Below are 230686 nucleotides of genomic sequence, written 5' to 3'. Positions count from 1 at the left end.
ACGACTTCCTCGGTGAACTCGGTGTGGAAGTTCTCCAGTCCGACTACCTCGGTCTCGGTGGCGGCATGTGGCGGGTGAACTACCGGACTATCGCGGAGCGGATCATCAAGGCAGACGATCCGCGCTCCGAAGCGGTGTTCGTAAGCTGCACCAACCTGCCCACCTACGACCTGATCGAGCCGATGGAACGGCAGCTTGGTAAACCAATTCTGACTGCCAACCAGCTGACAATGTGGGCCTGCCTCGGCCGGATGAAATTGCCCATGATGGGGCCCGGAAAATGGCTCCGTGACGTCTTCCAGGGAGAGTGAATGAGCACAGCAATTGGCTTCATCTACCCCGACCATGCCGCTGAGGATGACTACCCCCTGGCGGAGAAGCTGCTTCAGGAATCTGGGGTGTCAGTGTCGCTCGAGGTGGCGCACATTTACGGGACAGACCTGCATGCCGTGCCCGAACTACTGGATTTAGGCAGTCCGGAAAAGCTGTCGCAGGGCGCCGCACTGCTCGCTGAGAAGCAACCGGCAGCAGTCGTGTGGGCGTGCACCTCGGGCAGCTTCGTTTACGGGCCAGACGGTGCTCCCGGCCAGATTGCCGGTCTCGCAGACGACGCGGGGGTCCCAGCGTCGAGCACCAGCTTTGCGTTCGTCAACGCGGCCCACACGCTAGGTGTCAAGAAGGTCGCGGTCGCCGCTAGCTACCCGGAGGACGTGGCAGCGCTGTTCGTTCAGTTCCTCGCGGCCGGCGGCATCGAAGTGGTGGCAATGTCGAGTCAGGGAATCGACACCGCGGCTGAAGTCGGAACGCTCACCCCCGAGCAGGTACTCGACATCGCGCGCGCCCACGACCACCCGGATGCCGAAGCGGTACTCATCCCGGATACCGCGATGCACACGATTGGTGTGCTGGCTGACCTCGAGGCGGAACTGGGCAAGCCGGTGCTGACGGCCAACCAGGTCACTATCTGGGAAGGACTTCGGCTCGCCGGATTCACGAGCGTGCAGCCGAGCCTCGGTGCGCTGTTCCGCGGAAGGCTCGACAATGACAATCTTCGATCTTGAACCTGTGGCGCGACAGTCCACAGCTGAACTCATCGCTGATCGCCTCAGAGTGGCGATCATGCGAGGGAACCTCACCGCCGGGAGCCAGCTCGGAGAAGCTGACCTCGCGGCGAAGTTTCAGGTCTCACGCGGGCCTGTACGCGAAGCGATGCAGCGGCTCGTTTCGGAAGGGCTGCTGAACAGTGTCCGCCACCGCGGCATCTTCGTCATCGAACTGACAATTGACGACATCGAGGACGTTTACCATTCGCGCGCAGCGATAGAGCGGGGGGCACTGGAACGGGTACTGGAGGGCCGCCGCGACGTGACCGCCGCGGCGCTATCGTCGGCCGTAGAGGCGATGCGCGACGCTGCTGACCGCGGTGATATCCCGGCTGTCTCCGATGCCGACCAGCAGTTCCATGAGACCCTCGTGCAGAGTTCTGGCAGCGCGCGTCTCGTGCGTGCAGCGCGCACCCTACTGATCGAGACCCGGATGTGCCTCGGTGCGCTGCAATCAACGTATGCGGACATTCATGAGCAAGTCACCGAGCATGATCAACTGCGGGAGGCGATCGCTGACGGACCGCCGGAACGCGCGTTCAAGCTGCTGGCAGACCACATGGATGACGCTGTGACCCGTTTGCGTGAACAGCAGGCCGCAGAAGCAAGCGCAGAAGCAGGCCCAGAAGCAGGCCCAGAAGCAGGCCCAGAAGCAGGCCCAGAAGCAGGCGGCTGAACCTAGCCGCTTGCCCGCGTGCGGAGCCTGTCAGCGACCATGTGCGCCGCGCAGTCTTTCGCATTCATCCAGGTATCGTCCGGCAGACCTGGACTGTTGCAGCGCAAACGGACTGCGGGATCCGCGTAACTCAGGTGACGGTCGAGGGGCGTGACACCGAGCGTGCCACGCGCATTGCCCAGATCCTCCGGATGCTCCGCTGGATCGCAGACATTGTCGCCGGGAATGCAGTAGGAGATGGTCACGTCTGGATTCGCGCGCATCCACTGGTCCTGTCCAGCCGGGAACAAGGGCAGAATCCGGAACACACCCTCCCCCCGCTGGGCGCCTACCGCACGCAACTGCTGTTGATCAGAGCGGCTCGGGTCCCCGAAATAGGTGATGACCGAAACGTTGCGGAAGTCCTTACCTGCTGAGGTGGCCTCATTGCCGATGGCGAGGTTGATGGCGTCAGCTCCCTGCGAGTTGCCCGCAATGACGACCTGGGTTTCGCTGTCGGCACACGCCGTGTTGATCTGCTGTAGCGCGCGCCGCAAATTCTCCGCGCCGACCCTGGCAGATCTCACATAGTTCGAAAAGTAAGAGAGCCCGCCATCGCCCACCTGGACTGCTGGGTACACGATGCCGTAGCCGGCCGGGGCTGGCAGTGAACGCTCACCGGTTTGCTGCTGCAACGCCGTAAAGAAGGCACTGAGCAGCGGTCCCATGCCGCCCGTCGCCACGCTCGCCGGGTAGACGGGTGGTTCGTGAACAACGCCGTCCTGGGGCGGTTCGTTAGATCCACGCAGTGCCAGGAAGTAACTGGCTTCACAACGGCTGCCGAGGCTTTCAGTGGCGGCGGGGTCCGCATGGGCAGCGGGCACCCCAAGAATCGACAGGCCAGCGACGGCACATGGAACGGCAGCGACAACACATGCCCGGCGAACTGCCTCAGCGAAGATCACTCGCTCACTTTAGGACGAGCGGCGCAATATCGCGCGCTGAGCGCGGGCGTCGACCTTCGCAGGCTCCGCTCAGCGTGTCTGCGCGAGGGCGCTCTGCGGTACTGACGATTCGCTGCCTACACGGTCCGTGACCATCTGGACCGCGCACTCTTTCGCTGTGAGCCAGTTGTCTCCGCTGGCAGAGGCGTTGCCGCATTCCAGCTCGATGTCGCTGTCGTGGTAGCTCTCATGCCGCGCGAAGGGAGACACACCGATGAGCCCAAGTGCGTTGCTGGAGTCCTGTGGATGTTCGAGCGGATCGCACACGTTGTCACCCGGTATACACAGGGAGATCACTGCGCCGGGGTGGGCCCGCATCCATTCGTCCTGCATCTCGCCGACCATGGGTAACATGCGGAAGAAGCCTTCACCGCGCGTTGCACCGACGTGGACCGCAGACTGATCACTCGACCGGCTGGGGTCACCGAACAGTACGACAGTCGTGACGTTGCGAAGATAATCAGAACCGTTGCTCACTTCGTCGCTGAGAACCTGATTGATCACGTCCGCTCCTTGCGAAACACCCGCCAGCACAACCTCGGTGCCCGCGTCCGTGCAGAGGGTGTTGATCTCCCGCAACGATTGGCGGAGGTTCTCAGCACCTTCGGCTACCGAATCGCGATAGTGGGTCGGGTAGCGGAACCATCCCTCACCGACGCGAACGGCCGGGTACGCGACGCCGAAGCCTGCGGGTTCGGTTTCACCGCGAGCGGTAAGCTCCTGGGTGAGCGTGTCGTAGAAGTCGTTCAGAAGCGGCCCCATGCCACTGGTCTCCACGTCGGCGGGGTACACGGGGTCCTCGTAAATCACGGCGCCATCCTGAGGTGGCTCATTTGAACCGCGTGTCGCCAGCACGTACAGAGGTTCGCAGTCAGCGCCGAGCGGTTGCGCCGTACGTTCCACTACCTCGGCATGCTCGGGGATCGTGTCCGGGTCACTGGGCGGGTTAGCCGCCGCCGTGGGAAGTGCGACGAGCGCCATCATCATCCCCGCAGTCATCGCTTTGTTCAGCCGCTGGCGAAGGAGCGGGTGATGGTTGCGGCAGTGGCTATCGTCACTCATTTGTCCTCCATTGTTGCGAAGAATTTCGCAAAGCGGAACCTTGACAGCGCGTGTTCCGTAGTTCTCTGCAGGTCAGCGCTTCAAATGGAGGACGTGTCACGTTCGTCTTGGTGAACAGATGGGCCGAAACGGGTTAGCGGCGCGGCGAAAGCCGTCCTTCCGATTTCGTGTCTGTGCCCCCGACAGGAATCGAACCTGTGGCCTACTCCTTAGGAGGGAGTCGCTCTATCCGACTGAGCTACGAGGGCCGGTCTGTGCCCGCACCATCGGTCGGGCGGCAGTGAGTCTACCGTGTCTTCAGCCGGTTCGCTCACCGGCCCGAGGAGCATCGATGCCGAATATGACAACGAACCTTGTCGAAATTGTGCTGTTGTAAACGCACGCGAACGGTTTACACTCGTGGACATTCCACAGGGAATTGTCAACCGGGGACGTATCAGGGACTGGTGTGAGAAAAGAAGCTCAGCGCGTCGTGGCGGCACGGCCAACAGTAGAGATCCTTCGCCGGAACGAGATCTGTGCCCGCATCCTGGATGCGGCAGAAGAATGCCTGATGCAGTCGGGCTTCCGCTCACGGGTGCACGCCGCGATCGCGCAGCGAGCCGGATTGTCGCGGCCCACCGTGTACAAGTACTTCGGCGATCAGACGGCGATCATCGAAGCGCTGTTCGAGCGGGAGGTCAATCGTTTCCTTGCGCATCTGCGACCGGTGCTAGAAGGCACACACCATGCAAAGGCCAGGCTTGTTGAAAGCGTCGTCTTCATTGTGAGCTATGCGCGCCAGCACGAGCTCCTTCAGAAGTCGTTGAAGGAAGACCCCCAAGTGGTAATGCAGCTGCTCTCCTCTCGTGGGGGCGGCTTGATAGAGCGCGTAGCGCAGTACATGTCGCCCTACTACAAACGGACACCGGACGCTCAGGAGCCGGATGAGACTGCACTCGTCCCGGTCGCCGAGTGGCTTTACCGAGTGGTCACTTCCTTGATCACGACGCCCGGCGTGGTCGACACGGAGAGCCCCGAGAAGCTGCGCGACTTTGTCACTGAACTGCTTGAACTTCCGACACTGGGCCACGCTGAAAAAACTGAGGTGGTTCGGGCAAGCGCGAGGGTGTGAGCCGAGCGAGCTTCGTTCCGTGCGGTGAGTCGGCTGTGGCACGGTAGACGCTATGCGGACGCTTTATGTGATCGGGATTGGCGCGGGGGATCCTGAACAGCTCACACTTCAGGCCATCAAGGCGATGAATCGGACTGATGTCTTCTTCCTCGTTGACAAGGGCGCGACAAAATCTGAACTTGTTGATATCCGGCGGCAGATGCTTGCCGACCATGTCCGCGACAAGGACTATCGCGTCGTGGAGATCCCCGATCCGCCCCGCGATCGTGCCGCCGCAGCGTACGAGTCCGCGGTCACCGATTGGCATCATCGGCGCGCGGGGGTTTTCTCGGAGGCGATCAATCGCGAGCTTGGGGACGAAGGCGTCGGTGCTTTCCTCGTTTGGGGTGATCCTGCGCTCTACGACAGCACGCTGCGCATCTTCGATCTGATGCTTGCCGCGAAATCGGTCGAGTTCGAGTATGAGGTCATTCCCGGGATCACCAGTATCCAGGCGCTCACTGCGAAGCATCGCATACCGATGAATCGGATAGGGGAGTCAATTCACATCACCACTGGGCGGCACCTTGCTGAGGGTCTGCCCGCGGGTGTGGACAACGCGATTATCATGCTTGACGGAAGCTGCACCTTCACCCAGGTTCCCGGAGACGACGTTGATGTTTACTGGGGCGGCAACGTGGGCACCCCGGATGAAGTTCTGATTGCGGGTAGCCTGCGCAGCGTCGAGCATGAGATCGAGGTGCAGCGTGCAGAGCTGAAAGAGCGTGCCGGCTGGGTCATGGACACGTACCTTTTGCGGCGGCGCAAGGATTGATCGGGCGGGTCCGGAATGCGATCGAGCCCCAGCGGTCAGATACTGACTGGCAGCAAAAATCGACAGGGAAGTCGGAGGCAAGGACGAGGGCATGGTCAACCCAGCCGAGGCGCCGAACGCCTCTCTGAAAGGCTCGGACCGGATCGGAGGGCTGCTCGCTGAGCGCTACCGGCTGGAGCGAGTTCTCGGACGCGGCGGGGCGGCGGACGTATACCGTGCCACCGACGAACTCCTCGGCCGACCCGTCGCCGTCAAGGTCTTCCGCTCCTCCGGGGAGGACCCGGAAGCAGACAGGCTACGCATTGATGCCGAAATGCGCACGCTGGCGGCATTAAGCGACCCCGGTCTGGTCACCCTGTTCGACGCCGGGGTTGCGACGCAGCCTGACGATCTGCCTGTCCCGTTTCTCGTGATGGAACTGGTGTCCGGCCCCACACTCCGTCAGCACATCGACACGCACGGCCTATCGACGCTGGAAACTGCCTTCGTGGGAAGTGAGCTTGCCGCCACGCTCGCCTACGTGCATGCCTGCGGGGTGATCCACCGCGACGTCAAACCCGGAAATATCCTGTTCGGTCCGCCCCGGGGCCAAGGCCGATATTCGACGAAGCTCACCGATTTCGGAATCGCGCGACTCGTCGGGAGTGACCCGCTGACCGCCCACGGGTCGGCAGTGGGAACCGCCCATTACCTCAGTCCGGAACAGGCTATGGGTGAGCCTGTCAGTTCCCCGTCCGACATCTATTCGCTGGGCCTGGTCCTCATCGAGTGCCTCACTGGTGAAATGGCGTTTCCCGGCGACGCGATCCCCGCTGCGGTCGCGCGGCTGCGAAGCGATCCACCGGTGCCCAGCCGCTTTGGTGCGGGCTGGGAGAGCCTGCTCAGCGCGATGACGACGCGTGACCCCGCTCATCGTCCATGTGCCGCCGATGTTGCACGTGAATTAGACATGATCAGCCGTAGCCGTGCCACGACCGCAGCCGCCCCGATTGCTGGCGTGGCTGCTAGCGCGACGGCGACCACCGCCGCCAATACGGTACCGACACTCATCCCCGGTGCGGATCGCACGACCGCATCGCGAAGCCTGCGTGGAAGCTGGGGGGTGGCGGCCGCGGCGACGGTGCTTCTGGCGGGCGTCGCAGCATCCGTGACCCTTCTCAACGGCACCGAAGACGCCCCCGCGCCGGTAGCAGACACGGGCCCGAAGGCCGCGCACACCGTGCCCAAGGTCCAGTCCGGCTCCGAGCTCAATTTGGTGCCGACGTCACCTGCCGATTCGCTTGTCCCCGCTGGTTCCGCAGTTCCGGCCACGTCTGTTGAGCCCGCACCGGCAGCAATCGTTCCCCCAGCCGCCGATCAACCCCCTCAACCGCAGCCTGCCGCTGAGGAGCCTGTCCCTGCGCCCGCAAACCCCGGGCAGGGCAACGGTGGTAGTCCGCCCGGACTGGGCGACGGAGGCCCGCCAGGCCAGAGCAATGGCCAGGGCAACGGCAATGGCCGCGGGCCCAGGTAAGAGCACGCCAGGCCATCGACTGATCCGTCAGAACAGGGAAGAGGGCCCGCCGGGCAGGCCGAGGCCGGGTTGATCGCTATCCCAGCTTTGCGGGACAAGCCCCCATTTCTCCAGTTCTCGGATCACCAGGTTGCGCAGTGTCTGAGGGTCAGGGAACCGTAGGGGGTTCACTCCGAGGACTGACAAGGTGTACCGGTTGCCGTTGCGAAGAAGACACAAGTCGAGGCTGAACGGTGATTCGAGCGCCTCTATCGCGGTGATTCCCGGGTGTACGGCACGCGCAGCGGCGGACTCTATCGCGTACGGACCGAGGTGCGCCATCGTTTGCGGCAGCTGCCCAATGTACGTCGCGACCGCATCTGCAGTGCCAGTAGTGCGGACGAGCCGCGCGGAGATCCGGTCGGGAACGATGTCCAGAATTTCCGTTGGCATGCCTGCGGGACGTGCGTCTTGCGGGAACCCCTCTGTCACCGCGGCCTGAAACTTTTCCCGGCACTTGTCACGGATGAGGAAAAGCTCACCGTATCGGGTACCGCGCGGGCGCAAAGTAATAGGTGCAAGGGTGAGATCGTTTTTCCGGAGTGCGGCTTCTGGAACCTCGCTGACCTCACTGAGGTCCACCGGGACGCCAATGGTGATCGATTCGTGTGCACCACGGGCGCCGCTACTGAAGAGCAGGTTTGCGGCGATACCAATCAGGAGGCTGTTAGGTGTGCCGCCGGACTTCGCCGCGATGGCGTCCCAGTCACTGGCTTCGATGTCGATCAGGGTTCCCGGTTCGCGCCACGACTGGTCCAGCTTCCCCGTCCGGGCAAGTGTCGCCGCGCGTTTGCGGCGAAGCACATCCACACGATTCTTGCGCAAGTAGCGGACGATCTCGTCACGGTTGGATCCCTTGATGAAGATCGTGTAGAAGGCGATAAACGAGCCGAGCAGCACGGCCCAGTACTGCCGCAGCGCTTGCAGGAATTCGTGCCAGATGCTGTGACGTTTGGTGCGCATCGGGCGCTGGGTGACTGGCTGGTTCCCCACGGCTTCGTTGACGGCTGAGATCATCCCCTGGGCATCGGTCAGCGCGTGGGAGCAGACGAGTGACATGACCGTGCCTCCGTCTTCGAGACGGGCCACACCCAGCTCCCAGCCGATTCCGTGTTCCGGATTCAGCCGCACCTGAGCGCGCTCGTCCGCCCACGTGACGATGTCTTCGCGGGCAACGGGCTCGGGCGTGTAAAACACGGGTGGGATGCTGGCGCCTCGCACCCAGTAGTGCCGTCCGCCGTGGATTCGAGGCCGAATGACTCTACGGTTCAGTGGCCCGACGGAAAGACGGCGATGGACCTCGGTGAGAAGGTCGTCATCGACAACTTCGTCGAGCATCCACAACCCCTGCATCGCGACCGGCACCCCGTGGCCGCGATGCATACGGACGAAGTAAGCGTCGACAATGCTGAGGTAGTCGACAGAATCTTGATCGCTCATGCCCGCCCGCGCCACCGCCTGTACTGCTTGAGAAGTCCGTCGGTAGACGAATCCGCGGCGCCCGCGGAGGGATCCTCACCGGTGACAGCGGGCAGTAGTTGCTTCGCCTGGGTTTTGCCGAGCTCCACACCCCACTGGTCGAACGGATTGATACCCCAGACGGTGCCCTGCACGAGGACCTGGTGCTCGTAGAGTGCGATGAGCTGCCCGACAGACGAGGGGGTCAGGTTACGGGCAAGGATTGTTGTGCTGGGCCGGTTCCCGGGCATTACCTTGTGCGGCACAAGATGGGAGGGGGTGCCCTCGGCGGCGATTTCGTCGGCATTCTTGCCGAATGCGAGCACCTGCGTCTGCGCGAAGAAATTAGACATCAGGAGGTCATGCATGCCGGTACCGTCGCCGCTGTCAATGTCATCGTTCGGCTCCGCAAACCCGATGAAGTCGCACGGAATCAGTCGAGTGCCCTGATGCAGCAACTGATAGAAGGCGTGCTGACCGTTCGTCCCGGGTTCGCCCCAGAAGATTTCGCCGGTCTGTGTTGTCACCGGTTCGCCATCGAGCCGGACCGACTTTCCGTTCGATTCCATCGTCAGTTGCTGCAGATAGGCGGGGAAGCGAGCCAGATCGTTCGAGTAGGGAAGCACCGCGCGGGACTCAGCGCCGAAGAAGTTGGTGTAAAGGACACCGAGCATCCCGAGCAAAACGGGGGCGTTCTGCTCGAGCGGGGCTTGCCGGAAATGGTCGTCGACAATACGGAAACCAGCGAGGAACTCGGCGAACTGTTCCTTGCCAATTGTCAGCATCACACTGAGACCAATCGCGGAGTCCACGGAGTACCGGCCGCCCACCCAGTCCCAGAAGCCGAACATGTTGTCCGTGTTGATGCCGAACTCAGCTACGCGTTCGGCATTCGTGGACACCGCGACGAAATGTTTCGCAACAGCGGATTCATCGGTTCCGAGTTTGTTGAGAAGCCAAGTGCGTGCGGCGCGCGCATTGCTGAGCGTCTCGAGCGTGGTGAACGTTTTGGACGCGACGATGAACAGAGTCGACTCGGCATCGAGTCCATCGAGAGTGGCGATCAGGTCCGCGGGGTCGACGTTCGATACAAAATGGGCGGTGATGCCCGCATCGGCGTACGAGCGCAGCGCGCCGCATACCATCGCGGGGCCAAGATCGGAGCCACCGATACCGATGTTCACCACCGTTGTGATGCGCTCACCCGTCGCGCCACGGAACTCCCCGCTGCGCACAGCATCCGTAAAGGTGCCCATTTGATCTAGCGTGCCGTGAACGTCCCGAATGATGTTCTGGCCGTCCACCGACAACGCTGAGGTCCTCGACGCACGCAACGCGGTGTGGAGGACCGCCCGGTCCTCGGTGGTGTTGATGTGCGCACCGCGCATCATCGCGTCGCGCTGCTCCGGCACTCCAGCGGCACGGGCAAGATCGGCGAGCAGTGAGATCGTCTTGGGTACGACGAGATGCTTGCTGAAGTCGATGTAAAGATCTCCGGCGTGCATCGTCAGGGCGGATCCGCGCCCAGGATCGTCGTCAAACAGGGCGCGGAGATTTGTTTCTTGAAGAGTTTTTACATGAGTAGCCAATGCCTGCCATTCGGCAGACGCTGAAATGTTGTTCACTATTGCTCCCGCTTGTGGCGTTCGTTCAAACCAACAGCTATCGAGACTAGCCGGTGTGAAACTCCGATGAGAGGCGAAGTACAAGACGCCTGCCTGAGCGGTCAGGGACCCCAGCACGTGCGGGTCGCGTACATGGTGAAAAGTCGCGTGTGCAGGTTTAGGGGCTCCGAGTGTGGAAAGGTTGTGAGAATGCCAGCGCAACAAGACGAATCACGCGAGGAACGAACAGAGCGCCTGCTCAGGGAGTTGCCGAAGCAGCTTTGGGTTGGTGGCAAGCAGCGACCGGCTGAGACGGGCAAGACCTTTCCGGTGCGAAACCCAGCAACGGGCGACGTGCTTGTCGAGGTCTCAGATGCTGGACCTGCGGACGGTGCGCGTGCACTCGATGAGGCGGTTCGCGTTCAGGAGAAGTGGGCGCGCACCCCGGCTCGGGAACGCGCCGAGATCCTGCGAGCCGCATTTGATGCAATTTCCAGCCGCAAGGCTGACGTGGCGCACCTAATGACGCTCGAAATGGGTAAGGCGCTCCCCGAAAGTGACGCGGAAGTCGCGTACGGCGGGGAATTTTTCCGATGGTTCAGTGAAGAAGCAGCGCGGATCAGTGGACGCTTCACGCCGTCGCCGGCAGGGACTGGCCGCATCCTTACTATCCGGCGGCCGGTAGGGCCGTGTCTAGCGATCACCCCGTGGAACTTTCCGCTGGCGATGGGAACCCGAAAGATCGGTCCAGCGCTCGCGGCAGGGTGCACGATGATCGTAAAGCCCGCAGGCGAAACGCCACTGACGATGCTGCTGCTCGGCCAGATTCTGACGGAAGCAGGGCTTCCGGAGGGGGTCTTGTCGATCCTCCCGACATCCCGGTCGGCCGATCTGGTGACGCCGCTGCTGGAAGATCCAAGGCTGCGGAAGCTGACGTTTACCGGCTCCACGGCGGTAGGCCGCGCCCTGGTGAAACAAGCTGCGCCGAATCTGCTGCGGATGTCGATGGAGCTGGGCGGGAACGCGCCGTTCGTCGTCTTTGACGATGCAGACATTGATGCTGCCGTAGACGGTGCGATGCTCGCGAAACTCCGCAACGGAGGTGAGGCGTGCACCGCCGCGAATCGCTTCCATGTGGCGGACTCGGTGCGCGACGAATTCACTGAGAAACTCGTTGCGCGAATGTCAGACGTCACGATGGGTGCGGGAATTGAGCCCGGAGTGCAGCTAGGACCACTGGTGAATTCGGATCAGCTCACTACTGTGCAGGGCCTCGTCCAGGATGCGATCGCGAAGGGAGCCAGGCTGCTTCTGGGCGGAGTCGCACCGGACGGGCCGGGACACTTCTATCCAGCGACCGTCCTGACTGATGTTCCCGCTGAGGCGCGCATCCTCCAGGAGGAGGTGTTCGGCCCTGTTGTCGCCATCACTGGATTCACTGACGAAGACGAAGGAATCAGGCTCGCTAACAACACTGAGTACGGGCTCGCCGCCTACGTCTACACGCGCGACCTGGACCGGGCGCTTCGTGTCGCGGAATCAGTCGAAACCGGCATGATTGGCATCAACCGCGGTGTGATTTCTGACGTCGCGGCTCCATTTGGCGGAGTCAAGGCATCCGGTTTCGGCCGCGAAGGCGGCGTGGAGGGCATCGACGAGTACGTCGAGACTCGCTACGTGGCGCTTCCTGTTCCCTGACTGGAAGTCAGTCGTGCCCGAGGCGGCCACGGCCGAGGCGAAGCAGCAGGATCGCCAGGTTGTGGCCTTCGGGACCAAGCGAGCTGAAGCGCTCGATGACTTTCATCTCCCGATTGTGCACGAGCCTGGTCCCGCCGGACGCCATTCGCAACTGACCGATGGTGCGGGACACCTCCGTGCGGCGCTGCACTGCAGCGAGGATTTCCGCATCGAGCCGATCGATTTCCTGACGGAGCGCATCGATGTCCGGAGCGGATGGGGTTGTGTCGTCACCATCGGATGCGGAGCCGTTGTCAGCAGCGTGAGTACTCATTGTGTTTATCTCCTGTGCGGGGGAGCGGCGGTGTGGAGTGGCTACTGCCGGGAGGCGCGGCCTGGAGCCCCCCTCCAGCGCCATGTTCCTTGTACACGAAAAAGTCCCGCGACCCGGGGCGGACCGCGGAACGTAAGGACGTGCTCATCCCGCGGCCGGCCCCGGCCGATTCCTGCCCGGAAACCGCCGATACACCCGGAGCGGTGGCCGGGGTGAGCAGTCTCTGCGGGCTTTGAGCATGCATTGATTGTGCCATGACCGTGAGCCCACGCAATCTTCCAGGCAGCCTCTGCCACGACCGGACGCTAGCGGAAACTGTCAGACTGGGCGCCTATGCTTGTGGGGCACAGTCCATGGTCGTGGAAGAGGGACGTTCTGATTACTGCAGGTTCTATTGATCATGACCGGAGGTCTGCGGTTGAGGGCGCGGCAGCCCTGCTGGACGGGCTCAATCGGCACCAGCGTGAGGCCGTCTTACATGAAGGCTCCCCGCTCCTGATCGTCGCCGGGGCGGGCTCCGGGAAGACAGCGGTCCTGACGCGGCGTATTGCGTACTTGCTGGCCGAGCGCCAAGCGCGTCCGTCCGAGATTCTCGCAATCACGTTCACTAACAAGGCCGCGGCTGAGATGCGCGAGCGCGTGTCACAACTCGTCGGTCCCCGCGCGGCTTCGATGTGGGTGGCGACGTTCCACTCCACATGTGTCCGTATCTTGCGCGCGCAAGCTGGCCTGGTTGAGGGGCTCAACTCGAACTTCTCGATCTACGACGCGGACGACTCGCGGCGACTGCTCGCGATGATCGCCAAGGATCTGGAGATTGACGTCCGGCGGTACACGCCCCGGATGCTGGCTACGCAGATTTCCAATCTCAAAAACGAGCTGATTGGCCCGGCGCAGGCAGCACGGGACGCCGATACCGACCCGGCCGAGGTCAGTCGCACTGTTGCTCGGGTATACGGCGTCTACCAGCGGCGTCTGCGCGAAGCGAACGCGCTCGACTTCGACGACTTGATCAGTGAGACCGTGCGGATCTTGCAGGACTTCCATGAGGTCGCCGCCTACTATCATCGGCGTTTCCGCCATGTTCTTGTCGATGAGTACCAGGACACGAACCACGCGCAATACGTGCTGGTGCGGGAACTCACGGGAGCGGGTGTGAACGAAACCGAAGGCGTTCCAACCGCAGAACTGTGCGTTGTGGGTGATGCCGACCAGTCGATCTACGCGTTTCGCGGAGCCACGATCCGCAACATCGTCGAGTTCGAGCGGGATTTTCCGGATGCCCGAACCATCCTGCTGGAACAGAACTACAGGTCGACGCAGACGATCCTTTCGGCCGCGAATGCGGTGATCTCCAAGAACTCCGGCCGCAGGCCCAAGCGACTGTGGACGGATAGCGGAGATGGCGAGTCGATAACGGGGTACGTCGCTGACAACGAGCACGACGAAGCAACGTTCGTCGCGTCCGAGATCGACCGGCTCACGGGTTCGGGCAGCATCGGCAGCGGTGTGGCCGGAGACATCAAATACAGCGATATCGCGGTCTTCTACCGTACGAACAACAGCTCACGCGCATTTGAAGAAGTGTTCATCCGCCACGGGCTCCCGTACAAGGTGGTGGGGAGCGTGCGCTTCTATGAGCGCAAGGAAGTACGCGATATCGTCGCGTACCTTCGTGTACTCGCCAACCCTGACGACACCGTCAGCCTGCGCCGGATTCTGAACACACCTCGGCGGGGGATCGGTGACCGCGCCGAGGCCTGCGTAGCGGTGCACGCGGAACAGCGCGAGATCAGTTTCGCGGAAGCTCTCCGAGATGCCGCAGAAGGAACAGTGCCCCTACTTGGCACCAGGGCGCAGCGTTGTATCGCCTCCTTCGTCGAATTGCTTGACACGCTGCGGCAGCCGCTCACTGCACGTGAGCCTGCTGATCTCGATGTTGGCAAGCTCATCGACGGGATCCTGTCCATGACGGGCTACCGAAAGGAACTCGAGGCGAGTAACGATCCCCAGGACGGCTCCCGCCTCGACAACCTGAACGAACTCGTCAGCGTCGGCCACGAGTTCAGCGCCGAGGCGGCACAGTTGATCGCTGATGGTCACGAACCGGCCGAGGGTGACCCTGTGCCAGGCTCACTAGAGGCGTTCCTCGAACGTGTGGCGCTCGTCGCGGATTCGGATCAGGTCCCGGACTCTGATGCTGGTGTCGTCACCCTCATGACGCTGCACACCGCGAAGGGCCTCGAATTTCCGGTCGTTTTCCTTACCGGTTGGGAAGACGGTCAGTTCCCTCATATGCGTGCGCTGGGGGATCCAGATGAGCTTTCTGAAGAACGGCGTCTCGCATATGTTGGCATCACGCGTGCGCGGCGGCGCCTCTATCTCTCTCGGGCAGTTACCCGAGCAGCGTGGGGACAGCCCGTGTCGAACCCGGAGTCGCGTTTCCTGCAGGAAATACCAGCGGAGCTCCTGGAGTGGAAGCGGACAGACCCCGGGCCCTCACGATCATTCGGCACCGGCCGTGCGATCGGTTCACGATGGAATGCGCCCAGTGGGGGATATGACTCGCCGTTCGGGAATGGCAATCGTGGTTCGAGTACGGGACGTGGCCGCGGCGCACCGCTTGTTCTGAAAGCGGGAGATCGCGTGAGTCACGACAAGTACGGCCTGGGGACTGTAGTTGCGACCGAAGGCAGCGGCAACCTCGCGCGCGCGACGATCGACTTTGGCGCTACCGGCAAGGTTTCCTTGCTCCTTATCGGCGGCGTGCCCATGGTAAAGCTCTAAATAGTAATGAGGGCCGCGGGATAACCCCGCAGCCCTCATTACTGTCGCGATGTGGTGCGCTATCCGCGTCCACCGAATACGTCGATTCCCAGGTCGGCCAGCCACCCGATCGGGTCGATCTTGTTGTCGCCACCGATCCACACCTCGAAGTGAACGTGCGGGCCGGTGGAGAAGCCGCGGTTGCCGACAGTGGCGATCTGCTGACCGGCGTGCACACGATCACCTACCTGGGCGATATTGGTGTCGTTGTGGCCGTAGACGGTAACCGTTCCGTCGTCGTGACGGATCCTGACCCAGAGCCCAAAACCTGCAGCAGGTCCGGAATCGATGACTTCGCCGTCCGCAACAGCCACGATCGGCGTACCGATCGGTGCAGCGATATCGATACCGCCATGCAGCGTGCCCCAGCGCTGACCGAACGTGGAAGTCAGGACACCGATGACGGGGAGTGCTGCGACGGGGCGGCGCATCTCTGCTTCGCGGGCAGCGCGCTCATCGCTGAAGCGCTTCGAGGTGGCGAGCTGCTGAGCGTAAGAAGAGGGGTCGAGCGCCCGAGTGACGTTCAGGACCTGGACGGTCCCTGAGGGGCTGTTCGAGTCGGACGTGGCCGCGAATGCAGGACTGTCGAGGCTCGCGTTTGCGCTCGCAAACGCAATGTTGCTGTCGGCGTGTGCCGCCGAGTCCGCCATCAGGACAGCCTGGCCGCCCGCGAAAGTAGCGCCGATGGTGACGACGGCAAGCGCGATCCGGCCCTTCGGGGCACGTTTCTGGGCATGTTTGTTCGGTGTGGTGCGCAGCATGGATTCCAGAAAGGGGTGCGAAACCCTCGGGTCGATTCTGCCGCGACGCCGCTACGCGCCGCAGTGTCATCCAGGTTGATGACTCCGGACGGGCGCAATCCAGCGCACCGCTCCGGTTCGCACGATCCGCGTCGCGGCTAGGACCAGTAAAGATTGTCGGGTGGCCCCTGCCGTAACGTGGTCGTGATATTCACTGGGTTGAAAGGTAACGAAACGGTTGCGACGCCTGCAAGCAAACGGTGTCCGATTGAGGGAAGTGAGAGCGTACTCACAATCCGACCTGGGGAAACAGAGATTCGCTTGTGTGCAGGGTTACTACGCCTGCTTGCACGATCTCACGATATGAGAACCGAGTTGGGTCTTCGCCCCCCTCTTGTGTAACGGGGCATATTCGCGCGGGCGGCCGAATTCTGGACATTAAAGTGCAAAGTACGCAAACGGCCAAACCCGGCCGCACGTGCAGCAGATGAACCGTAATTGCGCCCTTCCGCGTACAAGTTGCAGCCACCGCGATAGGTTAGAAGTGACCAAACAGTGACATAGCGCACGTCCTGGCGGACCCCCTGTGGTGAGCTAGGTCGCCTCGACTAAGGTCCGACTTGGCTCACCCCAACCTGGGTGAGCGGCACAGTAGATGAGACGGTGAGCACATGGATCTCTTCGAATACCAAGCGAAAGAACTTTTCGCGAAGCATGGAGTCCCCACCACTCCGGGGCGAGTGGCTGACACTGCGGAGGAAGCCGAGCAGATCGCTGCGGAAATCGGCAAGCCAGTTGTAGTGAAGGCTCAGGTCAAAACCGGAGGCCGTGGCAAAGCGGGCGGCGTCAAGCTCGCCTCGGATCCCGCCGACGCAAAGGCGAAGGCTGAGGGGATCCTCGGACTCGACATCAAAGGACACGTCGTCAAGAGGCTCCTCGTCGCTGAAGCGAGCGACATCAAAGAGGAGTACTACATTTCCTTCCTCCTCGACCGCGCCAACCGGACCTTCCTCGCGATGTGTTCCAAAGAAGGCGGCGTCGAGATCGAGCAGGTCGCGGCTGAAACGCCCGACGCTCTCGCGCGGGTTGCGGTAGACCCAAACGAGGGAGTCGACCTTGCGTTCGCACGCAAGATCGCAGAAGGCGGCAAACTCCCGGCTGAGGTCCTGGACGCGGCAGCGGAAACAATTGCCAAGCTCTGGGAGGTCTTCGTCAAGGAAGATACCCTCCTGGTAGAGGTCAACCCTCTGGTTCGCACACCGGATGACCAGATTCTTGCACTCGATGGCAAGGTGACACTCGATGGCAACGCAGACTTCCGTCAGCCTGAGCATGAAGAGTTCGTCGACGCAGAGGCTGCTGACCCACTCGAAGCCAAGGCCAAGGCTAAAGGCCTGAACTACGTGAAGCTCGACGGTGAGGTCGGCATCATCGGTAACGGCGCCGGACTTGTGATGTCCACGCTCGACGTCGTCGCGTACGCCGGTGAAGAGTTCGGCGGTGTGAAGCCCGCGAACTTCCTCGACATCGGTGGCGGTGCCTCAGCAGAGGTCATGGCCAACGGTCTTGATGTCATCCTCAACGATCCGAGCGTCAAGAGCGTTTTCGTCAACGTATTTGGCGGCATCACGGCGTGTGATGCGGTAGCCAACGGCATCGTGAACGCGCTCGAGATCCTCGGCGATGATGCGAACAAGCCGCTCGTTGTCCGTCTGGACGGCAACAACGTAGTTGAGGGGCGCCGCATCCTCGACGAAGCCGCGCACCCATTGGTGCAGCAAGTAGACACCATGGACGGCGCGGCGGCACGCGCCGCTGAACTCGCCGCTGCGGCGAAGTGACAAGGAGCGCATCGTGGCAATCTTTCTGACCAAAGACAGCAAGGTCATCGTCCAGGGCATCACCGGCGCTGAGGGCACCAAGCACACCCGGCGCATGGTGAAGGCTGGCACCAACATTGTCGGCGGCGTTAACCCGCGCAAGGCAGGCAGTGATGTAGACGGCATTCCCGTGTTCGCCTCCGTCAAGGAAGCGATGGAGAAGACAGGGGCCGACGTCAGCGTCGTTTTCGTGCCCCCGGCCTTCACCAAGGCGGCCGTCATCGAGGCAATCGATGCGGAGATCCCGCTCGCTGTTGTGATCACCGAGGGTATTCCGGTGCACGACACCACCGCGTTCTGGGCCTACAACAACTCGCAGGGCAACAAGACCAGGATCGTCGGGCCGAACTGCCCCGGTGTCATCAGCCCAGAGCAGTCGAACGCGGGCATCATCCCGGCCGACATCACCAACGCTGGCAAGATCGGCCTGGTTTCCAAGTCGGGCACCCTGACCTACCAGATGATGTTCGAACTCCGTGACTTCGGATTCACCACTTGCGTCGGCATCGGTGGCGACCCAGTCATCGGTACGACTCACATCGATTGCATCCAGGCGTTCCAGGACGACCCGGACACCGAACTGATCGTCATGATCGGTGAGATCGGTGGTGACGCGGAGGAGCGGGCAGCCGAGTACATCAAGGCGAACATCACCAAGCCGGTCGTCGGTTATGTCGCCGGATTCACCGCACCTGAGGGTAAGACGATGGGTCACGCTGGTGCTATCGTCTCGGGTTCGTCCGGCACCGCGCAAGCGAAGAAGGACGCGCTCGAGGCAGCCGGAGTACGCGTCGGCAAGACACCTTCTGAAACCGCAGAGATCGCTCGGGAGATCCTGGAGAAGCTCTGACTTCTCGCCAGTAACCGCTGGAGAAGGTGCCGCAGACGAGCAACCGTCTGCGGCACTTTTTCGTTTCATCGTTTTGTGTGACCAGTCATGGGGCTATGTCACGGCGCGCCTGCCGAAACCGCAGGGGTGTAGGTGTAACTCTCGATAACGATGACTGATCTGCACGTGCGTACTGAGAAGGAGCGCTCCGAACCGGAGCCAGGTGTGCCGCCCGAGGCTGCGCGGACGCTGATGAAGGCGGCATTCATGCCGACCGGAATCACTGTGGGCCTCCTCGTTGTCGTGGTCCTGGTTGTCCTGCTGACAGGAGACGGCGATTTCACCGGCGTGTTCGCCGCAGTCGGTGCTGGGTGGCTTGGCATCCATCAAGTCACGTTGCCAATCAGCGGCGTGAAGCTCGGTGTGCTGCCGCTCGTCGTCACCGCGGCGATCTTCGCCGCGTCATACAGCCAGTGCCGGAAGGTTGCCCGCGACGGACTTGAGCCGCGTGATGCGGCGCAACTTGTTGCCGCTGTCGTGGGTGTGCCGCTGGTCATGACGATCATTTCGCTCGCTGTCGTTAAGGACGCGTCGACCGTGCTGAAGGTCGCGACGCCAAATGTCCTCCAGTCGTTCCTCTGGACGGTCGTAATACACGGTCTTGCGGCTGTATTTGCGCTAGGTAAGCCGTTCTGGAGCCCGATCGCGGAGCGGGCGCGCATACCAGTTTGGGGCTGGGGTGCCTTAGCGGCCGCAAAGAGCGGGGCCGTCGCCCTGGGCGCGACCGGGCTCGCGGTCACTATGGTGCTCCTCGCGGGATCGCTGGACGAGATCATCGCCATGCTCGAGGAGCATCATGGCGCCGCAGCGCCACTTGGGCTCACTCTCGTGTCCCTGCTGTATCTCGCTAACGTTGTTGTGGGTGTCATCGGAGTGACCACCGGAGCGTCGATCACCGTCGGTGAGGGACACTACGGATTGTTCGATGTTCTGCCGGCGCCCGCGCCGGGGGTCCCCGTACTTGCGGCGCTGCCCACAACTGAGGCGGCGGACTGGTGGCCTATCTTGCTGGTCGTTCCCGTAATCGGCGGGGTAGCACTGGCACGCAGCGCATACCGTCAGGATCACGGTATGCGCGAGACCTTCTTCGTGGGAGGCACCGCGGCGGTAGTGGTCAGCGTCGGGTATCTCATCGCGGCGACCGCTGCGGGCGGGGCACTCGGAGTGTTTGGCACGGTCAGCTTTGCGCCGCTCTACGGCGCGCTGTTTCTCTGCGCGTGGCTTGTCCTCAGCGGTGGCGCGGCGCTGGGGCTTCTCGTGTGGAGAAAGAACCGTCACGAGCGGCATGAGCGGCGTGCGGACGTCGAGCAAGCAATCGCGGAGGCTCTTGCCGAAGAGGAGTCCAGGAAAGCGGCTGCGGCTGAGAAGGCACGCGACTTAGAGGACTCCTCGGACAGCAACGAGCCTTCCGGCGAGCGGAGCGGCCTCCTGAAACTCGTCCGGAATCGAGTCCCATCCTTACCCATCTCGGTGAAGAGTCTGCCCGGCGCCGTGAGCACGCTGCCGGGCAAGGTCAGGCACGCCCGGCAGAGTCTTCCAGGCGTAAAGAAGCAGCAGGAGGACACGGAGGACACCGGGGGCTCGGCTGAAGAGGCCGCTGAAGTGGAGACAACTGAGGTTGTGGAACCTGCCGAGTCTTCCGACACAGAGGAGACCGCTCACTCCGACGGCGAGGGTGCTCACGAACAAGAAGAGCCTGAAGGACAGGATGCTGAGGGAGAGAGCCCTGGCGAGCACCGCAAGCAGTCCAAGTGGAAGATCTGGCAGCGTAACAAGCGCGACTAGCGGGTAGGCAGTAGAGTGCGCCGGCCCGGAGCAATTCACCGGATAGGCTGCCGCTAGGCTATGTGCCGGTAGCGAGCTCGGATGAGCTGGCACGTTCGGTAATCAGGAGATCCGCGCTGAATAGCCACACTGACGTAAGGTCGACTCACTCTGCGCCTGTCGATTCGCGGGACCCGGAAACGCCGTCCCGCGTCGTCGTGCTCGCCTCGGGGTCGGGGACGTTATTCCAGGCGCTCGCGGATGCCGCAACTGGCGATTTCCCGGCGTGCATCGCTGCGCTGGTGACGGATCGCGACTGTGAAGCAGAGGCACGCGCCCAGCGTGCGGGAATCGAGTGTGTCCGTGTGACCCCCCGCTCCTACAGCGACCGGGCAGCGTGGAATCACGCTCTTACCAGCGTTGTCGACAGCTACCGCCCTGATCTCGTAGTGACCGCGGGATTCATGAGAATTCTAGGGCCCGAGTTCTTGGCGGCTTTTCCGGGCAAGATCGTGAACAGTCACCCCGCGCTTCTTCCTGCGTTTCCGGGCGCGCACGCGGTGCGCGACGCGCTGAGCTATGGCGTGCGGGTGACAGGTACGACTATCCATATCGTCGATGAGGGCGTGGATACAGGGCCAGTGCTGGCGCAGGAAGCGGTGACTGTCGGCACCGATGATTCCGAATCGTCGTTGCACGAGCGAATCAAGGCTGTTGAACGGCGGCTTCTCGTTGAGGTAGTCGCCGCGTTAGTGACAAGAGGTGTGATTATCGATGGACGGAAGGCCCTAATCCCGTGAGTGAATCGAACTCAGCAGCCGAGCGGATTGCTGTTCGGCGCGCCCTTATCAGCGTTTACGACAAGTCCGGTCTCGAAGACCTCGCACGTGGCCTCGCCTCTGCAGGCGTGGAGATCGTGTCAACTGGGTCCACAGCGAGCCGCATTGCTGCGGCTGGGGTCGACGTCACCCCGGTCGAGGAGCTGACTGGCTTCCCAGAGACGCTTGACGGACGTGTGAAGACACTGCATCCGCACGTGCATGCGGGGATTCTCGCGGACACGAGGAAACACGAGCACCTCGAGCAACTCGATGAGCTCGGCGTTGAGGCGTTTCAGCTCGTTGTGGTGAATCTCTATCCGTTTACCGAAACGGTGGCCTCTGGTGCGACGGAGGACGAATGTGTGGAGCAGATCGATATCGGCGGTCCTTCGATGGTGCGTGCCGCCGCGAAGAATCACCCTTCCGTTGGCGTCGTCGTCGATCCGGGCCAGTATGAGCGCGTCCTTGCCGCTGTCGAGGCCGGTGGTTTCACGATGCAGGAGCGGATCGAGCTCGCTGCCGACGCGTTTCAGCACACCGCGATGTATGACGTCGCTGTCGCGAGCTGGATGACGAATGTGCGGGCGGCAGCGTCGGCGGACAGTCAATTCCCGCGCTGGATGGGCGCGACCTGGGAGCGGCGCTCCACGCTGCGATACGGTGAGAACCCCCACCAGTCGGCTGCGCTCTATACCCGTCCCGGCGAGGCGGAGGGCATTGCGCAGGCCGAGCAGTTGCACGGCAAAGAGATGTCCTACAACAACTTCACCGACACCGACGCCGCGTGGCGGGCAGCGTACGACCATGAAGGCCCATGCGTGGCGATAATCAAGCACGCCAATCCGTGCGGGATCGCAGAGTCCCGGCTTGATGGGGGCGCGGCGATTGCGGACGCCCACCGCCGCGCACACGCCTGCGACCCGGTAAGTGCTTTCGGTGGCGTGATAGCTGCTAATCGTGAAATCACGGTCGAAATGGCCGAGCAGGTTTCGGAGATCTTTACAGAGGTCATCGTCGCACCGTCCTACGAGGAAGGTGCCATCGAGGTTCTGACCCGGAAGAAGAACATCCGGATTCTCCGCTCCGCAGCGCCGGTGCGTGCAGGTGCAGAGATGCGCGCGATCTCGGGCGGGCTGCTGCTGCAGGACAGGGATGTCCTCAACGCGGGTGGTGACAACCCGACGAACTGGACCTTAGCTACAGGGGATCCGGCGGACGAGAACACTCTCCGTGATCTGGTCTTTGCCTGGCGCGCCTGCAGGGCTGTGAAATCGAATGCGATCTTGCTCGCTGATGGTGGCGCGACCGTTGGTGTCGGCATGGGACAGGTCAACCGCGTCGACGCGGCACGTCTCGCGGTGAACAGGGCCGCTGACAGGGCTAGAGGCAGTGTTGCGGCTTCCGACGCGTTCTTCCCGTTCCCCGACGGACTGCAGGTACTTCTTGACGCCGGGGTGCGGGCCGTTGTCCAGCCGGGTGGCTCGGTGCGGGACAACGAAGTGATCGCCGCCGCGAAGGACGCCGGAGTGACGCTCTACCTGACTGGTGCGCGCCACTTCGCTCACTGATCCCGGATTCGTCTCAGGCCAGCAGGAGAGTGCCGACTGCAATAGCCGGGATAGCGGCGAGCGTGGTCACGATCGCCGCATCACGCGCCAATATGACGCCACGCATGTACCAGCTCGCAAAAACGAACACGTTCTGGGCAGTGGGCAGCGTGGCCAGCACGACCACGCTGAACAGCGCGTGGCCTTCGAGCCCGAACACGTAACTCCCGATGGCAAAGGCCACGATCGGCTGCACGATCGTCTTGAACGCAGCGGCCAAAGCGACATCACGGCGAGGGCTGACACCGCGCTGCAACGCGCGCTTACCGTGCATCGACAGCCCGAACGCGATCAGCGCGCCCGGGACTGAGATTCCTGCGACAAGTGTGATGGGCTGCTGGATCACCATGGGAATTGTGACATCCAGCAGCGAGATCGTGAGCCCCGCGGCTGCCCCAATCAGGATCGGGTTCTTCAGCGGCGCGATCACCACTTTGAACAGTGAACGAGTTGGGCCTGCTGCTGCCCGTGAGGTGCTGACTTCGAGCACCGTCAGCGCGATAGGTGCAAGGACGAGCACTTGAAACAGCAATATCGGGGCGACGAGTGCCGCGTCGCCCAGAACGTAGACGGCGATTGGAAGGCCGAGGTTGACAGCGTTCACGTACGACGATGCGAGCGCGCCGACTGTGCATTCCGGGATTTGTCGGCGTAACCACCATCGGGAAATCGCGAAGTAGCTGAGACCGACGAGTACCGCGGATCCGGCGCCTACGGCGAGGGTGGGGGACAGGATTACGGATAGGTCGGCGTCGGAGAGTGTCGTGAACAACAGCGCGGGTGTTGCTACGAGAAAGACGAGCCTGCTGATGGCCTGCTCTCCGCCGCTGCCTAGGACGCCGGAGCGCCCCAGCAGGTAACCGACGATGATGACCGCGAAGACGACCGAGAACCCGACGACTACACCGGACATGTGTCGCCTCCTCTCCGACTCATCTCATTGAGAGCAGACTAGGGCGAGGAGAGTGGCCGCAGATTTGCTGTGATTTTTGCCACACTACGGGTCTGAGTGGCGCGAAGGCGCATCAGACACAACTGAACCCCCGGTGGTTTCACATCCGCCGGAGGTTCAGTGAAGCGCAGGTTTAGCGGCTTGAGAAAGGAAGCAGCGCCATCTCACGGGCGTTCTTCACGGCTACGGCCACTTCGCGCTGTTGCTGCGGCGTCAGGCCGGTGACCCGCCGCGAGCGGATCTTGCCGCGGTCGGAAATGAAGGTGCGAAGCAGGTTGACGTCCTTGTAGTCAACGCGCTCAATACCCGCGGTGGTCAGCGGGTTCTTCTTCGTTTTCCGGTTCTGCTCGCCGCCCTTCTTCTTGACGACGGCTGTTCTCTTTGCCATGTGCCCTTCGTTCCTGAACGATCGTTGTTTACCAGCTCGACTTGCTGACGCCGGGCAGTTCTCCCCGGTGTGCCATCTCACGCAGCCGGACTCGTGAGAGTCCGAACTTACGGAAGTACGCGCGCGGACGACCATCGACCACGTCCCGATTGCGCAACCTTACCGCACTTGCGTTGCGAGGCTGGCGCTGGAGTTCGCTGACGGCCTCCGCCCGCGCCTCGTCGGTGGTCCGAGGATTGCGGATGATGTCCTTCAGTTCACGCCGCCGATCCGCGTACTTCTCGACGACTGCCTTGCGTTGCTCGTTGCGAGCGATCTTCGATTTCTTAGCCATAGAACTGTACCTCAGCGTTCTTCACGGAAGTCAACATGCTTGCGGATTACCGGGTCGTACTTCTTGAGAACCAGCCGGTCAGGATCGTTGCGGCGGTTCTTTCGCGTCACGTACGTGAACCCGGTCCCCGCCGTTGACTTCAGTTTGATGATTGGGCGGACGTCATTTCGTGCCATCAGCGGTCGGTTCTTTCTCTTTGTGAGGGCGTGCTGTGGACCTCAGGTGTGTGGTCGCTGGTGCTAGACCTTTTCGCCGCGCGCCCGGATCGCCTTGACAACGGCTTCGATTCCGTCGCGGTCGATGGTCTTGATGCCTTTCGTGGACACCCGGAGGGTTACGTGCCGGCCCTCGCTCGGCAGGTAGTAGCGGCGGCGCTGGATGTTCGGATTCCAGCGGCGCGACGTGCGCACATGGGAGTGCGATACAGACTTCCCGAAGCTGGGCTTGCGTCCAGTGACCTGGCAGTGCGCGGACATGACAGCAGACCTCTCGTAAGTGACATTCATTTTCGACAAAGCCGAAGTGACACGGTACCTTCTTGGAAAGGATTCTGACAATCGTTACTGACAAGCGTTCTAACAAGGCGCTAGCTGCAAAGGGGAACGATCGTGACCGATCAGCGCACACCTGTCGTGCTGGTCTGCGGATGGCAGGGAGATTCACGAGCCGTCGCGCAGGCGCTTCAGCGTGAGGGCACCACCGTTGTGCACCATGACCTCAGCGAGGTCTCCACGGGGGTCGTGCGGCGCACGCTGATGACCACGAACGGCATCACGCCGCGAGAGAAGACAACCATCCTCGAACTTGCGCACGGCTGTGTTTCGTGCACGCTGCGCGAAGATCTCCTTCCCTTGTTGCGCAGACTTCATACGCGAAGCCGGGTCGAGAGAATTGTGCTCCTGATCGACCCAGTACTCGAGCCAGAAGCTCTCAGTTGGGCAATTGAGCACGTAGTGGTGTCAGGAATGGTCGGGCACGTTGATGGGCCCGCAGGGCAGGACGTTCGGGTTGATGCGACCGTGACGTGCATCGACGCGGCGACCTGGCTCAGCGACGCAACGAGCGACGACACCCTGGACGAGCGCGGCATCGTTGCGAGCAACGACGATGACCGGACAGTGGCGCAGGTAGTTGTCGGTCAGGCTGATTTCGCGGACGCGATCGTCATATCCGGCGCGGCGAACGACGGCTGGGAGCAGGCCAAACTCAACGCGGTACTTGCCCGCCTCGCGCCAGGGGCTCCCATCGCATGGACCGGGGCAGGCGGAAGTATCGACGCGGAGCGCTTGCTCGCGAACATCCCAGCACCCTCGCGCCGCGGAGAAATCACAGACGCGCATTCACCGATGCTGAGAGGCGAGCCACCGCTCGATTCGGACTGCGGAGTCCAGATCGTCGAGTTCTCGGCACAGCGCCCGTTCCACCCAGAACGGCTGCATGAGTCGATCGATACCCTCCTCGACGGTGTGATCTGCACGCGCGGACGGTTCTGGGTCGCATCGCAACCGGACCAGGTGCTGTGGATGGAATCCGCTGGCGGAGGCTTGCGGATCGCGGCGTCGGGACTGTGGCTCGACGCGATGACGCGTGAGCAGCAAGCTGAACAAAACCCTGAACGCCACGCGATCGCCGCGCTGCGGTGGGATCCACGTTTCGGTGACCGGGATTGCTCCATGGCAGTCCTCGTGCACGACGCGGAGCCGCAGCGCATCACCGAAGCGCTGCAGTCCGCGCTGCTCACCGACGAAGAACTCGCGCTCGGCGAGGCCGAGTGGGCGACCTGGAACGACCCGTTCGGCCAGTGGCATGAGGATCCGTGCGATGAGCTAGCCGGCGCCGAAACTGTTGACCTCACCATCAGGAAAGAAGGGCACTAGTGAAATCAGGCATCCATCCCGACTATCATCCAGTTGTCTTCCAGGACGCGAATACCGGAACGATGTTCCTGACCCGGTCCACCGCCACAAGCGAGCGAACCGTCACTTGGGAGGACGGGAACGAGTACCCGGTCGTCGTCGCGGACGTGACCTCGGAGTCGCATCCGTTCTGGACGGGCGCACAGCGTATCCTCGACACGGCTGGACGAGTAGAGAAATTCCGCCAGCGCTACGGCGACCGCGTGCGGCCTGGTCGCAAAGCTAGCGGAAACTGAAAGGAAACTGATCATGGCAGTACCCAAGCGGCGGAAGTCCCGCTCGCGCACACGCAGCCGCCGGTCACAGTGGAAAGCAACCGCTGTAGACCTGGTGCCGGTGCGCGCTGGCGGTGAAGCGCTGCGTGTCCCGCACCGCCTTCTCACCGCAGTGCGCCGCGGGCTGATCGACCCAGACAAACTGCGGTAGCAGTGAGCCCTAACGGCTGATCCGGTAGCGAAAGCCGCGTTACGCGCGGTCCTTGCTACCGGATCGGTTTTTCTTCGTACGCTTTGTGGGTGCTACTCCGCATCCTTGATCTTTCGGGCATCGCTGTTTTCGCTGCGTCCGGCGCGCTCGTCGGAGTCTCTAAACGACTCGACATTTTCGGTGTGTGCGTTGTTGGCGTCATCACTGGAATCGGCGGCGGAATGATCCGCGATCTACTCCTCGGCATCACCCCGCCGACATCCCTCCAGAATTGGCCGTACTTCGCCACAGCGTTCACCGCGTGTCTGGTGGTCCTGGTACTTCATCCCGAGGTTCGGCGGATCCGCACAGGCGTTCTCGTGCTTGATGCGATCGGTGTTGGCGTCTTCGCGACCGGTGGTGCGGGTATCGCGCTGGCTAGTGGCGCGGGGCCGCTGGCAGCCACGATCATCGGAATGATCACTGCGATCGGCGGTGGCCTGCTCCGCGATGTTCTCGTCAACGAAATGCCGCTACTGCTGCAGCGTGACCTCTACGCCGTGCCCGCGCTGCTCGGCGCGACGACGGTCGTACTCGCAGACGCGCTCGCGATTCCAGAGTCAGTTGGACTGGCAGTCGGAAGTGTGACTGCTGCGGGGTTACGGCTGCTGGCGCTCTGGCGGCGATGGAATCTTCCGACTGCTCCTCGGCTTTCGTGACGCAAAACCGAACCTGCAACGCACCGTTCTTAATGATTACTTAGTTGCTCAGTACACACTAGGAGCATGCGGATCCTCGTTGTCGATGACGATCGTGCCGTACGTGAATCGCTGCGGCGATCATTGTCCTTTAACGGTTACACAGTCGAACTGGCCGTGGACGGTGCTGACGCGCTCGAGAAAGTAGCGGAAGCGCCGCCCGACGCGATCGTCCTTGATGTGATGATGCCCAGGATGGATGGTCTCGAAGTATGCCGCCGGTTGCGCAGTCAGGGAGATGAGCGTCCCATCCTTGTCCTCACGGCGCGTGACTCCGTCTCGGAGCGTGTTTCCGGCCTCGACGCGGGAGCAGACGACTACCTGCCCAAGCCGTTCGCTCTGGAGGAACTCCTGGCACGGTTGCGGGCACTGCTGCGCCGCCGCGCACCCCATGAAGGGGGTGAAGGGGTGGACACGATGGAGTTCGCTGGATTGCGGATGGACCTCGTCACCCGCGAAGTGACCCGCAACGAGCGGTCGATCAGCCTGACCCGGACCGAGTTCTCGCTGCTCGAGATGTTGATGGCGAACCCGCGCCGGGTTCTCACTCGAGCACGCATTCTCGAAGAAGTGTGGGGATACGATTTTCCGACCTCGGGAAATGCGCTCGAGGTGTACATCGGCTATCTGCGGCGAAAAACTGAGTCGGAAGGGGAGCCCAGGATCATCCACACGGTGCGCGGCGTCGGTTACGTGCTGCGGGAAACTCCACCGTGAGACCTGAGCACATTCTGAGCCAGCCCCGTCAGTTCACCCGAACTATCTCGCTACGGCTTCGTGTCGCTCTGCTGGCGACGACAGTCGTTGCATTTGCCGTGGCGCTGATGGCAGCTGCAGCGTACAGCGTCGTTTCTAGGGCCCTGTACAACGAAGTCGATCAGCAGTTGCGCAACCGCGTGGACACGATGGTGCAGAACTACACTGCTGAGCGGCTGGGGCCAGGTGCGCTCACCACCGCCAGGATATTTTCTGAAGGCCTCGCCGTCATGATGATCTTCCCGGATGGCACCTCTGCCACGTTGCCCCCGCTTATTGAAGTCGATGAGCCTGAGTTCGCTGTCGTACGCGGTGAGGTGGATTCGTCGATTCGTACGGTCGGAAACTATCGGGTGCTCGCACAGCGGAGCGAGGGTGAGATCACGCTCGTGCTGGGCCAAGATCTCGGTCCGACACAGGACATTCTTGACAGTCTCGCCATGGTGCTGCTGGTGGTTGGTGGATGTGGCGTGATTTTTGCAGCGGCAGCAGGCACCGCTGTGGGCCGCACGGGTTTGCGGCCCGTTGGACGGCTGACAGCTGCGGCGCAACGCGTCGCGCGTACCGACGACCTCACTCCAATCCCTGTGACCGGGGATGATGAGCTTGCCCGTCTCACCCAAGCGTTCAACGCGATGCTCGCCGCGCTGGCGGAGTCTCGTGAACGCCAGGCGCGCCTCGTTGCTGACGCTGGGCACGAACTTCGTACCCCGCTGACCTCGCTGCGCACCAACATGGAATTGCTGATCGCAGCGAGCAGGCCTGACGCGCCCGCGCTCGATGCGGAAGACATGGCAGGTCTGCGGAACGACGTGATGGCTCAGATAGAAGAGCTATCCACCCTGGTCGGCGACCTGGTTGATCTGGCTCGTGAAGACGCCCCCGAACCTGGCTTCGAACGCATCGACCTCGCCGATATCGTCGAAAAATGCGTGGAAAGGGTGCGTCGGCGCCGTGGCGACGTGGTTGTCGAAGCGAGCACGTTCTCGTGGTTCACGTGGGGAGACCCTGGTGCGCTGAACCGGGCATTGCTCAACGTGCTCGACAACGCCGCCAAATGGAGTCCGGACGGCGGCGTACTACGTATCACGATGTCGGTCGCATCATCCCGACTGGCGGAAATCAGCGTCGACGATGACGGACCTGGAATACCGATCAACGAGCGTAAGCTCGTTTTCGAGCGCTTCTACAGGTCAGATGCATCTCGGTCGATGCCTGGCTCGGGGCTTGGCCTCGCCATCGTGCATCACGTCATGCAGCGGCACGGTGGTTCGGTGAAAATCGGCGACTCTCCGAGTGGCGGCGCTCGAGTGACGCTGTGTTTGCCGGGTGAGCCACCTGGCGGGCATGAGGAGCGTCACTGATGCTGATCGTGTTTCATGTTCAATTGTCAGGTCCATCTCACCGAAACTTCAGGCTCGGTCGGCACGTTTGACGAAGATACGCTTTCACGCCAAGTGTGCCGGGTCATGATCGGCCGAGTACGGCCGATCGGAGGAGGGGATAATGAGTGACGAACAGAGTCCGCGCGAACCGTGGCAGAGCGGGCCGGACGAACCGTCCCGCAGCGGTGACACGCAGCGGATCCCCGCGTACGGCGACTATCCGGGAACCGCTCCGCAGCGGCACGGCCTAGGGGAAGCGCCCCGCGGTTACGGTTACCCCGAACAGGGCGGCCCCCAGCAAGTTGGCCCCCAGCAAGTGCCTCCCGCCGCCGAGGAGCGCCCCGTGCGCCGCGGAAAGTCGGGGCTGCTCGCTGGGGCACTGATACTGGCGCTGCTCAGCGGAGGTGTCGGGGGCGTGGTAGGCGGTTATGTCGCGAGCCGGGATTCGGGCGGGTCCTCTGCCCTCTCAGCTCCCGCTGTGGGCCAGGGCGCGTCCGCAGCTCCTGAGGGGTCAGTGCAGTGGGCTGCGGAGAGGATCATCCCGTCGGTCGTGATGATCGATGTGCGGACCGAACGCGCGCAGGGCAGCGGTTCAGGTGTGATTCTGACGTCTGATGGGCTGATTGTGACGAATAACCATGTCATCGCTCCCTCCGGAGGAACCGTGGAGGTGTCCTTCTACGACGGAACGACCGCGACAGGGAGGGTTATCGCGGGGGATCCGAACACTGATGTGGCGGTGGTGCAGGTCGAGGGACGCACCGACCTCACACCGGCCACGCTCGGCAGTTCCAGCGATCTCCGCGTCGGTCAGGACGTCGTCGCCGTTGGTTCGCCACTCGGTCTCGATGGCACTGTGACCTCCGGCATCGTGAGCGCACTCCATCGACCAGTGTCAGCGACCGGGGAGGGCGGAGACCAGTACACCGTGATCGACGCGATCCAGACCGATGCCGCGATCAACCCGGGCAACTCCGGTGGCGCGCTGGTCAACATGGACGGCGAAATCGTCGGGATCAACACTGCCATCGCAACCCTGGGCGCGATGCCGGGAGTGAACCCCGGTTCGATCGGCTTGGGCTTCTCCATCCCAATCGACCAGGCTCGCCGTATCGCCGACGAACTGGCGACCACGGGCCGCGCCGAAACAGCATCACTCGGAGTCTTCGTCGATATGCGTGATCCGGAGCGTGGCGCGCTGGTCACGGAAGTGATCAGCGGCAGTGCGGCGCAGGACGCCGGCATTCCCGAGGGAGCGATCATCACTCGGCTAGATGACCGAATTATAACCAGCGCTGCTGGGCTGATCGCCGCCGTGCGAGCCCAGGTGCCGGGCCAAACAGTGGCGATTACGTGGACAGATGGTCCAGGTGGAGAGGAACGCGCGGTGGATGTTCAGCTCGGCACTCAGGGGTCGACACCATGAGAAGCTGGAGTACGACTAGGGATGCGCTGTCAGCCGAGCCAATGCTGGGCATTACGGTAAAGGGCATGGAGATGGAGACGCTGCCGGGCGGGCGGGCGCTCGTGGTGATCGTTGATGATCGTCAGGCACATGGCGAAAAGACGGATAACATCGGTCCGTTGGTGCGGGAACTGCTGACAGAAGCCGGCTACCACGTCGACGCAACAGTCGCTGTTGCCGCAGATGAGGTTGAGATTCGCAACGCACTGAACACCGCGGTGATCGGTGGAGTGGACCTGGTTGTCTCGATCGGCGGGACTGGTTCCTCGGCGCGCGATGTGACTCCCGAGGCAACCGCGGCGGTTCTCGACCGCGAGATTCCGGGCTTAGCCGAAGCGTTGCGTGCGTCCGGCCGGACGGACAGCGTCCATGACGCCGCCCTGTCTCGCGGGCTAGCTGGTGTTTCGGGCAGCACAGTGGTGGTCAATTTAGCGTCGTCACGCGCAGCGGTGCGCGACGGTATGGCGACGATCGGCCCCCTCGTAGCGCACGTCATCACCGAACAATCGACTTTCGAGGAATAGATGAGTGCCGAAGAACTGGCTGAGGGCGCGGTCGCGCGTGCACGCCGCAAGGCGGCGCTTGATGCTGTTTTCGGTGAAGTTCTGCCCGGTGACAGGCCAGTAGCGTCAGAGACTCACAGCGACCGATGGCTGATGGAGAATCGTCCACCGCATCACGGCTGATCGCCAGGCCATCGGACCGCACTACGGCGCAAGCCCCCTGCTGGGAAGCAGGGGCTTGCGCCGTAGTGGTCACCTCAGGACGATGACGTGGGCGGAACGTCCGCACGTTGAGCGGACAGCAGATCGCGGATCTGCTTGAGCAACTCGGTGTCGGTCACTCCTGCTTCTTCGTCAGCCACCTGCTCCTTGATCAGCCTCTTCTTCGCCGCAGTGAACGGAACGATCAAGATGAAGTACACGACAGCGGCGATGATGACGAAGTTGATCAGCGCAGTGATCACCGCGCCAACATCGACAAATGTCGCGGGAGCGCCCTCCCGGAGCATGACGCCAAGACCTTCAACGTCCTGATCTGCTCCGATGGCTGCGATCAGTGGATTGACGATGTTCTCTGTGAACGCTGTGACGATCGCAGTGAAAGCCGTACCGACGACGACCGCGACGGCGAGGTCGAGCACGTTACCGCGCATCAAGAAATCGCGGAAACCCTTAAACATCGGGCGGACTCCATTTCTGTCAGAAGGATGAGGACTCATCGATTCGTCGGAATCGTATACGAGGAAAGCGCTGAGTGTGCGGCTTCAATCAGCGCAGTGTGACCGTCACAGCACCACGTAAGGAAGCGCCTGCTACCTCCACTGCCTCGTCCGGCGGCAGTCCGAGAACTACCAGGGCATCGTGTCCCGGAGATTCCTCCGTCACGAAGAGCACGACGGCGTCCTCGGTGACGACGCTGGTCGTACGTTCGGGCTCGAGCGAAGCGCCAGAAAGATGCGAAAGAACATCGACGCGATCACCCGCTCGTAACAGGCCCGCGACACTCGAGTCTGCGAGCCGGACCGGTACGCCGCGTGATTGTCGAGCGCCGAGGATCTCATCGATCAGCGGGGGAGTGAGGACGCGGGCGTCCGTCAGCACCTCGCCCGCGCGGACAGGGGTGGCTACGCGCTGGCCAACAGCCTGATCAGCGCGCACAAGCGCCGACTGGGGGCGCTGTGCGCTAGTGACGAGGGTGAGCTCGATATCGTCGTCTGTTAACTCAGACCCCGCCGCAAGATCTCTGGTGACCACGACTACTTCCACACCAGCATCACGCCCAGGCGTAAGAGCAGCCACGAAAGCAGCTATTACAAGAAGTCCGGCCGAGATCCGACGCAGGAGAGCGGAGTGACGGCGGATCCGCTCGGCGCATTCGGTCACCCGATCGCGGAGGTGTGGCGCGAACTCGTTCCCCACGTCATCCGTTGCATTTGAGTGATCTTTAGTGATCATCGCTATGCAGCCTCACTTTTGGGTGAGGCGCTTCCATCGCTGGATTCAGGTTTCATAGCCACCAGCGCCGCCGGAGCGGTCGTCTTACGGTCGGCTCCACCATTATCGAAGCGGGCACTCTGCTCCGCCCGCGCATAGCGCGCGAGGTTGATAGCGGCGTTGAGGTCCCGGTCGATACCGGTGATGTTCAACCCGCAGTCTTCGTTGTCGCAGACGTGCAAGCGGTCTGACAAGCTCAGTTTGGCTTTCACTGAACCGCAACCAGAACACGTCTTCGAGCTGGGATACCACCGGTCCGCCTTGACTAGTGCCGAGCTGTACCAGGTGGTTTTGTAGTCGAGCTGGCGGGAGAACTCACCCAGACCCGCGTCAGCGATCGAACGATTCAAGCCTTTCTTGCGGGCACCACCGGCGGCCATCATGTTCTTCACCGCGAGCGTCTCGGTGCCGATCACGTCGAACGACTGCGCCAGCAGCGTGGTCAGTTTGTGGAGGCGGTCCTGGCGCAGGTTCGCCACCCGCACATGCTGGTCCGCGATCGCCTGCTGTGTGCGTTGCCAGGCGTTCGACGGCTCCCGCCTGGTTTCGGTTACCGCGTCCCACGGGCCTTGCTGGCGCGCTGCTTTACGTTGCAACGCCCGCAGTTTCCGGGACGCGTGTGTGAACTCTTTCGGAGCCTGCACACGTAGAACCTCCCGCCCGTCGGGGGTGGCCGCGACGATCAGGTCTTTCACACCAACATCGACCCCGACCACCGGTGCCAGGCGTTTGACGTGCCCTGGACGGCTGGCGGCACGCTCAACCACACAGGTGAAACTCACCAGCCACCTGCCACGTTCGAACCGAACCGTCGCTTTCAAGATCCGGGCTGTGCGGTGTTCGAGGCGGCGGGCGAGTTTACGGGTCGACTCGTGCACCCGCAGCGTCCCGAGCCTGGGCAGTGTTACGTGATGCCGGTCCGGTTCGACGCGGATCGTGCCGGTGGTGAACGCGAAAGCCCTGGTCGAACGCTTCGACTTGAAGGACGGGAACCCAACCCTCGGGCCTTTACGGGTGCCTTTGCGTGAGTCGCTCCAGTTCTTCAACGCCTCCGCGAGGTTCTTGCATGCGTTGGCGTACGCCTCTTTCGAGTTCTCTGCCCACCACGGTGTGCCGTCCTCGCGGACCGCTACCTGGTGTTTGCGTGTGTTGAAGTCGTTGCGCAGCGATTGGAACGACCAGACCATGCTCGGGGTCAGATCAGCGTCGGTGATCCCGTACGACTTCTCCGCCTCGCGTTGGGACAGGTTCGCTTTCACTGCTCGCAACATCGTGTTCCACGCAAACCTGGCCCCACCCGCGTGCGACTCCAACGCAACGGCCTGCGCATCGGTCGGGTCGAGCGCGTACTGATACGCCTGCAACACCCACCCGCCAGGAACCTCGAACTTCGCCGCCATCACGCCACCCGGCCGGAAGTGTCATCAGCAGTCGCCGCTACCGCTCGCTTGGCGCGGTGAACGGCAGCGCGTTTGCCATACAACCGCGCACACATCGACGTCAGAATTTCGGTCATATCCCGCACAAGGTCGTCGTCCACCTCGCACGAATCGACCACGACCAGCGCGCCGCCGTTCGCTGCGAGCGCGGCCTGGACGCACTCCGATCCGAACCGGCAGAACCGGTCACGGTGTTCGACCACGATCCGTGTGACAATCGGGTCTCGCAGCAAGGCGAGGAACTTTCCACGGTGCCCGTTCAGCGCTGATCCGACCTCAGTGACGACCTTGCCGACGCCGATCCGCTCACTCGCGGCCCACGCTGTAACTCGTGCGACCTGACGATCGAGGCCGGCCTTCTGATCCGCTGACGACACCCCCGCATACACCGCTGTCCGGCCATGCGATTGCGTGTTAGTGGTGGGATCGCCGACCAGGATCAGGCCGCCGGCCTTGCGGGCCGGGACCGGGAGCGAGCCAGAGCGAAACCAGCGATACGCGGTCACACGCCCAACGCCGTTGCGCTGTGCCCACGTCGCTAAGTTCATGTGTCCGGTTGTACCGCACACCACTGACAAGTTTGATCGCTCAAACGCGTTAAAGACCACTAACGACCACTCGACCCGCAACAGTTAGCAACCCTTCTCTTAAGGAATCGCCGCACGTGGCGCGCGACATCAATAAGAGCAGCGTAGGGGCGTGGGGTTCAGTGCGTCAGGAACGCCTCAGCGAACTGTGGATAACCCCTGCCTCGGGGCGATCCTGGGGATAACTCAAGCAGACGAGCAGGTCAGGACGCTGCCGCAGCTGCGCTCGTCGAGGAGGTTGACGACGACGAGGTTGACGAAGACGAGGTAGATGCTGAGGAAGAGCTGTCCGACTTACTCGACGAACTCGAGGAGTCTGCGGTGGCGCCTGCGGATGAAGACTTGCGGCTGTCGGTGCGGTAGAAGCCGCTGCCCTTGAAGACAATTCCCACAGAATTGAACAGCTTGCGCAGCTTGCCGTTGCACTTCTCGCACACGGTCAAGGAAGCATCCGAGAAGGACTGCACGATGTCGAACTTGTCATCGCAGTCGTAACAAGCGTAGGAGTAAGTCGGCACAGGGCACCTCCGAGGGCACAGAAGACGTTCTAGCACTCTAGCGTGAGGAGTGCTAGAAGTGAAGGCTAGTGAGGCGAACCCCACAGTCCCCTTGCCGTTCCACCTGGCCCGGTTAGTCAAGCCGAATAAGACCGAGATCAGGGGTAATCACCCCGTCGACGCGGCGATCGTGGGGGGATTCGGGCAGTTCGGCGACAAACTCGCTGTCTCGCACGATCGCGATCACAGGGCATTGGAGGGGACTCACGGCGAGCGCCCGGTCGTAGTAGCCCGCGCCCCGGCCGAGCCTGACACCCTGCCGGTCAACCGCGAGCGCAGGCACGATGATGAGCTCTGCCTCGGACAGCGCGTCCATGCCGAGTCGAGTACCGCCGGGTTCCTGGAGGCCGTAGCGCGCGGCGACGAGCGGCTGGTCCGGGTCGTACAACGCCCAATCGAGCGTGTTGCCCGGAGCTGTGACAGGCAGCAGGACCCGTGCTCGGCACGCGGCTAGTCCGTCGAGCATGGCGATCGAGCCAGGCTCGGACCGCGCGGGCACATACGCCGCGATCAGCGAACCGCCGGGACTATGTGCGGCGATACGCGCGAACGCGCGCACGACGTGTTCAGTGAGGGCACCAGACTCGTCAGACGCCGTTGCCGAACTCACCGTGGCACGTTCCCCGAGGACTGCCGATCGCCACTTATCCTTCGAATCGTGACGCGTTAATCCGCCCACGAGCTGGGGTACCCGCAATTGAGATGACAATGGTGACTGATCGGTGTTGAACTGCTCACCTTTACCGTTCATAACTGAATATTCACACGTCCTGCTGTTGAAAAGTCCCCTAAGGTGCGAGACGCTTTCCGGGTCTGGCCAAACGCACGCTCCCGACCCTACCGAGATCCCGGAACAATGTGGGTCAACCTAGCGGGATAGCGCGTACGGCGCAGTAACTAACAACGAGGTGGATCTATGACTGAGGCCAATGGGCAGTTGGTACCGCCGTTCCGCACGGCGATCGTTCCTGCTGCCGGGCTCGGGACGCGGTTCTTGCCGGTCACCAAGACCGTCCCGAAAGAGCTTTTGCCGTTGGTCGATACACCAGCAATCGAGCTGGTAGCGAGTGAAGCCGCGGAAGCGGGTGCCGGTCGCCTGGTGATCATCACTTCCGAAGGTAAAGAAGGCGTCCTCGCGCACTTCGTTCGGCACGAGATCCTCGAAGGCACATTGGAGCGGCGCGGCAAGCACGCGCTGCTCGACAAGGTACGCCGCGCTCCTGCGCTGATGGACGTCGAAGCCGTCGTTCAGGAAGAGCCGCTCGGGCTTGGTCACGCTATTGCGTGTGCCGAAGCAGCACTCGATGACGACGAGAAAGAAATCGCCATCCTCTTGCCTGACGACCTGGTACTTCCCACTGGTGTGCTCTCCCAGATGGCCGAAGTTCGCGCTCGGTACGGGGGCAGCGTCCTCTGCGCTATCGAAGTGGATCCGAAGGAAGTCAGCGCTTACGGTGTTTTCGCCGTCGAAGCGACCGGCGATCCCGCGGAAGCCGGCCAAGTGATGCGCGTCACTGCAATGGTGGAGAAGCCTCCCGTCGATCAAGCTCCGTCGAATCTCGCTGCCGCGGGCCGCTACCTGCTCGACCGCGAGATCTTTGACGCTCTGCGCCGGATCACCCCAGGACGGGGAGGCGAACTCCAGCTCACCGACGCGATTGAGCTTCTCGTCGAAGACGGCCACCCCGTGCATGTTTTTGTCCACAAGGGAACCCGACACGACCTCGGAAATCCCGGCGGGTTCCTCAAGGCTGCGGTTGACTTTGCACTCGACGATGAGGAGTACGGCCCAGACCTCCGCACGTGGATTGCGGAGCGTCTCGGGCTGAACGTTCCCGACGGTGACGCGTCCGCGCAGAGCGGAGTCACGGCAGCGGGGAGGTGACAGAAGGGGAGGGGTTCATGCGCTCGGTCGAAGAACAACAAGCCCGGATCCGGGCAGCAGCCGTAGCGCCGCAACCCGTCCGCGTCGCGATTTCGCAGGCACACGGGCTTGTCTGTGCAGAAGAGGTGATTTCCGAGCATCCGCTTCCGGGGTTCGATCAGGCCGCGGTCGACGGGTACGCGGTACGAAGCGTCGATGTCACAGAAGCGGGGCCGGACTTCAAGGGCCAATTCGGGCAGCCAGCCGATTTTGCGCTTCCCGTGGTGGGGGAGATCAGGGCAGGTTCGCGTCAGCCAGCGCGCCTTCAGCCGAGGCAAGCGGTCCGGATCGAGACGGGCGCACCGATGCCCACACTCGCCGACGCGGTGATCCCGGTCGGATGGACCGATGCGGGCCGGGCAAAGGTCAAGATCTACCGCCCTGTGCGGCAGGGTGACTATGTTCGCCACGCGGGGGATGACGTGCGCCTCGGTGATGTCGCAGTCGCTGAAGGGGCTGTGATCGGACCCGCTCAAGTGGGTCTGCTCGCTGCGGTGGGACGTCAGCGCGTCCTTGTCCGTCCGCGACCCAGGGTTGCAGTCGTCGCGGTAGGCGCTGAGCTCGTTGACATTGATCGCAAACCCGGGTCAGGCCAGGTCTTCGACGTCAACACCTACGCACTCGCCGCAGCCGCACGGGACGCGGGGGCGGATGTGACGCGCGTCGGAATCGCGGGCAGCGAGGTCGCGGAGATCCGGGCAGCCATCGAAAGCCAGGTAAGCCGATCGGAAATCATCGTAATCTCCGGGGCGGTGGGAGGCAGCGCGTCTGAGATCGTGCAGGAAGCGCTGCTTGACCTTGGGCACATGGAAATTGGGCGAGTAGCGATGCACCCGGGATCAATCCAGGGGTTCGGCCAGCTCGGCGACCTCAAGGTCCCCACATTCCTGCTGCCCGCGAATCCGGTGAGCGCGCTTGTCGTGTTCGAAATCATGATCCGGCCACTCATCCGGCTCGGACTGGGGAAAACAAACCCACAGCGACGGTTCGTCCGGGCCAGCCTGATCAATGATGTGGTCTCGATCGACGGCCGTACCGGTTACGTGCGCGGTCAGCTCATGCGCAACAGCGAGGGTCACTACGTAGTGCGCGCGCTAGGGGTGGGGACGATGTCGAATCTGCTGGCTGACCTTGCTGAAGCGAACTGTCTGATTCAGGTGCCTCCGGAGACAACCCAGGTTGAAGCGGGAGAGGACGTTGATGTCGCGTTCCTCGCGCAGCGCGGGTGAACCAGCCAGGATGGCCGGCGAACGCGGGGCCGGTGACGATAGCTGCGGGGGAGGTTCGGCTCCGTCCGGTCCGGCTGCGCGACGCGACATCGTGGAGCAGGTATCGCCTCCAAGATGAGGACTATCTACGGCCGTGGGAACCGTCAGGACCAGGGACTTGGGAAGGACGGCATCGGGCGTCCTCCTGGCCGTCGGTATGCATGAACCTCCGCAATGCGGGCCGTAAAGGCATGATGCTGCCGTTCGCGATCGAACTCGACGGACAGTTCTGCGGACAGTTGACGGTCGGAAACATGGTCCGTGGCCCGCTGTGTTCCGCCTGGATCGGCTACTGGATCGCGAAGGACCTGGCGGGTAAGGGAATCGCGACCACCGCACTGGCGCTCGGCGTTGATCACTGCTTCCGGGCTGTGGGGCTGCACCGGCTTGAAGCCACGGTTCGACCAGAAAACGAAGCAAGCCAGTCGGTGCTGCGGCGTGTGGGGTTCCGTGACGAGGGATTCCTGCGCAGGTACCTGCATGTGGATGGGGATTGGAGAGACCACAAGCTTGTCGCGATCCTCACCGACGACTACCCCGACACCGCGATATCGCGGCTTGTCCGCCAGGGCAGGGCCCAATGGTGACCGTTCATTGGTCGCGAACGCGTGATTTCACCGCTTTCCTGGGGTGATGCTCGGCGTGCCTTCCGTTGTCTTTCCGTTATGCGTCCTAGCCTGACGTGTGGACCGTGATCATCGATCGGATCCGCGCCGCGCACCAGGGAAGGAGAACTGACGATGCCGAACTCGTTCCTCTGGCTTGGTTTGGTCGTTCTCAGCCTCTTCGTCCTCGTTCCGATGGTCGTGAACCTGCGGCAGCCCATTTTCAAGGCTGGAGATCGAGCGCTTTCATCGCGGTTGCTGCACCGGGGTGGGGGACGGCTCCGCCTGGGGAGGCAAACCCTATCCGGGCATGGGAGCAGTCCTGATGGTGGCGCAGACAGTGCGCACCAGCATGCCCAGCTGAACACAATTCACGGGGAGGACGTGATGGATTCTCGCGCGCACAACGAGGGCGGGTTCGTCGCTGATGACGGATTCGGGATTCCCGACGATGCCGAGCTCGAACTCGAGACCGAACAGGGTTCGTCCCGCCGAGGAAGGGGTGGTTTCGACCCGGAAGCGGACGAGATTGCTGCCGCGGCTCGCTATACCCTTCGCCAGCGAATTGTGATCGGCCTTGGGGCTCTCGTAGTTCTGAGCGCGGTGGTGGCTCTCCTGTTCACCTCTTACGCCTGGTACGTCACCGCTATCTCGATCGTGGCTTTCGCTGGCTATCTCGTCTACTTGCGGACGCAGGTTCGTATCGAGCAGAACATACGTGAGCGGCGTCTAGCGCGGTTGCGTGGTGAGCGGCGCCGGGAGAACGCGGCAGGCGGGCCCGACGGCAGCGTTGTCGGTACCGACGACGAAAACCCAGAGTTCGACCATCTCGACCGGTTCGGTGACACTGCAGGCCCGGGCCGGGCCAGCTCGGGGCTGCCACGGGCGGCTGGTCAGTAGTTGTCGCTGAAGGTCAGGTCGGCACGGGATATCGATTGCGGTGCGTTTCGCAACAGTTCTGCGAGGCGCACTGCGTCAGCTTGGTCGGGGAGCAGGATTCTCCAGCGCAGCCCTGATGTGCTTTCCAGGTCCATCTGACCGTATTCGACGACTGGCAGTTGTTGATTGTCGCGGTAGCGCCGGTCTGGGCTGCCGTCGCTGTTGACGTACTGCCACGTGTGGTCCACAACCTTTGCGCGGATGGGAAGCGATTCTTGTTCGGTGAATCGGACTGATCGGGTGGTCGCTGTCACGAGATCGTATCCGACGTCGGCGAACGAGTTGCGGTTGCGCACCAGCACTCGGTCAGGCAGTAAATGCAGGGTGTGGGTACCGGACGTGAAGGTCGGGACCGCGATGTTGGTGACGAGCGGCCGGCCCGGGGACGTCGTGACGCGGAGGGGCAGCCTGCGCATCACAGTGTCGATTCCGCCGCTGGTGCGCCGAGCATAGGGGTCGGCTACCGCGCCTTCAGATTCCACGCGCCACAATTGGGCATCCTGACCGAGCTGTGTGACTGCCGAAACCAGGTCGCTGTACCACTGCGCTGGCTCGTCATCGAGGTCGTAGAAGACCGCAACTGACCGGTTTGTCTTGTCGTAGCGTGCAAGCCACCACACCAGTGGTGTCGCCACGATCCACACCGCGATTCCCCAGGGCAGACTGACCAGCCCCAGTATTCCGAGGAGCGCCGCCAGCCAGGGCGCGAGTGTGTGCTTCGCAGCTGCTTGATTCAGCTGACCGACGAGTTCGCCGCCCGTGGGCACCATCTGATCCGGCGGCACGCCCGTGAGGTCTGTCATCGTGGCCTGGGCAGGGTGCGCCTGATGATTCGTGGCCTGCTTCGAGCGCGCGGAGCCCCGAGCGTTCAGCGACGCTCGATAGTAAACGCCGCGCCTGCCAGCGTGCACATAATTTCCGCGAGGGCCGGTACCCATCCGGAACCCGGGCACCCCGCTACTGACACCGACGCCGGACTTGCTCACATTGAACCGCAACGGCCCGGCCCGGAGACTCTTCCGCAGAAATAGTGGCATCGTTGCTCTCCTCGTGCATGAGAGAGAACGCTTTGCGGCACTACAACATTCCCGATTTGACGGGTTCTCCCTCTCTGGTTTCCTACTCTGATTGTGTACCCGAGGTATGACAAAAACGGGCAAGTCGGGTCTCCTGCTACTTCTATCGCGACGCCCGGTGCGAACGTCGCGTGCCGGTTTCGTCAGCGGTCGCGGGCCCTGCTAAGGTTTCCGTTGCAGTGACAAAATCACTGCACCCGGGGCTATAGCGCAGTTGGTAGCGCGTCTCGTTCGCATCGAGAAGGTCGGGGGTTCGATTCCCCCTAGCTCCACCCTGATGCTCTTGCTCGAACAATCGACACGAGCAATGAGATTGTCGGACAGTGCGTCCAGAAAGGGCCCGCCGGTTTCGGCGGGCCCTTTCTGTTCCCGGTTCGCGAGGTTCGCCCTCAGGCCCATCCCGCGTACGGCACCCGACCGATGTCAGAGGCCGCGGCTACGGTAAGAGCTGACCCTCAAGTACAACCAAAGATGCGCGCGAGGCGCAGGAGACAAACCGCATGGCACTGACCACCAATGAAGGACAGCGCGACACGGGCGAACCGGAGGCCACTAGCACCCGAGCTTTCGCCGACTTTGCCGGTCGCCTAGCGGTGGTTACGGGTGCCGCTTCAGGAATCGGCCGTGATCTCGTCTTCGAGCTTGTTCGTAAGGGGACACATGTCGCGGCATGCGACCTAAACGACGTCAAGCTTGGAGCCGTGGTTCGGAAAGCGAACAATCTGAACCCAGAAGTTCGGGTTACCCCGCATGTGTGTGACGTCGTTGACAGGGCAGCCGTGGGACAGCTTGCGCGCGAGGTGTCGGACGCGCACCAGTCTGGTGTCCTCCATCTCCTGTTCAACAACGCCGGAACTATTGGCGGCATGTCATTCGTCAAGTCACCACCAGACGAGTGGGAACGCACGTTCGCGGTTTCGTGGAATGGCACATACAACTGTTCGAGAGAGTTCCTCCCCATGCTGCTTGCATCGGACCAGGGCGCGATAGTCAACACTGCGTCCGTCAACGCCCTGTGGGCGAGCCTCGGATCGCGCACTCCCCACTCGGCATACTCTTCCGCAAAGTTCGCAGTGCGCGGGTTCACTGAGTCACTTCTCGTGGACTTTCAGCGCAACGCTCCGCACCTTTCAGCTGTTTTGGTTCTGGCAGGTCATGTTCGAACGGGAATGCCAGCTCCACCTTCAACATGGAAGCGCGCGCTCGACTCCCTCTTCGCGGGCTACGAGCCTGTATCAAGCAAGTCGGCTGCAGAACAGATCCTGAACGCGGTGTCGCGTGGAGACTGGCGGATAGTCATTGGGACAGACGCTGCGGCCGTAGATGAGCGCGTCAGAACTGATCCTTGGACGGTGTACGAATGAGCGAGGACTCACCGGATCACGTTGAACGCGATAGTCGTATGGGGGCTATGTCAAGCAAAGGCGGGGCCTAGCTCTTGCTTACTCGTCGGAATACAGTTTCCGCGTGTAATTCTCTGGCGAGTAATACTTTTCGAGACTTTCGAGCGATCCTGCCTGTGGCTGTACTTCCTTCGTCAGCTGTGCGATTGGGGGCAGCGTGTCGGGTTTCCAGCTTGATGGCTTCCACAGCGAGGATCGCATGAATGCCTTGGCGCAGTGAAAGAAGATGGTGTCGATTTCGACGACGATCGCAAGGATTGGCCGGTGCCCTTTGACGACGAGTTGGTCGAAGAAGGGTGCATCTTCCACTAGGTGCGCGCGGCCGTTGATTCGCAGTGTTTCGTTGCGGCCGGGGATCAAGGAAATAATACCGGCGTGAGGATTTTCCAGAATGTTGTGGTACCCGTCGCCACGACGGTTTCCGGGACGCTCCGGGACAGCGATTGTCGAATTGTCAATGACGTGGACAAATCCCGGAGGATCGCCTTTCGGTGATGCGTCGCAATTCCCGTGCATGTCACTCGTCGCGATGATGCAGAAGGGGGACAGGGCTAACCACTCGCGATCACGCGCGTGCAGTGTGTGGCGTTCCTTTGTCGAGGCCCGGGCGGCGACGTCTCCCAAAAGCGCACGCAGCCGAACGCCGTCCGTAACCGCGCGATAGGGCGTCGGGCCAGTACTTGAGTGCTGCGGTGACGATGCGGGCATATTCCCGTTCCTATTTGCGTAGAGAGCTTATGAGTGGTTGATTTTGCCACCTGGGCCCCAGGGTGTTGTGAGCTATGTGACTGCTGTTACTCAAGCGGGTTTAGAGACTAATGGTTCCAAAGTGGCCAGGGCGACCTCCTGATTCGTAACTTGGTCGCGTTTGTCATGCGTTTGATTGATTTCGATATACGTGTGCGAAATAAAGTTTTCGGGTTTGTCACGTTGTGTGACCTTGATGTGTTTTAATTCGGATGAAGCGCCCGTGGATGGTGGTCTTCGCTCGTTTTCGTCCCAGCAAGGAGTTCGCATGAGTCTCACACTTAATCTGCTGAATGATCTGTCACTCCTCTCCGACTGGGCGTTCAGTTCCGACTGGGCGTTCAGTTCAGAATGGTTCACGAGTTCGGACTTCCTCAACATCGGCTCCTAGGGGAGAGGAGTTCGGGGAGAACGTATGCCGGGGTTACCACCCCGGCATACGTTTGTTTCGGAATCAAATAATGAATTTAGCTAACAAAATATAGGCAGGGAGATTTCGCGAAAAACACGTGAACGGCCGGTGCGCGAGTGGCGCACCGGCCGTTCAGGTTCTGGGCCGCTTCTATTTGGATTCGAGGTCCCGGCGCTTGAATCCCGCCACCCCTGCCGCGGTGAGCGCGGCAGCGATCGCGAGGAGGACGAGCGTCGGAGTCCACTCGAAGCCGACGGCGGGCATGTCTGGAATGTGACCGAACGGGGAGTAGTCGTACATCCAGTCCGGGAAGCCAAGGATTGCGCCCATGTAGACGACGAGGATGCCGTAGACGGGGATGAACCATCCCAGCCCTTGCAGCCGCGGTGCGAGGCCGAAGAGTGCTGCCGCAAGCCCCACCGCGACCCAGACCGCCGGGATATGCGCGGCGGCCGCACCGAGCATGCGGACCAGGAAGTCCCAATCGCCAAGCGCGAGCGCCCCGGCGCCGCCCAGGCCGAAGCCTGCCGCCATGACAACGATTGCGCTGCTCACGAAGGCCACCCAGAGATGGCTGCCCATCCAGCGCTGCCGTGATACTCCGGTCGCCAGTACAGGTTCTGCGCGCCCGGAGTTCTCCTCGCTGCGCAACCGGTTCACGGCCATCACCGCCTGAACGGACGCGACGATGGAGAGGAATGTGATCAGCATCGCGACCCACGAGTCCACAAGGGTCGCGCCCGGAATGTCGGGCAGGACGTCACCGAGCGCGCTCAGCTGCTCCAGCATGTCTTCAACACCGTTGATCAGCATCCCGTAGGTGAGCCCGAAGACGGCGAGGCCGACTGTCCAGGCGATGACGGATGCGCGGTGCAAACGGAGCGCAAGACCGATTGGGCTGGTCAGTGCGGGCGACGCGACGGGAGAGCCCATTTTCGGTGGCCGCAGCCCTGCGCCGACGTCACGCATCGTGCTGAGACGAAAACCGGCCCCGATCAGGACGGCGGCGACGAGGATCGCGAGTAGCAGCGGCCACCACCGCTGGTCTTCAGCAAACGGACGGGACGCCTGGCCCCAGAACAGCGGTGATAGCCACCGCAGGAAATTCTCGCCGATATCGCCTGCCGCGCGCAGCGCATACGCGCCACCCAGCACAGCGAGCGCCATACCTGCCGCCCCGCGCCCGTACTCCGTTATCTGCACGGTGATCGCGGTGACGCCCGCGAAAACGATCCCAGCGGCGGCGAGACTTAAGCCATAGAGGAACGAGCCGTCGGTGGTCACGCCCTCAAGCCCGCTGCTTGCGAGTCCGAGTGCTGTCAGGACGCCGGTTGCTAGGTTAGCGCTCACGATGACGATGAGCGCGGCCGCGAGTGTGGAGTGACGGCCGACGACGCTGGAACGAATGAGTTCTGCGCGTCCCGCTTCTTCCTCCGCGCGCGTGTGGCGAACCAGCAGCAGGATGCTCATAAGGCCGAACACCAGCGCTGTCATGACAGTCATCTGGTGGCCAACCATGATCCCGAAGTTGTAGTCGGCTGGCTGGTAGTTGCGTCCGACCATGCCGACCATCGCGGGAAGGTCGGCGAGTTGGGCGACGGTCGCGCGGTCTTCCGCGGTCGGGTATGTATCCCGGAAGCTTTGCAGGCTGCCGACTGTCAAGAGGGTGAGGGCGCCGATCCAGATTGGCAGGCGAATCCTGTCACGCCGGAGTATCAGGCGCACCATCGTCCAGGTGCCAGCGAGCGGGTGCCGTGCACCGCTGACTTCCGCCTGCGGCCGGGCGACCGTAGCGTTCGTCATGTCCGTGCTCCTGCGGTTTCGACCGTCCCGTTGAGGTCGTCCTGGTAGTGGCGAAGCATCAATTCTTCGAGGGTCGGTGGGTGGCTGACGAGACTGCGGATCCCGAGCGGGCTGAGCTCGCGGATCACACTGTCGAGGTACTCACCATCGACGGCAAACCGCACGCGGTCACCGTCAGTGGTGAAGTTGTGAACACCGCGCATGTTCTCGACGGCCGCGGCAGATTCCGCTGTGGTCACTTCAACCGTCGTTCGCGTCAGGTGCCTCATTTCCGCGAGCGTGCCGGACTGGACAACCTCGCCGAGACGAATGATGCTGATCCGGTCGCACAACGCTTCGACCTGCGCAAGGATGTGGCTGGATAGAAGAACCGTCTTGCCCTCGGCAGTCGCTTCCTTGATGTAGGACTGGAAGACGGTCTCCATCAGCGGGTCGAGGCCTGCGGTCGGTTCGTCGAGGAGTAGAAGCTCCACGTTGGAGGCGAGTGCGGCGATAATCGCCACCTTCTGCCGGTTGCCCTTCGAGTAGGTCCGCCCCTTCTTCGAGGGGTCGAGGTCAAACTTCTCGATGAGATCGGCCCGGCGCCGCTTGTCGAGACCGCCGCGGAGGCGCCCGAGGAGGTCAATGGCCTCACCACCGGTCAGATTCGGCCAGAGTTCGACGTCACCAGGAACGAACGCGAGCCGTTTGTGAAGTTCAACCGCGTCGTTCCAGGGGTCACCGCCAAGGAGTTCAGTCTTACCACTGTCGGCCCGGAGGAGCCCGAGTAGGACGCGGATCGTGGTGGACTTGCCGGCACCGTTCGGACCGAGGAAGCCGTGGACTTCACCCGTCTCGACGTGCAGGTTCAGGTTGTCGAGGGCGCGTGTCTTCCCGAAGGTCTTCACGACACCCTTCATGTCGATCGCCGTAGTCATAAAGATGAGCGTACAGTGTTTTCACAAATGTGTGAATACTCTGAATATTGTTAAGGTAGTGTTGTGGAAGTGCGAGAGGAGTGTCGTGTGTCCGACCTGCAGGATGATGAGTACCGCGAAAAGCTGCTGCAGTTCGTCGAGAAGCTTGCGATGCTCCTGACGGAAGCAGGTCTGCCGCGCATGGCTGCGCGCGTGTTCGCGTACGTACTCGCTGAGGACTCCGACAAGTACACCGCCAAAGAACTCGCGGACGGGCTTCGCGTCAGTCCAGCCGCGATTTCCGGCGCGGTGCGGCCACTCGTCCAGGGTGGAATGCTCACGCGCGGACGTGATCCCGGTGAGCGTGCAGACCACTATCGTGTTGATGATTCCGACGTGTGGGGCACGATCATTAGCCAGCGCCGCCCAATGCTTCGTCGCTACATTGACCTTCTCAGTGAGGGCGCGCGTGATCTCGGGGGAGACCGGCGAGGGTCGCGACGGCTCCGTGAGACTGTCGAGTTCTATAGATTCATGGACGAGGACCTAACCGAAACCATGAAGCGCTGGAAGGAACGGCGCGCTGAGTGGGTTGAGGAAGAGGAACGCCGGATCAAGGAGAGCTGACCCATGACGCTGCGTACGTTTCCCGCCGACTGGAACCGAGCGGTCTTCATCGTTGCCCACCCCGACGATGTGGAATACGGAGCGGGTGCGGCCGTGGCGAAGTGGATTTCCGAGGGTAAGTCAGTCACCTATGTCATGATCACCAGCGGTGAGCAGGGGATCGAAGGAATGGTGCCTGAACTGTGCGGTCCTCTCCGTGAACAGGAGCAAATTGCGAGTTCCAGGGTCGTCGGCGTGGAGGATATCCGGTTTCTCCGATTCCCTGACTACACCCTCCAGAACACGCAGGAACTACGTGATTCCCTAGTCGATATCGTTCGTGAACTTGACCCGGAATTGGTCCTCACCCTGAACTTCCGGGACAACTGGGGTGGTGAATTCGAGAACTCGCCCGATCACATGAACGCCGGTCAGGCTGTTGTTGAAGCGGTACGCGCCGCAGGAGCGAATGTGCGGTGGATTGCTGCAGCTGCCTCACCTGAAGCCACGCACGCGGCAGACGTCACTGGCTTTGAGGACACGGCCATCGCGTCCCTGCGTGAACACCGGGCTTATCTCGCAGGGCTCGGTGGGGGAGCCGAATCACTGAAGATGATTCGTGAAGCGCTCGCGTCAACGGGTGCTGACTTTGGCACAGGCGCGGCCGTCAGCTTCGAGCTGATCGACGTCGCGTGATCGCCTCGGGGTAAATTCACCAGAAACAGGACAGCCTCCCCGGAAACGACGTGGGAGTTTGTCCTCTTTCGGGTGAGGCTGGCCTCAGCTCAGGCGAGCGTGAGAAACAGCTTCTCGATCTCGTCCGCGGATAAGGGGGTTTCTTCCCCAGCCTCTGACTTGGTCAGGCACTCGCGGAGTGAGGTTGCCACGATCTTGAATCCGGCGCGGTCGAGTGCTCGGGAAACTGCAGCGAGCTGAGTGACGACGTCGCGGCAGTCGCGCCCCTCCTCGACCATGCGGATCACACCCGCGAGCTGTCCATGGGCCCGGCGCAGCCTGTTCAGGATGGCGGCGGCGTCTTCTTGGGTGTGGTCCATCGTGACTCTCCTACGGCATTGGGGCGTGATGCTCGCCCAGGGCAATGATACCCTATGGGGTATGTGACGAGCTTCGATAATCAAGGAGGAGCACCATGCCCAATGGGTCTATTGGCATCACAACAGTAGTGGACTTGCCGTTTGACGAGGCAGTGACGAAAACGCGCGAGGCACTCGCCGATCAGGGTTTCGGCGTGCTCACCGAGATCGACGTCAAAGCGACGCTCAAAACGAAAATCGACAAGGACATCGAAAACTACCTCATTCTGGGCGCCTGCCGCCCGCCACTTGCCTACGAAGCAGTGCTGGCAGACCCCCAGATCGGACTCCTTCTGCCCTGCAATGTCGTTGTTCGCGACTCACGTGACCGGGAAGGCGCGGTCGTCGTTGAAGCAATGAATCCCGACCTGATGGTTGACGTCAGCGGCAAGGCGGCCCTCGGCCCAATCGCGAGCGACGCAGGCGTCCGGCTCCGTGCTGCGCTGAGCGCACTAAGCGGCACGACAGTCAGCTAAGAGGCTCCTCACCCGAGTGCCTCCACGGGGGATGTACGCACTGCCCGCCGAGCCGGAACTAGAGTGGCGATCACCGCAGCCGCTACCGCGGCGAATGCGATTACCGCGAGCTGCCCGGCGGGTATCGCCCCAAGAACAACCTTGTCCAGGCCAAACACCGAAGCCGTTCCTGCCGTGCCGTAAACGATGCCCAGCCCGATACCAACTGCGGTGGCAGCCCCCGCAATCAGGGACGCTTCCCAGATAAGCAGGGACCGCAAGCTCCCGCGGTGAAGGCCCACGACACGGAGCAGCGCCGATTCCCGCCGCCGCTCAATGACGGACAGCGCCATCGTGTTGCCGACACCGATCAGTGCGATGAGGATAGCGACCGACAAGAGCCCCGCCACGATCATCACCATTGTGTCGATAATCGTGTCGATGACTGCTCGTGCTGCTGCCGTCCCGGTGATATCGGCACCCGGTGAAATCTCGTCGACCACCGTCGCGATCTGATCCTGTACCTCCCGTAATGCGTTGCCATCGAGGTCATCAGCAAGACGCACGATCAGCGACAGGGACTCACTCGACGCAGGAGCGGCGTCGGCGATGTTCATCAGCGGTATCTGCGTCGGCTCGCCCAATCTGACGATGAGCATTTTGCCGTCGCCGACAGTGAGGATGTCACCGTCGCTGAGCCCCGAATCACTAGAGAGCAGCGCGGTCCCTGGTTCGGGTACGGGTGTCCCGCCGCGGAGCGCGGTGCCGAATTGCGAGTCCACAGCGTAGATCGAGTGCACTCCCGCGTCACTGGACACGCGTTGCTCGTCCGCGAGCGCGGTGCCTGCCACATCGGCCAGACGAGCGATCCGAGTGTCGAGCACCTGCGCATCGGTGTCCGCAGCACTCGTGATCATGACGTCGACGGGAAGCTCCTCGTTCACGCTGGCAGCCGCCGCCACCTTCGACAGACCCGCCCCGACGACGATCGTGGACGTCAGGGTCACCCCGATGAGAAGTGCCATCGCTGTAGCCGTTGTGCGGCGGGGATTCCGTGAGGCATTACGGACGGCGAGTTCGCCGACCGAACCGGACAGGCGCGTGAGGACGCTGCCCAGTCCCGCGACGACGCCAGGCACGATGCGGTTCGCGAGCACCACCATTGCGAGAAACGTCAGGAACCCGCCTGCGCAGCCCGCCAGGATGTTCTCGCCAAGGGCCGCGAAAACAAGCGCGACGATGCCAGACCCGAGGAGCATCAGACCGATCGCGGCTCGCAATGCCGACGTCCGTCGCGATTCGCGCACCGTTTCGAGCGGCCGGAACGCGGCCAGCGGCGACACGCGCGTTGCCGCCCTAGCGGGCGCATGCGCGGCCACCAGAGACATCACGATGCCAACGAAAAGACCAGCCACGATCGCAGTTGTGGGCAGTGACACCGTGTGTAAAGGAATCGGGAGTGAGAGCGCCTCGCCCGCAGCACGCAGACCGTATGCTGCGCCGCACCCGAGAACGACTCCAGCCACAGCGGAAAACGCGCCGACAATCAGCGCTTCCAGCGACACCGATGCGCGGATCTGACTGCCCGTCGCGCCAACGGTGCGGAGCAACGCGAGGTCACGCGTGCGTGAGGCGACAATCACCGAGAACGTGTTCGCGATGACGAGCCCAGCTACCACCACGGCGATCGCGCCGAAACCAAGCAGGACGTTCTGCAGCAAACCAGACGTCCCGAGGTATTCCTCTGCTGCGGCTGCGGCGGCATCCTCACCCGTAGTGATCGGAACACCGGGAAATGCGTTCCCGACTGTGCCGAACACCTTGGGTGTGCCGTCGCTCGCGATGTGCACGGAGGATGTTTCCGCGCCAAGCTCCTCGAGGAGGCCGGGGGGAACGTAGAACGTCGCGCCATCCATTGCCTGTGGTGACCCGCGCAGATCAACGAGACCCACGATCGTCCATTCGAGGGGCGCACCTCCGCTTCCTTCAGCGTCGACGGTAATGACAGTGCCGGGTGCAATTCCCGTCGTTGACCCGGCGAGCACCTCGCCGTGAACCTCTGGGAATCGCCCCTCAGAAAGGTTGTGCCAGCGCAACGGCCCTGGGGCGGCAAGCGTCTCGGCGAGCCCGTACCGCGTCCCCTGTCCCGGAACTAACGCGGACACGAAGCCAGTCGACATCGGTTCAGCGGCGACGACGCCGCGCATGGTTCGGAGCTGATCGAGGTCCGCCGCGGCGAAGTTGCCCTCCAGTACGTAGTCGGTGCCCCGGTACTGCATGGCGAGCGCATCGGTGATGCTCCGCTGAACTGTGCTGCCCAGCGACAGCGTGGTGACAATGAACGCCACCGCGATCATCACTGCGAGCGACGACGCGGCATACCTGCCCTTGTGTGCACGGACCTGAGCTAACGTCACCCCCAGCATCAGCGTGCTCCTAGCCGGACAGCAGGATCGCTGAGGTCGCTGAGCGCAGCGAGGACCGACTCAGTTGTAGGAGAGGCGATTTCGCCGGACCGCTCGCCGTCTGCAAACAGCACCACCCGGTCCGCGTATGAAGCCGCGACCGGATCATGCGTCACCATGATGACGGTTTGCCCCATGTCGTGCACACTGCGCCGCAGCAAGGACAGGACCTCGGTGCCGGACTGGGAATCCAGGTTTCCGGTGGGTTCGTCCGCGAAGATCACGTCAGGCCGCGGCAGCAGCGCCCGGGCCACAGCGACGCGTTGCTGCTGGCCTCCCGACAGTTCGTGCGGCAGATGATGCATTCTGCTGGTTAGGCCCAGCTTGCTGATGATCTCCTCGTAGAAGACCCGGTCCGGTGTCTTCCCTGCAAGCCGGAACGGCAGCGTCACGTTCTCCTCAGCGGTGATGACGGGGAGCAGGTTGAACGCCTGGAAAACGAAACCGATGCGCTCCCTGCGCAGTTCGGTCAGGTCGCGATCCGGGAGTGCGGTGAGCTCCGTCCCGCCCAGAAACACTTGCCCTGACGTCACTGTGTCGAGTCCGGCCAGCACATGCATCAGGGTTGACTTCCCTGAGCCTGATGGCCCCATGATCGCCGTGAACTCACCGGACTCGAAATCCACGTCGACACTGCGCAGAGCCTGCACGGTCGCGTGACCCGAACCGTACGTCTTGGTCACGCCGACTGCTCGTACTACGTGCTTGGCGGATTGTCGCGCCATCAGAAACCTCCTCGTCGTGGGCTCCTGTTGACGATATGGCGGGGGGTTCGCCCTGCCATCAGCGCGAAGAATGATCACCGGCGCCGGTCGGTCATACCTGGGTCTGATTCAGGGGTGATCACCCCGCCCGAACTTCATCCGTGCGGGTGCGCTCGCCGTCGCCGCCGCGGCTCAATGGCTCGCGAACTTTGCGATTTCCACCACATTTCCGACATTCAGTGAGATCGGGCTGACCTTCGCATCCGGTTTCTACGCCTTCTTTGCCCTCCTGAGCTTGCGTTTGTGTTCACCCAAGTCCCGGAAACCAAGGGGCGCGAGCTCGAGGACATGTCGTACGAAGTACATTCACGCCGTCGCTGACACCTCTGACGACGCTCAAGCGCGTCCGCTCCGTGGGATTCACAGCCCGCATACTGTGCAACTTGTCGGCGTGTCGCGTTCCAGCAGCCATCCGCGGTAACGCTGCAGCGTCAACGCCATTACTATCGTGGATCGGTAACGGGCTTCGGTAGTCGCAGCATTTGAGGGCATGGAAGAAGGGTGGCGTTAGTGGCGCAGGGGGGCAGCGTTCCATCGAGTGGTTCGGCAGCATCGATCGGAGACTGGCTCAGCGACCGCGAGTACGAGATCACCAAGCGGCTCGAGCGGGCGACCCTTGTCATCGAAGCGCACCCCGGCAAGGCTGTCGCGGATGAGATATCGGTGGCCTATGCACAGCAAGCCGCGCGGCTGTCCGGCCCCGGAGTGTCACCCGGTACTGCGCTCGTAAGGAAGTACCCGGCACTCACCCTGCTCACCCTCGTCGCGCATGCGTCTGCCACCGGTCGCACAACTGACTTCTGGGAAAGCTTCTGGACCGAATTGGGAGTCGCCCGCGACCCCAAAACCGAAGCGGACATCCGCCAGGGGATTCCGAAACTGTTGCGACGCTTCGCGCTGGCCGAGTTCCCGCGCCTGCGGGGCCGCTACGTCCAGGTCATCGGTGTGCACGCGGGTGTGCCAGTACCTAGCGCGGCCACGCTCGTGGCGGTGCTCGCCGACCACTTGGCGCGTGGCGGGGAACCCAATGGGTCGAGTTTCACCAATTGGCTTACCGACCCCAGAAAGCCCAACCGCCTTGCGCGAGTTGATGTGCCAGTGCGGACGTTCGTCACCGAAGGCGGCGAGTATGCGATCGACTTCATCGATCGTGTGCTCGACATTGTCGCGGTCTCGATGAGCAACCCGCAGACGTGGCGGGACTCCATTGATGCACTCGCCGTGACAAGCGGCCTGCCGGAGGTGTTGTTCCGGGAGGTCGTGCGCGCAGTCGAAGGGCAGGGGATCAGCGGCGGCCTGCTCGCTGGCGATGGGCACATCGAGCCGCCCCGGCTACGTCTCGATACTGGCGACGGTTCGGTTCAAGTCCTCGTCCCGCACCCCCCTGCACAGCCCGACGAGCGCTGGCAGATTTCGTCGGACGGTGATGTCTCCGAGGTTCGGGTGCCCGCGAGTATCGTCCACTCGACCAACCCCACCTGGCGGACGACTCCGCACGCCATTCGCGCGATTCCCAGCCCAGCGAGGCACGTCAGCGCGGAACACCCCTCGATCCCGCGCAGGTTCGTCTTCTCGCTGGTTGATCCGAAAGACCCCCTCGTTCTCTTCACTGACCAGGGAAAGCTCCTCGGCCGCAGGTTGCCCGTACCGCTGGGTTCGATCTACGCGCTGGTGCCGCGCGGTCACCACCTAGCCGATACTGGGGCTGCTGCGCCTGGGACGCCAACGGGACCAGTCATTGAGCCGGAGGCGGATCGGGGCAATCCGGCGGGGTGGCGCGACTGGCAGCTGCTGCAGATCGACACGACGGAACTTCGCTCGATCCAGCTGGTCAAGGACACTGACAAAGTGGGAACGGCCCGGCAGGTGCGACGCAGCTACCTGCCTGAAATTCTCCTGGCGGACCCAGTGCGCGGCGTGCGCGCGGCGAACGGCTCGCCCCTGTACAACGAGCGGCCCGCCGTATGGCTGCCGGGCGATCCACTGGGCCACAAGGTGCCGTGGCAGGTCAGCGCAAGGCGACTAGGTGCAGCGGACTGGGTCGCCACGTTCGTTTGGACGTTGGAAGGCGAAGACTTCAGCTGCGACCCGTTCGATGAGGTCGAAACACCACTTTTCGGAACATATGAGATCGTCGTGCGCGGCCCCCTCGGAGCAGACCTCCGCAAAGTCGTCCACCTCGCGGAAGGCTTCGAATCCAGCGTCACCCCCGACTACCGGGTACCAGCGAGCAACGGCCTCTCGGACTCCGTTGTCGAATTGGCGTGTGAGGCTCCGATCAAGGCGGATCCCGACGTGCTCCGGTTCGCGAGCGATGAGACAGAAAAGCTGGCTGTCCTGAGTGGAGCCGGCGAACTTCCGCTGCTCGTCAATCCGCCACAGGCGGAAATCCGGCTGACCAGTGCGGGGCAGTCCGCCCCCTGGTCGGGCCTGCCCCATGTAGTCACGGTCAACGAGCTCGCCGAGAACAGAACTCTGGCGTACCGGGTGCCCGCGACCGCGGACATCAACACCTGGGTCGAGTTGCGCGACCGGGCTGGGAAAGTGCGCCTGCAGGAGCCTCCGAGCTACAACGAGCACACCGATGCTTTCGAAGTGCAGACACCGCGCCTCGCGGAAGGGCTCGGACGCCTTCGTTCAGCACGTGTTGTGGCCGTCGTCCAGGCGGAAGACGAAGACCCACACTTCATTCAGCTTGCCAGCGTTCGCCCAGCAGGACTTTCCTCGGATATTCGCCTCGACGGTGAGGTACTCGTCTTTGAGGATGTGGCTGAGGTTGCTGGACTGACGGCGCAAATCTGGCCCGAATCGGCTCCATGGAAGGAACCCGTTTCACTTCCCGTTCGGGACGAACGTGTGGTGCTGCCCGACGAGCTAGCCGCTAGTGGGCCACTTCGCGTCAGGCTGGTCGTCGGTGATCAGTCGGCTGCTCCCTCGAGTCCGCCAGAAGACACCACTCGACTCGACCAGCGAGGCTGGGTGCGCAGCAGCGACCCCGCGCTCGAAGCCCTCGCACAGTACTTGGCCGGGGACGCCGACCTCCCGTCTGGCCTCAAACCCAGTCCACACATGTGGACAGCACTGCATGCGCTGACGATCACGGCGAACTACGACGACGTGTGCACCGGACTCGGGCGGATGTTGCGTGAGCAGCCACGAGAGGCCGTCCTCGCGCTCACGCACAGCACTGTGCCCGTGTCTGAACAGCCTGCGCTACTGATCGGGACAGGCGTCGCACAGGCCGGCTACACGGCGGAAGAGCCATCCGACGAGTCAAGTGCGAACTCGTGGGTGCAGTGTCTCCTCACGATGGCGGAGCTGCCGCTGTATGAGCGTGGCGGTATCGAGTGGGAGCGTGCACGCGAGGAACTCGATGAGCACGGTGGTGAAGCGCTGCTCCGCGTCTTGGACACGGGCCGGGACGCCGAACTGGCGAAAGCTCTGTTCGACCACACCACCGTCATGTTGCATGACATGCCCGCGGAGCAGGTCGACCAGATCTTCAACGTCGCACGGATCATCCCCGGCGCGGTCCTCGACGTAGACACACGTGTCAGCGCGATCGCGGAAGCATTCGCGATGCGCATGCGCTGGGCGGAAACCGCGAGCCACACGGAATTGATCGTCAGGGCAAAGAAATTTGTCCGGGCAATCCGCAAAGCGGGCAAGCAGTTCTATGACCAGATCTCGATCCGCAGCGATGCGCTGGGGAATGCCGACACACAAGCGCACCCGTGGCTGATGATCCCGATGGTGTCGCTGATCATGGCGCTGCTGGCGCGGCTTGAAGCGCACGGGGGAGTGAAAGCGGGCGTCATCGACGACGACATCATGCGCGCCTGGGCTGATCTCGCGCGGCTGTGCCCGCAGATGACGCGCATCGACTTGGTGTTCGCCGAATCCTTGATCGTCCACGCGAAGGTGGAATCCGGCCTGAGCTGGGACTAAACGTTTAGCGCCTGCGTGCCAGCGCGCTGAAACTTGCAGCGAGGGAAGCGAGTGCGACGGCGCTCGCCTTCAATGCCGTGACACCGCGCTGTCGCGTAGCGTGCAGCGAACGTACAGGCTGCAGCCATGGTGCGTCACGAATTAGCGTGCTCTCAACTGCCGCAGCAGGGCTCCCCGAAGGATTCAGGGTGAGATTCCGGACGGTGGCAGGCGCCACGTCAAACTGGTCCGCCAGGAGGGCGAGCAGTATCGAAACATCACTCAGGTCGACGCGGTCCGGGACCATAAGTTCACCAGACCGCGTCGTGCTCTGTTCCCATGTGACGCTAATACGCCGCATCGCGCCCAACCCCTGAATTCCTTACCTGCGCAGTGCCGATGTGTTACTAAGGCGTACCCGCGAAGAACTGAGTTCATGCCTGATCGATGTAAACGAACGATGAACCGTGTTAAGCCTGACGGTGATGTATACCCACGCTAGAAGCGGGTAATTCTGACGTGAGTGCAGAAAGGGGAAGGCATGCCGAAGACCAAGAAATCTGGTAAGCCGAAGAAGGACGAACTGCCCTCCACGGTGAAACGGTCGAGCAAGAAAGCGCAGCGCACCTTCGCCAAAGCGTACGACGCGGCCGTTGACGAATATGACGGCAACGAGGAACGTGCTCATCGTGTGGCGTACTCCGCCCTGAAGCAGAAGTACGCCCGAGTCGGGAAAAAGTGGAAGCGCAAGGATAAGAAGGGCCCCTCGGACTCCAGGTCAGAAGGTGGCTCTGGCGGCAAGACACATGAAGGCGTGGACGCGAAGGCGACGAAGGACAAGCTGCTGAAGACGGCCCGCCGCCTCGGTATCAAAGGGCGCTCCGCGATGAGAAAGCCTGAACTGGTCGAGGCGATCAAAAAGGAGAACAAGCGGGAGACTGACGCGGCGCGAAGAAAGAACTAGGGTGCCTGGACAGGTGCTGTCGTAGTGTCGTCTCATGGATCAGCCCTTGTGGGAGCAACATTGCTGCCTGCCGTTGTCCGCTGCGGCGAACGTCGGCGATCTTGCGACGTACGGCCCGGCATTCGTATCCGTGAACGTCGGCTACGCCCTGCACGACAAAGCTGAATGTCTCGCGGTAATCGACCACTTCCGGGCGGGAATCGACGCCGACGAGAGGCTAACGAGCGCGACCACTTTCGAAGCCACCGAACATGCGGTGCGGCAGGGCAAAACGGCGATCGCGTTTGATCTGGAAGATGCGCGACCGCTGGCCGGGGACCTGGCGAATGTTGAACTCTTCTACCGCCGAGGGGTCCGTACGCTGCTGCCCACGTACAACTTCGCCAATGATGCAGGGTCGGGGTGCCTCGACGAAACCGATCGCGGGCTCACCGCTTACGGCCGTGACCTCGTGTCGGAAATGAACCGGATCGGCATGGTTGTCGACGGTTCGCACTGCAGCACACGGACGGGCCTTGGTCTGAGCGAGGCGTCCACGCAGCCGATGATCTACTCGCACAGCTGTATGGGATCGGTGTGGGAGCACGAACGCAACATCACCGACGAGCAAGCTGTCGCATGCGCGGAAACGGGGGGTGTAGTGGGCATCACGGGTGTCGGCATTTTCCTCGGCGCAAACGACGCCAGCATCGACGCGATGATCCGCCACATCGACTACGCGGTTGAACTGATCGGTGAAGACCACGTGGGGGTCGCGTCGGACTTCCCATTCGACTACGACGACTTCCGCGAAGAGATGCTCAGCAACCCGCAATTCTTCCCCGCGGCTTACACGCGATATGGACCGATCGACTTCGTCACCCCGGCGATGATGCTGCAGCTACCCAGCGCACTCAAAGCGCACGGATACTCGACCGGGGTGATTCGGAAGATCCTGTGGGGCAATTTCGCGCGGACAGCAGCGCAGGTGTGGAAATAGGATCTGTCACACTTTTACGGCTTGACGCCCGGAACGCGTGGGGGCCCGGGCGGCATCCACAGAAGCTCGCAGCAGCGCGGATACAGCCCCCGAGAAAACAGCGACGAGCGCAACCGTCGCGCCAGCGGCAGTCGCCATGTACCAGGAGATAAGCAGTCCAAGCCAGACGCTCACCGCTCCGATACATGTCGCAAGTGCCATGGTCGTAGGAATACGGCGGGTCCATCGTCCTGCAGCCACCGCGGGGCCGAGGAGCATCCCGAGCACGAGTAGCGAGCCGACTGCCTGATAGGCGGACACCACTGCGAGTGCGACAAGACCGACGAGTGCGGCGTGCGCGGCGCGAGGGTGCAGGTGCAGCAGGTGGGCCTGGCGCGGATCGACGGCGAGAGCAACGAAGGAGCGGTGCCAAACGAATGCGAGGGCCGCGGTGACCACGGTGGCGGCTGCGATACCTAAGAGCTGACCGGACTGGATGGCCAGTATGTCGCCGAACAGGATCGCCGTCGCGTCCGAAGCGAAGGTGCGCGATGACGAGATGATGACGACGCCGAGTGCGAGGCTTGCGACGAACAGCAGCCCGATGCTGGTGTCCGCCGAGAGCCGCCAGCGGCGCTGCACGACGCTTACACCCAGGGACATGATCGCGGCGCTCGCAGCGGCGCCGAATACCGCGGGCACACCGGCGAGTAGCGCGATGGCGACGCCGGGCAGAACGCCGTGCGCCATCGCCTCGCCCAAGAATGCCATGCCGCGGGTCACTACCCAGGTGCCGACGATGGCGCACATTGTTGCTACTAAGACGCCCCCGATGAGGGCGCGCATCATGAAGGTGGTCGTGAAGGGATCGGTGAGCACGGCAAGCACAGCCATAGCGGTCGACCTTAGCAGTTATTGGTAGTGAGTTTCATTTGCTAAAGTTTCGTACGTGTCTCCCGCAATGCCACCGCTCTCTCCGAACGGCAAATCCGCCGCCACATCCGGTGCTGCGCGTGAGGCTGCTGACGAGCAGGCCCCTGTCGTCCGCGCTGCCGGCGTCAGCGCCAGCCTGGGTGGGCACACAGTGTTACGCGACATCGACCTGACCGCACGCGCGGGTGAGGTCACCGCGATCGTCGGCCCCAACGGGTCAGGGAAGTCAACGTTGCTGACCGTCCTCGCCGGGCTGCTGAAGCCGCAAGCTGGGCATGTCGAACGCGCGGATCACGTTGGCGTTGCGCTTGTTCCGCAGCGCAGCTCGTTGCCTGATCAGCTTCCGATCACCGTTGAGGAGCTCGCCTCGATGGGGCGGTGGCGCCGCGCTGGGCTATGGCGCCCGCTTTCCCGAAACGACCGCGCGATCGTCACGGAAGCGCTCGACGCTGTCGGACTTGCTGATCTGAGAAAACGATCCGTCGGATCGCTATCTGGAGGGCAGCGCCAGCGCGCGCTGCTCGCGCAGGGCGTAGCGCAGCGCGCAGAGTTGCTGCTGCTCGACGAGCCGATGGCGGCCCTCGACGCAGGTTCTCGCGCTGCGGTGAACGCTGCAGTCGGTTTCGCGACGGACGCGGGAGCCGCGGTCGTCATCGTTACCCACGACCTCAACGAACTTTCCACGGTCGACAGCGTCGTCGAACTCGCATTACCAAGCCATGCTTGAAAGGACTGCATGACTCGCCGTCTTGCCCCCATTCCTATTGCTGTGTTCGCAGCGGTGCTGGTCGCTTGCTCCCCGGCGCCGGATAGTCCGGGAACTGACGCTGACCCAGCCGCCAACGAGGAGGTGCCATCTGCGCTCGGCGACGGGCACGGTGCCATTCCCGGCGCCGAAGAGGTTGCTGAACCGCAGCTTCACCTGCTGACCGTTGACCCCGACGGAGAAATCCACCACCTTGACCTTCTAGACGAAAGCGTCGCCACTCTCGGCACCGTGGACGGTGTCGAAGCGCTGACCACTGAGGGGCGTTACGCGTACGCTGTGCGACCCGAAGCGGGAGCCGTTACCGTCGTCGACAGTGGTGTGTGGACATGGAGCCACATTGATCACTTTCACTACTATCGTGCCGAGCCTTCCATCCTCGGTGACGTGACCGGCGCCGGCGGGCCAGCCACCGTCTCAGCTAACGACGCCGGAGCCGGAATCTTCTTCCCTGACTCTGGTGAAGCCGTGGTTCTCGCCGCCGGAACTCTCGGCGAAGGGTCGCTCGACGAGCGGTTCCGGATTACTGGTGCACCGCACGATGGGCTCGTTGTTCCGATCGGAAACCGCGCCCTCGTCACAGAGCCCGACGCCGACGGTGCCGCGGGGCGCATACTCGCGCTCGACGAACTCGGTGAGCCGCTCGGCGCTACCGTCGACTGCGCTGACGCCCGGGGGACAATCACCACCATCGTCGGCACTGTCATCGGCTGCCGCGATGGAGCCGTTCTCGCGACAGCAACCGGCGACGGCGTTGAATTCGAGCACATCCCGTACCCGACGGAGGACGCGCCGCGCGCCGACGAGTTCCGCGCCCGGAAAGACCGGCCCACGGTTGCCGCTGTAGCTGGGGACAGCGGGGACAGTGGGGACAGTGGAAACTCGTCTATCTGGCTGCTCGATACCCGCAACCGTGAGTGGACGCTCATCGACGTGGGCGAGCCGATCCTTCAGGCGACGGCCGTCGCCAATGCGGACGATCACCTGCTCGCTCTGACCGCTGAGGGGCGTGTACTCGTGCTGTCTGGTGAGACTGGTGAACTACTCGCGGCAACAGATCAACTTGTCGCGGAGTCCGTCGCTGACCCAGAGCGGCGCCCGGGACTTGAACTGACTGCCGACCAGCAGCGCGCATACCTCAACGGGCCGGCAGAGAAGAAGTTATTCGAGATCGATTTCGCTGATGACGCGCGCATCGCGCGTGTCTTCGACACGGACGCGGAACCGAAGTTCGTTGTGGAGACGGGCCGATGAAAATGCGAGTCGCGTTAGCCGCTGCACTTTTCGCGGGCGGGAGTCTCACCGCCTGCGTGTCACCCGGACCAGATCAGCCGCTGGTCGTCGTGACGACCAACATCCTCGGCGATGTCGTCGAGGAAATGGTCGGCGACGAGGCTGAGGTACTCACTCTGATGCCGCCCGATGCCGACCCCCACTCCTTCGCGATTTCCGCGCAGACAGCAGCGCGCATGCGGGATGCAGAACTGATTGTTGCCAACGGTCTCGGCCTCGAGGAAGGGCTCGCGAAGCACGTCGAGTCCACCGCAGCTGACGGCGTTCCGGTGTTCCTCGCCGGCGATCACATCGATGTGCTCGACTACAGCGACGGTGACTCGGCAGGCCAGCCCGATTCGCACTTCTGGACCGACCCGGCCCGCATGATCGATGTCGTCTCAATGCTCAGGGAAACACTCGGCGAAATCGAGGGCATCGATCAGGCAAGGCTCGAGGAACAAGCGTCCAGCTACCTCACGGAACTCGAGTCGCTAGACGCCGACATGACAGCCGCGTTCACTGCGATCCCCGAACAGCGGCGCGCGCTGGTGACCAATCACCACGTCTTCGGCTACCTCGCCGACCGGTTCGGGTTCCGGATCGTCGGCGCGGTAATCCCTAGCGGCACAACGCTCGCGGCGCCGAGCGCGAGTGATCTCCAGGGACTCATCACCGCAATCGACGAGGCAGGTATCACCACGATCTTCGCAGAGTCGTCACAGCCTGGCCGGCTCATGGAGGTTCTCGCCGACGAAGCCAACCGCGACGTCGTCGTCGTTGAACTTGTCACCGAATCGCTGACACAGCCCGACGGTGACGCACCCACATACCTCGACATGATGCGCGTCAACACAGAGCGCATCGCTACCGGCCTCGCGCCGTGAAACCCACAAACCTGACACCCAGAATCAGGAAGGAAAAAATGAAACACCACTCCCTCTCGCGCGGTGCACTCGCTGCCGCGGCAGCATCGCTCAGCGGCGTGCTTGCCCTGTCCGGATGCTCCTCAAACGAGGCGTCTCCTGACACAGCTGGTGGCAATGACACTGGCACTGCCGACGCTGCGGGTGCCACCGGCACGGTGGAGCCTGCGCCACCAGGGCCACGCGTCACGCTGACGTACGAAGGCGGCGTGCTCGTCCTTGATGCCACGACATTCGACGTCCTCGGCGATTTCGACTCGGAGGAGTTCACTCGCTTGAACTCCGCGGGGGACGGTCGCCACGTGTTTGTCACAACGTCCGAGGGCTTCCAGCTCCTTGACGCCTCAACGCCGGAATTGACCGACCTTGTCATCGAGGCTGACTCGGCTGCCCACGTGGTCCGCCACGCAGGCCGCACCGTCCTTTACGACGATGCCACCAGTGACACGATGATCTTCAACACCGAAGACCTGCTCGCTGTGGACGGCGAGCTGCCCGACGCTGAGGTTGTGCCCGGTGTCGACGCCCACCACGGTGTGTCCGTTGTTCTCGAGGACGACACACTGATCACAAGCGTCGGTGACGATGATGGCCGCACCGGCATCCGGGTGCTCGACGCCGACCGTAACGAGGTCGCATCGAGTGACGAGTGCCCAGGATTGCACGGCGAAGGCACCCTGCAGAACGAGGTCGTCGTGTTCGGTTGTGAAGATGGCGTGCTCATCTACGACAACGGCGAAATCCACAAGGTCGACGCTCCCGATGAGTACGGCCGCATCGGCAACGCGTACGTCACCGAGACCAGCCCGGTCATGGTGGGCGACTACAAAGACGACCCCGATGCGGAAGGTTACCTCCTGCAAAAGGTTGTCCTAGTGGACACCGAGGCACGCACGCTCGAGGTCATCGAGCTGCCCGACGGTGTCGAGTACACATGGCGCGGAATCGCGCGCGGGCCGCAAGATGAGGCGTTGATCCTCGCGACAGACGGGTCGGTCCACGTTCTTGACCCTGCAAGCGGCGAGATCACCGAATCCTTCGCAGTCATCGAAGCGTGGGAAGGCCCCGATCAGTGGCAGAACCCGCACCCCGCGATCGTGGTGGACGGCGACATCGCTTACATCACCGAGCCTGCGGCGAACACGATCCACGCGTTCGATGTGACCACCGGCGAAATCATCTATTCGGCAGAGCTCGACCAGACACCGAACGAGATCGCGTTCACGACAGGGTAGTTGACCCTAGATTCCCGACGGCGCCTGCATTTCCTGCAGGCGCCGTCGTTGTAATTGCCGTCGAGGGTGCAGGGACAGTAACGGTTGAGTGTCAAGGCGAAACCACCTCTTCGCCGGGGTGAAGTAGGCGCTGCAACTCGGTGAGTGAGTCATCGTCGAGTACGGCACCGTGAACTGTTATCGCCCAGTCGTTTCCTGGGTCGACCACCTGTGAACTGTGCTGCCCCACCGCAGATCCCACGGCGCATCGCTGCGTGGGCGCCGGGCGAACAGGCAAGTCAGCGAACCACAACTTGCGTGTGCCTCGAAAGCTCCTGTGGCTGCGTTTTGGATGTGGATAGTGTCAGGCGTGAGATCGAAACGTACCGGCAGGACGAGCTTGTTGTCGGTGACGTACTTGCGGAAACAGTCGCGCTTAGTACTGCAGCGTGCCCTGCGTCAGTCGCGCACCGTCCAGATTCACAAACATCGGATCACTCGCCTTGAACCGCGCCCACACGGGTGCATCAGCTAAGGCTCTGCGGGTCGCGCCAACTCTGATGGTGCGGGTGCTGAGGTAGTCCTCGAGGATCGCGGTGAGCGGGGGAGAGGTGCGCACGGTGCGGTCTTTGCGGCCTTTGCCGCACGCATGAATCCGTAACTCACCTGCGGTGTCTGGATGCGGCTGGTGGTCACGGATGTCAAGCGCGAGGAGTTCGGCGGAGCGCAGCCCGCATAACAGGGTGAGGGCGACGATCGCGAAGTCGCGTTCCGGCCAGTCGTCCGCCCGCACCTGTTCGCTTTCCGCGAGCGTGGAGACCAGGCGCACGACGGCGTCATCGGCAGCGACCGCGGCAGGGTTTTCGCGGTTTTCGGGCGAGAGACGGCCTGCATCGGGTTGCCGGGGATGACGTTCTCAGTGAGCAGGAAGCCGCAGGCACCCCCGGTTGTCAAGTCCGATTCCGGGACAGTCGAAGAAACGCGGAGACCGTCACTGCCGGTCCAGGGCTGCCGACTATTCCAGGCCCTTGGGGTGCAGGACATCAGAGATGCTTATATGTCCCGGTTTGGGCTCGTTGGGAAGGCTGATTGGCGAAAGTCCAGCGCTTTCTCGACGTTCGTTAACCGAAAAAACGTACTGTGCAAATTCAGGCTTGACATGTACGTCGGGGAAGTGGGCACGAAGCTCTTCAATAATTTCGTAGCCCTCGTCGTACCAGTCGAAGACGTTTATCCCCGGAAGCCAACGCGGCCGCGAGGTGAAATCATCCATCTCCTTCACGAAGAACTTCTGGAAGCATTCAGTCCAGGCCAATATCCTTCCCCCAAGAGCTGTTAAGCGCGCCTCTTATGCCAAAGCCAAATGCAGATTGCAACTCCTGCGGTCGCCATCGCTGGAAACACCCAAAGCCACCACGGTGAGCTGGTCACCTGGTGAAGGTGTTCGTTAGTTAGAAACTGACCTGACGGCGAAGTGGGAGGATTCAATAGGTTCCATCCAGATGTGATCGGAATGCCAAAAACCCGAGATAAGTCAACAAGCAGCCCCACCGAGATCACGGTGCAGACACCAGTGAAAGGATAACGCCACCCAGAACCATGGGAATCCGGTTCTCCGATCAGGACGTATCCGGTTAAGCCAGTACCCACCAAACACTAGCAGCCCCACTAGGACGAGGATCGATAGCGACGCCATGTCGCACAGTACTACGCCTCCACTGTGGCCAGCAGCACTTAACAAGTGGCTTCATCTCGGGGGCACTGCAGTGAACCGCTCAGGAGCGGGTGCTCTAAGACAGGACCCCACCGCCCAGCACATGAACTATGGCTCCTTGTGGACCTGGATCAAACCGTGACATGGTGCCGAATCAGGTTGACACACACAAAGGCCGCAGGTTCGTCAGGGACATGTCGAAAACCAAGCTCGCCGCATACAACGCAGAAGCCGTGAACTGCATCAAGAGCGTGAAGGCAGGCAAGCTCGAAGTAGCCCGAAAACGCCTGGACAGAATCGTCGCTCAGATCGAGCGCAACGCCAGATGATCAGCCTTCAGGTCACCCCGCACTACCACGGCCCCCGATTGCGCGAACTCGAACTCGCTACACGGCACATGGACACGCTTCGAGCCGAGAAGGAGGCACAACGGAACGCAAGGCAGAGCTTCGGGAACAGCAGGAGGCGGAAGCGGAATTGCAGCGCGAGCGCGACCGTCTCGAGAAGGAGAAACAACACTACCTAAACACACTGCGAGCACTTGAAGCTCGCGGCGACGAAAGTGCGGCCACCGCACTGCGCGCGAAGCTTGCCGATGTTGAGCGGGCAATAACAGACGTCGGCTACCGGAAAGCGAACTTGCGCGCAGGCTATGTCTACGTCATCTCAAACCTGGGCTCGTTCGGCGAAAGGATGTTCAAAATCGGGTTAACGCGACGCCTCGAACCTATCGAGAGGGTTCGGGAACTAAGCTATGCTTCGGTGCCGTTCAACTTCGATGTTCACGCACCCTTCTTCGCCGAAGGCGCCGTGGAAATTGAGGCTATGTTGCACCGCGAGTTCGCGCACAAACGTGTGAACCGGGTGAACAACCGCCGTGAGTTCTTCTACGTAACCCCCAAGAAGTCCTAGATGTCCTACGCCAGCACAACGTCGCAGTTGTTGAATTCAATATGGAACCCGATGCAGACGAGTCCCGCATCAGCTCCAAACTTGCTGAAGCGAACACGTCGGGCTGACGAGACAGAAGCGCTGGCCGATCCGCAGGAGCTCGCCAGGAGCCGGGGCTGCCACTGACCCGGAGCGCCTGGCATCACCCGAAAGTCAGCGCCCGATCGGACGATTCGCTGCGTGGCTCGGTCATCTCGCCGACACCGGCAGCCTCCCTCGCCGCGTCCTTGTGCAGGGACATGACGTTGATGCAGGTAACCGCTGGTGTCGTAGCCCGGTGATCTAATGGTGGGAGGGGATGTGCAGGGTCTGCCCCGGTGCTTTCTGCTGTGGCCTCCGGTGCCAGCAGGGAGGAGCCACCATGACATCGAACGACTACACGCCAAGGCATTCCGCTGTTTCGATTGCTCCGCACTAACAGCCGTGGAATCCTCCTGGAGGCAGCGCGAGACCATCCGGACGATCACCCAGTTTGACGCCGCACCACACAAGTTTTCCTTGCCGTCGTTTACCGACTTCACCCGCGCTAACCCAGCTCTATGAGCCGACTCGTTTGAGCAGCACACCGCCGCGCTAGCGAACGCGCTACTTCCCAACATGAGTGACTGGACACGGAGCGTTTTCCCGCAGCTGCCTGAAATAGGGAAAATCGACTGGGGCAGTATCTGGCGTCCAGGGCTCGATCCAGCGCTGGCCGCGTCGATGACAACTACGTGGGAACACCTGACAAGCGAATCCGTGCTGCGTTCCTTCCGGTTGGCGCTCGACGCGAACGTCGGGGCGCTCGCGGAACAGTTCACTGCATCGAGCTGCGCGGCCCGATCGAAGAACTTCTCACGGCCCTGAACGATCCCTCCTTCGACGGCCGGGCCGGAAGCCTGTCGGAGTACGAGCCAGCAGTCGCCAGAGCGCTCTGGCGGCTGATCCTGGTGACACTCGCTGGATCTCTGGCACTCATGGGAAACGCGATAAACCGATGGAGGTAGGTGTCAGGTGTGCGGGGCATGCACATCGATGTGCATGCCCGAGCAGAGGTCGATGAGCCAGTCCAGATCGGTACCGGCTGCGAAGACCCGGGCATAGCCGGTGTCTATGGCCAGATCGTCTGGGCAGATCCGGTCTCCGAACAGAACATAGGCGCGGTCACTGTTGCAGCGCTTGGACATCCAGGCGACGCCGTCAAATCCTGCTTGGTGCGCTATTTCGGCCCAGCGGCGGGTACGCGGGTATTCGCTGGCCGGAGTATCGGTGAGTTGGGAGGCCTCGATGCGTAACGCACGCAAACCAGTTCCAAGAAACGACGCAAGCCGCAGCGGACGCTGAACCCGGATCCTGGCGGCGACCTTATCGAGATATTGCTCGGGCAGTAGCGCCCCGCCCGTTACGGGAATGCTGTGCAAGAGTGTCTCGCAAACTGCAGCGACCTCAGTCGCTGCCGCGTAGAGGACGGGCACCGCGGGAGTGCCAAAGAAGGAAAACCGCCCGCCTGGCCCCCTGCCTGGGTTGAACTCAACTGGACTTGGCCGCCTGTTGGTGTAAACGCGGTACAGGACTGTTCCTGGTTCAAGATCGACCGCCTGGGCGGTGAACTGATGCGGGGGCTCGGGTACATGCGTCACCATTCGGTGGTGAACTCCGACCTTGCAGCATCAAGGATGGCATTTGGATCGCCGTTGAGCAGATCCACAGGACGCTTGTCGCTGAGCCATCCTGTGGGCGTGCACAGCCACATCGTGAGGCTTTCTGGCGACCATTCGCTATCGTCTGCGAGGCTGATGAGCTGCTGGATCACCGGGAGGACATGGCCGTCACGGATCTGGAAGCCAGGATATCGGTACTGGTTGCCCCAGCGGATCGCCAGGAGCTTCCCTGCTTTGCGCTGATCTGCGGTGAAGCCGCGGGGGCTGGAGGACCGGGAACCTAGAGCTGCGGCGACGTCGCGGCTGGTGAGCAACTCAAACTCGGCGTCGATGGCCCGCCACTTATTCTCTGTCGCCTGTACCGCGCGCGCTAGCTGTGGTGATGTTGGTTCTTTGATTGCATGCATTGCTGGCCCAAGCGCCCGGATGGAACGCATGGCGTTGCGGACAGAACGGCCGAGGATCTCTTCAGGACCAGTGTTCTGATGTCTAGTGGTAGCCACGTTTCACCTCCGATTCGAATCCCACGGTTCATACGAACAGGATACTACGTGCGAATCGTCGGGCGAAGCGGCGCCCGAGACGTCATAGGCGTCACGCGTAAGCAGGCGTGGTCGCTGAGAAGGTGGCGCAAATGCTCAGAGAGAGCACCCAGAAACACCCGCCGAACTCGCCGCCCAGCCATGGTCGAACTACCCCGCCCGCCGCTGACATCACCGAAACGGTTAGCCATCATTGCGCATATGACTCGATCCCACTTGGATACTTGCAGCCCGCTCGCCTCAAGCGTGAAAGCACTCGGTGACCTCTGTTCACAGTCCGCCTCTCGCTTGCACCCGCGGCTATCCGACCAGGCGCTCACAGCATGGGTCGCGGGACTCGCTGTCGCCGCGGCGGTGACGGCCGGATGCGCACACACCCCAAGCGAAGCCGAACAGTCCGCCACCACACCAATGGCTACTGAACATTCGGAGCGCAAGACGGAAGGCAGGAACGTTCAGCGCGATGGAGGCGAATCGGATGGACACTTCACGATCATGGACGAGCCCACCGCGTTGCCGCGGTTTCCGTTGCTCCCGGACGACTGCAGCGCCCCGGCCTCGGACGGAAAGATCATCTTTGTCTGCGCCGGCGCGCAATACGGTGAAATCTCGGTCACCGTCGAAACTCTGCCCGCCCCGCCGGCACAGCCTGAAACAGGATGGCAAGAGGTATTTGACACCCATGTCACCTCCACAACCGGCGACCTCTACCTCTGGACGGGCATGGCAACACGCTTCCCCGGTATCAGCGAGCCCCTCACTTATAAGCCCGGGACCTACCAAGTGAGAATCCACATCAACGGGCGCCTGGAAAACCGCGGCTGGCCCACAAACGTCACCGATGAGACGTATCTGATCCAGATCTGGGAGCACAAGTAATCGGTACCCCTCGCCGACCATCGACCTCGACGGGCCCGTACCGGGCCAAAAGCTTCTCGGAGGCTAACGAAGCAGTACGGTGAGCAACGTGGATGTGCTGGTGCTGGCTGAGGCAGGCATTAGCGATTGAGTGAATTCCGGCCAGACAGACTGCATGCCCGGTTTCGGGACCTTCCTGTTCACCGCGGCAGCGCTCGGCCTCACGATCCTTGCATGCACGATCGGATGGATCGCAGCCAGTGTTGCTGCCACAGCGGCGCTCTCGGAAACCCATCTCAGCCGACCTCGTCGCACATTCTGGGCAGCCACGATCTGGCTGATACCCGTACTCGGCGTAGCCACCTTGTGGGCCTTGCGGAACCCGACATGTCACCGCCCACGCGAATCCGCCAAACCCTGAAAGATCCGACACGTCGGTAGTTCATGCGGCGAATAAATGCAGAATCGAATATGCAGGGTTACCAGTAAGTCGTAGCGTGTTCATAATCTACTGTCCAGCAACAGGATTCGCACCTTTCCGGCTCGACTGCCGGTAGAAATTGGCGGCGCCTGTCTCGTCTCGGCGGATTAGCGTTGTGCATCCCAGACGAGGCCCAGCATCCGCATCGCCGTCTGAAGATCGGGGTCTTCGCGGGTGATGCCGTCGCCTGAATTCCTCGGCAGGAGCTTCGGCGAGTTTGCGGGATCGTCAGGCTGCTCGTAGATAACCCACAGGCGTAAGCCGTCTCCGTGGCGGGAGTCGAATTCGACCCCGGCGACCGGATCACCATCCGGCCCCGTCAATGTGTTGATCCAACTGGACATCTTCTGCGTTAGTGCGCGGGGTCTTCCATCGCGTATTGCGGCTCCATCGAGGTCGTCGAGGCCCAGCTGTATCGCAGTGACGCGAAACCGCGCTCGAAGAGTCGCGAGGGACTCGGGGTGCCCCGGAACTGCGAACCACCCTGTGAGAGCAGCCCGGACCGCCATGCGGGGATCGCACCACGACGCAGGCAGCCGGCCTGGTTCCAGCGTGGGAAAGTTATCGTCATCCTGCCCGTCGACGACAATGTCAGCGAGGTCAGCGATCACGGCTGCACTGGGTCGAGCGAACGCGAGAACCTCCAGGTAGCAGGCCAGCCTGGTGGAACCGGTGTACAGCGTGCGCCAAATGCCGTCGGGTCATCCCAGCGACCGTGAAAGCTTCCCTCGGTGACGTACTCCCAAGGAGTCCATTCCCACGGAGAGGGCTTGTACCCGACACGGTGCACCTCTGCGCCGACCTGGCGCGCGCAGTGCACCGCGCCGGCCAGTGTGTCAATGAATGCGTTCTCTGCGCTCATCCGATCGCGGCAAATTGGCGAGCGGCGGCCAGGATCTTCGGGCCGATGGACTCGAGGTCTCCGTCGCGCAGTAGCAGTGCTTGGAGATCGTGCGCTCGAACGCGGCTTCAGCTGCGCACGTGCTGGCAGCGCGGGCACACGTACACGAGCCGCTCATCGGCATTCGGCACACTTATTGACTGATAACCAGATTCGCTGATGATGCGTCGTTCGATGAGTGTGCCGCAGCGCCTGCAGGGGTTGCGTTCTCGCCCGTACACCCAGAGTTCTTGACCGCGCCGCAGATTCCCGGTCGTGCACCGCTGGGTTCGGTCTTTGTTAGCCCACAGCATCCGCCGGGAGAGGTCGAGCAGCCCGTCAAGGTCTGCGACTTCCGACGTGGGTGTGAGGGGATCAAGGCCGCGTAAGAAGCACAGTTCGCTTCGATACACGTTGCCGATGCCTGCGAGGTTGCGCTGGTCGAGCAGCGCCATTCCTATCGCGCGTTCAGGTGCTGATCCGATTCTGTCCCGTGCGGTCGCTGCATCCCAGTTGTCGCTGAGGAGGTCGGGTCCGAGGTGCGCTGTGACGGACGGTGCTTCCGCGGCAGACAGCACGCTGAGGATTCCTAGGGAGAAGCCGACCGCTTGTGAGCCGTCAGCCTCGAGGACCACGCGAGCCTGCCATCCAGGTTTCCGCCATTTCTCGCCCGGTTTGTAGGTGTGCCAGGCACCTTCCATTTTCAGGTGGGAGTGGATGACGTGGTCGCCGGCCTGTATGAACAGGTGTTTGCCGTGCGGCCATACGCGCGAAATCCGCAGGCCCGCGAAGTTGAGGTTCGCGTACTTGTCGACCCGGAACTGTGTGCGTGTAAGCACCTTCTGGTCGAGGGCGGCACGCAGGTTCGTGGCTGCCCGGTAAACGGTGTCACCCTCAGGCACGGGTCACCGCCGGTACCGGTAGCCGCGCGGAACGACGGCGAACCCGTTCTCACTGAGTGCCCGGGCGAAGAATCCAACCGCACCGTCAGCGTGCTCCGCTCCGGGCGCGGGCACACCGTTTATCGTTTCGATGAGCAGCTTGTCGAGGGCACCGCTGCGTGCGATACCGACGAGGGCGCGCGCAGCGCCGTCTAGTGTCGCGGGGTCGTCGCCATACACGAGCGCGGTTTTGCCGCCGCGTTCCAGGTAGACCTGCAGCGCGCCGTCGACCATCACTACGAGCGCGCCAGCTTTGCGTCCGGCGCGATGGCCACCTGTTGGCGGGTCAGGCCAGGGGAGCGCGGCACCGTAGGGGTTCGCCGGGTCCACGGCAGCGAGCGCGAGGGCAGTGCCGGCCGAATCTTGGTCGCCGATGCTGCGCAGTTGGTCTACGACCGCTGACGTAGCGAATTGCGCGGCACCCAGGGTTTCGACGAAGTAACCGCGGCGGCACAGCCCGCGTTCTTCGAGTTCGCGGAAAACTTTGTACAGGACGGTGAATCCGAGGTCAGGTGAGCGCTCCGCAGTGAGAACGTTTTTCGTGACAATGCCGTAGCGGGCGAGGAGTTGTTCACACATGCCGTGGGCGCGCACGGTGACGTCGGGTTCGGACATTGGCAGCAGCGACCAGCGGCCCGCCACGGTCGGGGGGCCCGAGCGTGTCGGAAGTGCGGTGCGGGGGAGTCGCGCGGCACGGAAGGTGCGGGTACGGGACGGCACCTGTCGTGTTCGGTGAGTGGTACCAGCGGTGCCTCTGCGTCCTGACGACATGCGGGCCCGCACCGGCGAGAACGTGTCGTTGGTGACGCGTCCCGCCCAGACGAGCTCCCACAAACCGTCTACGAGTGCACTGTCGGACGGGGGTTCTTCCCCGTCTGCCAGGAGATCGCGGCCCACGGAATCGGCTAGTTCCCGGAAGAAGTATCCTCCGCCGCGGACCAGGACGGCCTCGATTCTCAATGCAACGGCGGAGAGGTCGCTCGGCGGAATCTGCGGCAAGGTCACCGGGGCAGTGTCCGCGAGGTGGAGACTGATCCATCCGTCCCGCGTCGACAGCGCCCCTGCACCTGCCCAGAGCACCTCACCTGACGACGTGAGTTCGTCCAGAAAAGCGGGCGAATAGTCGGCAACGCGGGTCCCCAGAATCAGGGGCTCGATCGCGGACGCGGGCAATGGCACTCCGGCGAGCTGATCGATCGTCGACAGCACACCATCGGCCCCCCGCGCCAGGTGCGACCCGACACCCATCCAGCCGGGGAGGAAACGAGCGAGCGTAGTGGTGCTGACTGGTTCGATCGCGTCGCGCAGTTTCGCGAGCGACCGGCGCCGCAGCACAGCGAGTACGCCAATGTCACACCATTCGGGGACCCCATCGTTGCCTGGCCGGAATTCGCCTTCAGCGACGCGACGATCGGTAGCCAGGGACCGCAGTACTGAGACAACAAGTCCGTAGGGCAGTCCGAACCGCGCCATGATCGCAGCGGAGGTGAACGGGCCGTGGGATCTGGCGTAACGCGCAATGAGTTCGGTGACGGCATCTGGAGCAGGCTCGAGGAACGCCACGGGTATGCCGATGGGTAGCGGTGCACCGAACGCGTCCCGCATCCTCCCGGCGTCTTCGGCGACCACCCACCAGGTGCGTCCTGCGAAGGCCACTTCGATTGCGCGGCGGCTCTCTTCGAGCCCGCGCAGCCAGCCAGCGGGGTCGTCGGTGCAGCGCTCCACGATTTCCGAGGTAGTGAGCGGGCCGATGGTGCGTAGCATGTCGGAGAGCTTTTCGGCGCTATCGGCCTTTCTCGTCAGCCACTGCAAATACCCTTCGTAATCGGTAATGACGTCACCGTCGAGGAGGTCACGCATTTCCAGGCGGCCGAGAAGTTCGGCGAGCAGCGTCGTATCGAGGGAGAGCGCCGCGGCCTTGCGCTCAGCGAGCGGTGAGTCGCCTTCATAGATGAACGCGCCGGTATAACCGAACAGCGCTGACACCGCGAACGGAGACGGTGTGTTCGTTTCGGTTTCGACGATGCGTATTTGCCGCCGCTCCACCTGGGTGAGCAGTTTCGCCAGTCCGGGAACGTCGTAAACGTCCTGCAGACACTCCCGGACCGCTTCGAGGACGATAGGGAATGTGGGGTAGCTGCGTGCCACCTCGAGGAGTTGGGCGGATCGCTGCCGCTGCATCCACAACGGTGAACGCTTCCCTGGATCACGCCGGGGGAGTAGCAACGCTCGCGCGGCGCACTCACGGAACCGCGCCGCGAAAAGCGCGGAACTGCCGATCTCCGCCGTGACGATCGCGTCGATCTCGTCGGGGCTGAACGCGAACAGGTCCGCGCCGGGTGGCTCGCCTTCGGTATCAGGCAGCCGGACTATAACCGCGTCGTCTGTCGTGACGGCGGCCCCGTCGAGTGCGTACCGTTCCCGGATCCTCGCATTGACGGCGAGCGCCCACGGTGCGTGCACGGGAAGGCCGTAGGGGGAGTGAAGAATGATGCGCCAGTCACCCAGTTCATCGCGGAATCGCTCCACCAGCAGGGTGGTGTCCGACGGGACGACTGACGTGGCGTCACGCTGTTCGCGAATGAACGACAAGGTGTTGGTCACAGCGTTATCGTCGAGCCCAGATTCACTGAGCCGCTCGTGCACGGACTCGTCATCCGCAGCGATGTCCCTGATGAACGCGCCTAATGCTGCACCGAGTTCGGAGGGCCTGCCCAGACTGTCTCCGATCCAGAAGGGCAATCGGCCGAACTGGCCTGGCGCGGGTGTCACCAAGACGCGGTCATGGGTGATGTCTTCGATCCGCCAGCTGGTCGCACCGAGCGCGAAAACATCCCCTACGCGGGATTCGTAGACCATTTCCTCGTCGAGTTCACCGACTCGGGTGTTCTTCTCACCGACCATGAACACCGGGTACATGCCCCGGTCCGGGATGGTTCCCCCAGATGTGACTGCGAGGCGTTGCGCGCCGGGACGGCCCGTCACCACCCCATGATCCCGGTCCCAGATAATCCTTGGCCGGAGCTCCGCGAACTGATCGGACGGATACTTGCCGGCCAGCAGGTCGAGTGTGGCGTCGAATGCGGAACGCGGCAGCGAACTGTAGGACCCCGTTCGCCGCACGGTCTGGAACCATTGCTCCACATCCAGGGGCTCAAGTGCGCATGCCGCGACGGTTTGCTGCGCGAGCACGTCGAGCGGATTTGCGGGGACTCTGATCGCTTCGATCGCGCCTTCCCGCATCCGTTCGACTGTCACCGCGCAATGCAGCAGGTCCGCGCGGTGTTTCGGAAAGAGGATTCCCCGGGATATCTCACCGACCTGATGCCCGGCCCGCCCAACGCGCTGCAAACCACTCGCAACCGAGGGCGGGGACTCGACCTGGATGACGAGATCTACTGCCCCCATATCGATCCCGAGTTCGAGGCTGCTGGTCGCGACGACACATCTCAGACGCCCGGTCTTCAGGTCATCTTCGATCAGGGCCCGCTGTTCTTTGCTGACCGAGCCGTGGTGTGCCCGCGCCAGCACGGCGGGGGATTCGCGGACTGAACCTCCCTGCGCCATAACCTCCGCGGGAGGCCTTGTCTGCGAAGGCAGTTCCGTTCCCTGGCGCTCGCTGTAAATCTCGTTGAGCCGAGCGGTCAGGCGTTCCGCGAGGCGCCGGGAATTGGCGAAGACGATCGACGACCGATGGTCGAGGATGAGGTCGGCGAGCTGCTCCTCGACGTGCGGCCACAAGGAGTTCGCAGACAGATTCTTCGCGTCGGAATCGGTTCCCCCAGGTGCCGCGGGCACGTTCGCCATGTCCTCCACAGGAACAGACACCCGAAGGTCAAAAAGCTTCTCAGTGGGCGGCGCGACGATGCTGACCGGACGTGCACCAGCCAGGAAACGCGCCACCTCCTCGCGCGGGCGCACTGTCGCGGAAAGTCCGATCCGCTGGGCTGGCTTCTCCAGCAGCGCATCGAGACGCTCCAGCGAGAGTGCGAGGTGTGCTCCGCGCTTGGAGTCCGCGATCGAATGGATTTCATCGACGATCACAGTCTCGACCCCTGCCAGGGTTTCGCGCGCCGCCGACGTCAGCATCAAAAACAGCGATTCAGGGGTGGTGATCAGGATGTCGGGCGGGTTGCGGAGCATCGCCTGCCGCTGCGCATTGGGAGTGTCACCGGTGCGCACACCGACGGTGACACTGGGCGGTGTCAACCCCTTGACGCGGGCCGTGTTCGCGATGCCAGTGAGTGGTGAGCGCAGGTTGCGTTCCACGTCCACCGCCAGCGCCTTCAACGGAGACAGGTAGACAATCCGAGTGCCACGATCTTCCTCTGTGGTGATGCGATCAAGCGCCCACAAAAATGCGGCGAGCGTCTTGCCCGATCCTGTCGGTGCGACCACGAGCGAGTGGCTGCACTGCCGGATCTCATCCCACGCCTGCTCCTGCGCAGGGGTAGGAGCACCGAACGACCCGCGGAACCACTCACGGGTCGCGGGCGAGAAGTTCTCGAGCGCGCTCACGGTTCCATCATGCCGTGAAGCACTGACAAGTTCTGCCGTCCGGCCGGACGCTGGTGGATGAACTGCGCCTTCACTATCGTTACCTCGCGGCACCAATACTCGAGTGCGGAGGGAAACATATGTGGGCAATTCGCCCGGTACAGGATGCCGATTCGGAGCAACTCATCGCGCTCATCGGTGCGTGCTGGTCGGAGTTCCCCGGTTGCATTCTCGACGTGGACCTAGAAGAACAGTGGTTACGTGCACCAGCCGCGGCGTATGCGGCTTTCGGGGGTGCCTTCTGGGTCGCGGACGATGAGGGCATGATCCTGGGCTCCTCGGGCTTCCGCCCAAGTCTGGCTTCTTTAGCGGAGATTAAGGGCGTGTATGTTGCGGCGTCAGCACGACGGCATGGCCTGGCAACCGTTCTCGTGAAGCAGGCAGAGCAGTCTGCACTCGACGCCGGATACACCGGAGTTCAGGCCTGGTCAGACACGCGGTTCACGGGCGCGCACAACTTATACGCACGGCTCGGGTACGCGCGCACGGGACGGTCCCGCGATCTCCACGATATTTCCCATTCGACTGAGATCGAATTCGCGAAGGAACTATAGAGCCGATACCGCCATCTGCATCTCCACGACGACCTTGTTGCCGAGACGCTCAAAGAACAGTCGCATCACGGGCGAAGCGATTTTCGCCAGACCGTGAAACGTGATTTCAGCGGTGTAATTGACCTCGGTCTCACCGTTTTCGGCACGTAGCCGGATGTCGTCGATCGCAGTCGCCGTCTTGTTGCGGCCCACGAACTTCACATGGTCAGCATGATGTTCGGCGAGTTCGTAAACAAGTTCAGTCTCGCGCCCGAGCACCCGCGACGTGTTTCGCCATTCAGCGCCGACGCGTATGGGGCCGTCGTCGATGCGCGTGCAGTTCACCGTGCCCGGATCCCATTCGACGGTGTTACTGAAATCGGCAAGATACTCGGCGACAACTGTGATTGGCTTGTCGACGATGAAGGTTCGTTGGACGTGCACCATGGTGGGCCCTTTCTTGTGGAGGGGCTTGCATGGTTACTTCGGAACGTCGCTACGACTGGATTGGTCACGACGGAACCTGCGTCGATCAGTGTTCTCCACCGAGCTTGCCGCTGAGTCGGTTATGCCGTTCTTGCGATGCCTCATTGAGGCCGATGATGGTGACACGTTTGCCGCGTTGCCGGTATTTGGTGGTGATCGAATCCAGGGCGGCGACCGTTGACGCATCCCAAATGTGGGATTCGGACAAATCGATGACCACGTTCTCGGGGTCGCTGGAGTAGTCGAACTGGTAGACGAGATCATTGGAGGAGGCGAAGAATAGTTCACCACTGACGCGGTACACGCGGGTGTCGATATGTCCGTCTTTCGTGGTGTCGGTTTCGGTGACCTTTTCGACGCTGACGAAGTGGGCCACACGGCGGGCAAACATCACCATCGCGGTGATGACGCCGGAGATAACGCCGTATGCCAGGTTGTGGGTGAAGACAGTGACCCCCACGGTCACAAGCATTACCGCTGTTTCGGGGAGTGGCATGTGTCGTAGTGTCGCCGGGGAAATCGAGTGCCAGTCCATCGTGTTGATCGACACCATGATCATGACGGCGACGAGTGCGGCCATGGGAATCATTCCGACAAGATCGCCAAGGCCCACAACAAGCGCGAGCAGGAAGATACCTGCGAGGAACGTCGAAATGCGGGTCCGGGCTCCCGACACCTTCACGTTGATGATGGTCTGGCCGATCATCGCGCAGCCACCCATACCGCCGAAGAAGCCGGTGATGAAGTTTGCAGTGCCCTGACCTAGGCCCTCACGCGTCTTGTTCGAGTGCGTGTCGGTGATGTCGTCGACGATCTTTGCCGTCAGCAGCGATTCGATGAGGCCCACGAGCGCCATCGCGAGCGCATACGGCGCGATGATCTGCAATGTTTCGATCGTGAACGGTACGTCCGGGATGAGGAACATCGGCAGCGACGACGGCAGTTCACCTTCGTCGCCCACGTCCGGGACGGACAGGGCGAAAACGGCGGTGATGACGGTGAGAATGACGATCGCGACGAGCGGAGCAGGCACCACGTTGGTGATTCGGGGCAGCATGAAGATGATCAGCAGTCCCACCGCAACCATCGGGTACACGAGATTGGGAACGCCGACCAGGTGCGGGATCTGCGACATGAAAATCAGTATCGCGAGCGCATTGACGAAGCCGATCATGACGCTTCGCGGGATGAATCGCATCAGGCGCGCCACGCCAAGGAAGCTCAGCGCGAGTTGCATCAAGCCGCCGAGAATGACGGTGGCAAAAAGATACTCGATCCCGTAGTCCCGGACGACGGGCGCCAGCACCAGCGCTATCGCCCCTGTTGCGGCCGTGATCATGGCCGGACGGCCGCCAGTGAAGGCGATGACCACAGCCATCGTGAAGGAGGCGAACAAGCCCACTTGCGGGTCAACGCCGAGAATGATCGAGAACGCGATTGCTTCGGGGATGAGAGCAAGCGCGACGACTAGCCCCGCAAGAACCTCGGTCTTCAATCGGGGGAACGAGCGCAGAGCCCCACGCACCGAAGTGTCAGGACGCTCCGTGGCAACAAGGGGTGCGCCGGGAGTGTGGCTCACAGTCGTCTCCGATCACGATCTGGGCAGGGAACACCCGTTTGAGTTTTAGCGGTGGGAAGGGTCGGATTCTACCGGGCTGGCCGGAACTGAAATGACGGATGGGGTGTGCGATGCCGCGCATCGCACACCCCATCCGTTAGTGGTTACGGCTCCTGTTTCTCGCTTTCGCCTGCTGTTTCACCGGACTCTTCGGCTGCTTTGAGTACCGAGCCCTCGTGTGACGCAGCGAACTCAGGTGTGTCGAATACCTCGCCACCGAGGGGATCCGGAGCATCGGTGCTCGTATGCACCCGTCCTGTTGCGGGATCGACGGTAACGTCACCCGGCGGCACTGCACGCACCGAAACGAGGAGGCCTGTCTGATCCCGCCTGTCGTCCCGCTTGTCCCACGAACTGAGACCAGCGAAGGTCGCGGAGACGCCGCGCACGCCGCGCCACGGCTTCTTGGTTACGTGGGGCGGGAGGGGTGCCGAGGGTTGGGCTTCCTCTGTTGGCAGCGAAATACCGCCACCGGCCGGAGACTCACCAGAGACCTGGACGACGCGAACATACGTCGGCATCCGCGACACGTCATACCGGAACGCGCGCAACAGGGAGAAGCACGCGAGCACCATGATGATCGAGAATGGCACAGCGGTTGCGATCGAGGCGGTTTGCAGCGCTGTGAGTGATTCGCTGCCACCAACAACGAGAAGGACGGCCGCGGCGAAGCCTTCAAGAACCGCCCAGTACACGCGCGTGATCTTGGATGTTTCGACTGCGCCACCGGTCGCGAGGATGTCCACGACGAGGGACCCGGAGTCCGAGGACGTGACGAAGAAGAAGACCACGACACAGATCGCGAGGACACTCGTGATTGTTGCGAGCGGGAGTGTGTCTAGGTGAGCGAACAGCGCCGTGTCTGCGTTCACCGAGCCTTCCGGCGCGATATCGCCGACTTCGCGCTGCCGCAGGATCGCCGAGTCACCGAAGATCGTGAACCAGAGCGAGCTCACGAGCGTAGGGGCGATCAGCACGCCAGCGACAAACTCGCGGATGGTCCTTCCCCGTGAGATGCGTGCGATGAACATGCCGACGAAGGGTGCCCAGCTGATCCACCAGCCCCAATAGAAGATCGTCCACGCGGCTGCCCAGCCGTCTTCCGAAAACGGTGCTGTGCGTAGCATCAATTCCGGCAAGGCCTGGAAATAGTTACCGAGGTTCTGTACCCACGCTTGCAGAAGAAACAGTGTGGCACCAGCCAGGGCGACGAACAGTGCCAGGATCGCCGCCAAGGTCATATTAATGTTCGACAGCCACTTCAGGCCGCGGTGCACACCGGACACGACAGAGACGGTCGCGATCAGAGTGATGACCGCGACGATGCCCAGAATCCAGTAGTTGGATGACTCGATCCACCCCAGGAACTCGAGGCCCGCCATGATCTGCTGGACACCAAACCCGAGCGACGTCGCGACACCAAAGAGTGTGCCGATGATGGCGACGGCATCAATGGCGTGGCCGATCCAGCCCTCGACGCGTTCCCTCCCCAGGAGCGGTTCGAGGAGCCAGCGCACGGCGAGCGGACGGCCCTTGCGGAATGTCATGTACGCGAGGCCGAGGCCGACAACGACGTAGATTGACCACGCGTGGAGGCCCCAATGGAACATCGTGAGTTGCAGTGCCTGATTGGCCGCGGCATCCGTGGCGCCCTCAACCTGTCCAGCATCCGGCGGGGAAAGATAGTGCATAAGCGGTTCAGCGACGCCGTAGAAGAGCAAGCCGATGCCCATGCCGGCGCTGAACAACATCGCGAACCACGAGAGCAGCCCGAATTCCGGGTCCTCATCATCACGGCCGAGGCGGATTCGCCCGATCTTCGACAGCGCGCAATACAACGCGAACACCACGAATCCGGTTGCCGCGAGAATGTACCACCAGCCGACACCGTCAGCGATGAAGGAGTTGAGCGTCGAGAAAGCGTCTTCAGCGGTGCCGCCATACACCGCCGCGAATGCGATGAGCCCTAGGATGACGAGTGATGCGGGAATGAAAACTGGTTTGAGCAGTGAAGACCACGCTTTTGCGATTGGTGAGTCGCTACTCTCTGTAGTTGCCCGCGGAGGTTCTGTAGACACACTTCCTCCTCGCTTGTGGGATCTTTGGTAACAGAATTACCATGTCACATTTTGTGGTATTCAGTCAGCCAAGCGCGGAGAAGGTTGTCAAAGTGCGACGATTGCGCTTCGAGCGTCGGCGATAACGGCATCGTCAAGCCCAATTCCCTTACTGAGGTAATTCTGAATGGTGCCGAACTCGCGCTCGACGGTCCCGCGCGCCTCAGCCAGGTAAGACCCTTGAACCCGCAATACGGGGTAAAGGAGTTCACGCTGGATGCCTCGCTCGACGGCGGCCGCATAGATCGGAGCGAACAATTCATCCACAGCCGGGTTCACACCAAGGTATTCGTGTTCCAGCACGTCAGCATCGGCACCCGCCAGCCAGAGCAACATAGTTGCTGCCCACCCAGTGCGGTCCTTTCCGGCCGTGCAGTGGAAAAGGACGGGATGGTTCGCGGGATCGGCGATTGTGCGGAAGAGCGACCGATAGGCTGCCCGAGCGGCGGCGTCGAGCACAAAGAACCGGTATGTCTTCAGGATTTCCTGCTCGGCCGACCCGTCCGCAAGGATTCTTGTCGCATAGTCCGGATCTGACAGCGCTTGCGCGAATCTCGCCGCAACTCCGTCGGGCCGCGCGGCGAGCACGTCCGCGGTGACAGACGTAACTCCGTCGGGGAGTGCGCTGGGCTGACTGACACGTTCGGGCCCCGACCGCAAATCGATGACCGTGCGCACGCCGAGTTCGGAAAGTGCGTCCGAATTCGTGCTTCCCAACTGTGCTGAGCGATAGATCCGTGCGTGCTGGGTGACTTGGCCCTTCGCCGTCGGGACGCCACCAAGATCTCTGAGGTTGGGGATGGTGCTTTTTACCGTTGGCACGTCAGTTCTGTCGCTCTTCGATTTCTTCGATAAAGTCAGCTGCCATTTTCGCGACGAGTTCGGGCTGGTGACTCGGCAGCCAGTGCCCTCCGTCGACAAAACGTATCCGGCAGTCGATCGCCCACTCCGCAGCGCCTGCTTGTGCAGCCGGCGGGAACAGCTTGTCATTTTCGGGGACGATTACCAGCGAGGGCACCGGCTTGCGAGGTTCGCCAGTGTGCCGGGCCGGTTTGGCACCGAAGAGCGCACTGTAAATATTTGCGGAGTAGATGCGAAGGCCGTCGCGATTGCGGCTCGCGAGCCGGTGGCCGTAGCCATCCGGTTCCTTGCCTTTCTCGAACTTCCACTTCGCGAACGACATCGCCGCATCGGCGACACCAACCTTGAACAGAGCCGGCGCAATCACCGGCACCTGAAAGAACGTCATGTAGGTGTTAATGCTCCACGTGCCGAACAGGTCACGGAGGTGCTGCCAGTTGAACCGCAGCTGATCACGTACCCACGCCGAGTAGTACTCAGCCGACGCGGACCCGATTGTGGTCAGTGACAGTAGTTCGATGCCGTCGACCGGGTGCAGTGCCAGATCCCAAGCCCCGGCCCCGCCCCAATTGTGGGCCAGGAGGTGCACGTGGCCGTTGTCCGCGACGGTCCGCGCGACAGTGGCGATGTCGTCGGCCAGCTGGCTCACCGAGTACTCGGCCACGCGCTGCGGACGGTCAGAGCGTCCAGCGCCGCGCATGTCGAACAGCACCACGTGGTACCTGTCCTTGAGCAACTCGGCTACAGGCTCCCAGACGCCGTGGTCATCGGGAAACCCGTGTACGCATAGCACCGTCGGTTTGGACTGGTCGCCGCGTGTGTATAGCGCCAGTCGATAGCCATCCGACGTGATCGCCCACTTGTCGGGCTCGGCGGATGGAACGGGCCGCGGCCCCACCGGCCCAGCAGACTTTACTTCCGCGGGACGTCGGGAACCGCCCGGTCCGGAGGTGTGCTCCGTATTTGCCATGAAGACCTCTGTGTCGTTCTCGGCGTGAATATGGCGGCTGCCATTCGTTCGTTACAGGCAGGCTAACGCAGGTTGAGCGTTGCTGCTAGCAACCAGCTAGCGCTGGTCATCGCGTCGTGGCTGTCTACAGGATCTCCTCAACTGTGTGTGGCGGACGGGCCAGGCGAACGCCCCGCGGTGTGACGACGATGGGCCGCTCGATCAGGATTGGGTGTTCTGCCATTGCATCGAGCAACGCGTCGTCGCTGGTGTCCGGGTTGTCGAGCCCGAGTTCTTTGTACAGCTTTTCGCGCTTGCGGATGGCCTGCCGGGGTGTGAGCGACGCCGCGGTGATCATCGAAGCGAGAGCGTCGCGTCCCGGTGGGGTGTCGAGGTATTTGACGATTTCGGGTTCGATGCCGGCGTCTCGGATAATCGCGAGGACATTCCGGGACGTCGTGCACCGGGGGTTGTGGTAGATCGTCACATCACTCATGCATCAATGATCGCCGACTCGCTCCGGGTTGTCGCCTGAGGGGCGATACTTAGCTGTGGCGTCTTTGGGCTTCGTGCGGCGCCCCCGGGGGAGGTGAGGTGCTCGTGCTGCTGTCGATCGACCCGGATTCGTCGATACCGCCCTACGAGCAGATCTGCACGCAGATCATCGAGCTCGTTCGGCAGGAAGATCTTCCTGCTGGCTGCAAGCTGCCGACGGTTCGGCAGCTTGCGGCAGAACTCGGTATTGCACCGAATACCGTCGCCAGGTCGTACCGGGAGCTCGAGGCTGCCGAAGTAATCGAGACGCGTGGGCGCCTTGGGTCATTTGTCGCTGCCTCAGGCGACCCCACCCGGTCGCGGGCGCAAACCGAGGCTGTCCGGTATGTCACTGAACTTCGTGGCTGGGGTTTCACGGATGAGGAAATCAGTAGATTCGTGGCGGCGGCTCTACGGGGGCTCGGGTAGCGAATTGGGGTGCGGCACCAGCCTCAATTACGTCAGAAATCGACCGACCGCTACCGCTACACACAGGACGAAGAGTGTTCCCGTGAGGGGCATGTAGCTCGAGAGTTCGGCCCGTCGGCGAAGCACAATCATTGCGAGCACCAACAGGATCGCAAGCCCGACTGCCGCGATGGGGGTGAGGATCGGGTAGAGGCCGGTGGCCTGTGGGAGAACGAGCCCGACAGCACCCAGGATTTCTACGATGCCGATTGCGCGCACCGCGCCGGGCGAGAATTCCTGAGCCCAGTCGGCACCCTTTTTCGTCACATACTTCTCGTAGGGGGTGGACGTCTTAGTGACGCCACTCAGCAGGAACGCTGCAGCGAGGAGGGCAGCTGGTATCCACAGCACCAGGTCCATGTCCCCTCCTTCAGGGCGTCGGGCGGGGCGGGGCAAGTGCTGCCGTGTCCGCTTTGTTCACTATGGCGAGAACCGTACGGTGACGCAACAGTACCCTCAGCCGGTGAGGCTTCTGGACAACTAGTTGCTCAGTCAAATAGTCTGGGCGTAGAATTGATCATGATGGGATAGCCGCGCCCGGCGGCTGCCCGCTAGTTCACACAACGGAGGCATCATGGGTACTGGCTGGCACCGTGACATCGCATTGCTGATCGCCCGCGTCGGCATCGGCATCATCTTCGTTGCCCATGGATGGCAAAAGCTCAACGATCAGGGAATCGAAGGTGTGCAGGCGTTCTTCACCTCAATCAACGCCCCACTCCCTGAGATCAGCGCCTACGTCGTGACCTACCTCGAACTCGTAGGAGGGGCACTTCTGATCATCGGTGCACTCACGCCGCTGGTGGGCTTCTTGCTGTTCTGCGACATGGTTGGGGCATTCGTCCTTGTCCACGCGGAGAACGGGGTGTTCGTCGATGACGGGGGTTACGAACTGGTCCTGGCGCTCGGTGTGGGCTCCTTGCTGATTGCTGCATGCGGGGCTGGCCGTCTCAGCGTCGACCGCATGATTCCAGGCCTCAACCGATTCTCCTGACGACCCAAACGCTCCGGTCAACGCCAGCTAGGCAACCACAATTGGCGTTGCCACATGTCTGGCGTGATCGGTAGCGCCGTCAGGATGGGGTACAGCCAGACAAAGTTGACAACAACGACCGCGAGGTAGCCGCACACCACGAGCAAGCCAAGCTGCTGACGCTCCGGCGGCTGACCCCGTCGGCCAAGCATTTCTCCAAGCGCCAACGCGAAGAGCATAATCATGAAAGGCGCCATTGGAGCGGCGTAAAAGTAGTACATCTGCCTGTCGAGGGTGAGAAACCAGGGCAGAAATACCGCACCGTAGCCGGTGAGTGCCGCAGCGTAACGCCAGTCGCGGCAGGTGAGGACCTTCCAGAGCGACCACGCGAGAACGGGAAGTGCGAGCCACCAGAGCGCTGGCGTGCCGACAAGCATCACAGCGCGTACGCACTCACTCGCACTGCAACCTGAAATATCCTCGCCCTGCGCAAAGTAATACAGCATCGGCCGCAGCCCCATCGGCCACGTCCACGGCTTGGACTCCCACGGATGAATGTGGCCATCAGTGTTGGTCAGCCCCGTGTGGAACGCCAGAACGTTGCCGTGGTTGTACCACAGGGCACGCAGAGAGTCGGGCACAAAGCTCCACGAACCACTCTCACCGATGGCGCGACCAACCGCGTGGCGGTCAACTGCCGTCTCGCTGGAAAACCACGCCCAGTAACTTGCGACATAGACGCCTGCAGGTACGGCGACTAATGCCCACAAGCCTGGGGCCACATCGCGCGCAGCAGTCCCCGCAATGGGCCGCTGCACGCCGAAGCGGTAACGGGCAGCGAGGTCGAATGCCACAGTCATCAGGCCGAAGAAGACGATCACATAGATTCCGGACCACTTCGTGGCACATGCCAGACCGAGCAGCACGCCTGCACCGAATCGCCACCAGCGCACCCCCATCCGCGGCCCGAACGGTGTCTGACTGATCCGCCCCTCCCCGTACACACGCGAGTACCGGCGCTGAACGTCATCACGATCGACGATCAGGCAACCGAAGGCAGCGACGACGAAAAGCACGAGGAAGATGTCGAGCATGCCCATCCGAGACGTCACGAAAGTGACACCATCGACGAGGATGAGGACACCGGCGATCGCGCCGACGAGTGTCGACCTCGCCAGACGGCGAGTGATCCGGGTGACCAGGAGGACAAGGACGACGCCCGCGGCTGCAGCAGAAAACCGCCAGCCCCACGCAGAGTAGCCAAATAGTGCTTCTCCGAGCGCGATGAGCTGTTTACCGACCGGCGGATGCACAACGAGCCCATACGCGGGGTTGTCCTCCACCCAGCCGCCTCGCAGCATTTGCCACGCCTGCGTGACGTAGTGCTTCTCATCGAATACAGGCGTGCCGGCATCTGTGGGGGACTGGAGCCCCGTGAACCGTGTGAGGGCGGCGAGGAAAGTCAGAAACCCGGCGACGAGCCACCCGCGGAGCGTATCTGCGGGCATCGGATCGTCGGCCGGCGTCAGGGCTCCCGGACTGGACACAGGGGCTGCATGCGCAGCTGTCCGGTGATGAGGGTGCCGCGCGACCCGCGCAGCGTGAGCTGGCGGTCTTCGGGCAGCACTGAGCACGGGCACCCGATGATCGTAGGCTGTATCACCATGGCCGGACAGCTTGTACTCGCCGCTACACCCCTCGGTGACATTCGTGATGCGTCACCCCGCCTCATGGACTTGTTGCGTGACGCCGACGTCATTGCGGCTGAGGACACCCGCCGGACCCGGCAACTCGCCGCCGCGCTCGGCGTTTCGCTGACCGCGAAGGTCGTGAGTTTCTACGACCACGTGGAAAGGACGCGGCTCCCACTCCTTGTTGATGAGGTTGTTCGCGGGCACACCGTGCTGCTAGTGACCGATGCGGGGATGCCGTCGATCAGTGATCCGGGCTACCGGCTGGTGGCCGCGTGTGCTGAACGCGGACTATCCGTCACATGCCTGCCCGGGCCCTCCGCGGTAACGACCGCGCTGGCGCTCTCTGGCCTGCCTGTGGATCGGTTCTGTTTTGATGGTTTCCCGCCACGCAAGCAGGGCGCGCGGCGCGAGTTCTTCAACGGGTTGCGCGACGAACCGCGTGCGTGCGTGTTCTTCGAAGCGCCGCACCGCCTTTCAGAATGCCTCGATGATGCTGTCAGCGTGCTCGGCCCGCAGCGTCGCGCTGCGGTGTGCCGCGAACTGACCAAGACGTACGAGGAAGTAAAGAGGGGCACACTGCGCGAGCTTGCCGACTGGGCGAAGGGGCACGTCCGCGGCGAGATCACCGTGGTGCTCGAGGGCGCGCAACCCGCTGCGCGGAGTGTGGGCGATCAGGTCGCAGACGTCGAACGCCTCGTGGCAGCAGGCAGCAGGCTGAAGGAGGCGTGCGCCGTGATCGCGGAGCGGGCGGGCGTGTCGAAGCGCGAACTGTACGAGGCGGTGCTCGCGCAGCGGACGTCAGCGGAGTGACGCCGAAGGGGTGAGGCCGACGATCGTCGCTGCCTTGTCGACGCATTCGTTCCACTCGCGGTCCGGTACAGAATCGATGGTGATGCCACCCCCGACACCGAGTCGGCACTGGCCGTCAACAGTGAACTCGACTGTCCTGATCGCCACGTTCAGTTCGAGCCCGGCGATGGGAGAGTGGAACCCTACGGTGCCGCAGTACACGCCGCGCGGGGACGGCTCCCAGTGCTGCAACAGGGTTCGGGCGCGATGTTTCGGCGTTCCGGTGACGGAAGCTGGTGGGAACGTTGCCTCGAGCAGCGCGCGCACCGGTATGCGGTCGTCAATGTGGGCTTGCACTGTGGAGACTAAGTGCCACACCCCCGGCGCGGGATAGACACCGAGGAGGTCGGTGACGGTGACTGAGCCGGAGTCGGCGAGTCTGCCGAGGTCGTTCCGGACGAGGTCGACGATCATCACGTTCTCCGCAACGTCCTTCACCGAATTGCGCAGCAGCGCGGGGTCGGCGTCGATCGGCAGCGTCCCCTTAATCGGACTGGATTCCACGACGCGGCCCTTGCGGGACAGGAAAAGTTCTGGCGAAAGTGAGGCGACAGAGCCCCAGGCGCCCTGGAGGAAAGCTGCTTTCGACGGCTGCGTCGCGGTGATCGCATCGGTGAAGAAGTCGAGTGGAGCGCCCTCGAACTTCCCGGTGTAATGCCCGCATACGCATGCTTGATACACCTCGCCTGCCCTGATGGCCTCAAGGCACGCCTCGACCCCATACCTGTGTACTTCTCGGCTTGGCGGTTCCCAACGGCAGGTCCATGGGGCTGACGGCGGCAGTGCAGGCGACACGATGAGACGGCGCAGCCAATCGGGACAGGCTGCGCCGCTGAGAGATTCGAACCACCAGGTGCCACTTCGATCCAGACGCAGCACGCTATCGGTGTACCCGCCCGCCATCCGCGGGAGGGGACCTGTCGTGCCGTCTGGACCGGTGTCCGGGTACGAGAGGTAACCGAACCATCCGCCACCCACGGCGTCTCCTGACGCGGCAACGGTGTCGATTTCCCCAAAGGGATGCGGAGAGTTGTCGGTGTGCGTGGCGAGTTCGGGAGCGATGATGGCGAGGGAACCGAACCAGTTTCCGGTCACCGCCGCGGGGGGTGGTGCACCAGTTTGCTGGGCGCGCGAAGCTAGCGCCCGCAGAACATCCGCGGCACGGAAACCTTCACCGATGCGCTCACATCGCACTGGTTAAGAGTCGCACGGGTCAGGACGCCCCTTCGAGCGCTACCCCCGCTGGCTGCAAAACTGCCTGGTCGGCCGCGACCTTACCGGCAATCCAGCCGCGAGCATCCATGGGAGATGCTGTTTGCTTCTCTGTCCTCGGAAACAAGCGCTCGAATTCTGCGTTCACCGCTTCGTTCTGCGCAGCCAGGATTGGGAGCAGCCGTTTTCCGTTGCGCCGCGCGCGTTTCGCGGCCCGCGCCGTGGTTTCCTCGCCGACTTCCTGAAGGCGCTGGCCGACACGGACTGCGAAGGCAAACAGGAACGCCCGCCGGAAGCTCGCGGTTCTCGTGGAACCATCGTCGCTTCCACGGCCGAGTTCAGTCATCGCATGAGTCGCCTGCACGAGCACCGAGGTGTACAGCATCTCGACCTGCCGCAGGTCCACTGGGGTACCCACGGCGGTTGCCACCGCGTATTCCGCGTCCCACACGACACGCACCCGGTTCGCCAGACTTATTTCGTGGAGCAGGTGAACCTTCGCTTTTGTGTATGGATTGTCGATGTGAATCCGCGTCGTGAGAATGTCGGCACGCGAGTGTTCTGATCGCAGCAACGCCGAGTCAATCGCGTAGCGCGTCATGAGTTCCTGTGCCTTGGCGGTGAAAGCCTCGGCTTCACCGGAATAGGTTGTCGCCTCAGCTTTGGCGAGTAAACCGCGAACCTTGTTCAGCACCCGCGAATCAACTGGTCCTGAACAGTGGGTGCGCGGAGCGGCGTCGGCCCGCTGCTCTGGCCATTGCGAGGGAGGAGTGCACACTTGCGGCCAGACCGGCAGATCATGCCACCGGCCGATGAGCGTGAGGACAGCCGGCCAGTCCGTCTGGAGTGGGGGCTCGCCCCCGAGCGCAAGCAAGTATGGCCGGTTACCGGGGTTACGGACCGCTGCCCATCGCATGGTGTCCGCAAGGTCCGGGCAGGCCGCAGCAACGTCGTCCAGCTGCTCCACCCAGGAGAGCGGCGCCCGCTGCGACGCGTTCGTCAGCGCAGCCTGGAAGGCGACTGTCGCGAGAGCAAGGTCTGTCACGTGCTGAGGATGCGCGCGTTCGACCACGTGAATTACGTCTCGCGGCTGCCAGCCGTGCTCATATAGCGAATCCATCGCTGAAAGGAGAATGTCTGATGCGATCCGGGTCGCCAGCCACGGTTCACGGCCCGCGTCGATCTGCGCGAGCTGTTCCGCGACACGTTTCGCGCTGGGCGTGCCGCCACGACGGCCCCGCTGCGCCGTGATAGACGCCTCGGCGCCAGTGAGGATCATTTCGTGAACAAGTGTGTGGGGATCCGCGCCCGGGCTGGCGAAGCGGCCGGGCCAATTCCACTGCTCTTCGGTAGCGTGGCTGGGCTGCTGCGTTTCTGACCACCGGACAGACGAAGCGTTACCGTGTCCATCGGCGCTTGGCTTCGAACGTCCGCGTGAGCTCTGGCCGGCACGCGTGGTCCGCGCTCGTCGCGATCGCTCGGTGGTGTTCCCCATGGGACCGCAGTATGCCTGTTCTTGTTGGAAAGGTGTGGGATGCGCCCCGGCTGAGCCCTATTCTTGGCGCGCTATCTGGCCGTGTGAATCTGGCCGGGTTGGGAATCCGGCACCCTCAACGAATAGGCTGGAACGCATGTCTACCCGAGTTCTTACGGCGGTTGCCTGGCCGTACACGAATGGCCCGCGCCACATTGGGCACGTGTCCGGTTTTGGTGTTCCGTCCGACGTCTTTGCTCGCTACCAGCGCATGGTGGGCAATGACGTACTGATGATCTCGGGGACGGATGAGCACGGCACGCCGATCCTGGTGCAGGCGGATCAAGAGGGCACCACGCCGCGTGAGCTCGCGGATCGCTACAACCGCGTCATCGTTGAAGACCTTGCCGGGCTCGGTCTGAGCTACGACTTGTTCACCCGCACGACTACGCGCAACCACTACGCGGTGGTGCAGGAACTTTTCCGCACCCTCCACAAGAACGGTTACCTCGTTCCGAAGACCACGACAGGTGCGATCAGCCCGTCAACGGGCCGCACATTGCCGGACCGCTACGTCGAAGGCACCTGTCCGATCTGTGGGTACGACGGCGCACGGGGCGACCAGTGCGATAACTGCGGTAACCAACTCGACCCCATCGATTTGCTGAACCCGCGGTCGAAGCTTAACGGGGAGACGCCGAAGTTCGTCGAAACGGAGCACTTCTTCCTGGACCTGCCCGCGCTCGCCGACGCGCTGGGACTGTGGCTCAAGGGGCGCACGGACTGGCGCCCCAATGTGCTGCGCTTCAGCCTGAATCTCATCGATAACCTCCGCCCGCGCGCGATGAGCCGCGATATCGACTGGGGTGTACCGATCCCGCTGGACGGTTGGTCGAACCGCCCTGACAAGAAGCTGTACGTCTGGTTCGATGCCGTCATCGGCTACTTGTCGGCGAGTATCGAGTGGGCCGCGCGCACCGGCGATCCGGAGGCATGGCGCAAATGGTGGACTGATCCTGAAGCGGTCAGCTACTACTTCATGGGCAAGGACAACATCACGTTCCACTCGCAGATCTGGCCTGCGGAACTGCTCGGATATTCGGGGCATGGCGCGCGCGGCGGGTCAGCGGGACCGCTCGGTGATCTGAACCTCCCCACCGAAGTGGTGTCGAGTGAGTTCCTGACGATGAGTGGATCAAAATTCTCGACAAGCCGCGGCACCGTCATCTACGTACGCGACTTTTTGCGTGACTTTGGTGCCGACCCACTGCGGTATTTCATCGCGGTGGCGGGCCCAGAATCGCAAGACACCGACTTCACCTGGGATGAGTTCATTCGCCGCACGAACTTCGAACTCGCGAACGAGTGGGGCAACCTCGTCAATCGTTCCGTGTCGATGGCACATAAGAACTTCGGGGAGATCCCGGCGCCAGCCACGCTGACGGAGTTTGACGTCGAACTGCTGCGCACGGCCGAGGCGGCTTTCGCAACGGCCGGGCAGCATCTGCAGCGGAGCCGTTTCCGCGCTGCCGCCAATGAGGGCATGCGAGTGGTCACTGCCGCCAACAAATACATTTCCGCGCTCGAGCCGTGGAAGCTCGCGAAGGATCCAGATCAGCGTGACCGGCTCGCGACTGTGCTTCACACCTCGCTGCAGGTGGTGTCGGACGCGAATGCGCTGCTGACCCCGTTCTTGCCGCACTCGGCGCAGAAGGTGCACGAACTGTTAGGCGGTGAGGGGGTCTGGGCCGCGCAACCGGAGATCCGCGAGGTTGCTGACGACACCACGCAGGTGGAGCCTGTAGGTGTGAATCTGCCGGAGGCAGGGCGGAGCTACCCGGTTCTGATGGGCGATTACGCCAGCGAGCAGGCCCGGTGGGGCCGCGGAGACATCAAGCCCGGAACCAAGCTGACGAAGCCGACGCCACTGTTCACAAAGCTTGACCCGAGCCTGGGCGAAACTGGACCCGAATGGGCGCCGATCACCAAATGACGTCGAAGAAACGCGAAGCTCCGCCAGTCCCGGAACCGCTCGGCTCGCTTGTGGATGCGCACACGCACCTCGACGCGTGCGGTGCGACGGATGAGGCGTCCTTGCAGACCATCGTCGACCGCGCGGCGTCCGCTGGCGTGGGCACGATCGTCACCGTCGCCGACGATCTCGCGGCAGCTGAGCTGGCCGTCCGGCTCGCGCACTGGGATGAGCGGGTTTTCGCAGCGACTGCGCTGCACCCGACCCGGGCGCAACATCTTGATGACCATGCGAAGTCGGTCCTTGAGGCCCTGGCGGAGGATGAGCGCACGGTCGCGGTTGGGGAGACTGGCCTCGATTTCTACTGGCCCGGGAAGCTCGACGGCTGCGCGGAGATACCCGAGCAGGAAGAAGCGTTCCGCTGGCATATCGACCTTGCGAAGCGTGTCTCGAAGCCGCTGATGATTCACAATCGCGAAGCTGACGACGCTCTCGTCCGGGTGCTGAAGTCCGAAGGAGCGCCAGAGACGGTGATTTTCCATTGTTTTTCGTCCGGCCCCGAGATGGCGCGCCTGTGCATCGACGAGGGATGGGTACTGAGCCTCTCCGGCACGGTGAGCTTCCGCAACGCGCGTGCACTGCACGAGGCCGCAACGCTGATTCCCGCGGGGCAGCTGCTGGTCGAGACAGATGCCCCCTATCTGACTCCGCACCCCTATCGCGGTGCTCCGAACGAATCGTATTGTCTGCCGTATACCGTGCAGGCGCTGGCTGAGATTCGTGGTGACGATCCCGCGGAACTGGCTGCTGCCACTACTGCGACTGCGCGCGGGGTGTACAAGCTCTGAGCCGGGCCTTGGCCAGTCACCGCCAGTCACGTTGTGTGCGAAACGTCCGAGATATGCCGGGGCGTCACTGCAATCAACGTTTGAAACTTGACTGTCGGTTCCTGCCCCGACGTATGGGCATACCTCAGACGTCTGCGTGTACGTCGTGCAGAGTTTATGTAAACGGCATTCTTGCGGATTGCCTTTTGTGGTCACGTAACGCGCCTGAATTAATGTGATCGCCATCACATAAATGGTCGTGACGTGTTTGTCGTGCCTGGTTCGCCTGGTACTGATGTGACTCATGGCACATTTGATAGCTAATGTGAATTGGGCTGGTTTTACCCAAATCGTGCCTTCTAGCTGGTTCAATGCTTAATGCAACGGCAAGTTGCCGCTGTACATAAATTAATCCGCGAGTTTCTTTACTTTCGCTGAAATGTGCAACAGCTCTCATTATCAGCGAAATGCTTGCTCCAGCTAGCACCCGCTCGTTACTGTTTTGTTATCGACATCCGGGATGGAGAAGCCCGACTCAGTGAGCCAACACCACATTTACTCACTGACTTCTCTTGCCCGGCCAGCCAACAGTCAGGAAGACAATGTCGCAAGCACCGCGTACCTCCAACTCCAAGAAGGCTCAGATCGTCGCTGGGGGCGTTCTGGTTGCCATGATCGGCGGAGCGGGAACAGCAATCGCGATGCACAAGGACGTCACCATCGAGGTCGACGGCGAAACTCACTCCGTCAGCACCTTCCGGGGCGACGTTGACGGCGCATTGTCCTCCGCCGGACTTCCGCTGACCGAGCACGACGTTGTCATCCCGGCCGCAAACGAATCCGTTAGCCACGGTGACACCATCGTTCTGCAGCGAGCGAAGCTCCTCGAGGTCGACATCGATGGTGAGCCCCGCGAAATCTGGACCACCGCCGCGACTGTTGAGGAAGCACTCGCACAGCTCGACCTCGCGGGCCGCGAACTCGGTGTCTCAGCTTCCCGTTCCGAGCGCATCCCGTTCGACGGCATGCAGCTTTCGGTGACCTCACCGAAGACGGTCAAGATCACTGATGGCGAAGAAGAAGCCGAGTTCCAGACCATCGGTTTCACGGTCGAAGAGGTCCTCGCCGAGATGGGCGTCCCACTTGAAGGCTTCGACGCTGTATTCCCGCATGCTCGCACGGCGGTCACAGAAGGCATGGAAATCACCGTCGAACGTCTCCGTGTCGCCCGCGAAGTACTTGAGGAAGAGTTCCTTCCCGAGAACGTGATCGAAGACCCGAACATGCTCGAGGGTGAGACGCGCGTCGAGGTTGAGGGTGTCCCCGGAATCGAAAAGAACACGTACGTCGTGCTCCATGCGAATGGCGGCGAGTCTGCGCGCACCAAGGTGGCGTCCGACATCAGCCAGGAGGCGCAGGCTTCAGTGATCCGCAAGGGTACGAAGCAGCGCCCGTCAGCTCCGGCAGTATCCAACGGATCCACCTGGGACGCACTGGCGCAGTGTGAGTCGACCGGCAACTGGGCGATCAACACCGGCAACGGCTACTATGGCGGCCTGCAGTTCTCGCAGAGCACCTGGGCGGCCTACGGTGGTACGCAGTACGCACCGCGCGCCGATCTGGCCACCCGTGAACAGCAGATCGCGATCGCCGAGAAAACCCGCGCCAGCCAGGGCTGGGGTGCATGGCCCGCCTGCTCCTCCAAGCTCGGTCTGCGCTGATCGCTAGACCTAGCCAATGCGGCCCAAACCCGCATGTAGCCGAAAGACGAGACTGCACTGAACCACGCTCATTACGGCGGAAACACCGATGACGTCAGTGACGCTGACCCCGGGTCCCTCGCGGACCCGGGGTCTTCGCGTGCGTCCAGAACCCCCTCAAGCCTGCTCAGCCCCGCTGATATCCGCACCCTCGCGGCGCGCCTCAGCGTCAGGCCGACGAAGCAACTGGGGCAGAACTTCGTGCACGATCCGAACACCGTCCGCCGCATCGTCAGCGCTGCGGGCCTCGCAGCCGGGGAAACCGTCCTCGAAGTCGGACCGGGGCTTGGCTCACTGACGCTGGCGCTGCTCGATGCGGGGCACCCCGTTGTTGCGGTCGAGATCGATCCCGTGCTCGCCGGGCACCTGCCCCTTACAGTGCGGACGCATGCTCCGGGAATGGCGGCGAATCTGGCGGTGGTAACCGCGGATGCCTTGCGCGTCAGGGCGGCGGAACTGCCCGACACGCACCGATCCCCCCAGGCGATGGTCGCGAACCTGCCGTATAACGTCGCGGTCCCCGTACTGTTGCATCTGCTCACGGAACTGCCGACGCTGCGCACACTGCTGGTAATGGTCCAGGCGGAGGTAGCCGACCGTCTTGCTGCGCCACCAGGGAGCCGCACCTATGGAGTTCCCAGCGCAAAGGCAGCTTTCTTTGGAAATGTTCGCCGTGCCGGCTCCGTCGGACGTGCCGTGTTCTGGCCGGTGCCGAACGTGGATTCGGGTCTGGTCCGGATCGACCGGTACAGCGAACCACCCTGGGACGTCAGTGACCGCCACCGTCGCGCGGTGTTCGCCGTCATCGATGCCGCGTTCTCCCAGCGCCGCAAAACACTCCGATCAGCACTGGCCACGTGGGCTGGTTCAGCGAAAGAAGCCGGCGAGATCCTTGCTGCGGCAGGAATCAATCCGGCAGAGCGCGGCGAGAAGCTGGGCATCGCCGAGTTCGTGCGCATCGCCGCTGCCCACGACGATCGTGGTCAGAGCTGATCGACACACTAAGCTGTCCAACTGTGTTGCATGTCGTTGACGAACCGGTGAAGGTCCGCGCGCCCGCCAAGGTAAATCTGCACCTGGCGGTCGGCGATCTTCGCGACGACGGATACCACGAGCTAACAACAGTTTTTCAGGCACTTTCGCTGTACGACGAAGTCGCCGTGACGCGGGGCGATGCGCTAACCGTCTCAGTAAAAGGCGAAGGTGCCCGCGAAGTCCCCCTAGACGAGAACAACCTGGTGTGGCGGGCTGCACAGCTGATGGCCGAGAAAGCGGGCCGGTCGCCGCGAATCCACATCGCGATAAGAAAAGGAATCCCTGTAGCGGGAGGCCTTGCCGGCGGCAGTGCGGACGCGGCTGCGACCCTTGTCGCCCTCAACACGCTGTGGCATCTCGAACTCAGCCGCGGCGAGCTATCTGACCTCGCTGCCGAGCTCGGCAGCGATGTTCCGTTCTCGCTGCGCGGCGGTACCGCGATGGGAATTGGGCGCGGCGAGCAGCTGTTACCGGTTCTTTCACGGAGTACTTACCACTGGGTGCTGGCCTTCGCGAACGGTGGCCTGAGCACCCCCGCGGTGTACAAGGAACTCGATCGACTGCGGGAATCCGGCACACGCCCACGTCTGGGAAGCGCCGACGATTTGATGCACGCGCTGACCGTCGGGGACCCTGATGCGCTCGCACCGCTGCTCGGCAACGATCTGCAAGCAGCTGCGATTTCGCTGAAACCGCAGCTTCGGAGAACGTTGCGAGCCGGAAAGGACGCGGGCGCGCTGGCTGCAATTGTGTCGGGTTCAGGACCGACGTGCGCGTTTTTGTGCCGTGACGCTGAGGATGCGGTCAGCGTTGGGGTCGAAGTTTCGGCAACTGGAGTGTGCAGAACAGTTCGTACGGCGACCGGACCGGTTCCAGGTGCGCGGGTGATCGACACCGACAGCGGCCCCGATGATCCGGCCCAAGAGCGCGCTGTCGATGGGGGTGCGTGAGTGGCAAACCTGGTCAACCTTGAACAGGTCTCGAAGTCGTTCGGCGTGAAGCCGCTTCTCGAGGGGGTCTCTCTGGGAGTGGAGGCAGGGGAGCGCATCGGCGTAGTTGGACTCAACGGTGGCGGCAAAACAACGCTGCTCGAGGTTCTCGCTGGTGTGACGCGTGTGGATGACGGCCGTGTCAGCCGCAGAAACGACGTACGGGTAGCGGTCGTCACGCAGCGCGGTGAGCTACCCGCCGGCGCGACCGTCGGGGACGTCGTCTTTGGCCCACTCGGGTTAGCGGAGCACGAATGGGCATCAGACGCGCGTATCAGAGGCATCCTGACAGGAATCGGACTCCGCGAAGCGGAACGTCACCTCGACAGTCCCGTCGATTCCTTGTCCGGTGGTGAACGGCGGCGCGTTGGGCTCGCTGCGGCGCTGGTACAAGACCTGGATTTGCTCATACTCGATGAGCCCACCAACCACCTCGATGTTGAGGGCGTGCAATGGCTCGCCGATCATCTGCTGACGCGACGCTCCGCTCTCGTCGTCGTGACACACGACCGCTGGTTCCTCGACACTGTGGCCACACGCACGTGGGAAGTTGTGGGCGGTCGAGTGGAAAGCTACGAAGGCGGATACAACGACTGGGTGTTCGCGCGGGCTGAACGCGCCCGGATCTCCGACGCGCAGGAAGAGCGCCGCCGGAATCTGGCCCGTAAGGAACTGGCCTGGCTGCGGCGCGGCCCGCAAGCGCGGACATCAAAACCGCGCTATCGCGTCGAAGCGGCCGAAAGCCTGATCGCGGACGTCCCACCGCCGCGCGACACCGTCACGCTTTCTGCGTTCGCTACGCGCCGCCTCGGCAAAGTCGTCATCGAACTCGAAGATGTCACGCTCAGCACGCCCGATGGCCGAGAGTTGCTTCACGACGTTACCTGGAGGCTCGCGCCGGGCGAACGGGCCGGCATCGTCGGCGTCAACGGATCAGGCAAGACCACGCTTTTGCGTGCGCTCGCGGGTGCTGCGGACCTCATTGCGGGACGTCGCGTCGAGGGCAAAACCGTTCAATTGGGCTGGCTGCGGCAGGAACTCGATGATCTACCGCCAGAAATGCGGGTGCTCGAGGCAGTGGAGGAAGTGGGCAGGCGCGTGATTTTGGGGGATAAGGAGATGTCCGCCTCCCAGCTCGCGGAGCGCCTTGGCTTTCCGCCCGCGCGGCAGTGGACACCTGTCGCCGACCTGTCCGGTGGTGAACGGCGCCGCCTGCAACTCACCCGGATCCTGATGGCGGAGCCCAACGTGCTTCTCCTCGACGAACCGACAAACGACCTCGATATCGACACCCTGCAGCAGCTAGAAGACTTGCTCGACAGCTGGCCCGGCACACTCGTGGTGATCAGCCACGATCGGTACCTGACTGAGCGTGTGTGCGATTCGGTCTACGCCCTCTTCGGAGATGGACAGCTGACGCATCTGCCGCGCGGGATCGAAGAGTATCTGCAGCGGCGGGCTTCAAACGCAGCGGGTTCTGGGAAGCCCACAGCGGTGGCCAAACCGGCCCCTGGCGGGCAGGCCGAGACCGCGCCTACGAAAACGAAGGGCGGCGCGGCGGAACGTGCTGCGCACAAGGAACTGACGCGGCTTGAGCGCGCGATAGCCAAACTCGAACAGCGGCAAGGCGATTTGCACGCGGAGCTTGCGGCGGCAGCGACCGATCCCGAACGCCTCCACAAGCTTCATGCGCAACTCAAGGCGATCGACAGCGAACATGAAGATCTCGAGGAGCGCTGGCTAGAGCTCGCCGACGAACTGGGCTGACGCACGGGACAGACAGGAAACTGCGGTAATCCGGCATACGACGAGTCGTTGTGCCGAGTAGCCTCACCCCATGGCTGCGAAGAAGGATTCCTCCGGGGTAGCGGAATACAACGGCAAGGCGAAATCTGCCGAGAAAAAGCTTCCGATCGATGTTTACGAGCCCGAACTGAAGCGATTGCAGGCCGAGCTAGTTTCGATGCAGCATTGGGTGCAAGATACGGGTGCCCGGATCGTCGCTGTTTTCGAGGGCCGGGACGCGGCTGGTAAGGGGTCTGCGATCAAGCGGATCACCGAGTACCTCAACCCGCGGCTCTGCCGCGTGGTCGCGCTGCCCGCGCCCACCGAACGCCAGCGGACGCAATGGTACTTTCAGCGCTATATCCAGCACCTTCCCGCTGCAGGGGAGATCGTGCTCCTAGACCGTTCGTGGTACAACCGGGCTGGTGTGGAGCGTGTGATGGGCTTCTGCACAAGCGACGAGTATTTTCGCTTCCTCCACCAGGTGCCTACCTTTGAGCGGCTGCTCGTCGAAGACGGGATCATGCTGAGGAAGTACTGGTTTTCGGTTTCCGATGTCGAGCAGGAACGCCGCTTCCATTCCCGGCTGAACGACCCCATGCGGCAGTGGAAACTGTCCCCCATGGATTTGCAGTCAATCGTGCGCTGGGAGGAATACTCGCGAGCCAAGGACGAAATGTTTGTCCACACGGACATCCCAGAGGCCCCCTGGTACACCGTGGAAAGTGAACACAAACGGAACTCGCGGATCAACGTCATCAACCATCTGCTGCAGTCCATCCCGTACGAGCATGTTGAACCCCCAAAGGTCGAGGTGCCGCCGCGGCCCGCCGCGACCAATTATCAGCGCCCACCCCGGGAACAGTTCCGCTACGTCGAGAACTACGCCGCTACGCTGCTAGGTAACAGCAAAAAGGCGAAAAAGAAGAAGTCGAAGGCTGGGAAGTGATGATCCATGACCGATCCGGGAGCGATCGACACCGCGAATGACCTCGTGGAACCGAGCGGGTTCCCCCGGCCGGGAGCCGTGCCATACCTTATCGTCAACGGGGCGCATGAAGCCCTCAACTGGTACACGAAAGTCTTCGGCGCGAGCGTGCGCGGCGAGCCGATCACGATGGACGACGGACGCATAGGGCACGCGGAACTCACGATCGGCGAGGGCGTCATCTACCTGGCCGAGGAGTTTCCGGAGATGGGTCTGACAGCGCCCCGTACGGGTACCGCGTCGGTGAGCCTCATGATTCCGGTTGATGACCCTGACTTGGTTCTCACCCGTGCACGTGAGGCCGGAGGCCGGGTTGAGCGCTGGACGTATCAGAGTCATGGTCAGCGAAACGCGACGCTCATTGACGCGTTCGGTCATCGCTGGATGCTTGCCGCGCCCATCGGTGGCACTTTGCGTCATGGCGACATCGCGGCGTTCACGGTGTGCACGCCCGATCTTGACCGGGCCGCGGCGTTCTACCGAGCTGTTCTCGGGTGGGAGATGGAGCCGGCAGGCGATCAGTTGCGCGTCACGAACACAAATGCGGTGATCTTCCTCGAAGGCGGCAATGACGTCAGCGAACTGCGGTGCCGTTACGCGGTACGAAGCCTTGATGACGCGTTGACCGGCGTAGAAGCATCCGGCGGCGCGTGGACACGCGACGGTGAGATCGTGGCGTGCCGCGGGCCGCACGGGATCCGGTTTGAGCTGGCCGAGATCAGCGGAGACGAGCGGCGTCCCGCGATCAACGGGGACGGCCCGGGCGACCCCGCATATTTGACGTTCGAGGTGGTCGACCTTGATGAGACACAGCAGTTCTTTCGAGATGTCGTCGGCTGGCAGTTCGAAGGAAGCGAGGAACGTGGCGGGTTCGAGATGATGGGGATCCATCCAATGAGCGGAATGACACGGGCACCGGAAGACCGGGTCATTCCGATGTGGCGGGTCGATGATGCTTCTGCCGCACCGGAATTCATTAGGGCAGCAGGCGGTGAGGTCCTGGCAGGACCGGAGGTGCGAGAGTACGGTGTGTCTGCGCACTGCCGTGACGATCAGGGCGGTCGCTTCTATCTCGGTTCGTAGCCGTGTTCGTGATGGGAGGATTACCTTATGCCGTCAGTTGTCGAGCATGCGCTCGGTGAGCGATTTTCGCGTCTGCATCCGAAGGTGCAGTGGCGGTTCGGATTCTCGGCAGCGGATGGTGTGTGCCAGATCGGTACCGGTGTGATGGAGGAGATGTCGCACTCCCTCGCGGTTCCGGTGCCAGTTGCATGGATCCTGGGCTCGCGAAGGATTGCGCCGTCACGGACGGGGCTTGACGTCCCATTCGAGGTAGAGAACTACGCGTACACCGACCCCCTTGGACGCGAAACGCACGCGACGGTACGCACGTTCCACTTCGCGGGTAAGACCGCGGAGATGGATTCCACCATGGTGGGAAGCAAAACTGGCAGTTACGTCGTCGACTACCTCGGCGCCCAGCCAGATTTGGCGGTCAAGACTCAACTCTGGGTGGATGACAAAGGGGCACTGCGCTTCACAAGCGGAGCACCGAGGTTTCTCATACCGTTCGCGCCACGCTTGCCGGCACTCGCGTCAGCACGGACGGAGGCTCGCGAGTGGTGGGATGACGATAAGCAGCATCATGGCATCGAGGTCGAAGTCAAGAATCCGCTTCTCGGCCGGTTGTTCTACTATCGCGGTCATTTCACGGCGGTCGAGCGCGCCTGCGCGGATGATCAAATTCCCGGTCGCGCCAGAACGCGCAAAGCAGTGAGCCGCGAGTGAGGACTCACTTCTCCACTGGATAGCCACTCAGCATGGCGATCCGGTTCCACATGTTGACCATCATCGTGATCCACGTGACTGCGATGTATTGCTGCTCAGTCAGAACTGACCGTGCTTCGCGAATCACCACGGGTGGAATGTCCTGCCCCGGAAGCGCGGTGATTGCCTCGGCCAGGCCGAGCGCGCCACGCTCCATGGGGGTGAACAGGCCGGTACGGCGCCAGGCGGGAAGTACTGAGAGTCGTGCGCGGTCTTCACCCGCCTTCGCCGCATCTTCGGTGCAGGCGCGCATCGAGTGCGCGCATCCATTGAGCTGCGATGCCCGGACCTTCAGAAGTTCCGCGAGACCACGGGGGATACCGGCTTTCCGCGCGATCGCGGTGACTTCCTGGTTCAGTGAAATCAGTCCGAGGTACGTCCCCGACGACGGATCGGCAACATCGATCCGATAGGTATCGCTCATGACGCACCAGCCTATTGTGAAGCGGCCACCAAGTACAGGTTCTGCGCCTGGTCGACAAGGGCCGCAATCCCCGATGGGCGGATGCGTCCCTCGTCGACGTTGATCCAGCGCACAGTGATGCTTTGCTGCTGTAGCGCGGGTCCTAGGCGATAGCGAAGATCGCTGACGCGATCCCGAAGCCCATCAAGCCAATTGCGGTCTGCATGACGGTCCAAGTTTTGAGGGTCGTCTTGACATCCATCCCCAGAAAACGCCCTACCAGCCAGAAGCCAGAATCGTTGACGTGGCTTGCCGTCACCGAACCAGCTGCCAGCGCGAGAACGATCGCGGCGAGCTCAACCGAGTTGAAATCGCCCAGGAAGACGGCAGGCTGCACAAGGCCGGCCGCCGTAATGAGTGCCACAGTCGCCGAGCCCTGTGCGATCCGCAGTGCCGCCGCCACGATGTAGGCAGCCACGATGACAGGCAGTCCCATATCCCCGAGCGCGTCCGACAGCGCGTCGCCCACGCCGCTTGCGCGGAGTACTGCGCCGAACATGCCGCCGGCGCCGGTGATGAGGATGATCGCGCAGACCGGACCTAGCGCTGAATCAATGAGCTTTTCGACGACATCTGCGCCGCGTCCGCGCCGGGTGCCGAGAACGTACGACGCGACTAGCACGGTCGCGAGGAGGGCGACGGGGGTGGAGCCAAGTGCTCGTGCGAGAGTGAACCATTCGGCGTCGCCATCCACCCAGCCGGCCGCACGCGCTGTGTCGAGTCCGGTGTTGGCGAAAATCATGAGGAGGGGGAGAAGGAGCAGCGCGATGACAGTCAGCGCCGAGGGCGGATCCTCATCGTGTTCCGCCTGTGGTCCGCCCATCAGGATGTCGGGAACGGGCAGTACGATCCTTTTCCCAACCCACAGTCCGAACAGGTAGCTCGTCAGGTACCACGTGGGGATGGCGACTACCAGCGCGAGGAGGATGACTAGTCCCACGTCGGCGCCGAGGAGTTCAGTGGCCGCGACCGGCCCGGGGTGCGGTGGCACGAAGATGTGCATCACCGAGAACGCACCTGCGACGGGAATCCCGTAGCGGAGCACGCCGCCGCCGAGTCTGCGCGCGACAGTGAAGAGAATCGGAAGCATGACGACGAAACCGGCATCGAAAAATATGGGGAAGCCGAAGATCAGTGATGCGATGCCGAGCGCGAGCGGAGCTTTCTCTTCGCCAAATTTGTTGATGAGCGCGTCGGTCAGTGCCTGTGCGCCGCCGCTGACTTCAATGAGTCTGCCGAGCATGGCACCGAGGCCAACCAGCAGCGCTACCGCACCGAGTGTGCTGCCAAAGCCTTCCGTCAGCGTGGGAATCACGTCGCCGGAGGGAATTCCGGTTGCGAACGCGGTCAGAAGGCTCACCAGGACCAGCGCCAGGAACGCATGCACGCGTAGTTTGATGATGAGGAAGAGCAGCACCGCGACTGCGCCCGTGGCAATGGCGAGCAGCGTGCCCGCACTGAGAGTTTGCACCCAATCGTCAGTAGTGATCATGACTGCGCTCCGAGCTGTGGAAGGTCTGGGTTGGCGAGGTTCAGGGCGGTCAGTGCAGTGGTGACGATCTGGTGTGTGGTGTCCCTCAAGTCGACCGTCACGCCGTCTTCATCTGGGTGAAGCGGCTCGAGATCACCGAACTGTGAGTCCAGTAGCGACGTCGGCATGAAGTGGCCTGAGCGCTGCTGCATCCTCTCGGCGATGAGGGGTGCGGGCCCGTGAAGAAATACGAAACGTACCCGTGCATCGGCTTGGCGCAACACATCCCGGTACGAGCGCTTGAGCGCCGAACACGTGAGGACGACATCGTGGCCAGCGGCCGCCTGTTCGCTGATCCAGTCGCGAATCGACTCGAGCCAGGGCATCCGGTCGGCGTCAGTAAGCGGCGTACCGGACGCCATTTTGTCGATATTGGTGTGCGGGTGGAACTCGTCCGCTTCCGCTCGCATCCAGCCAAGCTGTTCTGCAAGAAGCTGTGCGGTGGTGGTTTTGCCGACTCCGGCGACACCCATCACGACCAAGGCATTCCTGGGTTGTTGAGCTGGCATGGGGCTTCCTCCTTGCGCCGGTCACGGCGAGTGCAATAGATGTTCACAGTAAAGGTACTACCTTTGAGTGTGAAAGATATCACCTTTGGGTTGTGAATGTGAAGTCCCCCGCAGAGATAGGCTGAGAATGTGACAGCACAGGGCAGCGGTGGAGCGGCCAGCAGCGCCGGTATAGCTGGCGTGCTGCACAATTCAGTGCTCGACGTCATCGGGCGGCGCATCACTGCTGGCGAACTCACCGCGGGGCAGGTGCTCACGCTCGACAAGATTCAGCAGCAGTTCGCGATTTCCCGGACCGTAGCGCGCGAAACCATGCGCCTACTCGAATCGCTTGGCCTCGCAACGTCGCGACGACGGGTCGGCATCATCGTCCAGCCGAAATCATCGTGGCAAGTGTTCGACCCACGCGTCATCTGGTGGCGCCTGTCCGGCCCCGACCGTGACGCGCAGATGCGTACCCTGACAGAGTTGCGCATAGCCGTCGAGCCCATGGCAGCAGCAGCGGCCGCGCGAGGTGCCTCCGCCGCCGAGCGTGCCCGAGCGGTAGAACTCGCCAAGGGAATGCGGGAACTCGGCGAGGCAGGGGAGCTCAAGCAGTTCCTCGAACTCGATATCGCTTTTCACGCATTGCTCCTCACCGCGGGTGGGAACGAAATGTTCGCGGCGCTCACTGACGTCATCGCAGTTGTCCTCGAAGGCAGAACGACGCTGGGGCTAATGCCGCACCGCCCCGAAGCCAAGGCACTTGATCTGCACGAGACGGTGGCACATGCCGTCGCGGACGGCCGCAGCGCCGACGCGGAGAACGCGATGCGGGAACTCCTCGGTGAGGTGCGCGAAGCGATGCGTCCCAGCCCCTAATCAGCGGTAGCCACGAGCGGTTCCAGCGTCAAATCTGGGTGTTCTTTCTGGATGAATTGCAGCCGCCACTTATCGCTGACCAGTGCGAGAAGGACTCCATCTGTCCGAAGGAACACTTCCACGCCGCGCTGACGGCCAAGTTCAGTGGCCGATTCCGCATCGGTGCGCCGCGCCAGCGCGTAAGGGAGGCGATCCAGCTGCGTCTCGACGTTGAACTCCGTGCGCATCCGCGCGGTCACGACCTCGAACTGCATGGGACCAACTGCGGCGAGGACAGGCGAAGCATCACCCCGCAGATCGTTACGCAGCACCTGCACCACACCCTCGGAATCGAGCTGCTCGATCGCTTTCCGGAACTGCTTGTACTTGCTCGCACTCGTGGCCCGCAGCACCGCGAAATGCTCGGGTGCGAATGAGGGGATAGGCGGGTACTCCACCGCAGGGCCATTGAAGAGCGTGTGCCCGGGTGCCAGCGCGGTGGCATTGACCAGACCGACGACGTCACCCGGGTACGCGGTATCCACTGTCGAGCGATCGCGCCCGAACATCGTCTGCGCGTACTTTGTGGCGAAGGGCCGTCCTGTTTGAGCGTGCGTCACCACCATGCCGCGCTCGAACTCGCCTGAGACGATTCGCATGAACGCAATCCGGTCGCGGTGCGCGGAATCCATACCCGCCTGCACTTTGAACACGACAGCGGAGAACGGGTCGGTGACGTCGCGCGCCTCGCCCTCGACACTCTGCCGAGAGTGAGGTGGAGGCGCAAGCTCGACAAGAGCCTGAAGAAGCTGACGTACGCCGAAATTCAGCATTGCGGACGTGAAGATCACCGGCGACGTCTCCCCAGCGAGGAACGTCTCCTGATTATGGTCCTGGCCGGTAGCCGAAAGTAACTCACTCTCCTCGGCTGCCGTTTCCCAGTCGTCACCTTCTATAGATAGCGCTGCTTCGGCTGACAGATACTCCTCAGGCGCGATGGTGGCGCCGCCGGCAGTGCGGGTGAACTTGATGTACTCCGCCGGTTCGCCATCTTTGCCGCGGCGCAACAGGCCCCGGAAATCACCGGCAATGCCGACTGGCAGATACAACGGCGTCGGCAGCAACCCGATCCGCTCGCTGACCTCGTCGAGTAACTCCAGCACCATGCGGCCGGGTCGATCCCACTTGTTCATCACCGTGATGACAGGAATGCCCCGATGCTTACACACCTGGAACAGCTTCAAGGTCTGCGGCTCGAGTCCCTTGGCGGAGTCGATGAGCATCACAGCGCAGTCAACCGCTGTCAGCACCCGATAGGTGTCTTCGGAAAAATCCGCGTGACCTGGCGTATCGACCAAGTTGATCACGCATTCGGCATCATCATCGGGGAGCACATAGGTGAACTGAAGGGCAGTCGAGCTGACAGAGATTCCGCGTGCCTTTTCCATCTCCATCCAGTCGGAGACGGTCGACTTCCGGCCCGACTTACCGTGCACGGCGCCGGCTTCAGCGATGACCTGGGCGTGCAGCGCCAGTGCTTCCGTGAGCGTCGACTTACCAGCGTCAGGATGGGAGATAACAGCGAACGTCCGACGCCGTTTCGCTTCCGCGGCGACGCTCGAGCTTGCACGCTTTGCGCTAGCACTGCCGGGAACGGACTGGTCGGTGTCGGTCACGCTGTTTCCTTGCGATTCGGGCGAGTGGGTCTCCTTGTAAGCCTAGTCGCTGAAAGAGTTTTGACTTAATCAGCGGATCGCGCCGATCTGCGGGCATATATCACTCCGCGGACTAACCTGAGAAGGTCGGCCGGGCTCCGGACTGCTAGGCCGAACCGCAGTATAAGGAGAGGTCATTGAGCAGGTTCACTGACGAGATGTACGCAACGGCAGCGTCAAGCCCGACGGGACTGGTCACGGGCGAACCGAGTGCGCCGTTGCGGCAATCGTGGGGCGAAGTCCACCAAGTGGCGCGGAAAATGGCGGGCGGGCTCGCGGAACTTGGTATAGGCCCTGGGGACGCAGTGGGAATTCTCGCGGGGCAGCCCGTGGAGATCGCGCCCTCGGTTCAGGCGATCTGGATGCGTGGCGGCTCGGTGACGATGCTGCACCAACCGACTCCACGCACGAACCTTGCCCACTGGGCCGGGGAAACCCAGACCGTGGTGGAGATGATCCAAGCCCGGGCGGTCATTATCAGTGCCCCGTTCGAACCAGTTGCGCCGATTCTCGCCGATAAGGGAATAACCGCGGTCTCCGTTTCTGACCTACAAGATGGACCTGACGCGGAACCTCTCGACACGACCGAAGACGACATCGCGCTGCAGCAGCTGACATCTGGTTCGACCGGCGCCCCCAAGGCTGTGCGCATTACCCACGGGAACTTCTACACCAATACGCACGCGATGATCGATGCAGCTCACTACGACTTCGACACCGACGTCATGGTGAGTTGGCTGCCCCTCTTCCACGACATGGGAATGGTCGGGTTTCTCACGACACCCATGCAGGTCGGATGCGAGAGCGTCAATGTCACACCGCTCGACTTCCTGCAGTCGCCATTGCTTTGGGCGGATCTGATCACCAAGTACCGGGGCACCATCACGTCCGCACCTAATTTCGCGTGGGCGCTTCTCGCCCGTCGGCTGCGGCAGGCTCCGAATGATTACTGTGACCTGTCGTCATTGCGCGTAGCGATGAGCGGCGCCGAACCCATCGACCCGGACACGATGCTGGACTTGCTCGAGGCGGGCGAGCGTTTCGGTCTGAAGCCAGAGGCCCTCGCACCCGCGTACGGGATGGCCGAAACGACGCTGGCGATTTCGATGGCAGTGGATGAGGGCATGACGATCGACGAGGTGGACGCTGACCTCCTTGAAGCGATGTTCAGCGCGGTGCCCGCGCAGAAAGGCGCCAACACGCGTCGCTTGGTCACGCTGGGCCCGCTGGTGCCAAACCTCGAGGGACGGGTAGTGGACAACGAGGGCAACGAGCTGCGTACCCGCGGCGTCGGCACGATCGAGGTACGCGGGCCCGCTGTCAGCCCGGGCTACGTCACTATTGACGGTGAGAAACCTACCCAGGACTCCGCAGGCTGGCTCAATACGGGAGACATCGGGTACTTCACCGAAAGCGGCCACATCGTTGTATGCGGGCGCGCTAAAGACGTGATCATCATGGGCGGGCGCAACATTTATCCGACTGACATCGAGCGTGCTGCCGCGACAGTGTCCGGCGTTCGCGCGGGAGCTTCAGTCGCCGTTCGCATTGATGCAGGTGACCGCCGCGAGAGTTTCGCTGTCGCCGTGGAGTCGAAAGCGCATGACGATCCGGAAGAGGTGAGCCGTATTCAGCACGAGGTAGTGCACGCGGTCTTCGCTGAAGTCGGCGTCAGGCCCCGGACTGTCGCGGTGCTCGCTCCGGGCACGGTCCCCAAGACTCCGTCGGGCAAACTGCGCCGGTCTAACTCAGTCAACCTCGTCGGACTGTAAATCAGCGTGCGTGCACGCGGTTCTGGGCTGCTTCAAGCCCGAGTTCGATGAGGAGTTCGAGGGCGTCCGCCGCTTCCTCGACGATCACACCAAGCTCTTTGCGCTCCGTTGCGGAAAACGGTTTGAGTACATATGAAGCGGCCGCCATCTGACCAGGCGGGCGCCCGACACCGAGACGAACCCTGAGGTAATCGCGCGTGTGCAAATGTGCGGTGAGGGAGCGCAGGCCGTTATGGCCGCCCTCACCGCCGGCGCGCTTGAGGCGCACAACGCCGAAGTCCAGATCAAGATCATCGTGAACGGCGATCACGTTCTCTGGTGGGACCGAGAAGAACTTCGCGGTCGCGGAAATCGGGCCCCCGGAGAGGTTCATGTACGTGTGCGGTTTGGCCAACACGACCTTGACACCAGATAACCGAACTTCAGCGAGGTCCGCGCGTGTACGTTTCTGGCCTGAAAAGCGTGCTCCGTAGCGCGCGGCAAGGACATCGGCGACTAGGTAACCGACATTGTGCCGCGTGGTTGCGTACTGCGTTCCAGGGTTGCCTAGCCCCGCGACGACAAATGTCACCGGTGGGCCTCCTCACTCCAGTCAGTCGGTACTGATCCTGACACAGCAGACGGCGCGCCGCCCGAGGACGACGCGCCGTCATGGAAGAACGATCACTCCTCGCTGGCGTCCTCAGGAACTGCATCGCCCTGGGGTGCCTCAGCCTCGACAGCCTCTGGCTCGGCGCCCTCCTCGGGAACTTCCTCTTCCTGAGCGGCAGTGACATTCGCGACGAGGGTTTCCGGGTCAGACTCGAGCTCGACGCCCGCGGGGAGCTTCACGTCACTCGCGAGGATCTGGGTGCCAGCCTCAGCACCCTCGACTGAAACGTCGAACTCGTCCGGGATGTTCAGCGCGTCCGCAAGGACGGTCAGCGTGCCAGCGTCCTGAGTGACGAGGGTGTCAGGTGCGGCCTCCCCACTGATGACGACGGGGATGTCGACGCTGATCTTCTCGCCCTTCTTCACCACGAGCAGATCGACGTGCTCGATCACGGGGCGGATCGGGTGCGTCGAGACAGACTTGGTGAACGCCAGTGACTTCTTGCCACCGATGTTCAGCGAAAGGATCGCGTTGGTGCCGCCGGAGCGGAGGATGGCCGCGAACTCGGTGAAAGGCAGAAGCAGGTGCTGTGGCGGTTCGCCATGGCCGTAGAGAACTGCGGGGATTTTCCAGTCGCGGCGCGCGCGGCGAGCAGCGCCCTTACCAAATTCGGTGCGCTCTTCTACAGCCAGCTCGAAAGTGTCGGCCATCGTGTACTCCTCTGAACGGGACGTGTTGTCGTGCGGTCCCGCACGAGTGCGCGCACCAGCGCCTGGCCAGTGAAATCGGGCATTTCTGCCCGGTCGCGCCGATAACGGGGCATATTGCAGCCACCCTCGCCGAGACAACTTGACTATGGTAGCGGTGCGAGGCCGGATGTGTGAAATCCGGCTTCTGTATCACGGCAGCAGGTGCCTAGCGTCCACGACGATGTAGCCGGCCACTCCAACGATGGTCCGGCTCAGCAATGGCCTGAGAGTCATCCGATTCTTGTTGAGTCGCAACCTGTTCAGGCGCTGCCATCGAAGAGTGAGGTCACGGATCCGTTCTCGAAAACCTCACGGATGGTCTGCGCGAGCAGCGGCGCGATCGAGAGCACCGTCAACTGCGGGAAGTGCTTGTCCTCAGCGATTGGAAGCGTGTTAGTGACGATCACTTCTTTGGCACCACAATTAGCGAGGCGTTCAGCTGCGGGGTCCGAAAGTACGCCGTGTGTGGTCGCGATAACGACGTCTCCCGCTCCGGACTCTTTGAGCAGACCTACGGCCCCGGCGATCGTGCCGCCGGTGTCGATCATGTCATCAATCAGGATGCTGGTGCGTCCTTCGACGTCGCCGACAACGCGGTTCGACTTCACCTGGTTCGGTACCAGCGGATCGCGAGTTTTGTGGATGAACGCGAGCGGTGCTCCGCCGAGGAAGTCTGCCCACTTCTCGGCGACACGGACACGGCCCGAGTCGGGGGAGACCACCGTGATCTGATCGAGCGAGTAGTTGGACCGCACGTACTCGGCGAGCTGAGGCGCTGCGCGCATGTGGTCAACCGGGCCGTCGAAAAACCCCTGGATCTGATCGGTGTGCAAGTCCACCGTGATGATCCGGTCCGCGCCCGCGGTCTTCAGCAGGTCTGCGACGAGACGCGCTGAGATGGGCTCGCGACCGCGGTGCTTTTTGTCCTGCCGTGCGTAGGGGAAGAACGGCAAGATCGCGGTGATGCGTTTCGCTGAGCCCCGCTTAAGCGCGTCGATCATGATCAACTGCTCCATAAGCCAGCTGTTCAGCGGGTACGGATGGCTTTGCAGAACAAAGGCGTCACATCCGCGGACGGACTCTTCGAAGCGGACGAAGATTTCGCCGTTCGCGAAGTCACGCGCCGTCTGCGGCGTCACCGCGATGTCGAGTTCCTTCGCGACCTGCTCGGCGAGCTCAGGATGAGCCCGGCCGGAGAAGAGCATCAGGTTCTTCTGGTTGTCAACGGAAAATGCGCTCACTCGGTGCCGCCGTCCTCGGTTGCGTTGTGTTGTTTCCTCGCCGCATTGCGAGCCTTCACCGCAGCTTTCGCTGCTGCGGAGCCTGGACGATTCGCGTCGACCCAGCCCTCAATGTTGCGCTGTCTGCCGCCAGATATTGCTAGTGCCCCTGGCGGGACGTCTTCGCGGAGCACAGTGCCCGCTCCTGTATACGCGCCGTCACCGACATGCAGTGGTGCGACGAACATGGTGTCCGAGCCTGCCCGAACGTGCGACCCAACGATGGTCCGGGTCTTGTTAACGCCGTCATAGTTCACGAAAACGCTTGATGCGCCGATATTCGTGTGCTCGCCGATAGATGCGTCACCCACGTACGTCAGGTGCGGGACCTTGGAATGCGCGCCAATATCGACATTTTTGGTTTCGACGTATGTACCGATTTTCGCGTGGTCCCCGATCAACGACTTGGGGCGCAAATATGCGAACGGCCCAATCATGCTGGAGGCGCCGATCGTGGAACGTTCACCGTGTGATCTGACTACCCGCGCATCCTCGCCGACAGTCACGTCCGTCAGCGTCGTGTCAGGACCAATCTCAGCCCGATCGCCGATGAGGGTCGCCCCATACAGTTGCACACCGGGGAGCAGGGTCGCGTCCCTCCCGAGACGGACCGAGACGTCGATCCATGTTGTATCGGGGTCGATGACGCTGACGCCTTCACGCATCCAGTGCTCGACGATTCGGCGGTTCATCTCTTTGCGAAGCGCAGCGAGCTGGACACGGTCGTTGACCCCGGCAACGAGGGCAGCATCGCCAACGTGCAGCGCACGGACGGCGAGATCCCGGCTGCGGGCAATCTCGATGACGTCGGTCAGATACAGCTCACCCTGCGCGTTGTCGGAACTCAGATCCTGCAATGCCGAGCGAAGATGTCGGGCGTCGAATGCATAGACCCCGGCGTTGACCTCCGTAATTGCGCGCTGCTCATCTGTCGCGTCAGCTTCTTCCACAATTGCGCTGAGGGAACCGTCGGCTTCGCGGACAATCCGCCCGTAGCCGCGGGGCTGGGCGACAGTGAATGTCAACACCGTCACCGTAGCCCCGGCACCCGCTCGATGGGTCGCGAGCAACTCGCTTAGCGTGGCGCCGTCGAGCAGGGGCACATCCCCGGCGGTGACGAGGACTGTTCCGTCGAAATCGTCCGGAAGGGCTTTCAGTCCACTCTCGACTGCGTGCCCGGTGCCGTTCTGCTCCTCCTGCACAGCCACCGCGATATCGCGGTCGAGTAACTCAGCCACGGCTTTGACTTCGCGGCCGACGAGTTCACGTTGATGCCCCACAACCGCGACTAGTGCTCCAGGGTCGATGGCGTCCGCAGCCGTGAGCGCGTGCCCGATCATCGAACGGCCGCACATTGTGTGCAGCACCTTTGGCAGGTCCGACTTCATGCGGGTGCCGGCGCCCGCAGCTAGCACGATGACAGCGGTAGAAGCCGTTGATGGATCAGACGTCGAGTCAGGAACTACTGCAGCAGCCGGTGGAGTCTGCGGCATTCTTCTCCCTTGCTCACAGCGAGTCAGGTCTCAGTCGGGTTGCAACGTTGCGTGGCGCGACCGTGCGCCGATCGTCGATAATACGCAGGATATGCCCGTGCGCCGAACCGCATCGCCGAATTCACGGGTAGCTGTGCACATCTGCGCCGGGTGAGACGCAAGTTGCGGTCTACGGGGCCAGGAAGGCGCGGCCGCACAGACCGTTCAGCCCGCCTCGATGCGACAAAGCCGTGTTTAGAGGCGCGCTCGTTCGGTTAAATTGCACCGTGAACATCAGCCTGTACCTTGCCGTCTTCGGCGGACTTTCGCTGATCATCGCCGCTTTTTCAGCGTCCCTCCGAAAGTGGCCGGTCTCGGAACCGATGCTTGGCCTGCTTGCAGGCGCATTGCTCGGTCCGCAATTCGTGGGCGCCCTCTACGCGCCCGAAGACAGTGCCTCATTGCTAAGGGAGGCGGCGAATCTCTTGCTGGCCGTATCCGTAATGGGAGTTGCGTTACAGTTCCCCTTGCGGACCATCCGTACTCATACGCGCCCGCTGCTCATCCTGCTCCTGGTGGCGATGCCGCTGATGGCAGCGATCGCAGCCGGAATCGGGTGGGCAATCCTCGGCGTGCCGCTTGTCGCCTGTGCTCTGCTGGGCGCCTCCTTATGCCCGACAGACCCCGTCCTGGCGTCCAATGTGGTGGGCGGGAGATTCGCCGAGCGCGATGTGCCTCAGCGCACCAGGCAGCTGCTTCTGCTGGAATCCGGAGCGAATGACGGTCTTGCGCTGCCGCTGGTTCTCGTAGCGATTGCGCTGACGGGAGTCGCTACCGCGGGCAGTACGGCGATCGAATCCCTATGGCAACTGTCAGGGGCCGTGGTGGTGGGCGTCATCACGGGATGGTGCGGCGGAAAGGCGCTGCGTGCTGGTGAAAGGCATGGCTCGACAGAGAGCGGGCCCATGCTCTTCTTTGCAGTCACACTTGCGGTGGGCATTCTCGGGCTGTCCGACCTGGTTCACACCGACGGTGTACTAGCGGTCTTCGTTGGCGGTCTCGCTTTCAGCTTCGCCACTACCGGCCGGGAACGGGAAGCAGAGGTACGAATCGATGAGGCCGTCAACCGATTCGCGGTTCTTCCGCTCTTCATGCTGCTGGGGATGTCGCTGCCCTGGCAGGACTGGAAGAGTCTCGGAGTGCAAGGACTGATCTTCGCTGCGGCCGTACTTGTGCTGCGGCGACTGCCAGTGATCCTGTTGTTAGCGAAAGCGCTGAAACTGCGCCTGCGCGACGCTGTCTACCTGGGCTGGTTCGGGCCGATCGGAGTTGCCGCGCTGTTCTACCTGCTCTTGATCGACCAACGAATCGGCCTCGATTCGGAGCTTTACGCGGCCGGAACCTTGGTTATCGCTGTGAGCACCGTCGTGTTCGGGCTCACCGCTGCTTCCGGGCGCGTGCTGTATCGGCGCGCGTCAGGTGGCGCTGCGGAAGACAGCGCTGTCGAGGACGAGGTGATGGACCGTGCGGACTAAGCCTTCAGACTTGTCACCGCAAGCGCGTAATCTAGCGCCGTGCAGCTTATTGAGCCCGCACCACCGCACTGCCCCAATGGCCATCGACTCGGACCAAACGAGGTGCTTGTCGGGTGGCAAACGACGAACGAGCCGTACTGCCGCACGTGGGAATGCCGAACCTGCGGTTCCATCGTCAGAGACGGCGCGGGCAGCCCGCGTGAGGATGAAATTGTGGCTAATGAGGATCTGTTGGTTGAACTCAGCATGGATGAACTGCGCGAGGTGGCAGCGTTTGCCACAGCCTGCGCGGAGCCGGTGCTGGCGATCTTCGAGCGCCACTGCGCAGGTGATACACGCGCACGGTCTGCACTCGACGAGGCCCTTAGGTTTGCCTCCGGGGGAAACCGGACCAAGGCGCTGCGTATGACTGCGTTCGCAGCGCATCGGGCGGCGCGTTCCGCACAAGAGGGCGGCCTCGAAGCCGCAGTCGACGCGGCGCGCGCCGCTGGTCACGCGGGAGGCGCTGCCTACCTGCACCCGCTTGCCAAATCGACCCAGGTCAAGCACATCCTCGGAGCAGCTGCCCATGCAGCCCGAGCACTCGAACTCGATGCTGGCGACGACTACACAGTGGGCGACGGGTACATCGAAAAGGCGGGAAGTCTGGCTAGCCCCACCGTGGTGAGCGTCCTGACACGTTACCCAAGGGCCCCAGGTGGCGGCGGTCGGGTGGGCGAGCTTATGCGAGCACTGGATACAAGGTTGCGCGGACTGCAAACCTGCCGCTAATGCCGCTGCGAACAGTACGACGGGGTGAGTCCGGCGACAAAGCCGGATACGAGGTGGACTGAGTAAGTAGCCGCCTCCGACAAGCAAATGATCTCAGGCTACCTGCGATATTCTTCGACGAAGCAGTGGCCGATATGTGTCCTGAGCTGTGAAAAGAGGCGCCCACTGAGTGTCTAGTTAGATTGACTTGCGGATGTCTATCACGATAGACTAAACGTGTGATTGCGGGGCAGCCGACACGAAAAGTGGTCAAGGAACTGAAGAAGGCAGGATTCGAGCGGGTCGGCGCCAACGTTCCGGACTGACATCAGACCATCTGCCCGGTGTTACCGCAGGGTCCTGGAAGCCATCGACTCCACGCGGTAGCAACCCAAGGGGAGAAGCGCACATGAGCAGGAGAGCATACGAAGTCAAAGTGACTCGTGAGGGTCGCTGGTGGATGGTTCGTGTACCGGAACTAGATGAACTCACCCAGGCTCGCCGTCTGAGCGAAGTTGAGCAAATGGCACGCGAACTCATCGCGCTAGCGAACGACTCGCGCATCTCAGATGTCGATGTCACGGTGACTGTCGAGGTTCACGGACTCCGTGACGTCATCGGCGAAGCGATGCATATTCGGCAGGTCCGCGAGCAAGCCGCACAACTAGAAGCGGAGGCGCAAGAGTTGTCCCGCCACCTTGCAAGCGAACTATCCAAGGCAGACGTTCCGGTACGTGATATCGGGATCGTACTAGGCGTGTCCTATCAGCGAGCACACCAACTAATTAGCCACTAGCGCCAGCACCAAACCGTAATTATTCATGGATAGGGACGGCCGCATAGGAGACGCGATCGACGACCTTGTCTGCGCGGCCCCAAATGGCCCCGGATCGACCCCTCAGAGCGTGTATCGGAAGGTTAAAACCTGCCGCTACCTGCATGTTGCTCCGCCGCCAGGACTCGAACCTGAACTAGCTGAACCAAAATCAGCGGTGCTGCCGATTACACCACGGCGGATTGTGCGGCACACTGGCGCGGGCCCTGATGCAGGACCGGCAGCAGATGTGCGCAATGATCCTTACATACAGATGGGCGTTTGGTCGACTTGTATACGCGGCGATCCGCAGTGGAAGGGTGGAATCGACAAATGACTAGCGCGAGGAGCTCGGGTTCTTCGGACGCGGCCCCGGACAGGGACAGCGCGACTGAAAGAGTTCCGCGTGCGCGCATGACCGGTGCCGAGCGGCGAAACCAGTTGATCGAGGTGGCAAAGTCTCTGTTCGCTGAGCGTGGATACGAGGCGACCTCGGTGGAGGAGATCGCGCAGCGGGCGCAAGTGTCGAAGCCTGTCGTCTATGAGCATTTCGGCGGCAAAGAAGGAATCTATGCAGTCGTAGTCGACCGGGAGATGTCCGATCTGCGCGACCGGATCACGTCCTCGTTGTCCTCGCATCGTTCGCGGGTGCGGGTGGAGCAGGTGGCACTCGCGCTCTTGACCTACATCGAAGAGTGCACGGATGGTTTCCGGATTCTTGTTCGCGACTCGCCAGTGGGGGCAAGTTCAGGCACATACTCGAGTCTCCTGAATGACGCGATCGGTCAGGTGACGCATCTGCTGGCGTCGGACTTCGGTAAGCGGGAGCTGCAGCCCGAGTCGGCCGGGCTGTACGCGCAGGCGCTGGTGGGCATGGTGTCGGTCACTGCTCAGTGGTGGCTCGACGAGCGGAACCCACCGAAGGAGATCGTCGCCGCGCATTTGGTGAACCTGTGCTGGAACGGTTTGATGAACCTTGAGCCGGAGCCACGTTTGCACGGTTCTGATTCTGCTGAGGCATGACCTGACGCAAGTTCGCAGGCCGCTGACCTCGTGGGTGAGCGAATTGTCGGTGGTCGGTCATAGAATCGTGCGCGCTGGTCAATTGTGAGTCAGACCGGCTGGTGGGATTCGTTGATCTATCGCGTGAGGAGCTCGGGGAGTGTCCGCTCAGCAGTCACGGCAAGGTGCGTCCTCGGCGCTCTTCGATTTCGCGCTCGGCGATGCGGCATTGCAGCAGGTGCGTGACGCAGTCGGCCGAACCGAGCGCACGCTTGTCGCACCCCTGGGGGCGCGTCCTTTCATCGCGGCCGCGCTGGCCAGCGTCGCCCCGGTGCTGCTTGTCACGGCCAATCGCCGCGAGGCTGAAGATCTGACGAGTGAGCTTCAAGGCGTCCTCGGTGACACTGTCGCATTGTTTCCCTCATGGGAGACGCTGCCGCACGAGCGGCTGTCCCCCGGAGCGGATACCGTCGGTCAGCGGCTTCAGGTGCTGCGGCGGCTTGCTCGTCCGGACGATGCCACGTTCGGGGCGCCGCTCAAGGTGATCGTCGCGCCGGTGCGTGCGGTTATTCAGCCGATGTCACGCGGGCTCGGTGAGCGCGCACCGATTGTGCTGAGAATCGGCGAGGAGCGCGGCTTCGACGATTTACTCGCTGAACTCACCGAGTTCGCCTACAAGCGCGTTGACATGGTCGCTAAGCGCGGCGAGTACGCGGTGCGGGGCGGGATCCTGGACATCTTCCCACCCACTGCTGAACACCCAATACGCATCGAGTTCTGGGGCGATGAGGTCACGGAACTGCGCGAGTTCTCCGTTGCCGACCAACGGTCACTTTCCGGGGGTGCGGTCGAGGTTGTCATCGCGCCGCCGTGCCGGGAACTCTTGCTGACCGACTCTGCGCGGGAACGCGCCGCCGCACTTGCCGCGGCCCACGCGGGCAACGACTCGTTGGTGGAACTGTTCGACAAGCTGTCCTCGGGAATTCCAGTTGAGGGCATGGAGGCGCTGATCCCTGCTTTGACGGAAGGTCCGCTTGAGCTGCTGCCTGAGCTTCTTCCGCAGGGGACCGTCGTCGTAATCTGCGATCCGGAGAAAACTAACGCTAGGGCGGACGACCTCCGCAGTTCCGGCACAGAGTTCCTCGAGGCTTCCTGGGCTGCCGCTTCCTTCGGCGGGGGTGTCCCCATCGACTCACGCACGCTCGACCTTTCGGCATCAGCCTTCAAACCGCTGCCCTTTGTACGTGAAAGGGCTGTAGCTGTTGGACGAGGCTGGTGGGATCTCACGCAGCTCGCGAGCGGAAGCGACGACGAACTGGTCTTGCCGGTCCAGGCTGCGCCAGCGATGCGGGGAAGTGAGCAGGAGATCGCGACCACTTTCGCCATGCTCCGCGCGCATATCTCGCAGGGCGGCCGTGCCGCGATCGTCGTCCCCGGTGCTGGTACCGCGCAGCGGTATAAGGAGCGGCTACTTGACGCGGAAGTGCCCGCAGCTCTTCTCGAGCCGGGCAAGCCCCTGTCCGAAGGCGTGGTGAACCTGCTGTGCGCAACGCTCAGCAGCGGTGTGGTGTTCGAGGACGCTCAGCTCATCGTGCTCACCGAATCGGATCTGACGGGAAACCGGGCGACCACGACGCCCACGCGCAAGCTTGCATCGAAGCGGCGCAACCAGGTTGATCCGCTTGCCTTGCAGGCGGGTGACCTTGTTGTGCACGATCAGCACGGCATCGGACGGTTCGTGGAGATGGCGGAACGGACAGTCAGTGGCGCGCGGCGCGAGTACCTCGTCATCGAATACGCGGCGAGCAAGCGCGGGCACCCGGGGGACAGGCTGTTCGTTCCGATGGAGTCTCTGGACCAGTTGTCGCGCTATGTCGGCGGTGAAGCGCCAGGTCTGTCGAAAATGGGCGGCTCCGACTGGCAGAACACTAAACGTAAGGCACGCAAAGCGGTTCGTGAGATCGCGGCAGAGCTTGTGCAGTTGTATGCGAAGCGGCAGGCGTCTCCGGGCCATGCATTCGGCCCAGATTCGCCGTGGCAAAGCGAGCTCGAAGATGCTTTCGCCTTCGTGGAGACGGACGATCAGCTCACCGCGATTTCAGAAGTCAAGGGCGATATGGAACGTGGCGTCCCAATGGACAGGGTTGTCTGCGGCGACGTCGGCTTCGGTAAGACCGAGATAGCCGTACGGGCGGCCTTCAAAGCCGTTCAGGACAACAAGCAAGTTGCAGTTCTGGTGCCGACGACGTTGCTCGCGCAGCAGCACACAGAGACGTTCACGCAGCGGATGGCGGGATTCCCTGTAAAGATCAAACAGTTGTCGCGCTTCACCGGTCCCACGGACTCACGTGCGGTCATCGCTGGGCTTGCGGATGGGACGGTAGACGTCGTCATTGGCACTCACAGGCTGCTCCAGACAGGTGTGCGCTGGAAAGACCTCGGACTGGTGATTGTCGATGAGGAGCAACGGTTCGGTGTCGAACATAAGGAGCACATCAAAGCGCTTCGTTCGCACGTCGACATGCTGACGATGTCCGCGACCCCCATACCGCGAACGCTGGAAATGTCCCTGGCAGGAATCAGGGAAATGTCGACGATCCTGACACCTCCTGAGGAGCGGCTGCCCGTCCTCACATACGTCGGGGCGTACGAAGACAAACAGGTTGGTGCAGCAATCCGGCGGGAACTCCTTCGCGACGGCCAGGTGTTCTACGTTCACAACCGCGTCAGCTCGATCGAGAAGGCAGCCAAACACATTCGCGATCTCGTGCCGGAGGCTCGTGTCGTCGTCGCTCACGGTCAGATGAACGAAGAAGCGCTCGAGACAACTGTTCAGGGCTTCTGGAACCGCGAATTCGACGTGCTGGTGTGCACCACAATTGTGGAGACTGGGCTCGATATCTCAAACGCGAACACGCTGATCGTGGAGCGCGCGGACACGCTCGGTCTCTCGCAACTGCATCAGTTGCGCGGCCGCGTGGGTCGCGGCAGGGAACGCGGCTATGCCTACTTCTTGTATCCCTCGAACCGGGTCCTGACCGAGACGGCGTACGACAGGCTAGCGACGATCTCGCAGAACTCCGATCTTGGTGCGGGGATGGCGGTAGCGATGAAGGACCTCGAGATCCGTGGTGCAGGAAACGTTCTCGGAGCCGAGCAGTCCGGCCACGTCGCGGGGGTCGGGTTCGATCTCTACATTCGACTCGTGGGCGAGGCTGTCGAAGCATTCAAGGCAGTGGCCGATGGCAGACCGGTTGAGGCACCCGAGGAGAAGAAAGAAGTCAAGATCGACCTTCCAGTCGATGCTCACATACCGCCCGATTACGTCTCCAGTGATCGCCTTCGGCTCGAGGCTTATCGCAAGATCGCAGCCGCGCAGGGCGACGACGAACTCGATGCCGCCACAGAAGAATTACTCGACAGGTATGGCCCGCTGCCAGAAGAGGTCAAACGACTGCTGTCCGTGGCCAGGTTGCGCCTGATGTGCCGCGAACGCGGACTCACGGATGTCGCGGTGGTGGGCACACAACTGAGACTGACGCCGATGACGCTTCCGGATTCGAAACAGGTCAGGCTCAAAAGACTGTACCCATCGGCCCAGTACCGCCCCACGACGTCGCAAATACAGCTTCCGCTGCCTCGCAGCGGCAGGGGAACTCCAGCTGACCCCCGGGTGCGTGACAACGACGTCGTCCAGTTTGTAGCGGACTTCCTGACCTCGCTGGATGGGCTTCCAAAAGGCGAGACGCAGGTGATCGTGAGGTGACCGCCCATGACCGTCGTCTTACTTGACCCACGGCGTCCCGAGGTCGTCCCGCTCCGAGCTGTTCAGCACCTTGCGGGCCCCGTGGAAGCTACTCCCGATGTTCCGGCTTCGATACGCGATTTCCTTGACGTCGTCTCCGCTGCCGACACGCTCGTCGCGGTGAGCGACACACATCCACAGGTGAGCGCCAGGCTCGTGGCGGGAGAAACGCTCATCGCTGCTGACGGCTTTCTGGGCTTCAGACTGCTGGAATCAGTGGATCTGATGGACGATCTCCGTACTCGGGGACCATGGGAACGAGAACAAACTCACGAGTCGCTGCAACGCTATCTGCTTGAGGAGACATACGAACTGCTCGACGCGGTCCGGGCTGGGGACCGTGACGAGCTCCGCAAAGAACTCGGCGACATGTTGCTGCAAGTTCTCTTCCATGCACGCATCGCAGAGGACGACCCTGCTGACCCGTTCACTCTCGACGATGTCGCAGCGGCCCTCACCGCGAAACTGCTGCATCGCAATCCGCCCCACTTCGGCACGGACGACGCGCCGATGAACGCAGAAGAGCAAAACCAGCGCTGGCAGGAGCGCAAGGCCGCCGAGAAACCCAAGCAGTCGCTCACCGAAGGCATTCCACTGGCGCAACCCGCACTCGCGCTCGCCGAGAAGGTTCTCGGCCGTGCCGCGGAAGCCGGAATTCCGTCCGATTTGATCCCAGAAGCGCTGGTACAGGTCTCGCTTCAGCCACAGGGCAATAGCGAACTTACGCTGCGTGAGGCCGTCCTTGACCTCATCGAGACAATCGTCGCAACCGAGAAGAAAATCGGACGTAGCGTTGCTGAGCCAGAAAAATGGCGTGCAGCCTGGGAAGGAACCTTGCCCGGACGCTCCAATAGTGCTACATGAGGTCACCGGGGGCGTACGAAGGGGTCACGGACACGGCACAGTCTGCTTGAGGGTTGGTGAAAGCGGCTGCACCGCAACGTTCCCCATGGCAATGATGGCCGCGTGACTTCTCCATCTCGACGCAGCGCTCGTCCGCACACATCGCGACGGCTAGCAACAGCCGTCGCCGCATCCATGGCAGCCGCATCGCTGCCCCTCGCGGGTGCAGCAGCTGCATCAGCAGAGACTCTCACTGACATCGCTGAAGCAGTTCTCGAAGCAATGCCACCAGCGCCGGGCACCGGCGTACCGATGATCGACTACCACGCCCCAGGGCGCACCTCCGATCTACTAGCCGACTGGGCTCAGGCGCACTCTGATGCCCTCGGCATTCCCCGTCCCGCAATGCAGGCCTACGGTCATGCGGCTCTCGTCATGCAGGAAACTCAGCCTGGATGTGGTCTCCGCTGGACCACCCTCGCGGGTATCGGCGGCATCGAAAGCTGGCACGGCACCTATGAAGGCGCGACGATCCTAGACGACGGACGCGTTGAGCCGCCGATCCGCGGTGTAAAGCTCGATGGTCGCCCTGGGCTTGCCGACATCCCGGACACGGACAACGGTGAAATGGACGGCGACCCCGATCACGACCGGGCGATGGGTCCCATGCAGTTCATCCCCGAAACCTGGCGGCTCTTCGGTACTGACGGAAACGGCAATGGACACGCCGACCCCGACAACATCGACGACGCTGTGATGTCCGCTGCGCGCTACCTGTGCGCGGCAGGCGGCAACCTCGAAAGCCCCGAAGGTTGGCGCAAGGCGATCCTCGCCTACAACCAGTCAGAGGACTATCTGCTGGACGTGCGTGACGCAGCCTGGCGTTACTCGGCAGACGTGCACGTGCCAGAACCGGCCCCTGCCCCGGAGCCAGCCCTGGAGCCGCCTCCCGAGCCTGAACCGCTCCCAGAGGCCCTCCCAGAGGGGGAACTGCCCCCAGCTTCTGAGGGCGAACTGCCGCCGCCACCCCCTGAGGGCGAACTGCCGCCGGAACTACCTCAGGGCGAACTGCCGCCGGAAGAGCACCGCGATGGGCATGAACTCGCCCACTCGGAGCTGCACGAGGGAGAACCGCTCGAAGCCGAAATGCACGAGCCAGAAGTCCACGAGCCGGAGTATCCCGGGGCCGAGCATCACGAGCCGGAACATCCCGAAGCCGAGCACGCCGAGCATCATGAGCCGGAACTTCCCGAAGCCGAGCACGCCGAGCACGCCGAGCACGCACCTGAGCATCATGACGCGCGGGGCGAGGCAGCACTGCGTGACATTCCAGAGGGCGAGATCGACGACGAAGACCTCGAACTTCTGAAAGAGTTTGCTGAGCAATATGGCGAGGGGTTCGAGTACGATGACGAACTCGATGATCAGCGAGTGCCAGCGTCGGAACGTGCTCCTGGCCATATGGTTCCGGACGTATTAGCGAAACTGGCGGCCGAGATCTGGGCATTCCTCGCGAAGCTGGGAATCAATGGCGAACCCAAGGGCGGCGCGTGAGCGTGCCTGAATCGTAGAGGCCTCTGGTCCGGTTACCCTCGAACCTGGCAAGATTGTCCACTGCGGAGAACACAGCTCCGCACGTATTTGCCATTTGCCGAAGGAGTAATTCGTGGCCGTCATTGAACAGGTCGGAGCACGCGAGATTCTGGATTCCCGGGGCAATCCCACCGTCGAGGTGGAGGTTGCACTAGACGATGGGACGGTTACCCGCGCCGCCGTTCCTTCCGGGGCATCCACTGGTGAGCATGAGGCGGTGGAACTTCGTGACGGTGGTGAGCGCTACCTGGGTAAGGGTGTGCAGCGAGCCGTCAACGGGGTTCTCGACGAAATCGCGCCCGCGCTGATTGGTCTCGATGCTATCGAGCAGCGCGCCGTCGATCAGTCGATGCTTGACCTCGACGGCACGCCGGACAAGTCTCGCCTGGGTGCCAACGCGATCCTTGGGGTGTCCCTCGCTGTGGCCCGCGCTGCCGCGGAGTCGTCCGGGCTTGAGCTGTTCCGGTACGTGGGCGGCCCGAACTCCCATGTTCTGCCCGTACCGATGATGAACATCCTCAACGGTGGTGCCCATGCTGACACGGGTGTCGACGTTCAGGAGTTCATGATCGCGCCGATCGGTGCGCCGACCTTCAAGGAGTCCCTGCGCTGGGGTGCCGAGGTGTACCACGCGCTCAAGGGTGTCCTGAAGGCCAAGGGGCTCGCCACTGGCCTTGGCGATGAGGGCGGCTTCGCGCCAGACGTGGCAGGGACAAAGGAAGCGCTCGACCTGATCATCGAGGCTGTCGGAAAGACAGGCCTGTCGCTTGGGAAAGATGTCGCGCTTGCGCTCGATGTCGCGGCCACCGAGTTCTACGAGGAAGGGTCCGGTTACCGTTTCGAGGGGACCACACGTTCCGCTGCTGAGATGGCTGACTTCTACGGTGATCTCGTTGCGGCGTATCCGCTGGTGTCGGTTGAGGATCCGCTGAGTGAGGACGACTGGGACGGCTGGGCGACCCTGACCAGCCAGGTGGGCGACAAGTTGCAGATTGTCGGCGACGACCTCTTCGTGACCAACCCGGAACGTCTGCAGACGGGTATCGAACGGAACATCGCGAATGCACTACTCGTGAAGGTCAATCAGATCGGCACGCTGACCGAAACGCTCGACGCCGTCGATCTTGCACACCGCAACGGTTACAAGACGATGATGAGCCACCGTTCGGGGGAAACCGAAGACACGACGATCGCGGACCTTGCTGTGGCGGTTGGCAGTGGGCAGATCAAGACAGGTGCTCCTGCGCGCAGTGAGCGCGTCGCGAAATACAACCAGCTGCTTCGCATCGAAGAAGCACTGGGCGATGCCGCTCGCTACGCTGGCGCCTCTGCGTTCCCGCGCTTCTCCTGGAAATCAACAGGTAGCTGATGGCTGACTCGTGGCCGCGAGGCAGGCGCCCCAAAGGTAGCCCAGCTGGCAGGGAACCCCGGCAATCGTCTGATGCACGGGATTCCCGGTCGGCTCGTGCTGCTGCGCAGCCTTCGCGGTCACGGTCCTTCAAGTCCGATTCCACTCAGGTGAAAGGCGCCGCTCGGATCAAGGCGGTCGGGACGAAAGCGATGCGGTCGCCAGCGGGTTCGAAGCTTGTTCGGCCCTCCGGTGGCGCCGCCGATATGGGCTGGTCGACGCGGCGGACGTTCATTCTGGTTCTCGTGGCCGGTGCCCTCGTGCTGACTCTGGTGATGCCGCTGCGCACCTACTTCGCTCAACTCGGGGAGGCACGACGCATCTCCGCTGAGTATCAGGTTGTGTACGCAGAGGTGGAGGAGCTCAAACAGCAGAAGGAACTTCAGGCCGACCCTGCCTATATTCGGGCTGAAGCGCGTGAGCGTCTTGGCCTCGTCTTCCCCGGTGAGACCGCGTACAAGGTCCAATTTGAGGATGATCCGCGTACCGCGCAGGAGGATGAAGTGGTCCGTCCTGGCAGCGCCGACCCCTGGTACACGCAGCTGTGGGGTGAATTGGCGGTACCACGCGATCAGGGACCGCAGCGCGAAATGAACCTCCCGATCGCCCCAATTGAACCGGAGGCCGGACCGTAGTGGTTCAGCACGATGTATCCGCGGACGACCTCGCCGCGGTGGGGGAACAACTTGGCCGCACTCCGCGCGGAGTTCTCGCGATCGCATACAGGTGTCCTAACGGGGAACCAGGCGTTGTGAAGACCGCGCCGCGGCTTCCGGACGGAACCCCATTCCCCACCCTGTACTACTTGACGCATCCGGTGCTGACGGCCGCCGCGAGCAGGCTGGAGTCAGCGGGAGTCATGAAAGACATGACGGAGAGTCTCAGTGCTGACCCGGAGCTCGCTGCGGGCTACGAGTCCGCGCACGAGGACTACCTGCGTGAGCGTGACTCTATCGAGTCTCTGGGCACCGAATTCTCGGGTGGCGGTATGCCGGACCGAGTCAAGTGTCTGCATGTCCTGATCGCCCACTCGCTTGCCCGCGGACCCGGCGTCAATCCCGTCGGGGATCAAGCCATCGTTATGATCGCCCAGGATGACAGAAAGCTGGTCGGCGCAATACTCCCGGCCGATTGGCCAGGCCTCACGACGAGCATGGAGGATAGCGAGCAATGACACGTGTCGCCGCAATCGATTGTGGCACCAACTCGTTGCGCCTCCTCATCGCCGACGTCGACGAGGGCCCCGACGGGGCGCAGAAACTCACCGACGTCGATCGCCGAATGGTGGTCGTTCGCCTTGGCCAGGGTGTAGACGCGACGGGTGAGTTCCATGTCGATGCGCTCGCACGGACCCGGCGTGGATTGCAGGACTACGCGCGTCTTATCGCTGAGTCTGGCGCGACGCGGCTTCGCATGGTTGCCACCTCGGCGACTCGCGACGCCAGCAATCGAGACACATTCTTCGCGATGACGCGGGAAATTCTTGACCCTGTCGTCGCGGGCTCAGAGGCAGAAGTGATTTCCGGTGACGAGGAAGCTGAACTGTCGTTCATCGGCGCAGTAGCTGACCTCGACCCTGCCGAGGGGCCGTTTGTTGTGGTTGACCTCGGTGGTGGCTCCACTGAAGTCGTTTACGGTTCGGACAGCGTGGTCGCGGCACGGTCTGTGAACGTCGGCTGCGTTCGACTGACAGAACGGTGCCTGCACCACGATCCGCCGACTGATGATGAAGTCCAGGAAGCCACGCACATCGCGCGCAGCATTCTCCGTGACGCATTCAGCGCTGTCCCTCTCGCGCCTGCGCACACGTGGGTAGGCGTGGCCGGCACGATGACCACACTCTCTGCACTTGCGCACGACATGTCTGCGTACGACTCGGAGAAGATCCATTTGTCCCGGGTCCCGTTCCCGCGCCTGTTCGAAGTGTGTGACGACCTCGTCCACATGACTCGTGCGCGCCGCATGTCTCTCGGCCCGATGCACCCCGGCCGTGCAGACGTCATTGGGGGAGGTGCGATCATTACACGCGTGCTCGCCGAGGAATTGTCAGCTGTCACCGACATTGATGAGCTAGTCGTCAGCGAACATGACATCCTCGACGGGATCGCGTACGCGCTGGCAAAAGACTGAAACACGCCCCCGTAGCCCAATCGGCAGAGGCAGACGGCTTAAAACCGTCACAGTGTGGGTTCGAGTCCCACCGGGGGCACAAGAGCGTCGTTGTTGAACCCACGACATTTCCGTTGAGCTGTCCCGTTTGTGTTCGCTTGCTGGTGGGCGAGGCGTTGGCCTGCACCTCGGGGTTGAACATGGTGTCGAACGGCACTCCTAGTCCGGCGTCGATGACGTCGTCGGTGACGGTCAGTCCTTCGAAGAAGGCCTGGTTGGCGATGCTGCGCAGCGAGTCGTCGATGCTCATGTAGATCGCGTGGGCGCTGCCTGCCAAGGGCCAGGCAGTCATCGAGGTGGGCGCGGGCCTGGTCGTACTCGGTCTCGCTGGCCTCCGATGCGGGAGTCGAGGAACGCAACTTGGCGGGCGATGCCGTTTCGCTCGGTCTTGAGTAGGTCCAGTGGCGCGGCGCCGATCGCGCGTCCGAGGTCCGCGGCCCGGTCGCGCACCTGCCATAGAATCTCATCCATGTCATCCAAGCGGCCGGCTCGGCAGCCAACACCGCGGTCTGCCGTGCCCGTCCTTCGGAGTCTTGGACCCAAGTACGAAGAGGACCTGCACGGGCGCAACGCAGCTGTCCTCCTCAACGTCCTGACCGGCAAGCCAGCAACCACCGCGAAGAACATTGCTCTTGCGGGTCACTACGGCAGCGGTAAGAGCAGCGTCATCCTCGGTGTCCAGCGGAGTCTGGACGAACGTAAGATCAGTTGGGTCAATTTGTCGTTGTCGAGCCTTGGCATCGACGACACGAAACGGGCGCGCGTCCAGCAAGACGGGTCGCTTGCGCCCTTGACGAACCTCATACAGAAGGAGATCGTCAAGCAGCTCCTCTATCGGAAGTCGCCCGCGGACATGCCAGGGTCGAGGTACTTCCGCATCGACTCGTTCAGGCCATGGCCGGCTTTGATATGGGGTGGGGTAGTAGCGGTCGGCTTCTTCGTGATTGCGGTCCTGCTTGGGCTGGTCAATCGCGTCGAGGAGATGGCGCCCACGGGCCTGGTCGACAGCCATGGCTGGGTGACTTGGGTCACTGTCGGCGCCTTCGGTGCATTCCTGGGCGGGGTCTGGTTCCTAGGCCTTCGCGCCCTTCAGAGCCGGATACGGGTGGAGAGCGTGTCCGCGGGCGGAGCGGCGGTCAAGCTGAGTGCGAAGGAAAACTCGTACTTCGACGAGTACCTGGATGAGATCGTCTACTTCTTTCAGCGGACGAGGACTAAGGTCGCAATCTTCGAAGACCTGGACCGATTCAAGGACCCACACATCTTCGAGACCCTGCGGGAACTGAACACCGTCCTGAACAACTCTGAGCAGATCAAGTCAAGGCCAGTCCAGTTCGTCTATGCGGTCCGCGACAGCATTTTCGAGGAACTTGAAGTAGATGCGGAATCCGACGGTGACAACGCCAAGACATCGGCGCTTCATGCTTCGACGTTGGAATCTGCCCCTTCGGCGAACAGGACGAAGTTCTTCGACCTGGTAGTGCCGATGGTTCCGTTCATCACGCATCGTTCGGCACGGGACCTGCTCGCGGCCGAGTTCGCCGAAGCGGAGCACCGACCCTCGACCGCATTGGTGAATCTTGTCGGCGCGCATCTGACCGACATGCGCGTGATTAGAAACATCCGAAATGAGTACGAGATTTATCGCGCATCCGTGCTCGGCGAAAAGGGCCTCAAAGGGCTCACCGCAGACCGGCTGTTCGCGATGATGGTCTACAAGAACCTCCACTTGGAAGACTTTGAGGCCATCCGGCTCGGAAAGAGCAAGATCGACGAGGCGCACCGGATGTTCCACAAGATGGTGGAGTATCAGACTAGGCATCAGGCAGCACACAGCAAGAAAGCGCTGGACCGGGTGGGCGCGAAGTCCCTCTGGGACAAGCACGCCATGGCAGCCGGTGAGCGGCTACAGAAGGTGCTGCCAATCGTCTCGAGGGGGACGGGCCGCGGCGGTAAGCTGGGCCTTCGCTACCAGTCGGAGGATTACGATCTGTCAAGCCTGACATCAAGAGACTTCTGGAGGTCGTTGTACGAGAACCGCGATGAGGTGCAACTCCTCCGACCTGGGGCCGGCGGCATGAAACTGTCGTTCGATGACCTGATCGCGCTGGTAGGGAACGGGACGGATGGGCTGGACGTCGCCGTAGAAGTTGATGTTGCGCGCCTTCAGCGCGATTCTCGAGTGGCGCTAGAGACCAAAGACTTCGTCGTGAAGGCCACGATGGCAGAACTAATGGCCAGGACCGACCTCGTCATGCCAACCGAGGGCGGCGACGAGCACAACTTGGATGCCATCATCACCGATCTCGTTTCTCCTCTGGCCCGAGATCTGCTGGCCAAGGGCTACATCGACGAGAACTTCACTCTGTACTGCTCGGACTACCATGACATCGCGATCAGTGTGAGTGCGATGAACTTCATCCTTCACTGCGTCCAAGCCGACCGCGCAGCTCCGCACTTTCAGTTCGATGAGGAGAGCTCGATCGAGGCAGTTGAGAAGGAGATGGGAGCCCGCTTCCTCGACGGCGAGAGTATCTTCAACGTCGACGTCTTCGACTACTACCTGACTACGCACCCCGAACGCCTCAACACGGCCATCAATAAGCTCGCCGTGCGTTCCGGCGATGACTCCTCTTTCCTCGACGCCTACTTAATAGACGGTGACGCTCACGAGGTGCTCATAAGTCGATTGGCTACACGCTGGGACGGCGTCTTCGTTCATCTTGTCGAGAAGGCACCACTAGAACTCGAAGTAATCGTCGCGCTCGTCGATACGGCGATCAGGAGCGCCGCGTGCGACACGGATTACGAATCATCGGACCGGGTCGCGGAGTTCGTATCAGAGCACTACGCTCAGATGCGGGCGTTCCTCGGCGGGATGGATGCGGCGAAAGCGACCGATGTGATGGCTCTACTCCGTCGTCTCGGCGCCCAGATAGGCGATCTCGGCGTGCTCGGGGAAGCGCAGCGCAACGCTGCGGTGGCAGTAGGGCTGTACCCGGTCACCCGGGCGAACTTGTCGGCCGCTCTCGACGAAAATACGGGACTGGCGCTCGACGTCGTGAAGGCCACCGATGAGGCCGTCTACAAGCACATGCTCGCGAACCTGGAGGACTACCTTGATGTCCTCGAAAAAGACGAGGTCACCGTTGAAAGCCCGCACGAGTTCGTTGCTGTGCTCGGCGACGTCGCAGATGCAGCCGAGTTCGCCGTGCGACCCATCGCGGAACGCGCGTCAATCTCCTGCGAAGTCATCGACCTGACAGACCTCAGCGACGAAGCATGGGGACCTTTGGTCTCGGCAGGGCGGTTCACGCCGACCGTTTGGAACGTGAGTCAGTTCGTCAGCAAGTTCGGAGTCAGCAAGGAACTAGTCGAGAGCCTCGGCACCCTCAACCTCACCAAGGCCGAGGAGGTGGAAGAGGAGCCGAGGTTGGGGCTTGGGTATGCACTGGCCAACTCTGACCCCCTGGACGCGGCAACGATCGCACGACTGCTCGGGCAGCTCAACCTGCCCGATGGCTTGGACCCCGCACAGTTATCCGACGCCGGACTCGCCCAACTTCCAGCACTGCTGGCCGAGGACTTGGTGCCTGATACAGCCGACACGTACGTCCTTGTGAGTGACCACCCCTTCACATTCCGCGAGGAATACTTCGCGGCGTCCAAGCAGCTGGCATCGTACGTGTGCGAGTTGCCGCTGTCGAGCGAGGATCTGGCCCGAGTGATGCGGAGCCGACGCCTGGCACCAGCTGTGAAGCGCGCGATTGCCGACGACGCGAAGTTTGTCAGCGACCGTCTGTCTCGGCAGAGCGTGATCGCGGTTTGCGAGTGGGCAGCCAAGGGCAACAACGTCTCAGTTGAACTACTGGTCACGCTTGCCAAGGCTGGCGCACCGGCCGAGCACATTCTGGGCCTGCTAGAACCGCATCTCCCAGGCATAGAACTCGTTGCGCTAGACCAGATCCTGCTCGGATTGGGCGATAAGTACGAGCCTCTAACCAGGACCGGGCGCCATCGTCCGCGACTGAAGGATCGAGCCGGAACCGAGGAACTGCTCGAAGAACTGCGACGCCGTAACCGGGTCAGCTCTTTCGGCCCAACCAAATGGATCGGTGGAATCCAGGTCAACATGCGCCACTGAAGACGAGAACCATCACGACCTCAGACGCGGCATTGCAGGGCATGACCCTTCTCGGATCACAAGACCCGATGACACCGGAGTATTGATAAGGACATCTGTATGCGTCTTGCGAATTTTACTGACCTCGCGCAACGGTGCCGCGAGAACGGCTACGGCTTCACAGAATTCCGACGACAAGACATGGTCGCCGGCCTGCGTTGGCCCACGGACGTCCTCGAACAGTGGGTCTACGACCACGCAGGCAACATCTCCTTCCTCCGAGACTACGAGAACGTCGATCTCTCACAGGTCGGCTGGCAGGTTGAAGCGCTGCCAATTGATACGTTCATGGCGATGCCAACGGGGCCATCGGACGGGGACGTCATAGAGGAGTTCGCTGCCGCCCCTGATCATTGGGTTGCCGTACGTAACCAAGGTGAGCATCTGGGCGTGCGTCTTACCTGGGAGACTCACGGCACTTGGAAGCGTTGGCCGATCGTCTTAGATCGGGCTCTCCTGCCACCTGCATCTGACGGCCTCCAGCTGGTTGAAGGACGCACTCGGGTCGGCATCCTGCGCGGCCGCCAGCGGCAAGGAAAGCTGGTCGCGAACAGCCATCTAGCCTGGGTCGGCCGCCAACGTAAATGACACAGTCCATCTTCGGGTTTGACTAGAGAGATGGCCGGCGACCGCGCGGGCGGATCGTTCCGCCACAGGCCACGACCGCGGAGCGCACCGCCTCGTCGCCGACCCCCAGTTCGGTCGTGACCTCTTCCAGCGTCATGCCTTGCTACTACAGCCGCGCAGCCTCCCGGCGCCCGGACTTATCCAGACCGCGAGCGGCGGACCGCGACACCCGCCTGAGCAGCGAGCCGGTGCACCGTCGCGCGATGTACCCCAAACCGCCGTACTAGCTCATCGAAAGGCATACTCCTCGGCCAACGCAGCCCGATTCGAGACACTCAAACGGGTTTGAGACCGGGGCGAATTCTCCGCCACTGGACCGCGCACATCCTAGATAGGCTGACGCTCAGGAGGCGACGCCGAACGCCGTGCTACCCGCAGAACCCCCGACGAATCAACGTCATCAACGGCTTGCGCGGGTTTGAGAACCACCCACCGGGGGCACAACATGGCCTGCTTTCACTCGTCGGTGCGTGAATTCCGGCGCTCAAGCTCCTGAATTCGCGCGGCGGCTTTCTTGAGCCGTTTCTTGCGTTCCTTGGCGTCAGCTTCCTTGAGTTCCTCGTACACCTCTTCGTCGCTGTCGCTGTAGTGGAGAATCATCCGCGGAATGCTGAGAGTGAAAATCAACGAGGGCCAGACAATCCACGCATAGTCAAAGTCCAGGACAAACTGGAGGATCAGGAATGTCACGAGTGTGACGCCAATGATTATCCAGTCAAGTGACTCGACTAGGTTGCCCCGCCGTTTCAGTGAGGCAATTTCCGACTCGGCGCTCAGCTGTGGGGAAACCTTCGCTGCGTCACTGTGCTGTTTCGGGGCGGGCAGTCGTTCCGAGTCCTGAATCTTCCTGATGAACCCCTCAACGCTTTCGAGAGGCACCCCACCAGGAAGTCCGCGGAAGCTGTCACGGAGCCCATCAAGCGTGCGTGCCGACGCGACTGTACTGGACTGCTCGTAGAACTCATCGACGTTCAGTCGGCCGGCTGCGTAGTGTTCGCTCAGGACATTCAGCGCGTGCAGGCGCTCGTCATCGCTGAGAAGCAGTTCGTCGTCAGCACTTTCACTCATCTATCACTCACTTCCCCCGAACGCGCGTGCGCACAAGTTTACGTGAGCCACCGGAACAGCGGTGGGACGGCGAATAGTTCCAGATTTTCCAAGCCACAGCGCAGTCCTAGCAAGGACCATGGGGATATGGCGAAGATCGAGACTGTATATCCCAGGCTGGTGGTGTCCGATGGAGCGGCGGCAATTGGTTTCTATGTCAAGGCGCTTGGTGCCGAGGAACGGTGCCGCTACACCGACAACGACGGCAGGATCGTCCATTCAGAGGTCGTGATTGGCGGTGTCACGGTGGCGGTGAAAGATGCGGACGGTACCGATCCGTCGCCCGATAACGTGAATGGCACACCTGTGATCCTTGCGCTCTACACCGACGATGCGAAAGCTGTGGCCGACAGAATGATGGAGCACGGCGCAACCGTGATCTTCCCGGTCCGCGACCAATTCTATGGGGAACGTGCTGGGCGCCTGGCGGATCCGTTCGGGCACGTGTGGATGGTCGCCCAGAAGAGTGGAGATCTGTCACCCGATGAGATTCAGCGGACGCTGACTGGCTAGCCGAAGGCGCAACTCACCTATCTATCGTTCGTTGCGGGCATTGCGTGCGCGCATCTTCGTGCGGTTGCCGCAGCGTTTCATTGAGCACCATCTCGTGGTACCGGGGCGTGAGGTATCGCAAGAAATGAGGTAGCAGTCGTCCGCCGTAGCTGAGGTGGAATATCACTTTCGCGTGCGGCCTCGTCAATGACGGAAATGTCGGTGGGGGAGGCGGTTTCGTCGCGGCTGAAAGCGCGAGCGACCTGCACGATGGCGTCTCGCAACGCCAGCGCGGAAGTCAGTTTCGCTGGGTTCGCATCGCGGATAGCAGGTGAAACGTGGGACCGCAGCCAGACGGACAGATCAACCGGAGCGTTGACTACGGGTGTTCCATCGACCGCTCGCCATCGATGTCGACGGTGATGCTCTGCATGAGCCCGTCAGCATCGCCGCTGATATCGCAGTGGTAAGTGGCGTCGACGTCCTCGCCGTCGGCATTCTCGCCGTTGACCTGTCCCTGGATCTGCCAGTCAAGCGCGTCATTCTGTGATGCGGTAATTCCTTTGAACCGTGCGTCCTCCGGTATGTCGACCAGGGACTGCACCGTCTCCTCGCAATACACGTGGGCGAGGCTCTCCGGTATTCCCCGGTCCCGCTGTGACCACATGACAGCGAAAGCTGTTGTGAGCGCGAGCACAGCGACTCCAAAGGCAACCCACAGCTTCAGCTTCAGGCTGTACTTCCGGTCCCCGTCGGCCACTGTGTCTGATCCTCATTTCCTCGTGCGGCGGATACTCGAACTCCCGCGAGGGTATACCTTGCGGCAGACAATCAACCATGCTCGCTCTATGGTCGATGGGGCAGTGACAGCAACGGAAAGGACACGGGCGATGTCAGTAGGTCACGAGGCGCAGCCGTCGCCGTCGGTGAGTGACCTGTTCCGTAATGCTTTCCGCCGCCACCCGGCCGGGCTTGCGATTATCTCGGCTGCCGGACCTGACGGTCCGGCAGGCATCCTGTCTTCCTCAGTAGCCTCGGTGAGTCTCGATCCGCCCGCGCTTTCCTTTACGATTTCCACGCTGACGTCGTCCGCGCAGATTGTGCGAAGCGCGGACACCGTTGTGGTACACCTGCTCGACGCTGGAGACCTGAAGCTCGCCAGGACCTTCGCGACGCCGGGGAGTGTCCGGTTCGGCGACGATATGGCGTGGGATTACCTTCCGACGGGTGAGCCGTTCTTGCTGGAAACTAAGGCGCAGATCCGCTGCCGCCAACTCGGGCACCTTGATGTGGGCAACTCGTCAATTGTGGCCGCCGAAGTTCTCGGCGTGACCCAGGACGAATCGACCGCGCTCCCACTCGTGTACTCGAACAGAGCTTTTCACATCTTTCATGAGTTCCCGATTCGCTGATGATGCCAAGAAGTCACCAGGGCGTCATCGCGGTGTGCCTCGCCACACAGACACCAGGGGCAAAGACCAGGTAAAGTTCCAGTCGTCGATACCTGCGATCAGCGACCGGCCCAGGTGCACCCGTGAAGACGGGGAACTCACCGGCAGGCATGTTCGTTGACGATGCAGAAACGGGAGACACCAGCGGGCACTGGACCGGTTCAATGTGCAGAAGCCCAGCAGAGAATGGAAGGGACGTCCACGGTGCGCACCAGCAGCAACCCGGTGTTCAAGAACCTGCCGAAAGGCCCCGGGGGTTACGCAACATTCGGCAGCGGGGCGGCAGGCGCTTCGCAGGCCGCCTATCAGTACGGTCAGCAGACTGCGCCGCAGTACACGCCTTCGGCGCCAGAACGGGCGATGACGGTTGACGATGTCGTCACCAAGACCGGCACCACCCTTGGGGTGCTGACCGTCACCGCGATTCTCTCCTACTACTTGACCAACACAAACCCGGGTCTTGCTCCGATTCTCGTGTTCGGCGGCATGATCGTCGGTCTGGTCCTCGTGCTGGTCGCCGTCTTCGGCAAGAAGATGGACAACCCGGCCATCGTGCTCAGCTACGCGGCCGCGCAGGGCTTGTTCGTTGGTGGCCTCTCGTGGTTGTTCGGCAACGTCATGGTGACCGGCATCTCGGCGGGCGCACTGATCGGCCAGGCGGTCCTGGGCACATTCGGTGTGTTCTTCGGCATGCTCGTCGTGTACAAGACGGGTGCTATCCGCGTGACGCCGCGTATGACGCGCATGATCGTCGCCGGCATCTTTGGTGCGCTTGTGCTCATGATCGGCAACCTGGTCGCGAGCTTCTTCATGGAAGGCGGCTTTGGTCTCCGTGACGGTGGGCCGCTGGCGATCATCTTCTCGCTCTTCGTTATCGGTCTGGCAGCTTTCAGCTTCCTGATTGACTTCGACGCAGCGGATGAGATGATTCGGCAGGGTGCTCCTGAGCGCGCAGCCTGGGGTGTCGCACTCGGCCTGACCATCACCCTGGTCTGGCTCTACATCGAGATCCTGCGTCTGCTCAGCTACTTCAACCAGGAATGATCCTGGCTTGACCCGAAGGCCCCCGTGGACATGTCCCCGGGGGCCTTCGCCATATGTGGGTGGCGAAATCGTGAAGGATTCCCCCTCTTCAGGAGGGAAAATCCTTCCGGATCCTTCGACACAGGTGGTCATAACCAGCAATGACCACCTATACTGAGGCTGCCCGCCACGATGAATGTGTGAGAGGTATGACTGTGTCCGAGAACCAAGCCCTGCCAGGCCGTGCGGTGCACCAGGTTCTCTCTGACGGGCCCATCCCGAAACACGAGCAGCTCCGCGCCATCCTTCACGATCTCTGCCGAACGGCGCTGGGTCCCGGCGACATGCTGCCCAGTGAACGCAAGCTGGTCGACGAGTATGGCGTCAGCCGGATCACTGTCCGCGAGGCTGTTGGGCAACTCGTGGCGGACGGGGTCCTCGAGCGGGTGCCCGGCAAGGGTACCTTCGTTGCCCGCAGAACGGTGCGGTCACATCTACACTTAGCCTCGTTCCACGAGGACATGCGCCGCGCTGGTGCGCAGCCGTCAACACGCGTGCTGAGCGCCGAGCAGGCTGTCCCTCCGCTCGAGGCGGCCGAGACGCTGCGACTGCGGCCGGGCGAGAGAGCATTTCACGTCGTCCGGTTACGGCTGGCGAACGAGCAGCCCATCAGTGTGGACGACGGCTGGTACAACCCGAACTATCTGCCAGAGCTGCTGACTGCAGATCTCACAGCGTCGCTGTACGAGCAGTTCGATAGCAAATATGGCGTGCCGATCAACAGGGCTGAACAGTCAGTCGCAGCACGTGCGTGCCCCGCTGATCTGGCGCGCCACCTGCAGATCACTGAGGGTGATCCGGTCCTGGTCTTCGACCGGGTTTCCTACAGCGAGAAATTGCCCATCGAGCGCGCCATCTCGACGTATCGGGGAGACCGCTACCAGCTCCAGATGAGCCTGGATGAGACGTCCCCGCAAGGTGGGTCTAATACTGGACAGGTGCGCTAGCGCAAAACTTGACCGACGACTGGAAGGACTTGCCGTGGTGTACGAAGCTTCCGGGCAACGTTATGAGCCAATGCCATACCGGGCGTGCGGTCGCAGCGGGCTGAAACTGCCTGCGATCTCGCTGGGCCTGTGGCACAACTTCGGTGACGACAAGCCGCTGGAGACACAGCGCGCGATCCTGCGCCGGGCGTTCGATCTCGGCGTCACCCATTTCGACCTGGCCAACAACTACGGCCCGCCGTACGGGTCGGCGGAGATCAACTTCGGCCGGGTCCTCGCTGAGGACTTCGGCCCATATCGGGACGAGTTGATCATCTCGACCAAAGCGGGCTGGGATATGTGGCCGGGCCCGTATGGGTTCGGCGGGTCACGAAAGTACCTGCTGGCGTCGCTGAACCAGTCACTCGGGCGCATGGGGCTGGACTACGTGGACATCTTTTATAGCCACCGGCCGGATCCGGATACACCCCTCGAGGAAACCATGGGTGCGCTCGATCAGGCAGTGCGGTCCGGAAAAGCCCTCTACGCAGGTATCTCGTCGTACAGTCCGTCGCTGACGCGGAAAGCCGCTGAGTTCATGCGCGACCTGGGCACACCGCTGCTGATTCACCAGCCGTCGTATTCGATGCTCAACCGCTGGGTGGAGCAGGGTGATCCGTCTTTGCTGGAAACGGCCCACGACGAAGGTCTCGGGGTGATTGCCTTCTCGCCGTTGGCGCAGGGTCTGCTGACTGACCGGTACCTGGGCGGGGTGCCTGCCGGTTCCCGAGCGGCGGCAGGCAAGAGCTTGTCTGAAAGCATGCTTTCCGAGGGAAACCTCGCGTACGTGCGGGCGCTCAACGAGATCGCGACTTCCCGGGGGCAATCATTGGCGCAGCTCGCGATCTCGTGGGTTCTCCGCAAGCAGGATCATTCAGTGACCTCAGCGCTAATTGGTGCCTCAAGTGTCGAACAGTTGGAGGACAGTCTCGCGTCGGTGCAGAACCTCGACTTCAGCGACGAAGAGATCGCTGCCATCGAGGCGCATGCCGTCGATGCGGGGATCAACCTGTGGGGCGGCGCCACCGCTTCTAAGGACTGATGTCTCGCTGAAACAGTGTCGATCTACCTCCGGTTTCCGGACGTAGATCGACACTATTTGCGTTGAGTCACTCCCAGCGGAGGAGTACGTCGCCGCCGGCGACAGTAGACGCCACGATGGACGCGGTGTCGGGCTTGCTGTCGAGGACAACGACCGGACAAATATCGTCATAGCCAGCCGCGATGATGGCTTCCGGCTCGAATGTGACGATGGGGTCACCGACGGAGACGCGGCTTTTCTCGGCAGCGAGAAGGGTGAAGCCTTCCCCTTTGAGCTGCACGGTATCAATGCCGATGTGGACGAGGACACCTACACCGTCGTCAGTGACGATGACGTATGCGTGTGGGTGGAGCTTGGCGATGGTCCCGCTGACGGGGGCAACGGCGGTGAGCTTCTCACCTGTGCGCTGCGGTTTGACCGCAGCACCTGAGCCGACGAGTTGCTGTGCGAAAACGGGGTCGGTCACGTCGCCGAGGGGAACGACTTGTCCGGGCAAGGGGCTGATGATGTCCATGTCAGCTCACAAAAGGTCGTCGATGTCTTCGGCAAGGTTCTCGGCTTCGGGGCCGACGACTACCTGCACGATCGTTCCTGCTTTCACTACGCCGTGCGCGCCCGCCGCTTTCAGCGCGCTGTCGTCGACCAGACTCGCGTCGTTAACTTCGGTGCGAAGCCGGGTGATGCACGCTTCGATTTCGACGATGTTGGTGGCGCCGCCGAGTGCGGTGAGGATGCTTTCAGCCTTGGACATGGTCACTCCCTGTTGTGTATGGCCCAGATCACTTGAATTCTGACCAACCTATTGACAACCGATGAGGCGATTGCTCATTCTGAAGTCATCAACAACTGGTCATAACCAGACAGTACCTGTCGCAACCAGAGTGGGCAAGACCACAATTTCAGTTTCCACCCGACACCCCAACTGAGGTTTCTCATGACCGCAACAACGCAAGGCGCAGATACGGCGCCCAAACAAAACCGGGCTCTCGCTGGCCTCCAGCGCATCGGCCGCAGCCTCATGCTGCCGATCGCCGCGCTGCCGGCCGCCGGTTTGCTCCTGCGCCTCGGCCAGGACGATCTTCTAGGACGATTCTCCGCACTCGAGATTCCAGCGAGCGTCATCTCCGCCGCTGGTGGTGCACTATTTTCCAATCTTGGTCTGATCTTCGCGGTGGGCATCGCGATCGGGTGGGCCAAGAAGGCAGACGGATCTACGGCACTGGCCGCGGTGGTCGGCTACATGGTCCTCATGGGGGTGTTCGAGGCGCTGTCGCCGGTCGTGCTCGACGGCCAGACCGAGCCTGGCGGCGGCCAGCTAATGATCAACTACGGTGTGCTTGCCGGTATCGTCACCGGCCTGCTCGCCGCAATCTTGTGGCAGCGCTTCTACCGGAAGACATTGCCTGACTACCTCGGGTTCTTCTCCGGACGCCGACTGGTGCCGATTATCACCGCAGTCGTCATGATGCTGGTCGGTGTCCTCATGGCCCTCATCTATCCACTGTTCAACAACGGGCTCACCTGGGTTGGTGAGACAGTCAACGAGAACAGCGTCATCGGCGGCGGTGTCTACGGCATGATCAACCGGCTGCTGATCCCGCTCGGCCTGCACCATGTCGTCAACTCCGTAGTCTGGTTCATCGTCGGTGAATATGACGGAGTCCGCGGCGACCTGCCCCGATTCTTCGCCGGAGACCCGGACGCGGGCATCTTCATGACCGGCTTCTTCCCGATCATGATGTTCGCTCTCCCCGCGGCGGCACTGGCAATCTGGCACGAAGCACGCCCGAAGCAGAAGAAGGTTGTCGGCGGCATCATGCTCTCCACCGGGCTGACCGCGTTCCTCACCGGCATCACGGAGCCGCTCGAGTACTCCTTCATGTTCATCGCGTGGCCCCTGTACCTGATGCACGCGTTCCTCACCGGCACGTCCCACGCGCTCGTCAACGCCCTCGAGATACGCGACGGTTTCACATTCTCCGCAGGCCTCTTCGACTTCGTCCTCAACTGGGGTAAAGCCACCACGCCCTGGCTGCTGATACCGATCGGCTTGATGTACGCCGTCATCTACTACGTGATGTTCCGGTTCGCGATCCGCAAGTGGAACCTCCGCACCCCAGGCCGGGACGACGAAAACGGCACCACGGCCGACTCTTCCGCCACCAAGTAAGCCCACACCAAAGGAAAGCACCTGAAATGATCACACGCACCGCAGTCATCGGATCCAGCGTCGGCCTCCACGCGCGTCCCGCAGCACAGTTCACCCGAGCCGCTGCGGACACGGGGCGCCCCGTCACCATCGCTGTCGAAGGCGGCGAGCCAGTAGATGCCACCAGCCTGCTCGCTGTCATGACACTCGGTGCCGGGCACCAGCAGGCCGTCATTCTTTCCACGGATGACTGCAGCGGCGCCGCGGAGGCACTCGATTCACTCGCCGCCCTGCTCAGCACCGATTTCGATTCCTGATTGGACCCTGCCACATGTTTACCGGAATCGGAGTAAGTTCTGGGAGCGCGGTCGCACCCGCCCTCCGCCTTGCACCGCCGATCACGACCAGCCCGCAAGACTCGGACAGGGGCCCCGCATCGGACACTGCGACCCAGCTTGCCCTGCTCCGCGGAGGCTTCACGAAGGCCGCGGACGCACTCAAGAGCGAGGCCGACCTCAGGGACGGTGAGGCACGTGACGTTCTCAACGTCGCGGCGCAGATAGCAGGCGACAGCGCCCTGCACGCGGCCGCGGAGAAACATGTGAACGCTGGCACGCCTGCGGCTCATGCGGTGACGCTGGCAGCCGCAGAGTTCGCGGCGATGTTCGAAAAACTGGGTGGTTACATGGCGGAACGCGCCGCCGATCTCCGTGGCGTGCGGGACCGCGTGGTCGCTCTCATCAAGGGTGTGGCAGCGCCAGGGGTCCCTCAGCCTGGCTACCCCTACGTCCTTGTGGCGAAAGACCTCACACCCGCGGATACCGCGACCCTTGGGGGCAGTGACGTCGTCGCGATCGTGACGGAGGAAGGCGGACCAACCAGCCACACCGCGATCCTTGCTCGGGCACTTGGCATACCCGCCGTCGTCGCTGCTAGCGGCGCTAGCGAACTCGACGACGGTACGGAACTCCTCGTCAACGGGGCGTCCGGAGTGGTTCTCGTGAACCCGTCTGCTGAGCAACGTCAGCGTGCGCTTTCCGCGAGCGCCGCATCGCTCGTCACCTCTGGCGCGGGCCGAACCCAGGACGGGCACCCGGTTGGTTTGCTCGCGAACATCGCCGGACCCGCTGACGGAGTCGCCGCACTCGAGGCTGACGCGGAAGGCGTGGGGCTATTCAGAACCGAGTTCGCTTTCCTGGACCGATCGACTGCTCCGACGTTCGACGAGCAGAAAGCCCTGTACACCGCGGTTCTCACGCAGTTTGCAGGCAAGAAAGTCGTCGCGCGAACGCTCGATGCGGGCGCCGACAAGCCGCTCCCGTTCCTGCCACTCGGAGCGGAGGAGAACCCGGCGCTCGGGGTCCGCGGCCTGCGGACTCGGGTGAGGTTCCCAGAACTGCTCGGGAACCAGCTGAAGGCGCTGGCCGCGGCGGGTGCGGAATCGAACGCTGACCTCTGGGTGATGGCGCCAATGGTTGCTACTTTCGACGAGGCCGCCGAGTTCACCGTGCTCGCTCGTGGCTACGGAATCCGCACGTGCGGGGCAATGATCGAGGTGCCGTCCGCGGCGCTCCGGGCTGGCGACATCCTCAGCGAAGCTGATTTCGTCAGTATCGGGACGAATGATCTGACGCAGTACACCCTCGCCGCGGACCGCATGCTTGGTGCGGTGGCACCACTTCTCGACCCGTGGCAGCCAGCTCTGCTCGACCTGGTGGCCCTGACAGTGAACGCATCTGACGGCAAGCCGGTAGGGGTATGTGGCGAAGCCGCCGCTGACCCGCTGCTGGCCCTCGTCTTCGCCGGACTCGGCGTCACAAGCCTGTCGATGGCTCCGCGCGCTATCGCCGGTGTCCGTACTGCCCTGCTGGGGGTGACTTTTGCGCAATGCCAACAAGTCGCGGAAGCAGCACGCAAGGCGCGCTCGGCGAGGGAGGCGCGCAGTGCGGTACGGGATCTGGTTCCCGCCGCGCTGGTAGCTGAACTGGGTCTCACGCAAGACGGTCTGGCATGACGGCGCTGCGCGGCCGGATCATCACCGGCACCGAGGTCATCGGCGATGGCGTCGTCGAGTTCGAAGGCGACACCATCACGTGGGTTGGGCATACCCGGGACTTCACTGGCGACGCGACGGAAACGGGTGCCACGCTCATTCCCGGTTTCGTCGATGTGCACTGCCATGGTGGTGGCGGCGCCGGATTCACGGGCGACCCCACTGCCGCTCGCACAGCGGTGCGGTACCACCGAGCACGCGGTACGACGACGCAGCTCGCAAGTCTTGTCTCCGCACCGGGGGAGGTGCTGGAGAGCCAGGTCCAGAACCTGGCTCCACTCGTCCACGCTGGAGATCTCGCCGGAATCCACCTGGAAGGGCCATTCTTGTCCGCCGCGAAGTGCGGGGCACAGGACCCAGCGGCGATCGTTCCCGGGGACCCTGCCCTGCTGAGTCGCGTGCTTGATGCCGGCGAGGGAGTGGTGCGCAGCCAGACCCTCGCGCCTGAAACCGCCAACTTCCGCCAGTTGACGCACCTGCTGCGCAGCCACGATGCGGTGCCGTGCCTCGGTCACACCTCAGCGGACGCCGCGACAGCCCGCGCGGCGATGCTCACCTCCCCAGGGAAGTGGTGCGCCACCCACCTGTTCAATGCGATGCCGCCGCTGCTGCATCGTGAACCAGGACCGGTTGCCGCGTGCCTGAGCGCCGCAGCCGCTGGCGACATGGTCGTTGAACTCATCGCCGATGGCGTGCACCTCGCGCCCGACACAGTGCGCATGGTGTTCGATCTGGTAGGCCCCAGTCAGATCGCACTCGTCACGGACGCGATGGCCGCAGCCGGTATGGCTGACGGTGACTACATGCTCGGCGCGCTCGACGTCAGGGTCGACGGGGGAGTGGCGCGGCTGCGTGAGGCCGAGCATTGCGGCGCGGATGGCAAGCTTCCAATTGCCGGGGGGACGGCCAGCATGATCGACATCCTCAAACACACCGTTGCCGCTGGTGTTGACCTCCTCAGTGCGGTGCAGGCCGCGACCGTCACCCCAGCCCGGCTCATTGGCGCTTACGCTGGAAGTATCGCTGCTCGATACCCCGCCAATATCGTCGCTTTGGACGATCACCTCGAACCGCGCAGCGTGTGGTTCAGGGGTCAGGAAATCGGGACCCGGACGATCTCCGGTGGCCCACGCCCCGCTCCCAGCCACCCATAACGGAGAGCCCTTCATGGAAATAAGAATTGAAGCCCACGTCGCTCACGTCGCCGTCTCAGCGGCCGATGTGCTTGAAAGCTACGTCCGGTCCGGCCCCGTAACATTGGGGCTTGCTACCGGCTCCACACCGGTGCCCACGTACCGGGAACTCATCCGCCGGCATCGCGAAGAAGGCCTGAGCTTCGCCCGCTCGCGCGCCTTCCTGCTCGACGAATACGTGGGGCTCGCGCGCAGTCATCCCGAGTCGTATTACTCGGTCATCCGTTCCGAATTCGTCTCGCACGTCGACCTCGCTGACACAGCTGTCCAGTCTCCGGCGGGTCAGGCAGCAGATCCCGAGCAGGAGGCTGCCCGCTACGAGGCTGCGATCCGGAGCGCAGGAGGTGTCGACGTACAAGTGCTTGGTATCGGCAGCAACGGACATATCGGTTTCAACGAGCCGGGCGAACACCTTGACTCCCGAACACATGTCGGCCTCCTCGCGGAGCAGACGCGCACCGACAATGCCCGCTTCTTCGAATCGATTGACGACGTACCACGGCGCTGCATCACGCAGGGGCTTGGGACGATCCGTGAAGCCCGGCATCTCCTGCTCATCGCCACTGGCGCAGCGAAGGCGGATGCTTTGGCTGCGGCGCTGCACGGCCCCGTCACATCGGACTGTCCAGCTTCGGTGCTGCAGTTGCACGATCATGTCACCGTGATCGCGGACAAAGCGGCTGCGAGCAGGCTGCAACGCGCAGGGTGTGGGGCCGCGTAGGCGTTGCCGGTCCGGGAAAGCTAGTGCAGGACAAATGATGCGAGGACGTGGTCCAGTGCCTCGAAGTCCCTCTCGTCGTTGATCTGGATCTGCACACCGATGACGGCGCTGCGGTCTTCGGGCATCACGCTCACGATGATGTACACCGCGCCGGTGCCACCGCACTCTTCGAACATGTCGTACACGCCCGAGTAGAGGGGATCGGAGTAGTCGAAACGTCCCGTATAGTCGCAGACCTGGTCGAAGTTCTCAGACAGACGATCCAGGTAGGACGCTTCGTCGTAGGAACTCGCGAGGTCGGCTGACGCTGTGACGATCACTCCCGGAGTGTCCCAGCTGTTGGTGAACGACTCGAGATCACTCGAAGCCCGAACATCAATGAACTCCGCACCATCCCGGGAGAACGGGGTGCCATCGACGTCCGACCATTCAGCGGGCACCTCGACGGTGATCGCACCGGACTCGTCGGCGATCGTCACGAAACTCGAGTACGAGGAGGCGGAACCGGTGCTGACCTCGTCGGCGAGTTCGTCCGCGAACGAGAACTTCTGTTCGAGCGGACTCCCTCCGAGTTGTCCCGCCAGGACTTCGCCGTTCGCGAATCGGACGACCTCGATGGCCATCACGTCGTCGGCGGAGCGACTGCGCAGAATGTCGCAGAAGTCGGCCATCGTGCCGTCAGTGGCGAGTTCGAGCCGCTCGAGGTGGGTGATAATGTCGCCCGGTTCGATACCTGCTTCTGCTGCGACCGAACCCGATGCGACAGCAGCCACCCAGACGCCATTGAGGCCCGCACCGTCCGTCACAGCCTGACCGTTGATGCCGATGGATGTGACATTCTCACCTGCACGGAGCCGGTCGATCAGCGGCCTCGCCTCCGATGGGTTGATGGCGAAATACTGGCGAGCGTCATGATTGCCCGCGTAGTTCACCCCAACGACCTTTCCGTCTGCCGTAACCAGCGGGCCACCGGAATTCCCGGGGTTGATCGTCGCGTCGTGCTCGATGACAGAATCGACGGAAGCCCAATCGGTGTCGCCATCGGCCCGTGCTTTGGAAATGATCCCGCGGGTCAGTGTGAATTCTGGATCACCCAGCGGGTAGCCGGCGGTGTACACGTCGAGTCCGACGTTAGCCTCACCGTCATGCCAGTCGAGGGAAGGGAAACCCTCGCCTTCCACATCGATGACGGCAAGGTCGGAGCACTCGGAGTAGCCGAGGACGCGGGCGTTGCGCGGCTGGTCCTCACCATCGACGTACACGCGCAGCAGTGCGGCGCCAGTGACGACGTGATTGTTGGTGACGACGATGCCGCTGGGGTCGATGATGAAGCCGGATCCGCTGCCTGCGGCATTGAGCTGCAAACCGACCTCAGGATCGACGAAGGTACCTTCAGCGACGATCCGGACAGTCGCGGGCCGGACCCCGTCGAGGCTGCTCTGCGTTGTTGAGCCGGTGTTTCCGTTGCCGTTGGACTCCGGCTCGCTGCCGCATCCGGCAAGCACCAGAAGTGCGACCGTCACTATTCCGAGCACCGCTCGCGAATAACCGCCACCACATGGACGCAGATTAACCCCAGCCATCAGGTCCTACCTTTCACGGTGAACACGATGATGGTGGGGCGTCATCCGCCCGGCCATCTAGGAAGATCGTACTCCGCGCCGGGGCGTCACAGGTTACATTTTCACGCCTTTAAGTCACGGCCTGTTAATGGTTTTCACCTCGACGTATGGAGCACCAGCCGGGGCCGTCAGCTCAGGCGCTCGAGGATGATCGCCATGCCTTGCCCACCCCCAACGCACATGGTTTCGAGGCCGAACTGCTTGTCATGGGACTGCAGGTTGTTGATCAGCGTGGTGGTGATGCGAGCGCCCGTCATGCCGAATGGATGGCCGAGTGCGATAGCGCCACCGGAAACGTTGAGCTTTTCTTCGTCGATCCCGAGTTCCCGGGCCGAACCGAGTACCTGAACGGCGAAGGCTTCGTTGATTTCGACGAGGTCGATGTCGGAGAGCGTCATCTCCGCCGTGGCAAGCGCACGCTTGGTGGACTCGATGGGGCCGAGTCCCATGATCTCGGGCGACAGCCCGGACACCCCGGTGGCGACAATCCGGGCAAGCGGCGTCAGTCCGAGCGTTCGTGCCTTGGTGTCGCTCATGATGACGAGTGCGGCAGCGCCATCGTTGAGCGGGCACGCGTTGCCCGCGGTGACGGTCCCATCAGGCCGGAAAACGGGCTTCAGCTGGCTGATGCCCTCGTACGTGGTTCCGGGGCGTGGGCCGTCGTCCGTGGTGACCTTGGAGCCGTCGGGAAGCGTGACTGGGGTGATTTCTCGCTCGAAGAAACCCGAATTGATCGCAGCTTCAGCGCGGTTCTGGGACCGCACGCCCCAGCGGTCTTGCTCTTCCCGGGAAATGCCGGTCAGCTGTGCGACGTTCTCCGCGGTCTGCCCCATGGCGATGTAGGCATCGGGCAGCAGCCCATCTTCGCGAGGATCGTGCCAGGTGACCCCGCCCTGGGCGGTGACGGCTGTTCGCTCCTCGGCCTCAGCGAACAGCGGGTTCTTCGTGTTGGGCAAGGAGTCAGAGTTGCCATGTATGAAGCTCGATACGCTCTCCACTCCAGCGGAAATGAAGACGTCACCCTCGCCCGCCTTGATAGCGTGCAGCGCCATCCTGGTGGTTTGCACCGATGATGCGCAGTAGCGAGTAATTGTCGTTCCTGGCAAGAAGTCGTGGCCCAGCATGACGGCGACCTTGCGGGCCATGTTGAAGCCCTGCTGCCCGCCAGGAAGTCCGCAGCCGAGGATGAGGTCGTCGATCTCTGTGGGATCGAGTTCGGGAACCTTGGCGAGCGCGGCGCCGACCATCTGGGTAGCGAGATCGTCGGGCCGGATCTCTTTGAGCGAGCCCTTCATTGCGCGCCCAATAGGGGATCGGGCGGCAGCGACGATGACGGCCTCAGGCATGAGAACTCCTCTGTTTACCAACTGGCGGAATCTGGATAGTGCCTCATACCAGACTAGTCTGGATTAATTGCTGCGCCGCGAAATTTTCGGCCACTCTCATCCGCCGAATTCCCGTGCGGTCCGTGGTGTGTCAGGGAGTTCGCGGTCGAGTGAAGCACGGTAGGCGATGCACCCGCGCATGAATTGCGGCCACTCCGGAACCTCGAGTTCGGATGCCCATCTCATCAACATCGTCATCCGTGTCCATCACCCAATTCTGCCAACTTCTGGGGGTGTGCAGCACCCGTTAGTCAGGGAATGGCGACTTCTTGTGTCTGCGGTGCTCCTGGGCGACACGCGTCAGTCTCGCGGCGGGATCGTCGCCAAACGGACTCGGGGCGGGCTGCGCCGGGGTGGCCAGTTGCGGCGGGTTGCGATGCCGGAACCACAAGCGGTTCATCGCATTCCAAAGCCGAACTGTCGGGCGGCGGGCTTCAGCCGCAACCGACACCTCCGGCAAATCCTCGAGAGGGCCGCCCTTCCACACACCGAGCGCGGTGCAAAGCACGGGCAGAATGTTCTCCGCGGCTAGCTCATAACCAGCGGGCGACGGATGGAAGCGGTCGGACGAAAACAGGCGGTCAGGGGCTTCGAGGAACTCGGGCGTCAGCAGGTCCGCAAGCGGCACCGCGTGCCCGCCTTCCAGTTCCGTCACGTCAGACTGTGCGCGAGCGAGCCGCAAGCCCCAGCGGCGGATCACAAAGCGCAGCGGCTGCGGGATCTCACTGACGATGCCGAAATCGGGGCAGGTGCCTACGACCACGATCACGCCGTGCTCCTTCAGGCGCCGCACCGCCTCCCGGAGGCGGCCGGCAGCCCTTCGCACGGATTGGCGCGCGGTCACATCATTGGCTCCGACAAGGATCACTGCGGCATCTGGCGGGCTGCCCGCAATGAGCGCCGCGTCGACCTGCCCCTTCAAACCTTTGGAAGTAGCACCGCTGATCGCTTTGGTGCTCAGCCGCACGCGCTTGCCGGATTCCTCCGCGAGACCGCGGGCCAGGCGAACGCCAGGGGTCTCGTCCGCGAAGGTCGCTCCAAGCCCGGCTGCGGTGGAGTCGCCGAAGATCATCAGGTGAATATCCGCGTTGCGGGTCTGGCTCCAGCGCTCTGGCCGTCCGCCATCCGGGTGGTACACACCGTCAGCTTCCGGCGGGAAAGGCGGCAGTTTGCCGATACGCCCGCGAGCTGTGCGGGCCTGTGCAGCGAGGAAATTGTAGGTGGCCCAGCTTGCGGCGCCAGCCGAGGTGGCACCGATGACCGCAGCCGCAGCCGCGCGGGCAGCCACATGCCCTCGAGAATCGGAAAGCCTGGTCCGCGACGGCAGTAGCGGGTGAGGTCCAGCCACACCCTCACCTCCCTCACAGCGTCACCAACAAGGCGCCTAGCCCACCCAAATTTATACCGCTGTCCTGGTTCTCGCGCCTCCAGAGTGGGTGGTGTTGGACCGCGATGCGTACATGTTGCGCAACATCTGGAACGATGGAGGTATGCGCATTGCAGAACACGTGGTCGACCTCATCGGCAACACGCCGCTGGTGAAGCTGAACTCAGTGGCCGATGGTATCCCCGGCATCGTCGCTGCGAAGATTGAATACCTCAATCCTGGCGGCAGCTCTAAGGACCGCATCGCCCTGAAGATGGTGGAAGCGGCGGAAAAAGAGGGCAAGTTGAAGCCGGGCGGCACCATCGTGGAGCCCACGTCGGGCAACACGGGAGTGGGGCTCGCCCTGGTCGCGCAGCAGCGCGGCTACAAATGTGTCTTTGTCTGCCCCGACAAGGTCAGCGAGGACAAGCGCAATGTTCTGCGTGCCTATGGTGCCGAGGTTGTGGTCTGTCCCACCGCGGTCCCGCCGGACCACCCGGATAGCTACTACAGCGTTTCCGACCGGCTGACTGATGAGATTCCGGGCGGTTGGAAGCCGGACCAGTACTCGAACCTGAACGGCCCGGATAGCCACTACGAAACGACGGGTCCTGAAATCTGGCGGGATACCGAAGGCAAGGTCACGCATTTCGTTGCCGGCGTCGGTACGGGCGGAACGATCACGGGTACGGGTCGCTACCTCAAAGAGGTGTCCAACGGCGCCGTGAAGATCATCGGCGTGGACCCGGAAGGCTCTGTGTATTCGGGTGGCAGCGGTCGGCCGTACCTTGTAGAAGGCGTCGGGGAAGACTTTTGGCCGAGTGCCTATGATCCTGCGATTCCCGACGAGATCATTGCGGTATCGGATGCCGACTCCTTTGAGATGACGCGTCGACTCGCACGCGAAGATGGACTGCTGGTGGGTGGCTCTTGCGGTATGGCCGTCGTCGGTGCGTTGGAGGTGGCACGCCGCGATGGCCCAGACGCCGTTGTCGTGGTTCTGTTGCCCGATGGTGGCCGCGGCTACATGTCGAAGATCTTCAACGACGCGTGGATGTCCTCGTATGGGTTCCTGCGGACCAGGCTCGACGGCTCGACCGCGGCTTCGACTGTCGGTGACGTGCTGCGTGGCAAGTCGGGCAAGCTGCCTGACCTCGTACACACGCATCCACAGGAGACTTTGCGCGACGCGATCGAGATCATGCGTGAGTACGACGTTTCCCAGATGCCTGTTGTGGGTGCCGAACCGCCGATCATGGCCGGGGAAGTGCGTGGCAGTATCAACGAACGGGACCTTCTCGGCGCGGTTTTCGAGGGCCGGGCACACCTCGCGGATCCAGTCAGCAAGGTGATGAGCGACGCGCTGCCGCTGATCGGTACAGGTGAAACCGTTGAGGACGCCCAGAAGGCGCTCGCGGACACGGATGCGTTGATGGTGGTCGAAGACGGGAAGCCAATCGGCGTGATCACACGCCACGATCTGCTCGTGTTCTACAGCTCGGGCCGCGCCTGACGTCTACTCGCAGAATCCGCCACAGATACCCGAGATTTCCTTAGGAAACATCGTGAGGAAATCCGAAGTATCTGTGGCGGATCTGTGTGCGCTCGGACCTGGCGCCCTCAGTCCCTAATCAGGCGCACCGCTCCGGGGCCTTCGGTGGCGAGTTCGTCGCCGGGGTTGAACAAACGGCACCGCTGCAAGCTGAGGCAGCCGCAGCCGATACAGCCATCGAGGCGGTCTCGGAGACGCTCGATCTGACGGATTTGCGTGTCGAGGCGTTGCCGCCAGTGCCGCGAGAGACGGGCCCAGTCTGCGCGTGTCGGCGTACGTTCGCATGGGAGTTCCGCGAGGGCGTCGCCTATCTCTGTGAGATCGAGGCCGACCTGCTGCGCAGTCCGGACAAACGCCACCCGGCGAAGAGTGGAGCGTGCGTATCTCCGCTGGTTGCCAGAAGTCCGCTCGGAACGGATGAGCCCGAGCGATTCGTAGTAGCGCAATGCTGACGCCGCGACACCGGACCGCTCCGAGAGCTCTCCAATCGTCAGCGAATGCTCGTGTCTGCCCATACGATCCAGAATAACCGCTGACTTCGAGTGAACTTGAAGTTGCTGCACAGACGTTGCGGGAACTGAGACAAGCGTTGGGCGTGGATCGGGGAGTTCCGCGCCTGGTAGCAGAGGCGAAACTCCCCAACTCTGTATGCGGCAGGTCAGCGTCTGAATGCCCCGCGAATAGCACTTGGGGTGCGGTGCCAATTCGCGCGAACCATCAGTACGAGGACCACACCCAGCACCGCCGGTATCAGCGCGAAGTAAGCCGGGTGTTCGTCGAGGAGATGGACGAAAGTGGCACCTGCCATGATGACTGCCAGGCCCGCCGCCGCGAGTGCGGCAAGTGCCGGAATTAGGAGGCCGATTCCACCCGCGACCTCGGCGGCACCAATGAAGTAGCGGAACCATTGGCCCCATCCGAGTTCTTCGAACCCTTCGACTTGTTCTGGATCACCGGCCAACTTCACCGCCCCCGAGTACGCGAAAAGGGCGCCGAAGAGAATGCTGAGGGCCCAGCGTCCGGTAGTCCGAAGGGGATGAGGTGTGGTTGCGGGTTCTCGTACCAGCGTGCTTTGACTCATGACTGCTCCTTGTGTGTGAGGCTCGGTAGCACGTGGGTCGATTGATGCGGCCGCACATCGACGTGTCGATGAAAGAAGCTGTCGTCTGTTCCTTCCGACGAGATCAAACGTAAAACTTCAAGCTAACTTGAGGTCAATGAGGTGTGTCGGTTGTCACACCTCGTCATCCGAACCTCCGGGCGAGGAGGCACGTCCAGGCATGGGGTCCGGCGCCGCCTTCGAACTCGCTCACCGCGCCAAAATCGCCCGGCAGGGCGGCGCTGAGGTGGCCATGCGGAACTCTCCACCGTGATCCCGCCACGGGAGAAGCTAGCGCTTGCCAGCCGAGCGCGCCGTCCGGGGCGACAGCGTTGCACGCGTGCTCAAATGCGGCGGCGTCCCAGAAGAACGTCGCGAGGACTATCGCGAAGTGCCGAGGCGTGAAGGAGTGGGCGGCGGCGTCCGCTTCCACGAATTCTATAAAGTCAGTGACTCCGAGCCGCGCAGCTTCAGCCGCAAGGTGATTGAGTGCAACGTCAGAAACATCGACAGCGACAACTCGGCGCCCCTCGCGAGCGAACTCGAGTGCGGAGCCGGAAGTGCCACAGGCGATTTCGAGCACCGGTCCGTCAGGTGGGTTGATGGCGCGCAACTGGCTGACGAGGGGTGAAACTCTAAAGGAGGGTGCCTGCAGAGAATGCCGCCGATTCCACCGCTCCTGATCGGGGCTTGCGCTCATGGCGCCTGCGGAGGTGTTGGACTCACAATCGACAGGATAGACGGGGATAGCAGCGGCGCTCTGCGGCGTGTAAACGAACCCGAAGGTGGGTACGACGTGGGGGTAATCAGCGAGTTCCCGTGTGAGCTTTTAATACCCCCGGGTGTATAGTATCGAGGGAGCTGAAGTCCACAGCAGGAGGCCGAAGATGCACATCTCAACCATCGAAACCTCGAGTCTGGGAGATCGTTCCTACCTGGTCGATGACGGCGCGGTTGCGGCTGTGATCGATCCTCAGCGTGACGTAGATCGCGCGCTGGGCGCGGCAGGCGAGCGCGGTGTCACGATCACGCACGTTTTCGAAACGCATATCCACAACGACTACGTCACCGGTGGTCTCGAACTGTCCCGGGTCACCGGTGCTCAGTATGTTCTCTCGGAGATGGACGACGTCGATTTCCGGCACCGGGCAATCTCCGACGGGGAAGTGCTGAAGGTGGGAGCAATGCGGTTCCAGGCGATGCATACGCCTGGGCATACCCACCACCACCTCAGCTACGTCCTGCTCGATGAGGCAGGCGAACCGAAGGCCGTCTTCACAGGTGGCTCCCTGCTGTATGGCACGACGGGGCGTACGGATCTCCTCGGGCCAGAGCACACTACGGATCTCTCGCACAAGCAGTTCCACTCGGTACGCAAGCTTGCCGAGGAGCTTCCGCCGAACGTCGAGGTCTATCCAACTCACGGTTTCGGCAGCTTCTGTTCGGCGACGCAATCATCAGGCAACGAATCCTCCACTATCGGCGAGGAACGGCAAGCGAATCCCGCCCTGACGCATGACGAGCAAACCTACGTCGACGACCTCATGGCGGGCCTCAGTGACTATCCTGCCTACTACGCGCACATGGGGGTCATCAACAGCCAGGGGCCAGAGCCTATAGACCTGCGCGCTCCCGAACCGGTCGACGCAGCTGCGTTACGGCAGCGGATCGATGACGGTGAGTGGGTTGTTGACCTGCGTCAGCGTCGTGCGTTCGCGGCGGGGCATCTCGCGGGCACGATGGGATTCGAACTGTCGACATCGTTTGTCACCTATCTGGGCTGGCTGTACCAGTGGGGGGCGCCGATCACGCTTATCGGCGGTACGACAGAACAGGTGCTCGACGCGCGCCGCGACCTTGCGCGTATCGGGATCGACAACGTGACCGGCGCTGCTGTGAGCAGTCACGAGCATCTCGCGGACCTCGCGCTCGCGGCTAGCGATGTGCGGTCCTATCGTGTCGCGAGCTTCGCTGACCTCGCTCGCGAGAAGGATGCTCGTGAGCTTGTCGTGCTCGATGCGCGACGCAAGGATGAGCACAATGCTTCGGCTATCCCTGGTGCGCTCAACATCCCGATTCACGAGGTGCTGTCGCGGCGCGATGAAGTGCCCGATGGGGAGATCTGGGTGCATTGTGAATCGGGATATCGCGCATCGATCACTGCGTCGATTCTTGATCGCGATGGGCGCGAGATCGTTCTGATCGATGATGACTTCGACGAGGCTGGGCAGCACGGACTCATAGAGGAATCCTGATTATGTGGCTTCGAGGATGGTGCGGACAATCAGTTCCGCGCTGATACCGAAGGCGACGAGGAAGACGAGGTAGGCGAACCAGCGCTGAAGACTCTGGCCGCTGATTTTGGTGCTGAAGCGGCCGGCCACAAGTGAGCCAACGATGGCGGCTGCCGTGAAGAGCGCGGTGATCTTCAGGTCCAGTGAGACGCTGCCGATATACCCGAGCAGACCGGCTACGGAGTTCGCCGCGATGACAACCAGCGACGTCCCCACCGCAACGGGCATGGTAATCCCCAGCAGAAGAACCAATGCGGGGATGACGAGGAATCCGCCGCCCACACCGAACATGCCGGTCACGAAGCCCACACCGATACCTGCGGGGATCGATCGGCTCGAGCATCGGCGCCAATTGACCTTCGCGACACCGGTGCCAGGGTCGACTACTGTGCATGCCGTCCCAACATGATCGGGTTTGCGGAGCATGCGGATACCCGCCGCGATCATGACGATGGCAAACCCTGCTAGCAGCATGTCCTGGGGCACTGCTCGGCCGACGATGGTGCCTAGCGCTGCCGCTGGCATACCTGCAGCAGCGAAGATCGCCGCAAGACGCCAGTTAATGAGTTTCTTGCGCAGGCGCGGATACGCGCCTGTCGTTGCTGCGGCTGCCACCACAATGAGCGACATGGGAATTGCCTGGGTAACGGGCAGCCCGAGGATGTACACGAGTGCGGGGACGGCGAGTATCGCGCCCCCGCCTCCGAGGAGGCCGAGGAGCACGCCGATAACCAGTCCGATGATGGTGATGGCGGCGGCCGTTGCCATGGTGCTCCTTGGTCGCGATGGGCGAAGGCAATACCGAGAACTATACCCCCTAGGGTATCTAAGTGTCAGTCATGCAGGCCACTTCGCACGTGCTGAATCAGCGGAAGGCATTCTCGCCCGTCAGGGCTTGGCCGACGACGAGCTGGTGAATCTCGGACGTCCCCTCGTACGTGAGGACAGTCTCGAGGTTGGAGGCGTGACGCATCACCGGATACTCCAGCGTGATGCCATTGGCGCCCAAGATCGTCCGGCAGGTACGCGCGATCTCCAGGGCCTCGCGTACGTTGTTCAGCTTCCCGATGCTGACCTGTTCAGAGGTGATCTGCCCGGCGTCCTTCAGCCGGCCCAGATGCAGGGCGAGCAGCATTCCTTTCCCATATTCGAGCGCACCGTCAGCGAGCTTCGCCTGGGTCAGCTGATACGCGGCCAGCGGCTTGTCGAATACTTCGCGTGACTTCGCGTAACCGATCGCCGTCTCCAGGCAGTCTCGTGCGGACCCCATCGAACCGAAAACAATCCCGAACCGCGCCTCGGAGAGACACCCGAGAGGTGACTTCAGGCCCTTCGATTCGGGTAGGACAGCATCGTGGGGCAGTCGCACATCGTCGAACGAAAGTTCCGCCGTGACAGAGGCGCGCAACGACAGTTTGTGCTTCATCTCGTGAGCTTCAAAGCCCCTCGTATCGGTAGGGACGAGAAATCCACGTATGCCGTCTTCCGTGCGTGCCCACACGACCGCGACGTCGGCGAGCGTGCCATTCGTGATCCACATCTTCGACCCGTTGAGGAGCCAATCGTCGCCATCCCTGCGCGCACGGGTGCGCATGCCGCCAGGGTTTGACCCGAAGTCCGGTTCGGTGAGCCCGAAGCAGCCGAGCTTCTCGCCGCGCGCCATGTCTGGGAGCCATTGTTGCTTCTGATCTTCAGAGCCGTAGGCGTAGATCGCGTACATCGCGAGCGAACCCTGCACCGACATGAGGCTGCGCAGGCCCGCGTCAGCAGCCTCAATTTCGTGGCAGACCAGGCCGTACGCGGTCGCAGATACACCCGCGCACCCGTAACCGTGCAGGTGCATCCCGAGCATGCCGAGCTTCCCGAACTCTTTCGCCACCTCTCGCGCGGGAAGGGTGCCCGCCTCATACCACTCAGCGACGTGGGGGCGGAGATGCCGGTTCGCGAACTCGCGCGCCGTGGCTCGGATGTCTCTTTCTTCCTCGTTGAGCAGTGGGTCGAGGGCGAACAGTTCATTGAGCGACGTCATGCTCTATATCTACACCGTTCCCCCCGAAATCCATCTGCACATGTCAACGAAACCCCTGGTTTTTCGCCAGTTTTGTTGACCTGCGCAGATGGATTTGGGACGGGTTAGCCTGGCCGGCGAAGCGCCACAGCCAGGGCGACGGCGGTGATGCCGACGATTTCCGCGGGAGCGAGAGATTGATCGAGAATCAGCCAGCCGATGACCGCAGAGGACACCGGCAGCAACGCGAGCAGAACCGCAAAATAGGCCTGTCCGGCTTTCCGGAGAATCACCTGATCCAGCCCGTACGGAATGACGTTCGCGAAGAGACCGAGGGCAAGGCCCAGCGTCAGCACCGGCAGCAAAGGAGTGTCCGGCTGCCACGACAGCACAATCGTCAGCGCGAATGGCGACGTCAGGACCGCCGCGACGGTGAAGCCGACGGCCAGGCTCTCACGCGGGGTCCCCGCCCCCGCGACGCGTTTACCAAGAATGATGTACCCCGCCCAGCACAGTGCCGCGAGCAGCGCGAACACAATTCCGAGCGGAGAACCCGCAAGGTGCACATCCGCGATCAGCACTATCCCTGCGCCGGCCACGAGCAGAGCCACAACGTCACGCAGCGACCGAGACCCCCAGGCAGCGACCAGAATCGGACCCAGGAACTCGATAGCCACTGCCGTTCCCAATGGCAGCCGCGCGATCGCCTCGTAGAAGCTGATGTTCATGAGCGCCGTGATAGTCCCGAAAGCGGCGGCGAGTACTAACGCGCGACCTTGCCACGCGGTACGGGCGGGACGAACGACAGCAAGCAAGATCAGCGCCGCACCGAGGATGCGCAGCCAGGCGACGCCAGCAGGTGCGATGTAGCTAAAAAGGAAGACACCGGCCGCCGCGCCGACGTACATGGACGTGCCGCTGACCAGCATCAGCGCCGGCGGCAGCAGGCGATTTCGGGTTGCGTCCTGGGACGGAACCGGGGGTGTGCTCACCTGCACCACTTTCACTGAGGTGTCGATGCGCGAGCAAATGGGATTTATAGTGCCGGCCGTGCTGGAGGGCCGCACGTGCCCACGGCGCGCCGTACTGTGAACTCATGGATTTTGACGGCGAAGTCGCGGTTGTCACCGGAGCGGGAAAAGGGATCGGGGCCGCTATCGCTCGGGCTCTGAGCGTAGAGGGAGCAAAGGTCGTCATCGCGGATCTGGACGGAGCGGCCGCGTCCGAGGTCGTGAACGATCTCCCGAAGGGCTCGGCTTTCGCGGCTGAAGGTGACGTTTCGGACGGAAGCTTCCTCCGGGAGCTTTGTGATCGCGCCGAGAGAGAATTCGGGCCCGTCTCCGTGTTCGTCGCAAACGCGGGCGTCATTGGGCCAGGTGGCCTCGACGCGTCCGAAGGAGTCTGGGACCTTTCCCTCGACGTCAACGTGCGGGCGCACATCAGGGCAGCGAAAATACTGATCCCGAAGTGGCTCGCCAACGGCGGCGGGCATTTCGTCAGCATTGCCTCCGCGGCCGGCCTGCTCACCCAGCTTGGTTCGGCGCCCTATTCCGTCAGTAAGCACGCCGCGGTGGCATTCGCTGAATGGCTGGCGGTGACGTATGGCGATCGCGGCATTGGTGTTCACTGCGTGTGTCCGATGGGAGTCAACACGGACCTGCTGAACGACGCCCAACTCGGTGGTGACGAGGGTGAACTCGCTTACAAGGCAGTTACCACTGCTGGTGCCGTCCTTGATCCGGCGGACGTAGCCGACGCGGTGCTCGAGGGCATTCGCACCGGGACGTTCCTGATTTTGCCGCACCCCGAAGTGCTGGAGATGTACCGCGCGAAGTCAGCTGACCACGACCGGTGGATCGGCGGGATGCGGTGGTATCAGAAGAAGCTTTCTGGCTCGCCCAAAGAATGAGAGGCGGCATGACCGGCATGGACAACCTGGGTGACGAGTTGCTCGCCGAATTGCAGACGCAGCTCCCCAATGCGTCGATCCTGACGGACCCGGACGTCACCGAGCCGTATCGGCGTGATTGGGCCAAGGATCCCGGCGCGGGGCGCCCCCGTGCCGTTATCCGCGCAACATGCACCGAGGACGTTCAAGCGGTGATGAGATGGGCGTCGGCGCACCGGATTCCGGTCGTCCCCCGCGGGGCAGGTTCGGGGCTGTCCGGGGGCGCGACGGCTGTCGACGGCGGGGTGGTTCTCACGACGGAGCAGATGCGCAGAATCGACGTCGATCCGGTTACTCGCATCGCGGTTGTGCAACCCGGTCTGCTGAACGCCGAAGTCAAGCGTGCTGTTGCCGAGCAGGGCTTGTGGTATCCGCCGGATCCGTCGTCGTTCGAGATCTGCTCGATTGGCGGCAATGCCGCCACGAATGCGGGCGGGCTCTGCTGCGTAAAGTACGGGGTCACGACCGATTACGTCCTCGGCCTGCAGGTCGTTCTGGCCGACGGTACGGCGGTACGTTTAGGTGGCCCCCGGCTGAAGGACGTTGCGGGGTTGTCATTGACCAAACTGTTCGTCGGCAGCGAAGGCACGCTCGGAATTATCACGGAGATCACTCTTCGCCTTATCCCGCCGCAGCCTCCAGCGAGCACAGTTGTTGCGTCCTTCTCTTCCCTCGACGACGCGACGGCGTCGATTCTGGCGGTGACGCGGGTATTGCGGCCAGCGATGCTGGAGTTCATGGACCAGACCTCCATCAATGCTGTCGAGGATGCGCTGAAAATGGGGCTTGACCGGCACGCACAAGCGATGCTGATTGCGCAGTCCGATTCGCCCGGCGCGGACCGCACCCGCGAGGCGGAGTTCATCGCCGAAGCCTTCGGCCAGCACAACGCCACTGAAGTCTTCACCACGGATGACAAGGATGAAGGCGAGGCTTTCACTGCGGCGCGCCGATTCGCGATCCCGGCGGTTGAACGGAAGGGCCCCTTGCTGCTCGAAGATGTCGGCGTGCCCATCCCAGCGCTTCCGGAGCTGCTCAGCGGGATCGCGAAGATCGCGGCTAATCGGGATGTCACCGTGGCTGTGATCGCGCATGCGGGGGACGGCAACACCCATCCGCTGATCGTGCACGACCCTGCGGATGCCGACATGACGGACCGGGCTCACCTCGCCTTCGGTGAGATCATGGATCTGGCGATCGCGCTCGGCGGCACCATCACTGGTGAGCACGGTGTCGGCCGCCTGAAGAAGGCGTGGCTGCCGGATCAAGTGGGAGACGACGTCATGCTTCTGACCAGACGTATTAAAGAGGCGCTCGATCCGCAGGGGATCCTGAATCCCGGCTCGATTCTGTAGTCGGCCGACGCGGGCACTACTCGTGGGGTTGCTTTTTCTGGGCGTGTCAACGGTACAGATTCCCGGCCGAAACGTACGTTTTGACTGTGCTCACAAAAAGTGTCCCTTCCAGTCGCGGCACCGCAGGAGGGTGCGACACTGAGCACATGCGAAAGCAGTTGGGTGTCTGCAATCTATGTGAAGCAATCTGCGGCCTGGAGTACACGATCGACGCCGGACGCATCGTCTCAGTGCGCGGAAACCCCGATGATCCACTTTCTCGCGGACATATCTGCCCGAAAGCCGTCGCACTGCAGGACATTTACGACGACCCGGACCGCCTGAGAAACCCGGTGCGCCGAACGTCGCAAGGTGAGTGGGAGCCCATCAGCTGGAAGGAAGCGCTGAAGCTCGCCGCGACGAAGCTCGCTGACGTTCAGAACAACCACGGAAACGATGCGGTCGCGGTTTACCTGGGCAATCCCAACGTGCACAGCCTCGGTGCGATGACACACGGCACACAGGTCGCGAGCGCGCTGCGCACGAAGAACACGTACAGCGCAACCTCAGTGGATCAGTTGCCCCATCAGCTGGTCAGTCACCTGATGTACGGGCATCAGCTGCTGATCCCCGTCCCCGACGTCGACCGAACCGATTTCCTCCTGGTTTTCGGAGCGAATCCAATGGCGTCCAATGGCAGTCTGATGACCGTCCCCGACTTCCCGAAGCGCGTGCGTGAACTCAAAGCACGAGGCGGCAAGATCGTGCTTTTCGACCCTCGGCGTACGGAAACCGCGAAAGTGGCGACCGAGCACCACTTCGTTCGCCCCGGAACTGACGCATTCGTCTTGCTAGCGATGCTCAACGTGCTCTTCACCGAAGGGCTTACCACGCCGCCGCTGCATGCCGAGGGCGTGGATGCCCTGCGCGCCGCGGTGGACGGCTTTACGCCGGACAAAGCCGCCGAAATTACTGGCGTTTCCGCTGATGTTATTCGGTGCGTCGCACGCGAATTTGCGGAAAGCGGGGCGGCGGCCGCGTACGGCCGCATCGGAGTGTCCACGCAGGCGTTCGGGACAATCTGCGCCTGGGCGGTGCAGTGCCTGAACATCCTCACCGGCAACCTCGACCGCGCCGGCGGCGCGATGTTCACCGAACCAGCCATCGACCTCATCGAACGTGGGCTGCTGTCACGTGGTCACTTCGACAAATGGCGCAGCCGCGTCCGCGGGCTCCCCGAAGCCGGCGGCGAATTACCCGTCTCCACGCTGGCAGACGAAATCCTCACCCCCGGTGACGGTCAGGTCCGGGCACTCGTCACCATCGCGGGGAACCCTGTGCTGTCGACCCCGGACGGGAAGCGCCTGGGGGATGCCCTGAAGAGCCTGGACTTCATGGTTGCCGTCGACTACTACATCAACGAAACCACCCAGCACGCCGATCTTATTCTTCCGCCCACATCCGCGCTGGAGCGAAACCACTACGACCTCGTCTTCCATCTGCTTGCGGTGCGGAACACTGCCCGCTTCACGCCAGCCCTGTTCCCCAAACCACAAGGTGCGCGCGATGATTGGGAAATTTTCCGAGACCTGGCCCTGGGTGTCATCCATCGGCGCAAGCGTAAGCCCACGCTTGCAAAACGGCTCACGATGGAAGTGCGCTTGAGGCTCTCGCCGACCCTGACCGTGGACGGCCTGCTGCGAACGGGCCAACGCAAACTGTCGCTCAAGCAGCTGAAAGCACATCCCGAGGGAATCGATCTGGGCCCGCTGCGGCCTGTCCTGCCGGGGCGTCTCCGGACGAAGGACAAGCGCATTCAGCTCGCGCCGCAGCTGCTGCTCGATGACCTCCATCGGCTCGCGGAAGTACCCGTCGCGAGTGAGGGCGACCTCGTGCTGATTGGCCGCCGCCACCAGCGGGATTGCAACTCCTGGATGCACAACACAGAACGGCTGACCAAAGGCAGGCCGCGGCACCAGTTGCTGATCAACCCGCAGGACCTCGCTGCTCGTAACCTCATCGACGGCGAATCGGTCACTGTGACGTCGCGCGTCGGTGAGGTGACCGTGGAAGTTCAGGCTACTGACGACATGATGCCGGGTGTCGTCTCACTGCCGCACGGATACGGCCACGCCGCAAAAAACGTGAACCACCTGAATAACGCCGAGAAACTGCCGGGGGTGTCGATCAACGATCTCACTGACCCGGAGTTGCTCGATGTCAGCGGAAACGCGGCTTTCAGTGGCGTTCCGGTGCGCGTGACTGCGGCACAGTGAGATTCTTGCGGACCTCTCCGAGCAGCGCCTCCCACGACTGCTCGAACTTCGCAACGGCCTGCTTTTCCAGCAACTCGAAGACGTCGGGAAGGGCAATTCCGAGCGCGGCGAGCGATTCCATGTCTTCAGCAGCAGACGAGTAGTTCGGCGTGATGGTATCGCCGGCAATTGTGCCCTGGCTGGCGACAGCATCGATCGTGGCCAGCGGTGCGGTGTTCACCGTGCCGGCCGCGACGATTTCGGTCACGTAGCGCGCCGGGTCGTAGGCGGGGTCTTTGACTCCGGTAGACGCCCACAGCGGACGCTGCTTGTTCGCGCCTACGGCAGCCAGATCAGCCCACCGCCTGGTAGCGAACGTTTCTTCATACAACTGATAGGCGAGGCGTGCGTTGGCAATCGCGGCCCTGCCCAGCAGTGCTGTTGCTTCAGCCGAGCCGATCTCCTTCAGCTGACGATCGATTTCGGTGTCGACGCGCGAAATGAAGAATGACGCGACTGAGTGGATGGTGGACACGTCGCGCCCGTTCGCATGAGCACTCTCGAGTCCAGCGAAGTACGCCTCCATTACCTGTGCGTAACGTTGCGCCGAGAAGATCAGTGTGACGTTGACACTGATGCCCTCTGCAATCACTGAGGTAATGGCCGGCAGGCCCGCGAGGGTTGCCGGGATTTTGATCATCAGGTTCGGGCGGTCGACAAGGCGTGCCAACTCTAGGGCCTGCTTGATCGTGGCCTCCGAGTCATCAGCGAGGCGGGGATCGACTTCGAGCGAGACGCGGCCATCGACACCGCCAGTTGCGTCGAAGACCGGAGCAAGGACATCCGCGGCCTCGCGGACATCGTCGGTTGTGATTTGACGAACCGTGTCGTCGACGCTGGCGCCTGCGGCTGCGAGCGCGGTCAGCTGCTCCCGATACGCAGGTCCGTCGGACATCGCTGCCTGGAAGATTGTGGGATTCGTCGTCACTCCGACGATGTTGCGTGTCGCTACGAGTTCCGCGAGTCGGCCGGAGCGGATAAGTCCGCGGGAGAGGTCGTCGAGCCAGAGCGAAACGCCATGGGCGGAGAGTCGGGAGAGTGCGTCAGACGCGGGCAGTACGGAAGTCATTGTTCCAGGTTCCTTTCGATGAAGTGTCAATAGCTGCGAGCGACTCTTTCGCGGCAGCCACCGCGGCCTCGGCGGTGATGCCGAATTCGCGGTACAGGGTTGTGAAATCGGCTGAGGCTCCGTAGTGCTCGAGGGAGACGGTTCGTCCGAGGCGCCCGGTGAAGCGCCACCAGGGCTGGGAGATGCCAGCCTCGATGGAGACGCGCGCATCGACGGACGGTGGCAGTACCGAGTCGATGTAATCCGGATCCTGCGCATCGAACCACTCGACGCACGGCATGGAAACGACACGCACACCAATTCCCTCGCGGTGTAGTGCATCGCGAGCGGCGAGTGCGATCTGGACCTCACTGCCCGTCGCGATCAGGATCACGTCGAGGTCACCGTCGGCGTCGGCGAGAATGTATCCGCCCTGGCGCACCCCGTCGTAGTGGGTGTCAGCGAGGACGGGGACTGCCTGTCGGGTCAGGCACAACCCGACTGGTCCGGCGTGCCAGTCGCTTTGGCGTTCGATGATCGCCCGCCACGCGAATGCGGTTTCATTGGCGTCAGCAGGCCGGACAACGGCCAGGCCGGGTATGCCCCGCAACGCAGCCAGGTGTTCGACTGGCTGGTGGGTCGGGCCGTCCTCGCCGAGACCGATCGAGTCGTGTGTCCACACATAGGTGACCGGGGCTTCCATTATTGCAGCGAGCCGGACTGCGCCGCGCATGTAGTCCGAGAAAGTCAGGAAAGTGCCGCCGTACGGCCGGGTCGGGCCGTGAAGGGCAATGCCCGTCAGGATTGCGCCCATTGCGTGTTCGCGAACCCCGAAATGCAGTGTCCGGCCGTAGGGCTGAGCTTTCCACTGCCTCGTCTCCGCTGCAGCCGGCCCGAATGAATCCGAACCGGCGATGGTGGTGTTATTTGATTCGGCGAGGTCCGCGGAACCGCCCCACAGTTCGGGCAGTACGGTTCCGAGCGCTGACAGAACTTTGCCTGAAGCGGCGCGTGTTGCCATCCCTTTCGCGTCGCGTTCCCACGAAGGCAGGACGCTCGCCCATGCGTCGGGCAATTCCCGGCTGCAGAGACGGTCATACAGTGCCTTACGCTCCGGGTTGTCGGCTGCCCACGCGTCGAAGGCATGCTGCCATTTGGTCTTCGCGGCGGCTCCGCGGTCGCGGACTGAGCGTGTATGCGCGAGGACTGCATCGCCCACCTCGAAGGACTCCGACGGGTCGAAGCCGAGTGTCCTTTTGATCGCCGCGACTTCCTCTTCGCCGAGCGCGGCGCCGTGGACTTTGCCGGTGTTCATTAGCTTCGGCGCGGGATAGCCGATCACGGTGCGCAGCTGTATGAAGGATGGGCGTGATGTTTCAGCCTGTGCTCGAGTGATGGCATCGAGGATGCCCGCGACGTTCTCGCCACCGTCGACCTTCTGCACGTGCCAGCCGTACGCTTCGTAGCGCGCCGCGACGTCTTCGCTGAGGGCGATTCTCGTGTCGTCTTCGATCGAGATCTGATTGTCGTCGTAGAAGACGATGAGGTTGCCGAGTTGCTGGCGTCCAGCGAGAGACGAAGCTTCCGCAGTGATGCCCTCTTCGATGTCTCCGTCTGAAGCTATGACGTAAATGAAGTGGTCGAACAGGGATTCACCAGCAGCGGGAACCGGATCGAACAATCCACGTTCACGCCGCGCGGCTATTGCCATTCCGACTGCGGACGCCAGGCCCTGCCCGAGTGGCCCTGTCGTGATCTCCACACCTGCCGTGTGGTGCAGCTCTGGGTGTCCCGGGGTGAGAGATCCCCACGTGCGCAGCGACTTGAGGTCGTCGAGTCCGAGGCCGTATCCAGCGAGGTAGAGCTGGATGTACAGCGTGAGCGACGAGTGCCCGCAGGACAGAACGAATCGGTCGCGGCCAGCCCACGTGGGATCCGCGGGGTCGTGCCGCATCACACGCTGAAACAAGGTGTACGCCAAGGGCGCGAGGGACATTGCAGTCCCGGGGTGTCCGTGCCCGGCCTTCTGAACCGCGTCGGCGGCGAGCACACGCGCGGTGTCGACCGTGTGAGTCTCCACAGCCGTCCAGTCTGTGGGGACGTTTCGCGCTGTCAGCGCCGGGATATCGGCGGGGGATGTCATCAAGAGACCTTTCTGGGGTGAGCGGGCGAGGCTGCCTTGTGTGTGGAGAAGCCTGTCGCTGAGCCTCGCGGCGACTTCAGTATGTTGGTGGGGGAATCATATGTGCAACCATTGTGCTCATATGAGCACGATAGGATTGCCGAATGGCGTCAGGCATGGGACCCGACGAGCTTGTCCGGCTCGCACATATCGCTCGGCAGCACTTCGTAGCAGGAAAAACCCGGATCGAGATTGCTGAGGAACTCGGCCTCAGCCGGTTCAAGGTCGGGCGGCTCCTCGATGACGCCATCAACTCGGGAATTATCCGGTTTGAGATCGCGGTTCCAGGACCGATCGACGATGAGAGGTCGTCTGCTCTTCAGCGGCAGTACGCACTTAAACGTGCGGTGGTTGTGCGAACGCCCACGGAACTGCCGGATGCAGTTCAGGAACAACTCGGCCGCGTCGGGGCCGACTTGCTGCGAGAGATCGCGGGCCCGGACGACATTCTCGGCTTAACGGCCGGGCGAACCCTCAACCAGCTCGGCCAGGCGCTGTCGTCGTTCGCGATCGGGGAGGTCGTGCAACTCGCTGGCGTCGCGGGGCCGGTGCATGCGACGGGCGTAGAGGTTATCCGGCGTGTGAGCAGCGTCGCGCACGGTCGCGCGTGGACGCTGTACGCGCCACTGATTGCATCCGACATCGCTGCGGCGGAGGCGATTCGCCGTCAGCATGACGTCGCCCAGACTCTTAGGCAGTTCGACCGAGTAACCGTCGCGCTCGTGGCGATCGGCAGCTGGGATCCTCCCGATTCGCAGTTCTACGACAACTTGGGAATCACGCTGGCGCGACGGAACGCGCTGGAAGACAAAGGCGTCGTGGCCGACATTGGTGCCATCCTCATCGATGGCCAAGGCCGGGTTGTTGATGACGTCCAGCAGCAATGTATCTCTATCGACGCAGCAGGGTTGCGTCGAATTCCTGAGGTTGTCGGTATTGCGGGAGGCGGGCGGAAAACCGGCGCGGTTCGCGCCGCGCTGGCGTCAGGCCTGATCGACTCGCTCGTGACTGACTCTGCCCTGGCCGCGCGGTTGCTGGAGGAGTAGACGTCGAATGGACGGGTTTTGTTCTGTCGCTGCGAGGTGGGCGCAACGATCATCGGTCGGAGCGCGACTCTGTTTTCCCGTCCCCGAACGCTTCGTCACGTTCACGCACGGCGTGCCGGAAACCCTCAGTCATTGACCGCATCTGGAACTCGTACCCCTCGCGGGTGTGGCGCGAGATACCGTCGAAGACGGTGCTGATCATGGTGGAGTTTGCGACTCCCTGAGCGATCAGTGCGCTGTTGAGTGCAAGCTTCGCCATGATCAGCTGGTTGATGGGCATCATGGCGATGCGTTCCAGCAACGCTTCCGTCCGCTCGTCCAGGTTCTCGACGGGGCAGGATTCGACTGCAAGCCCCCATTCCGCAGCTTGCTTCCCAGTGAGGCAATCACCAGTGAGCAGCAGTCGCTTCGCGCGCTGATCGCCGAGCCTGTGAGCCCACATTCCGGCGGCGGGAATGCCCCACACGCGGGTTGGCGGATAGCCGATCTTCGTGTCATCCGCGCAAATGATCTGATCGGCGTACAGCGCGATATCGGTTCCGCCTGCAACGCAGAAGCCGTGCAGCTTCGCGACGACCGGCTTGTTGGCGTGGAGCAGGCTGGAGAACCCACGGTTGAAGCGGCTCATCATGGCGTAGTCGACCATGGGATCCCAGGTGTTGCCTGGAATATGGTTGCGTGCCTGCACAACTGGGTCGAGCACGGTTCCCTCGGTGTGCTGCCCAGATTCGGCCTGAAAGCCCGCTTCAGCGAAGATACCGAGGTCGTAGCCCCCGCAGAAACCTTTCCCGCGCCCCGACACGACCGTGACGTGGATCCGCGGATCGAGGTCTGCACGTTCGATGGCGTGCGCGAGGTCAAGTGGGGTGTCGGCGGTGATGGCGTTTCCGCGCTCTGGACGGTTGAAGGTAATTCGCGCGATGCGTCCGTCGCGCGTGTAGGTCAGTGTGGGGTAGGTGGCCTCATCGGCGGGCTCCGGTCTGCCTTCATAGAGCCCGTTGGACGGTTCTCGCCATCCCGCGGGTCTGTTGCCGAAAGCATCACCGTTATGCGAAGTTTCCATGTCGGCCCTCCCCTGAAGCGAACCTTCCAGCACCTGTGAAGGTATCGGCAGAAATAGAGATCATGCCCCGCTGCCACTCGTTGACCAGGGCCTGCTGCGGGGTGAGTGACTCTTGTTCATAGCTGGACAATCGATCCTGACGCATGCAGGTTTGCGGGAAAGCAGCTATCTTGCTGGCCAGATCGATCGCGGTGTCGAGAACGTTGCCGGGTTCGCTGACTCGGTTTACGAGTCCCATGCGCAACGCTTCCTCGACCTCCACAGCTCGGCCAGTCAGGATCATGTCCAGCGCGTGTGAGTGGCCGATCAGCCGGGGGAGGCGCACGGTGCCGCCGTCGATCAGCGGCACTCCCCACCGTCGGCAGAACACGCCAAACACCGCGGCAGGGTCCGCGACGCGGAGGTCCGCCCAGATCGCCAGCTCGAGTCCGCCGGCGACAGCGTAGCCCTCGACGGCCGCGATGACGGGCTTGCTCAGCAACAGCCGCGTGGGTCCCATGCCAGCGGGCCCATACTCGTGCGGCTGGGAAATCTGCACATCCCCTCGTGCGACTGCTTTGAGGTCGGCACCTGCGCAGAAGGTCCCGCCAGCACCGTAGAGAATCGCAACTGATGCGGTGTCGTCACGATCGAACTCGTGGAACGCCTCGGTCAGTTCTCGCGCATGATGATGGTCGATCGCGTTGCGGACGTCGGGCCGGTCAATCGTCACGATGGTGACGGGGCCGCGCTTGCTGACGGTGATGCTCATGCCGACACCTTCGGTGTCGCACGGTCGATGATCGTTCCGGTATCGATCCCGGTAGGCAGTGTTCCGAAGACGTTACCGTGCTCACCGCCTAGTCTGCTGCGCGTAAATGCCTCGGCGACGGCAGGATTTCCGTACCGGACGAGCAGTGCGCCCTGGAGCACTTGTGCCATGCGGCCAACGACATGCCGTGCGCGGTACTGCAGCGTGTCAAAGTCGCTGAACTGGGATTTCAGGTCAGCGAGGGCAGTGCGGACATGGTCAGAGCCAGAAGCTTGCTCGATCTCGTCAAAGAAAACCGACAAGGTGTCTGGCTGTTTCGCGAGGGCGCGGAGCATGTCAAGCGCTGCGACGTTGCCCGATCCTTCCCAGATCGATAGCAGCGGTGCCTCGCGGTAGAGCCGCGGCATCCGCGATTCCTCGACGTAACCGTTGCCGCCGAGGCATTCGAGGGCTTCTGCCGCGTGGATGGGGCCGCGTTTGCAGACGTAGTACTTACTCACCGCGAGCCCGATGCGCCGCAGCGCGCGCGAACGTTCGTCCGAATTGTCGACCAGTGAGGCGAGCCAGAGGCCGGCGAGCGTTGCACCTTCCGCTTCGACGGCGAGGTCAGCCAGTACGTTCTGCATCAACGGCTGATCGGCGAGGTAATTGCCGAAGGCTTTGCGGTGCGCCGCGTGATGGACGGCCTGCTGGACGCCCACCCTCATCAGGGTGCCGGTCGCGAGGGTGCAGTCCAGCCTGGTCATGTTGACCATTTCGATGATGGTGGGGACGCCGCGGCCTTCCTCGCCCACGAGGAACCCGACGGTGTTGTCGTATTCGACTTCACTGGACGCGTTTGACCGATTGCCCAGCTTGTCCTTGAGACGCTGGAGGGAGAAGGCGTTGCGGGTGCCGTCCGGCAGGACACGCGGCACAAGGAAGCATGTCACTCCTGCGTCCGATTGTGCGAGCGTCAGAAACAGGTCGGACATCGGGGCTGACGTGAACCATTTGTGCCCGGTGATCCGGTAGGTGCCGTCAGATTGCCGAACCGCGGTCGTTGTATTGGCGCGAACATCGGATCCGCCCTGTTTCTCCGTCATCGACATGCCGGCTATCAGTGCGCGTTTGGACAGCGGCGCACGAAGGCCGGGGTCGTATTCCTTCGCTGTCAGTCCTGGCTCGTAGTGCCTGGCGAGATCTGGGGTGGTGCGCAGTGCGGGGATCACCGCGTACGTCATGGATATAGGGCAGAGGTGGCCAGGATCTGCCTGCCCCCAGATGAGCATTTTCGCTGCGCGGATGAGGTGGGCGTTCGGCCGGTCCTCGGACCATGGTGAGCCGTGGAGTCCGAAGCCCGTGGCGTACCGCATGAGCTGGTGATAGCTCGGGTCGTAGACGACTTCGTCGATTCGGTTGCCGTATCGATCGTGCGTTTTGAGGACGGGGTGGTGGGCTTCAGCGAGGTCGCCGAGCTCGATCACGGCGTCGCTGCCTGCGAGTGCGCCGACTTCGTGCAGTTCCGCGAGGGCACCTCGTGCACCTGCCTGAGCGAGCACATCAGCGATGACGGGATAGTCGGCGGGGTTGTAACCGGCGAGGGGCGGAACCTGGTTGAAGACTGAGTGTGTGGGCATGGCAGCGCCTTTGCTGAGGAGTGAGTTTAGGGGTGTGGCGCGCCGAGCGCGCGGCGAACGAAAGCGAGCACGTCGGGAATCACTTCAGGCGCAGGCGAGCTGTGTCCGAGGGGATAAACAAGTGCTTCGCCGATGGCGCCGACGATGGCAGCGCCGGTGAGGCGGGGATTCTGCGGGGGAAGCTGGCCGACGGCGATGCCGGCACGCACAACTGTCGCGAACAAGTCGGTATAGGACGAGCGGAAGCTCAGGCGCTCCGCTTCGACGAGGGGATCCACTGGCTCTGCCAGCAGCGCATAGGCCATGCGGGGGGCGCGCAGCGCGCGTGTGCAGAATGTTTCCGCGGCAGCGAGGATCGCGGATTCGAAATCGCGGGACGCGGTATGTTGGGCAGCTCCATGGGACGCCGCAGCGACCTCCTTCGCGCACGTCATCCGGAAGACCTCGGCGAAGAGTTCGCCTTTACTGGGGAAGAAGCGGTAGAGCGTCCCGGTCGCCACGCCCGCACGTTCGGCGACCGCTGTCATGGTGCACCCGGCGTATCCGGCGTCGTGAATCAAACTTGTTGCAGCCGCGATGATGTCTTGCCGGGTTTGGGCCAGGCGCGCCTTCACTGCATCAGTTTGCCGGTATGCCATATAAGGAGTGAACACCAGTTCACACCTTGCGTCAAGGGATGAACTTCAATTCATTGCTACCTGGTAAGCGTCCCTGCCATCGCGACGAAAACGAGCATGAGGACCAGGCAGAACCAGAACGCCCCGAACCAGCGGCGCCAGTCGGCGCCTGCCGACCATGTCCGCAAGGTGCCAATGACGGCGCCAAAGGCGCCCAGAAGCATGATGGCAGGTGGTCCGATCGACACGATGCGACGTGATGTGTCGCCGCACGGATCGGCGATCTCGCACCCGTCGGGGACCGTCGTCGCGCCGTAGATGAGAACACCTAGCGCGGCGGCGACCACAAGGCCGACGTAGACGGCGATTCTGCGGAACTGCACTGCTGCCCCCAACCGTTGACATGTGACCTACCTCTGTGACCTTAACGCCGCGGCGAAAAAGCGCACTACGCTGTAGAACATGACTGTGCAGCGAGGCGGCGCCGACCAGGGGCAAAAAGCAGGTTTCTCCACCACTGCGATCCATGCGGGATTCGACCCGGACCCGCAAACCGGCGTGGTGAATGTGCCGATTTACGCGAGTTCTACCTTCGCGCAGGACGGCGTTGGCGGAATGCGCGGCGGGTACGAGTACGCGCGGACCGGGAATCCGACACGGAAGGCGCTAGAAGACAACCTCGCCGCGATCGAGGCGGGAACTTACGGCCGTGCCTTCTCGTCAGGAATGGCTGCAACAGACGCGCTGCTGCGTGCGACGCTGCGTCCAGGCGACCACCTCGTCATCCCGAACGATGCGTACGGGGGCACGTTCCGCCTGATCGACAAGGTTTTCACGTTGTGGGGCATCAGCTACACGCCGGCGCCGATCACCGACCTTGATGCGATCCGCGCAGCAATTCGCCCGGAAACGAAACTGGTGTGGATCGAGACACCCACCAACCCGCTGCTGAACGTCGGCGATATCACCGCGATCGCGGAGATAGCGCACGAAGCACAAGCGAAATTCGTCGTGGACAACACTTTCGCGTCGCCATACCTCCAGCAGCCGCTGCCTCTCGGCGCCGACGTTGTGCTCCACTCGACAACGAAGTACCTCGGCGGACATTCCGATGTCGTGGGCGGCGCACTGATTACCGATGACGAGGAACTCGACGCTGCGGTGGCTTTCCTGCAGAACGGAGCGGGCGGCGTTCCCGGGCCATTCGATGTCTTTTTGACGATGCGCGGCATCAAGACGCTGGCCGTGAGGATGGACCGGCACAGCGACAATGCGGAGAAGGTCGTGGACTACCTCTCCGGGCATGCCGCGATCTCAAGCACCCTCTATCCGGGCCTGCCGGAGCATCCCGGTCACGATGTCGCCGCGAAGCAGATGCGCAGGTACGGCGGGATGGTCTCGATCAGACTCAAGGGCGGGCGCGCCGCTGCGCTCGACATGTGCGCGCGAACCAAAGTCTTCACGCTCGCTGAATCGCTCGGCGGCGTCGAATCGCTCATTGAGCACCCTGGCGCCATGACACACGCATCAACTGCCGGTTCGCTCCTTGAGGTTCCCGACGACCTGGTGCGCTTGTCTGTGGGGATCGAAGACGCTGAGGACTTGATCGCCGATCTGGAACAGGCACTGGGCTAGCGACGACTTAGTGAATTGGACGGACCGGTCGGCTAGGGTCGCGGAGTATGAGTGGCGACGTTCTCTTCATAGTTGGCAGTGTCCGGCCGGTTCGAGTTGGTGATCAGCTTGGTGAACACATCGTCAAGCTGTTCGAGGACGCGGGTGATGCGCGGATCACCATGGTTGATCTGCGCGAACTCGCGCTTCCATTCCTGGATGAGCCCAAGATGCCGGCTCTTGGCAAATACGAGCATGAGCACACCAAACGATGGTCCGAACAGGTTGCCGGTTCGTCGGCAGTGGTGATTCTGACACCCGAGTACAACTGGGGTTACCCGGCGTCAGTCAAGAATGCGGTCGACTACCTGTACAAGGAGTGGAAGGACAAGCCCGCGCTGCTCATCAGCTATGGCGGCGGGGGAGGGAAACGCTGCTACGAGCAGTTACTCCAGGTGCTCGGCCGGGTCGGGATGCAGCTTGCCGAAACACGCGTCAACATCGCGTTGCGTGACGCGTATGGCGACGACGACCGGCTCAAGGACGCGGCGGCGATTGTCGATCGGGAGTCAGATGTGCTCATCAAAGCGTGGCAAGAATTGCAGGCGCTTATCGCCAACAAGGATGAGCTGTGAAACGCGGGCAGCCCCGGCGTTTGGTGCCGGGGCTGCCCGCTTAACTATCTCGGCTGTCAGCCTTGGTAAGGCTCCGCGCTGAGCAACGTGACGGTCATTGTGCCGCCGTTGGGAAGCTTGTACTCGCGGGTGTCGCCCACCTTCGCGTCGAGCAGTGCCGAACCGAGCGGCGAACTCGGAGAATACGTTTCGAGCTGCTCACTCGAGGTGCTTTCCTCGCGTGTCGCGAGAAGGAACGTCTCGGTATCCGATTCGTCACCGTCGTAGTAGACCTTGACGACGGAACCCGGAAGTGCGACGCCTGACTCCTTCGGCGCCTCGCCGACCTTCGCGTTGTTCAGAAGCTCCTGCAGTTGGCGGATGCGCGCCTCCTGTTGTCCCTGCTCTTCACGAGCGGCGTGATAACCGCCGTTCTCTCGCAGGTCTCCTTCTTCGCGGCGCGCGTTGATCTCCGCGGCGATCTTAGGTCGATTGGCGATGAGCGTCTGGAGTTCGCGATCGAGCCTGTCGTATGACTCCTGGGTCAGCCAGGTCACCTTAGTGTCGGTCATGGTCGGTCACTCCTTATATACTGCGGCTGGCGCTTCGAGCGCACAGCCTAAGCCGGGCGGGTCAGCCATTTTGCTGCCCGCCATGCCTGGTAGGCGTTTTGCCCACATATGCGCATACACGGCCCCATGTGGAGCCGTGTATGAGCCAGGATACACGTCGCCGCGGTAGCGAGCGCGGTAATACGAAGCGAAGTGCGCGTTAACGAAGGCTCGCGAATCTCATCGCTGTTCTACCGCGTCAGATAAGCGGGAACGTCCGCGCTGCATCCATAGACGTCGCCCATACCCGGCGGCTGGGAAGTGGTGATGTGCGTGGTTACTTCTACAGCATCGCTGTCCGACGGCGGGACGTATATTTCCCGCCGGCCGGTTTCCGAACCGTCTCGTGAGCGAGCTCGCACCACACACACGACCTCTTGCCCTGGCTCGTCCCGGGTCACCTTGAAACGAATCTTCAGAGTTGACTCGTCGAGGATCTCGAATCCAAGACGCTCGGCCGTGATCGGCGTGCTGACGAGTGGCCGATAGCCCAGGTAGACGACGACGCCGAGGACGGTGACGAAAACGGTGGCGAGTGCGACTACTGCCCAGCGGGGCATGCGGCGTCCGGACCGGTCGGACGGGTAGCGGCCAAGGGGCGCTGGTCGCGAAGTACTCATGACATCCGTTCAAGGGAGGTGTCGACGGCCACGGCGTGACGCTCCCGCGGCCGCCGCTTACTCTGTTAGTCACGATAGCTGCGTTGTGCCGGCGGAGACGAAACGGCCACTGCCTGCGAGCCAGAAAAGTGAGGATCACCGCACTCTGGCCTGGGGACGGACTTAGCGTTGTCGTTCCGCTGCCGTAACGTGGTAGAACGGCAGGGCGAGTTTGTACCAGAATGGTGCGTGCCCGAGTGGTGCAACGGGGAGAGTTAAGGAGAGAACGTGGGCGGACTTCGGCTCATGGCGGTTCATGCTCACCCCGACGACGAATCGAGCAAGGGCGCAGCCACGATGGCGCGCTACGCCAAAGAGGGCCACGATGTGATGGTCGTCAGCCTCACGGGTGGTGAGCGGGGTGACATTCTCAATCCAGCCATGGACACCCCCGGCGTGCATCAGCGCATCTCGGAAGTCCGCAAGGAAGAAATGGCCCGCGCCGCCGAGATTCTCGGTGTGCAGCACAGGTGGCTCGGATTCGTGGACTCCGGTCTGCCGGAAGGCGACCCGCTTCCACCGCTCCCGGAAGGCTGTTTTGCGCTCGTTCCCGTCGACGTCGCGAGCGAAGCGCTGGTTAAGGTGATTCGTGAGTTCCGGCCCCACGTCATGATCACGTATGACGAGAACGGTGGCTACCCGCATCCCGACCACATCATGTGCCATAAGGTTTCCATGGCTGCGTTCGAGGCTGCGGGCGATCCGGAACAGTTCCCCGACGCAGGTAAGCCGTGGGAGCCACTCAAGATCTATTACGTCCACGGTTTCCTCCGTGATCGTATCCAGATTTTTCAGGATGATTTCGAGTCGCGCGGCGAACCTAGCCCGTTCCGAGAGTGGCTGAAGAGCTGGAAGCCTCGGCAGGGTGACATCATGGGCCGCGTGACGACGCAAATCACATGCGGCGAGTACTTTCCAGTCCGTGATGAGGCGCTGCGCGCGCATGCTACCCAGGTCGATCCGAACGGGCCCTTCTTCCTGGTGCCATTGGAGATGCAGCAGCGCCTCTGGCCGACGGAAGAGTTTGAACTAGCGGCCACGCGGGTAAAGACAGCAATTCCGGAAACTGATCTATTTACCGGTATTTCATCCGGCGATGAGACGACCTCTAAGGAGAACGAGCGATCGTGACCACGCAGTTTTCCGGTCTCCTCACTCTGAGCGCGATGCCAGCACTGATCATCGCGCAAGATGCGGTTGTGCCGACCGGACCGGAGTTCGGGAAAGCGTCACCGATCGGGCTTGTCGTTATTCTCGTGCTGATGGCATCGATGGTGTTTCTGTTGCGGTCCATGAATAAACATCTTCGAAGGCTCCCAGAAACCTTCGAGCCGGAAAATCCCGAGCCCGATCAGGAAGCCGATGAAGGCACCGACCGTGGCGGAATTCAGTCCGGGCAGGGTTCGTGACGGCGCCCCGGCGCGACGATTCCGAACTCCACCAGAACAGGCTGGGGCAGTCAGCTAGCCCCTACCTGCGGCAGCACGCGGACAACCCGGTTCATTGGCAAGAATGGGGCGAAGAAGCACTCAATTGGGCGCGCGAACGAGACGTCCCGATCCTGCTTTCCATTGGCTACGCCGCATGCCACTGGTGCCACGTCATGGCTCACGAGTCATTCGAGGACGATGCGACAGCACAGGTCATGAACCGCGAGTTCGTGTGCATCAAGGTTGACCGTGAAGAGCGGCCCGACCTGGACTCGGTGTACATGAACGCAACAATGGCGATGACGGGGCACGGCGGCTGGCCGATGACGTGTTTCCTTACCCCCGACGGCCGGCCTTTCTATTGCGGCACGTATTACCCGCGGCAGCCACGCGGCGGGATGCCTTCCTTCACCCAGGTGCTGCACGCGATCGCGGAGACGTGGCACACGAGACGCGCCGAGGTGGATCAGGCTGCCGGTTCGGTGCAGGATGCACTGCAGCGCAACGCCGATCCACTCCCCACGGCGGAGGTCGAAATCACCGCAGGCATTCTGGACAAAGTTGCCGATGCCATCGTCAGTGATGAAGACACCGAGCACGGAGGTTTCGGCGGCGCTCCCAAGTTTCCGCCATCGGCGACGCTCGAGGGGCTTTTGCGTCACTACGAGCGAACGGGCCGTCACCTTCCGACGATTGAGCGCGCCGCGGAGGCGATGGCGCGCGGAGGTATCTACGACCAGCTCGCAGGTGGTTTCGCCCGCTACTCTGTCGACGCCGGGTGGGTCGTTCCGCACTTCGAGAAGATGCTGTACGATAACGCGCTGCTATTGCGGTTCTACGCGCATTATGCGCGGCGAACGGGGTCGGAACTCGCCAAGCGTGTTGCGGTGGAAACTGCGGCGTTCCTTCTGCGGGATCTAAGGACAGCGGAAGGCGGGTTCGCGTCAGCCTTCGACGCGGACACCGACGGCGTTGAAGGTCTCACGTATGTGTGGACTTCGCAGGAATTGATCGATGCCCTCGGGCTCGAAGAGGGTTTGTGGGCTGCAGGGGTGTTCGGGGTGGGCACCACCGGAACGTTCGAGGGATCGCAGTCTGTGCTCCAGCTGCTCCAGGATCCTGACGACATGGTGCGATTTGACCGCGTCAGGACTGCGCTACTCGAAGCGCGACGGACGCGTTCCCAGCCTGATCGTGACGACAAAGTCGTGACGGCATGGAACGGTTTCGCGATCACCGCGCTGGCGGAGGGCGGTGCGGCACTCGGTTTCCCCGAGTGGATCATCGCCGCGAAGCGGGCGGCTGAGCTTCTGCTCGACCTGCACCTCGTTGATGGGCGGCTCCGCAGGGCGTCTCTGGGCGGTGCCGTTGGTCAAGCGGTGGGTGCGCTCGATGACTATGCGGGTCTCGCGGCAGGTTTGCTTGCACTGTTTCAGGCGACGGGCGAGGCGCGCTGGCTGCAGGCCGCGACGGGGCTTGTCGACACCGCTGTTACGCACTTCGCCGACCCGCAGGCGCCAGGAAGCTGGTTTGACACCGCGGATGATGCCGAAGTGCTGATTGCGCGGCCACGTGATCCCCTTGACGGCGCCACCCCGTCAGGCGCATCGCTGCTCGCTGACGCGCTGGTGACGCTGGCAGCTCTCAGTGAACCGGACCGGGCGGCCACATACGCGGAACTTTCTGCTTCGTCGCTGCAGCGCGCGGCTATCGCACTGGCTCGTGCACCGCGCTCGGCGGGGAACTGGTTTGCTCTCGCCGAGGCTTCTCTGCACGGCCCCATCCAGGTTGCTATCTCACTGCCTTCGGGTTCCGGCAGCGACCTGCTTGACGCGGCACGCCACCATGCGCCCGGCGGTGCGGTAATCGTCGCGGGGGAGGCGGACTCATCGCCGCTGCTCGCCGACCGGCCCCCAGTCGACAACAAACCCGCGGCGTACGTATGCCGCGGGTTCGTGTGCGATCGGCCAGTCGTTGACGTTCCGGCGCTGGTTGCAGCGCTTTCGTCTACTGCTGACGGCGCTTCTGGACAGCGTTAGCGAGACGCTCGAGCACGCCTTCTGTGGTCTCGAAGTCCATGCATGCGTCGGTGACGGACTGGCCGTATACCAGCGGTCCAGGACCCGGCTCCTGGCGGCCGCCGACGATGAAGCTTTCCAGCATGACGCCGGATATTTCATCCGTGCCCCCCGCGATCATGTCAGCGATTTCCCCGGCAACGCCTGCCTGCCGGACATGATCTTTACCTGAGTTCGCGTGGCTGGCGTCCACCATCAACCGTGTGGGCAATTGTGCCTTGCTGAGCAGCCCCGTCGCCGTTTCCAGGTTTGTCGCCTGGTAGTTGGGGCCGCCCCTGCCACCACGAAGAATGATGTGCGTGTCAGGGTTACCGGTCGTCGAGACGAGAGCTGCCCGCCCATCGAAATCCGATCCGAAGAAAACCTGCGCTGCGTTGGCTGCCCGGCAGCCGTCGATAGCCACCTGGATGTCACCGTCGGTCGCGTTTTTGAAGCCAATCGGCATGGACAGCCCTGACGCGAGCTGCCGGTGAACCTGGCTTTCGGTGGTCCGGGCACCGATCGCACCCCAGCTCACAGCATCGGCGATGAACTGCGGGCTCGTCGGTTCCAGGAACTCGCAACCAACCGGAAGGCCCGCATCGAGAACGCCAAGCAGGACCTCACGGGCGAGGCGCAGACCGCGCGGCACGTCATAGGTTTCATCCATGTCGGGGTCGTTGATGAGACCCTTCCAGCCAACCGTGGTGCGCGGCTTCTCAAAGTACACCCGCATCACGACGCACAGTTCTTGCTCGAACTGTGCAGCGAGAGGCGCGAGCTTTGACGCATAGTCCAGCGCTGCGGCGGGGTCGTGCACCGAGCAGGGGCCTGTGACGACGAGCAGGCGATCGTCAGCGCCGGAAACGATGGTACGAATGTCCATTCGGCTGCTCTCGACGAGTTCCGCGCGCGTGTCACCAAGTGGAAGTTCATCTAGGAGCTGACGGGGCGACGGAAGCGCTGCCATCGAGCGGACGTGCAGATTGCTCGTCGGATGGAGAGTGGGCGTGGCGGATGAGGCATGCTTGCTTGCGTGCTCATCGATATGGGTGGTCACGAGTGGCCTTTCTGGTGATCACGGCGGCCACGCGCGGAAGTTCATCCCGGTGCCCGCCGACTAGCGGACTTGAGCGAGCGGTTCTTGACCGCTTGCTTCTGGGCCCCGGATTGATTGGTGATGGTCAGCGCAGACGACCACCAGCTCCACCCGGAGCCGGTGTAAAGCGCCAATACCATCTGGTTGAACTCACGCTAGTGAGGATAACGCAGGGTTACGTATTCGTCACGCGGGAACTGTTCTCTCCCGGTATTGCGGTTCTCACACGACTGGCCGTCACGTACGTAGATCACGGCGCTCGAACACACCCAGGGCGACAGCGACAAGTAGGCATCCCAGTCCGCCGATAGTGAGGGGCCACGCGAGCGAAGGGTATTCAGGCACGTGCTCGAACACGGAAAGATTCGCCACCCACCCGGGAAGGGAGAAGGCAGGCCCGAGCAACGCGATTGTCGCCGTCACCGCGTACACAGCCCACGCAACTGATGCGCTCTCAGGCCTGATCGCGGCCAGTGCCAAAGCTGCGGCTGCGAGCGCGACGATAGCGGGGAAGTGAGCGAGCGCGCTTCCCACCACTCCGCCAACGATCGTCCAGTCGCCTGTTCCCACCGCGTAACCGACGCCGAGCATCAGCGAACCGAATGCCAGCAACAGCAGCGCGGCGCTGAGCGCGCTGAGTAAATAACCCGCAAAGATAGTGGTTCGCCGCACGGGCGCGGTGGCGAGCACAGCGATGCGTCCGGAGTCTTCGTCGGCACGCACGCGCATCGTCAGAGATAGGGCACATCCTGCGCTCAGAATCGCGAGGACGAGGATCGAGAAGACTAGGAACGCATCGGTCAGGGAGGTCCCCCCGAATGCCGCGATCACTTCAGCTGTCCCGTCCGAGCTTGCCGCGAAATCCTCGGCGGTTGTCGCCATTGAACCGAATGCGACCATCATGATTGCGATGCCTGCGGACCAAGCAAGAATCGTGGCCCGCGCCAGCCGCAACTGCAGACCCAAAGGTGAGGACGCCAAGGCTGAGGCGCTTACCCGTCCGGGCCTTGGGGCGATCACGCCGGCGCCAAGGTCGCGACGCTGGTTGAGCATCCACGCGCCACCCGCTATCCCGATCGCTGCCGCGAGAAGGAGCAGCAAGGGCCAAAGGTTGTTCGCGCCGAACGGTTCTGAGGCCTGCGCCCATCCCAGCGGCGAGAGCCACGAAAGGGTGTTACCTCCGGCGTCTCCGGCGGCCCGGAACGCGAATGAGGTGCCCAGCACCGCGAACGCCAAACCGTAAGCAGCACGGCTTTGCGCGGTGACTTGAGCGGCGCTGACGGCGACGGCGCCGAAGAACACGCCCACGCAGAAGAGGGCAGCAGCATAGATCAGGGCACCCGTAATAGCCGTACCGGTCGCGATGAGAGCCGCGCCAGAGGCGACCGCGATGACCGCGAGGAGCGAACCGAGTACGAGCGCGGCCGCGAGCAGAGTGGCACCGCGTGATACCCGGCCGGAGCGGAGCAACTCCAGCGTTCCGGTTTCCTCCTGGCCGCGAGTGACGCGGACACCGATGAGTATGCTGCACACGGCGACCGCAAGCATCAGGAGCCATCCGGCTTCGAATACGACGATGCCTCCGAGTGTCGTGAGGGCCGCGGGCGGTCCGTTGAACGCAATCTGTGCTGTCACGAGTTGCGCCATCGCCGCGTACGACTCGCGATCGGCAACTGTCGGATAGAGCGCTTTGACGGATAAGGCTCCGAAGGCAAGGAGCGCAGGAATAGCAACTGTCCACACCGCCAGCCGGATGCGGTTGGTGCGGATCAGGAGCGAGGTGACTGAAGCCGTACCGGTCATCGCAGTGAGCCTTCAGGGTCGGCGACAGCGTCGCTGGAGTAGTAGGCAAGGAACAGGTCTTCAAGCGTGGGCGGTGCGCACGTCAGCTCGCGCACGTCTGCCGCGCCAAGTTCGGCGACCACCGAGGACAGTGCCGCAGGTTCCGCGTCGCACTGAACGGCGAAGCCGGCGCCGTCGCGGTCTACGCGCAGCCCTGTTACTCCGCTGAATCTGTCGAGCGCACCGGGGTGCCGCTGCGTGTGCGCCGAGATGTGTGTGCGTGTCAGATGCCGCAGTTCGCGCAGCGAACCTGTCTGGACGGTGCGGCCGTCACGAATGATGGTCGTCGCGTCACAGAGCTGCTCGACCTCACTCAGGATATGGCTGGACAGCAGCACTGTCGCCCCACGACGCGCTGCCTCGCGCACGCAGTCCGCGAAAACCGCATACATCAGCGGATCGAGGCCGGTGGTGGGTTCGTCGAGAATAAGCAGTTCCGCGGCGGCGGCAAACGCGCCGATCAATGCGACCTTCTGGCGGTTGCCTTTGGAATAGCTCGACACCTTCTTCGTCGGGTCGAGGGCGAAGCGTTCGATGAGATCGGCGCGCAGCTGAGCGTCGAAGCCGCCACGGATGCGGGCGATGATGTCGAGCGTCTCGCCACCGGTCAGGCCAGGCCACAGTGCGACATCGCCGGGTACGTAAGCGGTTCGGCGGTGGATCTCCATCGCGTCCTTGACAGGGTCACCGCCAAGTACGGTGACCTCGCCGCTGTCACGCCGTATAAGGCCGAGGAGCACCCGGATCGTGGTGGACTTTCCGGCACCGTTGGGGCCGAGGAACCCGTGCACTGTTCCCGCTGGCACATCGAGGTCGAGGCCGCGCAGCGCCTGTGCGTGGCCGAAAGATTTGTGGAGCGCGCTCACATTCAGTGCGCTGGGAGATTCGCCGTTCATTGCACTCCTGATAGTAGCTGCCAAATGACAGTGACTGTCTAAATAAACGTACGGCACGCGTTGAGAAACTGCAAGTGACTGTCAGAATTCGCTAGTATGACGTCATGTCGCAGGCAGATGGTCGCGGAGCGGGGCTCAGGGAGCGCAAGAAGCTCGCGGCGATGCACACGATTCAGCAGGTGGCGCTGGACCTCTTTGATCGCGATGGCTACGGCAACGTCACCATTGATCGGATCGCCGACGAAGCTGGCGTGTCACCGAGCTCTGTCTACCGCTACTTCGGGACGAAGGAACGGCTCGTGCTGTGGGATGAGTACGACCCGCAGCTTTTCGGCCTGATGACCGAAGGCGGCGGCGGAATTGGTGCCGTTCTCGCGCGGCTGCGGGAGGGCATCGGTGCAATCATGCGGGCCTGGCCCGACGACGAGTCCGACAATGTCGCCCGCCGTATGCGGTACATGCTGGGAGAGGCGGATATTCACGCGGTGATGCTGCGCGAGCAGCATCAATTCGAGGTTGCGCTGCGCCAGCTCATCGCCCCGCACCTCAATGAAGAACCGGGCTCACTTCATGCCCGGGTGGCTGCGGCGACGCTACTGTCGTGCCTCACTGCGGCTCTCTATCACTGGGCTGAGTCCGGATACAGCGATCGCCTCGCCGATGTGCTCGACGAGGCGATGGAACTGGCTACCCGCGCGATCGTGGCGCAGGTCAGCTGAAAGCGACCAGCCAGACCGCGATGTAGTGGCAGATGGCTGCGATGACAGTTGCGGCATGGAAGAACTCGTGGTGCCCAAATGTCGTGGGCCACGGGTTCGGCCATTTCGTGGCGTAAAGAATAGCTCCGGCGCTGTAGAGCACACCACCCACGGCGAGCAGGATCAGCGGCGCCATTCCCGCGTTCGCTACAAGATCTGGGATGACGAACGCGACGACCCAGCCGAGAAGAATGTAGAGGGGCACGCCGAGCCAGGATGGGGAGGTGGGCCACAGCATTTTCAGTGCCACACCCGCGAAGGCGCCCGCCCATACGATAGCGAGCACGGTCCTGCCCGTTTCAGGGCTGAGTGCGAGCATGCCGAACGGTGTATAGCTGCCGGCAATGAAGAGGAAGATCATCGAATGGTCGGCCCGCTTCATCCACATGCGCGCGCGAGCAGACTTCCAGTGGACCCGATGGTAGAGGGCGCTTACGCCAAATACCCCGCACACGGTGGCGCTGTAGATCGCGGTGGCGATCAGTGCCCGCGGCGTGGTGAGCGCGCCGACCACGGCGACCAGGGTGGTGCCTGTGACGACAGAGATGGCAAATGCGTAAAGGTGAATCCAGCCGCGCATCCGGGGTTTTACCGGAAACAGTGCCTCTGTGATCGCGGTCAAAAGGACACCTCTCTTTCTCTCCTGCGGCAGTCGCCGACTGCTACCTACGGTAGCGTAGGTTACGCACCAGTAACCTGCAATGTGGCCCGGTACACATTGTGCTCTTCTGCTTGCCTTCGTGTGACTCGCAGCCAGGAGGTGCTAGTTAAGCGTAGGCTCCCATGGCGTGGAGATGGTGATGGTGATGGCTCCGTGAAAATCCCGCCCAACCCTGTGTACCGGCTGTACGAGCAACGGCTGCTGCACCGGCTCGAGGGCATGCAGCGCCCCAAACACATCGCAGTGCTGTGCGATGGGAACCGGCGCTGGGCCCGCGCTGCTGGCTTTACCGACGTCAGCCACGGGTACCGCATGGGGGCGCGCAAGATCGCCGAAATGCTTCAGTGGTGCGATGAGGCGGGTGTGGAGCACGCAACGATCTACTTGCTGTCGACTGAGAACCTCGGCCGAGACCCAGACGAACTAGCCGCCCTGCTCGAGATAATCACTGACGTTGTGGAGGAAATCTCCGGTCCCGACAAAAACTGGAGCGTCCAGATAGTTGGCGCAATGGAGCTTCTCCCGGAATCCGCGGCGACACGGCTCACCGAGGCCGCCGAACGCACCCAAGGGAGATCCGGCACCCACGTGAACGTCGCGGTCGGCTATGGGGGCCGCCAGGAAATCTCCGACGCCGTGCGTGCGCTGATACGGCGCCGACTCGCCGAGGGCCGCACCGGCGACGAACTCATCGAATCGATCAGCGTCGAAGGTATCGCTGAGCACCTCTACACATCCGGGCAACCAGACCCCGACCTCGTCATACGAACATCAGGGGAGCAGCGCCTTTCCGGCTTCTTGCTCTGGCAGAGTGCCTACTCGGAAATCTGGTTCACCGAGGCATACTGGCCTGAGTTCCGCCGCGTCGACTTCCTCCGGGCGCTGCGCGACTACGGCGCTCGCCACCGACGTTTCGGGGTCTAACTGGATTAGAGCTTCCGCAGCCGGATCCGGTTAACGCGGTGGCTGCTGTCCTTGCGCAGCACCAGCGTCGCGCGCGGACGGGTCGGAAGGATGTTCTCTACGAGGTTGGGCCTGTTGATCGTGTCCCAGATTTCTTTTGCCTGAATTCGAGCCTGGTCATCGTTGAGGCTCGCGTAGTGGTGGAAGTGTGACCGCGGATCAGCGAACGCGGTCTTACGAAGCGTCAGGAACCGCTGGACGTACCAGTGTTCGATGTCCTCGATCCGAGCGTCCACGTAGACCGAGAAGTCGAAGAGATCCGACACCATCAACGTCGGTCCCGTCTGTAACACGTTGAGACCCTCGATGATCAGAATGTCAGGCTGACGCACCACGTGCCGCGCGCCCGCGACGATGTCATACAAGTGGTGGGAATACACCGGTGCGGATACCTCCGGATTTCCCGACTTCACCTCAGTAACGAAGCGCAACAGCGCACGCCGGTCATAGCTTTCGGGAAATCCCTTGCGGTGCATGATGCCAAGACGGTTGAGTTCGCGGGACGGATACAGAAATCCATCTGTGGTGACGAGATCCACCCGCGGATGGCGTTCCCACCGTGCGAGCAACGCCTGCAGTACACGAGCGGTGGTTGACTTGCCTACCGCCACGCTGCCCGCGACACCGATGACGAACGGGACCTGCTGATCGGGGTGTGCCTCGCCGAGAAATGTCGCGGTCGCGGCGAATAGTCGCTGCCGGGCAGCCACCTGAAGGTGAATGAGCCGCGAAAGCGGCAAGTACACCTCCTCGACTTCGGCAAGGTCGATTTGCTCGCCGAGGCCACGCAGGCCACGCAGTTCATTCTCCGTCAGCACCATAGGCTGCGACTTGCGCAGCGCGCGCCACTGATCGCGCTCAAGCGCGACATACGGACTGGGCTCGCTCATCGCGCCGCAGAAGAAGCGGAGGCCGCGCAACCGTCGAAGCCGGAACCACTGATCGGACTTATGATCAAACCCCCTGTGCCGCTGACGAACGTTCCGCAAAGGATCCTAACCTCAGGGCACTGGTCCTGTTGCGACTAAGGTCGGTTGGCATGGATTCTCCTACACCAGCCATGCTTCCGGTGGTGCGTGACTATCTGCTGCTGGGTTTGAGATTCGATCGCCTCGAAGAGGGGTTCGTCGACGCCTACACTGGCGACCCAGCCTTGCGCCGAGTCGTTGCGAGCGAACCGCCACCGCAACCGGCCGAGCTTGCAGCCCAGGCCCGTCGGCTGCGTGGCGAACTCGAAGGGAGCGGCCTGGGCCCAGAGCGAACCGCCTTCCTGGATGTGCACTTGCGGGCGCTGGAATGCTCGGCCCGCAAATTCGCGGGTGACGACGTCGGCTTTCTCGACGAGGTCGCGGACTACTTTGACGTCCGCATCGGACTCGGAGATGAGGACACCTACCGTGCGGCGCACCGCGCTCTCCACGAAGTGCTTCCGGGATCTGGAGATCTCGCCGAGCGGATGCGTGCGCACCGCGCAACCGAAGAGATCCCGCCCGAGCGGCTCAATGAGTGCGTCGACGCATTCGCTAGCGCGCTGCGCGATCGTGTCCGCACTCGGTTCGGCCTGCCCGCACAGGAGCGGATCGAATTCGAGATCGTGACCGACAAACCGTGGTCCGGGTTCAATTACTACCTCGGCGACTTCAGGTCGCGCGTAGCGATCAACGCCGACCTCAAGCAGCACATGTCAGGACTGCCGCACCTGATCGCGCACGAAGCGTACCCAGGCCACCACACAGAGCACTGTCACAAGGAAGTCGGCATCGTTGCTCAAGGCGAGCACGAGCAGACGATCTTCCTGGTGAACACGCCACAGTGCCTGATGGCGGAGGGGCTCGCCGATCTCGCACTGAAGGCCGCAGTCGGCCCCGTCTGGGGACTGTGGGCCCAGGAGATCTTCGCGGACCTCGGGCTGCGATTCGACGGTGAACTCGCTGAACGCATTTCGGCTGCGGCAGCAGGCCTGCTGGGAGTACGTCAGGATGCCGCAATCATGCTGCACGACCAGCACCGCAGCCACGACGACGTCGCCCGCTTCCTGCAGCGATGGTCGCTCATCACGCCACAGCGAGCACGGCAGACGCTGCGTTTTCTGACGTCCCCACTTTGGCGGGCATACATCAGCACCTACGTCGAGGGGTATCGGTTGCTTAGCACGTGGCTCGGTCAGGGTCCGGACGGCGTGACCCAGGAGCAACGATTCCGTCGCCTGCTCGATGAACCCCTCATTCCCTCCCAGCTACGCTGATGGCCCCTGGTGAGGGCCGTCGTTGGCGCAGCCGCTCCGGCCATTTCCACCTGCAGGTTTCACCCAAGTACACTGGTGCAGTCTTTCAGGGCTTGACGGGGTGAGGGACAGACTAAAACCGACTATCGGGAGATTGGCTGATGACTGCTGCATCCGTTGCCGCTTCGAGTTTCACCGCACCGCTTGCGGAGCTCGACCCTGATGTTGCGGCGGCAATGGCAGGCGAGCTTGCCCGGCAGCGCGAAACCCTCGAGATGATCGCCTCTGAGAACTTCGTGCCTCGCGCTGTTCTGCAAGCTCAGGGATCAGTGCTGACCAACAAGTACGCCGAGGGTTACCCGGGCCGCCGCTATTACGGCGGCTGTGAGCACGTCGACGTCGTCGAGAACTTGGCCCGCGACCGCGCCAAGTCGCTGTTCGGCGCGGATTTCGCGAATGTGCAGCCACACGCAGGTGCGCAGGCCAATGCGGCGGTGCTGCACGCGATGATGAAGCCCGGAGAGCGTCTGCTCGGACTTGACCTCGCGCACGGTGGCCATTTGACCCACGGCATGCGACTTAATTTCTCCGGGAAGCTCTACGAAGTCGGCTTCTACGGAGTTGACCCGCAGACCTTCCGCATCGACATGGATGCTGTACGCGCTAAGGCACTCGAGTTTCGACCGAAGGTCATCGTCGCGGGCTGGTCGGCATACCCCCGTCAGCAGGACTTCGCGGCGTTCCGCGCCATTGCGGACGAAGTGGGTGCCCATCTTTGGGTGGATATGGCGCATTTCGCCGGTCTAGTTGCGGCGGGGCTGCACCCCTCACCCGTGCCGCACGCAGATGTTGTCTCAACGACAGTGCACAAAACGCTCGGCGGCCCTCGCTCCGGCCTGATCATCGGCAAGCAGGAATGGGCAAAGCCGATCAACTCTGCCGTCTTCCCCGGTCAGCAGGGTGGCCCGCTCATGCACGCCATCGCGGCCAAGGCCGTTGCTCTCAAGATTGCTGGGACTGATGAGTTCCGCGACCGCCAGCAGCGCACGCTGTCCGGTGCGAAGATCATCGCTGACCGGCTTACCAGCACCGATGTCGCAGGCAAAGGTGTCACGGTTCTCACCGGCGGTACCGACGTACACCTGGTGCTCGTCGATCTGCGTGACTCCGAACTTGATGGCAAGCAGGCTGAAGACTTGCTCCATGAGGCTGGAATCACCGTCAACCGCAACGCTGTGCCGTTCGACCCGCGTCCGCCGATGGTGACCTCCGGGCTGCGCATCGGTACCGCCGCTCTCGCGACGCGCGGATTCGGTGACAGTGAGTTTGAGAAGGTCGCTGACATCATCGCCGCCGCGCTCACCGGTGCGCGCGAGATCTCCACGCTGCGCGACGAAGTCTCGGCGCTCGCACGCGACTTCCCGTTGTACGAGGGACTTGAGGATTGGCGGCTGCTGGGCTGAGCCGCTCGTCCTGGGCAATCTGGTCTCCACACACACGGCAGCAACGGTTCACGCGAAGTTCACACGCGCCTACCGCAAGATGCACAATGTGGCCTGTAGCGTCGCAAATGCAGGCAGGTTCCTTGCTTGCCCGGGAGGTTCTATCGTGACTGTGGTTTTCAGCGCGAGGGGGCCGGCACCCGGCCCTCGCGGGATGTAACAACACCCGCGAAGGACGGACCGGCCGCTCGAGAGACGCTCGCTGGGGTGCCTGGTGGGCCGAGGAGCACACGTGACCGTGAGCGATTCCGCGCGTTCTGCCCGCACATATGTCCTGGACACATCAGTCCTGCTGTCCGATCCTCGCGCGCTCCTTCGTTTCGATGAGCACAAGGTGGTATTGCCCCTCGTGGTCATCGGCGAACTCGAAGCGAAACGCCACCACCCCGAACTGGGATGGTTCGCACGCGAGTCCCTTCGATTCCTGGAGGATCTGCGAACCCAGTACGGGCGCCTCGACAGCCCCGTGCCCGTCGGCGACAGCGGCGGCACCGTCAGAGTGGAACTCAACCACACTGATCCGGCTGTTCTTCCCGCAGGTTTCCGGACAGACTCGAACGACTCGCGAATCCTCGCGTGCGCGCTCAATCTGGCTTCAGATGGCGAGGACGTGGTCCTCGTCAGCAAAGACATTCCGCTGCGGGTGAAAGCCGGGGCGGTCGGGCTGAGTGCCGACGAGTACCACGCGCACGATGTCGTGATTTCCGGCTGGACCGGCATGACAGAGTTCGACGTCGAGCGCAGCCTTATCGACGACCTCTTCACCGACGGGGTGGCCGACGTCGAAGCGGCACGCGAACTGCCCTGCCACACGGGTGTCCGGTTGCTCTCGCCCACGTCGAGTGCCCTCGGTCGCGTCACCGCTGATAAGCAAGTGCAACTTGTTCGCGGTGACCGGGAAGCGTTCGGGCTGCACGGGCGTTCCGCGGAGCAGCGCGTCGCGCTTGACCTGCTGCTCGACGAAACCATCGGAATCGTATCGCTCGGTGGCCGCGCGGGCACCGGCAAGTCGGCTCTCGCGTTGTGTGCTGGGCTCGAGTCGGTACTTGAACGCGGTAACCATCGCAAAGTGGTCGTCTTCCGGCCGCTGTACGCGGTGGGCGGGCAGGAACTCGGCTATCTGCCAGGGTCTGAGAACGAGAAAATGGGCCCATGGGCGCAGGCTGTGTTCGACACGCTTGAGGGCCTGGCAAGCCAGAACGTCGTGGACGAAGTCCTGTCGCGCGGCATGCTCGAGGTGCTTCCTCTCACGCACATTCGCGGTCGGAGCTTCCACGACTCCTTCGTGATCGTCGACGAGGCACAGTCACTGGAACGGAACGTGCTGCTGACTGTGCTTTCCCGCCTCGGCACGGGTTCACGCGTTGTCCTCACCCACGACGTCGCGCAGCGCGACAACCTGCGTGTAGGCCGCTTCGACGGCGTAGCTGCGGTCATCGAGAAGCTCAAAGGCCACCCACTTTTTGCTCACATCACGCTGACACGCAGTGAAAGATCACCGGTTGCCGCGCTGGTAACTGAGATGCTGGAGCAGTAGGGGGTTAAGCGGCCGTGCCCCAGGATGGCTAATTCTCCTGGGGCACGGCACTCACGTCAGTCGCCGCCGTTAGTTTCAGGATCCTGGACTTCCGGATCGACGTCAGGCACGTCTTCCGGAGGCTCGCCGAATGACAGGGTGTCTAGCTGCTCAAGGCTTCCCGATTCCGAGAACGTCGTGAGCAGCGAATCAAGCAGGCTGGTCGAAAGCTCACCGAAGATCTGGCCGAAGAGCTCGCTGCCCCCGGGGATCATTTCGAGCAGATCACCTCCGCCACCGATAGCACCAATTAGGTCGTCGAGAAAGTTCACCCGTTACTCCGTTCCGTAGTCACGTGAGCTGCAGTCCTGGGTTCTGCAAGCCTAGCCATTCGTAACACGAAGCAGAGAGTGAGTTCCCTTTCTCAACCAACCTGCAACGGAGGTGATATCTTCTTCTGCCCCAAGAAGGTTGGAGGCTACTTCACCTTCGCCATCGCGAGCACATCGAGGCGCTTGTCGAGTTCTTCCTCGGAAAGCTTCTCTGGAACATAGCCGCGATCAAGCACGGTCTGGCGGATCGTCTTCTTCTCCTTGAGCGCTTCCTTCGCCACGGCCGCAGCCTCTTCATAGCCGATCGCGCTGTTGAGAGGCGTCACGATCGATGGTGACGATTCCGCGAGTTCCCGCAGACGGTCGGCGTTCGCAACAAGACCGATGATGCACTTGTCTGCGAACAAGCGGGAAACGTTGGCAAGCAACGTGAACGATTCGAGGACGTTGCGCGCCATCATCGGAATGTAGACGTTGAGTTCGAAGGCACCGTTACCGCCACCCCAGGTGACCGCAGCGTCGTTACCGATAACTTGCGCAGCGACCTGCGTGACAGCCTCTGGCAGAACAGGATTCACCTTACCGGGCATGATTGATGAGCCAGGCTGAAGATCTGGCAATTGGAGTTCACCGAGACCCGTGAGTGGTCCCGAGCCCATCCACCGAATGTCGTTGGCAATTTTGGTCAGTGAAACCGCGATCGTCTTCAAAGCACCGGACGCTTCGACGAGACCGTCGCGCGCCGCCTGAGCCTCGAAGTGGTCGAGTGACTCTCGAAGGTCCTCAAGTCCCGTGGTCTTCTTGAGCTCCTCGACTACCTTGCCACCGAACCCCTCCGGCGCGTTCAGGCCGCTGCCCACCGCGGTACCACCAATGGGGAGTTCGCCGAGACGAGGAAGCGTCGCCTTGACCCGCTCGATGCCTGCCTCGATCTGACGCGCGTACCCGCCAAATTCCTGTCCGAGAGTCACGGGCACGGCATCCATCAAATGTGTGCGGCCCGACTTGACGACGTTCTTCCACTCCGCAGCCTTGTCGGCGAGTGCCGTGTGCAGGTATTCGAGTGCGGGGATCAACGTGGTGACGGCCGACTCTGTGGCCGCGAGATGGGTCGCGGTGGGGAACGTGTCGTTCGACGATTGCGACATGTTGACGTGGTCGTTCGGGTGGACAGTCACGCCGTTCTTCGCGGCGATGGACGCGATGACCTCGTTGCTGTTCATGTTCGAACTCGTCCCGGAGCCTGTCTGGAAGACATCGATCGGGAACTGGTCGTCATGCTTGCCTTCGGCGATCTCGTAGGCCGCCGCAACAATGGCATCCGCCTGCTCGGCGGGGAGCAGACCGAGGTCCTTGTTGACCTGGGCGCACGCCGCTTTCAGCAGGCCCATCGCGCGGATCTGCGTCCGCTCGAGTGGACGCCCGCTGATCGGGAAGTTCTCGACGGCGCGCTGCGTTTGCGCGCGCCAGAGAGCATCGACGGGTACCCGCACTTCACCCATGGTGTCGTGTTCGATGCGGTACTGCTGTTCAGCCACGGTTCCTCCGAGAGTTCTTGTCGCTCGTCTCAATGTGCTTCCGCCGAAACCCTAATAGCTTGCACGAGCGCGAAGGTGCGCGACCGGATGCCAGCAACTGCGACAGCGGAATTTAGGTTGGTCAGGGGAGCGGCGGGAACGCTGTTCCGTCGCCCTGAAAATCGATGCTCGAGAACTCACGCAGCTTTGTGAGCCGGTGATACGCCTCGATCATGCGGACAGTTCCGGACTTTGACCGCATGACGATTGACTGTGTCGTCGCCCCGCCAGCACGGAAACGGACACCGCGGAGCAAGTCGCCGTCGGTGATACCCGTCGCGACGAAGAACACGTTGTCGCCTGCGACCAATTCATCGGTGGTGAGAATGCGGTCGAGGTCATAGCCGCGGTCGACCGCCCTTTGCCGTTCCTCATCATCTTTCGGTGCGAGTTGCCCCTGAAGGACGCCACCCATGCACCGCATGGCAGCTGCGGCGATGATTCCCTCAGGCGTGCCACCGACGCCCATCAGCAGGTCGGTGCCGGAATCGGGGCGGGCGGTCGCGATGGCGCCCGCTACGTCGCCGTCAGAGATCAGCCGACACCGTGCGCCCGCATCGCGGATTTCCTGGATGAGCTGAGTGTGGCGCGGGCGGTCGAGCACACACACAACGACATCGCCGACACTTGACTTATGCGCTTTGGCGACACGCTGGATGTTCGCCTTAACGGGTGCGGTGATGTCAACAGCATCGGCGGCGTCAGGGCCTGCGGCGATCTTGTTCATATAGAAAACGGCCGAGGGGTCGAACATCGAGCCCCGCTCCGAGACCGCGAGGACAGAAATCGCATTCGGCAGGCCTTTGGCCATCAGAGTTGTTCCGTCAATGGGGTCTACGGCGACGTCCGCCTCCGGTCCTAGACCGTTGCCGACGACCTCGCCGTTGTACAGCATCGGCGCTTCGTCCTTTTCGCCTTCGCCGATTACGACGGTGCCGCGCATCGACACGGTGCTGACAAGTTGACGCATCGCATCAACTGCGGCGCCGTCACCATCTTCTTTCGCGCCACGACCGACCCAGCGGCCGGCTGCCATCGCTCCAGCTTCAGTGACGCGCACTAGTTCGAGAGCCAGGTTCCGGTCCGGCTTGTCTCGTTTGGAATCTGCCTGGGTCCCGGGATCGCCGGAAATCGTCGTCATGGACGAGATGCCTCCTCGTGGTGTGGTGCCGATTGATGTGAACGGCTCCGATGGCGTCACGAACTGCTCAGGTAATTGTGGCAGAGAGCGGGCCACAGATGTCGACCCGGTCACTCGAATTCCCCATATCGGTGTTCGCGATAGGCCGCAGATCGGGCGTACGCCAATTTTTTGTCATACTGGTGCGCGTGCCAGCCGACAAACCCAGGATCCTCCAAGACAACCGGGACATGCTCTTCACGATGCTCCCGCTGGTCGTGATCATCCTGCTCCTTGCCGCGGTAGCCGGTCAGTGCTCGTTCAACCCGGGCGGCCCTGAACCTGGCCCGCCACCACAGTTCAACGCCGAACTCGCACTCGAATACGACGCCACGGTCGTCGACTTCCCGATCCGGGTACCGGACGTGAGCGACGAGTGGACGGCGAACTCCGGGATGCGCGGCGAGTCAGAGGACGGCGGACCGGGCATTGTCACGTGGGTTGGATATGTAACGGACGACAGCCTGTATCTCCGGTACAGCCAGGCCGATATGAGCGAGGAGGAGCTCGTCGGCTATCACACCGGCGACCCGGCCGCGCCCGAGGGCTCAGACGCTGTCGGCGGGACTGACTGGCGGATTTACCGTGCTGCGAATGGTGAGCCAATTTGGGTGACTGATCTCGGCGATGTGCGCATCGGTATGACAGGCAGCGCCACACGCGCCCAATTCACTGACATGGCCAGCAAAATCCTGGAAGCCGAGCCCCTCAGCTAGTCCACGGAATCGCTCGGATCACGGTTCTCGTCACCGCTGTGCCGTGCGATCGCTGTCTCGATGCGCTGCCGTGCGCCCGCGAGGTGTTCTTCGCAACGGTCGGCGAGGGCTTCGCCGCGTTCCCACAGCGCGATCGATGTGTCGAGATCGAGCCCGCCTCGTTCGAGGTTGCGAACCACCTCTACGAGTTCATCGCGCGCCTGCTCATAACCCAGTGCAGATACGTCGGCGCGGCCATCGACTCCAGGAGGGCCTGCGCTCTCCGTCCCAGTCATTCGTCGTCCCCTTCTTTCGGCTGCTCACGTTCGCCCGCGGTGGCCCAGAAAACACCGTCGTTCACGCGGATGCGCAGTTCCGTCCCCGCAGGTGCGTTGTCCACCGTCGACACGACGTGGAGCTCGCCGTCACGGCTGATCGACTGTACAACCGCGTAGCCGCGGGCCAGGGTTGCGGTCGGCCCGAGCGCGGATAAACGTGCCCGCACATGCGACACCTCAGACTGGGCCGCGACAAGCAGTCGGTCGACGTCGCGCCGCGCGATCGACCGCAGCCGCTCAACCTCCGCTGCGCGGTCTGTGATCGCCCGGCCAGGGTCCGCGAGCACCGGACGCGTTCGAAGCTGACCTAACAGACGCTCTTCCCGAGTCACCCACGTTCGCAGTGCCGTCGTCGAGCGGCCGCGAAGCTCACGGAGAAGCGCCAGCTCAGCTACTACATCGGGGACCACCCGCTTTGCGGCGTCAGTTGGTGTTGCCGCCCGAATATCAGCGACGTAGTCGCACAATGGGTTGTCGGGTTCATGACCAATCGCGCTCACAATTGGCGTGACCGCGGCAACGATTTCGCGGCACAGCGCCTCATCGGAAAACGGCAGCAGGTCTTCCACACTGCCACCGCCGCGGGCGATGACAATGACATCGACCTCGGGGTCTGCGTCGAGTGCACGCAAAGCGATAATCACCTGCGCCGCAGCACCCGGACCCTGAACGGCGGTGTTGCGCACTTTGAATTGGACATCCGGCCAGCGGCGCTGGGTGACAGACATGACATCGCGCTCCGCAGCGCTCGCGCGACCAGTGACGAGGCCGATACACCGCGGCAAATAGGGCAGCGTGCGCTTGAGACGGTCATCGAACAGGCCCTCGGCCCGCAAAAGCGCCTTCAGACGTTCGATCCGGGCGAGCAGTTCCCCCAAACCAACCGGACGGATTTCCGTCACTCGCAGGGAGAACGATCCGCGGCCGGGAAAGAAGGCCGGCTTTCCGAGGACGACCACCCGTGTCCCCTCGGTCAGCTCCACCGGCGAATCCGTCAGCAGATTCGGCGAACACGTCACGGGCAATGAGATGTCCGCCGAGGGATCACGTAGGACGAGAAACGCAGTTCTCGTCCCGGGACGACGTGAGATTTGTGTGATCTGCCCCTCTACCCACACTGCTCCAAGCCGGTCGATCCATTGGGTGATCTTCGAGGAGACGACGCGAACCGGCCACGGAGTTTCCGGAGAGCTGCCGGCGGGCGCAGGCCCCACAGGCTTCTGTGCAGACCCTCTGGTGACCTCAGCAGAGCCCACGGGTCACTTCGACACCGTCGTGATCCGGTTGCTCAGCATCGTCTGGAAAGGGGCACGGCCGAACTGGCTTTCTTCATAGCGCAGCAGCGCAGTCAGATCATCGATCGACAATTGCCGTAGGCGCGCACGAAGCTGAGCAAGGGTGAGTGTTCCGTAGTCGATGCGTTCCGCTACCGCCGGGACACCGGAGGTTGCGTCGTCAGCCGCGCTTTCGGACGATTCGGCGTCTGTGATGGATTCGGTCTCGACGTCGGAACCATTTGAGGCTGTCACCGGGGCCGAATACAGAGCGAATCGCCCCTGCACAGTTGAACGGCTGCTCCCAGCAGCTACTGCCTTGCGCTCGTCAGAGCGCTCGGTTGTCGCGACGGGTTCCTCGTCGTATACGACCCACTCAGGCTGGTCTTCCGGCGGGTAAAGCCATGCCAGCGCCTCATCCCCCTTGATGGCGAGCTCGGTCATCCTCTGCTGGACCCGCATGGAGGTCTGCAGTACCTGACTGACCGCCGTCATCGGCAGCGTCGCGGCAGTGGTAGGGAGTCGGCGTGTTTCCTCGACAAGCGTGACGGCGAGACCGGCCATCACCCGTGCGGCGAAAGGTGGGCGAAACATGTCTCCAGCCTGCCTTAATTTGACGTACATCTCTAGCAGATCCTTCCCGTCGTGTCGCGTTTGGGTTGGCGCGACCCGTACTCTGGAGGCATGTCTTCGGCTGTAAACATGGGAATTCCAGGTGCGGTGAACTCAGCGGTGTCCAAACCGCAGGGCAAGCGGGTGCTCCTCGCAGAGCCCCGCGGCTACTGCGCAGGAGTTGACCGGGCCGTCGAAACCGTAGAGCGTGCGCTGGAAAAGCATGGCGCTCCCGTTTACGTCCGCAAAGAGATTGTGCACAACCGGCATGTGGTGGAAACCCTCTCCGAGCGGGGTGCGGTGTTCGTGGAGGAAGTCGATGAGGTGCCCGAAGGCGCCCTCGTCGTATTCTCCGCGCATGGCGTCTCGCCCGCCGTGCACGAGGCGGCGGGAACACGGGAACTGCGCACCATCGATGCCACCTGTCCACTGGTGACCAAGGTGCATCAGGAAGCAAAGCGCTTCGCACGTGACGATTTCGACATCCTCCTCATCGGTCATGAGGGTCACGAAGAGGTAGAAGGCACCGCAGGGGAAGCGCCCTCACATGTTCAGCTCGTTGACGGACCCGACTCGGTCGACAAAGTTGAGGTTCGCGATGAATCTCGCGTTGTCTGGCTCTCGCAGACGACGCTGAGCGTGGACGAGACCATGGAAACCGTCGAGCGTTTACGGAAGCGTTTCCCGGGGCTCCAGGACCCGCCTAGCGACGACATCTGCTACGCCACGCAGAACCGCCAGGTCGCCGTCAAAGCGATGGCACCGGAATGCGATCTCGTGATCGTGGTCGGGTCCCGGAACTCCTCCAACTCCCTGCGTCTCGTCGAGGTTGCGCTCGATGCAGGTGCGCGCACGAGCTACCTGGTGGATTACGCGAAGGAGATCAATCCAGCGTGGCTCGAGGGTGTGGAGACTGTCGGCGTCACTTCTGGTGCATCGGTCCCCGAGATTCTGGTGGACGGAGTGCTCCAGTTCCTCTCAGGAGAGGGCTTCGGCACGGTGCAGACCGTGACTACAGCGAACGAGACTCTCGTCTTCGCGTTGCCGCGCGAATTGCGCCCAAGTCGGCGCCCCTAACCGCGGTGTGATCTGAAACGCGGCAGTCAGCGCATTGGGTCAGAGTCTTGTGGGCTAGTTCGAGGAGTACGCATTTCGGTGGAACTCACAGGCTGACGTCCGGGTTGCGTCGCAGCAGGGCCATCCGACCGGCGAGGCGTAGTGGCTGCACGCCGTGGACGCTGCGAACGGGCCGGAGCGGATCGCTTGTTGCTGAGGAACAGCCGTATACCACCGATGACGAGGACGACGGCGGCAGTGAGAAGCATGAGCGGAAAGCGTGTCACCAGAGGCAGCACGAGATCAATGATGCGTGTCCGCAGCCCACCAGGGCTTTCGGGCACCAGCAGCTGATAGGCGAGCGGCACACCGACGAAGAGTATGAGCGGCGGCTGCACGATGGCTGTGAACAGAGCTCGTTGCTGAACCGCCAGCACGGCCGCGACGCATCCCGCGAAATAGAAGACGCTGAATACCAGCGTCAACTCGTCGCCCCGCATTGCATCAATTGCGAAGCCGACAGCCGAAAGGCCCAGAGCGATCACGATGGCCATCCACCAAGCCACGCCTACGCGGCTGGCCGATGCTGACCGCAGCTCTGTTGGGACTCCCAGGGAAGTGGATCGTCGATCAGGCACAACCGCACCATACCGGCATATCGTTAGCTGGCCTCACTCTCACGGCTTCGAGTCGCGTAAATCTCAGTGTGCGCGATACCTCGAGGCCAGAGATCGACCGTGTCAACGGTCGGAGGCTCGGTGTCAAATGCCGGAAGCTCATGAAGCTTGCGTGCCGTCACCAGTACGCGGGACTCCATGGAGGCCACGGTTGAATTGAATGATTCGACGCTCTTGCCCAGTTGCCCACCAAGGCGGTCCATGTGATTCGCGAGCACACCTAGCCGGTTGTACAACTCGGCACCGAGCGTGTGGATTTTCGCGGCGTCCCGGGACAGCGCCTCCTGCCGCCACGTATGGGCGACCGTTCGTAGCAGTGCAATCAGACTCGTCGGGGTGGCGAGCACAACATTGCGGGAGAATGCGTACTCGAGCAGTTCTGAGTCAGCGCCCAGCGCAGCGTCGAGGAAGGGATCCCCTGGAACGAAGAGCACGACAAACTCGGGAGACGGCGAGAAAGCTGTCCAATACGCTTTTGCCGAGAGCTGATCGACATGTGCGCGGAGTTGACTTGCGTGACGCTTCAGGTGACCCGCACGGGCTTCATCGGACTGTGCCTCGGTCGCGTCGAGGAAGGCAGCGAACGGAACCTTTGCGTCAACCACGACATTCTTGCCGCCTGCCAAATGGACGAGAAGGTCGGGTCGTACGGCCCGCACTCCGTCATTGCCGTCGTGCGTAGTGTGCGCCTGTGTTGTGAAGTCACAATGCTCGCGCATACCGGCGAGCTCAACGACGCGCTCGAGCTGGAGTTCGCCCCATCGTCCGCGCACTTGCGGCGCCCGCAGCGCCTGCACCAGCTGCCCCGTCTGTGCCGAAAGTGCTTGCGACGTCCTACTCATACCCGCCACCTGCTCCATAAGTCCGGAGTACGCACTGATCCGGCTGCGTTCAACCTGCCGAACTTGTTCGGCCAGCGTGCCTACTGCTTCACGCAACGGCGTCACGACGTTGGAAACCTGTTCATTGAGAGCGCCGGAGTGACGACGCGCCGAGTCCTCGTTCGCGGCGGTGAGCGCTTCCCGAAGGAGCCGCTCTGAATCGTGCATTGCGCGCAGCTGCGCCTCCGCCGATGCTGCGCGCGCACCATCTCGTGCGGCATGCAGCAGCCAGCCTAGGAGGCAGCCAAGGCACAAAGCAGTAAGCACGGCAAGGAAACTGAGCAAGTTCATGGGCGTGATAGTGCACGAAAGCTCTGACAATTTTTGCGGGGCGCGCAGAATAGGGGCGCGAGATACCTGGGACGCTGGGGCCGCGTTCGCGTGTCTGAGCAGCAGGTACCAGAAACTGTCAGTGGGATGCTCTACGGTTCGCGGCATGAAGATCTTGCACACGTCGGACTGGCACATCGGCCGGACATTCCATGGCGTTGACCTGCTTGAGGACCAGTGCGCCGTCCTCGATGCAATGGCCAAGATCACAGCTGACCGTGAAATCGACGTCGTGCTCATCTCGGGCGATGTCTACGACCGCGCGGTGCCTAGCGCTGATGCAGTCAAGTTGTGTAACGACGCGTTCGAGAAGCTTCACGCTGCTGGTGCGATGATCATCGCCACCCCGGGCAATCACGATTCCGCCCCGCGGCTGGGCGCCGGTGCCGCATTTTCGGGTGCGGGTGGTCTGTACCTCAAAACGACGGTCGCCGAGGTGGATGCGCCCGTTGTTTTGGCGGATGCGCATGGCGACGTAGCTTTTTACGGGCTGCCCTACTTGGAGCCGGAAGCAGTGAAGGCCGAGTTGGGTGTTTTCGAGGCCCGCTCGCACCAGGATGTCTTGTCGGCCGCGATGGATCGTGTGCGCGCCGATGTGGAGAGACGGCAATCTGGTTTGCGTAGCGTGGTTCTCGCTCATGCGTTCGTCGTTGGGGCGGTTGCATCAGAATCCGAGCGCCCAATAACGGTCGGTGGTGTGGAAACTGTTCCCGCTTCAATTTTTGGTGGAGTCGACTACGTGGCGCTCGGGCACCTGCACACCCCGCAGGTCGTGAACGAAACGACTAGGTATTCGGGTAGCCCGCTCCCGTATTCATTTGGTGAGCGTGACCACCGGAAGTCGGTGTGGATCATCGAGCTCAACGATGCTGGTGTGGAGTCGATCGAAAAGGTTGACTTGCCCGTAGTGCGAGGGCTGAGCGAGATTACTGGGCCGCTGGACGAACTGCTCAGCAGCGAGGTGTACGCCAATTGTCTGGATGACTACGTTTCGGCGATACTCACAGACCCAGTCCGTCCCGTGGATGCGATGCGCAAGCTCCAGGAACGCTTTCCGCACGCTGTCCACCTTAGGTGGGAGCGGCCCACAGAGCGTGTCGCGCTGCGGTATGCGGAGCGTCTGCGAGGTCAAAGTGACCTAGATATTGCCCGAAGGTTCTTCGAAGACGCGTGGACCGACCCCGATGAGGAACACCTTCGACTGGTTGAACAAGCGTTGGCGGCGGGGGACTCGCGCGAGCGGCGCGCGAGTGCGTGACGGGGTGGTGGTGAGACATCTAAGGAGGATGGGGGACGAGTGAGGCTGCATACGCTGCGCATCGAGGCTTTTGGGCCTTTTGCCGATGTCGAGACCATTGACTTCGATTCGGTGGGGGCCGACGGCTTGTTCCTGCTGCACGGCCAGACCGGGGCCGGCAAGACGACAATCCTCGACGCGATAGCTTTCGCCCTCTACGGGGCGGTTCCAGGGGCACGCACTGAAAGTAAGCGGTTTCTCTCAGATCACGCACGCGAAGGCGCGATACCGAGAGTCACCCTTGAGGCTAGCGTCAAAGGCCGACGGTTCCGCATCGTCAGAAACCCCGAATATGACCGCCCCAAGAAGCGGGGTGATGGGTCCGTAAAGGAGAAGGCGAAGGCGGTGCTCACCTGGCTGGAACCGGATGGGACCCCGGGGCGCGGTGAGAATCTGGCGCGGATCGAAGAGATCGCGGATACGGTCCGTGACCTCCTTGGAATGTCCAAGGATCAGTTCTTCCAGGTTGTTCTCCTACCCCAGGGTGAGTTCGCCAAGTTCCTCCGGGCGTCGAATGAAGAGCGGGAGAAGCTACTTGAAAGCCTCTTCGAAACGAAACGTTTCGGCTCCGTGGAGGCTTGGTTCGCCGATCGCCGGAAGGAAGCTGAGGCGCGTCTCGACCGTGCGCGTCAGTGTGTGGACGTCGTTCTGGGAAAGATCACTCACGCCGCTGGCATTGAAGACGAGCCGGATGGGAATCCGCGCGACTGGATCGAACAGCTGAGAGATTTTCTCTGCCAGCGTGTCAAGACGGCGGCGGCTAGTCTCGATCAGACCGCAACCGCTTTTGACCAGGCGCAGCACCGACTCGATGGTGTCCGCGTCCACGCGGAACGTCAACTGAGATTCCGCGATGCCGAATCCGCACTGAGCAAGCTCACCGCGGGTGAGGCCCTTCGTCGTGATCTCGCGACCGAACTGCATCGAGCGCGGCGGGCTAAACCTTTCGAGACAGCGGACAGAGATCTGATGCGGTTCCAGCAGGCTGCCGATGATGCTGTGCTCGAAATGAAACTTGCCGTAGACGAACTCACAGTACTGAACGGTGGCGCCGCCGTCGCTGAAGCACTCTCCTGGCCAGCGCAAGCGTGCGACGACACGAACCTGCAGGAGGCAGTCACTTCCTGGACCGAGGAAAGCGGTGGGCTGACGAAGCTCTGCGAGCGCGCTGACGAGGCCGACCGCCTCGAGAGGGACATCTCGCGTCTCGACGAAGCGTTGGCAACAATCGACGATGAGCGCACTCAGCTGGTGACTGAACTCGACGGAATACCAGCCAAAAAAGGTCGGCTCGACCAGGACATCGACGAAGCCGTTGCGGCCGAGGCGCGGATTGAGGGTCTCCGTACCGGCATTCATCAACTGAAGAAGACTCGTTCGGCGGCTCATGAACTCCCCGGTGTGAGCGAAGCACTCATCGATGCGCAGGACGCGCTCATCCGCGCTCGATCGAATCACCTTGAGAGCCGGGAGCGTCTCGTTGCGCTTCGCGAGCTCAGAATTGCCGGGATGGCAGGGGAACTTGCGAATCGCCTGGAAGCTGGTGAACCGTGCGCGGTATGCGGGTCGGAGATCCATCCGAAGCCCGCTCCGTTCGCACCGACTGCCGTCACGCAAGAAGACGAGCAGAGGGCAGTCGATTCCGAGCAACTCGCTGCAGACGCTTTCGAGGCCGCGAGAGTAGCGGTCGCTGACCTTGAGAAACGCGCAGAATTGCTCGGCGGTGAATCCGGCGGTCGCTCCTTGCGGGACATCGACGCAGAGTTGACTGAGGCCACGGCTTCGCTGGCCGAAGCTCAGCGATGCGTCGGTCAACTTGGCGGGCTCCGATCTGCACGTGAGAAACTGCTCGGCCGTGCGCGCGCACTTGAGGAACGAATCTCCGAACTGTCGTCGAAGCGGGCTGGACTTGAGGAGCGGGTCGACGGGCTTACCACCCAGCTAGCGGAGTTGCGGGCGACCCTCGACGCGGCACGCGGGGAAGACACCGATGTCGTTTCGAGGAAGGCACGGCTCGACGCTCTTGCGCGAGCAGCCTCGCACCTACATGGGACACGGGGCAAAGCAGCAGCTGCGGTGCTCCGCACTGAGGAACACCATGCTTATCTGCAGAGCCTAGCGAGGGAGGCGGGCTTCCAGTCGCTCACGGACGCGCGGAACGCCGTGCGAACGGTGCCGTGGATAGCTGACACGGAAGCCGCCCTCGAGGACGCCCGGGATCGCAAAGTGCGTGCCCAAGCGGTCCTTGACGACCCACTAGTCAGAGATGCTGCCAATCAGCCGACCGCCAACGTCGAGGCCGCGGAGACCGATGTCGCCGAAGCGCGCGCTGCGCTCGAGTCGGCAGTCCGGGAACATGCGCAAGCTCAGCGGGCGAATGACGGAGTTATCTCGCTCGCAGGCGATCTCGAGTCTGCTCTCGAGGACCTGGGCCCAGCGGAGGAACGGTACGCGCAACTATCGCTGTTGTCTGAGGTCATTGCAGGCCGAGGCCAGAACACGCGCCGAATGTCGCTGCGGTCCTACGTGCTGGCGGCTCGCCTTGAGGAAGTTGCGGTAGCGGCATCGGCGCGGCTACGCATCATGTCAGGCGGCAGGTACGAGTTCATTCATTCAGACGCAGCAGGTCCACGAGGCCTTAGGGGCGGACTCGGCCTCGACATCCGAGATGACTACACCGGGGTCGTTCGGTCAGCGAAGACACTGTCCGGCGGCGAAACCTTCATGGCGTCATTGTCGCTGGCACTGGGACTGGCCGATGTGGTGACTTCCGAAGCGGGCGGCATGATGCTCGACACCCTCTTCATCGACGAAGGCTTCGGCACACTCGATAGCGACACACTTGACGCGGTGATGGGCGTTCTCGACGAACTCCGCGCAGGCGGCCGAGTCGTCGGCATCGTCAGCCATGTCGATGAGATGCGCCAGCGCATCCCCTGCCGCCTCCATGTCGTGAAGACTCGAACTGGTTCTCACGTGCGCTCGTCCGTCACTGCGCTCCCCGAAGCACCAGTCGGTTAGAGCTTTGGTGCTGCGACCGTACTTGGAACGCCGTCAGGCAGGCCCCCTTCGGCCCCAGTATCCGGCTCCTGTCGGCTTCCGACGGAGGCGTCCCCGTCGCCCGTCTGGTCAATAGCCACTGACCCTGGGGCCTCACCGCAACGCTCGCTGATGACTTCATCGATGTAGCGCACCGCAACTGCGACCACAGCGGCGACTGGCACCGCCAGGAACGCGCCGATAACACCGAACAAGGTGCCGCCCGCTGTCACCGACAGCAGCACCACCACAGGGTGCAAATTCATACTCTTGCTTTGGAGCACCGGTTGTAGCACGTTGCTCTCGAGTTGCTGCACCAGAATGATGATTCCAAGCAGGACGAGGGCCGTGGTGGGACCGTTCGCTACCAAGGCGACGAGAACTGCCAGCGCACCCGCGACAAACGCACCCACAATGGGCACAAATCCCGCGATGAACGTGATCACCGCTAGCGCTCCCGCCAGGGGCACACCCAGCACAACGAGCCCAATTCCGATGAACAGCGCGTCCACAAAGCTGACTATCGCCTGCGTGCGGATGAATCCGCTGAGAGTCCGCCACTGACGGCGCAGAACCTCCTCAACATGGCGTGCACCGGGAGAGCCGGTCGACCGGTTCAGCCACGGCAAGAAGCGTGGCCCGTCCTTGATGAAGAAAAACGTCAAGACAGCCGTCAGCGCCAGTGTGATGATCACGGACGTTGCCGCGCTGACACCGGTGAACACCCCGGAAGCGATGGCCGTCGAGCTTTCCTGAATCCGCGTGACAATCGCATTGGTGAATTCCGGAAACTGTTCCTCGCGAATGTTGAGGGGAGGCCCCTGCAGCCAGTCCTGGACCGTCCGGATACCTTGCGTGGCCTGGTTTGCCAGTTCGGGTACCTGCGCAACCACCGACGGCACGATGAGTGCGATGACGCCGACGAACCCCCCGAGTGCCACCACGATTGTGACCAAAGCAGCAAGCGAAGCGGGTACTCGCCAATCACGCAGTTGACGGGTGACGGGCCACAACACCGTCGAAACAATGATCGCCAGGGAAACCGGGAGGATAATCACCCAGAACTCGCCGACGACCCAACCGAGGATCCACACAGCCGCGGCGATCAGAATCAGGCGGAGGCTCCATGTGGCGAGCCAAGCGCCGCCACGCCCGATCAGCGTTCCGCGATCCACGGCGGTTTTCGCGGTGGACTGCCCGACCCGGCTGTCAATGGTGCTGCGATTGTCGTCCGGCTTGAATTGTTCGGTCACAGTGCCGCTCCGTCGATAGGTGTGAAGACCACAAGAGATAGTCGCATTCGAGTCCGGCAGGTGCGTGGAAATGTGATCTATGTGGCACTCCCGCATTGCCCCGATTCGCGCACCGTCTCTGCCTCGCTGTTGCGCAAACTGCCACGTCGTGACACCCGGGTGACTACCCTCGATCCTTGGGCAGGCAGTGAAGTGGTGAAGCACAAAGGAGAGTGATGGATAATGCGACGTTTAGCCGGATTCAGCGCGATAGTCCTCGCAGGTGCCCTGGTTGTGGGCTGTGGAAACGACACAGATGAGGACACCGCCGAGGACACGACCACCGTTCTCGATGTTCCAGGCGCGATGCCCGACGATCCAGAGATGGATGCCGACGACCCCGGCGCGGAAGAGTCCGAGGATGTGGCCGCAACGGTACGCGTCGAGAACTTCGCGTTCGATCCACCGAACATTACGGTGAGCGTCGGCGACACGGTGGAATGGGTTTTCGCTGACGGGCCCGTAGACCACGACGTCACGGGTGGTGAAGGCGCACCGGAAGATTTCGTGAGTCCGACGCTGTCAGAAGACACCTGGACCTACACATTCACTGAAGCAGGTGAATACGACTACATTTGCTCCCTTCATCCCAACATGACCGGGTCGGTCGTCGTCGAAGAATAATCTGACAACGAGAGCCACCCCGGTTAGCGACTCGCGCGGGAGGACCGGGGTGGTAACCCGCGCCCATTAGTCCGTAGACTTAGGAACCCGTGAGCCTAACCCTCGGAATTGTCGGCCTGCCCAACGTAGGTAAGTCCACCTTGTTCAACGCACTGACGAAGAACGACGTGGTCGCCGCGAACTACCCGTTCGCCACGATTGAACCCAACGTGGGTGTTGTGGAATTGCCTGACCCTCGGCTCGACAAGCTCGCTGAAATATTCGGTTCGCAGCGCATTCTCCCCGCGACAGTGTCGTTCGTCGACATCGCAGGCATTGTGAAAGGCGCGAGCGAGGGAGCTGGGCTCGGCAACAAGTTTCTCGCGAACATTCGCGAAGCCGACGCCATCTGTCAGGTAGTGCGCGTCTTCACTGACGATGATGTCGTCCATGTGGACGGCCGCGTCGACCCGCTCTCCGACATCGAGGTCATCGAGACCGAACTAATCCTCGCTGACTTGCAGACTTTGGAGAAAGCGGTTCCCAGGCTCGAGAAAGAGTCGAAGAACAACAAGGACAAGCGTCCGCTGGCTGAAGCCGCGAAGGAAGCGCAGCAAGTCCTCGATGGTGGCAAGACGCTCTTCTCACAAAAGGGCAGCATGGACCTGGGCATGCTGAGGGAACTTCACCTCTTGACCACCAAGCCGTTCCTGTACGTCTTCAACGCGGATGAAGGCGTGCTCACCGACGAGGACCGCAAGAACGAATTGCGGGCAGCAGTTGCGCCTGCTGACGCGGTCTTCCTCGACGCCAAAGTCGAATCCGATCTGCAGGAGCTGGACGAAGAGTCAGCACTCGAGCTGCTCGAGACGATTGGGCAGACAGAGCCTGGCCTGTACTCGCTGGCCCGCGCTGGATTCCACACGCTGGGGCTGCAGACGTACCTCACGGCCGGCCCCAAAGAAGCCCGCGCGTGGACAATCCATAAAGGTGACACTGCTCCGAAGGCTGCCGGTGTCATCCACACTGACTTCGAGCGCGGTTTCATCAAAGCTGAAATCGTGTCCTACGAGGATCTCGTCGCTGCCGGTTCCATGGCCGCGGCTAAATCCGCCGGGAAGGTCCGCCTCGAGGGCAAAGACTATGTGATGGTCGACGGCGACGTGGTCGACTTCAAGTTCAACGTGTAGTTGAGTCCTCGGTTGTGGGTTGCTTTCGGGAACCCCGGGGAAGACCCTGACGATTTGGTTTGATTTAACGCGGATACCGCGTCAAATCAAACCAAATCGCACAACAGCACTCCCGAACGCGCCGCTACGCTGGTTCGCATGGCGCTATCCGAAGAGGAACGCGAGAGTTTTCTCGCTGAACCGCATGTCGCAGCAGTCGCAGTCGCACGTGGAGATGGGCAAGGGCCAATGGTCGTGCCCATCTGGTATGGGTATGAGATCGGTGGTGAGGTCTGGATCGACACGGAAGCCGAGTCCCTGAAGGCCAAGAAGATCATTGCCGCGGGGCGTTTCTCGCTCATGGTTGACCGCGTGGAGCCGACGCCGAAATATGTTTCGGTAGAAGGGCCGGTCACTGGAGTGTCGCCAGTCAGTAGCGCGGAGCACAAGGAGATGGCTGCGCGGTACCTTTCGGGTGCTGCGCTCGAGGAGTATGTGGAGTGGTTCGAGGGTGCCCTGGGCTCGATGGTCCGGATCCGGATGCGGCCAGAGCGGTGGCTTTCCGCTGATTTGGGCATGCCTGCGTAGTCCACATTGAGTGGCCTTGATGAACTACTGGATCATGCACGTCGATCTCGACCAGTTCCTCGCTGCTGTCGAGAAACGCAGGGACCCACTGCTCAGAGACGTCCCGGTTATTGTCGGCGGTGAGGGAGATCCTGAGCGTCCCCGCCAAGTCGTAGCGTGCGCATCGTATGAGGCGCGCGCGTATGGCGTGCGCGCTGGGATGCCGCTGCGCACTGCGGCTAAGAAATGCCCTGACGCGGTTTTCCTCCCATCCGATACTGCGACCTACGAGGATGCCTCGGTCGAGGTGATGGGCACGATGCGTGACATGGGTTTGCCGGTGGAAGTGCTCGGCTGGGATGAGGCATTCGTCGGAGCTGAGTCTGACGATCCGCTTGCTCTGGCGGAGCAGATCCGTCAGACGATCGCGGAGCGCACCCAGCTGGCTTCGTCGATTGGTGTGGGCGACAACAAGCTTCGAGCCAAGGTGGCTACCGGTTTCGCTAAGCCTGCCGGGGTTTACCAGTTGACCGTCGACAACTGGATGGCGGTCATGGGGAACAGGTCAACGGAGTCGCTGTGGGGGATAGGGCGAAAAACGTCGCAGAAGCTTGCTGAGGCCGGCTTGGTGACGGTCGCTGAACTCGCTGCCGCCGATCGGTTCGAACTCGCGAGTCGTTTCGGTCCGACGACGGGTCCGTGGCTCGTGGCTCTGGGACGCGGGCTCGGTGGCAGGGAGATCGTGACTCAGCCAGCACCTGCACGTTCCCACAGTCACTCCCGGACATTCCCGCAAGATCTGACTGACCGCGCGGATATCGCGGTGCGAACGGCTGAGCTTGCGCGCAGTGCGGGCGAGGCAGCGCTCGCGGAGGATCGCCGAATCATTCGTGTAGGGGTGACCGTCCGGACGTCGACGTTTTACACGAGGACTCATGCCCGTAAGCTGCCGCAGCCGACACGTGACCTGGGGGAGGTCGAGAAGGCTGCCCTCGCCGTACTCGACCTGTTTCCACTTGACCGCCCGGTGCGGCTCCTTGGAGTGCGCGCAGAAATGGAATGAGAAAACCTCGGGGTGCGGTTCGGGGTCTTTCCTGATGCGCTCGGGTGTCCTGGGTGAGTACCTTCGAGATAGAGATTAGGGCGAAAGCCCCTGAGGAGGGAGAAATTCATGGCACAGCTGACTCGTGCACGTGAGGGCCGCTGGATTGGTGGTGTGTGCGCTGGGATTGCCCGGCACTACGGTTGGGACCCGAACATTGTGAGGCTAGTGTTCGTGCTTTCGATCTTGCTGCCAGGCCCTCAGTTCCTCATCTACCTCGTATTGTGGCTCTTCATTCCATCCGAGCCGAAAGGCATCAACCAGAGCTGGGCGGCGTAGTTCACACTTCAACTGTGAAGTCTCTGAGAATCGTCACCTATCCCAAGATTGCCTGCACAGAGGTGCGTAACGTTGTCCGTGCGCCCCCGTGCAGGCTTCTTTCACTCCTTGGTTTATGCGACACGGGGGCGTCCAAAATCTTCTGAATCCGCTAACGCGATCGGGCCAAAATTGGCAGCGCTGTTGCGGCGCTCATCCGAAGTGAAACGGTGCACTCCCGGCTTAGCGGCGTTTCATCTGGGTTGATTTCTATCGTAGGTATGCCCTTTTCGTGCGCGATCTGTGGGAGTCCAGCCGCCGGGTACACGAGGCCGGACGTTCCGACGACGACCAGCACGTCGCAGGAGTCAACGGCCTGTACACCGGCCTCCCACGGCTCGCTGGGAAGCATCTCACCGAACCACACCACGCCGGGCCGGATCAGGCCCCCGCATCGCTGGCATCGTGGTGGGCGACGCGGAGATTCATGTGGTTCGGAGTCATCGACCTCGTCTGAATAGGCGAATGAGCACTGCGCACAGCGAAAATGGAACAAGCTGCCGTGCAGGTGGTGTACGTGAGAACTGCCAGCCCGTTCGTGAAGGTCATCAACGTTCTGGGTGACGATCGTGACGTCCGCGCTGTGCTCCCACTGCGCCACTGCGAGGTGGCCGGCGTGCGGGGCGGTGGCCCGGACGAGATGATGCCTCCACATGTACCACGACCAGACGAATTCCGGATCGCGGTTCCACGCCTCGGGTGTTGCGAGAGCAGCGGCATCGAAACGCTCCCAAAGGCCTGTTTGAGCGTCACGGAAAGTAGGCAAACCGCTTTCCGCGGACATTCCAGCGCCGCTTAGGACGGTGATTCTGTCAGCTTTTTTCACCACCTGTAGCGCGAAGTCAGGAATCGATGAGCAGGCTGCCACCGCATGTTCCTTTCATGGTCGGTATCCCTGTCGCCCGTTTCGTTGCATACGCCGGAAATCGTCTTTGGTCACCGTGATCTCGCCAACTGCATACCCCAGAGGACGGGCTGTCTCCGTTACCGTGGCAAGGACAGTACGACAAGTTTATGCAGCGAGTACAGCAGAAATTGAGCCGCACGGAGCATCGTGCGGCCGAGCGCGGGGGTATGGGGTGACGAGTGCTGAGGTGACGCGCCGGTCATTCCTCGCCCGTGCGCTCCGCTGGGCACCTGTGATTCTGGTTATCGCTGTCGCGGCGCGCCTAGCGTGGACGCTGCTCGTACCCAACGCGACCAACTTCCTCGATCTTCATGTGTACGTCGACGGGGCTAGTCAGCTGCTGACTGGTGACCTCTACTCGTTCAGGTACTCGGAGAACACCCCTGAGTTTCCGTTGCCGTTTACGTACCCGCCCTTCGCAGCGATCGTTTTCTTCCCGTTGAGCCTGGTGCCTTTCAGTGCTCTGGCGGTCGTGTGGCAGCTCGGAATCGCCGCCGCGCTGTACGCGATTGTGCGGCTGTCACAGCGAATGCTGCTCGGTACGGGCCCTGCCGCTAATTCCGCGCGGGTGCGCGAAGCGATGCTGTGGACGGCGGTGGGTCTATGGACGGAACCTGTACGGACCACGCTCGACTACGGGCAGATCAATGTTTACCTCGTGCTCCTGATCATGCTGGCTGTGGCGAGCCATCGCTGGTGGGTGAGCGGCGCACTCGTCGGAATCGCAGCAGGCATCAAACTCACACCCGCGATCGCTGGTTTGTATTTTCTCGCTAGGCGGCGTTACGGTGCCGCAGCGTTTTCCGGCGTGGTGTTCTTCGGCACGGTTGGTCTGAGCTGGCTGCTTATCCCCGATGAGACCAGACAGTACTTCGCGTCCTATTTCGGTGATGCGGACCGGATTGGACCAGTGGCGTCAGTATGGAACCAATCGTTGTTTGGAGCCGTGCACCGTTTCGGCGTGCCCGACGAGTGGGCGCGGGTGGTCTGGGCGGTGCTCGTCGTCGCCTGCTGTGTCCTTGCTTTCATGGCGTGGCGTCAGCTGACTAAGGGCGACAGGCTCGGTACGCTGCTCATCGTTCAGATACTGGGGTTGCTCCTGTCTCCAGTTTCGTGGTCGCACCATTGGGTGTGGGTTATCCCGTTGGTGATGTGGCTGGTGTACGGCCCGCTCCGGGACCTCCGCCTCGCGCGGCTGCTGGCTTTGTTCTGGACAGCTGTGACGCTGATTGGTGTTCCCTGGGTGCTGAGCTTCGCGCAACCCACGATCTGGTCGACGGTCGAGCCTTATGCGCTGGTGTGGGTCGCTCTCGTCTACGTTGTCGGGGCGCTCGCGGTATTCGCGACGGTCCTTTTCGCGGGGCGGCGCGCTCCAAAGCCACAGCACTCCGATCGGGATAGCCTTCCTGTGTGACGCTTGTGCTTCCGTATCCAGAGCTTGGTGACGCTTTCGCCGCTGACCGCATGCCACCAGACGTTATTCATCTGGACGCGGCTGCTGCCGGCAGGGCGAGTCGTTCCGTGCTCCGGGCGATGACTGACCACCTCGATCGTGAAGCTCGTCTGGGCGGATACATCGCTCAGGCCGAGGCCGCCGATACCATCGAGCAGGGACGGTCAGCGGCAGCTGCTTTGCTGGGGTTCGCGTCCAGCGACGTGCAGTTCACGGAAAGCGCAACGGGTGCGTTGGCTGGACTGCTCACACGAATGCAAGTTTCCAGGGGCTCCACTGTGCTTGTCGCCCCAGGTGAGTACGGCCCGAATCTCGGTCTTTTCGGCATGTTCGGTCTGGTCGTCGATCAGTTGCCCGTTGCGGACGAAGCGGGTCATATAGACGTCTCGGCGGTGGCCACTCGCATCGAAACGACACGGCCCGCGATGGTGCATTTGTGTGTGCACCCGTCACATCGCGGTGTGGTGCTGGACGTGGCTCCGATCGCGTCGATCTGCCGTGCGTTCGGTGTTCCTCTTGTGGTTGACGCCGCGCAAGGCATTGCTCACCTGCCGACCACTTTCGATGCGGACGCGGTCTATGCCACGAGCCGCAAGTGGCTGTGTGGCCCGCGCGGTGTCGGACTCATCGCCGTACGTCCAGGCTTGCTTCCGGATGGTATGCCAGCACTGGAGTCGCACGAGGCAAACATAGCTGGTCGCGTCGGACTGGCAGTCGCGCTGTCCGAACACCTCAGTCTGGGGCCTGAGAAGGTTCGCGAAAGGCTCGGCGCGATCGGGGAACTCACGCGGCACCGCCTCGATGGCATTGGCGGATGGTCAGTGATTGAGCAGACTGATGAGCCTTCGGCGGTAACGACACTCCGCCCGCCCGTCGGATGGACCGATAGCGACCTGTTCGGTTTTCGGGAGTCCCTCGCCTCCGGGAGTGCGGCAGAGCGCCGTATCGTCGCCACCTACGCAGGGCCTGAGCGTGCCCCGCTTCAAGCTCGCAGCGCTGTTTTGCGCATCAGTCCTCATGTCGATGTGCGCGCATGCGACCTCGACCGTCTGGCTGAGGCCCTGAGGCAGACGTAAAAGGGCGGCGCAATGGCGCCGCCCTTTTCAGGTGGTGCGTTCACTCACCCTCGTCAGGATGAGTGAACAGGTGGAAGAGGCTGGCGGCAAGCCCGCCCCAGACGATGACGAGCGTGACGATCATCATGATCATTGCGGACGCGTTCATCGGGAACCTCCCTGTTTGATGAACTTAGTGGCCTCGGGTGGAGTCAGATCGGTGCCTTGCCGCCACGGTGTCATCGAAAGCACAATTGCGATGACGATCAGGGCGCCTTGAACAGCCCAGCCGAGTCCGAGGACGAAGCTTGCCGGGTACCCTTCGTAACCATCTTGCACCAGCGTGATCATCTCGCTGATCAGCATGTATGCGAGTACGACCGGTGTTGCGACGCCGATGCAGATACGCCAGATGATTCCGAGGCGGAATGACGATACTGCGTTGAGGTGTTCAGCGAATGCCGGTCCCTGCCGCAGGAACCAGATCACACTGACGATCGCTACGAGCGCCACGCCGACTATGCCGAGATTGTTGACGAACTTATCGACTACGTCCAGCACACCGACGCCCGTGGTGGTGGGGAACAGTGCCATCGAGATGACGGTCATCGAACCGCCGACGATCGCGACAGCGGTAAGCCGACTCATGCCGAGCTTGTCTTCGACCGCCGCGATCACAACCTGCACGATCGAGATCAACGACGTGAAACCTGCGAACACGAGGCATGTGAAGAACACGGCACCGAATATCGAGCCGCCAGGCATTGCGGAGATGATCTGGGGGAATGCGATGAACGCGAGGCCTATGCCCCCTCCGACCACCTCGTCGATTGGAACGGCGGCAGCAGCGGCCATGTAGCCGAGCGCTGCGAAAACGCCGATGCCCGCCAGGATTTCGAAACTACTGTTCGAGAATGCGACCACCAGACCTGAACTGGTCATGTTGGTCTTCAGTTTCAGGTACGAGGCGTAGGTGATCATAATGCCGAACGCAATAGACAGTGAGAAGAAGATCTGACCGTATGCCGCGATCCACACCGTCGGATTAGTCAGGATCGACCAATCCGGCTGGAAGAACGCGTTGAGGCCTTCAACAGCACCATCGAGGAACAGGGCGCGGACGACGAGGGCGAGGAACAGCACAACCAGCAACGGAACGAAGATCCGTGCGGACGATCCGATGCCACGCTGCACACCGAATGCGAGGACCACTAGGGTGGCGATCCAGATGAGCAGCAGAGTGATTGCGACCCCGGGCACGAGGTCAAATCCGACTCGTGCGCCGTCTTCCTGTTGCAGGAAGGTGCCGAACAAGAAGCCCTCGGGGTCATCGCCCCAGGCTTCGCCGATCGAGAATATTGCATATCGGGCCGCCCACGCGATAATCACGGCGTAGTAGACGGCGATGACAAAGCAGATCCCGACTTGCCACCAGCCAAGCCCCTCGGCCCACCGGCTAATCCGACGGAAGGCGAGTGGCGGTGAGGCCCGGAATTTGTGACCGATCGCGTAGTCAAAGAACAGCAGGGGAATGCCAGCTGTCAGCAGTGCGATCAGGTAAGGAATGATAAACGCGCCGCCACCATTGGTGTAGGCGACGTAGGGAAAACGCCAGATGTTTCCGAGTCCTACCGCTGAACCGATTGCGGCGAGGATGAAGACAGACCGTGCGCTCCACACTTCACGCTGTGCGTCCATGTCGGCTCTTTCCGTACTGCCCGTTAAGTGGACAATGTCATATCAAATACCGTAATCGACGGACGCTCCGAGCTATAGCCGAAAGCAGCGAATTGTTAGCTGCTGGTAGCAATCTGCTGCCAAATCGATTCGCACGGCACTGAACCGATCTTGATACCGCCCAGTGTGGAATTGCGACCGAAGAACGGGCATCATTGTGGTATGGATCACGTGACGAGCATCAACGATATCCGCACGGCAATCCGGGAGTTGCGCGTCCGCGAGACCGAGGCCCGGAAGGACGGCCGCGAGGCCGAGGCTGACGAGATCGCGGGACGCATCCGCGACTATCAGCAGGAACTCTCTGAGCGCCCATAGTGCGGACATGGTCGAAGCTGCCGGCGAAGCCCCGGTGGCTAGCACCGCTGTTGCAAATGTGAGGTCCCTGTGAGGCGCCTGGCGCACCCACAGGGACCATCCGGACAGCGGTTGTTCCGCGAGCTTATTGGGTTTCGCTACTCAACGGTCAGCAAGCCGACTGTTGGGGCAAATCCGCACGTCGTGTGACCACTGGGTCCGGCGTGGGTCATGCTTCCATGGATCGTCGCGATGACGCGACCGCTACCGGTTCGCTCGATCGCGGTGAGGGTTGCCGGGCCGTCTGGGTTGATTCCGGCCGAGCGGTCGAGCTGGGCGGAGCCTGCCCGGTTGGTGTCGAGGTTGAGCCATGAAACCGTCAGCGGGTCATGCGGCTTGTGATCGGTGGCACCGCCAGTGCCCAGAGCTGTGAAGACGAAAGCTGCCTCCCGGCGCTTCGGGCCGGGGAGCGGCAACGCTTGGGGGCCGGATACCGCGAGCGCCGTCGCGATCGAATTCTGGCCAGCGCCAAGGCAGTCAAACCCCATGGTGGGATAAAGGAACTGGGAAATCGGTGGCCCGTCCGTGGGGATTGCGGGGCCGCCGGGTGAGCCGGGTTCGGGTGCGCTGATGAACGACACAATCCGCTCGGCCCCTACCGCCATTTCTTTCGGTACGCCAGGCTGGGAGAGAAGGCCGCCGAGAGTGTCGAGGAGTTCATCACGAGCCTCGACTCCGGATTTGGGACCTTGCACAGCTGACCCGATGATGGCGGGCAGAATCTCGAGGAAATTGAGATCGGGGGGAATGGGCGGCGGGTTTTGTGCCGTAACCGATCCCGGCATAGCCAGAACTGCGGCAACGGAGATGGTCAGCGCCGCCACTGCATTACGCACTTTGCGGGTTCGAAGCACTGTGGTTCCGTCCTCCAAGTCGGGATCGTCCCGCTGAAACTCCGCGGCTGGTCTAACTAGCCACGGGTATGGGTCCAACGGTCCATTTCGTGCTTCATATTCACAGCTGTTGTGCGCTACAGGAGAGGGGTTATCCGGAGCGTTATTAACTCTTGGCTGTAGGGGTGCCGAATCATTTCTAATTCGCAACCTCAGCAGTCACATATGTGACTTCCAGCACTTCTGTATCAGTCCTGCTCTGCGGCGAGGTCGTTGATCGTGCGGGCCAAATCAAGATCGAGCTGGGTAATTCCGCCTTCGGAGTGTGTGCTGCACGTGAAAGTGACTTTGCGCCACCTGATGTCAATGTCGGGATGATGGTTCTTGTCCTCCGCCACTTCCGCAACCGCACTCACGAACGCGATGGCGCGGGGAAAGCTGGGAAGGGTGATGGTCCTGCTGATAGCTGTGCCGGAACGACTCCACCCGTCCAGAGCTTCCAGGGCAGTGTCTACGTCCTTGTCCTCGAGTACGTGTGCCATGGTGTGAGATTGTCTCAGCCGACTGGGGCTGCGTGGTGGTGATGGCCAATATCGGTCCGATTCATTCCTGCGAGGAAGCTAGAGTCCGAGCTATGGAGATAGCAATGACATCGGCTCAGTGCAACCGCGCGCGGCGCAGGTTCAGCATCCTGTCACTGTTTGTGCTTGTGCCTGCGCTTTCGGGGTGTACGGTCCTCGGCGGCGGCGAGGATGAGCGAGGGGACGACACCGTCGTCCTGCTCACTCACGACTCCTTTACTCTCCCTGCCGAGTTGCTCGAGCAGTTCAGGGAGGACTCAGGAATCCGGATTGATCACCGCGCGCAGGGCGACGCCGGTGAACTGGTGACGAGTCTGGTACTGACCCAGGACAATCCACTCGGCGACGTCGTGTTCGGCGTTGACAACACTTTCGCCTCACGTGCAGTGGACGCCGATGTCTTCGCGGACTATGAACCGTCGATCAGCGTGCCCGACGACCTGCGCTACCCGAATTCTCTGGCGCTCACGCCAATCGACTACGGCGACGTCTGCCTGAACATCGACACTCGCTACTTCGCTGAACGGGGTATCGCAGAGCCTGAAACCCTTGATGACCTGCTGTCAGATGAATACGAGAATATGACGGTCGTGCAAAACCCCGCGACGTCTTCGCCGGGCCTCGCCTTCCTGCTAGCGACCATCGAGGAGTACGGCGAAGAGGGGTGGCAGGATTACTGGACCAGCTTGCGCGACAACGGCGTCAGTGTCGCCGACGGCTGGACGCAGGCTTACTATGTGGACTTCTCCGGCTCCGAAGGGGCAGGTCCCCGGCCGATTGTCGTTTCCTACGCGTCGTCTCCGCCCGCGGAAGCCGGACCGGATGGTGCCGCACCAACGACGAGTGCACTCGCAGAAACGTGCTTCCGGCAGGTCGAATATGCCGGGGTGCTTGCGGGCGCAAGCAACCCGGACGGTGCAGAACAAGTGATCGAGTTCCTGCTCAGCGCGGACGTGCAGAGCGCGTTCCCCGAAAACATGTACGTCTTTCCGGCCGTGGAGGGCACACCGTTGCCGGAAGCTTTCGACCTATATGCGCCGAAACCCGATGCGCCCATAACGATGGACCCCGCAAAGATCGGAGCCAACCGGGACGCATGGATCACGCAGTGGCGTGACATTGTGCTGGGATGACCGCAAGCACGAAGGAGCAGCGCCGGCGCCGTGCCTTGCCGCCGGCGCTGCTCATCGGCGCAGGGCCGGTCATTTTTCTGGCCGTCTTCTTTGCCTGGCCGGTTTCTGCGATCGTGTATCGCGGTCTTGTCGACGAAAGCGGGCAATTCGACCCGCTCGGTACGGTGCAACTGCTGGGCCGGGCCTCGGTCTGGGATATTGCCGCATTCACTGTGGGGCAGGCTGCTGCGTCGACGGTGCTGACGCTCGCTGCTGGTCTGCCAGTGGCGTGGCTGCTCGCACGGGTAGCCATCCCAGGGCGCACGCTCTTGCGAGTGGTCGTGACAGTGCCTTTCGTTCTGCCTACGGTTGTGGTTGGTATCGCGTTCCGCGCACTTTTCTCAGACGGCGGCCTCCTCGGTTTCACTGGCCTGGATGGCACGGTGTGGGCGATCTTGCTCGCCCACGCGTTTTTCAATGTGGCGGTCGTCGCCCGCACTGTTGGTTCGGTGTGGGCTCATCTGGATCCCCGTACAGAGCAGGCGGCACGCAGTCTCGGAGCATCGCCCGCTCGCGCGTTCTGCACGGTCACCGTCCCTGCTCTTGCACCGGCAATCGTGTCTGCGGCTGCGGTTGTGTTCCTCTTCTGCGCCACCAGTTTCGGTGTCGTTCTTGTGCTCGGCGGAACGCGGTACCGCACGCTGGAGACAGAAATCTACTTGCAAACGGTTCAAGTATTCGACTTGCGCATGGCGGCGGTGCTCTCACTGCTGCAGATGCTGGCGATTGCGGGTGCGATCGCGGTCGCGACGCTCGCGCGGCGCGGCCGGGAGCGCGCGCTGTCGCTGCGGCCAATGGACTCGACGGCGCGCACACCGCGAGGGCGTCAGTGGATCGGCGTGGGCGCGGTCCTCGCTCTGGTCGCGAGCCTGCTCATTGTTCCCCCCTGTGCGCTGCTCGTGCGGTCACTGCGCCCGCGCGGCGAATGGAGCCTCGAGGGCTACCGGTTGCTTGCCCAGACCCGAGACGGCGTGAGTGGTGTGGATGCAACACTGTTGTCACTGCGCACGGCGACGGACGCGGCGATCCTCTCCCTCGTCGTGGGAGTGCTAGCTGCGATTGCCATCGCGCAAGCGCGCGGACGTTTCGCGTGGATTGCGGATGGCGCCATTCTCATTCCCCTCGGCATCAGTGCCGTGACTGTGGGATTCGGTTTTCTGATCACCCTGGGGCGACTCCCCGGGGACCTGCGAAGCTCGGCCATCCTCATTCCGATCGCACAGGCGCTGGTAGCGATTCCCCTGGTAGTGCGTATTGTGCTGCCCGCAATGCGGGCGGTGAACGCCCGTCTGCGGGAGGGTGCGGCGGTGCTCGGCGCGTCCCCGGTGCGAGTGTGGTTCACCATCGATCTTCCACTCGTCGCGCGCTCCATCGCGGCAGCGGCCGGATTCGCGTTTGTTGTCACTGTCGGGGAATTCGGGGCAACATCGTTCTTAGCGCGCGCTGGTGATCCCACGCTCCCGGTTCTCATTGGGCGACTGATTGCCCGCCCCGGAGCCGAGAACGCGTCGGTCGCACTAGCGGGCGCAGTGCTGTTGGTGGCTGTGACGGCCACCGTCGTCACGATCATCGAGATCGTCCGGATTCGCGATGTGGGGGAGTTCTAAATGCTAGTTCTTGACTCAGTGACGGTTCGCTACGGCGCCGTCGCCGCTGTCGAGGACGTGAGCCTGACGTTCCCGGCACAGCCGTCGATCATGGCACTGCTCGGTCCCTCAGGGTCTGGAAAGTCGACGATCCTGCGCGCCATCGCGGGACTCGAGCCGCTGGCAAATGGACGAATAGAATTCGATGGCGCCGATCTTTCAGGACTGCCAGTCCACCGCCGGAATATCGGCCTGGTTTTCCAGGACGGGCAGCTGTTCCCACACCGCACCGTGGCGGGCAACATCGAATACGGGCTGGCGATCCGCCGTCCTGGCGAGAAAGCCACGATGCCGCGAGAAGCTCGCCGCCGGAGGGTGCACGAGCTGCTGGAAATGGTGGGTCTCGAAGGCTACGGGGGGAGAAGAGTCGATCAGCTCTCCGGCGGCGAAGCACAGCGTGTCGCGCTGGCTCGCGCGCTTGCTCCGAGGCCGCGGCTTCTGCTCCTCGATGAGCCGTTGTCAGCGCTCGACAAGGGCCTGCGGGACCGCCTCGCCGCAGATATCCGGCGCGTGGTTGCGGAATCGTCGACTCCTGCGCTGGTGGTGACTCACGATCAAGCGGAGGCCGCTTTCCTCGCCGACCAGATCGCGGTGATCATCGGTGGGAATATCCGGCAGATCGCACAGCCGCGATCATTGTGGAGCGGCCCGGCGGACCGCGATGTCGCGGCTTTCCTCGGTTACACGAGCCTCATTCCGGCGGATGTGGAGCACGGCGTCGCACGCTGTGCACTCGGTGCGGTCGGCGTTGACGCCGCGGACGGCCCAGCGGAGCTCGCACTTGGGAGCGATTCGCTCGTCCTCGCACGGCACGGCCCGATCAGCGCCACGGTGAGTTCCGTGGTTGTCCTTCCCGATGGGCTGCGACTGCGCGTCGTGATCGAGGGGCAGGGCGAGTTCTCTGCAAAGGGGACGTTGCATGATTCCGTTACGCCTGGAGATTCGGTCAGGCTCGGTCTGGATGGCCGTCGTGCCGGTGTCGTATCCGACGTCCGTGCAGGCAGCCATGTCTGATGAACGATTCTCCGGGCATGCAGGTGAGGATCACGCCCAGGAGGTGGCGGCGGCGGCCATCATCTCGGCGGGATCAATCCTGCTGGCACAACGTACTTACCCGGAGGAGCTCGCCGGTCTGTGGGAGCTGCCTGGGGGCAAAGTCCATGACGGGGAGTTGCCCGCCGAAGCGCTGCGGCGGGAACTGGAGGAAGAACTCGGGGTAACAACCGCGATCGGCCCGCGCATCGGTGTGGACGTCCACCTTGCGGCTACAGGTGCCGACAGCGAAAGGTACGTGCTGCGCGCCTACCTGGTGCAGCTGATCGCAGGTGAGCCGCGGCCGCTAGAGCATGCCGATATCCGGTGGTTCACCGTAGGAGAACTGCGTGACGCTGATCTCGTGCCGAACGATCGGGTCTGGATCGACGATCTGGTCAGATCGATGAGGGAGCATGTGTGAAGCACGGGAATCTCAGGCAGCGCGAGCCTTCTTCAGGCACTTCTTCAGTTCGCCGCCTGAGACACCAGCAGCTTCGTACTTCTTCATCTTCGCGACGACATAAGGGCAGCGCAGGCAGCGTGTTTTGCTGCGGCAGCACTTTTTCTTAGGTTTGAGGCTGCTCACCTTCGAGGCCTTCACCTTGCCCATACGCAAACTCTCCAGGGGGTTGACTGCGTCCCAACGTCGTAGTGAGGTCAGGGTAACCCAATTAGCGAAGGATCACCTAACTAGATCAACTTCGTCTGCACCGGCGAGATACGCCGATTCCGCGGAATCGGCGAAGTCCGGCTATCCTTGCTGGGTTCGCTTGGTTTATGACTCTCGCGTCGTTCCGGGACGTGTCGGTGGTCCCGACGCTCGTACTGCCGGGACAGGCCAGCCCACCACGTACAGGAGCTTTTGTGTCGTCGTCTAGTGCGGATTTCCGCAACGCCGCCTTCCGGAACATCGCTATCGTCGCCCACGTCGACCATGGCAAGACGACACTGGTCGACGCGATGCTGCGCCAGTCAGGCGCTTTCGCTGAGCGCGCCGAGCTCGTGGAACGAGTCATGGACTCGGGCGATCTGGAGCGCGAGAAGGGCATCACCATTCTCGCGAAGAACACTGCGGTTCGCCGGACTAACCCCGACGGCTCTGAGGTCGTCATCAACGTCATCGACACTCCCGGCCACGCGGATTTCGGCGGTGAGGTCGAACGCGGGCTCTCGATGGTGGACGCGGTCGTGCTGCTCGTCGATGCGAGTGAAGGGCCCCTGCCCCAGACTCGATTCGTGTTGCGGAAGGCCCTCGAAGCGGCACTCCCCGTCATCCTCGTGGTGAACAAAACTGACCGTCCTGACGCGCGCATCGCTGAGGTCGTCGACGAGGTCCACGATCTCCTGCTCGATCTCGCCAGCGACCTCGAGAATGAGCAAGCTGCAGCTGCGGCTGAGCACGCGCTTGAGCTTCCCGTGGTGTACGCGTGCGCACGCAGTGGCAAGGCAAGCATGACTGCTCCCGCGGACGGTGAGGAACCGGATTCACCGGATATCCAGCCGCTGTTCGACCTCCTCCTTGACTACGTTCCCGCGCCGCAGGCGGATCCTGAGGCTCCGCTGCAGGCGCACGTCACCAACCTCGACGCGTCCTCATTCCTGGGCCGCATCGCGCTTGTCCGTATCCACAACGGCCGCATGCGCAAAGGCCAGACCGTCGCCTGGCTGCGCGGAAACGGTGACGTCAAGCAGGTGCGGCTGACGGAACTGCTGCGAACCGAAGGCGTGACCCGCGTGCCCGCCGAGGTGGCCGAGGCGGGCGACGTCGTCGCCGTCGCCGGCATCGAAGACATCATGATCGGCGATACGCTCGCTGCACCGGACAATCCGGTGGCGCTTCCGCGTATCACGGTCGACGAACCTGCGATCTCGGTGACAATGGGTACCAATACCTCCCCGTTGTCGGGCCGCAATGGCGGTACGAAACTGACCGCCCGCATGCTGAAAGCGCGCCTCGACCAGGAGCTAATAGGCAACGTGTCGCTGCGTGTCCTCCCGACGGAGCGTCCCGACACGTGGGAGGTGCAGGGCCGGGGAGAACTCGCTCTCGCCATCCTCGTCGAAACGATGCGCCGCGAGGGGTACGAGATGACGGTCGGAAAGCCGCAGGTCGTCACGCGCGTTGTCGACGGCAAACTGCACGAGCCGTACGAGGCCCTGACCACTGACGCGCCCGAAGAGTATCTCGGTGCGATCACCCAGTTGATGGCCGCGCGCAAGGGTCGCATGGAGCACATGACCAACCACGGTCAAGGCTGGGTGCGAATGGAATTCATCGTGCCAGCACGTGGCCTTATCGGATTCCGTACCGCGTTCCTCACCGAAACGCGGGGTACGGGAATAGCGAACAGCCATTCATCTGGATACGCGCCGTGGGCGGGTGAAATCCGCAGCCGCCACACCGGTTCGCTCGTCTCAGACCGAGCGGGCGCCGTGACATCCTACGCGTTGCTTCAGCTACAGGACCGTGGCACCTTCTTCGTCGAGCCTGGCGACGCCTGCTATGAAGGCATGGTTATCGGCGAGAATCCACGCGCCGAAGATCTCGATGTGAACATCACCAAGGAAAAGAAGCTCACCAACATGCGTTCGTCGACTGGAGACGAACTCGAGCGTTTGCAGCGTGCCACGAGGCTTGACCTTGAGGGAGCCCTCGAGTTCTGTGCCGGTGACGAGTGTGTCGAAGTCGGACCTGATGTGGTCCGGGTGCGCAAGGTCGTCCTCGGTGGCACAGAACGCGCTCGTGAACGCTCTCGCGCGAAGGCCCGCGACAACGCCGTCACCTGATTCACGCCCCGCGCCACGCTGCACGCAGTGAGGTTGCCGGGTTGCGTGCCGCTCCATGCGACGCATGGCACGATTGCAAGGAGACGTGCAGGGGGCAGGGGAGGTTCAGTGCGAAAACCCCGGAAGGCGGGTGGGGCGCCGCAGCGTGACAGGTATATGCCGGTTCTTGCTGCCGGTAGTGCTGCGGTGGTGCTCGCGATCACGAGTTGTACCGCGAGTCCGCCGCCGCCAATCGAGAGTACGGGCACTGTCACTCCCACGGCGGCGCCCCCGGCCGAGATGACAAACGAGGTTGTCGTGGCTATCGACGACATTGGCCTCGGGTTCAATCCGCATCTGCTTTCACACCTTTCGCCGGTGAGCCGTGCAGTCGCCGACTTGGTGCTACCGAGTCCATTCCGGCCGGTACATGATCCCGCAGTGGCCGGTGGAGTGGCGTGGGAGCCGGATCCGTCGCTGATCGTCTCAGCCGATGTGATCGACGACGAGACTGGCGAATTGCCATTCACGGTTGAATACGTCCTCCGCAACGAGGCGCAATGGTCCGATGCAGCACCCATTGCCGCGGAGGACTTTCAGTATCTATGGCGCCAGATGACCACCCAGCCGGGTGTCGTCGACCCCGCCGGATACGACCTGATCGAGTCGATCACCTCGTCTTCCGGCGGAAAAACGGTAAACGTCCGCTTCACGGAGCCGTACCCTGCTTGGCGCGAACTATTCACGTACCTGCTGCCAGCGCATCTGATCAAGGATTCGCCGGGTGGTTTTGACGCAGGCCTCACCGATACCATCCCGGTGTCTGGGTCACGCTTCCACATTGACCGAGTCGATCGAGGACGCGACGACATCCGATTAGAGCGCAACGACCGGTTCTGGGGTGTTCCTGCGCAACTCGACCAGATTCACTTGCGGCGCGGTGGAACCTCGGCACAGATCGCCGACACCCTGCGCAGCCAAGACGCACAGATCGCCGACGTGCATGGCGGCGGCGCACTCCAGGCACAGCTTTCCGCGATTGCCGGCCTTGAGACTGCTCGCAGCTACCAGACCCGGTCGCTGCAACTCGTCCTGAATACCCGCGTCACGCCGTTAGACAGCGCCGATGTTCGCACCGCGCTCCTCAGTTTTCTCGATCCGGATGTGCTCGCCACAGTTGGCGGAGGCGGAGCGGCGACGGTCGCACCGGATCAGGCGCAAATCCTGCCGCCCTCCTCGCCCGCATACGTCTCCACCGCGCCGGCGCGGTGGAGGTATGAAGACGCGCTCATCGCGCTGAACAGTGCTGGGTACGAGATGGTCGACGGGGTTCTCCGCGAAGGCGGCATCCCTACCGGGCCTGCGCTGACGATCGTTATCGGCGTACCGTCCGGTGATGAAGCAGCACGTGCGGTTGCCAATACGGCTGCCGACCAGCTCCGGCAGGTCGGTGTGCGGCCGCGCGTGACCCAAATGGCACCGGCTCGGCTATATGGCGAAGCGCTCAGCGGCGGTGAGGTTGACGCCGTTGTGGGCTGGGTGCAGGCGGGATACGATCCGGCGACAGTCCTAGCGTCTAGGTGGGCCTGCCCGCCACCCGCGCCAGCCGATGAAGCGCCCAGCCTTGACGGCCAGGAATCCAACGATCCAGCTGAAAGTGACGACCGTACGTCCTCGCGGGACGTGGCGCGCGCGCCGAGCAACCTCTCGGGTGCCTGTGTCCCAGAGCTCGCCGGCCTCATTGATTCAGTCCTTACCGGTCGTCAGGATATCCGTGATGTTTTGCCAGGCATTGAATCTCAACTGTGGCAGCTTGGCGCGGTCCTGCCGATCTTGCAGGACGTCACCCTACTCGCGGTAACCGATTCGGTGGCGGGAGTCCAACTCGATGTGCCGGTGCCTGTCGGGGTGTTCACTTCCGCTTCTGAATGGGTCAGGCTTCCCGAATGAGCATAGAGACGCGGCGTGTGATGTTCGTACATGCGCATCCCGATGACGAGACTCTGATTACCGGGGGAACGATTGCGCGCTGCCTTCGTGAGGGCGCAGAGGTGCAGGTGGTGACCTGCACCCTCGGTGAGGAGGGTGAGGTGATCGGCGACGAGTACGCGTTGCTCTGTTCCGGCGAAGCCGATCAGCTAGGTGGCTACCGCATCCTTGAACTGACACGGGCTCTTGAAGCGCTGAGCGCGGCGGCACCTGGCCCCACCGTGAGACCGACTTTTCTGGGCGGCGCTGGGAGGTTCAGGGATTCAGGGATGGCCGACATGCCGTCGAGCAAGAATCCCCGCGCCTTCGTGAATGCCGACATCGCTCGTGTGGCGGCCACCCTCTCTGAACTGATCTGTGCGTTCAGGCCCCATGTTGTGGTCACATACGACCCTGACGGGACATATGGGCACCCCGACCACATTCGGGTACACGCTGTCACTCACGCGGCGATTGACCACGCGGCCGCGACGGAATGGGATGTCCCCAAGCTGTACTGGGCAGTCGTCGGCAGGGAATTCGCACGGACAGCCACCGAAGCTCTTCGCGACATCCCAGCGGGCTGGGACGACTCCCCGGAAAGCGGACTGGGCAGATACCCAGACGGGGCGATCACAACAAGGATCGACGTCACCTGCGTACTGGAGGAGAAACGCAGCGCTATGCGCGCGCATGCGACGCAGGTATCGGTGAGCCGGGACGGCCAGTGTTACGCGTTGTCCAACAGTATCGTCCAGCCGATACTGGCCGAGGAGCAGTTTGTGCTGGTCAGAGTGAGTTCACAAGCCGCCCCCGCGCCGCCCGGCGGCGGCGGGGATGAAACTGACCTGTTCGCCGGACTGTGACGGTGAATCAGGCGCTACGCTGTGCATAACATCGTGGGAGGTTGGTAAGTATGGACATCATCGCCTGGATCATGGATCCGGTTCGTTACGAAGCGGATATCGCCGCAGCGTACTGGGATGCGATTTACGCGTGGGTCGACTCTGTGAGCGAGTACTTGACGCAGATGGGATACCCGCCGGTTGGATGAAGCTCAATCGAGCCGGAAACCCAGTGACGGCCGGGACGATGCTGTGAACCGAACTCTCGCCGATACCGAGCCCGGTCGTAGATCTCCTCAGCTCAGGACGCTTAGCGTGCGGGGGGTAGCGGATGCTGCACGCGCTGCTCGCCTGCCGCTAGGAAACCCAGCTGATCTCGCCAGAATTGACTACATCATCCTCGGGCTCCTGTGCGTAGACGGGTTCGTTCTCGGACTTGTCTCAGTCTTTTACCTGCCCAGTTACCTCGGCGGCGTGCCCTTCCCGTTCTCTGTATTCTTAGCGGCGATCGGCAACATTCTGCTGGTGGAGGCTGCGCGCAGGCTCGGGTTCCGCCGTTCGCTCGCGGCATTGCCCGTTGTCGGCTGGGTGGTGGCGGTCCTCCTCGCATTCGCGGGCGGGCCTGGTGGCGACATCGTGGTTCCGGCAGCCGACGCTCGCGGCTTGTTCCTCGTTGTCGGCGGATTGGTTCCCGTCGGATTCTGGCTCTTTCGTGATGTGGTGCAGCGCGACCCGCCGCAGGCACCTTTAGGCGCGAAAACCCGCACCTCCTAGTGCTGGAAGGTGCGGCTCATACCCGGCGTTACCGCCTCGATCAGGTCCCATGCGTCCTTTGCGGGCATATCCTCCACGAAGTAGCCGCCGCTGCCCGCAGGCGTCGCCGCGGTGACGGTTGCGAGACCGGCGCGGCGCTGAAAGAACGTCTGCGTTACGGTCCAGCCGATAATGCCTTGCGCTGCAACACAATCGCGCGCGCGGATAAGCGATCCGCTCTGACAAATCAGCCAGCCAGGAACAGTAGCGTGGCCTAGCCCGCGGTACCGGTCGATTCCCAGGAGCGCGGAGAGAACGAAGACAGCCGCTGCGAGGAACCACACCCAGCGCGGCAGACTAACGAAGGCGGCATTGACGACGAGAAGCGCCGCGATGGCCACGACAGGTAGCGCAAGGGCACGGAAAAGCCTGCGCTGGAGAGCTTTCGGTCCGTGCCGACGCAACGGCACCTGGGCGAGCGCGTCGTCGTGCAGCACGGCCCCGAAGACCTCCAGGGCACGCCGGCGCGGCGCGTCGGGAAGGATCAGTGACGACTCCCCGGAGCCATCGCGGAGCCCGGTCATGATTGCCCGCGCCCGCGCACCGCCGACGAAGCGCAGCAGTATCGGATTCTCTACCGTGACGCCGCGGAGGCGCCGGCGATCGAGCGTGCTTTCACGCGTATTGAGCAGCCCGTGCCGGACGCGCAAAGTCCGTCCGTCATCGTGGAGTGTGAACCCCGAGTAAGTCAGAAAGTAGCGGGTCATAGCGATCAGGCTTGCAAGCACAATCAGCAGAACCACGGCCACCGTGCCCGCCAGGATCGGATTCAGATCCCTTACCGTGTTGGCGCTCTCGGTGATGAAATCTGAGTTGAGCAGCCGCTCGTAGACCGCGCCTGACTGGAAGATCAGACCCAGGCCAGCAAGGATGATCAGCACACCGGTGAATCCAAATGGTGCGTACCACGTCCATTTTGGGGACCAGTGCGCGAGCTCCGGACCCGGATCGCGGAGAGTGGGCAGACCGTCGTGACTGGTGTCCGGTGACTCTCCGGGCTCTTGCGGAGCGCCCTCGATCTGCGCCTCATCACCCCGTACGCCAGCGAGCAATTGTTCGCGCAATGCGTCGACGTCGCTTGCTGCGATCGCATCGAGTTCGAAGCTGGAAGTACCTGCTCCCGAACCCTGCCCAGTGCCGATTCTCAGGACGGCGAGCCTCAGCAGCCGGTGCATCACGGTGGCGCGGACATCGACGGAGCGGATGCGTGAGCGCGGGATCGAAAGCACGTTGCGGCTGATCAATCCGGTTTTCAGTTGTACATGAACGGGGCCCACCCGGTAACGCGTCATGAGCCAGTCGATGCCAGCGACGTAGACGAATGCGGCAGCGCCAACCAGGATCCATGTTGGGTTGCCGGTTTGGGCGCCGACGAACAGGGGGACGATAATCGCTGGCAGCGCGCGCACTCCCTGCGTGATGGGCTTGACCAGAAGCATTCTGGGATCGAGTTGCTTCCAGGGCACAGCCTCATCTGCTGGCGTGGTCTTTTCCGCCCCAGACACTGGCTGGGCAGGAGGTTCGCCGTTCACGTCGGCGGGGGGTGCCCACACGTCACGTGGCTCATCGTGGCGCCCCAGATGTGGGCTGCTCACGTCGCATCCCCCCGTGTGCGCGCCGCGATCTCGGTCAGGTCCCGAACCGTCCGATCGGCGATTTCCTCATCGAGCGCCGTGATCGTCACAGCGCCTGCTGATGACGCCGTGGTAACTGTCACTGTGGCGAGGCCGAGGAGCCGGTCGATCGGCCCGCGTGTGGTGTCCACCGTCTGCACACGCGAAATCGGTGCGATGCGCCGTTCCTGAACAAACCAGCCCTGCCTCGTGTAGACGGCTTCGTCACTGATCTCCCAACGGTGGACGTGATACCGCCAGATGGGGACACCGATGATGTGCATCGGTGCGAGAACCAGTGTGGCAGTGAGAGCGGCGATGTGCGGCCAGCTTGTCGGGTCGCTATCCGCCAGCGCCCAGATGAACTGAGCAATCAGGACGAATACCCAGCCCAGCGCCGCGTTGAAGGCCCACAGCAGGGGCGCTTTTTTACTCGGACGCCAGGCTGGATCAGCCATTCGTACGCTTCCCTGCTGCTGCAGCGACACAGTCACTCACTTCCTCGCCGACAATTTTGACGGCCTGGATTGCCCGTCGTATTGACGTTGACGTGCTCAAATCCATCGCTTGTCATTTCAACTCTACGGGTTCGCGGCCGCTGGCCGCTGGTCGCAGCCCCACGTATGGAGCATGATCGAGGGGTGACGTTTCCCATGCCGGACCTGCCCTCACCCTCCGCTGTTCGTCGGGTACTGCGGCGTGCACGTGACGGGGTGACCTTCAACCACGACGAGGCGGCCGTAGCCCTGCGGATGCGGGGTGAAGATCTCACGGCGCTGTGTCAGGCGGCGGCGAATGTGCGTGACGCGGGGCTGCGAGAGGCGTATGGCGGCGACGGGCCGCTGCCGATCACCTACTCGAGGAAAGTATTCATCCCACTGACGCGCCTGTGCCGTGATCGGTGTCACTACTGCACTTTCGTCACCGTTCCGGGCAAGTTACGGGCCGCGGGGCACTCACTGTTCCTTGATCCCGACGAGGTCATCGAGATTGCTCGCCAAGGCGCACAACTCGGCTGCAAAGAAGCGCTGTTCACGCTCGGGGACCGTCCCGAAGACAGGTGGCCCGAGGCGCGGGAGTGGCTTGAGTCGCGTGGCTATCATTCCACCCTCGAATACGTGCGGGCGATGGCGATTCGCGTTCTCGAAGAAACAGGGCTGCTGCCGCACGCGAACCCTGGTGTGATGTCGTGGGACGAGATCGCGGCTCTCAAGCCGGTGTCGCCTTCGATGGGCATGATGCTGGAGACCAGTTCGCGCCGACTTTTCGAGACTCCTGGCGAGTGCCACTATGGGAGTCCGGACAAAGACCCTGACGTGCGATTACGAGTGCTGACAGACGCGGGTCGTCACTCCGTCCCGTTCACCACGGGAATTCTGGTGGGAATCGGCGAGACGGTGGAGGAGCGTGCTGAGTCGATTTTCGCAATTCGCCAGGTAAATAAGCAGTTTGGCCACATTCAGGAAGTCATTGTTCAGAACTTCCGCGCGAAGCCTGACACCGTGATGCGCGCCGTTCCCGACGTGGATATTGAGGAGTTCATCGCCGCTATAGCCGTGAGCCGCTTGGTTCTGGGACCTGCAATGCGGGTGCAGGCTCCGCCGAATCTTGTCTCGCCGGAAGAGTGTCATGCTCTAGTCTCCGCAGGAGTTGACGACTGGGGTGGCGTGTCACCATTGACGCCCGACCACGTGAACCCGGAACGGCCATGGCCTCAGCTTGACGTTCTCGCCGAGTTGACCTCGGCCGCGGGATACACACTCACCGAGAGGCTCACAGCCCACGCACCGTTCGTACGTCAGGGCAGTCCGTGGATTGATCCGCGCGTCGCCCGTCATGTCAGCGCGCTCGCGGACCCCGCAACAGGGCTCGCACGTGACGTTCACCCGTCCGGCCTGCCCTGGCAGGAGCCGGACCCCGCGTGGGAATCGCGCGGCCGCACTGGCCTTCACGAGGAGATCGACATCTCAGGCCGTGCGTCGGAACACCGCAGCGATCTTGCCAGCGCATTTGGCGACTGGGATTCAATCCGCGAACAGGCGTTAGCGTCGCGGGTGCCAGAGCGGATGGAACGTGAGGTGGCTGGACCGCTTCGCCGGGCGGAAACCGACCCCGCTGGACTTTCGGATGCGGATTACGTCGCGCTCGCTAGCGCTGAGGGGCCGGCCCTGGATGCACTGGCGGGGCTCGCCGACAGCATTCGTCGTGACGTTGTCGGCGACGACGTCACCTACGTCGTCAACCGCAACATCAACTTCACGAACATTTGTTATACCGGTTGCCGTTTCTGCGCTTTTGCGCAGCGCAAAGGTGACGCGGACGCATTTACCTTGTCAGCAGATGACGTGGGGGACCGCGCCTGGGAAGCGCACGTCGCGGGTGCTACCGAGGTGTGTATGCAGGGCGGCATCGATCCGGAGCTTCCTGTCACCGGCTATGCGGACCTCGTGCGAGCCGTGAAAGCGCGTGTGCCCTCTATGCATGTGCACGCTTTCAGCCCGATGGAAGTGGTCAACGGCGCATCTCGGTCGGGCGTCAGTATCCGGGAGTGGCTGGGTGGTCTGCGACAGGCAGGTCTCGACACGATTCCCGGCACCGCCGCGGAGATTCTCGACGACGAAATCCGCTGGATTCTCACCAAAGGCAAGCTGCCCGCAAGCACTTGGATCGACGTGGTCACCACCGCCCACCAGGTGGGCCTGCGCTCAAGTTCGACAATGATGTACGGCCATGTCGATCAGCCGCGCCACTGGGTAGGGCACTTGCGGGTGTTGCAGCGTATTCAGGATGAAACGGGCGGCTTCACCGAGTTTGTCCCGCTTCCGTTTGTCCATCAGAGTTCCCCGCTGTACCTCGCGGGTGCCGCGCGGCCGGGACCGACGATCCGCGACAACCGCGCTGTGCATGCGCTGGCTAGGATCATGCTGCACGGGCGTATCGCCAATATTCAGACGAGCTGGGTGAAGCTCGGCGTGGCCGGCACTCGTGTGATGCTGCAGGGCGGCGCAAACGACTTGGGTGGCACGTTGATGGAAGAGACGATCTCGCGGATGGCCGGTTCCCAGCATGGCTCCGCGAAAACGATCGGTGAACTGAGGGACATCGCGGAGGGGATCGGCCGAACCGCCCGCCAGCGTACGACAACCTACGACGGAGTCGCTCCGGCCGGTACAGCGACTATTGCGGTGAGGTGACCACCCTTATCGGCGCCCAGATTATGGGCTCCCAGAGGCACGACGGTAGGCTTGGGTCTGCTTCAGCAATGAGGGGGCGATCGCGACGATCGAGCTTGAGCGAGACGCACTTCAGACGCTGAAGTGAAGACAACACCACGTGCCGCACAGCCCGCGGTTCGTGTTAGCCGACAGGTGGCCAGATCGCGAGGGCCTGGTGAGAAGGACAGGAGAGCTGCTGTGACGTACGTCATCGCAGAGCCGTGTGTCGATGTGCTGGACAAGGCATGCATTGAAGAATGCCCTGTCGACTGCATCTACGAAGGGGAGCGGATGCTCTACATCCACCCCGACGAGTGTGTGGACTGCGGCGCGTGCGAACCTGTCTGTCCGGTCGAAGCGATCTTCTATGAGGATGACGTTCCCGACGAATGGGACGCCTACGTGGCGGCCAACGTGGACTTCTTCGATGAGCTCGGTTCGCCCGGTGGCGCAGCGAAGGTGGGCCAGAAGCCGTTCGATCCACCGTTCATCAAAGAGCTCCCGCCGATGAACGAGGAGTGACGTGCACCGCACTCCGGTCGCGCGCACACTTCCCGACTTCCCCTGGGATTCACTCCTCGAGGCCAAGATCCGGGCCCAAGCACATCCAGATGGCATCGTCGACCTGTCGGTTGGTACTCCGGTTGATCCTGTAGCGCCCCACATTCGTGAGGCGCTGTTGTCGGTCGCTGACCAGCCTGGCTACCCGACAACGCACGGCACCCTGGCTTTACGGACGGCGGCTGCGGACGCGCTCCACCGCCGCTACGGAGTGACTGGTATCGACGAAGCCGCGGTGCTCCCCGCGATAGGCACGAAAGAACTGATCGCCTGGCTGCCCCGGCTTCTCGCGCTCGGGCCGGGCGACACAGTGGTCATTCCAGAGTTCGCCTATCCGACCTACGAAGTCGGGGCGCTGCTCGCGGGTGCTGAGGTGATCCGCTCGGATGGTGTTTTCGCGCTCGGTCCGCAACGAGTGGAGATGATCTATCTCAATTCCCCGTCCAACCCCACTGGGCGCGTGCTGGGGGTTGAGCACCTGCGCAAGGTCGTCGAGTGGGCGCGGGAGCGTGGCGTGATTGTGGTCTCCGATGAGTGCTACCTCGGCCTCGGGTGGGACACCGATCCGGTGTCGCTGCTGGACCCGCGCGTGTGCGATGGCGTGTTCGATGGGCTGCTCGCTGTGCATTCGCTGTCTAAGACCTCGAACCTGGCGAGCTACCGTGCGGGGTTTGTAACTGGGGATTCCGAACTGATCGGTGACCTCCTCGAAGTGCGTAAGCACGCAGGCATGATGGTGCCCCTGCCGATCCAGGCTGCTGCAGCGGCGGCCCTGTCGAGCGACCAGCACGAAGCCGAACAGAAGAAGCGGTACCGGCATCGGCGTGACGTCTTGCGTAGCGCTGTCGAAGCGGCCGGCTTCCGTATCGACCATTCTGAGGCTGGGCTGTACTTGTGGGCAACTCGTGGTGAACAAGCGTCCGACACTGTCGCGTGGCTGGCCCAGCGGGGAATTCTCGTGGCACCAGGTCACTTCTACGGTCCGCGCGGTGCTAAGCACGTCCGGATCGCGCTCACGGCAACCGATGAACGCATCGAGGCGGCCGCGAAGCGATTGGCTGCATGATTCCCGACCGGTCCGATTTACGGCACGGTAACCACTGATACCGTTTCGTTTCCGCAGGCAGGGTGCATGTTGTCCGCCTTCGCGGTACCGTTTGGTGTCGAGAGGAGAGCGAGATGGCATTGCCACTGATCCCCATTGCTATCGGGGTGGGTGTTGCCGCGTTCGGTGCTGGGCGAAAACTGCTCAAGAACATGGAGACGACCCGCCTGGCCGATGAGTCAAAGGCGAAGGCGCGGGGCGCGTACCTGCAGCTCGCATTCGCTGTTGACACGATTCGTGCGGAAGATGATCCTATTGCCAGCGAACACCTCGGTCGCGCGAAGGACCTCCTAGACAGCGCTCGGGTAATGCTCGATGTGGCGACCACCCCCGAGGCCGCCGACGCGGCAGGCGAGGTCATCTCTGAAGGCTTCGAACAGGTTGAGATGGCCTGCGCAGCATTGGGAATCGAGCCCCCTAGACGGCTGAGCGAGCTGTAGTAGCTCTCACCACCCCGTTATGCTGGCGGTGTGCTTCTTACCTCACTGCACGACGCGGCCATCAGTGATGACACTTCGCCTGCTTTCACGATCGGCGGTGAGTCTCTCACTCGGCAGGAGCTGATTGGTGCAGCGACGGCTGCTGCGGCTCGTGTCCAGGGAGCGGCGGCTGTGGCGGTCCTGGCCACTCCCACGGCGAAGACCGTTGTCTCTGTGACCGGAGCACTCCTTGCTGGCGTGCCCGTTGTACCTGTACCGCCGGATTCCGGCCCAGGAGAAGTAAGCCACATTCTTCGTGACTCCGGTGCGCAGGCATGGCTCGGTTCCGCACCGGACCTGCCCGGTATACCGAAACTACACGCAATCCCCGTGCGCATTCATGCGCGCGACTGGCATCAACTGCTCGAGCCGCCCCGGGACACTCCGGCCTTCATCATGTACACCTCCGGAACGACCGGACCGCCAAAGGGAGCGGTGATCAGCCGAGGTGCCATCGCAGCAGGTCTCGACGCACTTGCTGAAGCCTGGGCGTGGACCGCGGAAGACACTCTCGTACACGGTTTGCCGCTGTTTCATGTGCATGGGCTGGTTCTGGGTATGCTTGGCCCGCTTCGTACGGGCTCCCGCTTGGTCCACACCGGTAAGCCCTCGCCTGAGAGCTACGCGAGCGCGAAAGGCTCCCTGTACTTCGGTGTGCCAACTGTGTGGTCCCGGATTGCGGCGGATCCCTCAGCGGCCAAACAGCTTTCTGGAGCCCGCCTCCTCGTGTCAGGCAGCGCCGGTCTGTCAGCACCAGTATTTGAGAGTATGAAGTCGTTGAGCGGGCATCAACTTGTGGAGCGATACGGGATGACCGAGACGCTGATCACAGTGAGCGCGCGCGCTGACGGTGAGCGTCGTCCAGGCTGGGTTGGACGGCCCCTGCGGGGAGTGAACACGCGGATTGTCGGCGAAGATGGCGGTGAAGTCAGCCATGATGGGGAGTCCATCGGACAGTTGCACGTGCGCGGCCCCATGATGTTTAGCGGCTACACCGGTCAGCCGGAGGTAACTGCGGCTGCTTTCGCTGAGGACGGGTGGTTCCGGACGGGCGATATCGCCGCGATCGACGAGAGCGGATTCCACCGGATAGTGGGGCGAGAGTCCACGGACCTGATCAAATCAGGCGGCTACCGGATAGGCGCAGGGGAGGTGGAATCCGCGTTGCTGGCTCATCCAGGAATCACTGAGGCCGCGGTCATCGGCGTGGCTGATGACGATCTCGGGCAGAAGTTAGTTGCGTACGTTGTGGGCGATCTCGACAGGTCCGACGATGGTGCCGCCGTCATCGAGTTCGTGGCGAAGTACTTGTCAGCGCACAAGCGGCCCAGGGAAGTCCGAGTCGTCGACGCGTTACCCCGCAACGCGATGGGCAAGGTGCAGAAGAGGCAGCTCAGCTAGCTTCGTGTGGTTATGACCGTACGGCGTTCGCCGCGGGTTCATCCCGGTTCCGTCCTTGCCGGCGTTCGTTCAGGAACGCGAGAGCGGTCAGTATGAGGCACAGCGCCGCTGTTGAGATCAGCTGCTCGCGTGCCGTGGTGTCGGTAAGCATCAGCATGATGAGACCACCAAGAAGCACCAGCGTGAACCACGTCAGATAGGGGAACGCCCACATACGCAGGGGCAGCTTCCCCTCCCGTTCGAGGCGCGGACGCAAACGCAATTGGGAGACTGCGATAAAAATCCAGATCACCAGCAGCGATGCGCCGACGGCGTTGAGCAGGATGCCGAGCAGGGTGTCAGGAAGCCACCAGATGAGGACGACACTGACAAGGCTGAAGAAAACGGAAAGCGAGACCCCGTAGAT

222 protein-coding genes, 4 tRNA genes and 2 pseudogenes (2 of these 228 only partly in view) are annotated in these 230686 nt (G+C 62.5%); 125 read left to right on the top strand and 103 right to left on the bottom strand.

Annotation, left to right across the window (positions count from 1 at the left end):
* The 3 genes in view from AS9A_RS17215 to AS9A_RS17205 are tightly spaced (each overlapping or abutting the next) and all read left to right on the top strand, a layout consistent with a single transcriptional unit that may run on beyond the window.
* Positions 1–311, top strand: partial view of a maleate cis-trans isomerase family protein gene (locus AS9A_RS17215; RefSeq protein ID WP_013808384.1) — the final stretch only. 439 nt of this gene lie to the left of the window's left edge; the window shows 311 of its 750 coding nt (coding positions 440–750); the start codon falls outside the window, past its left edge; it ends in the stop codon at positions 309–311.
* Positions 312–1061 (top strand): maleate cis-trans isomerase family protein, encoded by a 750-nt coding sequence (locus tag AS9A_RS17210; RefSeq protein ID WP_013808383.1) that lies wholly within the window; start codon positions 312–314, stop codon positions 1059–1061. It abuts the gene before it with no gap.
* Complete coding sequence (locus AS9A_RS17205) at positions 1042–1779, top strand: GntR family transcriptional regulator (protein WP_013808382.1); 738 nt, start codon at positions 1042–1044, stop codon at positions 1777–1779. The genes AS9A_RS17210 and AS9A_RS17205 overlap by 20 nt, the downstream gene beginning before the upstream one ends.
* A 2-nt stretch (positions 1780–1781) precedes the next feature.
* Here the strand turns inward: AS9A_RS17205 and AS9A_RS17200 are convergent, their stop codons facing one another.
* From AS9A_RS17200 to AS9A_RS17190, 3 genes are all read right to left on the bottom strand, one after another.
* Positions 1782–2723: a cutinase family protein gene (locus AS9A_RS17200; protein WP_013808381.1), complete on the bottom strand. Its 942-nt coding sequence runs from the start codon at positions 2721–2723 to the stop codon at positions 1782–1784.
* A 69-nt stretch (positions 2724–2792) separates the two neighbouring features.
* Positions 2793–3824: a cutinase family protein gene (locus AS9A_RS17195; RefSeq protein ID WP_013808380.1), complete on the bottom strand. Its 1032-nt coding sequence runs from the start codon at positions 3822–3824 to the stop codon at positions 2793–2795.
* A gap of 174 nt (positions 3825–3998) precedes the next feature.
* Positions 3999–4072, bottom strand: a tRNA-Arg gene (locus AS9A_RS17190).
* A 200-nt stretch (positions 4073–4272) separates the two neighbouring features.
* On the opposite strand from AS9A_RS17190, the gene AS9A_RS17185 reads away from it, so the two are divergent.
* The 3 genes from AS9A_RS17185 to AS9A_RS22860 all read left to right on the top strand — a co-directional run bounded on the left by AS9A_RS17185 (position 4273) and on the right by AS9A_RS22860 (position 7265).
* A complete protein-coding gene (locus AS9A_RS17185) occupies positions 4273–4938 on the top strand; it encodes a TetR/AcrR family transcriptional regulator (protein WP_013808379.1) in 666 nt (221 codons plus the stop codon).
* 52 nt (positions 4939–4990) lie between these two features.
* On the top strand, positions 4991–5752 hold the full coding sequence (cobF, locus tag AS9A_RS17180; RefSeq protein WP_013808378.1) for a precorrin-6A synthase (deacetylating): 762 nt from the start codon (positions 4991–4993) through the stop codon (positions 5750–5752).
* Between the two features lie 91 nt (positions 5753–5843).
* Positions 5844–7265, top strand: a complete 1422-nt coding sequence (locus tag AS9A_RS22860; protein WP_013808377.1) for a serine/threonine-protein kinase — start codon at positions 5844–5846, stop codon at positions 7263–7265.
* 27 nt (positions 7266–7292) lie between these two features.
* Here the strand turns inward: AS9A_RS22860 and AS9A_RS17170 are convergent, their stop codons facing one another.
* Positions 7293–8744: a hypothetical protein gene (locus AS9A_RS17170; RefSeq protein ID WP_013808376.1), complete on the bottom strand. Its 1452-nt coding sequence runs from the start codon at positions 8742–8744 to the stop codon at positions 7293–7295.
* The gene (gene pgi / locus AS9A_RS17165) at positions 8741–10390 is read right to left on the bottom strand and encodes a glucose-6-phosphate isomerase (RefSeq protein ID WP_041452132.1); all 1650 of its coding nucleotides are present in this window, start codon (positions 10388–10390) and stop codon (positions 8741–8743) included. Before pgi ends, AS9A_RS17170 begins: the two co-directional genes overlap by 4 nt.
* 186 nt (positions 10391–10576) lie before the next feature.
* Here pgi and AS9A_RS17160 point away from each other — a divergent pair, with 186 nt between their 5' ends.
* On the top strand, positions 10577–12064 hold the full coding sequence (locus AS9A_RS17160) for an NAD-dependent succinate-semialdehyde dehydrogenase (RefSeq protein ID WP_013808374.1): 1488 nt from the start codon (positions 10577–10579) through the stop codon (positions 12062–12064).
* A gap of 7 nt (positions 12065–12071) precedes the next feature.
* On the opposite strand, the gene AS9A_RS17155 is transcribed toward AS9A_RS17160, so the two are convergent.
* The gene (locus AS9A_RS17155) at positions 12072–12377 is read right to left on the bottom strand and encodes a chorismate mutase (protein WP_013808373.1); all 306 of its coding nucleotides are present in this window, start codon (positions 12375–12377) and stop codon (positions 12072–12074) included.
* A 333-nt stretch (positions 12378–12710) separates the two neighbouring features.
* On the opposite strand from AS9A_RS17155, the gene pcrA reads away from it, so the two are divergent.
* Positions 12711–15164: a DNA helicase PcrA gene (pcrA, locus tag AS9A_RS17150; protein WP_013808372.1), complete on the top strand. Its 2454-nt coding sequence runs from the start codon at positions 12711–12713 to the stop codon at positions 15162–15164.
* A 59-nt stretch (positions 15165–15223) separates the two neighbouring features.
* Here the strand turns inward: pcrA and AS9A_RS17145 are convergent, their stop codons facing one another.
* Positions 15224–15964 (bottom strand): M23 family metallopeptidase, encoded by a 741-nt coding sequence (locus AS9A_RS17145; protein ID WP_013808371.1) that lies wholly within the window; start codon positions 15962–15964, stop codon positions 15224–15226.
* Positions 15965–16614: 650 nt separating this feature from the next.
* Here AS9A_RS17145 and sucC point away from each other — a divergent pair.
* From sucC to purH, 5 genes are all read left to right on the top strand, one after another.
* Complete coding sequence (sucC, locus tag AS9A_RS17140; RefSeq protein ID WP_013808370.1) at positions 16615–17784, top strand: ADP-forming succinate--CoA ligase subunit beta; 1170 nt, start codon at positions 16615–16617, stop codon at positions 17782–17784.
* Positions 17785–17797: 13 nt separating this feature from the next.
* Positions 17798–18673, top strand: a complete 876-nt coding sequence (sucD, locus tag AS9A_RS17135; RefSeq protein WP_013808369.1) for a succinate--CoA ligase subunit alpha — start codon at positions 17798–17800, stop codon at positions 18671–18673.
* Positions 18674–18823: 150 nt separating this feature from the next.
* Positions 18824–20497: a cell division protein PerM gene (locus AS9A_RS17130; RefSeq protein ID WP_013808368.1), complete on the top strand. Its 1674-nt coding sequence runs from the start codon at positions 18824–18826 to the stop codon at positions 20495–20497.
* A gap of 62 nt (positions 20498–20559) precedes the next feature.
* Positions 20560–21276: a phosphoribosylglycinamide formyltransferase gene (gene purN, locus AS9A_RS17125; RefSeq protein ID WP_013808367.1), complete on the top strand. Its 717-nt coding sequence runs from the start codon at positions 20560–20562 to the stop codon at positions 21274–21276.
* Positions 21273–22865, top strand: a complete 1593-nt coding sequence (gene purH, locus AS9A_RS17120; RefSeq protein WP_013808366.1) for a bifunctional phosphoribosylaminoimidazolecarboxamide formyltransferase/IMP cyclohydrolase — start codon at positions 21273–21275, stop codon at positions 22863–22865. Before purN ends, purH begins: the two co-directional genes overlap by 4 nt.
* 13 nt (positions 22866–22878) lie before the next feature.
* Here purH and AS9A_RS17115 read toward each other — a convergent pair whose 3' ends face one another.
* The 5 genes from AS9A_RS17115 to rpmB all read right to left on the bottom strand — a co-directional run bounded on the left by AS9A_RS17115 (position 22879) and on the right by rpmB (position 25054).
* A complete protein-coding gene (locus tag AS9A_RS17115; protein ID WP_013808365.1) occupies positions 22879–23817 on the bottom strand; it encodes an AEC family transporter in 939 nt (312 codons plus the stop codon).
* Between the two features lie 172 nt (positions 23818–23989).
* On the bottom strand, positions 23990–24244 hold the full coding sequence (gene rpsR, locus AS9A_RS17110) for a 30S ribosomal protein S18 (protein WP_013808364.1): 255 nt from the start codon (positions 24242–24244) through the stop codon (positions 23990–23992).
* Positions 24245–24272: 28 nt separating this feature from the next.
* Positions 24273–24578 carry a 30S ribosomal protein S14 gene (gene rpsN / locus AS9A_RS17105; protein WP_013808363.1) on the bottom strand — a complete coding sequence of 102 codons (306 nt, stop codon included), beginning with the start codon at positions 24576–24578 and terminating at the stop codon, positions 24273–24275.
* An 11-nt stretch (positions 24579–24589) separates the two neighbouring features.
* A complete protein-coding gene (gene rpmG / locus AS9A_RS17100) occupies positions 24590–24754 on the bottom strand; it encodes a 50S ribosomal protein L33 (RefSeq protein WP_013808362.1) in 165 nt (54 codons plus the stop codon).
* Between the two features lie 63 nt (positions 24755–24817).
* Positions 24818–25054 carry a 50S ribosomal protein L28 gene (gene rpmB / locus AS9A_RS17095; protein WP_041451176.1) on the bottom strand — a complete coding sequence of 79 codons (237 nt, stop codon included), beginning with the start codon at positions 25052–25054 and terminating at the stop codon, positions 24818–24820.
* 132 nt (positions 25055–25186) lie between these two features.
* Here rpmB and mrf point away from each other — a divergent pair, with 132 nt between their 5' ends.
* From mrf to AS9A_RS24390, 9 genes are all read left to right on the top strand, one after another.
* Positions 25187–26455 carry a ribosome hibernation factor-recruiting GTPase MRF gene (gene mrf / locus AS9A_RS17090; protein WP_013808359.1) on the top strand — a complete coding sequence of 423 codons (1269 nt, stop codon included), beginning with the start codon at positions 25187–25189 and terminating at the stop codon, positions 26453–26455.
* Positions 26455–26730, top strand: a complete 276-nt coding sequence (locus AS9A_RS17085; RefSeq protein WP_013808358.1) for a type B 50S ribosomal protein L31 — start codon at positions 26455–26457, stop codon at positions 26728–26730. Before mrf ends, AS9A_RS17085 begins: the two co-directional genes overlap by 1 nt.
* A gap of 13 nt (positions 26731–26743) precedes the next feature.
* Positions 26744–26920 (top strand): 50S ribosomal protein L32, encoded by a 177-nt coding sequence (gene rpmF, locus AS9A_RS17080; protein WP_013808357.1) that lies wholly within the window; start codon positions 26744–26746, stop codon positions 26918–26920.
* A gap of 89 nt (positions 26921–27009) precedes the next feature.
* Positions 27010–27618: a trimeric intracellular cation channel family protein gene (locus AS9A_RS17075; protein ID WP_013808356.1), complete on the top strand. Its 609-nt coding sequence runs from the start codon at positions 27010–27012 to the stop codon at positions 27616–27618.
* Positions 27619–27684: 66 nt separating this feature from the next.
* On the top strand, positions 27685–28374 hold the full coding sequence (locus tag AS9A_RS17070) for a response regulator transcription factor (RefSeq protein WP_013808355.1): 690 nt from the start codon (positions 27685–27687) through the stop codon (positions 28372–28374).
* Positions 28371–29777 carry a sensor histidine kinase gene (locus AS9A_RS17065; RefSeq protein WP_013808354.1) on the top strand — a complete coding sequence of 469 codons (1407 nt, stop codon included), beginning with the start codon at positions 28371–28373 and terminating at the stop codon, positions 29775–29777. Before AS9A_RS17070 ends, AS9A_RS17065 begins: the two co-directional genes overlap by 4 nt.
* A gap of 142 nt (positions 29778–29919) precedes the next feature.
* Positions 29920–31224 carry a S1C family serine protease gene (locus AS9A_RS17060; RefSeq protein ID WP_013808353.1) on the top strand — a complete coding sequence of 435 codons (1305 nt, stop codon included), beginning with the start codon at positions 29920–29922 and terminating at the stop codon, positions 31222–31224.
* A gap of 65 nt (positions 31225–31289) precedes the next feature.
* A complete protein-coding gene (locus tag AS9A_RS17055; protein WP_013808352.1) occupies positions 31290–31787 on the top strand; it encodes a MogA/MoaB family molybdenum cofactor biosynthesis protein in 498 nt (165 codons plus the stop codon).
* Entirely contained in the window at positions 31788–31949 is a 162-nt protein-coding gene (locus AS9A_RS24390) for a hypothetical protein (protein WP_013808351.1), read from the top strand. It begins immediately after the preceding gene.
* A 74-nt stretch (positions 31950–32023) separates the two neighbouring features.
* Here AS9A_RS24390 and mscL read toward each other — a convergent pair whose 3' ends face one another.
* The 6 genes from mscL to AS9A_RS17025 form a co-directional block, all read right to left on the bottom strand.
* Positions 32024–32446, bottom strand: a complete 423-nt coding sequence (mscL, locus tag AS9A_RS17050) for a large conductance mechanosensitive channel protein MscL (RefSeq protein WP_013808350.1) — start codon at positions 32444–32446, stop codon at positions 32024–32026.
* An 88-nt stretch (positions 32447–32534) separates the two neighbouring features.
* A complete protein-coding gene (gene cpaB, locus AS9A_RS17045; protein ID WP_013808349.1) occupies positions 32535–33221 on the bottom strand; it encodes a Flp pilus assembly protein CpaB in 687 nt (228 codons plus the stop codon).
* 2 nt (positions 33222–33223) lie between these two features.
* Positions 33224–34660 (bottom strand): IS607 family element RNA-guided endonuclease TnpB, encoded by a 1437-nt coding sequence (gene tnpB / locus AS9A_RS17040; protein WP_013808348.1) that lies wholly within the window; start codon positions 34658–34660, stop codon positions 33224–33226.
* Positions 34660–35247: an IS607 family transposase gene (locus tag AS9A_RS17035; protein ID WP_041451174.1), complete on the bottom strand. Its 588-nt coding sequence runs from the start codon at positions 35245–35247 to the stop codon at positions 34660–34662. The genes tnpB and AS9A_RS17035 overlap by 1 nt, the downstream gene beginning before the upstream one ends.
* 242 nt (positions 35248–35489) lie before the next feature.
* On the bottom strand, positions 35490–35804 hold the full coding sequence (locus AS9A_RS17030) for an FmdB family zinc ribbon protein (RefSeq protein ID WP_013808346.1): 315 nt from the start codon (positions 35802–35804) through the stop codon (positions 35490–35492).
* A 112-nt stretch (positions 35805–35916) separates the two neighbouring features.
* The gene (locus AS9A_RS17025) at positions 35917–36522 is read right to left on the bottom strand and encodes a 5-formyltetrahydrofolate cyclo-ligase (protein ID WP_272942033.1); all 606 of its coding nucleotides are present in this window, start codon (positions 36520–36522) and stop codon (positions 35917–35919) included.
* A gap of 237 nt (positions 36523–36759) precedes the next feature.
* Between AS9A_RS17025 and AS9A_RS17020 the strand changes: the two genes are divergently transcribed.
* The 4 genes from AS9A_RS17020 (at position 36760) to sepX (ending at position 40540) form a co-directional block, all read left to right on the top strand.
* Positions 36760–37728 (top strand): UTP--glucose-1-phosphate uridylyltransferase, encoded by a 969-nt coding sequence (locus AS9A_RS17020; protein ID WP_013808344.1) that lies wholly within the window; start codon positions 36760–36762, stop codon positions 37726–37728.
* Between the two features lie 17 nt (positions 37729–37745).
* Positions 37746–38996, top strand: coding sequence for a molybdotransferase-like divisome protein Glp (gene glp, locus AS9A_RS17015; RefSeq protein ID WP_013808343.1), 1251 nt, complete (start codon positions 37746–37748; stop codon positions 38994–38996).
* Positions 38993–39622: a GNAT family N-acetyltransferase gene (locus tag AS9A_RS17010; protein ID WP_041451173.1), complete on the top strand. Its 630-nt coding sequence runs from the start codon at positions 38993–38995 to the stop codon at positions 39620–39622. Before glp ends, AS9A_RS17010 begins: the two co-directional genes overlap by 4 nt.
* A 153-nt stretch (positions 39623–39775) precedes the next feature.
* The gene (gene sepX / locus AS9A_RS17005; RefSeq protein WP_013808341.1) at positions 39776–40540 is read left to right on the top strand and encodes a divisome protein SepX/GlpR; all 765 of its coding nucleotides are present in this window, start codon (positions 39776–39778) and stop codon (positions 40538–40540) included.
* Here the strand turns inward: sepX and AS9A_RS17000 are convergent.
* Positions 40534–41616, bottom strand: coding sequence for a DUF4236 domain-containing protein (locus AS9A_RS17000; RefSeq protein WP_013808340.1), 1083 nt, complete (start codon positions 41614–41616; stop codon positions 40534–40536). The two genes, sepX and AS9A_RS17000, sit on opposite strands and share 7 nt — an antisense overlap.
* Positions 41617–41854: 238 nt before the next feature.
* Between AS9A_RS17000 and AS9A_RS16995 the strand changes: the two genes are divergently transcribed.
* A tRNA-Ala gene (locus AS9A_RS16995) sits at positions 41855–41927 on the top strand.
* Positions 41928–42155: 228 nt separating this feature from the next.
* Entirely contained in the window at positions 42156–43019 is an 864-nt protein-coding gene (locus AS9A_RS16990) for an SDR family NAD(P)-dependent oxidoreductase (protein WP_013808339.1), read from the top strand.
* A 78-nt stretch (positions 43020–43097) separates the two neighbouring features.
* On the opposite strand, the gene AS9A_RS16985 is transcribed toward AS9A_RS16990, so the two are convergent.
* Positions 43098–43766: a pyridoxamine 5'-phosphate oxidase family protein gene (locus AS9A_RS16985; protein WP_013808338.1), complete on the bottom strand. Its 669-nt coding sequence runs from the start codon at positions 43764–43766 to the stop codon at positions 43098–43100.
* Positions 43767–44073: 307 nt separating this feature from the next.
* Between AS9A_RS16985 and AS9A_RS24810 the strand changes: the two genes are divergently transcribed.
* The gene (locus tag AS9A_RS24810) at positions 44074–44196 is read left to right on the top strand and encodes a hypothetical protein (RefSeq protein ID WP_013808337.1); all 123 of its coding nucleotides are present in this window, start codon (positions 44074–44076) and stop codon (positions 44194–44196) included.
* Positions 44197–44367: 171 nt separating this feature from the next.
* Here the strand turns inward: AS9A_RS24810 and AS9A_RS16980 are convergent, their stop codons facing one another.
* The gene (locus AS9A_RS16980) at positions 44368–46020 is read right to left on the bottom strand and encodes an ABC transporter permease (protein WP_013808336.1); all 1653 of its coding nucleotides are present in this window, start codon (positions 46018–46020) and stop codon (positions 44368–44370) included.
* Positions 46017–46937, bottom strand: coding sequence for an ABC transporter ATP-binding protein (locus tag AS9A_RS16975; RefSeq protein ID WP_013808335.1), 921 nt, complete (start codon positions 46935–46937; stop codon positions 46017–46019). The genes AS9A_RS16980 and AS9A_RS16975 overlap by 4 nt, the downstream gene beginning before the upstream one ends.
* Positions 46938–47024: 87 nt before the next feature.
* Between AS9A_RS16975 and AS9A_RS16970 the strand changes: the two genes are divergently transcribed.
* Complete coding sequence (locus AS9A_RS16970; protein WP_013808334.1) at positions 47025–47543, top strand: GbsR/MarR family transcriptional regulator; 519 nt, start codon at positions 47025–47027, stop codon at positions 47541–47543.
* 3 nt (positions 47544–47546) lie between these two features.
* A complete protein-coding gene (locus AS9A_RS16965; protein ID WP_013808333.1) occupies positions 47547–48218 on the top strand; it encodes a PIG-L deacetylase family protein in 672 nt (223 codons plus the stop codon).
* Positions 48219–48307: 89 nt separating this feature from the next.
* Here AS9A_RS16965 and AS9A_RS16960 read toward each other — a convergent pair whose 3' ends face one another.
* Positions 48308–48577 carry a metal-sensitive transcriptional regulator gene (locus AS9A_RS16960; RefSeq protein WP_013808332.1) on the bottom strand — a complete coding sequence of 90 codons (270 nt, stop codon included), beginning with the start codon at positions 48575–48577 and terminating at the stop codon, positions 48308–48310.
* Between the two features lie 95 nt (positions 48578–48672).
* On the opposite strand from AS9A_RS16960, the gene AS9A_RS16955 reads away from it, so the two are divergent.
* Positions 48673–49092: a DUF302 domain-containing protein gene (locus tag AS9A_RS16955; protein WP_013808331.1), complete on the top strand. Its 420-nt coding sequence runs from the start codon at positions 48673–48675 to the stop codon at positions 49090–49092.
* Positions 49093–49100: 8 nt separating this feature from the next.
* Here the strand turns inward: AS9A_RS16955 and AS9A_RS16950 are convergent, their stop codons facing one another.
* Together AS9A_RS16950 and AS9A_RS16945 are read right to left on the bottom strand one after the other, a co-directional pair.
* Positions 49101–51497 (bottom strand): ABC transporter permease, encoded by a 2397-nt coding sequence (locus tag AS9A_RS16950; protein ID WP_013808330.1) that lies wholly within the window; start codon positions 51495–51497, stop codon positions 49101–49103.
* Entirely contained in the window at positions 51497–52261 is a 765-nt protein-coding gene (locus tag AS9A_RS16945; protein WP_013808329.1) for an ABC transporter ATP-binding protein, read from the bottom strand. Before AS9A_RS16945 ends, AS9A_RS16950 begins: the two co-directional genes overlap by 1 nt.
* A 549-nt stretch (positions 52262–52810) precedes the next feature.
* Here AS9A_RS16945 and AS9A_RS16940 point away from each other — a divergent pair.
* The gene (locus AS9A_RS16940) at positions 52811–56248 is read left to right on the top strand and encodes a hypothetical protein (RefSeq protein WP_148262498.1); all 3438 of its coding nucleotides are present in this window, start codon (positions 52811–52813) and stop codon (positions 56246–56248) included.
* Positions 56249–56252: 4 nt separating this feature from the next.
* On the opposite strand, the gene AS9A_RS16935 is transcribed toward AS9A_RS16940, so the two are convergent.
* Positions 56253–56534 carry a hypothetical protein gene (locus AS9A_RS16935; protein WP_013808327.1) on the bottom strand — a complete coding sequence of 94 codons (282 nt, stop codon included), beginning with the start codon at positions 56532–56534 and terminating at the stop codon, positions 56253–56255.
* Positions 56535–56768: 234 nt separating this feature from the next.
* Here AS9A_RS16935 and AS9A_RS16930 point away from each other — a divergent pair, with 234 nt between their 5' ends.
* Entirely contained in the window at positions 56769–57191 is a 423-nt protein-coding gene (locus AS9A_RS16930; protein ID WP_041451171.1) for a ChaB family protein, read from the top strand.
* A gap of 34 nt (positions 57192–57225) precedes the next feature.
* Positions 57226–58170 carry a dipeptidase gene (locus AS9A_RS16925; protein WP_013808325.1) on the top strand — a complete coding sequence of 315 codons (945 nt, stop codon included), beginning with the start codon at positions 57226–57228 and terminating at the stop codon, positions 58168–58170.
* A 6-nt stretch (positions 58171–58176) separates the two neighbouring features.
* Here AS9A_RS16925 and aztB read toward each other — a convergent pair whose 3' ends face one another.
* Positions 58177–59043 carry a zinc ABC transporter permease AztB gene (aztB, locus tag AS9A_RS16920; protein WP_013808324.1) on the bottom strand — a complete coding sequence of 289 codons (867 nt, stop codon included), beginning with the start codon at positions 59041–59043 and terminating at the stop codon, positions 58177–58179.
* A 55-nt stretch (positions 59044–59098) separates the two neighbouring features.
* Here aztB and aztA point away from each other — a divergent pair, with 55 nt between their 5' ends.
* Genes aztA through aztD form a run of 4 tightly spaced genes read left to right on the top strand, consistent with a single transcriptional unit; the run spans position 59099 to position 63281 of the window.
* Positions 59099–59809, top strand: a complete 711-nt coding sequence (gene aztA, locus AS9A_RS16915; protein WP_148262497.1) for a zinc ABC transporter ATP-binding protein AztA — start codon at positions 59099–59101, stop codon at positions 59807–59809.
* Between the two features lie 9 nt (positions 59810–59818).
* Positions 59819–61102 (top strand): hypothetical protein, encoded by a 1284-nt coding sequence (locus AS9A_RS16910; protein WP_013808322.1) that lies wholly within the window; start codon positions 59819–59821, stop codon positions 61100–61102.
* Positions 61099–62007 carry a zinc ABC transporter substrate-binding protein AztC gene (gene aztC / locus AS9A_RS16905; RefSeq protein ID WP_013808321.1) on the top strand — a complete coding sequence of 303 codons (909 nt, stop codon included), beginning with the start codon at positions 61099–61101 and terminating at the stop codon, positions 62005–62007. Before AS9A_RS16910 ends, aztC begins: the two co-directional genes overlap by 4 nt.
* Before the next feature lie 38 nt (positions 62008–62045).
* Positions 62046–63281, top strand: a complete 1236-nt coding sequence (gene aztD, locus AS9A_RS16900; RefSeq protein ID WP_013808320.1) for a zinc metallochaperone AztD — start codon at positions 62046–62048, stop codon at positions 63279–63281.
* A gap of 415 nt (positions 63282–63696) precedes the next feature.
* Here aztD and AS9A_RS16895 read toward each other — a convergent pair whose 3' ends face one another.
* Complete coding sequence (locus AS9A_RS16895; RefSeq protein WP_013808318.1) at positions 63697–64089, bottom strand: site-specific integrase; 393 nt, start codon at positions 64087–64089, stop codon at positions 63697–63699.
* A gap of 186 nt (positions 64090–64275) precedes the next feature.
* A complete protein-coding gene (locus AS9A_RS16890; RefSeq protein ID WP_237707964.1) occupies positions 64276–64533 on the bottom strand; it encodes a hypothetical protein in 258 nt (85 codons plus the stop codon).
* Between the two features lie 635 nt (positions 64534–65168).
* Here AS9A_RS16890 and AS9A_RS24460 point away from each other — a divergent pair.
* The 3 genes from AS9A_RS24460 to AS9A_RS23900 all read left to right on the top strand — a co-directional run bounded on the left by AS9A_RS24460 (position 65169) and on the right by AS9A_RS23900 (position 66771).
* Positions 65169–65303, top strand: a complete 135-nt coding sequence (locus AS9A_RS24460; protein WP_237707829.1) for a DUF4041 domain-containing protein — start codon at positions 65169–65171, stop codon at positions 65301–65303.
* Between the two features lie 148 nt (positions 65304–65451).
* Complete coding sequence (locus tag AS9A_RS24455; protein ID WP_049793769.1) at positions 65452–65886, top strand: GIY-YIG nuclease family protein; 435 nt, start codon at positions 65452–65454, stop codon at positions 65884–65886.
* Between the two features lie 636 nt (positions 65887–66522).
* Positions 66523–66771 (top strand): hypothetical protein, encoded by a 249-nt coding sequence (locus AS9A_RS23900; protein ID WP_148262495.1) that lies wholly within the window; start codon positions 66523–66525, stop codon positions 66769–66771.
* A gap of 143 nt (positions 66772–66914) precedes the next feature.
* Here AS9A_RS23900 and AS9A_RS16870 read toward each other — a convergent pair whose 3' ends face one another.
* Together AS9A_RS16870 and AS9A_RS16865 are read right to left on the bottom strand one after the other, a co-directional pair.
* Complete coding sequence (locus AS9A_RS16870; protein WP_013808314.1) at positions 66915–67547, bottom strand: RES family NAD+ phosphorylase; 633 nt, start codon at positions 67545–67547, stop codon at positions 66915–66917.
* Complete coding sequence (locus AS9A_RS16865) at positions 67541–68068, bottom strand: hypothetical protein (RefSeq protein ID WP_013808313.1); 528 nt, start codon at positions 68066–68068, stop codon at positions 67541–67543. Before AS9A_RS16865 ends, AS9A_RS16870 begins: the two co-directional genes overlap by 7 nt.
* A gap of 240 nt (positions 68069–68308) precedes the next feature.
* On the opposite strand from AS9A_RS16865, the gene AS9A_RS16860 reads away from it, so the two are divergent.
* Positions 68309–68986 (top strand): hypothetical protein, encoded by a 678-nt coding sequence (locus tag AS9A_RS16860; RefSeq protein ID WP_148262494.1) that lies wholly within the window; start codon positions 68309–68311, stop codon positions 68984–68986.
* 154 nt (positions 68987–69140) lie between these two features.
* Positions 69141–69386 carry a hypothetical protein gene (locus tag AS9A_RS16855; RefSeq protein WP_013808311.1) on the top strand — a complete coding sequence of 82 codons (246 nt, stop codon included), beginning with the start codon at positions 69141–69143 and terminating at the stop codon, positions 69384–69386.
* Between the two features lie 167 nt (positions 69387–69553).
* Here AS9A_RS16855 and AS9A_RS16850 read toward each other — a convergent pair whose 3' ends face one another.
* From AS9A_RS16850 to AS9A_RS16840, 3 genes are all read right to left on the bottom strand, one after another.
* Positions 69554–70057: a hypothetical protein gene (locus tag AS9A_RS16850; protein WP_013808310.1), complete on the bottom strand. Its 504-nt coding sequence runs from the start codon at positions 70055–70057 to the stop codon at positions 69554–69556.
* 358 nt (positions 70058–70415) lie between these two features.
* The gene (locus AS9A_RS16845) at positions 70416–71228 is read right to left on the bottom strand and encodes a DNA-formamidopyrimidine glycosylase family protein (protein ID WP_013808309.1); all 813 of its coding nucleotides are present in this window, start codon (positions 71226–71228) and stop codon (positions 70416–70418) included.
* A 3-nt stretch (positions 71229–71231) separates the two neighbouring features.
* A complete protein-coding gene (locus AS9A_RS16840; protein WP_013808308.1) occupies positions 71232–75785 on the bottom strand; it encodes an ATP-dependent helicase in 4554 nt (1517 codons plus the stop codon).
* 119 nt (positions 75786–75904) lie between these two features.
* Between AS9A_RS16840 and AS9A_RS16835 the strand changes: the two genes are divergently transcribed.
* On the top strand, positions 75905–76378 hold the full coding sequence (locus tag AS9A_RS16835; protein WP_013808306.1) for a GNAT family N-acetyltransferase: 474 nt from the start codon (positions 75905–75907) through the stop codon (positions 76376–76378).
* Here the strand turns inward: AS9A_RS16835 and AS9A_RS16830 are convergent.
* The 6 genes from AS9A_RS16830 to arsC all read right to left on the bottom strand — a co-directional run bounded on the left by AS9A_RS16830 (position 76373) and on the right by arsC (position 82884).
* The gene (locus tag AS9A_RS16830; protein ID WP_013808305.1) at positions 76373–76804 is read right to left on the bottom strand and encodes an SRPBCC family protein; all 432 of its coding nucleotides are present in this window, start codon (positions 76802–76804) and stop codon (positions 76373–76375) included. The two genes, AS9A_RS16835 and AS9A_RS16830, sit on opposite strands and share 6 nt — an antisense overlap.
* A gap of 85 nt (positions 76805–76889) precedes the next feature.
* A complete protein-coding gene (locus AS9A_RS16825; RefSeq protein WP_013808304.1) occupies positions 76890–78422 on the bottom strand; it encodes a SulP family inorganic anion transporter in 1533 nt (510 codons plus the stop codon).
* Positions 78423–78565: 143 nt separating this feature from the next.
* Positions 78566–80539 (bottom strand): BCCT family transporter, encoded by a 1974-nt coding sequence (locus tag AS9A_RS16820; RefSeq protein WP_013808303.1) that lies wholly within the window; start codon positions 80537–80539, stop codon positions 78566–78568.
* Positions 80540–80626: 87 nt separating this feature from the next.
* Complete coding sequence (locus tag AS9A_RS16815) at positions 80627–81400, bottom strand: tyrosine-protein phosphatase (protein ID WP_013808302.1); 774 nt, start codon at positions 81398–81400, stop codon at positions 80627–80629.
* A gap of 1 nt (position 81401) precedes the next feature.
* On the bottom strand, positions 81402–82409 hold the full coding sequence (locus tag AS9A_RS16810; protein WP_083826580.1) for an alpha/beta fold hydrolase: 1008 nt from the start codon (positions 82407–82409) through the stop codon (positions 81402–81404).
* Between the two features lie 124 nt (positions 82410–82533).
* Complete coding sequence (arsC, locus tag AS9A_RS16805; RefSeq protein WP_013808300.1) at positions 82534–82884, bottom strand: arsenate reductase (glutaredoxin); 351 nt, start codon at positions 82882–82884, stop codon at positions 82534–82536.
* Between the two features lie 98 nt (positions 82885–82982).
* Between arsC and AS9A_RS16800 the strand changes: the two genes are divergently transcribed.
* Positions 82983–83351, top strand: a complete 369-nt coding sequence (locus tag AS9A_RS16800; RefSeq protein WP_013808299.1) for a GntR family transcriptional regulator — start codon at positions 82983–82985, stop codon at positions 83349–83351.
* Positions 83352–83378: 27 nt separating this feature from the next.
* Here AS9A_RS16800 and AS9A_RS16795 read toward each other — a convergent pair whose 3' ends face one another.
* Positions 83379–83750: a DoxX family protein gene (locus AS9A_RS16795; RefSeq protein ID WP_013808298.1), complete on the bottom strand. Its 372-nt coding sequence runs from the start codon at positions 83748–83750 to the stop codon at positions 83379–83381.
* A gap of 214 nt (positions 83751–83964) precedes the next feature.
* Between AS9A_RS16795 and AS9A_RS16790 the strand changes: the two genes are divergently transcribed.
* Positions 83965–84384, top strand: coding sequence for a DoxX family protein (locus tag AS9A_RS16790; protein WP_013808297.1), 420 nt, complete (start codon positions 83965–83967; stop codon positions 84382–84384).
* 17 nt (positions 84385–84401) lie between these two features.
* Here AS9A_RS16790 and AS9A_RS16785 read toward each other — a convergent pair whose 3' ends face one another.
* Both AS9A_RS16785 and AS9A_RS24200 read right to left on the bottom strand, forming a co-directional pair.
* Complete coding sequence (locus AS9A_RS16785; protein ID WP_013808296.1) at positions 84402–85871, bottom strand: dolichyl-phosphate-mannose--protein mannosyltransferase; 1470 nt, start codon at positions 85869–85871, stop codon at positions 84402–84404.
* A 17-nt stretch (positions 85872–85888) separates the two neighbouring features.
* Positions 85889–86029 (bottom strand): hypothetical protein, encoded by a 141-nt coding sequence (locus AS9A_RS24200; RefSeq protein WP_158307380.1) that lies wholly within the window; start codon positions 86027–86029, stop codon positions 85889–85891.
* On the opposite strand from AS9A_RS24200, the gene rsmI reads away from it, so the two are divergent.
* Entirely contained in the window at positions 86028–86867 is an 840-nt protein-coding gene (gene rsmI / locus AS9A_RS16780; protein WP_041452115.1) for a 16S rRNA (cytidine(1402)-2'-O)-methyltransferase, read from the top strand. The genes AS9A_RS24200 and rsmI overlap by 2 nt on opposite strands.
* On the opposite strand, the gene AS9A_RS16775 is transcribed toward rsmI, so the two are convergent.
* Positions 86856–88100, bottom strand: coding sequence for an aminodeoxychorismate synthase component I (locus tag AS9A_RS16775; protein WP_013808294.1), 1245 nt, complete (start codon positions 88098–88100; stop codon positions 86856–86858). The two genes, rsmI and AS9A_RS16775, sit on opposite strands and share 12 nt — an antisense overlap.
* A 19-nt stretch (positions 88101–88119) precedes the next feature.
* Positions 88120–89397: a DUF2786 domain-containing protein gene (locus AS9A_RS16770; protein WP_013808293.1), complete on the bottom strand. Its 1278-nt coding sequence runs from the start codon at positions 89395–89397 to the stop codon at positions 88120–88122.
* Between the two features lie 352 nt (positions 89398–89749).
* Between AS9A_RS16770 and metG the strand changes: the two genes are divergently transcribed.
* From metG to AS9A_RS16725, 9 genes are all read left to right on the top strand, one after another.
* The gene (gene metG / locus AS9A_RS16765; protein WP_041451168.1) at positions 89750–91585 is read left to right on the top strand and encodes a methionine--tRNA ligase; all 1836 of its coding nucleotides are present in this window, start codon (positions 89750–89752) and stop codon (positions 91583–91585) included.
* On the top strand, positions 91564–92412 hold the full coding sequence (locus tag AS9A_RS16760; protein ID WP_237707828.1) for a TatD family hydrolase: 849 nt from the start codon (positions 91564–91566) through the stop codon (positions 92410–92412). Before metG ends, AS9A_RS16760 begins: the two co-directional genes overlap by 22 nt.
* A 581-nt stretch (positions 92413–92993) precedes the next feature.
* Positions 92994–94112, top strand: a complete 1119-nt coding sequence (locus tag AS9A_RS24805; RefSeq protein WP_013808290.1) for a resuscitation-promoting factor — start codon at positions 92994–92996, stop codon at positions 94110–94112.
* A 162-nt stretch (positions 94113–94274) separates the two neighbouring features.
* Positions 94275–95144: a 16S rRNA (adenine(1518)-N(6)/adenine(1519)-N(6))-dimethyltransferase RsmA gene (gene rsmA, locus AS9A_RS16750; protein ID WP_049793766.1), complete on the top strand. Its 870-nt coding sequence runs from the start codon at positions 94275–94277 to the stop codon at positions 95142–95144.
* Between the two features lie 23 nt (positions 95145–95167).
* Positions 95168–96136, top strand: a complete 969-nt coding sequence (locus AS9A_RS16745) for a 4-(cytidine 5'-diphospho)-2-C-methyl-D-erythritol kinase (RefSeq protein ID WP_013808288.1) — start codon at positions 95168–95170, stop codon at positions 96134–96136.
* Complete coding sequence (locus tag AS9A_RS16740) at positions 96137–97942, top strand: ABC-F family ATP-binding cassette domain-containing protein (RefSeq protein WP_013808287.1); 1806 nt, start codon at positions 96137–96139, stop codon at positions 97940–97942.
* Between the two features lie 70 nt (positions 97943–98012).
* Positions 98013–98909: a polyphosphate kinase 2 gene (ppk2, locus tag AS9A_RS16735; protein WP_013808286.1), complete on the top strand. Its 897-nt coding sequence runs from the start codon at positions 98013–98015 to the stop codon at positions 98907–98909.
* A gap of 6 nt (positions 98910–98915) precedes the next feature.
* On the top strand, positions 98916–100031 hold the full coding sequence (locus AS9A_RS16730) for a VOC family protein (protein WP_013808285.1): 1116 nt from the start codon (positions 98916–98918) through the stop codon (positions 100029–100031).
* 27 nt (positions 100032–100058) lie between these two features.
* A complete protein-coding gene (locus AS9A_RS16725) occupies positions 100059–100736 on the top strand; it encodes a DUF4166 domain-containing protein (protein ID WP_013808284.1) in 678 nt (225 codons plus the stop codon).
* Positions 100737–100740: 4 nt separating this feature from the next.
* On the opposite strand, the gene AS9A_RS16720 is transcribed toward AS9A_RS16725, so the two are convergent.
* From AS9A_RS16720 to AS9A_RS16710, 3 genes are all read right to left on the bottom strand, one after another.
* Positions 100741–101199 (bottom strand): carboxymuconolactone decarboxylase family protein, encoded by a 459-nt coding sequence (locus tag AS9A_RS16720; RefSeq protein ID WP_013808283.1) that lies wholly within the window; start codon positions 101197–101199, stop codon positions 100741–100743.
* Between the two features lie 142 nt (positions 101200–101341).
* Complete coding sequence (locus tag AS9A_RS16715; RefSeq protein WP_013808282.1) at positions 101342–102730, bottom strand: GntP family permease; 1389 nt, start codon at positions 102728–102730, stop codon at positions 101342–101344.
* Positions 102727–103278, bottom strand: coding sequence for a gluconokinase (locus AS9A_RS16710; protein ID WP_041451167.1), 552 nt, complete (start codon positions 103276–103278; stop codon positions 102727–102729). The genes AS9A_RS16715 and AS9A_RS16710 overlap by 4 nt, the downstream gene beginning before the upstream one ends.
* 129 nt (positions 103279–103407) lie before the next feature.
* On the opposite strand from AS9A_RS16710, the gene AS9A_RS16705 reads away from it, so the two are divergent.
* Positions 103408–104139, top strand: a complete 732-nt coding sequence (locus AS9A_RS16705) for a FadR/GntR family transcriptional regulator (protein ID WP_013808280.1) — start codon at positions 103408–103410, stop codon at positions 104137–104139.
* Here AS9A_RS16705 and AS9A_RS16700 read toward each other — a convergent pair.
* Entirely contained in the window at positions 104136–105794 is a 1659-nt protein-coding gene (locus AS9A_RS16700; RefSeq protein ID WP_013808279.1) for a peptide chain release factor 3, read from the bottom strand. The genes AS9A_RS16705 and AS9A_RS16700 overlap by 4 nt on opposite strands.
* Before the next feature lie 176 nt (positions 105795–105970).
* On the opposite strand from AS9A_RS16700, the gene AS9A_RS16695 reads away from it, so the two are divergent.
* A complete protein-coding gene (locus tag AS9A_RS16695) occupies positions 105971–107605 on the top strand; it encodes a fatty acyl-AMP ligase (protein WP_013808278.1) in 1635 nt (544 codons plus the stop codon).
* Between the two features lies 1 nt (position 107606).
* Here AS9A_RS16695 and pth read toward each other — a convergent pair whose 3' ends face one another.
* The 4 genes from pth to glmU form a co-directional block, all read right to left on the bottom strand.
* The gene (pth, locus tag AS9A_RS16690; RefSeq protein WP_013808277.1) at positions 107607–108176 is read right to left on the bottom strand and encodes an aminoacyl-tRNA hydrolase; all 570 of its coding nucleotides are present in this window, start codon (positions 108174–108176) and stop codon (positions 107607–107609) included.
* Between the two features lie 92 nt (positions 108177–108268).
* Entirely contained in the window at positions 108269–108907 is a 639-nt protein-coding gene (locus tag AS9A_RS16685) for a 50S ribosomal protein L25/general stress protein Ctc (protein ID WP_013808276.1), read from the bottom strand.
* 299 nt (positions 108908–109206) lie between these two features.
* Positions 109207–110187 carry a ribose-phosphate diphosphokinase gene (locus tag AS9A_RS16680; RefSeq protein ID WP_013808274.1) on the bottom strand — a complete coding sequence of 327 codons (981 nt, stop codon included), beginning with the start codon at positions 110185–110187 and terminating at the stop codon, positions 109207–109209.
* Complete coding sequence (gene glmU, locus AS9A_RS16675; protein ID WP_013808273.1) at positions 110184–111719, bottom strand: bifunctional UDP-N-acetylglucosamine diphosphorylase/glucosamine-1-phosphate N-acetyltransferase GlmU; 1536 nt, start codon at positions 111717–111719, stop codon at positions 110184–110186. Before glmU ends, AS9A_RS16680 begins: the two co-directional genes overlap by 4 nt.
* Positions 111720–111985: 266 nt before the next feature.
* Between glmU and AS9A_RS16670 the strand changes: the two genes are divergently transcribed.
* From AS9A_RS16670 to AS9A_RS16660, 3 genes are all read left to right on the top strand, one after another.
* Positions 111986–113233, top strand: a complete 1248-nt coding sequence (locus tag AS9A_RS16670; protein WP_013808272.1) for a cation:proton antiporter domain-containing protein — start codon at positions 111986–111988, stop codon at positions 113231–113233.
* Positions 113234–113272: 39 nt separating this feature from the next.
* Complete coding sequence (locus tag AS9A_RS16665) at positions 113273–114004, top strand: putative immunity protein (protein WP_456077552.1); 732 nt, start codon at positions 113273–113275, stop codon at positions 114002–114004.
* A 388-nt stretch (positions 114005–114392) separates the two neighbouring features.
* A complete protein-coding gene (locus AS9A_RS16660) occupies positions 114393–114779 on the top strand; it encodes a hypothetical protein (RefSeq protein WP_041451166.1) in 387 nt (128 codons plus the stop codon).
* 149 nt (positions 114780–114928) lie between these two features.
* On the opposite strand, the gene AS9A_RS16655 is transcribed toward AS9A_RS16660, so the two are convergent.
* A tRNA-Gln gene (locus tag AS9A_RS16655) sits at positions 114929–115000 on the bottom strand.
* A 130-nt stretch (positions 115001–115130) separates the two neighbouring features.
* On the opposite strand from AS9A_RS16655, the gene AS9A_RS16650 reads away from it, so the two are divergent.
* The 9 genes from AS9A_RS16650 (at position 115131) to AS9A_RS16610 (ending at position 125657) form a co-directional block, all read left to right on the top strand.
* Positions 115131–115820 (top strand): TetR family transcriptional regulator, encoded by a 690-nt coding sequence (locus AS9A_RS16650; protein WP_074390799.1) that lies wholly within the window; start codon positions 115131–115133, stop codon positions 115818–115820.
* 139 nt (positions 115821–115959) lie between these two features.
* Positions 115960–119565 carry a transcription-repair coupling factor gene (mfd, locus tag AS9A_RS16645; RefSeq protein WP_013808268.1) on the top strand — a complete coding sequence of 1202 codons (3606 nt, stop codon included), beginning with the start codon at positions 115960–115962 and terminating at the stop codon, positions 119563–119565.
* 6 nt (positions 119566–119571) lie between these two features.
* Positions 119572–120468: a MazG family protein gene (locus AS9A_RS16640; RefSeq protein WP_013808267.1), complete on the top strand. Its 897-nt coding sequence runs from the start codon at positions 119572–119574 to the stop codon at positions 120466–120468.
* A gap of 102 nt (positions 120469–120570) precedes the next feature.
* Positions 120571–122001, top strand: a complete 1431-nt coding sequence (locus AS9A_RS24890) for a lytic transglycosylase domain-containing protein (RefSeq protein ID WP_322786502.1) — start codon at positions 120571–120573, stop codon at positions 121999–122001.
* Between the two features lie 112 nt (positions 122002–122113).
* The gene (eno, locus tag AS9A_RS16630; RefSeq protein WP_013808264.1) at positions 122114–123409 is read left to right on the top strand and encodes a phosphopyruvate hydratase; all 1296 of its coding nucleotides are present in this window, start codon (positions 122114–122116) and stop codon (positions 123407–123409) included.
* Between the two features lie 191 nt (positions 123410–123600).
* Positions 123601–124083 (top strand): FtsB family cell division protein, encoded by a 483-nt coding sequence (locus AS9A_RS22850; protein ID WP_158307379.1) that lies wholly within the window; start codon positions 123601–123603, stop codon positions 124081–124083.
* Complete coding sequence (locus AS9A_RS16620; protein WP_013808262.1) at positions 124083–124622, top strand: DUF501 domain-containing protein; 540 nt, start codon at positions 124083–124085, stop codon at positions 124620–124622. Before AS9A_RS22850 ends, AS9A_RS16620 begins: the two co-directional genes overlap by 1 nt.
* Positions 124619–125578: a Ppx/GppA phosphatase family protein gene (locus AS9A_RS16615; protein ID WP_013808261.1), complete on the top strand. Its 960-nt coding sequence runs from the start codon at positions 124619–124621 to the stop codon at positions 125576–125578. The genes AS9A_RS16620 and AS9A_RS16615 overlap by 4 nt, the downstream gene beginning before the upstream one ends.
* A gap of 5 nt (positions 125579–125583) precedes the next feature.
* Positions 125584–125657 (top strand) — tRNA-Leu (locus AS9A_RS16610).
* Between the two features lie 248 nt (positions 125658–125905).
* Here the strand turns inward: AS9A_RS16610 and AS9A_RS16600 are convergent.
* Positions 125906–126088 carry a hypothetical protein gene (locus AS9A_RS16600; RefSeq protein WP_013808260.1) on the bottom strand — a complete coding sequence of 61 codons (183 nt, stop codon included), beginning with the start codon at positions 126086–126088 and terminating at the stop codon, positions 125906–125908.
* On the opposite strand from AS9A_RS16600, the gene AS9A_RS16595 reads away from it, so the two are divergent.
* Positions 126087–129761, top strand: coding sequence for a YobI family P-loop NTPase (locus AS9A_RS16595; protein ID WP_148262493.1), 3675 nt, complete (start codon positions 126087–126089; stop codon positions 129759–129761). The genes AS9A_RS16600 and AS9A_RS16595 overlap by 2 nt on opposite strands.
* A gap of 99 nt (positions 129762–129860) precedes the next feature.
* Positions 129861–130388, top strand: coding sequence for a hypothetical protein (locus tag AS9A_RS16590; RefSeq protein ID WP_013808257.1), 528 nt, complete (start codon positions 129861–129863; stop codon positions 130386–130388).
* Positions 130389–130883: 495 nt separating this feature from the next.
* On the opposite strand, the gene AS9A_RS16580 is transcribed toward AS9A_RS16590, so the two are convergent.
* Positions 130884–131495 carry a DUF1707 SHOCT-like domain-containing protein gene (locus AS9A_RS16580; RefSeq protein WP_013808254.1) on the bottom strand — a complete coding sequence of 204 codons (612 nt, stop codon included), beginning with the start codon at positions 131493–131495 and terminating at the stop codon, positions 130884–130886.
* Between the two features lie 126 nt (positions 131496–131621).
* Between AS9A_RS16580 and AS9A_RS16575 the strand changes: the two genes are divergently transcribed.
* Complete coding sequence (locus AS9A_RS16575; protein WP_013808253.1) at positions 131622–132047, top strand: VOC family protein; 426 nt, start codon at positions 131622–131624, stop codon at positions 132045–132047.
* A gap of 21 nt (positions 132048–132068) precedes the next feature.
* On the opposite strand, the pseudogene AS9A_RS23410 reads toward AS9A_RS16575, so the two are convergent.
* From AS9A_RS23410 to AS9A_RS16570, 3 genes and pseudogenes are all read right to left on the bottom strand, one after another.
* Positions 132069–132179: pseudogene (locus tag AS9A_RS23410) on the bottom strand (CGNR zinc finger domain-containing protein); the annotation flags it as partial.
* A 2-nt stretch (positions 132180–132181) separates the two neighbouring features.
* A pseudogene (locus tag AS9A_RS24995) lies at positions 132182–132388 on the bottom strand (ABATE domain-containing protein); the annotation flags it as partial.
* A gap of 17 nt (positions 132389–132405) precedes the next feature.
* Positions 132406–132786, bottom strand: coding sequence for a hypothetical protein (locus tag AS9A_RS16570; RefSeq protein WP_013808251.1), 381 nt, complete (start codon positions 132784–132786; stop codon positions 132406–132408).
* 130 nt (positions 132787–132916) lie between these two features.
* Between AS9A_RS16570 and AS9A_RS16565 the strand changes: the two genes are divergently transcribed.
* From AS9A_RS16565 to mgrA, 4 genes are all read left to right on the top strand, one after another.
* Positions 132917–133438, top strand: a complete 522-nt coding sequence (locus AS9A_RS16565; protein ID WP_013808250.1) for a flavin reductase family protein — start codon at positions 132917–132919, stop codon at positions 133436–133438.
* A gap of 243 nt (positions 133439–133681) precedes the next feature.
* Positions 133682–134521 (top strand): Bax inhibitor-1/YccA family protein, encoded by an 840-nt coding sequence (locus AS9A_RS16560; protein ID WP_013808248.1) that lies wholly within the window; start codon positions 133682–133684, stop codon positions 134519–134521.
* 188 nt (positions 134522–134709) lie between these two features.
* Positions 134710–135507 (top strand): GntR family transcriptional regulator, encoded by a 798-nt coding sequence (locus AS9A_RS16555; protein ID WP_013808247.1) that lies wholly within the window; start codon positions 134710–134712, stop codon positions 135505–135507.
* A gap of 34 nt (positions 135508–135541) precedes the next feature.
* The gene (mgrA, locus tag AS9A_RS16550; RefSeq protein ID WP_041451164.1) at positions 135542–136588 is read left to right on the top strand and encodes an L-glyceraldehyde 3-phosphate reductase; all 1047 of its coding nucleotides are present in this window, start codon (positions 135542–135544) and stop codon (positions 136586–136588) included.
* Positions 136589–136655: 67 nt separating this feature from the next.
* Here the strand turns inward: mgrA and AS9A_RS16545 are convergent, their stop codons facing one another.
* Both AS9A_RS16545 and AS9A_RS16540 read right to left on the bottom strand, forming a co-directional pair.
* Positions 136656–137102, bottom strand: coding sequence for a PTS sugar transporter subunit IIA (locus tag AS9A_RS16545; RefSeq protein ID WP_013808245.1), 447 nt, complete (start codon positions 137100–137102; stop codon positions 136656–136658).
* A 6-nt stretch (positions 137103–137108) separates the two neighbouring features.
* Positions 137109–137345, bottom strand: a complete 237-nt coding sequence (locus AS9A_RS16540) for a PTS glucose/sucrose transporter subunit IIB (protein ID WP_272942021.1) — start codon at positions 137343–137345, stop codon at positions 137109–137111.
* 177 nt (positions 137346–137522) lie between these two features.
* On the opposite strand from AS9A_RS16540, the gene AS9A_RS16535 reads away from it, so the two are divergent.
* The 5 genes from AS9A_RS16535 to nagB are packed head-to-tail and all read left to right on the top strand — an operon-like array spanning position 137523 to position 142704.
* Positions 137523–138758, top strand: a complete 1236-nt coding sequence (locus AS9A_RS16535; protein WP_013808243.1) for a PTS transporter subunit EIIC — start codon at positions 137523–137525, stop codon at positions 138756–138758.
* Positions 138759–138784: 26 nt separating this feature from the next.
* Positions 138785–139054 (top strand): HPr family phosphocarrier protein, encoded by a 270-nt coding sequence (locus AS9A_RS16530; protein WP_013808242.1) that lies wholly within the window; start codon positions 138785–138787, stop codon positions 139052–139054.
* A gap of 14 nt (positions 139055–139068) precedes the next feature.
* On the top strand, positions 139069–140751 hold the full coding sequence (gene ptsP, locus AS9A_RS16525; RefSeq protein WP_013808241.1) for a phosphoenolpyruvate--protein phosphotransferase: 1683 nt from the start codon (positions 139069–139071) through the stop codon (positions 140749–140751).
* A complete protein-coding gene (locus AS9A_RS16520; RefSeq protein WP_013808240.1) occupies positions 140748–141944 on the top strand; it encodes an N-acetylglucosamine-6-phosphate deacetylase in 1197 nt (398 codons plus the stop codon). The genes ptsP and AS9A_RS16520 overlap by 4 nt, the downstream gene beginning before the upstream one ends.
* 13 nt (positions 141945–141957) lie before the next feature.
* The gene (gene nagB, locus AS9A_RS16515; protein ID WP_013808239.1) at positions 141958–142704 is read left to right on the top strand and encodes a glucosamine-6-phosphate deaminase; all 747 of its coding nucleotides are present in this window, start codon (positions 141958–141960) and stop codon (positions 142702–142704) included.
* Positions 142705–142724: 20 nt separating this feature from the next.
* Here nagB and AS9A_RS16510 read toward each other — a convergent pair whose 3' ends face one another.
* The 4 genes from AS9A_RS16510 to AS9A_RS16500 all read right to left on the bottom strand — a co-directional run bounded on the left by AS9A_RS16510 (position 142725) and on the right by AS9A_RS16500 (position 147038).
* A complete protein-coding gene (locus AS9A_RS16510) occupies positions 142725–144287 on the bottom strand; it encodes a S1C family serine protease (RefSeq protein ID WP_013808238.1) in 1563 nt (520 codons plus the stop codon).
* Between the two features lie 167 nt (positions 144288–144454).
* Positions 144455–145672 carry an acetyl-CoA C-acetyltransferase gene (locus AS9A_RS16505; protein ID WP_013808237.1) on the bottom strand — a complete coding sequence of 406 codons (1218 nt, stop codon included), beginning with the start codon at positions 145670–145672 and terminating at the stop codon, positions 144455–144457.
* 96 nt (positions 145673–145768) lie between these two features.
* A complete protein-coding gene (locus tag AS9A_RS24195) occupies positions 145769–145909 on the bottom strand; it encodes a hypothetical protein (protein WP_013808236.1) in 141 nt (46 codons plus the stop codon).
* 49 nt (positions 145910–145958) lie between these two features.
* Complete coding sequence (locus tag AS9A_RS16500) at positions 145959–147038, bottom strand: SGNH/GDSL hydrolase family protein (RefSeq protein ID WP_041452102.1); 1080 nt, start codon at positions 147036–147038, stop codon at positions 145959–145961.
* A gap of 163 nt (positions 147039–147201) precedes the next feature.
* On the opposite strand from AS9A_RS16500, the gene AS9A_RS16495 reads away from it, so the two are divergent.
* Positions 147202–148590: a cystathionine beta-synthase gene (locus tag AS9A_RS16495; protein ID WP_041452101.1), complete on the top strand. Its 1389-nt coding sequence runs from the start codon at positions 147202–147204 to the stop codon at positions 148588–148590.
* 107 nt (positions 148591–148697) lie between these two features.
* Here AS9A_RS16495 and soxR read toward each other — a convergent pair whose 3' ends face one another.
* The 3 genes from soxR to AS9A_RS16480 all read right to left on the bottom strand — a co-directional run bounded on the left by soxR (position 148698) and on the right by AS9A_RS16480 (position 150428).
* On the bottom strand, positions 148698–149144 hold the full coding sequence (gene soxR, locus AS9A_RS16490; protein WP_041451163.1) for a redox-sensitive transcriptional activator SoxR: 447 nt from the start codon (positions 149142–149144) through the stop codon (positions 148698–148700).
* 143 nt (positions 149145–149287) lie between these two features.
* Entirely contained in the window at positions 149288–149710 is a 423-nt protein-coding gene (locus tag AS9A_RS16485) for a DoxX family protein (protein WP_013808232.1), read from the bottom strand.
* A 163-nt stretch (positions 149711–149873) separates the two neighbouring features.
* Positions 149874–150428 carry a class I SAM-dependent methyltransferase gene (locus AS9A_RS16480; RefSeq protein WP_013808231.1) on the bottom strand — a complete coding sequence of 185 codons (555 nt, stop codon included), beginning with the start codon at positions 150426–150428 and terminating at the stop codon, positions 149874–149876.
* Between the two features lie 187 nt (positions 150429–150615).
* Between AS9A_RS16480 and AS9A_RS16475 the strand changes: the two genes are divergently transcribed.
* Positions 150616–151983, top strand: a complete 1368-nt coding sequence (locus AS9A_RS16475; protein ID WP_013808230.1) for an MBL fold metallo-hydrolase — start codon at positions 150616–150618, stop codon at positions 151981–151983.
* On the opposite strand, the gene AS9A_RS16470 is transcribed toward AS9A_RS16475, so the two are convergent.
* The 3 genes from AS9A_RS16470 to AS9A_RS16460 all read right to left on the bottom strand — a co-directional run bounded on the left by AS9A_RS16470 (position 151984) and on the right by AS9A_RS16460 (position 154959).
* Positions 151984–152790, bottom strand: coding sequence for a sulfite exporter TauE/SafE family protein (locus AS9A_RS16470; protein WP_013808229.1), 807 nt, complete (start codon positions 152788–152790; stop codon positions 151984–151986). It abuts the gene before it with no gap.
* Between the two features lie 97 nt (positions 152791–152887).
* Positions 152888–154051 (bottom strand): acyl-CoA dehydrogenase family protein, encoded by a 1164-nt coding sequence (locus tag AS9A_RS16465; RefSeq protein ID WP_013808228.1) that lies wholly within the window; start codon positions 154049–154051, stop codon positions 152888–152890.
* Positions 154052–154155: 104 nt separating this feature from the next.
* Entirely contained in the window at positions 154156–154959 is an 804-nt protein-coding gene (locus AS9A_RS16460; protein ID WP_013808227.1) for an EamA family transporter, read from the bottom strand.
* A 167-nt stretch (positions 154960–155126) separates the two neighbouring features.
* On the opposite strand from AS9A_RS16460, the gene AS9A_RS16455 reads away from it, so the two are divergent.
* From AS9A_RS16455 to AS9A_RS16445, 3 genes are all read left to right on the top strand, one after another.
* Complete coding sequence (locus AS9A_RS16455; RefSeq protein ID WP_013808226.1) at positions 155127–155939, top strand: SDR family oxidoreductase; 813 nt, start codon at positions 155127–155129, stop codon at positions 155937–155939.
* An 8-nt stretch (positions 155940–155947) separates the two neighbouring features.
* On the top strand, positions 155948–157333 hold the full coding sequence (locus AS9A_RS16450; RefSeq protein WP_013808225.1) for an FAD-binding oxidoreductase: 1386 nt from the start codon (positions 155948–155950) through the stop codon (positions 157331–157333).
* 146 nt (positions 157334–157479) lie between these two features.
* Entirely contained in the window at positions 157480–159588 is a 2109-nt protein-coding gene (locus AS9A_RS16445; RefSeq protein WP_013808224.1) for a molybdopterin-dependent oxidoreductase, read from the top strand.
* Here AS9A_RS16445 and tal read toward each other — a convergent pair.
* Complete coding sequence (gene tal, locus AS9A_RS16440; protein WP_013808223.1) at positions 159551–160696, bottom strand: transaldolase; 1146 nt, start codon at positions 160694–160696, stop codon at positions 159551–159553. The two genes, AS9A_RS16445 and tal, sit on opposite strands and share 38 nt — an antisense overlap.
* Positions 160671–162818 (bottom strand): transketolase, encoded by a 2148-nt coding sequence (gene tkt / locus AS9A_RS16435; protein WP_013808222.1) that lies wholly within the window; start codon positions 162816–162818, stop codon positions 160671–160673. The genes tal and tkt overlap by 26 nt, the downstream gene beginning before the upstream one ends.
* Positions 162819–162961: 143 nt before the next feature.
* Between tkt and AS9A_RS16430 the strand changes: the two genes are divergently transcribed.
* Positions 162962–163903 carry a sugar-binding transcriptional regulator gene (locus AS9A_RS16430; protein WP_013808221.1) on the top strand — a complete coding sequence of 314 codons (942 nt, stop codon included), beginning with the start codon at positions 162962–162964 and terminating at the stop codon, positions 163901–163903.
* Between the two features lie 49 nt (positions 163904–163952).
* Here AS9A_RS16430 and AS9A_RS16425 read toward each other — a convergent pair whose 3' ends face one another.
* Genes AS9A_RS16425 through AS9A_RS16405 form a run of 5 tightly spaced genes read right to left on the bottom strand, consistent with a single transcriptional unit; the run spans position 163953 to position 168336 of the window.
* Positions 163953–164966: a crotonase/enoyl-CoA hydratase family protein gene (locus tag AS9A_RS16425; protein WP_013808220.1), complete on the bottom strand. Its 1014-nt coding sequence runs from the start codon at positions 164964–164966 to the stop codon at positions 163953–163955.
* A complete protein-coding gene (locus AS9A_RS16420) occupies positions 164950–165717 on the bottom strand; it encodes a crotonase/enoyl-CoA hydratase family protein (RefSeq protein WP_013808219.1) in 768 nt (255 codons plus the stop codon). The genes AS9A_RS16425 and AS9A_RS16420 overlap by 17 nt, the downstream gene beginning before the upstream one ends.
* Positions 165714–167336, bottom strand: coding sequence for an acyl-CoA dehydrogenase family protein (locus AS9A_RS16415; RefSeq protein ID WP_013808218.1), 1623 nt, complete (start codon positions 167334–167336; stop codon positions 165714–165716). The genes AS9A_RS16420 and AS9A_RS16415 overlap by 4 nt, the downstream gene beginning before the upstream one ends.
* Before the next feature lie 26 nt (positions 167337–167362).
* The gene (locus AS9A_RS16410; protein ID WP_013808217.1) at positions 167363–167989 is read right to left on the bottom strand and encodes a TetR/AcrR family transcriptional regulator; all 627 of its coding nucleotides are present in this window, start codon (positions 167987–167989) and stop codon (positions 167363–167365) included.
* A 41-nt stretch (positions 167990–168030) separates the two neighbouring features.
* Positions 168031–168336 carry a hypothetical protein gene (locus AS9A_RS16405; RefSeq protein WP_013808216.1) on the bottom strand — a complete coding sequence of 102 codons (306 nt, stop codon included), beginning with the start codon at positions 168334–168336 and terminating at the stop codon, positions 168031–168033.
* A 79-nt stretch (positions 168337–168415) separates the two neighbouring features.
* Between AS9A_RS16405 and AS9A_RS16400 the strand changes: the two genes are divergently transcribed.
* Together AS9A_RS16400 and AS9A_RS16395 are read left to right on the top strand one after the other, a co-directional pair.
* On the top strand, positions 168416–169588 hold the full coding sequence (locus AS9A_RS16400; RefSeq protein WP_013808215.1) for a cystathionine gamma-synthase: 1173 nt from the start codon (positions 168416–168418) through the stop codon (positions 169586–169588).
* Positions 169589–169635: 47 nt separating this feature from the next.
* Positions 169636–170202, top strand: coding sequence for an NADPH-dependent FMN reductase (locus tag AS9A_RS16395; protein ID WP_041451160.1), 567 nt, complete (start codon positions 169636–169638; stop codon positions 170200–170202).
* A gap of 56 nt (positions 170203–170258) precedes the next feature.
* Here AS9A_RS16395 and greA read toward each other — a convergent pair whose 3' ends face one another.
* Together greA and AS9A_RS16385 are read right to left on the bottom strand one after the other, a co-directional pair.
* Positions 170259–170753, bottom strand: a complete 495-nt coding sequence (gene greA, locus AS9A_RS16390; RefSeq protein WP_013808212.1) for a transcription elongation factor GreA — start codon at positions 170751–170753, stop codon at positions 170259–170261.
* Positions 170754–170983: 230 nt separating this feature from the next.
* A complete protein-coding gene (locus AS9A_RS16385) occupies positions 170984–171412 on the bottom strand; it encodes a DUF4307 domain-containing protein (RefSeq protein WP_041451159.1) in 429 nt (142 codons plus the stop codon).
* A 267-nt stretch (positions 171413–171679) separates the two neighbouring features.
* Between AS9A_RS16385 and mca the strand changes: the two genes are divergently transcribed.
* Genes mca through AS9A_RS16370 form a run of 3 tightly spaced genes read left to right on the top strand, consistent with a single transcriptional unit; the run spans position 171680 to position 174920 of the window.
* Positions 171680–172582: a mycothiol conjugate amidase Mca gene (mca, locus tag AS9A_RS16380; RefSeq protein ID WP_013808209.1), complete on the top strand. Its 903-nt coding sequence runs from the start codon at positions 171680–171682 to the stop codon at positions 172580–172582.
* Positions 172583–172617: 35 nt separating this feature from the next.
* The gene (locus AS9A_RS16375) at positions 172618–172860 is read left to right on the top strand and encodes a hypothetical protein (protein WP_041452096.1); all 243 of its coding nucleotides are present in this window, start codon (positions 172618–172620) and stop codon (positions 172858–172860) included.
* Positions 172857–174920, top strand: a complete 2064-nt coding sequence (locus AS9A_RS16370; protein ID WP_013808207.1) for a thioredoxin domain-containing protein — start codon at positions 172857–172859, stop codon at positions 174918–174920. Before AS9A_RS16375 ends, AS9A_RS16370 begins: the two co-directional genes overlap by 4 nt.
* Here the strand turns inward: AS9A_RS16370 and AS9A_RS16365 are convergent.
* The 3 genes from AS9A_RS16365 to AS9A_RS16355 all read right to left on the bottom strand — a co-directional run bounded on the left by AS9A_RS16365 (position 174889) and on the right by AS9A_RS16355 (position 178775).
* A complete protein-coding gene (locus AS9A_RS16365; RefSeq protein WP_013808206.1) occupies positions 174889–175998 on the bottom strand; it encodes a 3-deoxy-7-phosphoheptulonate synthase in 1110 nt (369 codons plus the stop codon). The two genes, AS9A_RS16370 and AS9A_RS16365, sit on opposite strands and share 32 nt — an antisense overlap.
* Before the next feature lie 276 nt (positions 175999–176274).
* On the bottom strand, positions 176275–177840 hold the full coding sequence (locus AS9A_RS16360) for an ABC transporter permease (protein ID WP_013808204.1): 1566 nt from the start codon (positions 177838–177840) through the stop codon (positions 176275–176277).
* A complete protein-coding gene (locus AS9A_RS16355; RefSeq protein ID WP_013808203.1) occupies positions 177837–178775 on the bottom strand; it encodes an ABC transporter ATP-binding protein in 939 nt (312 codons plus the stop codon). Before AS9A_RS16355 ends, AS9A_RS16360 begins: the two co-directional genes overlap by 4 nt.
* Before the next feature lie 104 nt (positions 178776–178879).
* On the opposite strand from AS9A_RS16355, the gene AS9A_RS22845 reads away from it, so the two are divergent.
* A complete protein-coding gene (locus AS9A_RS22845) occupies positions 178880–179494 on the top strand; it encodes a TetR/AcrR family transcriptional regulator (protein ID WP_013808202.1) in 615 nt (204 codons plus the stop codon).
* Here the strand turns inward: AS9A_RS22845 and trhA are convergent.
* Positions 179487–180155: a PAQR family membrane homeostasis protein TrhA gene (gene trhA / locus AS9A_RS16345; RefSeq protein WP_041451158.1), complete on the bottom strand. Its 669-nt coding sequence runs from the start codon at positions 180153–180155 to the stop codon at positions 179487–179489. The genes AS9A_RS22845 and trhA overlap by 8 nt on opposite strands.
* 192 nt (positions 180156–180347) lie before the next feature.
* Here trhA and AS9A_RS16340 point away from each other — a divergent pair, with 192 nt between their 5' ends.
* Positions 180348–181118 (top strand): isoprenyl transferase, encoded by a 771-nt coding sequence (locus AS9A_RS16340; protein WP_013808200.1) that lies wholly within the window; start codon positions 180348–180350, stop codon positions 181116–181118.
* Between the two features lie 5 nt (positions 181119–181123).
* On the opposite strand, the gene coaA is transcribed toward AS9A_RS16340, so the two are convergent.
* Complete coding sequence (gene coaA, locus AS9A_RS16335) at positions 181124–182047, bottom strand: type I pantothenate kinase (protein ID WP_041451157.1); 924 nt, start codon at positions 182045–182047, stop codon at positions 181124–181126.
* A 149-nt stretch (positions 182048–182196) separates the two neighbouring features.
* On the opposite strand from coaA, the gene AS9A_RS16330 reads away from it, so the two are divergent.
* The 3 genes from AS9A_RS16330 (at position 182197) to AS9A_RS16320 (ending at position 186420) form a co-directional block, all read left to right on the top strand.
* Positions 182197–183402 carry a DUF885 domain-containing protein gene (locus AS9A_RS16330; protein ID WP_013808198.1) on the top strand — a complete coding sequence of 402 codons (1206 nt, stop codon included), beginning with the start codon at positions 182197–182199 and terminating at the stop codon, positions 183400–183402.
* 140 nt (positions 183403–183542) lie between these two features.
* Entirely contained in the window at positions 183543–184844 is a 1302-nt protein-coding gene (gene glyA, locus AS9A_RS16325) for a serine hydroxymethyltransferase (protein ID WP_013808197.1), read from the top strand.
* A 271-nt stretch (positions 184845–185115) separates the two neighbouring features.
* Complete coding sequence (locus AS9A_RS16320) at positions 185116–186420, top strand: PhoH family protein (RefSeq protein WP_013808196.1); 1305 nt, start codon at positions 185116–185118, stop codon at positions 186418–186420.
* 56 nt (positions 186421–186476) lie between these two features.
* Here the strand turns inward: AS9A_RS16320 and AS9A_RS16315 are convergent, their stop codons facing one another.
* From AS9A_RS16315 to glpX, 3 genes are all read right to left on the bottom strand, one after another.
* Complete coding sequence (locus tag AS9A_RS16315) at positions 186477–186731, bottom strand: hypothetical protein (protein ID WP_013808195.1); 255 nt, start codon at positions 186729–186731, stop codon at positions 186477–186479.
* Between the two features lie 146 nt (positions 186732–186877).
* Complete coding sequence (locus AS9A_RS16310; protein ID WP_013808194.1) at positions 186878–188269, bottom strand: class II fumarate hydratase; 1392 nt, start codon at positions 188267–188269, stop codon at positions 186878–186880.
* Between the two features lie 121 nt (positions 188270–188390).
* Positions 188391–189449, bottom strand: a complete 1059-nt coding sequence (gene glpX, locus AS9A_RS16305) for a class II fructose-bisphosphatase (protein ID WP_013808193.1) — start codon at positions 189447–189449, stop codon at positions 188391–188393.
* 188 nt (positions 189450–189637) lie between these two features.
* Between glpX and AS9A_RS16300 the strand changes: the two genes are divergently transcribed.
* Positions 189638–190204, top strand: a complete 567-nt coding sequence (locus tag AS9A_RS16300; RefSeq protein WP_041452092.1) for a DUF4245 domain-containing protein — start codon at positions 189638–189640, stop codon at positions 190202–190204.
* Here AS9A_RS16300 and AS9A_RS16295 read toward each other — a convergent pair.
* Genes AS9A_RS16295 through AS9A_RS16285 form a run of 3 tightly spaced genes read right to left on the bottom strand, consistent with a single transcriptional unit; the run spans position 190201 to position 192389 of the window.
* Entirely contained in the window at positions 190201–190479 is a 279-nt protein-coding gene (locus tag AS9A_RS16295; RefSeq protein WP_013808191.1) for an exodeoxyribonuclease VII small subunit, read from the bottom strand. The genes AS9A_RS16300 and AS9A_RS16295 overlap by 4 nt on opposite strands.
* A complete protein-coding gene (gene xseA / locus AS9A_RS16290; protein ID WP_041452091.1) occupies positions 190476–191735 on the bottom strand; it encodes an exodeoxyribonuclease VII large subunit in 1260 nt (419 codons plus the stop codon). The genes AS9A_RS16295 and xseA overlap by 4 nt, the downstream gene beginning before the upstream one ends.
* Positions 191736–191780: 45 nt before the next feature.
* Complete coding sequence (locus tag AS9A_RS16285) at positions 191781–192389, bottom strand: lipid droplet-associated protein (protein ID WP_041452090.1); 609 nt, start codon at positions 192387–192389, stop codon at positions 191781–191783.
* A gap of 90 nt (positions 192390–192479) precedes the next feature.
* Between AS9A_RS16285 and AS9A_RS16280 the strand changes: the two genes are divergently transcribed.
* The gene (locus AS9A_RS16280; RefSeq protein ID WP_041451155.1) at positions 192480–193484 is read left to right on the top strand and encodes a 4-hydroxy-3-methylbut-2-enyl diphosphate reductase; all 1005 of its coding nucleotides are present in this window, start codon (positions 192480–192482) and stop codon (positions 193482–193484) included.
* Between the two features lie 26 nt (positions 193485–193510).
* Here AS9A_RS16280 and AS9A_RS16275 read toward each other — a convergent pair whose 3' ends face one another.
* Together AS9A_RS16275 and AS9A_RS16270 are read right to left on the bottom strand one after the other, a co-directional pair.
* Positions 193511–194101, bottom strand: a complete 591-nt coding sequence (locus tag AS9A_RS16275) for a DUF6542 domain-containing protein (protein ID WP_158307378.1) — start codon at positions 194099–194101, stop codon at positions 193511–193513.
* Positions 194102–194124: 23 nt separating this feature from the next.
* Complete coding sequence (locus AS9A_RS16270) at positions 194125–195312, bottom strand: DNA recombination protein RmuC (protein WP_013808186.1); 1188 nt, start codon at positions 195310–195312, stop codon at positions 194125–194127.
* Positions 195313–195457: 145 nt separating this feature from the next.
* On the opposite strand from AS9A_RS16270, the gene AS9A_RS16265 reads away from it, so the two are divergent.
* Together AS9A_RS16265 and AS9A_RS16260 are read left to right on the top strand one after the other, a co-directional pair.
* Entirely contained in the window at positions 195458–196609 is a 1152-nt protein-coding gene (locus AS9A_RS16265; RefSeq protein WP_013808185.1) for an exonuclease SbcCD subunit D, read from the top strand.
* Between the two features lie 39 nt (positions 196610–196648).
* Positions 196649–199669 carry an AAA family ATPase gene (locus tag AS9A_RS16260; protein WP_013808184.1) on the top strand — a complete coding sequence of 1007 codons (3021 nt, stop codon included), beginning with the start codon at positions 196649–196651 and terminating at the stop codon, positions 199667–199669.
* Here the strand turns inward: AS9A_RS16260 and AS9A_RS16255 are convergent.
* Positions 199666–200940 carry an AI-2E family transporter gene (locus AS9A_RS16255; protein ID WP_013808183.1) on the bottom strand — a complete coding sequence of 425 codons (1275 nt, stop codon included), beginning with the start codon at positions 200938–200940 and terminating at the stop codon, positions 199666–199668. The two genes, AS9A_RS16260 and AS9A_RS16255, sit on opposite strands and share 4 nt — an antisense overlap.
* A 222-nt stretch (positions 200941–201162) precedes the next feature.
* On the opposite strand from AS9A_RS16255, the gene AS9A_RS16250 reads away from it, so the two are divergent.
* The 5 genes from AS9A_RS16250 (at position 201163) to AS9A_RS16230 (ending at position 204699) form a co-directional block, all read left to right on the top strand.
* Positions 201163–201603, top strand: a complete 441-nt coding sequence (locus tag AS9A_RS16250; RefSeq protein WP_013808182.1) for a plastocyanin/azurin family copper-binding protein — start codon at positions 201163–201165, stop codon at positions 201601–201603.
* A gap of 89 nt (positions 201604–201692) precedes the next feature.
* Positions 201693–202772 carry a redox-regulated ATPase YchF gene (gene ychF, locus AS9A_RS16245; RefSeq protein ID WP_013808181.1) on the top strand — a complete coding sequence of 360 codons (1080 nt, stop codon included), beginning with the start codon at positions 201693–201695 and terminating at the stop codon, positions 202770–202772.
* A gap of 138 nt (positions 202773–202910) precedes the next feature.
* Positions 202911–203339, top strand: a complete 429-nt coding sequence (locus AS9A_RS16240) for a pyridoxamine 5'-phosphate oxidase family protein (protein ID WP_013808180.1) — start codon at positions 202911–202913, stop codon at positions 203337–203339.
* A 19-nt stretch (positions 203340–203358) separates the two neighbouring features.
* Positions 203359–204381 carry a DNA polymerase IV gene (locus tag AS9A_RS16235; RefSeq protein WP_013808179.1) on the top strand — a complete coding sequence of 341 codons (1023 nt, stop codon included), beginning with the start codon at positions 203359–203361 and terminating at the stop codon, positions 204379–204381.
* 108 nt (positions 204382–204489) lie between these two features.
* Positions 204490–204699, top strand: a complete 210-nt coding sequence (locus AS9A_RS16230; protein ID WP_013808178.1) for a PspC domain-containing protein — start codon at positions 204490–204492, stop codon at positions 204697–204699.
* Between the two features lie 151 nt (positions 204700–204850).
* On the opposite strand, the gene AS9A_RS16225 is transcribed toward AS9A_RS16230, so the two are convergent.
* Entirely contained in the window at positions 204851–205606 is a 756-nt protein-coding gene (locus AS9A_RS16225) for an SIR2 family NAD-dependent protein deacylase (RefSeq protein WP_013808177.1), read from the bottom strand.
* Between the two features lie 211 nt (positions 205607–205817).
* Here AS9A_RS16225 and AS9A_RS16220 point away from each other — a divergent pair, with 211 nt between their 5' ends.
* Both AS9A_RS16220 and AS9A_RS16215 read left to right on the top strand, forming a co-directional pair.
* Positions 205818–207059 (top strand): mannosyltransferase, encoded by a 1242-nt coding sequence (locus AS9A_RS16220; protein WP_148262491.1) that lies wholly within the window; start codon positions 205818–205820, stop codon positions 207057–207059.
* Positions 207056–208174, top strand: a complete 1119-nt coding sequence (locus AS9A_RS16215; RefSeq protein ID WP_013808174.1) for an aminotransferase class V-fold PLP-dependent enzyme — start codon at positions 207056–207058, stop codon at positions 208172–208174. Before AS9A_RS16220 ends, AS9A_RS16215 begins: the two co-directional genes overlap by 4 nt.
* A gap of 40 nt (positions 208175–208214) precedes the next feature.
* On the opposite strand, the gene AS9A_RS23405 is transcribed toward AS9A_RS16215, so the two are convergent.
* Positions 208215–208322, bottom strand: coding sequence for a methionine/alanine import family NSS transporter small subunit (locus AS9A_RS23405; protein ID WP_083826575.1), 108 nt, complete (start codon positions 208320–208322; stop codon positions 208215–208217).
* The gene (locus AS9A_RS16210) at positions 208319–209851 is read right to left on the bottom strand and encodes a sodium-dependent transporter (RefSeq protein WP_013808173.1); all 1533 of its coding nucleotides are present in this window, start codon (positions 209849–209851) and stop codon (positions 208319–208321) included. Before AS9A_RS16210 ends, AS9A_RS23405 begins: the two co-directional genes overlap by 4 nt.
* 201 nt (positions 209852–210052) lie before the next feature.
* Here AS9A_RS16210 and AS9A_RS24380 point away from each other — a divergent pair, with 201 nt between their 5' ends.
* On the top strand, positions 210053–210208 hold the full coding sequence (locus tag AS9A_RS24380) for a hypothetical protein (RefSeq protein WP_013808172.1): 156 nt from the start codon (positions 210053–210055) through the stop codon (positions 210206–210208).
* Positions 210209–210345: 137 nt separating this feature from the next.
* On the opposite strand, the gene AS9A_RS16205 is transcribed toward AS9A_RS24380, so the two are convergent.
* Positions 210346–211101, bottom strand: a complete 756-nt coding sequence (locus tag AS9A_RS16205) for an Rv1157c family protein (RefSeq protein ID WP_013808171.1) — start codon at positions 211099–211101, stop codon at positions 210346–210348.
* Between the two features lie 227 nt (positions 211102–211328).
* Positions 211329–211622, bottom strand: a complete 294-nt coding sequence (locus tag AS9A_RS16200) for a 4a-hydroxytetrahydrobiopterin dehydratase (protein ID WP_013808170.1) — start codon at positions 211620–211622, stop codon at positions 211329–211331.
* A gap of 104 nt (positions 211623–211726) precedes the next feature.
* Here AS9A_RS16200 and AS9A_RS16195 point away from each other — a divergent pair, with 104 nt between their 5' ends.
* The 4 genes from AS9A_RS16195 to AS9A_RS16180 are packed head-to-tail and all read left to right on the top strand — an operon-like array spanning position 211727 to position 215935.
* Positions 211727–212794: a thiamine ABC transporter substrate-binding protein gene (locus tag AS9A_RS16195; protein WP_013808169.1), complete on the top strand. Its 1068-nt coding sequence runs from the start codon at positions 211727–211729 to the stop codon at positions 212792–212794.
* On the top strand, positions 212791–214440 hold the full coding sequence (locus tag AS9A_RS16190) for an ABC transporter permease (protein WP_013808168.1): 1650 nt from the start codon (positions 212791–212793) through the stop codon (positions 214438–214440). The genes AS9A_RS16195 and AS9A_RS16190 overlap by 4 nt, the downstream gene beginning before the upstream one ends.
* Positions 214441–215493: an ABC transporter ATP-binding protein gene (locus AS9A_RS16185; protein ID WP_013808167.1), complete on the top strand. Its 1053-nt coding sequence runs from the start codon at positions 214441–214443 to the stop codon at positions 215491–215493.
* Complete coding sequence (locus tag AS9A_RS16180; RefSeq protein WP_049793929.1) at positions 215486–215935, top strand: NUDIX domain-containing protein; 450 nt, start codon at positions 215486–215488, stop codon at positions 215933–215935. Before AS9A_RS16185 ends, AS9A_RS16180 begins: the two co-directional genes overlap by 8 nt.
* 12 nt (positions 215936–215947) lie before the next feature.
* Here AS9A_RS16180 and AS9A_RS24375 read toward each other — a convergent pair whose 3' ends face one another.
* Complete coding sequence (locus tag AS9A_RS24375) at positions 215948–216124, bottom strand: hypothetical protein (protein ID WP_013808165.1); 177 nt, start codon at positions 216122–216124, stop codon at positions 215948–215950.
* A gap of 167 nt (positions 216125–216291) precedes the next feature.
* Here AS9A_RS24375 and typA point away from each other — a divergent pair, with 167 nt between their 5' ends.
* The 5 genes from typA (at position 216292) to AS9A_RS16160 (ending at position 221867) form a co-directional block, all read left to right on the top strand.
* The gene (gene typA / locus AS9A_RS16175) at positions 216292–218301 is read left to right on the top strand and encodes a translational GTPase TypA (RefSeq protein ID WP_083826574.1); all 2010 of its coding nucleotides are present in this window, start codon (positions 216292–216294) and stop codon (positions 218299–218301) included.
* A 156-nt stretch (positions 218302–218457) separates the two neighbouring features.
* Positions 218458–220230: an ABC transporter family substrate-binding protein gene (locus AS9A_RS16170; RefSeq protein ID WP_041451154.1), complete on the top strand. Its 1773-nt coding sequence runs from the start codon at positions 218458–218460 to the stop codon at positions 220228–220230.
* Complete coding sequence (gene mshB, locus AS9A_RS16165) at positions 220227–221114, top strand: N-acetyl-1-D-myo-inositol-2-amino-2-deoxy-alpha-D-glucopyranoside deacetylase (RefSeq protein ID WP_041451153.1); 888 nt, start codon at positions 220227–220229, stop codon at positions 221112–221114. Before AS9A_RS16170 ends, mshB begins: the two co-directional genes overlap by 4 nt.
* A gap of 50 nt (positions 221115–221164) precedes the next feature.
* A complete protein-coding gene (locus tag AS9A_RS24370; protein WP_013808161.1) occupies positions 221165–221302 on the top strand; it encodes a hypothetical protein in 138 nt (45 codons plus the stop codon).
* A gap of 106 nt (positions 221303–221408) precedes the next feature.
* Positions 221409–221867, top strand: coding sequence for a hypothetical protein (locus AS9A_RS16160; protein WP_013808160.1), 459 nt, complete (start codon positions 221409–221411; stop codon positions 221865–221867).
* Here AS9A_RS16160 and AS9A_RS16155 read toward each other — a convergent pair.
* A complete protein-coding gene (locus AS9A_RS16155; RefSeq protein WP_013808159.1) occupies positions 221864–223501 on the bottom strand; it encodes a PH domain-containing protein in 1638 nt (545 codons plus the stop codon). The genes AS9A_RS16160 and AS9A_RS16155 overlap by 4 nt on opposite strands.
* Complete coding sequence (locus AS9A_RS16150; RefSeq protein ID WP_049793928.1) at positions 223498–223977, bottom strand: PH domain-containing protein; 480 nt, start codon at positions 223975–223977, stop codon at positions 223498–223500. Before AS9A_RS16150 ends, AS9A_RS16155 begins: the two co-directional genes overlap by 4 nt.
* 165 nt (positions 223978–224142) lie before the next feature.
* Between AS9A_RS16150 and AS9A_RS16145 the strand changes: the two genes are divergently transcribed.
* The 5 genes from AS9A_RS16145 to AS9A_RS16125 all read left to right on the top strand — a co-directional run bounded on the left by AS9A_RS16145 (position 224143) and on the right by AS9A_RS16125 (position 230280).
* Entirely contained in the window at positions 224143–226713 is a 2571-nt protein-coding gene (locus AS9A_RS16145; protein ID WP_049793761.1) for a bifunctional FO biosynthesis protein CofGH, read from the top strand.
* Between the two features lie 219 nt (positions 226714–226932).
* Positions 226933–227256, top strand: a complete 324-nt coding sequence (fdxA, locus tag AS9A_RS16140) for a ferredoxin (protein ID WP_013808155.1) — start codon at positions 226933–226935, stop codon at positions 227254–227256.
* A gap of 1 nt (position 227257) precedes the next feature.
* Entirely contained in the window at positions 227258–228361 is a 1104-nt protein-coding gene (gene dapC, locus AS9A_RS16135) for a succinyldiaminopimelate transaminase (RefSeq protein WP_013808154.1), read from the top strand.
* Positions 228362–228474: 113 nt separating this feature from the next.
* Positions 228475–228840: a hypothetical protein gene (locus AS9A_RS16130; protein WP_013808153.1), complete on the top strand. Its 366-nt coding sequence runs from the start codon at positions 228475–228477 to the stop codon at positions 228838–228840.
* A 30-nt stretch (positions 228841–228870) separates the two neighbouring features.
* Positions 228871–230280 carry an acyl-CoA synthetase gene (locus AS9A_RS16125; RefSeq protein ID WP_013808152.1) on the top strand — a complete coding sequence of 470 codons (1410 nt, stop codon included), beginning with the start codon at positions 228871–228873 and terminating at the stop codon, positions 230278–230280.
* A gap of 10 nt (positions 230281–230290) precedes the next feature.
* On the opposite strand, the gene AS9A_RS16120 is transcribed toward AS9A_RS16125, so the two are convergent.
* A protein-coding gene (locus tag AS9A_RS16120) for an amino acid permease (RefSeq protein ID WP_041451151.1) crosses the window boundary here: on the bottom strand, positions 230291–230686 show its 3' portion. It continues 1011 nt past the right edge of the window; only the last 396 of its 1407 coding nucleotides appear in the window; its start codon lies off the right edge, out of view — the gene reads right to left on this strand; the stop codon is at positions 230291–230293.

Source organism: Hoyosella subflava DQS3-9A1, assembly GCF_000214175.1.
GTDB classification, from domain to species: Bacteria; Actinomycetota; Actinomycetes; order Mycobacteriales; family Mycobacteriaceae; genus Hoyosella; species Hoyosella subflava.
This window is presented reverse-complemented; position numbering and strand designations above follow the sequence as displayed.

Bases quoted from the DNA above. Each gene is read 5' to 3' on its own strand.
- AS9A_RS16280 (WP_041451155.1), top strand. From the start codon at position 192,480: ATGTCTTCGGCTGTAAACATGGGAATTCCAGGTGCGGTGAACTCAGCG.
- AS9A_RS16250 (WP_013808182.1), top strand. From the start codon at position 201,163: ATGCGACGTTTAGCCGGATTCAGCGCGATAGTCCTCGCAGGTGCCCTG.
- AS9A_RS16430 (WP_013808221.1), top strand. From the start codon at position 162,962: ATGGCGTCAGGCATGGGACCCGACGAGCTTGTCCGGCTCGCACATATC.
- rpmB (WP_041451176.1), bottom strand. From the start codon at position 25,054: ATGTCCGCGCACTGCCAGGTCACTGGACGCAAGCCCAGCTTCGGGAAG.
- AS9A_RS23900 (WP_148262495.1), top strand. From the start codon at position 66,523: ATGAGTGACTGGACACGGAGCGTTTTCCCGCAGCTGCCTGAAATAGGG.
- aztC (WP_013808321.1), top strand. From the start codon at position 61,099: ATGAAAATGCGAGTCGCGTTAGCCGCTGCACTTTTCGCGGGCGGGAGT.
- AS9A_RS16530 (WP_013808242.1), top strand. From the start codon at position 138,785: ATGATCACACGCACCGCAGTCATCGGATCCAGCGTCGGCCTCCACGCG.
- AS9A_RS17035 (WP_041451174.1), bottom strand. From the start codon at position 35,247: ATGAACTTAGCGACGTGGGCACAGCGCAACGGCGTTGGGCGTGTGACC.
- AS9A_RS17130 (WP_013808368.1), top strand. From the start codon at position 18,824: ATGACTGATCTGCACGTGCGTACTGAGAAGGAGCGCTCCGAACCGGAG.
- AS9A_RS16400 (WP_013808215.1), top strand. From the start codon at position 168,416: ATGACTGTGCAGCGAGGCGGCGCCGACCAGGGGCAAAAAGCAGGTTTC.
- AS9A_RS16465 (WP_013808228.1), bottom strand. From the start codon at position 154,051: ATGACGTCGCTCAATGAACTGTTCGCCCTCGACCCACTGCTCAACGAG.
- AS9A_RS16985 (WP_013808338.1), bottom strand. From the start codon at position 43,766: ATGCCCGCATCGTCACCGCAGCACTCAAGTACTGGCCCGACGCCCTAT.
- AS9A_RS16545 (WP_013808245.1), bottom strand. From the start codon at position 137,102: ATGGACATCATCAGCCCCTTGCCCGGACAAGTCGTTCCCCTCGGCGAC.
- AS9A_RS16240 (WP_013808180.1), top strand. From the start codon at position 202,911: ATGGCGCTATCCGAAGAGGAACGCGAGAGTTTTCTCGCTGAACCGCAT.
- AS9A_RS17020 (WP_013808344.1), top strand. From the start codon at position 36,760: ATGACTGAGGCCAATGGGCAGTTGGTACCGCCGTTCCGCACGGCGATC.
- AS9A_RS16535 (WP_013808243.1), top strand. From the start codon at position 137,523: ATGACCGCAACAACGCAAGGCGCAGATACGGCGCCCAAACAAAACCGG.
- AS9A_RS16480 (WP_013808231.1), bottom strand. From the start codon at position 150,428: ATGAGCGCAAGCCCCGATCAGGAGCGGTGGAATCGGCGGCATTCTCTG.
- AS9A_RS16730 (WP_013808285.1), top strand. From the start codon at position 98,916: ATGACCGATCCGGGAGCGATCGACACCGCGAATGACCTCGTGGAACCG.
- AS9A_RS16935 (WP_013808327.1), bottom strand. From the start codon at position 56,534: ATGGTCCCGGACCGCGTCGACCTGAGTGATGTTTCGATACTGCTCGCC.
- coaA (WP_041451157.1), bottom strand. From the start codon at position 182,047: ATGAGCGAGCCCAGTCCGTATGTCGCGCTTGAGCGCGATCAGTGGCGC.
- AS9A_RS16685 (WP_013808276.1), bottom strand. From the start codon at position 108,907: ATGGCCGACACTTTCGAGCTGGCTGTAGAAGAGCGCACCGAATTTGGT.
- AS9A_RS16860 (WP_148262494.1), top strand. From the start codon at position 68,309: ATGACTCGATCCCACTTGGATACTTGCAGCCCGCTCGCCTCAAGCGTG.
- AS9A_RS16660 (WP_041451166.1), top strand. From the start codon at position 114,393: ATGAGCAGGAGAGCATACGAAGTCAAAGTGACTCGTGAGGGTCGCTGG.
- greA (WP_013808212.1), bottom strand. From the start codon at position 170,753: ATGACCGACACTAAGGTGACCTGGCTGACCCAGGAGTCATACGACAGG.
- AS9A_RS16450 (WP_013808225.1), top strand. From the start codon at position 155,948: ATGACCGGCATGGACAACCTGGGTGACGAGTTGCTCGCCGAATTGCAG.
- AS9A_RS16650 (WP_074390799.1), top strand. From the start codon at position 115,131: ATGACTAGCGCGAGGAGCTCGGGTTCTTCGGACGCGGCCCCGGACAGG.
- AS9A_RS16145 (WP_049793761.1), top strand. From the start codon at position 224,143: ATGGAGCATGATCGAGGGGTGACGTTTCCCATGCCGGACCTGCCCTCA.
- AS9A_RS17060 (WP_013808353.1), top strand. From the start codon at position 29,920: ATGAGTGACGAACAGAGTCCGCGCGAACCGTGGCAGAGCGGGCCGGAC.
- AS9A_RS16975 (WP_013808335.1), bottom strand. From the start codon at position 46,937: ATGACTACGGCGATCGACATGAAGGGTGTCGTGAAGACCTTCGGGAAG.
- AS9A_RS16760 (WP_237707828.1), top strand. From the start codon at position 91,564: ATGGGCGCCGATCACCAAATGACGTCGAAGAAACGCGAAGCTCCGCCA.
- AS9A_RS16270 (WP_013808186.1), bottom strand. From the start codon at position 195,312: ATGAACTTGCTCAGTTTCCTTGCCGTGCTTACTGCTTTGTGCCTTGGC.
- AS9A_RS16170 (WP_041451154.1), top strand. From the start codon at position 218,458: ATGCCGGTTCTTGCTGCCGGTAGTGCTGCGGTGGTGCTCGCGATCACG.
- AS9A_RS16910 (WP_013808322.1), top strand. From the start codon at position 59,819: ATGACTCGCCGTCTTGCCCCCATTCCTATTGCTGTGTTCGCAGCGGTG.
- AS9A_RS16425 (WP_013808220.1), bottom strand. From the start codon at position 164,966: ATGGAAACTTCGCATAACGGTGATGCTTTCGGCAACAGACCCGCGGGA.
- AS9A_RS16475 (WP_013808230.1), top strand. From the start codon at position 150,616: ATGCACATCTCAACCATCGAAACCTCGAGTCTGGGAGATCGTTCCTAC.
- AS9A_RS16505 (WP_013808237.1), bottom strand. From the start codon at position 145,672: ATGCCTGAGGCCGTCATCGTCGCTGCCGCCCGATCCCCTATTGGGCGC.
- tkt (WP_013808222.1), bottom strand. From the start codon at position 162,818: ATGACATCCCCCGCCGATATCCCGGCGCTGACAGCGCGAAACGTCCCC.
- AS9A_RS16725 (WP_013808284.1), top strand. From the start codon at position 100,059: ATGCCGTCAGTTGTCGAGCATGCGCTCGGTGAGCGATTTTCGCGTCTG.
- AS9A_RS16295 (WP_013808191.1), bottom strand. From the start codon at position 190,479: ATGACTGGGACGGAGAGCGCAGGCCCTCCTGGAGTCGATGGCCGCGCC.
- AS9A_RS16485 (WP_013808232.1), bottom strand. From the start codon at position 149,710: ATGAGTCAAAGCACGCTGGTACGAGAACCCGCAACCACACCTCATCCC.
- AS9A_RS24370 (WP_013808161.1), top strand. From the start codon at position 221,165: ATGGACATCATCGCCTGGATCATGGATCCGGTTCGTTACGAAGCGGAT.
- AS9A_RS16710 (WP_041451167.1), bottom strand. From the start codon at position 103,278: ATGCCAGCTCAACAACCCAGGAATGCCTTGGTCGTGATGGGTGTCGCC.
- soxR (WP_041451163.1), bottom strand. From the start codon at position 149,144: ATGGGCAGACACGAGCATTCGCTGACGATTGGAGAGCTCTCGGAGCGG.
- AS9A_RS16580 (WP_013808254.1), bottom strand. From the start codon at position 131,495: ATGAGTGAAAGTGCTGACGACGAACTGCTTCTCAGCGATGACGAGCGC.
- AS9A_RS16195 (WP_013808169.1), top strand. From the start codon at position 211,727: ATGACATCGGCTCAGTGCAACCGCGCGCGGCGCAGGTTCAGCATCCTG.
- AS9A_RS22850 (WP_158307379.1), top strand. From the start codon at position 123,601: ATGCGGTCGCCAGCGGGTTCGAAGCTTGTTCGGCCCTCCGGTGGCGCC.
- AS9A_RS16285 (WP_041452090.1), bottom strand. From the start codon at position 192,389: ATGTTTCGCCCACCTTTCGCCGCACGGGTGATGGCCGGTCTCGCCGTC.
- AS9A_RS16520 (WP_013808240.1), top strand. From the start codon at position 140,748: ATGACGGCGCTGCGCGGCCGGATCATCACCGGCACCGAGGTCATCGGC.
- AS9A_RS16595 (WP_148262493.1), top strand. From the start codon at position 126,087: ATGTCATCCAAGCGGCCGGCTCGGCAGCCAACACCGCGGTCTGCCGTG.
- AS9A_RS16395 (WP_041451160.1), top strand. From the start codon at position 169,636: ATGAGTGGCGACGTTCTCTTCATAGTTGGCAGTGTCCGGCCGGTTCGA.
- AS9A_RS16510 (WP_013808238.1), bottom strand. From the start codon at position 144,287: ATGGCTGGGGTTAATCTGCGTCCATGTGGTGGCGGTTATTCGCGAGCG.
- AS9A_RS16415 (WP_013808218.1), bottom strand. From the start codon at position 167,336: ATGCCCACACACTCAGTCTTCAACCAGGTTCCGCCCCTCGCCGGTTAC.
- AS9A_RS16265 (WP_013808185.1), top strand. From the start codon at position 195,458: ATGAAGATCTTGCACACGTCGGACTGGCACATCGGCCGGACATTCCAT.
- AS9A_RS16835 (WP_013808306.1), top strand. From the start codon at position 75,905: ATGTGGGCAATTCGCCCGGTACAGGATGCCGATTCGGAGCAACTCATC.
- AS9A_RS24375 (WP_013808165.1), bottom strand. From the start codon at position 216,124: ATGGGCAAGGTGAAGGCCTCGAAGGTGAGCAGCCTCAAACCTAAGAAA.
- pcrA (WP_013808372.1), top strand. From the start codon at position 12,711: ATGCTTGTGGGGCACAGTCCATGGTCGTGGAAGAGGGACGTTCTGATT.
- AS9A_RS16615 (WP_013808261.1), top strand. From the start codon at position 124,619: ATGACACGTGTCGCCGCAATCGATTGTGGCACCAACTCGTTGCGCCTC.
- AS9A_RS16185 (WP_013808167.1), top strand. From the start codon at position 214,441: ATGCTAGTTCTTGACTCAGTGACGGTTCGCTACGGCGCCGTCGCCGCT.
- ptsP (WP_013808241.1), top strand. From the start codon at position 139,069: ATGTTTACCGGAATCGGAGTAAGTTCTGGGAGCGCGGTCGCACCCGCC.
- AS9A_RS16950 (WP_013808330.1), bottom strand. From the start codon at position 51,497: ATGCTGGGGGTGACGTTAGCTCAGGTCCGTGCACACAAGGGCAGGTAT.
- AS9A_RS16385 (WP_041451159.1), bottom strand. From the start codon at position 171,412: ATGAGTACTTCGCGACCAGCGCCCCTTGGCCGCTACCCGTCCGACCGG.
- AS9A_RS17000 (WP_013808340.1), bottom strand. From the start codon at position 41,616: ATGCCACTATTTCTGCGGAAGAGTCTCCGGGCCGGGCCGTTGCGGTTC.
- AS9A_RS16360 (WP_013808204.1), bottom strand. From the start codon at position 177,840: ATGACCGGTACGGCTTCAGTCACCTCGCTCCTGATCCGCACCAACCGC.
- AS9A_RS16855 (WP_013808311.1), top strand. From the start codon at position 69,141: ATGCCCGGTTTCGGGACCTTCCTGTTCACCGCGGCAGCGCTCGGCCTC.
- glmU (WP_013808273.1), bottom strand. From the start codon at position 111,719: ATGCCGCAGACTCCACCGGCTGCTGCAGTAGTTCCTGACTCGACGTCT.
- AS9A_RS16375 (WP_041452096.1), top strand. From the start codon at position 172,618: ATGCCAGCACTGATCATCGCGCAAGATGCGGTTGTGCCGACCGGACCG.
- AS9A_RS17055 (WP_013808352.1), top strand. From the start codon at position 31,290: ATGGAGATGGAGACGCTGCCGGGCGGGCGGGCGCTCGTGGTGATCGTT.
- AS9A_RS16235 (WP_013808179.1), top strand. From the start codon at position 203,359: ATGAACTACTGGATCATGCACGTCGATCTCGACCAGTTCCTCGCTGCT.
- sepX (WP_013808341.1), top strand. From the start codon at position 39,776: ATGCCGAACTCGTTCCTCTGGCTTGGTTTGGTCGTTCTCAGCCTCTTC.
- cpaB (WP_013808349.1), bottom strand. From the start codon at position 33,221: ATGATCACTAAAGATCACTCAAATGCAACGGATGACGTGGGGAACGAG.
- AS9A_RS16190 (WP_013808168.1), top strand. From the start codon at position 212,791: ATGACCGCAAGCACGAAGGAGCAGCGCCGGCGCCGTGCCTTGCCGCCG.
- AS9A_RS16555 (WP_013808247.1), top strand. From the start codon at position 134,710: ATGACTGTGTCCGAGAACCAAGCCCTGCCAGGCCGTGCGGTGCACCAG.
- AS9A_RS16180 (WP_049793929.1), top strand. From the start codon at position 215,486: ATGTCTGATGAACGATTCTCCGGGCATGCAGGTGAGGATCACGCCCAG.
- AS9A_RS24195 (WP_013808236.1), bottom strand. From the start codon at position 145,909: ATGACGATGTTGATGAGATGGGCATCCGAACTCGAGGTTCCGGAGTGG.
- AS9A_RS16965 (WP_013808333.1), top strand. From the start codon at position 47,547: ATGACGCTGCGTACGTTTCCCGCCGACTGGAACCGAGCGGTCTTCATC.
- AS9A_RS16810 (WP_083826580.1), bottom strand. From the start codon at position 82,409: ATGGCAAATACGGAGCACACCTCCGGACCGGGCGGTTCCCGACGTCCC.
- AS9A_RS17115 (WP_013808365.1), bottom strand. From the start codon at position 23,817: ATGTCCGGTGTAGTCGTCGGGTTCTCGGTCGTCTTCGCGGTCATCATC.
- aztD (WP_013808320.1), top strand. From the start codon at position 62,046: ATGAAACACCACTCCCTCTCGCGCGGTGCACTCGCTGCCGCGGCAGCA.
- glpX (WP_013808193.1), bottom strand. From the start codon at position 189,449: ATGACGACGATTTCCGGCGATCCCGGGACCCAGGCAGATTCCAAACGA.
- AS9A_RS23405 (WP_083826575.1), bottom strand. From the start codon at position 208,322: ATGAACGCGTCCGCAATGATCATGATGATCGTCACGCTCGTCATCGTC.
- ppk2 (WP_013808286.1), top strand. From the start codon at position 98,013: ATGGCTGCGAAGAAGGATTCCTCCGGGGTAGCGGAATACAACGGCAAG.
- AS9A_RS16925 (WP_013808325.1), top strand. From the start codon at position 57,226: ATGGATCAGCCCTTGTGGGAGCAACATTGCTGCCTGCCGTTGTCCGCT.
- AS9A_RS17070 (WP_013808355.1), top strand. From the start codon at position 27,685: ATGCGGATCCTCGTTGTCGATGACGATCGTGCCGTACGTGAATCGCTG.
- AS9A_RS24805 (WP_013808290.1), top strand. From the start codon at position 92,994: ATGTCGCAAGCACCGCGTACCTCCAACTCCAAGAAGGCTCAGATCGTC.
- mshB (WP_041451153.1), top strand. From the start codon at position 220,227: ATGAGCATAGAGACGCGGCGTGTGATGTTCGTACATGCGCATCCCGAT.
- AS9A_RS16150 (WP_049793928.1), bottom strand. From the start codon at position 223,977: ATGGCTGATCCAGCCTGGCGTCCGAGTAAAAAAGCGCCCCTGCTGTGG.
- AS9A_RS16870 (WP_013808314.1), bottom strand. From the start codon at position 67,547: ATGGTGACGCATGTACCCGAGCCCCCGCATCAGTTCACCGCCCAGGCG.
- AS9A_RS16960 (WP_013808332.1), bottom strand. From the start codon at position 48,577: ATGGACCACACCCAAGAAGACGCCGCCGCCATCCTGAACAGGCTGCGC.
- AS9A_RS16230 (WP_013808178.1), top strand. From the start codon at position 204,490: ATGGCACAGCTGACTCGTGCACGTGAGGGCCGCTGGATTGGTGGTGTG.
- aztB (WP_013808324.1), bottom strand. From the start codon at position 59,043: ATGGCTGTGCTTGCCGTGCTCACCGATCCCTTCACGACCACCTTCATG.
- AS9A_RS16640 (WP_013808267.1), top strand. From the start codon at position 119,572: ATGACCGTCGTCTTACTTGACCCACGGCGTCCCGAGGTCGTCCCGCTC.
- AS9A_RS17195 (WP_013808380.1), bottom strand. From the start codon at position 3,824: ATGAGTGACGATAGCCACTGCCGCAACCATCACCCGCTCCTTCGCCAG.
- sucC (WP_013808370.1), top strand. From the start codon at position 16,615: ATGGATCTCTTCGAATACCAAGCGAAAGAACTTTTCGCGAAGCATGGA.
- metG (WP_041451168.1), top strand. From the start codon at position 89,750: ATGTCTACCCGAGTTCTTACGGCGGTTGCCTGGCCGTACACGAATGGC.
- typA (WP_083826574.1), top strand. From the start codon at position 216,292: ATGACTCTCGCGTCGTTCCGGGACGTGTCGGTGGTCCCGACGCTCGTA.
- AS9A_RS16420 (WP_013808219.1), bottom strand. From the start codon at position 165,717: ATGAGCATCACCGTCAGCAAGCGCGGCCCCGTCACCATCGTGACGATT.
- AS9A_RS16945 (WP_013808329.1), bottom strand. From the start codon at position 52,261: ATGGCGCGACAATCCGCCAAGCACGTAGTACGAGCAGTCGGCGTGACC.
- rpsR (WP_013808364.1), bottom strand. From the start codon at position 24,244: ATGGCAAAGAGAACAGCCGTCGTCAAGAAGAAGGGCGGCGAGCAGAAC.
- AS9A_RS16455 (WP_013808226.1), top strand. From the start codon at position 155,127: ATGGATTTTGACGGCGAAGTCGCGGTTGTCACCGGAGCGGGAAAAGGG.
- AS9A_RS24380 (WP_013808172.1), top strand. From the start codon at position 210,053: ATGGATCACGTGACGAGCATCAACGATATCCGCACGGCAATCCGGGAG.
- AS9A_RS16575 (WP_013808253.1), top strand. From the start codon at position 131,622: ATGGCGAAGATCGAGACTGTATATCCCAGGCTGGTGGTGTCCGATGGA.
- tnpB (WP_013808348.1), bottom strand. From the start codon at position 34,660: ATGGCGGCGAAGTTCGAGGTTCCTGGCGGGTGGGTGTTGCAGGCGTAT.
- rsmI (WP_041452115.1), top strand. From the start codon at position 86,028: ATGGCCGGACAGCTTGTACTCGCCGCTACACCCCTCGGTGACATTCGT.
- nagB (WP_013808239.1), top strand. From the start codon at position 141,958: ATGGAAATAAGAATTGAAGCCCACGTCGCTCACGTCGCCGTCTCAGCG.
- AS9A_RS16890 (WP_237707964.1), bottom strand. From the start codon at position 64,533: ATGGATGATTTCACCTCGCGGCCGCGTTGGCTTCCGGGGATAAACGTC.
- AS9A_RS17170 (WP_013808376.1), bottom strand. From the start codon at position 8,744: ATGAGCGATCAAGATTCTGTCGACTACCTCAGCATTGTCGACGCTTAC.
- AS9A_RS16720 (WP_013808283.1), bottom strand. From the start codon at position 101,199: ATGAGCGATACCTATCGGATCGATGTTGCCGATCCGTCGTCGGGGACG.
- AS9A_RS22845 (WP_013808202.1), top strand. From the start codon at position 178,880: ATGTCGCAGGCAGATGGTCGCGGAGCGGGGCTCAGGGAGCGCAAGAAG.
- AS9A_RS17210 (WP_013808383.1), top strand. From the start codon at position 312: ATGAGCACAGCAATTGGCTTCATCTACCCCGACCATGCCGCTGAGGAT.
- AS9A_RS16590 (WP_013808257.1), top strand. From the start codon at position 129,861: ATGCGTCTTGCGAATTTTACTGACCTCGCGCAACGGTGCCGCGAGAAC.
- rpmG (WP_013808362.1), bottom strand. From the start codon at position 24,754: ATGGCACGAAATGACGTCCGCCCAATCATCAAACTGAAGTCAACGGCG.
- AS9A_RS16980 (WP_013808336.1), bottom strand. From the start codon at position 46,020: ATGACGAACGCTACGGTCGCCCGGCCGCAGGCGGAAGTCAGCGGTGCA.
- AS9A_RS16355 (WP_013808203.1), bottom strand. From the start codon at position 178,775: ATGAACGGCGAATCTCCCAGCGCACTGAATGTGAGCGCGCTCCACAAA.
- AS9A_RS16470 (WP_013808229.1), bottom strand. From the start codon at position 152,790: ATGGCAACGGCCGCCGCCATCACCATCATCGGACTGGTTATCGGCGTG.
- AS9A_RS24200 (WP_158307380.1), bottom strand. From the start codon at position 86,029: ATGGTGATACAGCCTACGATCATCGGGTGCCCGTGCTCAGTGCTGCCC.
- AS9A_RS16790 (WP_013808297.1), top strand. From the start codon at position 83,965: ATGGGTACTGGCTGGCACCGTGACATCGCATTGCTGATCGCCCGCGTC.
- AS9A_RS16460 (WP_013808227.1), bottom strand. From the start codon at position 154,959: ATGCTGGTCAGCGGCACGTCCATGTACGTCGGCGCGGCGGCCGGTGTC.
- AS9A_RS16990 (WP_013808339.1), top strand. From the start codon at position 42,156: ATGGCACTGACCACCAATGAAGGACAGCGCGACACGGGCGAACCGGAG.
- rpsN (WP_013808363.1), bottom strand. From the start codon at position 24,578: ATGGCTAAGAAATCGAAGATCGCTCGCAACGAGCAACGCAAGGCAGTC.
- AS9A_RS17205 (WP_013808382.1), top strand. From the start codon at position 1,042: ATGACAATCTTCGATCTTGAACCTGTGGCGCGACAGTCCACAGCTGAA.
- AS9A_RS16770 (WP_013808293.1), bottom strand. From the start codon at position 89,397: ATGATCCTCACTGGCGCCGAGGCGTCTATCACGGCGCAGCGGGGCCGT.
- AS9A_RS22860 (WP_013808377.1), top strand. From the start codon at position 5,844: ATGGTCAACCCAGCCGAGGCGCCGAACGCCTCTCTGAAAGGCTCGGAC.
- AS9A_RS16785 (WP_013808296.1), bottom strand. From the start codon at position 85,871: ATGCCCGCAGATACGCTCCGCGGGTGGCTCGTCGCCGGGTTTCTGACT.
- tal (WP_013808223.1), bottom strand. From the start codon at position 160,696: ATGACTTCCGTACTGCCCGCGTCTGACGCACTCTCCCGACTCTCCGCC.
- AS9A_RS16210 (WP_013808173.1), bottom strand. From the start codon at position 209,851: ATGGACGCACAGCGTGAAGTGTGGAGCGCACGGTCTGTCTTCATCCTC.
- AS9A_RS17145 (WP_013808371.1), bottom strand. From the start codon at position 15,964: ATGCTGCGCACCACACCGAACAAACATGCCCAGAAACGTGCCCCGAAG.
- AS9A_RS16330 (WP_013808198.1), top strand. From the start codon at position 182,197: ATGGATTCTCCTACACCAGCCATGCTTCCGGTGGTGCGTGACTATCTG.
- glp (WP_013808343.1), top strand. From the start codon at position 37,746: ATGCGCTCGGTCGAAGAACAACAAGCCCGGATCCGGGCAGCAGCCGTA.
- AS9A_RS16495 (WP_041452101.1), top strand. From the start codon at position 147,202: ATGCGCATTGCAGAACACGTGGTCGACCTCATCGGCAACACGCCGCTG.
- AS9A_RS17155 (WP_013808373.1), bottom strand. From the start codon at position 12,377: ATGAGTACTCACGCTGCTGACAACGGCTCCGCATCCGATGGTGACGAC.
- AS9A_RS16200 (WP_013808170.1), bottom strand. From the start codon at position 211,622: ATGGCACACGTACTCGAGGACAAGGACGTAGACACTGCCCTGGAAGCT.
- glyA (WP_013808197.1), top strand. From the start codon at position 183,543: ATGACTGCTGCATCCGTTGCCGCTTCGAGTTTCACCGCACCGCTTGCG.
- AS9A_RS24460 (WP_237707829.1), top strand. From the start codon at position 65,169: ATGTCGAAAACCAAGCTCGCCGCATACAACGCAGAAGCCGTGAACTGC.
- rpmF (WP_013808357.1), top strand. From the start codon at position 26,744: ATGGCAGTACCCAAGCGGCGGAAGTCCCGCTCGCGCACACGCAGCCGC.
- arsC (WP_013808300.1), bottom strand. From the start codon at position 82,884: ATGAGTGATGTGACGATCTACCACAACCCCCGGTGCACGACGTCCCGG.
- AS9A_RS16955 (WP_013808331.1), top strand. From the start codon at position 48,673: ATGCCCAATGGGTCTATTGGCATCACAACAGTAGTGGACTTGCCGTTT.
- AS9A_RS16830 (WP_013808305.1), bottom strand. From the start codon at position 76,804: ATGGTGCACGTCCAACGAACCTTCATCGTCGACAAGCCAATCACAGTT.
- AS9A_RS16715 (WP_013808282.1), bottom strand. From the start codon at position 102,730: ATGATCACTACTGACGATTGGGTGCAAACTCTCAGTGCGGGCACGCTG.
- AS9A_RS16795 (WP_013808298.1), bottom strand. From the start codon at position 83,750: ATGGACCTGGTGCTGTGGATACCAGCTGCCCTCCTCGCTGCAGCGTTC.
- AS9A_RS24390 (WP_013808351.1), top strand. From the start codon at position 31,788: ATGAGTGCCGAAGAACTGGCTGAGGGCGCGGTCGCGCGTGCACGCCGC.
- AS9A_RS16130 (WP_013808153.1), top strand. From the start codon at position 228,475: ATGGCATTGCCACTGATCCCCATTGCTATCGGGGTGGGTGTTGCCGCG.
- AS9A_RS17160 (WP_013808374.1), top strand. From the start codon at position 10,577: ATGCCAGCGCAACAAGACGAATCACGCGAGGAACGAACAGAGCGCCTG.
- mscL (WP_013808350.1), bottom strand. From the start codon at position 32,446: ATGTTTAAGGGTTTCCGCGATTTCTTGATGCGCGGTAACGTGCTCGAC.
- AS9A_RS16600 (WP_013808260.1), bottom strand. From the start codon at position 126,088: ATGGATGAGATTCTATGGCAGGTGCGCGACCGGGCCGCGGACCTCGGA.
- cobF (WP_013808378.1), top strand. From the start codon at position 4,991: ATGCGGACGCTTTATGTGATCGGGATTGGCGCGGGGGATCCTGAACAG.
- AS9A_RS16445 (WP_013808224.1), top strand. From the start codon at position 157,480: ATGCGAAAGCAGTTGGGTGTCTGCAATCTATGTGAAGCAATCTGCGGC.
- AS9A_RS24810 (WP_013808337.1), top strand. From the start codon at position 44,074: ATGAGTCTCACACTTAATCTGCTGAATGATCTGTCACTCCTCTCCGAC.
- AS9A_RS16930 (WP_041451171.1), top strand. From the start codon at position 56,769: ATGCCGAAGACCAAGAAATCTGGTAAGCCGAAGAAGGACGAACTGCCC.
- AS9A_RS16565 (WP_013808250.1), top strand. From the start codon at position 132,917: ATGTCAGTAGGTCACGAGGCGCAGCCGTCGCCGTCGGTGAGTGACCTG.